Raw genomic sequence first — 230,686 nt, 5'->3', positions numbered from 1 at the left:
TATGATTCGCAGACGGGCAGGTTTAACGCCAAAAACAGGACTTGACATGGCGGAATTGAAAAACCAACGCCGTTGTGAACTTGCCGGAGAATTTGCGGATCGTCACCGTGACCTGATCCGCTGGGGAGATGCAGCGGCTACCTACGCAAAAGCGTTGCATGATTCAAAAGGTAAAGTAATCTGGGCCGCAAGAAAGTTTGACCCGAAGATTCACCATGTGTGGCTGGTGCCTCAGCGTGAAATTGATAACAGCAGAGGGGTAATCAAACAAAATGAAGGCTGGTAGAAATCAGTTCTAAAGTAAAACAGAATGATAATAAAAACAGTAAAAGTAATCATATGGGGTGCGTTAATGTTAACGCACCTCTATAGTTTCGGGCAGCAGCAGAGCAATCTGCTGGATAGCCTCATGTTTAAAGGAGCTTCAGTCTCTTCAGATCTGCAGATTAAGGGGCACAGTCACAATGACTATGCGCAGGATATCCCTTTTTACAAAGCATACTATGCCGGAATGGAATCTATAGAGGCTGATGTATTTTTGAGAGATGGTGTCTTGTATGTTGCTCATGATAAAAGTGAAATTAAAAAGGATAAGACGCTGGAATCTGTTTATTTGTCACCTATAGCTAAAGTGATGAAAGAGAATGGCGGCCATGTCTTTAAGGATCGCCGTAAAAAGTTGCAACTGATGATCGATATCAAAGAAGATCATGTAGTTGTCCTGGATGCACTGATCAGATTGCTTTCTTCACGCCCAGAACTGGCAGATAGGAGCAAAAATCCGGATGCCGTAAAAATTGTAATCAGCGGAGATCGTCCGGCACCATCTGATTTCAAAAAGTATCCGCAATGGATATCTTTTGACGGACTGGTAGGACAGCCTTATACAGCAGATCAATGGAAACGGATTGCGATGTTGAGCGCCGACCTCAAAGCATATACCAACTGGAACGGTAAAGGTACTCCTGTACCGGCGGATAAGGAAAAGATCAAAGCTGCCGTAGCGGTGGCTAAACAACAGCATATTCCTTTTCGGTTTTGGGGAAACCATGACAGCCCCAATACCTGGCAGGAACTTCATAAATTAGGCGTTTATTGGATCAATACAGATCAGCCGGAAGCTTTGGCCCGGTTTATCGATCGTCTTCCATATGAGCAGTTCCGTCAGGCGGAACCACAAAGCATATATATGCCGACTTATCAGAGTGACGGGACTGACCGTGATATCCGGAAAGTGATTCTCCTGATCGGTGATGGAATGGGACTGGCTCAGGTGAAAGCTGCAATGGCAGCCAACTACGGAGCGCTACACATGTCGGCTATGCATAAGATCGGTCTTTCGCGTACTGAAGCTGCTAATTCAGACAATACGGATTCAGCGGCCGGAGGTTCAGCTATCGCTACAGGTCATAAAACAAATAACCGAAGCATAGCTGTAGATGCAGAAGGAAATCCGATGATCAGTCTGGCAGACAGTCTGAATAAAATGGGCTGGGGATCTGCTATATTATCTACAGGTGACCTGACGGATGCCACACCTGCTGTATTCTATGCACATGCTGCAGAGCGGGATTCCTCCCGCGCCATAGCAAGACAGGCATTACAAGCCTCTTTTGATATACTGGCAGGAGGTACCCCCGGATGGTTCAAAGGAGATGAGGCTGCACAATATCGTACAGTTATGCAGCAAAAAGGGATTACTTACGGACATACACCGCAATTGGCAAAGGATGGTAAAAGACAGATTGTATTTCTGGATGCGGCCTATACCAGGCCGGTTAAGAATGGGCGCCAAGCAGTATTAAAGGAATTGCTGAAAGAGAGTTTAAGCATATTGGACAAACAGCATGAGCGATTCTTTATTATGGCTGAAGGGGCACAGATTGATTATGGCGGACACGCAAATGATCTGCCGTATGTCATTACAGAAACACTGGATTTTGATCAGACTGTAGGTGAGGCGCTGCGCTATGCAGATCAGGATGGACATACGCTGGTCATCGTTACTGCAGATCATGAAACCGGCGGGCTTACCTTGCTGGATAGTGATGAGAAAAAAGGCTATGCACGCGGAAATTTCAGCAGTAATGATCATACCAGTATTCCGGTTCCCGTATTTATATATGGTCCGCAATCAGATAAGTTTACAGGTTATTATCCTAATACTGAAATCTTTCACCGGATATTGCAGGCTGTCAAGTAATCGTATGGATCTGTTTACCTGTTAGACGATATCAATAATAACGATTATTACAAAAAGGTGCTGTCTCTAATGACAGCGCCTTTTTGTTTGCTCAGGTACAGCTACAGCTTCTTTTTTCACCTTTCCTTTTGTTCGTTTGAGATAGAGTAGGTATCCGGTGACTGATAATATTCCCGGAGTCAATCCGATGAGAATATATAAAAATTTGATAGGATAACCGCCATATGATCCGACATGTAAAGGTTGTATAGCGGCCTCCAGTTTTTTTGAAAAAGATAATTCCTGTTGTATAGTCTTTCTTTCAATGCCGCCTGTCAACGGATTGATTGCTATGGAACTGTTCCCAAATAATTTGCTGTCTCCGGGGAGTGAACCGCTGACTCTGAATAATTGCCCTTCCTGTGCAGGCATATAGATATGTTCTATTGCTAATTGAGGCATGGCATGTTTCGCAACCTGTAGCAAATCATCCATAGGCAATAATCCACTGTTATGTACAGGATTTTCTATCATCTTTTTCTTCCAGCTTTCGGGTTGAAAGGCAAACAGATTCATCCAGAATCCGGTAAAGAAAATAATAAGATTAAACAGCAATGCCCATACACCAATAATACGGTGCAGATCTGAAGTAAGCCGCCTGCGCTTTTTCCAGTCGATCCGTACCCGGAATGTAATCACTTTCCAGAGCTGTTTCCGGTATACAATCAGTCCTGTGATGCAGGAAACAAGCATGGTGATGCCCAGAATGGCAGTGAGCAGTGCGCCTGGCATACCCAGATGAAAGGAAAAGTGAAACTGAAACAGCCATTGCATGATGCCGGAATGAAGATCGTCGTACCGGCCTGATCTGATCAGTGCACCCGTATAAGGATTGATTGTCAGAATAGCCAGATCATAGGTGTATACTTTTCCATCATTAAGATATAACCTGAAGTTGGACGCTTCATCCGGATCGGCTTCAGGATTGGTCCAACCAATTCCGCCCAGATTCGGATATTGTGATGTAGCAATAGCATACAACTTATTCAAGGGAAGTGTTTGTTCCTTTTTTTCTACACGCAGGATATCCCTGTTGAGCATGGCATCTATTTCCTCCATAAATACCAAAGCAGATCCGCTGATACCCAACAGGAGCAAAAAGATTCCTGTAATCAATCCGGCAAGGCTATGTAACCGGAACAACTGTCTCCATATTTTAGTGGAAGATGCCATATTATCTAATGGTATAGTTCATGCCGATTCTGAAATTAAACGGATTTCCAAGGGAAGCGGTTACAGTTCTCGAGTTTCCGCCTATAAAATACCGTTCATTGCTGATATTGTAAAAGTTGAGCTGTAGCCCCCAGTTGTTTCTGTCATAATTGATCATCGCATCATACACCTTAGATGAAGGGATTATAAATTTGGGATTAGACTGGAATCCCAGCTGATCACTCATATAGCGGCCACCTAGACCGACTCCCAGGCCTTTCGCCATGCCTGATGGTACATTATACTTTAACCACAGATTAGCCAGATGCTTTGGTGCATTCTGAAAACGACTTCCTTTTGTTCCGAGTGTATTGTCTGCCGTAAGCACATGATCGTTGTATGCGTATCCGGCAATAACACTGAAATTCTGTATACTTCCCTGTACTGTAGCTTCTATTCCTTTACTCCGTGTTCCATCGATAGCAACCTGATGATTAGGGTTATCATCCGTTGGCGCTGCAGCCAGAATATTCGTATAGTCTATGTTGTAAGCAGCTAACATCAGAGAGATGCGATCCTGCCAGACTGAGCTTTTAGCTCCGACTTCATATTGTGTAGCAATACGCGGCGGAAATGGACCTCCGTTTTTGACACTATTAGAGTTCTGAGGAGTGAAGGATTTGGTATAACTTCCGTAGACAGTAAGGTTTTTTTGTATAGCATAGACCAGACCTACCCGGGGTATCCATGCATCGGTCTTAGATTGATTTCCCTGCTCACTGTCACGTGCCGAAAGGGGAGTTCGGACTAAGTCATAAGAATCATATCGCATAGACAGTAAGAGCGTTAAATTTTTATAACTGATCTGATCCTGTATATAGGAGCCAATTAAGCTGATACGCTGTTTGTTGTCATCATAATAATCTTTTTCGGGATTGGCTGCGGGAGGATCGAGACTATAATCCGGATTAAAAATACTGATACGTGTCGCCGCTGAATTTCTGTAATCATTCTTGTACCAGCCGTAATTGTTATAATCTACACCGCCTAATACCTGATGCTCCAGGGCACCTGTTTTGATTTTGTATTCCAGAAAACCAGTAGTCTGCCAGTTGTATTGATCGTATAGCCAGTCCTGATATCCTCTGCTGATGGAATCATTGCGGATGATCCCGCTTACAATGTGATCTGTATAATCAAATTTGCTTCGGATATAACGCTGTATAACTGATAATCTGAGATCTTTGGATAATTTGTTTTCGTAGGTCAGCGTAACGGATGTGTTATGCGTTTTGCCATAATCACTTGGGCTTTGTATCGTCAGATTGTCCGGATAATAATTAAAGTCAAAACTGCCGTCCGGCCTGGTGTATACATAAGTGCCTCTGTCATATTGCTGTACAGCTTTAGCGTAAGCATAATTGACTTCCAGATCCAGTTTGCTTTTATCATTAATGAGATAGGTAAGCGAAGGGGCCAGTAACAGATTGCGCACATCCTGATAATCGCGGAAGCTATTTCCCTGATCATATCCCGCTATTGCTCTGTATAGCCATTTACGGTCTTTGCTCAGTGGCCCGGTCATATCTGCAGAGAATCGTTTGGAATTCCAGCTGCCATATGAAGCTGTCAGCTGTAACTGCTTTGCTGACAATGGTTTTTTAGTCGTAAAGTTGATGACACCTCCCGGTGCGCCTTCACTAAACAAGACTGCTGCAGGTCCGCGCAGCACTTCTACCTGCTGTACATTATACAACAAGGGTTGCTGACTCCATAGATAGAGGTTGCCGCGGACACCGTTAAACGTAATAAAACCCGATCCGAAAGGATAATAGCCAGTAAATCCGCGCATACTGAAAGAGCCCATTCCGCTATTGGCCTTGACTCCTGTCATGACAGAAGAAAGTTCATTGAGGGTCGATGCCTGCAGATCGAGAATTGTTTGCTGGCTGATTACCTGAATAGACTGGGGCGTCTGCAACAGAGGTGTCTGTGTGCGGGTGATGGTGCTGACAGTATCTGTTTTATATTTTTTGTGTTCTGTATTAATAACGACTTCTTCGAGTCTTCGGACAGTGTCTGCGGATTGTGCGTGTACAACGCCGGGGTGACTACCTGCATAGATCAGGATAGCGAAAAGTATAGATAAAGTAGAGTTAGACATAGTAATATCGTAATGTAATAATGATCCTGCATCTGCGTCTGTGACAGAGCAGTATGTATGCGAAGGGGTATGATCCGGTACCTTGATCCGGTATTTAGGTACATATCTTTTTACTCGGTAATACTACAGTATATTCCGGATAAAATAATATCCTGAACAGGGACGGTGTCGCAACCGGGGCTTATGTAGCCTGGAATCATGAAGTAATAAGCAATTACGATATACGTGGAGGTTTGAAAAGCGAAAGAGCATATGCGGAAGATATATGCGGTGTGTCGGTTATATACTGTCTGGTATCTGTTGCCTGAATAATAAGGGGAGCAGGAGACCAGTCAAATGTCATCTGTGTATAGATGAGTTCATTTAGCTGTTTGATAATCTGCATATCCTGATTATGCTCTTTCTCTTCCAGTTTTTTGATTTTTTTCATCAATACACATTGCCCGTGGCAGCTCAGTTCGGGTTTATCTCTGTTTTCACAAAGAACCCGGGAGATATAATCCTGATTTATTTTGAAAGAAATAAAAACTGCCATTCTACTGAAAGGCTGTACCAATACAACCAGTGCCAGTATAACGGAAACGAGTTTTAATCTTCCTTTTTTCATGCGTGCTGCAAAGGTATAACAAAAAATATTTCCATAGACAAAAAAATGACTCCTTTGTACAAATTCGTACAAATATAATATCAAAAAATTGGGTTTAATGCTTCGGAATGTTTACCTTGTAAAGGTCAGAATTGCAGGATAAAAAGGTGCTGGTTTATTCTTAGAGGAATTATTTATTATTTCTTTTTGTCAATTACTGATGCTTTATTTTGGTGTCATTCTTAATTTTCTCTCTACTATGGATGATTTTATTGCTGCACGCTCGCAGATGGCTATGTCGCTGGGGTTTCATATTATTTTTGCCTGTGTCGGGATGGTCATGCCTTTCTTTATGTGTATTGCCCATTATTTGTATTTAAAGACCGGAAATGAGATATATAAAGGTCTTACCAAAGCCTGGAGCAGAGGAGTAGCTATACTCTTTGCTACAGGAGCTGTGTCCGGTACGATGCTTTCCTTTGAACTGGGGCTGCTTTGGCCTGGATTTATGAAGCATGCAGGACCCATCTTTGGTATGCCTTTTTCCCTGGAAGGAACAGCATTTTTTATAGAGGCTATAGCTTTAGGATTTTTTCTTTACGGGTGGAACCGGTTCAATAGGTGGTTTCACTGGGCGACAGGACTGGTGGTCGGTATCAGCGGTATTGCCTCCGGTATATTGGTTGTCGCTGCTAATGCGTGGATGAACAGTCCTGCGGGCTTTGATTATGTAGATGGCAAATATATTAATATTGATCCCATTCAGGCGATGTTCAATGATGCCTGGTTCTCGCAGGCTCTGCATATGATGTTGGCAGCATTCGTTGCTACAGGCTTTGCGGTGGCTGGTGTGCATGCGCTTATGATTATCAAAAAGAAAAATGTGTCCTTTCACACGGCAGCTTTTCGTATATCGGCATTGGCAGCCTGTATCGCTGCACTGCTGCAGCCTATCAGCGGAGATATCTCTGCAAAAGATGTAGGAAAACGTCAGCCGGCTAAGTTAGCAGCGATGGAAGCTCATTTTGAAACGGAGGCCAGAGCTTCTTTTTTGATAGGGGGAATCCCCGATGAAGAGAATGGGACTGTAAAATACGGGATAAAAGTGCCGGGCCTCCTGAGTTTTCTGGCTTATGGAGATATTGATAAACCGGTCACCGGACTCCATGATATTCCGCGCGATGAATGGCCGCCCGTAGCGATCACCCATTATGCTTTTCAGATTATGATCGGATTGGGAATGTTGCTGGTGCTGCTTTCCATACTCTATTTTATTGCATTATTCAAGAAAAAAAGCTGGCTGAAAAGCACCTGGTTATTCAGATTGTTTGTGATCGCTATACCACTGGGTTATATTGCGTTGGAAGCGGGATGGGTGGTGACAGAAGTCGGACGCCAGCCCTGGATTATATATGGTATTATGCGTACTATAGATGCGGTGACACCAATGCCTGGTATTGCATATTCCTTTTATGTATTTACGGCTGTCTTTGTATCACTTTCTGTAGCAGTCATCTATCTTTTGTACAGACAGATTACAATGGTAGGTTATCTGTACGATCCTACAGACCCTAATTTTAAACTAAAAAAGTAATATCATGCTATACGTTGTCATTGCTTATCTGTGGGCCGCCATCTGTCTGTATCTTATTCTGGGTGGTGCCGATTTTGGTGCTGGTATTGTAGAGTTGATCTCTGGCAAAGAAACCCGCCCCCGCGTGCGTAATCTTATGTATAAAGCCATAGGTCCCATATGGGAAGCCAATCATATGTGGCTTATTATTGCCATTGTTATCCTTTTTGTAGGCTTTCCGGAGATTTATACGACCATGTCTATCTATATGCACCTGCCCTTGCTTATGATGCTCATTGGCATTATCGCCAGAGGGACAGCATTTACCTTTCGTAACTACGACGCTGTGGAAGACAGTATGCAAACTCTTTACTTCAGGATTTTTACCATTTCGAGTCTGATTACTCCTTTTTTCCTTGGTATTATAGCTGCGTCTACAGTTTCAAGCCATATTGACACACAGGCAACAGATTTTTATACAGCCTATATCAGCAGCTGGTTGAACTGGTTTGGTATTGCTGTGGGCTTATTTACAGTTGCAATATGCGGTTATCTGGCCTCTATCTTTGCTATCGGACAGGTAGAACAAAAGGAAGACAGAAGATTAATGATCAGATTGGCAAAGTTATTTGTGTTTGTGGTGATGGGCTGTGGTGTTTTGGTATTTGCTGCGGCGTATTACTCACATATCCCTTTGCTCAACTGGGTACTGGGTGATATCTGGGGGCAGATAGCGATCTTTCTTGCTTCCTGTTCTGTAATATGGTTATTTATTAGTTTTCGTAACGAATCTATTTCCCTTATGCGTGTACTTGCAGGCTTTCAGGTGGTCATGATCTTGTTTGCTGCGACGTATAGACATTATCCTAATCTTATATTATTGAAAAACGGGCAACATCTTTCCTTGGTTGAGCATGCCGGAGCAGAGGGAGCAATCAGTTCTCTGGCTTGGGCATTGTTGCTGGGAAGCATTTTTATATTACCTACTCTGTTTTATCTTATGTATTCCTTTAGCCGTAAATCTATAAAGACTTATTGATCAGTTTATAATTGATTATTTTATTTGTTATCCATTTTAGTGCACTTTTGAGAATGTGTATACCGTGAATGGCAATTGAGCGGGAGTCAGATATTTCATTGAAATTATCAGGCAAACAATATTTGCCTGATAATCTGCTGAATCTTAACTACAAACCATAGGTTTATATTTATTCCAGTTATCAGCTATCATCCACAGATTAATAGCAAAAAATGGAAGAGCAATCATTAACCCGGATGGTTCGAAAATGGCATTATGAAGAATAATACCAACCATAATTGGAAAAATTACAATAGCTCCTAACGCTCTTGTTTTTGGGAAGATAAACAGCAACCCGCCTATCAGTTCTATAGCACCTACCAAAGGCATAAGGTACCTGATCTCTGCCATGGCTCCGAATAGCTTCATTTGTTCTGCTGTCAGTTCGGGCATAGGCATATAGTTTAGAAATTTGTTAAGCCCGGCATTGATAAACATCAATCCAAACAGAAGGGAGAGGATGAATTTAACGATTTTCATGATTTTAAATTTTTGTGTGCAATTGGTTTTCCTGATCAAATATAATGATCAAACAAGATATTGCCTATAGTGTTTTAATGATTTAAAATACATAAGTATATGAATAAGTATATAAAGCGAAGGCTCATATGCACATCAATGCTTGCTTGATCTATACAGCTGTGATAGTGGCTTATTTATATATAATTTGTTGACGTAATATTTTTTTTATCTTTTTTCTTTATTTAGATCAATTCTAATTTATATTTGCGCTGAAAATATAAATTATTAGATACTATAAACTATGAAAAAGAGTTATCTGATCGCTTGCGGCTTATTCTTATTGGCCGGATATGTACAGGCGCAGACACTAAAGGGGACTGTCTACAATGCTTCCGGAGAGAAAATCAAGGGCGCGAGTATTCTGATATCGGGTAAAACTCTGGGACAATCTGATGAAAACGGAGCATTCTCTATAAAACTTAATCCCGGAAGTTATCAGGTGAAGACATCTTATCTGAATAAACAGAGTCGGGTATCGGAGGTTTATCTGCAACAGGGAGATCTCAGAGAACTGGATTTCACTATTGATGCTTCCAATCAACTAGAAGATGTAGTAGTGGTAGCATCCAGAAAACCTGTCAGTATTTCAGATATAGCAGGTACAGTCTGGGTCTTCAATCGTGAACAGATCGAACAACAGGCGAAAAACGGAGTGCCACTAAAAGAAATGCTGGCAATCCTTGCACCGGGTATGGATATCGGTCCGCAGGGAAGAACTAATTACGGTCAGAATATGAGAGGTAGGGCTGCACTGGTCATGATCGATGGTGTATCATTAAATAGTATACGCTCTATCAGTCGTCAACTGGATGCAATAGACCCTTTCAATATCGAACGGATTGAGATTCTTTCTGGAGCAAGTTCTATCTATGGTGGAAATGCTACAGGAGGTATTATCAATATAATAACCCGAAGAGCCAATAAAGACGGATTGGGAGGTACTTCCGAAATCGGTGTAAGAGCTGGTCTGAGACATTCAAATGATCATGATTATCGTTTGGCTCAATCGTTACAAGGTAGAGGAGAGAAATTAGAAGGTCGTCTGGCAGTAGCGTATCAGCAGAACGGGGCTACCTACGGGGCTGATAATGAACAGATTTTTACGGATATTACACAAACGGATTTACAGTACAACAGAAGTGTAGATTTATTGGGAACTGCAGGTTATCAGATCCATCCGAATCATAAGATCACTGTATCCGGTCAGTATTATAATTCTAAATTTAATGGCAAAAGAAGTCTTTTCTTAGGTGATAACCTGAGTGCTTTTACTACCGGAAAAGGAGAATTACTTGAAATGAGAGACGGGTTTAAATCTACTGTAAATCCCGGTACTGTACGCTTAATGGGAACAGCAAATTATCATAGTTCACAACTACTTGGCGGGCAGGATCTGTATGTGCAGGTAGCCGCGCGATCAGAAAAGCTGGATTTTTATCCTTTCCCGGGCACATTAAGGTTAGCGACAGGTGTTACTCCTTACATGTCTTCATCTCGTCAGAATACGTATTATACCGGATTGAAAGCTCTATTGTCCAAAAGTTGGGATAAGGTCAATATCACCTATGGACTGGATGTAGACTTTGAAAAGTTCGAAGCTACCCAAAATGTATATGATATCACCAAATCATTTGAATCCGGAGGATTGGTCAATGAAACTATCTATACTTTAGGTAGATATCCCACCAATCGATCTACAAGTATAGCCGGATACTTTCAGGGAGAATATTCTATTATCGATATGCTGAAGCTTACTGCAGGTCTGCGTTATCAAAATACGGATATTACGGTTAAAGACTTTGTAGGTTCCGTTCAGCAGACTCAGGTAGCATTTGGTTATGGAAATTCAGCGTCAGCTATTCCGGGCGGAAAGAGTTCATATGATATGACGTTGGTCAATGCAGGTTTATTGCTAAAGCCAAATAGTAATCATCAGGCCTGGTTTACCTATTCAGAAGGTGTGGCACTGGCCGATCCGGCAAAGTTTTACGGATATGGTACATACAGTCTTAATGCCACGACTAATAACTGGGACATCACTTCCAGTCTGAATGTAAAAGATTCACCGTTGCAGGGAATCAAAACAAATCAGTTCGAGTTGGGGTACCGTATCAATTATGCAGGTATTAAAGGACAGGTGTCCGGATTTATCAGCAAATCTGATAAAGTAATGTCTGTGGACCGGACTAATTTTCAGGTTGTTGTCAATGAACAAAACCTGCGCAATACAGGTATAGAAGCAGAATTGTCGTATACACATGATGGTTTTTATATAGGAGCAAGTGCATTACTGATCCGTTCGGAAGTCGAGGTGGAAAATGATTGGAAGAAGCAAGAAGTATATAACGCCAGTCCTTCCAAACTTGTGGCTTACACCGGATACAACATCAAAAACTGGAACTTCCGTTTCCAGAGTTTGCAAAATATGAAATTGAAAGATGAATTGAATAATGAAATAAAGGCTTATAATACATCAGATCTTTTTGTGGGGTATAAGCTTCCTTACGGAAAAGTGAATGTTGGGGTACAAAACTTATTCAATACCACTTATCAGACTATTTGGAGCAAACGATCGCAGATCCTGTATTCTACTTATAAACTGGATGATCTGTTTTATTATCAGGGAAGAGGAAGAACCTTCTCTATCAATTATACGTTCGACTTTTAGAAATATAACTACTTAATACTTAAATGCGAAGCAGATTTGTTTCGCATTTTTTATTAAATATCGATATGATAATTTTTGTATCTGCAGCAAAATAAATATTTTTAAGCCTTAAACACGATTAACCTAAAACAAGCTTATGGTTATTGTATCAATAAACGTTTTCAGAAGATACAGGAATCAGAGTATGTTTTTTAACAGTAAAATATGGAGAGAACAATAGAACAACCGGAAGGAGAGAACCAACCTGCCGCAAAAAGTAAGAAAGGGTTGTACATTACGCTGACTATTTTAAGCCTACTTTTATTAAGTGCAGGCGGATACTACTTTGTAGTGTATAAAAATGGTGGCCAATCCTTAGACGAAAATAATGCAGAAAGACAGGAGGCGATAAATTCTATTTTTTCTGTTTCAGAATATGATAATATTCCTGATAACTATAAAGCCTTTATTTATAATTTTTTAGAATATAATAATTATCTGGACGGAACGGAGTTCTTAACCAAAATCGCTGACAGAGCGAAATACGTATATGCTTTCGGAAATTTTACAGGAGATGACGATAACGAAGATGATATGGCTGTATTGTTCGAAAAAAATGACTACAAAAGCAGTTCTCTGGTAATATTCAATCATAAGGGTGAAGGTCTGCTAATAAAAGATTATGAAAATGAATTGCCGGTTATTAATTCATTTAAGGCAGGAGCCAGAATATACATGGATGAAGCTAAGCTTGTACCAGCCCCCTGTGCCGGATTAATCATTAAAAACGAAAATACGAAGTATGCATTGGTATATGATAAAAATACAAAGAAGTTTAACTCATACTACCAGTATACACAGCAGGAAATAGAAGATATGGATCGTATGGGACCGGAAGATGATATATCCGGAGATACTCCTGAGGAAATGGAATCTACACCTGATAGTACACATACTACAGCAGAAGGCGATCAATAAGGCAGACTTCTCGATAATTCGTAATTTATCTTCTGCTGTATTTTTGTACAATAATTTAGATAAAGAAGAATGCTTATTCTTATTTTTGCGAAATGGAATTTTCTTCAAAATTATTGCAGCAGGCAGTAGATGAATTCGGGCGTTTACCGGGGATAGGACAAAAGACTGCATTAAGGTTAGTCTTGCACCTGTTGAAGCAATCTGATGGAGAAGTTTTGCGCTTTACAGGGGCACTCAATCAACTCAAAGAACAGATCAAGTACTGTAAGGAATGCTTTAATATTTCAGATCATGATATCTGCGAAACCTGTAGTTCGCTTAAGCGCGACAAATCTTTGATCTGTGTGGTAGAAGATACCAGAGATGTCATGGCGATAGAGAATACCAATCAGTATCAGGGCGTATATCATGTATTGGGAGGCCTGATATCTCCTATGGATGGTGTTGGTCCTTCAGATCTCAAAATAGAAGGACTTGTACAGCGCCTTCGTGCAGGTCATGTGAAAGAAGTAATTCTGGCATTAAGTGCTACCATGGAAGGAGATACTACGATCTTCTACCTTTACCGTAAATTAAAAGAATTTGATATTCAGATCAGCACCATTGCCAGAGGTATTGCATTTGGTGGCGAACTGGAATATGTAGATGAAATTACACTGGGGCGCTCAATTGCTACAAGAGTTCCCTATGAGCGTAATATAGGATAATTTTAAATCAATAAGACCGGGTCTGACCTGGTCTTATTGATTTAATCCCAATCTTTTCAAAGCCCAGATAAAACCAAAGGCTACCAGTACCAATATAGCCGCATCGATATACCATAAGGTCTGATATCCCCAGAGTGCAACCGTCTTGGTCCCGAGAAACGGACCAAAGATATTGGAAGATGCAAAAGCAATAGAATTCATACCCATATAAGCTCCCTGTGTATTGCGCGTAGAACGCAGGGCGGTAACGGTAGCCATAAATGGTAGTGTAAGCATTTCTCCGAGAGAGAGCATAAACATAGCAATGTACAGCCAGGCTATTCCAAAATTAAAATTGAGCATGAGATAGGATAGACCCGCACATAATGTTCCGTAAAAAAGTATTCGTGTAATGGTGGCCCGATGTTCAACAATATGAACCAGCAGCATTTCAAATACGACAATTACAAATCCGCTGAAGCCGAGTATCATACCGATTTCACGTTCACTCATATGATGCACATCCTGATAGAAAAGCGGTAGCGTACTGATCAGTTGAAAAAAGGCCATTGAAAACAGACAACATAGAATTGAAAAAAGTATAAATGGTCCATCTGTATATGGGTTCCTGTCTTTCACTTCTGTTTGTAATTCCTTTTCTGATTTTTTAATTATTTTATTTCCTTTTTTATTATAGAAAAAGTAAAGGAAAACAACTGCTGCTATAGCTACCGCGATAGCGTTTCCATAGAAAATCCAGTTGTAGGAAAATGCAGCAAGAAAACCTCCCAACGCAGGGCCAATAGAAAACCCCAGGTTAACAGCCATTCTGTTGAGTGAATAAGCCTTTGTCAGGTTTTCCGGTTTGGCATAGCGTGCCACTGATACTGAGTTTGCCGGTCTGAAAGTATCTGCCACCAGACTGAGTACAAATACAATTGCCGCCATTGATTCAAAAGTCCTGAACATAGGCATAAGTAAAAAGAGAGGAGCGGTCATAATCAGGCTGATAGACTGCACTTTGAAATTCCCTATTCTGTCTGTAAGCCATCCGCCTAGCCAGGATCCGGCTACTGATCCGCAGCCATAGCAGGTTAATACAATACCTACGTGGGAGATGTCAAAGCCAAGCTGTTTGGTCATATACATGCCCAAAAATGGTATCACCATAGAGCCCATCCTGTTGATCAGCATAACTAAGGCGAGAAGCCAGGCTGCCGGAGAAAGTCCGCTGTAAGATTTGATATATATTTGTATAATTCTTTTCATGAGATAAATGTTGTAGTTTCTGTCAGTTCATTTTATCCGTAAAAGGATGTAAATGATAATTTCAGAGGTAGTCAAAAAAAAATGTCAAATCGGGTGATGATGATCAGGCGCCCGATTTGACATTTTAAAATGCTAACTTTTTATAGTTTTTATGTTAAAATCGAGGGTTTTATATGATGATCGACCTGGTACACGACAGACTCAATACGCTTCTTATCCGAATAGGGTTTTAAAATGAAATCAATGCGTCCCAGATTAATTCCGGCAAAACCGACCTGATTGACAATCGTCTGTTCTCCTGCCATATTACGGATGGAGACAGGTTTATCTAAAAAGGTGTGCGTATGGCCGCCTATAATCAAATCAATATGCCGGGTTTTCTGTGCTAATACGACATCAGATACTTTGTCTGAATCGTATTTGTAACCCAAATGGGACAGACAGATCACCAGATCACATTTCTCTTCTTTTTTCAGCTTTTCAGCAACCCGGTTCGCTACAGGAATCGGATCCAGATACTTCATGCCTTTGCAATTAGTAGGATCTACCAGACCGTTTACATCTATACACACTCCAAAGACTCCGATTTTGATACCACCTCTTTTGAAGATCGTATAATCCTGTGTTTTTCCCTGCAATACCGTTCCTGTAAAGTCGTAGTTGGCTGTCAGGAAAGGGAATTTTGCATGGTCCAGATATTTTACAAGTCCATCCAGTCCGTTGTCAAACTCATGATTACCAAATGTACCTGCATCATAGCCCAGTCTGGTCATCAGATCCAGTTCCAGCTTACCACCAAAAAGATTGAAATAGGGAGTACCCTGAAACATATCTCCTGCATCAAGCAAAAGAACGTTTTTCTCTTCTTTTCTGATCTTCTGAATCAATGTGCTTCTGCGGGCTACCCCGCCAAGTCCCTGATTTCTGGATCCATCCATCGGAAAAGGTTCTATCCGGCTATGTACATCGTTTGTATGCAGTATTGTGATTTTTACTTCTGAATCAGCCAGCGCATCCAGAGGTATATTACTCAAAGCAGCAGTTGCACCTAGTGCACCTAAACCTTTGATAAAGACTCTTCTATTGACTGATTTTAATTCTTCCATCTAATACTGCATTAATATGTTTTCCGGCTTTCGTTTGTCTGCCGATATAATCCATAAGACCCTCACGGACTTTACTTTCATAGTCTTTTCGTGATACCGGGCTGGCTAAAGCATCCAGATTATCTCCGCCATTAGCGATATAATCATAGGTGACCATTTTATAATGTTTGGCCGGATCAATATCCTGACCATTGATCTTCACTGAAGTCGCTTTTTTACCCACTATCTCCATTCGCATACCGCCTATAGGTTGCCCTCCGGTCTGTGCAATGAAATCGGCCAGAGCCAATACATCCTTACCTGACAATTCAAGTATAGAAATCTTATTTTCAAAAGGCATGATTTCAAATATTTTACCAACCGTAATATCACCTTGTCTCATATCTGTACGTATGCCACCTTTGGTCGCAAATGAAAATACAGCATCCTTATCCAGTGTCTTTCCGATATCCAGAAGGGCGTCAGCAAAAAAATTTCCAATAAGACTCTCTGCATCCCGTGTCTTGGTTAGATAGGTGTCTGAATAACCAATTACACGGTTCATTTCAGATTCCATTTGTTGCTTATAAGGTGCGTAAAGTGCTACTACTGCAGAATCTGCAGTGATAGTGTTATTCATTTCATAGCCCTGATAGGAGTCGGATGCCCGGGTATAGAGCGTCTTGCATGAGGTGAACCCCATGAAGCCCAAACCTATTACTAATGCCAGGGAACGGATGTTAAATCTATACATAAAACGACAAGATAAATGTGTCGGCAAAAATAATTGAGACAAAGGTAGATAAAATATCCCTTTTTAGCCTTAAAATAGCATGAAACTTATATGAATAATTTTGGATTAATTTTCGAGTTTTAAGAAGAAGCCCAGCGTTATGGTTTTTTAAGTTGCATAGCTACTTTTCTTCCTTTTTTCTATGTATTATGCTAATAAATTCACTCCTTTTTAAGGATAGATCCCGGTTCTACCGGGAGAGAGGTTTAATTTAGTGTAATTAACTGTTTACCAATTATTATAGGAGTACTGCATTCTGTTGCCGGTGAAGACACCGGCAAACGCGGTTAATAGTAAAGGAGAGATGTTTAATTGCGTATAATTAACTATTTACCAATTATTATAAGGCTACTGCATTTTGTTGCTGGTGAGGACAGAGGCAAACGCGGTTAGTTGTAAAGGAGAGAGGTTTAATTGCGTATAATTGACTGTTTACCAATTATGATAGGAATACTGCATTCTGTTGCCGGTGAGGACACCGGCAAACGCAGTTGGTATTGAAGGATAGAGGTTTAATTTAGTGTATAATTGACTGTTCACCAATTATTATAAGACTACTGCATTCTGTTGCCGGTGAGGACACCGGCAAACGCATTGAGAATTAAGAGACATTAGCTCTATTTATCTATCTGTATCCTTAACTATTGTTCGGAAAGTAAGATTGATACGCGGACCAAAAATACGTTTGGTAGGAGGCAGGCGGTGCATCCAATGGGTCTGGGTAGTGCCTTTCATGACGAGCAGACTTCCGTGCTCCAGCACCATAGCAATCATTTGTTTAGTCTCCTTATGCTTGAACGCAAATTTACGTTCAGCACCGAAACTCATGGAAGCAATAGCTCCGTTTTTTTTTAGATCTTTCTCGCCGTCACTGTGCCAGGCCATTCCTTCCTCTCCGCTGTGATACAGGTTTAACAGGCATGAATTGTATTTTTCTCCTGTATGTTTTTCGGCTATCTGTTTCAGTTTTAATAAATCTTCTGTCCAGGGAAGGGCTGATTTGGTGATATTAGAATACGTATATGAAAAAGTCTGATCGCCATACCAGGCCACTTTTCTTTTTGTTTCTATATGCTTCCCGAATATTACAGCCTGATCATTTTTCCAGGCAATATGCTGAAGCAGGCGTTCATAATATTCGGATGCTTCCTGTACAGACAGTACCGTACCGTAATAATATACCTCACCATCTTGCGGTAGTAGATTTCGTGATATATAACTTTGATCCTCAAATAATTTCATATCTTCTTCTTTCGGAATGGTTCTAATCAGCTGCAGTTTCCTGAAGAGCACTTTCCCATCCTATAATAGCGGTTTTACGGGTTGATCCCCACATGTATCCGCCTATGGTGCCTGTTGACTGGATGACGCGATGGCAGGGAATCAGAAAAGCGACGGGATTGCTCCCTATTGCTGTTCCAACAGCTCTCGACGCTTTGGTATTTCCGATTTCTTTTGCCAGCTGTCCATATGTAGCCAATTGTCCCATAGGTATTCTTAATAACGTTTCCCAGACTTTTAACTGAAAGGGAGTTCCTTTAAGATGCAATTTGATTTCCGATAGCCTGGACCAGTCGTGTTGGAAGATCAGCGCTGCATGCTCTTGCATACTGTCTGTTCCTGTTATTAGTGAAGCATTAGGGAAACGCTGACGCAATTGCTCTACGCCATCCTCTTCATGCTCCGCAAAACCCATAAAGCAAATGCCCTTTTCTGTAGATCCGACTATGAGTTTCCCAAACGGGCTATTGGTAAAACTATAGCGGATAAGAAGGTTTTTTCCGCCGTTTTTGTATTCTGCAGGAGTCATTCCTTCTATCTTAATAAAAAGGTCGTGCAGACGGCTTGTACTGGATAAGCCCGTATCATACGTGGCGTCAAACAGCGAAATCCGGCTGTCCTCCCTTAAAAGTTTTTTGGCGTGTTCTACAGATATATATTGTAAGAATTTTTTAGGACTTGTTCCCGCCCAGGAGGCGAACATGCGCTGAAAATGTGCCGGGCTTACATGAATGTGCGCAGCTATTTCCTCAACGGAGGGTTGCGCCCTGAAGTGATCACGGATATAGGTGATCGCATTTGCTATACGCTGATAGTCTACTTCTTGTTGTGTCTCCATGATAATCATTTTATAAGACAAATATCCGCATGTTCTTTGTCTTATAAAATCCGGATACTGCTATTTTTCAGTATCCGGATTTTCATTGTTGTTCACCTTATTACTGTCAATCTCTCTTTTGAGCAAATAATACCTCCTATTTGGGTCGCCTTCAGAAACGATTGGTGCGGAAAAAACCACAGTCCAGCCCAATTCAGCCATGACATTGATTCCTTCAATTACACTTTTGAATTTTGTGGTATTTGTTTTCGGATTCATCAATAGTTTCCGTGCATCTTTATCAAATCCTGCACCGGTATCAATAGCGATCTCCAAAAGGTTGGAAAGTAACTTTTCAAAAGGAATGATCATACGATACTCTTCCTTTTGTTTATGACTTTGCTTTATCTGCTGAGAAAAACCGAGTGAAACTACCGTTAGCAGTATACATGTAAACAGATATTTTTTTAACATAAAACATCGCCTTAAGTTTGAATTACACCTACATTGTATCGTTCTGTGATCGGGGCATGGTTTGCCGCTTCAATTCCCATACTGATTACTTTTCGTGTTTCGTCCGGATGAATAACACCATCGACCCACAGTCGCGCAGCTGCATAGTATGGACTTAGCTGTTCGTTGTATTTGTCTTCAATACTTTTTAAAAGTGCCTGTTGTTCTGCCTCCGTAATCGATACTCCTTTGCTTTTTAAAGCAGCATCCTGTATCTGCAAAAGTGTTTTTCCTGCTGCTGCTCCGCTCATGACCGCAATTTGTGCTGTAGGCCATGCATAAATAAGGCGGGGATCGTAAGCTTTGCCACACATCGCATAATTACCAGCTCCATAACTGTTGCCAATCATAAAAGTAAATTTAGGCACAACCGAATTAGCCATTGCATTTACCATTTTGGCACCATCTTTAATAATGCCGCCATGTTCAGAACGGCTCCCCACCATAAATCCTGTTACATCCTGGAAGAATACCAATGGAATGGATTGCTGATTACAGTTCATAATAAACCGTGCAGCCTTGTCTGCGGAATCGCTGTAAATAACACCGCCCATCTGCATTTCGACAGATCCTCCTGCTTTTTTTGCCTTCACTACCTCGCGCTGATTAGCTACAATACCGATGGCCCAGCCATCTACCCGTGCCAAACCGCAGACGATGGTCTTGCCGTAATCTTTTTTGTATTCTTCAAATGTATTTTCATCGACGATCGCTTCTATTATGCGCTTCATATCGTAGGGCTTTGTCCGGTCCAGAGGCATAATGTCGGTGATTTGCCCTGCTTTGGAAGCCGGTTTTGAAGATTCTTTTCTGCTAAACTGTGCTTTCGGCTGTTCGCCGAATTTATCTATTACCTGTTTGATAGCGTCCAGACAGGCTTCATCTGTAGGATATTTATTGTCCGTAACCCCGGATATTTCGGAATGTGTGGCCGCACCGCCCAGTGTTTCAGCATCTACTGTTTCTCCAATGGATGATTTGACCAGATATGGGCCTGCAAGGAATACAGATCCTGTACCTTCTACTATAAATGCATAGTCTGACATGATCGGAAGGTAAGCACCACCAGCCACACAACTTCCCATTATAGCAGCCAGTTGCGGAATACCCATAGAGGACATTTTGGCGTTATTTCTGAAAATGCGTCCGAAATGCTCTTTATCGGGGAATATTTCATCCTGCATCGGCAGGAATACGCCAGCAGAATCTACCAGATAGATAATGGGAATATGGTTTTCCATGGCTATCTCCTGAGCACGGAGATTTTTTTTACAACTGATCGGAAACCAGGCTCCGGCCTTGACTGTTGCGTCGTTAGAGACGATAACGCATTGTTTGCCTTGTACATATCCTAATACACATACCGCACCACCATTGGGGCAGCCACCCTCATCTTCATACATACCATCTCCTGCAAATATACCTATCTCCAGAAAGTCACGATTGTCATCCAGTAAGTAATGTATGCGTTCCCAGGCGGTAAGTTTACCCTTTTGTTTGTGCTTCTCAATTTTATCCAGTCCACCGCCTAATGCCAGTGTCTCTTTCTTTTTGTTTAAAACATCAATTAAGTTATTCATTTGCAATTTTGGTTTATAAGGGGTGCTTATATTAATAATTTCTTAATATGGGATAAAAATAAAACAATATTTTGATATTTTTGTAATTGTATATATAATAGTTTGTATATATTTGATTCGAGAATCACCAATAATTATAAACAAGTAAATAGTAAATTATGTTTGTCGCTAATGTAGACCAGATGGAGTTAATCAGGCAGAGTGCTGCTGATTTTGCAACGAATTTTATTAAACCACATATCATGGAGTGGGATGAGGCTCAAACCTTTCCCGTAGAGCTGTTCAGGAAGATGGGATCTTATGGTTTCATGGGAATTATTGTGCCAGAGGAATACGGCGGTGCAGGACTGGGCTACCAGGAATATATTACTATTCTGGATGAAATATCTAAAGTGTGCGGATCTATAGGACTTTCGGTAGCTGCGCATAATTCGCTTTGTACCAATCATATACTGAGTTTTGCGAATGAAGAGCAAAAGAAAAAATACTTGCCTAAACTGGCGACTGCAGAGTGGATCGGTGCATGGGGATTGACAGAAACAGGATCCGGATCTGATGCCGGAGGTCTGACAACTGTTGCCGAGCGGGATGGCGATTATTTTATCCTGAACGGCTCTAAGAATTTTATTACACATGCCATCAGTTCAGAAGTTGCTGTTGTTATTACCCGAACCGGTCAAAAAGGTGATAAAAAAGGAATGACTGCCTTTATCATCGAAAAGGGTACACCGGGATTTTCGGCAGGAAAGAAAGAAAACAAATTAGGAATGCGCGCTTCAGAAACAGCATGTTTATTCTTTGATAACTGCAGAGTACATAAGGATCAGATCGTTGGCGAAGAGGGGCAGGGTTTTGTGCAGGCATTAAAGTTACTGGATGGAGGGCGCATATCTATTGCAGCATTATCTCTAGGCATAGCACGTGGTGCTTATGAGTGTGCATTGAAATATGCGAATGAACGTGAACAATTTAATCAGAAAATATTTGATTTTCAGGCTGTAGGGTTTAAATTAGCAGAAATGGCAACGCAGGTAGAAGCTGCAGAGCTTCTGACCCGTCAGGCTGCATTTTTAAAAGAATCGGGTACGAAATCTTCAAAAATCAGTGCAATGGCGAAGTTGTATGCTTCTGAAGCGGCTGTAGAAGTGTCGAATGAAAGTGTACAGATTTTTGGCGGATATGGATTTACGAAAGATTATCCTGCAGAAAAGTACTTCAGAGATGCCAAATTGTGTACCATCGGAGAAGGAACGTCCAGCATCCAGAAAATGGTCATAGCAAGAGAAATTCAAAAAGATGTCAGATCTTAATCAAAATATCACCTTAGTAGAGTGTCCGCGTGATGCCATTCAGGGATTGCACGGACAAATATCTACAGAAAAGAAAGCAGCGTATATTAATTTTCTGATTCGTACAGGATTGTTTGAATGTATAGATTTCGGAAGTTTTGTATCTCCTGTCGCTGTACCTCAGATGGCAGACACAGAGGCTGTTGTCCGGCAGCTGGATCTGGTCAATGACACCAGACTTCTGGCTATTGTAGTGAATGAGAAAGGAGTGGAGCGGGCGACTGCTTTTGAGCAGATCCATTATCTGGGTTATCCTTTTTCGATATCGGAAGAGTTTCAACGCCGCAATACAAATGCGAATCTGCAGCAGTCCTATGAGCGACTGAAATATATTGTGGAACGTACCAAAGCAGGAGACAAAGAACCTGTCGTTTATATTTCTATGGCATTCGGCAATCCGTATAAGGAGATCTGGAGCGAACAACTGGTTATTGACTGGCTAGGCAATATAGCTGAATTGGGGGTTACCCGGTTCTCGCTCGCTGATACCACGGGGGAGGCTTCTGTAGCACAGATCGGCAGCCTGTTTCATAAGGTATATGAGTTGTTCACTGAATTGCATATCGGAGCACACTTTCATTCTACCAAACTGAATAGTATGGCAAAAATAAAAGCTGCCTTTGAATCCGGATGTAAAACATTTGACGGAGCCATGTTAGGATATGGAGGCTGTCCTTTTGCAAAAGATGATCTTGTCGGGAATATTGCTATGGAAGACCTTTTGCTGTTCTTTGGGAGAGGTAATGCGTCACAGATTGAAGAGTTGAAACAACAGTTTAATACATTAATCAGTTAATATCATGAATAGCGTTTCCTATCATTTTATCCGTACCCATATAACAGATCGTGTATTTTACCTCACGCTGGCGCGTCCCGGCAAACGCAATGCTTTCACACCGACTATGGTCAATGAGATACGGCATGCTTTGCAGGAAGCAAATAAGGATACAGCGGTACGTGTTGTCGTTATAAAAGCTGAGGGACCGGTATTCTGTGCGGGAATGGATCTCAAAGCATTTGAAAATCCGGAGGCCGACACCTTAAATCCGGATATTACGAATACAGATATCTCTCTGGGAGCAGTCATCGCCGAACTCAACAAACCTTCTGTCTGTATTATTGAGGGGGATGTGTATGCCGGAGGTTTTCTTATCTTTCTGGAATGCACATATGTTTTTGCGAAGCAAAATGTACGGTTCGCTCTGCCGGAGGTACGCATCGGCATATTCCCGTTTCAGGTACTGGCTTCGTTACTGAAACATCTGCCGGATGCTAAAGCCATGGATCTGTGCATACGAGGTACGTCTTTTACAGCCTCACAGGCACATGAACTTGGATTAGTCACGGATTTTGTGGAAAATGAAGATGATCATAAGATCAAAATGCTGATTGCGGATCTGATAATGGGTGCTCCCTTAGCTATCCGGAAAGGTTTTGAAGCACTGAAACAAATAAAAGAACTGGCTGCTACAGATCGCTATGCTTATCTTTTAAAAGTATTGCATGAACTGAAAGACTCTGAAGATGCGAAAGAAGGACTTGCTGCTCAGCGTGATAAACGTCCGCCGGAATGGAAAAATCGTTAATCTTTTGTGTGATGAAAATAGAAAAGGGATATTCAAATACTGAATATCCCTCATATAACTGCTAATATGGATATACCGGTTAGTAGGTCAGTCTGTGAATACCGTTAATCGTTCCACCTTCAACTTTCAAACCTTGTGTAGCTGTGTTTGTCGCTGTATCAAAGATGTAGACATAGCTATCTCCGGTATCTAATGTCAAACCTACATATGCTTTAGTACCGTCTTCAGAAAGTGCACCATAGTTGCTGGAAGTCGTACCTGAGATGTTAACCGGAGCACCCGTAACCCAGGTAACCGTTTGTGCATATACATCTGCAATTGCAAATTTAACACCTACAGTAGATTTGGATTGCGCATATGATTGCACCAGGAATTTGCCTTTACCTATGTAACGCGCTGAATTGATTTTAAAACCATTTGTTTTTTGTTCAAAATTGAAGAAATAGCTTTTGTCAAATTCTGTCGTTCCTTTTTTGATACGAACGATAGCCGACGGATTTTTTGATACAATGTTTTCTCCGATTTTTACAGTAGCTCCTGAAAAACCATATGCATCTCCCTGTTCGTCTACAAATAATCCGTTTTTGAAGTAACCACCCAGATAACTGGTACGGTTATCTTTGATTACTTTTTCGACTTTCAGATCAGGGAAAGATAATACTGCAACCCATGTACTATCCGGGTAGGCAGTTCCAAAGGTGTCTCCGCAACATCCTTTTATACTCATATAAGGAGCCAGTAATTTATCCCCGAACTGGGTAGCCCATGTAAAGTGGGCACGTTCGCCATTACCCGCTAACTTGACAATATTGATTTCCTTATCTGCTTTGATACCCGGGTTGACCGCATCAATACGATAGACAAGTGAATTTTCGTTTCCGGAACGGGGAACTTTGAATAAGACAAGTTCATTATTCATCGGTGCAAATACCTGAACAGTCTCCGTAACAAAATTGGAAACTTTTACAAGTTTGCCATCTGCATTTAAGGCATATGAAGTAACAGCACCCGGATTACCCTGTCCGTACAGCATACTGAAGAATTTATTCTGGTTGACTACATAGTATCTCCATGTTCCGTCCTGTTCGATACCATTTCCTTTGGTCGTGATAGAGCCTTTGGTCAGGTCATCAGTTGTCAGCAGATAATCTGCAGTTCCTGCTTCTGCGCTTGTAGGGTGAGCTGCAATAACATATTTTACTTTATTTCCTTCACCCGGGGTAATGGTGGTGTCGATATTCCCTTTGTCTTTGGAACAGGCATTAAAACCTATTAGGGCAGTAGCTGAAAGTAAAGTGAGACTTTTAAATGTTCTGATCATGAGTATGTAATTTTAGTTGTTAATATTATTTTGAGTTGTAAAAAAAATCTAGTTAGATATAAAGTATCGTGCCTTCAGGAAGAATCCTCTTGATGGTTTCGGCAATCTGAAATTGTCAAATAACTGCGCATTAGTTATATTTTTGCATTCCAGACCTATATTGTAACGGCCATTGTTAAAGCTGTATACGGCATTGACGTCATGTCCAAACTGTGTATCAATGTCCAGTTTTTCTGATCCCTGACTTGGCCAGTATAGATACATGCTGTGCACATAGAGCAGGTTGTAACCTATACTCAGATTGTTGCCTTTTGTTCCCAGATCCGAAAGGAAGACTGTTGCATCAAAATTGCCATACAGATAAGGGATATTAGGCATCCGGTCATTATAGACTATACTTACATTTGCATTGTCATTTTCGTATTTGGTTTTATTTCTGAAATCGTGATAAGACATATTTGCTCCTGCTGTAAAGAATTTTTTATAGGAATAGCGGATCTCAGCATCTATACCTTTATTGGTTACACTGGCTCTGTTTTCCATAATCGTTTTCACCATGTTTATATTAAATTTTTCACGGATAAAATCTTTAGAATCTCTGTACAGAAGTCCCAGATCCACTGCAAAGCGGTGATCCTGATTGATCGAGAACATGTAATTGATACCCAGATTATAATTGTCACTGGATTCCGGTTTCAGATCCAGATTACTGGCTTTCAGAATTTCATCCCCGAATACCTCTTCAGCTTCCGGCATACGCTTCGCATTCTCGTACGAAGCTTTTAATTGCAGGGAAGGACTGAGAAAATAAGTACCAGCTATTCCGTATCCGATTTTGTTATAATTCGTTTGCTGATGATTGTATGCGACATCGCCGTAGTTTCCAGACGGATTATAGCTGGAGCTGTATTTAAGCCGCTGGAAGTAATTTTTGAAAAAACCTGTTACATTCCATTTACCATCATGATTGTACCGGTAAGCTAAGCCCGTAATGTTTTTGCTTGATTTTCGGGGAAGATCATAGGCGACGTTTTCAGGATACAGCTCGTCAGAGCCTTTTCTGTTAAAAGTAGAATAAGTATTGTTCAATACGATAGCATTTCGCTCATTGATATCATAGGAAAGCGTTGCCGCGGCCAGCCCCGTATTATTCCGGTATTTGTAAAGGCTCCGGCTTTGTTCGCCACCCAGGCCTGAATAATATTTAGGCGTACCATACCAATCATACCTCACGTAAGTCGTATCGATATTCTGCTCATGACCCAGGTTAATATTTGCATTTAGACTTGCTGTCAATCCTTTAATAAACAGATCTCTTTTCTGGTATCTCAAGGTGGGGGTAATAATGTCTCCCTTACGGTACCAGGATCCGAATACAGATTCTATACGCGCTCCTGTCTGCATTTCTTTATAGGTTTTTCCCAATTGTATCCCTACTAACAGGCGGTCTGCATAGCTTTTGTCTACGATGCCTGTCTGAAGGATAATAGCTTCATTGTGGTAGGTGTCATGAAAACGTTTTACATTCTGAGGACCATCAGGAACAGATATTCTGTAGTTGTTGTCGGAATAATTCTGGTAAGCATTTAACTGCAGTGTATATCCGGATTTAGAAGTCAGCCCTGCATTGATGGTGGTACGATGTGTATTAAAGGATCCGTAGGAATAGGAAGCATCCACATAATTCTTTTTAGAACTTCCGGTAACAATATTAATCGCACCTCCCATAGCATCAGCACCTAACCATACAGGCACGACACCCCTGTATACTTCTACACGTTCGGCCAGATTGATCGGAATATTATTGAGCTGAAAGGAAGACCCGAAGCCTTCCATAGGAATACCATCGATGAATATCTTGATCTGTTTACCCGAATAACCATTGATGGACAGATTCATATCTGACCCCACACCTCCGGTTTCCCGGACTCTGACGCCTGAGACTCTATCCAGAGCATGACCAATATCAAGCGTGGTATTGTGAAGTTTTGTAGCATCTAATGCGGTGACATTATAGGCCTGCTTATTGACTTCTTCCACTTTAGTCCGGCCTAATACCATGACTTCTTCAATTTGTTGTGTAGAGCGGGTAAGCGAAATTGCGGGAAGGGTTTGATAATTTTTACCGATCTGGATTTCTTCAGTCCATCTGCTGTGTCCTATGGCAGATACTACGATTTTGTATTTTCCTGAAGGAAGATTTTTAAACCTGAATTTTCCATTTTCATCGGTAATCGCATTTTTGGATAAAGAAGGGATTTTAACCGTCGCACCGGCTAACGGTATATCCTCACTTAGTATCTGCCCGGTAAGTTCATGCTGCTGAAGGAGAATGGTCTGCGGGCCACTGTTCGGATTGCTGGCTGCATAAAGTGCAGAACCGCATATCATGTGGGCAAAAAGAACGGCTCTGCATATTTTTTTGCCTGGAATATTTGGGAATAAATTAAGAATAGGGTAATTGTGTTGCATGTTAGACTTGTTCAGTAGTTCTTAGTTGATGTTAGTAGTTGCGAGTGAATAATACGAGCTGTAAATCTATTTTACCATATCTGTTTTTTTTTGAGCAATACGTATATGTAAAAACTTTTATTTTTATTTAGATTAAATATAAACAGTGCAAATTTAGAAAGAAATTATAAGCAGTCAAGTTTTTTTTAATCTTTTTTGAATAGTTATGTTTTAGGCTTTGTTTGTATGTTTAAAGCATGTTTTTTCCTGAATACGATATCTTCTTTGGATTGAAACCTCCTAAAAATTGCACAAGTCATGCTTATTAAGTTCACTAAAAACAACTGATTAAAGAGGATTCAGAATGGAGGCGGAAGATGTAATTTGTGTAATCCGATCATTGAATTTAATATGCAGTAATCCAGGTAACATCTTTTTATGATTAACAGTTGGTGATGTGTGATATCTTATATTTTGGGATTCTCTTAAGCTTTGCTTTGTAACATGAGGATGCTGAGCTCCTGATACTTAGGATTAATCTGGCGATACTCTGCAGCTTTTCATAAATTAATTTTGATTTTTTATTGACAAAAATGGATTTTGTTCTATATTTGCAGCATTGTTTATAATCAGTCTAAATAAAAAATATGAAAATTATTACCCAATTATTTTTGATTCTGATTTTACTTGGCGGCAAACAAGTAGCAATGGCTCACGCTGTATGGATCGAGAGCAAAGCGTCCGCAAGTAAAAATCAACCCCATGATGTAAAAATATTTTACGGCGAATACGCCAGCGGGGAAAAAGAAAGTACAGATAAATGGTACTCTGATCTCAAACATCTGGAAGTATGGTTAACGACTCCGGATAACCAACGTGTAAAACTCGATGTGAAAGATGAACAAGGACATCTTGCAACATCATTTGTCCCTGAAAAAGATGGTGTCTACTATATATCTACCGTACATGCGACAAAAGATTTGGGCGGAACTACAAAATATAATTTTTCTTCATGGCGCCTGTGCGTGTAGGTAAGTTGGCCGTTAGCGCCACTTCTCCTAAGGATCTTCCTTTTTCGGTAGAGAAAATCACTACAAGCGGGAAGAATAAATCTGAAATAGAAGTGCTTGTCAGCAGTAATGGTAAGGCTGTTAAAGATGCTGAAGTTATTGTGATGTCTGAGACGGGATGGACCAAAACATTCAAAACTAATGAAAACGGTATAGTCTCTTTCTCTCCGCAGTGGAAAGGTAATTATGTAGTGGAAGCATCACAAATGAATGATGAAACGGGTCGTTGGAATGATAAGGATTACACCCGTAACTGGCATGGTGCGACTACATTTTTCGAACATAAATAAAAATTAAAAAGTTGTCTGAAAAGCCGCAGTAATTCTGCATCAATGATGGTTTTCAGCCAGATTGATTCAGTATCGGGTTAAAAGCTGATTTGCACCGGCCTTCAGAAATCCGGGCTACCCGGAAAAAGTGAATGGTATGGCGGCTGAATACACAGGCAACTCTAAAATAGATTAACGTTTCTCTCTCTTTAATGTTTCAGCGGTTGGTCTCTATGGTCAGCTGCTGATTATTTAAAGGAGCTTTCATTTACCTGATATATGTTTAGCACTAGTTTTTTACTTGTTTTTATAGGTTTTTTCCTCTGGTACAACACATCCAAAAAAGCCGGATGGAAAAATAAACCCGCATACCTGGCCAAACTGGAATCGAGGCCACAGTTGAGTAAATTCCTATGTGCCGCTTTATTCATTATTGCAACCGGATTATTCGTGTATTATTTGGGCTGGATGAGCGGGATTTTTATTGCTATAGTGAGCATAATGACAGCAGGAAGTTTGCTTGTTGCTATTTTCCCGTTTCGCTATCTGAATTATAAGTCGATACTGGCTGTTTATGCGGTATGCCTGCTATTTGAATTTTTTATTTAATACTATATGCCTGCTAATAAAAAATATTTAACCAAGTCTCCCTGGCTAAGACTTTCAAAAATTCTGGCCGGATTTGTCGGAGGATATGTTGTCATGCTGAGTTTCCACCTGTGCCTCATGTATATATTCCCTCAGGAAAATGTTATTATTACATCTTTTATCACCGGATATATTTTATGGGCTTTCTTATTGTTATGGGCCTTTGTTGCTGAAAACATCTGGAAAGTATGGCTCACTTATATTGTATTAAGCCTGCTCTTCTCTATTCCATACTTACTTAAATAACAACAATGAATATCAGAAGATATAACATCTATTTTCATACACATACCATCAGCGGCATTATTATCTGCGCACTGTTATATGTGATTTTTTTCGCCGGTTCATTTACTTTTTTCAGAGAGGAAATTTCTGCCTGGCAAAAGAATTTTTCATACAGTGCTCATAAAGGGATAGTAAAAAAAGATTACAATTTTTTAGTGGATTCCTTATCTACCAAGTATAACTTAACTGGACGAGATTTCTCTTTTTATATCAACCGAAACGACATGGCTACCTATGTAGACATGAGTGTATCGGCGGATACGACCATCAGTAAAAAGAATCCGGAAACAGAAGGAAAAAAGGGTAGAAGGGGCCGGAGAGGAGGCAATGAGGATTCTGCATATTTTACATATGACTTTGCAAAAAAATCTACTTCTGATTATGCCAGTTCGTATGATATGGGCGAGTTCCTATACAGACTTCATTTTCTGGCGCAACTCAATCAAATCCCGATCAATATCGGGACACCATTCGGGTATCTTCTGGCGGGGCTGGTGTCATTTCTCTTTTTATTTGCATTGATTACAGGCTTGTTTCTGCATTGGGATAAGATCAAATCCAACTTTTTCATATTCCGGCCCTGGAGTAAATGGAAAACGGTATGGACAGATATCCATACAGCTCTTGGCGTAATTGGTTTTCCTTTCCAATTTATGTTTGCCGTGACGGGGGTAATACTGATTATTAATTTTGTGTTGATCATGCCTTACAGTAAGGTTCTGTATAAAGGAGACACCGAAAAAGTTTATCAGGCTCTGCAATATTCGGATGATGCAAAATATGAATACACTTATCAGGCACTTAACAGTAAGTTTGATCTGAATGCCTTCGTAGAAGGAATCAATGAAAGGTGGCCGGGAAGTACGATTAGTCGTATGTATGTGCGAAACTATAATGATGCAAATATGCACATTATTGTCGAGGCTAAACCTGATGCAGATATCAACTTTTCGGGTGCCGGAAAATTAGTGTATCGCGTAAAGGATCAAAAGGTATTAAATGAGAAAACACCTCATCTCGAATCCAGCTATCTCGATCATGTAAAAGCATTGATTTATCATCTTCATTTTGGAGATTACGGAGGTCGCGCATTAAAGATTATCTATTTTGTGCTGGGCGTAATGGGCTGTGTGGTCATTATATCCGGTATTCTGATCTGGCTGGTCGCCAGAGACAAGACCAATGTACCGGCGCATAAGCGTAAGTTTAACTTTTGGACAGCTAATATATTCCTGGCTTCCTGCCTGACCATGCTTCCGGTTACAGCGTTTACATTTATTGTATTACGGTTTTTAGATACACCTACACAAAGTGATATCTACCATTGGTATTTTTATTCCTGGCTGGTACTGGCAGTCTACTTTATCGTCCGCAGAGATATTGCATTGACCAACAGGCAAACGGTCTTTTTATCTATTCTGCTATGTCTGGGTGTTCCGCTGGCAAACGGTATTATGACAGGTAGCTGGCCATGGGTTACATATCTGTCCGGAGCATTTGATATTTTATTTATAGATTTATTGTTTTTTGTCTTATCTCTGATTTCACTTTATGTGTATATAAAGATCAGAAAACGAAAATATACTGCTTAGATAAAGCTTTATATGCATTGACCTCAATGGAAAGATGCAGCTCAACTATTGTCATACTTGTACAGTTCATTATGAGCGTATAAGTATGACAATTTTTATTTTGAGGTTATCTGTAATCCCTTATTTACGGACTTTGATTATACAGTTGTGTTGTACTTTGAAATTGAGCGAGTTGGCTATAAAGCAATATGTATTGGCTTTGTGATGTAAGTCTTTAGCCAGTTCTACTTGATCTTCCTCTGCTATCTCTATCTGTGGATGTAAGATTATTCCGGTAAAATAACCACTTCCATCTTCATTTTCCAGCATTGTGCCTTTGGGTTGATCTATATACGTCAGTACGGTAATATTGTGCTGAGTACACAAGTGAAGGTACCAGAGCATATGGCAGGACGAAACAGACGAGAGAAGCAGTTCTTCCGGATTGTATCTTTGTGGGTCTCCTCTGAAAGCCGGATCGGACGAGGCCTCGATAATGGTTTTGCTTTCAGACCGGATTGAATGGTTGCGACTGTAGGAGGTATAGCTTTTGGTTCCCTGCCCCGTGTTCCCTGTCCATTCTACCGTTACATTATAATAATGCTGTTTACTCATTTTGATTTTTTATTAGGGATGGCAATTGTACCGTCTTTATAAAGTTGAATAGCCTGATATAGTATATCTTTAATGAGAGATATCGGCAGATCCTTATCGGGATCTAAAAGCATGATTTTCATTCGGGCTCTTTTTTCAGTTATCAGCAGAGGGTGCGTTAGGCGTTTACCTTCAACAATACCAATATAGGGTTGGTCATATGATTTATGTATCCACAGATAGCAAAACATTTTACCTTTATAACAAAAGAAAGGCATTCCATATTTCAACTCATGTGTTATATCCGGATCCACAGACAGAATAATATCCCGTAGCGCTAACAGGCAACTTTTATGAGGCTCCGGTTGTGATAAGTAATAATCTGCCAATGTTTTCATGCTGTCTTTGTATCAAACAGCATAAAAGTAGGATTTTCTAGCGTGCTTTTCGGATACGTCTTTTTTTATTTTTCAGTACTAACCTTCTCAACTGCAAAAAGCCTATAGTTACTTTTCGGTTGGTCTTGAGGTAAGGTATGCTCATCACTGCCAGTAAAGATACACATGCTGAGGTGCCAAGTGCACCTCCAAAACCATCGAAAAACCGACTTGTATTCAGAAAAATAAAGGTAAAGATCAGACCGGCAAGTCCTAATCCCAGGTAACTGGACAACTGACCGGAAGACACCATACCGATAAATGAGGAGCCAATAAATACGTAAGGTATATTTTTTGTAAGATAAGGGGACAGCAGATTCGGGAAAAAATATAAGAATCCGGCAACCAGCATCGTCAGTAAGGCTGATGAACGGATTGGCCCTTGCTTCAGATGGACATGGGTGTAGAAAGATAAGAGACTCCCGAAAATACCTACACAGATTAAAACAAAAACTTCCATAAGCTAGCGAATAAGAAAGATAATCAGATAAGTGATAGACACTCCCAAAAAAGCCAGTGTACCGAGTTTACCTCCGATTCCTGAAAACAAACTTTTGGAAACGACCAGCAGTACGGCTGTACAAATACTCGCAGCAAGGATAAAGGTGAAGCCATTGGCAATACCTTCACTGGACATACCTACGAATGCTCCGCAATAAATAGCAGCGGGCAGTTGCTGGAAATAAGAAGATCGTTTATTCAGTAGCGGTACAAAGGAACCTGCAGTACCGATAATGCCTGCTGAGAAAACAGTTCCCAGATGGAAATGTGTATGCAGATAGTAACAGCTTATGGCTCCTAAAGGTACACCTATCGATACCAGGATATGATCATACAGATGCTTATCATGATGAATAGGGGCTCTGATGTAGGATACAAGAATAAGAATGGAGATCGCTATAATGAAAACAGATACCCAGGGCGACTGCATATTTTCACGGAATATAGCCAGAAGAAATAACAGCTGAATAATGAACAAGAGTCCTATCAGAAAAAAACGAAGTAAGCGATGATAGCGCATGCCTTAAATTTGCTGTGCAAAATTAAGTAATTACATTTTAAAATGTTAAAAAATCTTAAAATGTCGGGGCTGATGTAATTTGTAGTGCTTTCCAGTCGTTATATCAGTACTTTTCATAATTTAGGTTAATAATTGGTTAGAAAGACGCCCTGAGTTCCCCACTTTGGGCGTCTTCTTTTTTAGGATTACACCTTAATGCAGCACGCAGCAATAAATGTTACAATAAAACTGAGGTTTTGAGCAAATTTTATTGTTAACTTTATATAACCCATTAAAGAGGAGGTTATTATGAACCTGATAAGCAAGATTGAGCACTGGGGAGATGCTCATCATCCCCGCTGGCTAGATGTATTAAGAATCGCATTAGGAATTGTGATCTTTGCAAAAGGAGTTAGTTTTATTATGGATACGGATTCTGTATCCCGACTTATTCAAAAAACGAATTTTCAGTTATCTATATGGTCTGCAGTCCACTACGTAGCATTTGCTCACCTGGTAGGAGGGTTATTCATTGCTTTAGGACTTTCTACACGGATAGCAGTTGCATTTCAAATTCCCATATTGCTGGGAGCTGTGTTTTTTGTGAATATTACAAACGGATTTAGTTTTCTGAATTCTGAATTCTGGTTTTCTTTGATTATCCTGATATTACTTATCGTATTTTTTATTGTAGGCTCGGGGACATATTCTCTTGACAATGCAATGAATAAACCCGGATATCTTCGTAAAATATAAGAGAAAATCACTCCCTGTAAGATTTTATTAAGGCTGTCTTTTTAAGACAGTCTTTTTTTGTGTATTAATGAAATAAAATTTATGTTCATGAAATTTTATTAGTTTTATTTGGTTAAATAATTTTATTTTAAGCGTATATTTTTTTTATATTTAGCCTTTAAGGAAGAGGGTGTTAATTCAGCTGTTAACATATAAGCATTAACTATATTTTTTTGTAATCTTAAAAATTTAGGACATAGGATTGTTTTGTATATATGCGAAAGCATTCAAAAGAACAAACGCATAATACGGATCTAAGTTCTGATTTGTAAATACATCCTGTTTTAATGTAAGAGTTTAATAAAACATAAGGTTTTAAGATAATTAACTATGGAAAAGTTAGCATATATGATAAATGGGACTAAAGGGAAAATAAGAAGAGAGTTGAGTCGTATGTTGAATAATTACGGCGTAAAATCATTGTTATCGAAACAAATGTTTTATGAAAAATGTAAAATAAAGACACTCGCTAAAGGAAGTAATATATTTCTGGAGGGGCAGGTAAACAATTCGGAATATATATTACTATCAGGAATACTTCATAAATATAACTCTTGTGAAAAGGAAAATGTAGTTACAACAGGCTTTTATGTATCTAAATCGCTTATTACTCCTCATTTTCTTCGTACTAGAGATAATAAAAGCATCTTTAGTCTCCATGCAGTGACGGATGTTGTACTTGCCGAAATCTCCTCTAAAGAATATAAGAGATTGCAGAAATTATTTAAAGAATTTGAGGTTTTTGAAAAACACTACATTCAGGAGGAGATTTTGCAGATTTCACATCACAAAGTATTCCTGCGTTGCTATGATGCGAAAGAAAGACTGCTGTTTTTTCGCCGTCAATTTCCTGATCTGGAAGCCAGTATTCCTCATAGTCTGATCGCTTCTTATCTTGGTATTACCCATGTTTCTCTCAGCAGGATCAGGGGAGAGATTGCGAAAAGCAAAATTACAGTTGAAGAAAGTGCTAACTCCTGAGTATGTGCAAGAGGGGGGGGAGGTTAATAGTTAAATTGAAATGCCTTTTCCGGACTTAATATTTTATGTATGATAACTTCATAATAATTTAATATATACACATTTCAGATAGCTGTAGATGGATAACTCATTTATTTATAATTGTATAGGGTGTTGTTGAAGGAGTCTTATGAATGTCAAAGCGATATCATGTATTACTGTTTTTGCTAATAATTTTAGTGTCGCATTAGGAATTGGCGCAATAATTGCGTATATTAGTAAAAATCAAAAAGAAAGGAATAATATATGATTAAAAAACAAAAAGTAAAACAAACTCAACTGCAAAAGAATCCCTATTTGTATTATGTAACTAACTGGGGTTTTGTCAATCCAACAACAACTGAGACTCCCTCAGAAACTAAGAAGCGTTAACATCCGGTTAACCTTCTCCAATCAACAGAATTAGTAAATTTTTAAAGATGTGCTTTTTACAGAAAAGCATTTTTTTGTTATATACTATTTTTGAGCCTGTCCAAAATACATTGATAATAAGATTGTTTATCATTTTCATTGATGATAACGATCTTTACATCATGTGTTTTCAATAGATCCAGCTTCGCTTTTGATCGTTCAGTATAATATTCCTGAATATAATAATATATAGTATTACGGATAAAAGAGCTTCGTTTGTAAAATTTGCTCCTTGCTCTGTATGTCAGGAGCCACCACAGATCCGTTTCTACAAAATCCAGCGCAAGGCCGAAAATATGGATATCCGTAGTGAAAAACAGATCAATCCAGGACTGACAGGCTACTTTCTTTCCCCTGGCCAATTGCCTGATAAAGGACGTATTGTTAACTCTCGGATTACTGTAGTTGGTGCCGGATATGGTATAATTTCTCATTCCCTGTAATTGTCCGCAATAATGTTCGTATCCGAGATTGATAGAATTTGGACTGTTACATTCTCCATGAATATGCCAGTACGTTTTATTGTGTAGCTGATGCCTGCGGTATACGCTGTAAGTCGTTTCTCTTACGACACTGTCGTTATTAACCGGTATTTGTCCTTCCAAAGTATACTCATAGTTTGTCGTCATAATATGAGTCACCGGAAGTTGACGGATTTGCTCGTGTATACTGTTAGGATTGATCTGAGTAACACGATTGGCTATGTACGTTTTAAGTTCCTTTTCGTGCTTCATTCCTCCTTTTATTGCTTTTAAAAAGATTTCTTCATAGAGCATTGGAAAAGGCTTATCCGCATCTTCAATATCCTGAATATGAAACTTTGCTTTTATCTCCTGGAGAAGATCATTCCAGCTTTTTCCCGGTGAAATGTTATTGATATCATTTCCGATCAGTAAAGCATATGTATTTTCTGAGTTTCCCATTTCAAAATGTATCATTATCCCATATGGATCGGGTTCGTGGTATGACGGACAGTAACGATTATGCCAATATACCTTATTAATCGCTAATTTTCAATATAAACCCATGTGATCAGTCTGTAAAATTAATGGCTCACTGTTGGTATTTCAGAAGGCTTCACAGATCTGATAAAAACAATCAGAGATAGGGCAATTAACAGTGCAAATACAAAATAGCTGACCGCCAGACCTTCCTGGCCGTTGATCTTAATGGTTTTTATAAGGATCATACTGGCCAGAGAAGTGACCAAATAGCATCCGCCGCTTGTCAATCCGCTGGCTACACCTGCATGTGCAGGAAACCGTGTCAGGCAATACGTAAAGTAAATGTTGTAAATAAAGCCCGACATAATATGCAGGCACAATACAAATGCCATCAGCACATATATGCCCGGATTATATCCTGAAGAAGCATACATAATAACAGAAAGAACAAGCTGTATGGCCACTGCACTAACGAGTTTTGAAAAGAAGGGTTTATTATGTAATGTTTTACCCAGAATTCCTCCCGTCATCAGTCCAAGGCCGGACAACAGCGCACAATATCCTGTCGTTACTGCAGAGAAGTGAAACCTTTGTTCAACGATAAAGGGAGCTGCCATTCCAAATACCATCACCATGCCATAGCTGAATCCTAATACTACCAAACCTATACTAAAATCGGGTGCTCCGAGTACATGTTGATAGGACCGACGGATATTTAGTGCATCAAAAGGTTTGCGGACCCGAAGCGCTTCTCCTGAAAAAAACAATTCTAACAGAAGACAGATCAGAGAATAGCCTGCCAGAAGATAGAAGTTTGCAGTCCATCCGAAAGCTTGCTGCAGATAACCACCTATAAACGGAGCAGTAATAGGAGCCATAGCCCAGATAATCGTCAGCATACTGGTGTAATGCTGCAATTTTCTGCCCGAATAAATATCTACCAGGAAAGCACGTTTTCCTACAACTATAAATGCCGCTGAAATTCCCTGCAAAACCCGCATCAGGTATATAAAGTGTATGTCGTGAACGGTAGCAATACCCAGATTACTCAGTAGAAATACAGAGAGTGCAACCAGTACAATGCGGTATCTGCCAAAGCTGTCTACTATACTGCCAGCTATCAGCAGGGAAATGCCGTAGCTGATCAGGAAATAGGTTAATGTCAGTTGAATACCACCCGAATGGGTATGTAACATTTTCTGCATTTCAGGAAAGGAGGGGAGGTAAACGTCTGTGACAAGTCCCGAAAGGGGAATCATCAGAAAAATAGAGAGTGTACAGATGCCTTCGTATTTGGGATTGTATAATTTCATAGCCTTATTTGTATCAGATCAGCGTACAAAATTAGTTCATATGACAGGAGTAAAAAATAAGTAATTCAAATCAAAAAGTACAAAAATCAAATATGCACCACAGAGGATAGTTTGTATTGGCGGGGGCTGTGGCCCATATGTTTTTTGAAGAAAGTATTGAAATGCTGAGGATACTCAAAGCCAAGTCCGTTTGCAATTTCGGAGATACGCCAACCGCTGTACTGGAGTAGATTTACAGCCTCTGTAAGTATACGCTCCTTTATCCAGTCGCTCGTGGTTTTACCTGTCTGTACTTTGAGACTATGATTAAGATGGTTGACATGTATATGCAGGCTGTCTGCAAAGTGAGCCGGGGTCCTGAGCTGCAAGCCAGGTACAGGAGATTCAATCGGAAACTGATTGTCCAGCAGATCCATAAATCTGGTAACGATATCCTGTTGATAGATACCGGAATCCAAAGGCATGCTAGTCGTCTTGATTTTAATTGCTGTATATACAACCAGGTTGAGCAAGTCTTTTAGCAGCAAATCTTTATTCTTGAAACTGCTGCAATATTCCCGCTGCATACTTGAAAAATACTGATGCAAATGCTCGTATTGTGTATCATTCAGAAAAAGAAAGGGATATACATCATCTTTAAATAAGGAGAAAAGCTTTCGGAAAGACTGGCGTATAGTTGTCGTGATAAAGTATTCATTGAATAAACAGGTGAAACCTTCCTGATCCTCAGGTAGATTTTCCCAGCCAAACCGGATGTTTCTGTCCGAAAAGAATAGCGCCGGTTTATCAATCAGTACTTCTCCTTTTTCAGTTTGCAAAAGTGCTTTTCCACGGGTGAGAACAATCTTGTAATAGTCTCTGCGGGCAAAATTAAGGGTAGTGAAACAATTTCCTCTTTTCAGAATATTGAAATGTGCAGCATTTGCCCCATGTATACCGAATTCGGGGGGTACGGGCTTACACAATCTGATATAATATTCCTCTAAAGTTTCCTTTGCTTCCATACGGTAAAATTACAAAAATCAAATGAAGGCTATTGTTGTGCTTTTGTAAAAAACATACTCCTCCAATCATTTCATTTTTACATAATATAATATTCTTCAGGTGCAGGTGGCGTCGGTTTTGGGACATTCTGCTCGCCGATCTGCTGCAGAATATTCATTTCAATAGTCTGGCTTAAGGTTGTCATAGGCGTATCCATCGGTGAATTTTCGAACGGATCCTGCATCATAATGGCTGTTTTTTCGATGGCAATAAAGATTACCGGTATGCCTATGGTCAATACAATTTTGGCATACATGAGGTTGTCACTTAAACAAAATGGAAGCATAACAATGAATACACAGATCATAAAATGCAGCAATACACTGTAGGATGATGGAAACACAGTGTTTTTGATCCGCTCACATTTTCCCATTGAATCGCAGAGACGCACTAATGTCTCATCTATCTGTACCTGGCGAAACTCTGTAATCTGATGCTGTTCTGCTAATTTTTTGAGTTGCAGACTATGTGCACTGAGTATGGTGTTGGGAATATTGTGATCATTTATGTTATTTTTGTCAAGATAGCTCTGTACTTTGTTTGAAAACGGAACTCTTCTCAGGGATTCGCTAAGTGCGTAATTCCAGATGATCTGACGTTCTGCAAATAATGCTACTTCCTGTTGTGCGTTATCGGGCAAAAATTGTTTTAACTGACGTATCAGTGTGCGGGAATCATTCACTATACCTCCCCATACAATACGGGCTTCCCACCATCTGTCATAAGACTGTGCTGTCCGAAAAGCCAGTAATAAGGAAACAATAGTTCCCATAGTAGAAATGATGGGTAAGGGAATAACAATGGATTCCAGATATTTCTCATGAGAAACCCATCCGATCAGCAGGGAGAAAGTGACAATATAAAGCAAATCAAATTTTATTATTTTAATAAAATCCCACACCGATATACGTTTGTTTAATAGCATATGTTCCTAATTAAATCCTGTTACTGCAGCTGTATAAATGCAGATTAAGTAAGAAACAATATTTTATATTCATTGTTTTTAGAGAATGCTTTTTCTTGGAGAAAAATACGTGAATGAACAAAGAACCCGACTCCGTTTTTTGGGAAAACTTGATGGAGTCGGGGGGAAAAATAGATTTGGGGAATAATACAGTTCTTTTATTTTCTAAAGATTTTTCACACAACGAACAGGCACTCTGTCATCCGCTGACCAATCGTTATAAAGATCTTTTCTTCGGGTTATAAAGGTATTCGTTCCCCCGCTTGCATCGTTATTAAAAACAGCTGGCATGTATGGCCTTCTATATAATGTACCCGTTTCATAATTGTATGCATCACTTGCCATGTATACGGCCGCATTCGCAATGTAAGCGATATTGCCGCCATTCTGAGGTCCATTGTCATGATCTACCTGTGTAACATTGCCATAATATCTTCCGGTTTTGTAGAACCGCAGGCGTACAGAACCTCCTGTAATTTCATTCACGCCATCAAAATAGACATACGGAAAATTGTTGTCTGTAATGTTGCCGTTTGGATGAACAGTTCCTCCTGCAAGTGTAGTGAGAGGCAGTCCGTCTGTAGTTCCGTTGATATCTCCTCCATTGTGTACTTTGTATACACCAAGGTTTTGAAAATCATGAAGAGAAGGCATCCTCCATTTGCCGCCGGCAATTTTTTTACACGGATCATTTAAAGGAATTTTTGAAATACTGTTTTCATTGGTTCCATCTGTAAAATAATATACATTATTAGGATTGTTCCAAAGGTCGCTGTAGCCCGTAATAATCATTTTCGGGACTAAAGGATTTGCCTGATTTGTTGCATAATTCCAGTAATCAAAATCTTTGTAATCAGATCCTGTTTCCTGTGGGTAATACCTGTTGTAGTAGATGTTATTAGTCCAGTCATAAGCCAGATTACCTCTTGCCCATACAAGTCCACCTGTCACAATACCAGTTGCCTGAAAACTAAGACTTATTTTGTAGCTGGCTCCTTTTTGTAGTGCTCCTGCAGGAATAGAGATGGCGGGAATATTTGTTCTTTCCGGAGATCCGTTTATGGATACAGAGGTAATATTTATATTATGCGCATTACCTGCTGATGATAGTAGTACGTAATTACTGGTGATGTTTTGCTTATCAAGTTCCTGGAAAACAAATGCCTTGTTATATGCTGCCGATGATGCCGAAGTAACCGTCCCGTTAGCCGCAAGATTCACAGATCCGGAACCTGTAACATTAGCGCTAATAGCAGTGATATGTCCCATTTCAGCGGTTGCATCCAGATTCAGGCTTATGCGGCTATTGATGTGCTTAAAAGTAATATTGATATAATTCTGTTGGCCATATACAATATTAACCTGTCCGCTGTTGAAATAAAGATAGTCGGTAGTATGGTTAACAGCTATTCTATTGGTGACATCACTAAGAGTTGTTGCAGATGTATTGAATACAGGAGCTGTAGAAGTGTTATTTGAAACGGCTACGAAAGTATATTTCTTGCCTGCATTGAGTGTCATTTGATTTGCAACAAGGCTCTGAGTATGACTGTCGTATACCTTTTCCTGAGCGAAGATCCGGTTACCGTTTTCATCAAAGACCATCACCAGATACTTTACGTCCGCAGCAATAGAATTGGTGATGGCAGGTTGCGGGGTGGTTGTCCATGAAGAGCGATTCAATGTTGACTGGCCATTAATTTTTTCAGCAGGTATGTCTGGTGTGACACTGGCAATAATCGTGTAGTCTTTGTTATAAGGAACTTCTGTAACATAAGCTATTGTATTTTGAGAGCCTTTTAGTGATGATTTTTGTAAAGGACCTTCTGTGGCCTCAGTTATCCCAATTAAGTTTAAGGTTACTGTCGTTTCGCCTTCACCCAGTAAGTTTTCTTTTTCATTTTTACAGGAAAATATGGTAAATGAAACTGCTGACAGCATCAAAACTGCAAGAAATGTAGATATTCTTTTTTTCATACAAAGTTTAGTTATAATTATTACCAGTAAATAGGACTGTCAGATGTCATGTTCTGACTATCCCATGCTTCGTCAACAGGTTTATTTGTACTTGCCGGGATAGCTGTTGCAGAACCTGCTGCTATTCCGTTTTCCATTTCTATCCGGATAGCTGTAATTTTTGGCGCATTATAGCTTTTTGCATCTTTTTTCAACTTATTAATTGCAGTTGTATTTGAAGAAGTCGTTGTTTCGGAGCTAATAACCATATGGCTATCATTTTCCGTTGGGGTTTCCCGCGTAATTGGTTGGAGAGGTGCCTGCGGATAATTTTGATTTGTTTTCCTTTCGTGTGTTGTGTTCATGAATCGTTTAATTAACAAATTGCACACAATATTAGAGTATATGCTACTATATAACCACAGGCAGACTACTACTAAGGTACGATGTGGAGCTACAGCATAGATACACCTGAATGAGCATCTACAACATAGCTACACCTTATAACAGATATTTTATATGTAAGATGTATTGAGATACGATCAGGAATTAATAGGATTATTTTAGTTTCTGATAATAAGAAGACTGTATTCCGGAAGTTGTCAGTGATCAAGGATTCTGATCTTTGCTGTGATGTTGGTTTTTATCCTTATACTCCATCTATCCAGGCATATAAATCCTTTTCAGAAGGAATATTAAATGCTTTGCGAAGCCTGTTTTTCTTAGTCTGAACTGTTCGAACAGTAAAATGATTATATTCGGCTATATCTTTGGTTGTAAAGCCTAATTTTAGCAATGCACAAAACTTAAATTCTTCACCAGTCATTTGCTTGTTGACGGCTTTTAAATTGTCATAAAAATAAGGGAAATTCTGCTTAAACAATGGAATAAAGGCGGCGTCGTTATCTATAGCTAGTTTAACAACATCTTCAATATTAACTTTTTGATGGTCATTTAATCTTTGCCGGAGATCTGATATTATGCTTCCGCTTCTTAATACCTGCTGATAGAGTCGCAGAAGTTCATTGTGTTTGAAAACAATAAAATAGCCGGCCATAGAGAGCAGCATAAATGCCTGTATAAAAGTAATGATACGGACAGTTTCTATAAGAGGTTCTGTAACGATCAGGTCACTTTTAATCAGTCTGAAGTCATATATATGGCTGATACAGAATAATATAAAGATGATTAAGTAGAAGACAATAATTAGTGATTTTCTGTTTAACAGAAGTAAGACTACAGTTAGTTGAGAAAAATAATAAAAGGTGATTCCATTATCAAATCCATCCTTTGATGAATAATAAAATATAAGAAAACTAACGGTCAGACTGGCTGCGAAAAGTACATAAGGATTAAAGCGTACTTTTGGGAAAAAGAATGAAGAAAGTATCACGCAGCCAAATGTAAATAAGACAAAAACATTGGACATCAACCCAAATGCCCAGTCTCTTATTGAATCCACTATAAAAAAAACACCTTTTAGAAATACAATCTGATTCACTATTCTGGCTTGTATAATATCCAGTTTATTCATCTCTTTTGTAATTTGCATGTTTACTATGCAATTCCAGTATTTCGTTAACATGGTAGTTTTAGATTAATTTATTGTATGATTGTAAATTTTAATAAAACTTTATATTTAATTATTTAATAATAATATTTCTCATTTGTGTATTTTATTCTGATTTTTTAATTCTAAAATTCAGAGGGAAATATTCTTAAAAGCATCCATAAGTGAAGTTTATTGTAAGAATAACTTCTTCTTATAGGGCAGTTATCATTTTCTATTAATCCGGATTCTCACTACGATGATATCCAAGGTTAATTTAAATAAACAAAAATAGTATTTTTTTTATTTTAGCAGCTTCATAATGATATTTTTTTTCTTTAAAGTGTTTTTGTTTTGTTTTGTGGAATCTTTTTGTGCGGTCATAAAGTTTGGATTGTATTGATTGAGATGTTTAGGTTAAATAAAGGGTGAGATTATTGAAAACTTGAGAGAAGGGATGTGAAATAAAAAAGCCAACTTTTGATTGGCTTATGTCGGGATGGCCGGATTTGAACCGACGACCTCCAGCACCCCATGCTGGCGCGATACCGGGCTACGCTACATCCCGAAAGGAAATACAAATAAAGCAAAGAGAACGGTTATAATCAATTTTTTTTGATCAAATCCTGAGCTTTTTATATTTATCCGGAAGCATCAGATCTGAATGCTTCCGGATATTAAGAGACTGAAGTTTGAGTGTTCAGAAAACTCTTTTAATCAGTATATTTTTTGAAAATTGAAGTGGCAATATGTCCCCCGAATCCGAACGTATTATTCATTGCATAATGCAGTTCTTTTTGCTGCGCTTTCGCTAGCGTAAAATCAAATACATCTTTAAATTCCGGTTCGATTTCCACCGAGTTGATGGTAGGAGGTATGATATTCTCCTGAACAGCTTTGATCGAAGCAATTGCTTCGATTGCACCGGCAGCACCTAAGAGATGTCCTGTCATAGATTTTGTAGCACTGATATGTACATTGCTTTCTGCTCCGAAAACACGCAGTGCAGCTCTCAGTTCACTCAAGTCTCCCTGCGCTGTGGAAGTCGCATGTGTATTCAGATAACCTATATCCTGAGGTTGCAGGTTTGCATCTTCCAGTGCAGCTAGCATGCCCAGATAAGCGCCTTCACCTTCCGGATGTGTACCTGTCATATGATAAGCATCAGCGGCCATTCCACCACCGACGATTTCTGCAATAATAGTTGCGCCTCTTTTCTTTGCGCTTTCCAGATCTTCCAGTATCAGCGCTCCGGCACCTTCACCCATGACAAAGCCATCTCTGTTTACATCAAAAGGTCTGGATGCATGCTGTGGGTCATCGTTGCGTGTGGACAGGGCTTTCGCTGAATTGAATCCACCAATAGAACTTTCTGTAATAGGAGCTTCCGATCCGCCTGTAATAATCATATCGGCTTTGTTCCACCGGATATAGTTGAAAGCATCTATAATAGCCGTATTGGAGGTTGCACAGGCAGATACTGTGGAGAAGTTGATACCTCTGAGACCATATTTTATTGAAATCATACCCGCCGCAATATCTACAATCATCTTGGGGATGAAATACGGATTGAAGCGGGGAGTACCGTCTCCAAGTGCAAATTCACTGACCTGCTGCTGGAAAGTTTGTATACCACCGTTTCCTGATCCCCATATTACTCCGATTCTGTTTCTGTTTAACTCTTCAAAATTGATATTAGCATCTTTTATAGCCTCTTCAGCTGCAATAAGTGCATATTGGGTAAAAGGATCATATTTGCGAATTTCGGCTTTGTCCATATAATCCAGCGGATCAAAATCCTTAAGCTCGCAGGCAAATTTTGTTTTGAACTTACTGCTGTCAAATTTTGTAATGGGTGCAGCACCACTTACACCATGGATAAGGGAATGCCAGAATTTCTTTACATTGTTACCGATAGGAGTCAAAGCTCCAAGTCCAGTGATAACTACTCTTCTCATTTTCTTGTTATTTTAGCAGAAGCTCTTTCTTAATAGCTTCTTTTATTAGTTTGAAATCATTTTTGTCCGTCAGCCGTGCAAGCGGAACAATAGCAATCATATTGGATATGATCAAAAGAGCTTTTGTCCGGACATCTGTATTTATATTAAAAACGCCCTCATTTTTACCTTCTTCTAAAAATCCGGTAACCCAATCCAGCATCGCAGACGAAAATTCCTTGAGTCTATCCGTCATACAATCTTCCAGTGTATGATAATCCGGGGCTAACGACCCTACTAAGCAGACTCTTTTTTCCAGTTGTATTTGGGCATGGATACTGAAAAAAGTTTCCAGTTTTTCTAATGCTGAAAGATTCTCAGCATTGTGCTTTGTCGTGTTGAAATGATCAATATGATAATCAATTACAGCAACTCCCAATGCGGTCTTGGTAGGGAAATGATAATGAATAGATGCATTTCTTATATTCAGTTGTCTGGCAATATCAGAAAAGCTGAAAGCATTAAACCCTTTCTCCCGAATGAGTTTATCTGCTAATGTAAGTATGGCTGATCGTGTATCCATATCCATGCAAATATACTTACCTACATGTAGGTAGGCAAATTTATTTTTTTATATCTGCAATAGGAGTGGTGTGATATAGAAAACAGGGATCAATAAAAAAGACGGGAAGCCTGCTGGCTAACCCGTCTTAAAAAAGATAAAGCTATTTTTAGGAAACTTGTGTCGTATTGAATACGTCTCCGAAGCGGGAAAATGTTTCGTTGGCGATTTCTGTGGCTTTGGGATGTGTATCCGGGTTTTCACCCTGAGCATTTAGAGCTGCAGTGAATATTCCCCACATCTTGCCTGTGTCCTCACCATATCCGGAGAAGAAGGAGGTGCCTTTGTGTATACCATATTTATTAAGCATCTGTACAATAATTGGGCCTCCCATGATAGAGCCTTCCAGTACATACAATGCGCTTAATGCTTCCAACGGATTGCTGATTTCCGGAACTTTGATATCCGATCTGTTTTCTACAGTTCCTCCCAGTGACTCAATATCTGCTTTGATGTAATCCGATTTTCTGCGATCAGCATAATCGTGTAGTACATCCTTGCTGATGTAAGGCAGGATTGCTTTTTCAATAGCATTGAAATAGATATAAAAGTTGTTTAAAAAGTCCGCGTAATCAGCTTCTGAACGAATGGTTTTCATTTGTCGAACCACTGTACCTTCCAGTGCCTGATGTGCAGATTTGGTAGATTCTTTGATATGTTGACTTAACATGGTATATTCTTTATTAGTTTAACGGTTTAATACAAATATTCGTATTAATTCCTTCTGTTGTATGCTGATTTCTGCTTATTAATCTATGAATTTCGCTTTTTTAGTTTTCGCATTAGTTCAAAGGTTTCAGTTTCAGATCGCTTTTGATCATGGGCACATAGGGAATCTCCTGTTGTTCCGTTTGTGTGCTCTGTGTAGTTGCTGAACGCGCTGAAGTGGATGATTTGACCTTCCCGCTGATAAGATCCAGTGTTGCTGCCAGATAGGGTTCATTCGGATCTCCCAGAGGCAGAGATGAAGTACCGGTGATAGTCACATCTATCGGTATGCCATTAAAATAGTCTGACCAGCCATTTGCATTGCGAATCAGAAAACTGGCAAGATAAAGGTTATACTGATCGATATTTATAGCAAAGAAACCAACAGGTTTACCGTATGTTTTTTGTCCGATCAGCTTCACCGGGAAATACGGCATCAGACTGCTGATGACTAACTCACTTGCTGAAGCTGTTCTGCCGGTGACAATAAAATAGATGTTTTTGACAGATTCCAGTTTTCCTTTCTTTTCAAAAATTTTTGTATTTTCTTTTTCTGAAAAATTTACATCTGCCATTGTGGCTACACGTCCCTGATAGGATACTGTCTTGCCTTGTTCGTCCAGATAGACCTGATGTTTGAGTATAGTAGCTTTACCGTTTTGCATGATCGGATTGAATTGTTCGGTGAACATGACCTTTCCGTTGAGAGCAGTAGACCCAATCAGATTTGTCAGGTATGTCGCTGTCTCCACATAACCTCCTCCGTTACTTCGCAGGTCAATAATCAGATTGGAAGGTGCAAATGCTGCCATTGCGGCAAATGATTCATCCAGAGCTGCCTGACAACTGCTGAGAAGAGGGAAGGAGCCCAGTGCAATATATCCTATACTTTGATTCCCCTCCTGCCAGGTTTTCTGATAGAGTATAGGAGATGAAGTCGCTGCGATAGCAGCAGTAGATCCGGATCTGCCTGTTCCTTTTTCAATATAGGAATATTTGGGAACACCTGCCCCGATCGGATTTTCAAACGGAATACCTGCACTGTTTTTTTTATACTGTGTAATATCAAACAGCTCTTTTTTATATGCAGTAAATTCAGGGCTGATGTTTCCGTATCTCACTCGAGGATCAAAGTCCTGATATGTCGGCAAGGCATCCTGCCAGAGATATACATGACGGGCATACAGGAAGATCGAATCCAGGGTAAATTGGGTACGTGTACCTGTAGTTGGTGATATAATCTCTTCTTCTTCCGGATCGGGATCTTTATCTTTCTTACAGCTGGTGAGAAAGAAAGCAGGAAGGAAAAGAAATAGCAGGTATCTGCCCCATATATTATAACATGGCTGCCGTGACTTGTATATTTTTTGCATCTTCTGTATTTCTTTAGTTAGTTAATTCAGAGACTAATTTACTGATTAGATTTGATAGCATGATTATAGTGTATATTTTTTTACACGCATGTATGTAGAATTATGGCTATAATTTTTTCGATTTTTACAAACTTTAACATTTTATCTTTCTTATAATCGGTTGATAATTATATTTTTGCATCCTTAAGATATATGTGTCCAATGGTATTTTACTGTTGACAATGGAACCCCGTAACTTCACTGCTTCGGGGTTTTGTGTTTTATTACTGCGGTATCAGAGGTCTTTCAGTTTGCGGCTGTTCACTGGTCAGGGATTCTAAAAACGATATAATGGCTTTTCGTTCTGTACTTGTCAGACGCAGATTTTTGATATGAGGGGATAGTTCGCCATTGATTTGCTGTCCGTTTGTCTGAGGTATTCCCTGGCCCAGCAGATCCAGTATTTCATCCAATGTGGCCACGCTGCCGTTATGCATATAAGGATAGGTTTGTGCTACATTACGAAGACCTGCTGTCCGAAACCTGCCTTTATCAGACTCTTTACCTGTGGCTACAAATCGACCATTGTCAAGAGCTCCGGTACGATCTTTTGCATATCCTAAATTGTGATATTCCAGATCGGTCATAAATGGTCCGTTATGGCAATTCAGGCATCTTCCTTTGGTTCTAAAGAGATGTAAACCTTCGATTTGCTGGTCACTGAGCGCTGTATACTGACCTTTCAGAAATTTATCGAAGGCTGTTTCTCCGCTTACTATACTTTGGGAATATACGGCAATAGCATCCAGTATACGCTCTCTGTTTATCTCCTGGTCTCCATATGCTTCTTTGAAGAGAGAAAGATAATCCTTTACAGCAGACAGCTTAGCCGGTAGTGTATAGGTATTGCCTCCCATTTCGATGGGAGATTCGATAGCCTCAGCAATCTGCTCCGAATAAGTCTTCGCACGGCCGTCATGAAAGAGTCTGCCGTTGACATACCACACATTTTCCATAGAAGGCGTATTGCGGTGATGTGTAGCGATGCCTTCAGCCGTTTTTTTTCGGTCTACCCAGTAGGTTGCAGGATTATGACAGGAAGAGCAGGAATTGTCCCCACGACCAATGCGCGGATCAAAGAAAAGGACTTTGCCCAAAGCGAGAACCTTACGCTGAGCAACAGGATCAACAGGACCGGCGGGCATGAGGGCCAGCTCCCGGAGCGGGATTCCTTCATCGAGCACAGGTTTGGGCCATAAGGATGAACTGGCTTCATATTGCGCTCTCAGACTTTTTTCTACCGAAATAACAGGAGGATCTGTATCCGGACCTTTTGCTTTGCTACAAGCGCTTAAAGCAAATATGATTAGTGTAATTAACCATTTAGAGGCAGAACATAGCATGAAATCAGAATGTAAGTAAATGAGTATCTGTAATTTCAGATACTCACCGTATGAATAAAGAGGTTATAATATTGGGAATATAGTATTGACGATATGAATTGAGCGTTGTTATCTTATCTTATATTCTTGTTACTGCGTAACCGTATAATTTGTGGTTACCAGACTGCCTATCAATACTCCGTTTTTGTCATAAGCGTTGAAAGATCTTATTCTTCCTAATGCTACTGCCTGAGGAATAGTGACTTCAATTTTTTGAGTCGATTCATTAAAATTCACTTCTGTGATAATGTGTTCTATCCGTCCCAAATCAATTAATTTGAAGGAGCCTACTGTATTACTGTAATATTTTTTAAAAGCACTTACATTGTAATCAAGTAACATTTTCTCGCCTCGTTTGATATTACGCGTCACCATATCATTGGTTACTATTGCACCGAATGCGGGAGGTGCTATTTTGAATGTTTCTGTTATCACCGAACGTATTCCTGAAATAATCTTGATACGATAGTTACCGGTGTTAGGTTCTGCCGGTACGACTACACTGATACCATTTGCTTCTAATGTCTTAATTGTTAATTGGGTTTCTTTATTACTTTCATCAATCAGAAAAGCATTTGTTTTAGCCTTATCTGTCAGAATATGTTGGGTACTCAGTCCGATTGTTGGTGATGATCCGATATTATATACCAAATCAGCAGACAGCGATAATCTGGCACTTATCATTGGCTGATTGATCTGTAGTTTGAGTGTATACTTTTTTGTCGTTCCGTCCTGCGCTTTCACCGTATACTGAGTAGGTTCATCTGTTTTGATGCTGATAGCGGTTCCTGAGGTCGGACTGATACTGGCACGATCGGATACGACAATAGTTGGTGTCAATTTGGTGGGTTCTTCCTGATAGGGTGGCCAATACAGGATGATTTCATTGTTGACGATACTGGCTGAAAGTGTATTGCCGCTGGCATCTTTCACTTCAAAGCTCTCGATCTCATTGTACGGGAAATCTACATATTCCTTGGAACATGAAGATAACAGAAACGCAAAAAGCGCAGATAGTAGGAGTAAAAAATTATAAGGTTTTTGTATTTGGGTAATAAGTTGCATAGCGCTTACAAATAAAAGTGTATGCGGATGTGTTATTTAAAACGGACTGTCGGCACATCCACTTACCGACAATCCATTTTGATTAAATTTTATAAGGTTTTGAATGCAATGTTTGCATCAGCTTTAACCTGAAGACCTGCTCCTGAACCTGTTTGGCTTACGTTAGTGAATTCAATTAGTTTCACAGCATAAGTAATAGTTCCGGCAGTGTTTCTTACTAAAATAGTACGACCTGCGATAGCTTCGTTAGCACGCGTTGTAGTATTGTATCTGTACCATCCGTATGGAGGAGTACTGGCTGTTTCGCGACCAAGTGTGGTCACTGAAACTGCATTTGTAGAATCCCAGTCTGTAGCCACTACTGTGCTATAGTCTTTATCGATAAATTTGATTGAGTATCCAGCTCCTGCAGAAATGTTACCGTTTACGTGGCTACCCAAAACAATTTGATGCGGATCCAGATCATCCAGACTTTGTGCTCCTGTTCCGGATATATCTACATAGATATTCGGCCAGTTAGCAGCATTCATTGGTGACCACCATTGGCCATCGATAACATATAGAGAAGAGTTTGCCTGCGTTTTATTTAACTGTAAGGGAGTTACTTTTTCATTGTCTTTGTTACAAGATACGGTAAGTGTTGCCAAAGCAGCGATGGCTAAGGCCGTTTTAAAGAATGATTTTACTGTTGTCATTTTTTTGTGTTTTTAAAAGTTATAATATTTAAGATATATATGCCCAATGGGCTTGTGGATGCTTATGTTGTAATATTTAACCAGGCACTCAATGTCACGGACTTCCATCCTTCGAAGTCAAATCTGACGGTTACAGCTGGCAAATTTCCTCCCGGAAAATCTGTTGGAAAACCAACCTTTAACGCGGTTCTGCTCCATGATTTGACAGGCAGTACATAGTCCTTTCCATTGACGGTGGCCGTAACCTTTTGCAGTCCCAGAAATACAGTGTTGGACTGGGGAACAATTTCCCATTCATCTGTTTTCTTAAGATCTATAGAAGACTTTGGAAGATAGACATCCGGCTGTACATAGGTAATGGTCAGAGGTTCTGCGATAACAGAGGTATGTCCCAGACTTTGTACCTCGACTTTGTACGTGCCATTGGTAATGTCTGCAGGAATTCTGTCTATATATTCTGTGCCGTTAAAGCGCAGAATATAGGTGTCGTTCCCACTAGTCATTATAGAAGCACTGTTAACTCCCATACTGTAACGCTTCTGATTTTCCTGGTTGATCAGGGTAACCTTAACGAGTCTGGCATTGCTGTGTGCAAAATTACCGAGGATGGCGGGCATAGTTTTTCCCGGAGATTGACTAAGAGCAAGCGGAGTCTGCCAGGATACAGCCAGCGAAGGTGTACTTTGAAGAACTATATGTAAAGTATATGTTCTGGAGATTCCATTCGCAGCGGTGACGGTATAGGTTGTGCCTGTAGCTTCTACCTGAACAGGAAGAATTTCTTCTTTTAATTTGGCTCCGTTAGAAAGTTTAATCTCCGGATCGATTACGGAGAGTCCATAGTAGAAGGGAAGATACACCGTAATTGTATTTTTCTGATTGTCAATAGCACCGTAGATAACCTGATCGTCTGTAAGGTTGACCACTTTATATTCCAGCATTTTATCTTCCGGCAGCGGGGTTAGTTCTTCTGTCTTGGTGCAGGAGCTGAAGGTCACCGCCAGGCAAAACAATGCGCATAGCAATGTATATACTTTATTCATGTTTTTGATTCGTGTTTGTGTACTAAACATCTGGATTCGGATAAGACTAGGGTTATTATTTTTTGATTTCAAATGTTTTACTTCCTGCTTTTACCAATACATACTGGAAGGTAAAATAAGGTGTAGGGGAATCTTTATACCAATCTTTAGGGTCTAGCAGATCTTTGTAAATACTTTGTATCCTGACTTTTGCATAGTTACCATTCGCTGTCCGGACAATGATTGTGTGTCCTTCAATCGGATAGCATACATGGGCTTTACGCGGATCTGAACCTCCTTTGATCGTTCCTCCGAAATCATACAGATACCAGCCCAGACCTTCTCCAAAAGCACCGGAGTCATCCGTACCGTAAGATTTTTCGCCTGTACGGAAAAGATTATCAGCCGGAACATCCGTTACATCTTCAAACTTCTGTTTGACAATAAGAATTCCGCCTTTACCGGTTCCACCCCTTAAGGGAGTATTGCAATTCAGGAAACTTCGGTATATGTCATCAAATGAAAGATCCCATCTGGAGGTCTGTTTGTAGTCCGGATTGATTCCTTGTTTACTTTCCAGGCTAAAATATATAGGAGATTGTTTGGTAGTTGGTTCACTTCCCTGTGGCAAGGCTTCCCCGAAGTTTTTGACTGTAATGATGGTGTTAAACATACTCTCTGCAGTAGGCGGTTCTGGTTCCGGATCAGGTTGTGGGGTATCACTCTTGCTGCAGCCGATAAATATAAAGCCTACCAGTATGGGTAGCCACACGGTCTTTTGGATCGTCATGATGCAAGAGTTGATGGTTGTACTTTTCATGTGTTAATAATAACTGTTATTTTTATTTAAATTAATTCTAAATAATGATACTAAGATAAAGGTATTTTTAATAGGTGATGCTATTAAAACCGCTATTTAATGTATGAAATTCGGTTTCCTGTATAAGATTCGGATTTCAATTTTCTCTTTTTATTATCTCGTAGTCAGGTTTTTACTTCCGTCTTGCTGAACAAAATAGCGGAATGTATAATAAGGGGCCGGCCAGTTTAGATTAGTGACTGCCGGAGGATTACCTTTATACGCATTAATGAGTTGCAGCTTGGCATATTTTCCATCAGGCAGGCGTAAAATATAGGTACGATTGGGCAAAGCCTGCATAATATGAGTATCCAGACTATATCGAAACCAACCGTAAGATCCCTGTGAAGAAGCCCATCCGATCTTATTGACTTCACTTTTGCTGAAGGTTGCATCGTCGGGAGCGGCAGTTACATTCTCATATGCCTGATCAACCAAGACAACAGCTGTATTGGATGCCTGTCCTCCGAATCCCGGATTGTACTCGTAATTGGCATTGTTGACATATATTTCTGAATTGTACGGACCTGTAAAAGCGAGATCCCAGTCTTTGGATTTGAGCCATTGCAGAGAATCTGCCTTCGTTTTGATCCAGATCTGCCGTTTGTCGCGAAACCTGAAAAGGAAGGTATAGAAGTCTCTTTTCTCCTTTCCATCCACATTGCCGGCCATGGATGCCTCCGTATCTCCAGGCAGATCATATACGACCGTGCTCTTGCCGTCTTCCAATGATGGACGGGGATCATCTTCATTCTTGCTGCATGAAGTGCTCAGAATGAAAAGCAGACTTAACAGCCCAAACCCTATTTTTCTGAACCAATGTAGAGGGTACAATTCATTCATAATAAGATTTTTATCTTCCATGTGTATTTTTGGGTTTAGTATATTCAGATATTTCATCATAATTTGTATTATAGCTGTGTATGATTTGTTTTATTCTTTAAACCATCGATAACCGACACCTCCTAGGATGACTCTTCCGGGTTGCCCCGGCATATACTGATGGGTAAAGTTTAATATATTGTCGCCTATGACCCGTAACGATAGTCGGTCGTTCCATAGTTTTTTCTCTATTGTGATATTGAGCAGCACATGTTCCGGTACAAAAGCATCAAATTTGTCAATAAACTGGTTGCCATTTATTTCCTGGAAGGGATATTTACCACGGATATTGGCTCTTACATTGAAACTCAGATCCAGTGGTCTGTACACATATAATGCTTTGAGATTGAGCATATGGCGTGATCGGTCTTCGATTCCCCAGTAACTTTTGGTTGTAACCGGCGTCGATTCCCCCGTTACAGGATTGTTAATGGTCTGATTGAACGGCCACTTTCCCGAACGAATGCTGTCCAATACACTCAGATCTTTGGCGATCAGGTATTGATAGCCTGCAGAAAGTTCCAGGTCAGACAGCAATTGTGTTGTCAGCGTCAGTTCTAAGCCTTTATTAACAGCCTTGGGCAGATTGCGGTAGGTGTATATCTGACCAATGGTGGTTCCTGAACCTACCAGCACATTGTTTATCTGATTGTCGATACGATGATAGAACACCGACATTTCTGCTTTGAAACGTTTCTGAGGTTGCCACACTATACCTGTGTTGAACGACATACTTTTTTCTGCCTGCAGATTGTTGGCGATTTTATTGACTACATAGCTGTTTTTATAGCTTAATTCACCCGCATTTTCCATTGCCTGCAAGGTTTCTTTCAGTACATCTGTTCCTAATACCAGGTAGTTGGCTGCCGGATTAAAGAATGCCTGATACCTCATTTTGTAATCCGGAGATTTGAAACCTGCACCGATTCCGGCTTTCCATAACAGGTTGGTTGACAGGTTGTATTGCAAACCAAAACTCGGACTTGCTTTTCCGCCGTATACATTTGTGCGATCATAGCGTATACCGGCCAGTGTATTGAGCTTGTCCGATGTTTTCCATTCGGCCTGTATGTATCCGAATGCAGTGTTGAGCGATCGTTCTTCACTCAATTCTTTGTTGTCCATGAGTTCGAGGCTTCCGCCTAATCCTCCTGTCAGTTTGACGGATGATACCGGGGAGTAAGCAAATTGTTGCTCAATGCGGTGTATCTGCTGTCCGAACTTTTGTGCACTTATCAATGCACTTTGTTTTACCCACTCGGCATCCATCTGTGTTTCATACCGGGTATAGTAATATCTGGTCATACTGCGGAATCCGTTTTCAAACTGATGATCATAGCTGGCGGCTAGGTTGAGATCCCGGTCTGTCTGATTGTCTTTATTCACCAGATCATCTGACCAGTCGTTGATCATCGTGGAATGCCGTTCGGCATATCGTGCCGTGAATCCTACCGTCCCTTTTTTGGTAAGGCGGTAGCGCGTACGCCCCTGGAAACTATAATTGGAATAGGGTGGCAGCGTCGTGCCATCTTTCATATAGCTGTTGCTGTTAAAGCCATCTGTCCGATAATAGTTGCCAGATACCACTACAGATCCTCTTTGGGAAGCAAATGGTGCTTCAGCTTCAAGGGTAGCATCTACGATATTGAGGCTTCCGTAAAGAATGGATGCGTTGGCCTGAGGAGCTAATGCTCCGTGTCGCGTAATGATATTGATCGCTCCGCCAAGAGCATCACTTCCATACAGACAGGAAGAAGCTCCCTTGATGATTTCTATACGTTCAATATTAGTTACAGATATTCTGGAAAGATCGAAATTTCCGTTATTGCGACCCAGCATAGGTTGTCCATCGATCAGCACCATTACATAATTGCTGCTGAATCCTTGCATTTGTACGCCTACGGCACGGGATCCGCCTGATATATCATTTACGACTGCCACTCCGGTCTGTTCCTTCATGACCTCATCCAGGCGTCGGCTCCCCATAAGTTCAATTTGCCTGCGTGTGATCACCGTCACCGGCATGGCTGCCTGTTCCGCCCGCAGCAGATTATCTACGCTGGGTATGCGTTGTTCGATTGCCACTTCACGTAAACTGGTTTCATCGGCTTCAATGATGAGTTTTAGTTGCTGAAGACTCCTTCTCTCCAGATCAAGTTCCTTCTCTAAAGCCTTATAGCCTACACAGGATATGCGGATTTTGTAGGTTCCTTCATATAATTCCGCAAAACTGAATCGTCCTTTTTCATCTGTCATTACTACTTTATTATCCGGCAGCAGTGTTACAGTTGCATTGGGAATAAGCTGTCCGTCGGCATCCGCTACATATCCGTTGATATGAAGCTTTTGCTGGCTGTAGACAAGCTGATGCATAACCGTAAAAAAAAGTATACAGATAATGTTTTTGATACAAAAAACGATTTGATTCACTATTTTTATTTTTAATCAATCTAAATAATATTGCAAAACAAGTCATTGTCATCGAGAAAACCTGTATTAAATCTGCTAAATATTATATGTAAAGTGATATTTATTTGAGTGTAAACTATTGCTAGGTTAATCATAATAGGCATTAAATCAATCTGTTAGTGTATTTGTGTTAACAAAAACAGAAGATGTTTATAAAATGTAAAATTTTTATTTAGACTAATTATTGATTGTTTTGTAAAATAAACGGACACATTGTAATCGGAAACAAATGACTTTTATACACAAATTACTGAGTTGCTTTCTTCTTTTTAGCTGTATATGCTCATCTGTATACGGACTGCCAAAACGTATCATTACATTAAGCAGTGCGCTGACTGAGACGGTATATGCTTTAGGATACGGCAGTACTGTCGTAGCCACTGATGTGACAAGTGTATCTCCGGCTGCAGCAGGAGCTTTGCCAAAAGTAAGTAAGAACCGCTCTGTAAGTGCTGAAGTACTTATAGCCTATCAACCGGATCTGATTTTGGCAGCAGAAGGTGATGTAAGTGCAGGAATTATACGTCAGCTAAAATCTGCTGGTATACGCTTCGTAACGATCAAACAGATTTATTCTGCCAAAGGTGCAATGAACTATGTCCAGGCTGTCGCCCAGGCTTTAGGTGATAGTAATAAAGGTAAGACGCTGGCCAGCAAGCTTAGTAAAGATATGGCTGAAGCACAGGCAGCAGCTCAGAAGAATCTGAAAGGACGTAAACCCAAAGTATTGTTTGTGTATGCAAGAGGTACCGGTACGATGAGTGTGGCGGGTAAGGGGAGCAGCCTGGATGCGATTATCGAATTGTCCGGCGCACGTAATGCGGTTCAGGAATTTGCTGATTTCAAACCTTATACAACTGAATCATTGGTGAAAGCGAATCCGGACATTATTCTGATGTTTGATTTTGGGGTAAGCAGTCTGGGGGGAAAGGATGCAGTGCTGAAGATGCCGGGAATGCGGGTGACGGAAGCCGGAAAAAATAAAAGAATAATCCAGATGAATGGTCCTTTACTGATCAATTTCAGTACACGCTTACCTGAAGCTGTAGCACAGTTGAATAAAGCTATTGTGGCTTCTTTGTAAAATACCGATGAAAGAAAAAATTATTAGTATCAGTCTTATTATTATTCTACCTGTGGCCATGATTGTCGCTATGGGAATGGGAGCATTTTATATTCCTGTACGGGATGTGCTGATCTTGCTGGGACAGAAGATAGGGCTGGCTTCTTCCGTTGCAGTAGATGATATATACGGTGATGTGTTGTTTATAGTGCGCCTGCCGCGTGTTTTAATGGGTGTGTTGGTAGGTGCAGCACTTGGGATCTCGGGAGCTGCTATTCAAGGTATCTTCCGCAATCCTCTTGCTGAGCCCGGACTGATTGGTATATCGGCAGGTGCGTCTTTATTTGCAGTACTGATTATCGCATTTGAAACCGTATTGTTTGTAGGTTTGAGCGAATTAATCGGCTATTATCTGCTGGCTTTCGGAGCTTTTGCAGGAGCGGGTATTACTTCTTTACTGGTCTATCAGTTATCCAGAAAAAAAGGAAGACCCCGGGTCACCACGATGTTGCTGGCCGGAATCGCCATCAATGCATTTGCAGGGGCGTTGACAGGTCTTATTACGTATATGGCGGATGAACAGCAGCTGCGTACCATCACTTTCTGGATGTTAGGCAGTCTGGGAGGTGCTACCTGGGAAAATGTAGCGGCCATTACTCCGTTTATACTGATCCCATTGCTGATACTGCCTTTTTTCAGTAAAGCATTGAATGCCTTTGCATTGGGCGAATCACAGGCTGATCTGCTGGGAATGCGTACCGACCGGGTCAAAAGGTGGGTGGTGCTCTTATCTACTATGGCGGTAGGAGCTTCGGTGTCTGTATCCGGGATTATTGGCTTTGTAGGATTATTAGTCCCCCACACTGTACGTCTGATGGGAGGTGTAGAACATAAATATGTCCTGGTAAGTTCAGCGTTATTTGGCGCATTGATACTGACGGTGGCGGACATTTTAGCAAGGGTACTGGCCGCTCCTGTTGAGCTGCCGATAGGGGTCATCACCGCATTATTGGGAACTCCGGTTTTCCTTTACATTTTATTGACTGAAGAATAGCGAATTAAAAGTATACAGCATGTTGCGTGTCGAAAAACTTACTTATGAAATAAAAGGTAGAAAACTGCTCAAAGACGTCTCCTTTCAATTGAGAGAAGGTGAAGTCTTAGCGTTGCTTGGAGCTAACGGGGCCGGCAAATCTACATTAATGCGTCTGCTTAGTGGCGATCTGGAAGCTACAGAGGGCAGTATACATCTGTATGGTAAGCCCTTGAGTAGTTACCATGTGACAGAACTGGCTAAACGAAGAGCGATGCTTTCTCAGCAAAATGCCATGAGTATGGCATTTAAGGTGAAAGATATTGTGATCATGGGAAGATACCCGCATTTTAAATCCAGTCCTGCTGCACATGATCTGGATATTGTGAATGAAGTCATGAAGATTTGTGGAGTAGAACTGTTTGCCGATCGTTCTTACCTGAATCTTTCCGGAGGGGAGCAACAGCGTGTACAACTGGCTCGTGTACTGGCTCAGCTTTGGGATAATCCGGATAGTCTTTTACTATTGGACGAACCTGTTTCTGCATTAGATCTGCGTTATCAGCAGCAGGTGCTGGCCATTGCAAAGGCTTTGTCAAGAAAGGGATTTATGGTAGTGGTGGTACTTCACGATGTGAATCTGGCCAGTATATATGCCGATCGTATTATTATGCTCAAAAACGGTAGAAAATGGTTTGATGGTACAGCAATAGAGGTACTGGATAAGCAAAGTTTGTATACGGTATTTTCGGTAGAAGCAGATGTACACATACATCCCAAAACCCTGAAACCGTTGATAAGAATGGAAGAAATCGAAATGGATGCTGCTCATTTCAATAGTAAACTGCCGGCGCGCAAGACGGAAGGAGATTTGAGAGAACGTTATTTGCAGCTTCATGACCTGCATCCCAATGCTTCTCTATCAGTGCTGGCTAAACAACTCGAAATTTCTGAAATCGATTTGCTCTTTATCGCATACCCCAATCAGGTAGCTGTTCTAAACAAAGAGTATGCAGGATTACTCAAAGGTTTGGTCGGATTGGGTATTATCAATTCATCCGTACGAACTGAGATTGTACAGATGGACATTCGTTGTATACTGGAGGAACCGGAACTGGAGGAAGGATATTTTATATTTAGGGATAATACGTCTGAGATACAGATCGAACTGGCAAAATGCAAAACGGTTCTTGCTGTAGCGCATCAATGGGAGAAAAGCCTCAGATTTTATGATGAAAGCGGCCATTTGGTCTTTATGGTGACATTGGGAGATGGTTCGGACTTTCAGCATGCATTTATGCACTTGCTGGGTTCTTATAAGGCTGCCCAACAGACACTCACAGCTGCAGAGAAATCGTGTGAGCGACTGTTGAATAAACAGGAGACCGTTTCGTATGATAGTATCACTAAAAAGGATTTTGCTTTCTTCAAAAGGATACTGGCCAGATCTGCCGCAGAACAGTTACCGGTTTCATTTTTCATCCGCAATAACGGCTGTCGTCAACAGTACAGCGGCTGTATTCAAAATCTGGTAGATCAGGGAGGACGATATATGATACTGGATAAAAAACTTGTTCTCACCATAGACAACATACAGTCATCCCATATATGGATAAGTAAAGTTGCAGATGATGCGGGACTGATTTCCATGGACATATGTGACAGCAATCAGCATATTATGATTTCCGTGCAGGTAGATAAAAGTGTAATTCCGGCAGATAATTCGCCGGAATGGTCTTCTTTATTAAATACTTGAGTAAAAACTGATACCAATTTATAAAACAATTACTTATGAGCAATCTATCATCTTCCACTCCGGTAAAAGTACAGCAAATGTTGGAATCCTATTATGCAGAACAGCAGCTGCAACACTCGAAGAAAAGACAGTATATTTTGGAAAATATCTTGTTACATCGTGACTGGATTGATGCTGTAGATCTGTGGATCAGCCTGCAACGCCATGTCAGTATCAGCTGTATATACCAGACCCTAAAATTATTAGTAAAAGCGGGTATTGTAGAGCAACGCACAGGAGAAGATCGTAAGACACATTACCGGCCTTTGTTACAGATGAGCAGACAGGCATAAACCTGAAACTTTTTATTCGATATTCTATTTAGAAAGATTTTAAATAACTAACGTTTCCTGAAAAAATCATGTATCTTTAGCCCTAACGTAATCCTGTTTCATCTGTATGTTGATCAAAAGTAAAATAGAAGAATTAGATGAATGGCTTTTTATAGAAGAAATTCCTGATCTGTATATTCCGGATAAGCCGTTGGTCGAAAAGCGGGTAGAAATCAAACGGGATCCGATTACGATGACCAATTTTCAGTTATCCACGAGCGGTCTCTTTATTTTGCACACCAATATGCGGTTTGATCAGCCGGTGCATATTTATACGGAGGTAGAAGGAGAGGTGATTACCAGTCAGTTTATTTTCTACAAATCTATTGACAGTAAATCGCAGTACGGTATGAGCAGACACAATATCCGTTATATCCCTACAGTCAAGTCCAGTCATGAGGTAAAGACAGGAGTGGATTACAGTTACTTTATTGCGGTGATATCTAAAGAATATTATCTCAATCTGATAAAACGGGATTCTTTACTTCACAGAGACTTTGTCAAGAATATAGAAAAGGGACATTATACTTCTTTTGCGGAGGAAGATCTGATGGCTACTTATGAGATGCAGCATACTATTGATGAACTTCTCACATCCAAAAAGACGGGAGAGATCCGGAGACTGCATACCGAATCCCGGATTGTGGAATTGCTGATGTATCAGTTTGAACAATACAATGAGCAGGGAACGCCGAATAATGACCTCTTTAATGAAGATGATATATATCGTTTGGAAATGGCTCGCCAGATACTGGAACAACGTATCGCAAATCCACCAACGCAAAAGGAGCTGGCTTCTGAAGTAATGATGAGTGAAAGTAAACTGCGTAAGGATTTTAAAGAATATTTTTCGGTCACCATACACGACTATCTCACACGTGTACGTATGGAAAAAGCGAGGATTTTACTGCTTGCCAAACAAATGACTGTATATGAAGTTGCACTGCTTACAGGATTTGGTCATCAGAATAATTTCAGCAGTGCATTTAAAAAGTACTATGGGATATCTCCGGGAGAGTTAAAAACATAACGGCATGCAGCGAGCTTATTATAGATATAAAAACAAACGCCCGACATATGTAGGGCGTTTGTTGTATATGCGAGATTTGCTTTAATCTGCTATTCGGCAGTCCATCCGCCACCTAATGCTCTGTAAAGATCGACTATAGCTGCCAGTTCAGCCTTTTTGAGCTGAGCAAGTTCCAGTTCACTCTGTAATACATTACTTTGTGCAGTAATGACTTCCAGATAGGTTGCCATACCCGTTTCAAACAAAAGATCAGCATGTCCAATGGCATTTCTTAATCTGTTTGTTCTATCGGCCGCAATTACTTCTTTTTCTTTTAACTTACGTATGGAGATCATGGCATCTGATACTTCTCCTACAGCCGTAATAACAGATTGCTTAAATCTGATCACACTTTTTTCCTGTTCAACGCGGGATACTTCATATTGTGTACGTAATTGTTTGCGTTGCAATATGGGCTGTGTAATACTGCCTGCCACTACTCCAAAAAGAGAAGCCGGCAGATTAAACCAATTGCTGGATTTGAATGCATTTACTCCGGCATCTGCACTGATCACCAGCGAGGGATACATACTTGCTTTTGCAGTCTGCTGATTAGCCTGAGCTGCTGCTATCGCTAATTCTGCGCTTTTTACATCGGGTCTGCGGCTCAACATAGCAGCAGGAATACCGACCTGCAGATGTTCGGGGAGTGTAATGGTATTCAATGTTGCTGTAGTTGCAATAGCGTGTGGCAACTGACCACTAAGTACACTGATGGCATTTTCCTGTATCTGTACCTGCTGTTCAAAATCCGGAATAAGAGCTGCTGCAGCCAGGCGCTGTGCCGCTACCTGTTCTACTGCTAAAGAACTGATATCACCGACTTCATACTGATATTGCACAATACGTAGCGTACTGTCACTCAGGCGCAGATTCTTTTTAGCAATATCCTGCAACTGATAGAGCATCAAGAGCTGATAATATCCCTGTGCAACCTGAGAGACAAGTTGTGTCTGCACTACTTTCCGGGCTTCTTCGGTTTGAAGGTAGGAGGCCAGTGCTGCGGCTTTTTGATTTTTGATCTTGCCCCAGATATCTGCTTCCCATGAGAGGGATAGGGCAGCTGTATAATCTTCCACATGATTCGCACCCAGAAACTGATTGAGGCTAAGCCCATTCATGCTGTTGTTGGACGGATTTGTACTGGTTGCATTGACACGCAGCTGAAGAGTAGGCAGATTGCCTGCTTTAGCCTGATTTAACAACAGGCGCGAAGCTTCAATGTTTTTTACTGCAAGTTGCATATCCATATTCTGCCGGATTGCCGAATCTATTAATTGTTGCAGCATGGTATCTTTGAAAAATTCCCGCCAGGGAATAGAGCCGATAGTATTCGTATCTGTCTTAAGGGCACCACTTTCCCGATAATTATCGGGAAGGGTGACCGGTATATGAGTTGCTAACCGCTCTGTCTTACATCCGGACAGGATGAGTGTAATCAGAAAGATAGTGACGCTATAGAATTTAATGTTCATATAAGTGATATATAATAGTTGTGCAGTTAAGATTGAGAAGGATCAGCCATCTGTAGCTCATGTCCTGTCACAGCTGTAACTGCTGATCCGTTTTTCTTTTTAAAATCAGGCTTTGATACTTTTTCCTGCAGGCTCTGAAAAATAATAAACAATACAGGTATGATAAATAATCCAAGAACTACTCCCGAAAACATACCTCCTGCAGCAGCAATACTGATCGAATGATTTCCCTGTGCTGAAGGTCCTGTAGCACCCATCATCGGGATCATACCTACGATAAATGCTAAAGAGGTCATGATAATAGGACGCAGACGAAGCTTCGCTGCTTCAAAAGCGGATGCCGCAATAGAGAGTCCTGTCCTGCGCCTTTGAATGGCAAATTCTACTATCAGAATAGCATTCTTGGCCAGCAGACCGATCAACATCACAAGGGCTACCTGTACATAGATGTTATTCGAAATACCAGTCATCCCGATAGCAGCGAATACACCGAATATTCCGGTAGGGATAGAAAGGATTACTGCCAAAGGAATAATATAGCTTTCGTATTGAGCAGCCAGCAGAAAGTATACAAATACCAGACATAGAATAAAGATCACTGTAGACTGACCTCCGGAGGTGATCTCTTCCTTGGTCATACCCGAGAACTCATAGGTAAATCCTGACGGCAGGTGCTGAGCGGCAACTTCTTCCACGGCACGGATAGCATCTCCTGAACTGAATCCCGGATTTGGAATCGCGTTGATACCGATTGAATTAAACAGGTTGTAACGGGATGCTGTCTCCGGTCCGTATACACGGTTGAGTCTTACCAGCGTATTGATCGGAACCATCTCTCCAAATTTGTTTTTTACATAAATACCATCCATGGCCGAAGGTTCAGATCGTTCTGTCTTATCTGCCTGCAGCATGACACGGTAATACTTACCAAACCTGTTGAAATCTGATGCCTGTGCACTGCCAAAGTACGACTGCATCGTCTGCAGAATATCTCTTGTGCTTACACTTAACTGTTCAGCTTTTACATCATCGACTTCCAGTTCGTATTGCGGATAGTCTGCCCTGAATGTGGTAAAAGCCATCATTACCTCCGGACGTTGCATCAGCTCTCCGATGAATTTCTGACCTATAGTACTGAATTTCCCGAGTTCACCTCCGGTACGGTCCTGTAATACCATATCCAGACCGTCTACATTACTGAATCCAGGAACAGTAGGAAAGGTGAATACGAAGAAATTGGCACCTTTAATTCCGGCCAGTTTTTGATTGACATCACCCATGATGGCATTGATATCTTTGATATCTCCCCGTTGATCATGCGGTTTGAGCAGAATAAAGGCAACTCCGGCCGAAGGACTTGTCGATTGTGTCAGGATGTTAAATCCGGAAAGCACATTGAGGGTCTGTGTAAACGGCGCATGTTGAAGTTGTTTTTCAGCTTCTCTTAAAGCCTGATTCGTGCGGTCTAATGAAGCTCCGGCAGGCATAGAAAGAGATATGGCAATAAAGCCCTGATCTTCTGAAGGAATAAATCCGGTAGGTGTTTTGCGTACCATCTGTACAGTCAGCAGGACTACAATGGCTAATCCTGCAAGACCCACCCATTTGTATTTGACCAGAAAACGGAGACTTCCCACATAGTTTTTTGTCAACCGATCAAATCCTACGTTGAAACCGGCAAAGAATTTCTCTTTGAAGGATACTTTGGGAGCCGGATGTTCGGAGTGCTGCGGTGCTTTAAGAAATAATGCACACAATGCAGGGCTCAGTGTCAGCGCATTGATCGCTGAAATAACAATAGCGATGGCCAGTGTAAAAGCAAATTGTCTGTAAAATACACCTGTAGATCCTTCCATAAAACCGATAGGAAGGAATACGGCAGACATGACCAGCGTAATAGAAATAATCGCCCCTGTGATCTCACTCATGGCCGAAGTAGTAGCCAGTTTTGGCGGAAGGTGGGTATGTTCCATCTTCGCATGCACCGCTTCCACCACGACTATAGCATCATCCACTACTATACCGATAGCGAGTATCAATGCAAACAGGGTAAGCAAATTGATCGAGAAACCGAAGAGCTGCATAAAGAAGAATGTCCCAATGATCGCTACCGGTACGGCAATAGCCGGAATAAGGGTAGATCTGAAGTCCTGAAGAAAAAGGAATACGACCAGAAAAACCAGTAAAAAGGCCTCTATAAGAGTATGCTGTACCTGACTGATGGATTGATCCAACGCATCTTTAGTGTTGTAAAGTACTAAGTATTTTACACCTTTTGGAAAGTCTTTTTCAGCCTTTTCCATTAATTGCTGTATAGCGATCTGAATCTCATTGGCATTAGAACCTGCCAGTTGCATAATTCCGATATTGATACCCGATTTTTCATTAATACGGGTATTACTTCCGTACGTATATGCTCCTAATTCTACACGGGCTACGTCTTTGAGCCGCAGAATAGAACCATCTGCATTGGAACGGATAATAATATTCTCATAATCCGCAGGTTGGTTTAATTTACCCTTGTATTTGATTACGAATTCAAATGCTTCCCGGCTACTTTCCCCAAATTTACCGGGAGCAGCTTCTACGTTTTTGTCCTGTATAGCAGTCATGACTTCCGAAGGTGTCAGTTTATAACTGGCCATTTGTTTCGGATCCAGCCACACCCGCATAGAATAATCTTTACTACCACCGAAGATTAAAGCCTGTCCCACACCGGATATACGCTTTAATTCGGGAATAATATTGATCTGGGCATAGTTATTCAGAAAGGTCTGATCATAACGGCCTTCATCTTCTGTATAAAGATCGAGTACCATAATCAGACTGTTCTGTTGCTTAGCCGTGGTAATACCGGCTTGTATAACTTCACTAGGTAACTGGCTGGTGGCCTGCGCCACGCGGTTCTGCACATTCACAGCTGCCTGGTCAGGATCCGTTCCTAACTTAAAGTAAACTGTGATCATCAGTGAACCGTCATTACTTGCCGTGGAGCTCATATAGCTCATATTTTCAACTCCGTTGATGGATTCTTCAAGAGAAGGCGCTACAGCACGAAGTACAGTCTCAGCATTAGCACCCGGATAGAGCGCCATAACCTGTACAGCCGGAGGAGCAATATCCGGAAACTGTTGAAGCGGTAAGCGAAGCATTCCCATCACGCCGAGGATCACGAGCAGAATGGAGATTACAGTCGCCAGTACAGGTCTTTCTATAAATTTTTTAAGCATAGTCTTTTTAGTATTTCAGAATATTATTTATTGTCATCAGCTTTTTCGGACTGAGGTGCAATCACCTGTCCCTCCTGCAGCATATCTATACCTTTTACTACAATACGGTCACCCTCTTTCAGTCCATCTTTTACCAGGTAATTGTTTCCGGTTTTTCCCAATACCTGAATAGGTTGCTGCATTACTTTGTTGTCTTTTCCGACAGTATAGACAAAGATTTTATCCTGCATTTCCAGAGTCGCCGCAGTAGGCACCAATAACGCCTGATCGATTGATTTACTCAGTCTGATGCGTCCTGTATTACCACTTCTCAACAACCCGTCCGGATTAGGGAAAGTCGCACGAAGGGTAATCGAACCTGTATTTTTGTCAAATTGACCATCTACCATATCTATTTTTCCGGTATGTTCGTAATTTTGCTGATCAGAAAGTACCAGAGTGACAGGAGGGAGGTTCTTTATTTTCTCTTCTATAGATTTTCCTTTTGCATTATTCTTGAACTGAACAAAATCATTTTCACTAAGAGAAAAGTATACATGCAGATCTCTTATATCTGACAATCCCGTTAAAGCCTGTGCATCCATAGGAGTAATCAGGCTTCCCTGTTTCTTTTGAAGGCGTCCGATGTATCCGTCTGAAGATGCACGGATAAGTGTGTAGCCCACGTTTATTTTGGCTGCTTCTATTGCGGATTTAGCTTGTTGTACACTCGCTTTTGCTGCATTGCGTGCACTGACAGCTGTTTGTAACTGGAAGTCTGTCAATACTTTGTTGTTAACCAGACGGTTTTTTTTCTCCACTTCCAGCTCCGCATTTTCCAGAGAAGCCTGAGCAACCTGAAGATTGGCTTTTGCCTGATTCAGCTGCTCCTGATAAGGTCGGTCATTGATCTTAAACAGCAATTGACCTTTTGATACTTTTTGTCCCTCATCCACATAGATATGATCCAGTATACCTTCGATCTGAGGACGTATTTCGACATTGGCCAGTGCTTCTATAGATGCCGGATATTCCTGATAGGTAGTTTCATCTGCCATCTGGATAGTCATGACGGGTAAAGCGGCAGGAGGGAGAGTTGCATCTGCTGGTTTACCCGTTCCGGTAGAGCAACTATACAGGAGTGCTCCTGAAAGATAAAAAGCTATTTTAACGCTATTAAAAGGTTTAACACTGTTAAATGATAAGCGATAGATCTCTAAAAGATTAGTAAATAGTGATTTTTTCATTATTAAATTAAAATTGTGTGATGGATGCTAAATTATGCTCTTTTGGTTGTGTTTAACATAATTAAATATGCTAACACTGTTAATTAAATTTTAAAAATAAACTGCCAATAAGTGACAGGGTGGATGTAATGGTATTAATCAATTAAATATTTAACACTGTTAAATTACCTAACAACGTATTAGTTTCCGGCAAAAAAAATTAATCTTTCAACGAACGGGTAATACCATAAATAGCATCGCGTAATACTTGTTGATTTGTGGTATCACCATTTCCCTGATTTACAAGATTAATGGATATAAGTCCGTGAATAACGGACCAGAAAGTAAAATACTTGCGGCATATCAATTCTTCTGAAGGCTGCTGATCTTCCATGATTTCACGGATGACATCACTTATCATTTTTCCATGTGATTCTACACAGAGGAAAGACTTTTCAAATCCGCAGCACTGGGTACCTACACCAAACATAAGCTGGTAAAGTTCCTTCTCTTCGAAGGCAAAGTTCCAATACGTAAACCACATTGCTTCTAACTGTTTCTCCAGTTCTGATTCCTGTAATTTCGCCTCTTTGACGCGTACGGACAGCATGATATATCCCTGATTGGCCAATTCGATAAGTATGGCTTCTTTATTTGCAAAATACTCATAGATCATGGGAGCAGTGTATTCAATGATATCCGCTATCTTACGCATACTCAATGCATGCCAGCCCTCTTCCTTCACAATTTGAAGAGAGGCATCCAGAATCTTACTTCTGTTTTCATCTTTGAGGCGTTGAATACGTTCTTTGCTACCCATTTTTAACTATATCAAGTTATTTAACATCGTTAAATGAATTGCAAACATCGAAAAAAAAATCATACAAAATGACATGATATTGTCATTAAGTAAATGATCAAAACCGGGATTTGAAAGTAAGTACATGTGAAAATAGGAGTTCAGAGGGATTACAGACTAATTTTACAGAGGAAATCCGTACAGATTCCCTCTGTAAAAAAATATTAAATTTCCAGATCCTGCTGTAGTCTTATATCATCAGATGCTGAACCTACACGGATCTTAAAACTGCTGCCCGGTTCCAATACTTTTTTCATCTGGGTATTGATAACAGACAAATCCCCGGCTGTCAGGACAAAGGAAACTGTTTTGGATTCTCCGGTTTTAAGATGTATACGTTCAAAATGTTTGAGTTGCTGTACAGGCTGGGATACAGATGCATATTGATTACGGATGTACAATTGGGCCACCTCATCACCATCATATTTTCCGGTATTTGTCAATGTAAAGGACACGCGGTAATCCTTATTGTCTTTTTGTATTTTCAGATCTTTATATTCAAAATCAGAATAGCTTTTGCCATATCCGAATGCATAAAGAGGAGTGGCTGCTTCTTCTACATAGCGATGATCCAGCGGACTTTTTCGATTGTAATGAACAGGTATTTGCCCCACACTTCTTGGAACGGAGAGCGGCATTTTTCCTGCTGGATTATAATCTCCGAAAAGCACATCAGCAATAGCATGACCACCTTCCTGTCCGGGATACCAGGCACATAAAAGAGCATCAGCATGTGTTGCAGCCCAATTCATATTCAGGGGACGGCCCTGTATGTAAATGACAACAAGCGGTTTACCTGTCTGCTTTAACGCTTTTAACAATTCCATCTGTCTCCCCAGAAGATCCAACGTAGAACGGTCAAATCCTTCGCCGCTTTCCATATCACTCACACTTTTATCGGAAGCTACAGCTGCACCTGTGGAGATATATTCAGTCTTGAAATCACGGGCACTGGAACCGCCGACAACAGCCACAATGATATCTGATTGCTGGGCAGCAGTCACTGCAGCCGGGATGTCACTGTTAGTCGTATCACGTATAGAACAGCCTTTCACATACGATACCTGTGCTTTGGGAAGACGTGCGGATATAGCCTGACGGACGGTGGTTACTGCTCCGTCTGGTTGCGGAGCAGTATAATCACCCAGCATATTGTATATATTGTCCGCATTTGGACCTATGATGGCGATTTTCACGTCTTTACGTAGCGGAAGAATATTATTTTTATTCTCCAACAATACGATAGACTCTCGGGCAACCTGTCTTGATAAGGCAATATTAGCTTCGGTTTTGACTTCCTTTTTTGCTGTTTTAGCATCCACAAATGGTTTTTCAAAAAGGCCCATTTCAAATTTTAATGCCAGTACTCTGCTGACCGCCTGATCAATGCTGTTTTCCTGCACCTCTCCCTGTTTCACAGCTTCGATCAGTCTGACATAAGCATTGCCGCCGAGGTCTGCATCAAGACCAGCTTCTATAGCTAATATTGCGGCCTGTTTGTGATCTTTAGCAACACGGTGACTTCCTTTTATACCTTCGATACTGCCCAGATCAGAAACCGTAAATCCGTTAAAATTCCATTCTTTACGAAGTATGTCCGTCAGTAAAAATTTGTTTGAGGAGCAGGGGATACCATCTACTGAATTGTAAGCGGCCATCACAGATTTGGCTCCTGCAGCTACAGCTGACTGAAACGGCGGAAGAAAATATTCCCGGAGCTCACGTTCGCCTATACTGGCTGCACTACCGTTATGCCCGCCTTCAGGAATACCATAAGCAACAAAATGCTTTAGTGTAGGGATAGTAGCAAACGGATCGGAAAGGTTACCCGATCCTAATCCTGTAACAATAGCTGCTGCCAGCGTACCGGTCAGTACAGGATCTTCTCCATAGCTTTCTTCCACACGTGACCAGCGTGGATCACGGGAAAGATCTAATACAGGGCCATAACTGATATGAGCACCTTGTTGTCTCACTTCTTTCGCTACGGTAGCGGACATTTTTTGCAATAAGGCCGGATTCCAGGTCGAAGCCTGACCTATTCCTGTCGGAAATACAGTCGTACCAATGGCCATATGACCATGAGGAGCTTCTTCGGCAAGAAAGACAGGGATGCCGAGACGTGTATTTTCTATGACATATTTTTGCAGGGCATTCGCAGCTTCTGCAGATAGCTGAGGATTCAGACCATTGGCAATTGTCTTTTGTGTCCAGGGGTCGGCTCTCAGGGTCGCCCATAACATTCCGATATGTTTGCTAGCTACGATATCCTTGAATTTTTGTGATACGGTCGCTGTATTTCCTTTTCGTTCATACATTTCCCAGCCAAGCGGACAAAGCAACTGGCCTACTTTTTCTTCGAGGGTCATGCGCTGAATCAAATCCCGGGTTCTTATCTCAACGGATTGAGACGCGTCTTTGTAAACAGGTTTTTGGGCAGCTAATGGCAATGGAACGGATAGCAATAAAGCGTAGATGACTACAGATAATTTCCTCATGAATAAATGCTGATGTGATTTCGTTTTAATTTGTTTGTAATAAGTGATTTATGTTGTATTTTCTTCAGTTTTTATTTATGTGACTTCTTTGTGGTATTGTAAGTATCCAAGCTGGCATCAAAGTTATCAAACAGTACTTTTAGCTCTTGTGCTTTTTCCGGAAATTCACTAATGACATTCGTTCGTTCACTCGGGTCGTAGGAGATATTAAATAATTCTTTTGCGGCTTCGTAGGGTTTGCCGGAATTGTTATTCACACCTGCAGGCAGCTCTCTGTATTTCCAGCTTCCTTTTCTTACAGCTTCTACCTTACCGTGATTGACCAGATAAATAGGTCTGTGATCTGCAGTTATATTCTCAGATTTAGAAGTCAGTAAAGCAGCAATAGACTGTCCGTCTAATGTTCGGGATGCCGGAACCGAAGCTCCCGTCCATTCTGCCAATGTAGGCAGGATATCGACATTACTGATCGCATTACGGAGGGTGATCCCTTCAGGAGTATGGCCTTTCCAGTACGTTATAAAGGGTACACGTACACCTCCTTCGTAGGTTTGTGCTTTTGATCCGCGAAATACTCCGGCTGTACCAACATGCCAGTTTTTGGTTTTATGATCGCCGCTCATACGGACAGGATATTCAATCCAGGGCCCGTTGTCACTGGAAAACATAAAAATCGTGTTGTCCGCAAGTCCCTGTTCCTCCAGACTGGCCCACATAATAGCGAGCTGTCTGTCCAGATCTTCCAGTACTGCACCTAACGGACCGGCAAAGTGCAGGTCTTTCATGCGCCCGGATTCGGCTGAAAAGGCAACGGGAAGATGCGGCATATTGTGAGCATAATAAAGGAAAAAAGGTTCACCTTTCTTTTGCTGGCTAATATATTGTTTTACTTCTTCTGTATAAATCCGGCTAAGTGCGGAGTCTGCAGGCCGGGTAACAACAGGAGTCTGATTTCTGAATATTTTGATGGTTGTATCGGTTTTGACATACGGATCTCTGTAGTCATGACTGTAGAGCATACCATAGAAATAATCAAAGCCCTGCTTATTAGGGAGGTATTCTCCATGATCGCCCAGATGCCATTTGCCAATCAAAGCAGTATGATATCCTTTTTCCTTTAACATTTCTGCAATAGTCACTTCCTGTGCAGGTAGGCCGTTTTTGGCACCCGGACCTATAGGATCAGGCAGATTATAACGGGATGCATACCGCCCCGTCAGCAGAGAGGCGCGGGAAGGTGTACAGGAAGGACTCGTTACCATATAATCTGTAGCACGCACTCCTTTGGCGGCCATTTTATCTAAAAAAGGAGTCGATATACTCGGATTTCCATAACAGCCTAAGTCTGAATAGCCCAGATCATCTGTCAGAACAAAAATAATATTGGGTTTTTGTTGCGCATATCCTGCTGTACAAAGCAGGCATAATAAGGTGAAAAGTATAGGTTTGAGATTCATTTGTTAAAAATATACAATAAATACTAAAATGAGAAAGAGAAAGCCTGAGCTCGCTTCTGGACAGCCTGATACATCTGTTACAATGCTGCAGGCAGCAATTCTATACTTTCATCTGCTTTTAAAGAAATAGTATAGGTATTTTGATTCTTTACAAGAGGTTTACCGTTTTTTGTTTTTAAAGCTTCGTCCGATCTTAATTGTAATATCCCTGTATGATTTGCTTTGACCCGTATGAATTTCAATCGGCCATTTTGCTTACTTGCGCTGATTACAAATCCTCCTTCGGTAAGGAGATTGGTAAAGGAAACGTCAGTCCACGATTGCGGAACAGCCGGAAAGACTTCTACATATCCGGACTTGCTCTGAAGCAACAGTTCGTGTATGCCTTGTGCAAATGCAAAATTGCCTTCCAGTGTAAAAGGTCTGTATGTGAATCCGGAATATTGTCCTCCCTTTTGATCTCCGTTGAGATGAAATGAATTTGTTGAACAAAAATTCCCTGCAAATTTCTGAAGATTGCTCACAGCCAGATCTGCTTCTTTGGCCCGGGCATAAAGACATGCCATCCACGTAAATGAGTAACCGACCCAGGCGCGTGTACCCAGTTTCTCTAGGTGTCTCAATGATTTGAGGATGAGTTTACCGTCCTGAGCATTGTTGATATCCAGTCTTCCCAGCGGATAGATGGCCATATATGGAGACATATGCCGGTGTGAGTGTTCCATACGTACACCGGGAGCCATTAACATACCGCTGTCATCTTCGGCATAATCGGGTAGCTGGGAAGCTGTTTTCTTCCAGTCTGCTGTCTCCGTCTTACGACCGGTGGCTGTGCTGACTTCTGCCGCTGCATCAAACAGAAAACGGGCTAATCCCAGATCAAAATTGGTCCAGTCTTTAAACCACGCATTTATACTGTTATCATTGTATTCCGGGCTGGAACTTAAGGGTAAATATCGTTTCCCTTCCCGTAGTTCCGTTATATTTTTCAGATAAGTAGCTGCTGCAATAATATAGGGATAGGCTCTTTCTTTTAAAAACACATCATCCATGCTATATTTCCACTGCCAGTAAAAATGCTGAGCCGTCCACGCACTTACAGTAGGAGAAAGAGAATACTGTATCCATCCGCCCATAGGCAGGCCATTTAAGGTAAGTACGCCTGGAATATTCAAGCCTTCCACTCCAAAATAGCGTTTGGTATAATCCACATTAGTCTCCCGGATACGCCATAGCCAGTCTGTGTATGTCTCAGCTTCAGCCAGCCGGTTGCCAGTATAAGCCGGCCAATAGCTAAGCTGTGTATTCAGGTCATTGTGAAAATCACCTTTCCACGGTGGAAGACCTCCGTTATCTGCTGTCCATACAGCTTGTAGAGTGATGGCCGATGCCCCTTTACGTGCCACTGCTCCAAGCTTATACATATCCAGATAATACTGCCGTTGCAGTAAGGTGTCAGGAAGAGACACCGACGACTGGCTCCAGTACTTATTCCACCAGCTAAGGTGGCTGTTCTCTAAGGCTTGTTCAGATTTTTTATTCATTTTTTCCGATACATCTGCCTTCCGGTTATTGCTTACAGTCCACATACCGATCAGTTTATCCTTTCCCGATCTTCTCCACTCCAGTTCTACTTCATAATAATTGTTCTCATAAGTAGGCTGATGAAGTAACTGGCGCTGTGCAGAATTCTTTAATAAGCCCTGTTTATACCCCAGCCTTGCCAAATGCTGACCTTCTACTACACTTACACTCGTGGCGCCGTTTCCTTTTGCCTCATACTGATGTGGCAGCAATTGGGGAATCAGCTTATCTATCTGCTTTGCACGTATCTCAAAATAGCCGATTGGCTCAGTTGCGTGTATATAACATCTGAAAGTATTTGCGTTATCAAATATGATTGTATTTTCTGCACGCCGGATATCCAGAATGTTGCTGACTGCTTTACCCAATACGGAAAGATCAAAAGACACCGCTGCAGCCGGAAGTTTGGTGGAGTAGGGCGACACATCATACGGTGCATCCCCCCATTGCTGCACCGCTTCGTAAGTCTTGTTGTTTACCTGCTGTTGCACCCAGCTGAAATTATGCTGTTCCCATTCAAATGCTTTACGTTCATCCCAGAGGTCCGCACGGTCAAGAGATAAGCGTAGTGTATTATCCTTTTGCCAGATCAAAGCTCCCAACATACCGTTTCCGAGAGGAATGGCTTCATCCCATCTTGTCGCAAGATGATCGGATTGCAGATTATACTTCTTCAGATTTTGGGCTTGCAGCTGCAGCACAACATAAATCATCAGATACAACAGGACAGATTTCTTTATATTCATAATTGATAAGGGGTAGAATCCATAAAGTTAAAGGTTTGAAAGAGTAAGAATTACACTTATTTTAACCATTTTAGCAACAAAATTGACATTTTTTGTTCCGTTTACCAGAATATTTAAGGGTGTAGGATTTCGTAATCGGCTAAATAAGTTGTAGATATGGTTAATTTTGGTTTATTAAGGTTGAGATCTATCTCTTATCTTTATAGATTCAATCTATCTTAAATTATTATAAACCTTATGAATTCTAACCGAAGAGATTTTATCAAACTCGCCGGACTCTCCAGTCTAAGTGTACTCAGCAGCAGCCTGTTGGTGCAAGCCAATACCTCTATACCTGCAACAAGTGAAATTAATAAGCCGGCAGGACTCAAAACATTCAATATGTGTGGTTTTAAGGCTCCAAAACTTGAAAAAGTAAGAGTTGGTTTTATAGGTGTGGGCAACCGCGGATCGGGTGCGGTATACCGGATGAACCATATCGATGGAGTAGAAATAAAAGCCATCAGTGACATCCGCAGAAATATAGCTGAGCGCTCACTTAAAAACGTATCAGGTCCGGTGCCCGATATATATGCAGACAAGGAAGATGAATGGAAAAAACTTTGTGACCGTAAGGATATAGACCTTGTATATATCTGTACGCCCTGGCATCTGCATACACCCATGGCTGTATATGCCATGAAAGCCGGGAAGCATGTTGCAATAGAAGTTCCTGCTGCAACAACAGTGGAAGAGTGCTGGCAGCTGGTCGAAACTTCAGAAGCCACAAAAAAGCATTGTATGATGCTGGAAAATTGCTGCTATGATTTTTTCGAACTGATGACACTCAATATGGCCAGACAAGGGGCATTTGGTGAGATATTACATGGCGAAGGTGCATATATTCATGATCTGCTGGACAGCAATTTTGGTAAGGATTCCTATTATGATATGTGGCGCCTGAAGGAAAACTTCCGAAACGGAAATCTATATCCTACACATGGTCTGGGACCGGTATGTCAGATCATGGATATCAACAGAGGAGATCAGATGGATTACCTGACTTCTGTCTCTACCAATGATTTCAGTATGTCTGCCAGAGCTAAGGAATTAGCAGCCAAAGATGATTTTTATAAACAGTTTGCCAATAAGCAATTCAGAGGGAATATGAATACCACTACTGTGCGTACACATAAGGGCAGAACTATTATGTTACAACACGATGTGTCGAGTCCCCGTCCGTATTCCCGTATTCATGCCATAAGCGGCACAAAGGGATATGCACAAAAGTGGCCTGAACCGGGAAAGATTGCTTTTGGTCATGATTGGATAAATGCTGAAGAAATGAAAAAACTGGAGCAACAGTATACACCCGAAATTGTACTGAAAGTAGGAGAAATGGCTAAGAAAGTCGGGGGTCACGGCGGTATGGATTTTATGATGGACTGGAGATTGATCGATTGCCTGAGAAACGGACTTGCATTGGACCAGGATGTGTACGATGCGGCACTTTGGAGTGTCATCGGCCCGCTGAGCGAAAAGTCGGTCAAAAACAGATCAAATTCCGTAGATATACCGGATTTTACAAAAGGAGCATGGAAGACCAATCAGCCGGTAGAGCTTACTCTGAAGGGTGGTGGCACTACAGGTGTTAAAGGCAAAAAATAATATGTAATAAGAGATTCCGGAAATACTTCCGGAATCTCCCGTTTATAAAGCACCATACTATGGCACATCCTTATTTAAAGGTATTCGTTTACCTGCTGGCATCTGTAACATGTCTTGTCGCTAAGGGACAACAGCAAAAGCCTAATATTATTTATATCTATGCTGATGATCTGGGCTATGGCGAAATCGGAGCCTATGGTCAAAAGCTTATACAAACCCCTCATCTGGACCGGATGGCTGCTGAAGGAATGAAGTTTACACAGCATTACACTTCTTCACCCGTATGTGCGCCCGCACGTGGAATGCTGCTGACCGGAAAGCATGGCGGACATGCCTATATCCGGGGCAATTATGAGATGGGAGGCTTTACAGATGATACAGAGGGCGGGCAGATGCCGTTGCCCGAAGGAACCTTTACGATACCATTAATGCTAAAAAATGCGGGTTATACAACCGGGATAATAGGTAAATGGGGGTTGGGAATGGTAAACACTACCGGTGACCCAAATAAGCAGGGCTTTGATTATGCTTACGGATATCTGGATCAGAAGCAGGCTCACAATTATTATCCGACACATCTGTGGGAAAACGGAAGCTGGGATACCTTACGGAATAAAGAAGTGAATATGCACACGCGAATCAATCCGCAGACAGCTTCTGATGCTGACTTTCAAAAATATGAAGGACTTGACTACGCACCTGAAAAGATGACGGAAAAGGCTTTGGCTTTTATCGATCAGCATCAGGATAAACCTTTTTTCCTTTATCTGCCCTACACCATCCCTCATGTAGGCCTACAGGCTCCTCAGGAATGGGTAGAAAAATATATAGGGAAATTCAAAGAAGAAAAACCATACTACGGGGAACAAGGATATAATCCATCCCGATATCCTTTGTCTACCTATGCAGCAATGATCAGCTATCTGGATGCGCAGGTAGGCTTTGTATTGGACAAAATCAAAGATCTGGGTCTGGATGAGCATACTATTATTATGTTTTCCAGTGATAACGGAGCCACTTTTAACGGAGGAGTTCAGACTAAATATTTCAATAGCTTAAGCAATCTTCGGGGGTATAAAATGGATCTTTTTGAAGGCGGTATACGAGAACCGTTTATTGTCAGATGGCCGGGCAGGATAAAAGCAGGAACAGAAAGTGATCTTATATCCGTGCAGTACGATATGATGGCAACTTTTGCCGAATTAGCCAATACTAAAACCAATAATACGGACGGCATTTCATTATTACCCACACTTACAGGACAGACAGGGAAGCAGCAACAACGGGAGTATATCTATTTTGAATATCCTGAAAAAGGAGGACAGGTGGCCGTCCGGATGGGACAATGGAAAGCTGTGCGAATTGACGTCAGGAAGGATAAAAATAGTCCATGGATGTTATTTAATCTGAATGAAGACCCTTCAGAACAACTTGATGTGGCACAAAAGCATCCGGATATTATAAAAAGAATGGATGAAATCCAGCTGCGTGAACATCAGAATTCACATCTACTGGAATGGGAATTTCTGAACAATAAGATGAAAAAGTAATACTATGCAGTATCAGATCATATTCTACTCTGATACTGCATAACTGAGAGAATAGTAATATGATTATTTCCTGTGTTTTTACGGAGCGTGAAGTGAATAGAGTTATTGTATTAATCCTTCTTTTTTCAGAAATTCTTCCAATACATTAAACCGAGCCAGAAACTCTCTAAACATTTGAGCTAACTCTTCACCTTCCAGAGGAATCTCATCTTCGAAGGCCTTACATATTTTTACAGGTTCTGAGGTCAGGCTTTTATCCTGATCGATTAGTTCAAAATCCAGAAAATCACCGGTTTTCATTTTTTTGTCTATCCACGTATATGAGGTGTTATTTTCGTCCGTCCCGCTTACCTCAAGAAAGTAGTATCCGTCTCTTTGGTACATAAATACAGTTATTGGAAAGTCAACTGCGATATTAAAAACTTCACCTTGATGTTGAATTTTAATGCCTTTCATTTTATAATTCCTTCCTCTGTTAATATTTTTTTAAGATCATTATATTCTTTCAGAATTTCCTGCGGATCTATTATCTCTCTTTAAACCGGAGGAACCGAATCCTCAAGGTCATATGCTGTTATTCTTATTTTATCTCCTTTTTGAATGCTGATATTCTCCCATTTCAGATGTAGTCCGATGCCATTATCTATACCGCTTACTTGTATGCTATTGGATGTATTATTATTTTCTGCATCATATGTATGCTAGATAAGCAGTACGAGTCCATTTTGAACACCAACATTGATGTTTTTTTATTACCTGCTGGCATCTGTAAGATGTCTTGTCAGCCAGGGACAACAACAAGAGCCTGATATTATTTCTGATGTTTTTGCAAAGCATAAGGAGAACTACTGTATTAATCCTTCTTTTTTCAGAAATTCTTCCAATACATTAAACCGAGCCAGAAACTCTCTAAACATTTGAGCTAACTCTTCACCTTCCAAAGGAGTATTTTCTTCAAAGGCCTTACATATTTTTACAGGTTCTGAGGTCAGGCTTTTATCCTGATCGATTAGTTCAAAATCCAGAAAATCACCGGTTTTCATTTTCTTGTCTATCCAGGTATATGAGGTGTTATTTTCGTCCGTCCCGCTTAAGTCAAGAAAGTAGTATCCGTCTCTTTGGTACATAAATACAGTTATTGGAAAGTCAACTGCGATATTAAAAACTTCACCTTGATGTTGAATTTTAATGCCTTTCATTTTATAATTCCTTCCTCTGTCAATATTTTTTTAAGATCATTATATTCTTTCAGAATTTCCTGCGGATCTATTATCTCTCTTGAAACCGGAGGAACCGAATCGTCAACATCACATGCTGTTATTCTTATTTTATCTCCTTCTTGAATGCTGATATTTTCCCATTTCAGATGTTGTCCGATGCCATTATCAATACCGCTTACTCGTATGCTATTGGATGTATCTTTACTTCCTATATCATAGATAAGCAGTACAAGTCCATTTTGAACACCAACATTGATGTTTTTTTTATTGATTGTAATCGTATAACCTTTCATAATTTAGTTAGCTGTGAAGAATATTAAACGTTTTATTGATTATGGTTTTATCTTATTTTTTTGCAAGAAAACAGCAGAGTAAAATGCTTGTAAAATTTCTGCATACGGTTATGCATAAGACAAAGTTTATTTGAAATAATTTGTTTCTGAATAAAGCACAATCTATAATGAACGTCTGTTAAATGCCGTGTCTGGTAATTCGAAGAAATAATGTCAACTAAAGAGACTTGTTTTAAAGTAAAGTTTCTTTTCTGTATTGGTTAGTGTTATTAAAATTTATAATCGTGCTATTGCAAATATATTAAAATTATTTTAACGAATCAAAATTTATTTTAACAAAATAAAACATTTAATTTAATTAATGTTGATTTCTTCCGGAATAAGATGTGATAATTTTATATAATTGATCTTATATAAAACAAATGGAATAGGGATATATCTATCGATGTTCTTTGAAAAAGAGTCAGAATAATCTTTTGATGTTATTGCAGGTACATCAATTTCCAGATGATGAAATCTATAGCAATCTGATACTAAATCGCTGATAGTGCCATAATTTGCTTTCTGAAAAGGGCAGGAGACATGCCGTATTCATTTTTAAAGGCCACAGAAAAGGAAGAAGGTGTTGCATATCCGATCTGATAGGCAATTTCTTTAAGCGAATAGTCCTGCTGTTCAATAAGATGGCGTGCTTTTTCCATCCGCACGGATTTGGCATATTCAAAAATTCCTTTACCATACAACTGTTTGAATCCCTTCTTCAGTTTGAATTCATTTATTGCAAATTTTCGGGATAAAAACGTAATTGTAAAAAACTGTTCTGAATTGCGTACTATAAATTCCTCCACCTTTTGTAAAATATGAATCTCCTCTTTTCTCCATATAACGATTGCACTTTCGGGAGTAACAGTCTCATATTCTCCAATCTTAAAAAGTATACTTAACAGATACAGGATCTTGCTTTTGATAAAGTAAAATCTGCTTACTCCATCCAGCTCACAATTACGGATTTCGTCTAGTAATAAAAAGATTTCTTTATTCAGCGGAATACCCCTGTCAAAAAGTACAGCATACTGGTTTTCATTTATTTTTCGGACAAACTCCTTTATAGCCGGATTGGTATCGTCTTGTAGAGCAATCGGGAAAAGCCACATCCAAAGGAATAGAAGTCGATATTAACGGAAAGATAGACCGGTCATGGAATATCATGCTTAACTATGCGTATACAGATGCAAAAATATCCAAGTACAATGATGCCGCTAGAATAGGGCAGATGCTGTACGGAACAGCCCGCCACATCGCGAATAGCTGGCTGACATATACAGTTCAGGACGGCGGATTCAGAGGGTTAGGCGTTTCTACAGGATTTAAATTGCAGACAAAACGTGCTGCATGGCCAGTTACAAAAGAGAAATATCTTCCTGATAATTTTTTCTCGATAGATGCCGGTATGTCTTATAAAAGAGATAACTATAATATCGCTCTTGTAGTCAATAATGTGATCAATAGATATAATTACGTAGGTTTTTATCCCGGAGCCTGGGGATATAAGCATTACGGCTGGAGAGCTATGCCGCCGACCAACTTCAGATTGAGTCTGGGTTACAGCTTTTAGCATTTCCGGATAACTTAAGATATATTAATAAATTTTGAAAAGATCATGCTGTACAGGTATGGTCTTTTCTTGTATACGTAAACAGTATTTTACGTTTGTTGCAAACTATTGCCCTGCATTTATCGTACTTACTAATAGATTCTAACATAAAAAAAGATGAAAAATTATCTGATCATAACAAACAGAATAATCCTGACGGCGATTCTCCTGATCTGTATCGGCATCAACAGTAATGCACAGCAGACTACTACCCGAAATCCCTATTATTCCCGCACGGATACAAAGAAGCTAAATATCAAAAATTCAGAATGGAAGAAGATTCTGGATCCGGACTTATATGCCGTAGCAAGGGAAGCGCAGACAGAACGCGCTTTTACCGGTAAATACTATGAGTATGATGTCAAAGGAACCTACTACTGTGCCGTATGTGGCAATCCCTTATTTCGTTCTACAGCCAAATTTTCCTCTACTTGCGGATGGCCATCCTTTTATGAGCCACTCAAAAAGAATAGTGTTATTTATAAACAAGATAATAGCTACAATATGGTACGTACAGAGGTATTATGCGGACGCTGTAATTCGCACCTGGGCCATATCTTCGATGACGGGCCTCCACCCACCGGAAAACGCTTTTGTATGAACTCCATATCACTGGAATTTGAACCCGATCAAAAAAAATAATAAAAAATTAAATCCGCTCCGCTATCAATGTCGTAAATGAGAGAAAGAAAGCAAATAAAAAGAATCAATTTTTAAAAACAAGACATCATGAGAGCAACATCAAAATTAATCGCCCTGAGTTTATTTTCACTTAGTCTGATTTGCGGAGCAAATGTATCTGCACAACAAAAAGAAAAAACAGTAATGGTAGGAGGTGCTCCTATGTATCCGTCCAAAAACATTGTGGAGAATGCAGTGAATTCCAAAGACCATACTACATTGGTCGCAGCGGTAAAAGCTGCCGGTCTTGTCGAGACATTGTCTTCAAAAGGACCATTCACGGTATTCGCTCCTACAAATGAAGCATTCGCCAAATTGCCTGCAGGTACTGTAGAATCGTTGGTTAAACCGGAAAATAAAGAAAAACTGACAACTATCCTTACCTATCATGTTGTTGCAGGTAAGCACGATGCAAAAAGCATTATGAATATGGTGAAAGCTGGCGGAGGTAAGGCTAGTGTGGCAACTGTACAGGGTGAAAAAATCACATTCTGGGTAAAAGGGAAAGATCTGTATGTACGTGACAGCAAAGGTAACGATGCCAAAGTAACAATAGCTGACGTTAATCAATCAAACGGTACTATACATGTAATTGATCATGTGCTGATGCCGTAAATAAATAAAGTGAGGAAGATGTGAGGTCGGTATTTATGGCATTGAACGGTAGTAAACTCAGGTTTACTGCCGTTTCTTTTTTTATAGGAATTGCTCCGCATTCCCGGCATGACGGAGCAGATCCCAGGCTGTGTGAAAACAGCTTTTTAATCATGAGCTAAACCTGTGCCGGAAAAATAAACCTTTATAATTTAAGTAAGCAGGCTGTAAATACAGAATATCCGGCTGGCAGCAAACAATTTTAGCGTTTTTTATCTTTTTAAGATGGTGGAAAATTGACTGAAAAACTATTGTTTTTTTACAGAAACAGGTCTTTTATTTATTGATTTTTAAAGAAATCAGTAGAACAAAGCTAATATGGTAAAAATCTGGTTTTCAGCGCAGATAATGGATTATTGAGGTGCAAAAATATTAACTTTAATCCATCAAATACTGCTTAAGGCAGCAATGCATTACCAAAAATAAATTAAATGTAAACTAACAAATATCTTATGTCCCACACATCACAAGAAAATTACAGCTTTTTCAAAGGTGTTAGTCAAAATTTTGATAAAGCAGCCAAATTCACTTCCTTCTCTTCCGGAATATTGGAACAAATCAAAGCCTGTAATTCTATTTTACAGGTCAAGTTTCCGGTCAAGATCGGAGACAAGATTGAAGTAATTGAAGCGTATCGTGTTCAGCACTCTCATCACAAGTTGCCTTGTAAAGGTGGTATTCGCTTTAGCATTGAGGTCAATCAGGATGAAGTAATGGCTTTAGCAGCACTGATGACTTACAAATGTGCGATTGTCAATGTACCATTCGGAGGAGGAAAGGGAGGGATAAAGATTGACTCCCGAAAATACACCGAATTTGAACTGGAAAAGATCACCCGCCGATACACCTCAGAATTAGTTAAAAAGAATTTTATCGGACCAGGAATAGATGTACCTGCACCGGATTACGGAACCGGAGCCAGAGAGATGAGCTGGATACTGGATACCTACTCTTCGCTGAATCCTAACGATATCAATGCGCAGGCCTGTGTGACGGGTAAACCTATTTCGCAGGGTGGAGTGAGAGGACGTACAGAAGCAACAGGGCTCGGAGTATACTTTGGTGTTCGTGAGGCATGCTCTTTTGCAGATGATATGGAAAAACTCGGAATCAGCACCGGCATAGCCGGCAAACGGATCATCGTACAGGGATTAGGGAATGTGGGATACCATGCTGCCAAATTCTTTCAGGATGGAGGAGCGCTTATTGTAGGACTTATTGAGTATGAAGGAGCAATATATAATGCTAAAGGTTTCGATGTGGATGCTGTGCTTGCACATCGCAAAGCGACAGGCTCTATTCTGAATTATGAAGGTGCGCAAAACTTTAAAAACGGAGCCGAAGGATTAGAACAACCCTGTGATATCCTTATTCCTGCAGCATTAGAATCTGTTATCCATGAAGGAAATGCAGACCGTATCCAGGCAAAAATAATCGGAGAAGCAGCCAACGGACCGCTCACGCCCAAAGCTGATGAAATCCTGAACAAAAAAGGTGTGCTGATCATTCCGGATATGTACCTGAATGCCGGCGGTGTAACCGTATCGTATTTCGAATGGCTCAAAAATCTGAGTCATGTCAGATATGGACGTCTTGAAAAACGATTCAGTGAAAATATGTATGCAGAGTTGGTGAATATCATAGAATCACTCACCAGTAAGAAAGTTTCAGAACTGGAACGTAAGATCATTCTGCGTGGTCCGGATGAAATAGATCTTATTTACTCCGGTCTTGAAGATACCATGATCGGATCATATCAGGAAATCCGGGAAGTATACAAAAGTACAGCAGGTGTAGAGGATCTACGTACCGCAGCCTTTATATGTGCAATTAATAAAGTTGGAGCAGCATACGAACAATTAGGAATCTTCCCTTAACGGATAATCTTATCAGAAACAATAAAGCCTGTACTACTGTAAAAGTAGTGCAGGCTTTTTTTAATACACTATATAAGTAAGGAAAGTTATTGGACATCGTAGATATCAGGCCTGTACCTGAAAGAAGGCGTAAGCCAATAAAGCAATACGACTCTGGAATATCTGTAGTTCACCGGAGCCATGAGTATAGCTGCAGATAGTGATACCCCCAGATATAACCATGGAGACTCCAGGTTGTTTGTAAGGAAGTAAGTGGCAAAACAGGCCGTTAGCAACTCAGCTACATTAAATGCATAGCTGATATACATAGCTACATAAAAGTAGCCGGGTTCTTTTTCAAATTTGAGACCACAGTGCGGACAGGTCTCGTTCATTTTTTTAGACCTGAAACTAAAGAGAGGAGCTTTGAACAGATCTCCTTTTCTGCATCGCGGGCACTTACCTTCCAGTGCAGATTTCAATTCGTTCGACAGTGTATATTTCATAGCTGTTATATGTGTTTTTTTCTAAATTCTTCGGGAGTAATACCCTCGTTTTTCTTAAAAAATTTGGTGAAATAGGAATTATCATTAAAGTTCAGGCCGTAGGCTATTTCACTAATCGAATAATCCTGGATAACCAGAAGGCGTTTTGCTTCCAGTAGTACCCGGTTTCGTATAAGCTCTCCGGCTGATAAGCCAATAGATTCCTTCACCAGTGCATTCAGGTGATTAGGCGTTATAAACAGAAGTTTCGCATAATCTTTAGGCAGTCGCAGCGTCCTGTAATTGCTCTCGATAAGACTCATGAAATTCCTTAATAGGGTATGGTTGTATGCAGCACTCTCGGATTTATTTTGTAGTACAGGACTTCTTTCCAGTGTTTTGAACAGATATAATAAGGTAATTTTAGCAAAATCCAGATCTCCGGTACGGAGCAGCTCCTGAAACAAGCGCACAACCTCATTTTGCAGCTCCGGACTGATATCAAATACCTGATCCTTTATCAAGCCTGAAAAAAAAGAAAACTGATGCAGATATTCCGGACGCAACAGAAATGTATGAAAAAAATCAGGTTGAAAATTTACAATAAATCCGTCCATCTCTCCCTCAAAATCCCAACGATGAATCTGACCAGGCAGCATCATATAAATCTGCCATGGAACTATATCAAAAGTTTCAAAATCAATAGCATGAGTTCCTCCGCCCTGTGTGAATAATAAGAGTTGATAAAAGCTATGTCTGTGAGGAAACACAAGATTCTTATTACGAGACAGATAAGAAGACAAAGCCTCTACGGTGATCGTATTCTCCTGTGTGCGGGACAAAGAGCATTGGTCTAATATAGGGATGCTTGCTACCATGACTACAAAATTAGCGTAATAAATACCATTTGTATGGTGTAGTACATTTCTTTTGTGGTATTTTTTACTGATTAATAACTTTATTGTACCACAGAAGACTCTCAGGATGACTTGCAAAGACTTTTATTCCCGGTTCAGGATCAAAGTACAAGTTGAAAAAGTTGTATAAAATGCTGGTTTCATTGCTCTCAACAGCAATAAAAAAGATGATTTTGAAAATATGTAATAAATGAGGAAAGAGGAAGGGCAGCCTTAAAAATACAAAAATCTCACCCTTTTCAGGGTAGAGATTAGTGTGTGAAGTATTGTGTTGTATTTTAATATCTGCTTATTACTGCTCATTCTGAACAGATGTATCCGGTATTTCCAGGATAGCCATTAGTAATAGATAATATCCTTTTTCAAGTCCTAGTTTTGCTGCGTTTTTTTCTGTAGTTTCCATAGTAATTATTTTTGGTTGATTATTCTATTAATAACTCATGATCAGTTTTGCAAATAACATGCGCAACTTTGATTACATACTGGTTTATATTTCCTTTTTAACGCATTTAATGTGTTAAGTAGTTAGTAAACAGTATGATTGTTTTATTTTTATTGTTTTTTCTGTCTTATTTAGCCTAATAATTTTAATCAATTAAAGTGTATACTTTTTAGTACATATTTTAACGGTTTTAAGATGAAATACTTTATTTAAACCCTGTTTAAGCAGTTTTTTAGGAATTTTAATGCGGAACTCAAATCCTTGTACATAACAGAGAAATGTCTGTGTTATATCACAAAATTAAATTTTGCACAATTTAATTTTATTCAATGTTTACCTTTGTTGCCATGGAAGAAGAATTAATGTTAGATCATCAGGTATGTTTCCCGATATATGCGTTATATCGGGAAATTGTTCAGCAATACAGACCTCTGTTGGACAAGCTGGATTTGACGTATCCGCAGTATCTGGTATTATTGGTGATGTGGGAGCATCCTTTACAAACCGTTAATCAGATCGGGCAACGTCTCAGGTTGGATAGCGGCACACTTACACCATTATTGAAGCGTATGGAGCAAAAGGGACTCATTGTCCGCAAGCGTAGTCATCAGGACGAAAGAACTGTGGAAATATCCCTTACAAATGCCGGGCAGCAACTCTCTGCAAGTGCAAAATGTATCCCCGGACAGATGCTGGCAGAGATGGGGATAACACTGGAAGAGCTTATTCAATTAAAAACTATTGCCAGTAAAATATTAAACAGGAATCACTAAAAAATAACAACAATAACATGAAAACTTTGTATACAGCAGTTGCAACAGCAACGGGAGGCCGTAATGGTCATGTAAAGACAGATAATGAAGTGTTAGATCTTCAGGTCAGAATGCCAAAAGAACTAGGAGGTGCTAATAATGATTATACAAATCCTGAACAATTGTTTGCGGCAGGATATGCGGCTTGCTTTGACAGCGCATTAAACCTGGTGATCAGTAAATCTAACATCAAAACCGGAGAGACAAGTGTCACAGCTCATGTCGGAATAGGAAGTTTAGAAGGTGGTGGTTTTGGGTTGGAAGCCGAATTAATAGTAAATATTCCGGGAATAGAATTAAAGGAAGCACAGACTCTGGTCGAAAAGGCACATCGTATTTGTCCATATTCTAATGCTACAAGAGGAAATATAGAAGTCAAATTAACAGTAAGTAATTCATAAATTCTCCCCTTATGATAACAATTATTACAAAGATATTAGTCGCTGTGGTGGCGCTGGAACATCTTTACATCCTGTGGATGGAAATGTTCGCCTGGGAAACAGCAGGCCGTAAAACTTTTAAAGGATCCTTACCCGATGAAATGTTTCGTCCAACAAAAGGCCTGGCCGCAAATCAGGGACTATATAATGGTTTTCTTGCAGCCGGACTGATTTGGTCATTCTTTATAGAAGATGTGATCTGGCAAAAGAATATTGCACTGTTCTTTCTGGGATGTGTTATTGTGGCCGGAATATACGGATCCATATCGGCATCCCGTAAGATCTTTTTTGTGCAGGCATTGCCCGCTATTCTGGCTCTTGTATTTGTACTGTTATCATAAAAATATTAAATAAATAAGTTATGTCATTATTAGAAGATTTATCATGGCGCTACGCCACAAAGAAGTATGACCCTTCAAAAAAAGTTAGTACAGAGGACGTGCATAAAATTATAGAGGCCGCTCGTCTTGCTCCGACTTCCTCAGGTTTACAACAATTCAGAGTACTGCTTATCACAAATCAGGAATTAAAAGAAAAAATCGTTCCTGTTGCAATGGATCAGCAGATCATAGCTGATTGCTCACATCTTCTGGTGTTTGCAGCATGGGATCAGTATACTGAAGAACGTATTGATGAGATTTACAACCGTACTACAGATGAACGTGAATTGCCGAGAGGTCGTTTTTCATCTTATACAGACCGCCTGAAGAGCTTGTATCTTCAGCAATCCGCAGAAGAGAATTTTGTGCATACCGCGAGACAGGCCTATATCGGATTTGGACTTGCTATAGCTCAGGCTGCAGAACTAAAAATAGATACTACACCGGTAGAAGGGTTTAACAATCAGCAATTGGACGAATTGCTGGGATTGACTGAAAAAGGATTGAAGAGCGTCACTTTATTACCAATAGGATACAGAGATAATGAGGGAGACTGGTTGGTCAACATGAAAAAAGTGAGAAATCCACAATCGGAATTTGTAATCGAATACAACTAACATTAATTATTTCATAAGACAAGAGCGGAACTAATAGTTCCGCTCTTGTCGTTTTATATCTCTAACAGGTTAGAGTAAAAGAAAACGCATCATATGCTATCCGGGTGAACAGCTGCTTAAACGGATTCGCCCTTACCACCAAAGGTGATCAGCACCATTCCGCTGATAATAATAAACATTCCCAGAATCTGTGCCCAGGTCAGAGGACTCTTAAAATAAAGAGCCATCGTCAGTTGCACGGTCAGAAATGTGCCTCCCGAACAAAGAGCTATAACAATAGGTTGAGATACAGATCTGAAAAGTTGTACTAAAAACCAGCTTGCGGATAATAAGATAATATTACCTATAATCAGGGTCAGCCATTTATACCTGGGGTGAATTCCTCCATATTTAAACAGAACGGTAGAAACGCACTGACAAGCCCAAAATGCAATGAAGTAGACGTAGTTCATACGGTAAAGATAGAGTTTACTTTCAATTTATCCGTATACATCCTCCGCAACTTTTACGCTGTTCTAACGGTCAATCCTGGCTGCATTCAACCGTAATGAGTTTAAAATAACAGAAACGGAACTGAAACTCATAGCTGCAGCAGCAATCATAGGAGATAACAACAGTCCAAATACCGGATACAGAATTCCGGCTGCTACAGGTATACCCAGTACATTATATAAAAATGCAAAAGTCAGATTCTCTTTAATATTGCGTGTCAGTTTCTCACTCAAAATCTTAGCTTTGACTATTCCGGTCAGATCTCCCTTTAGCAAGGTGACCTGTGCACTTTCGATCGCCACGTCAGTCCCGGTTCCCATCGCTATTCCAATATCTGCCTGAGCAAGTGCCGGTGCGTCATTGATCCCGTCTCCGGCCATTGCTACAATTTGCCCTTTAGCCTGCATCTTCTTTATTTCCTGTAACTTATCTTCCGGAAGAGCCTGAGACAGAAAATGTTTGATTCCTAATTCATCTGCTACCGCATTAGCCGTTTTTGCATTATCACCCGTGATCATGACTACATCTACACCATGAGACATCAATTGTTGAATAGCCGCTTTGGCAGTAGCTTTGATTTTATCCGATATGGTGATAAATCCCGCCACATCTTTATCAATAGCCAGATAAGATACCGTTTTGCCGGTTGCCTGTTGCGCTTCCACCTGCCCGCGTATTTCTTCTGAAATAGTTATGTGCTGATCGATTAACAGTTTTTCATTTCCCAGAAATACGTGCTTGCCACCAATAGTGCCGGAGACTCCTTTACCGGATATATTTTCAAAATCCTCAACCTTATCCAATTTCAAATGTTTCTCTTGGGCCTTTTTTACGGTAGCTTCAGCCAATGGATGTGTGCTGTTCTGATTAAGAGCAGCAGCCATTTGCAATACCTCATCGGCATCAGATGCAGCAACACCAAAGACCTCATTGACGGTAGGTTTGCCTTCTGTAAGCGTTCCCGTTTTATCCGTCACTAATACATTGACTTTATTTAACTTTTCCAGTGCTTCTGCATTTTTAATTAAAATTCCGTTTTTTGCGCCTTTACCTACACCTACCATGACCGACATTGGAGTGGCCAATCCCAAAGCACAGGGACAGGCAACAATTAATACAGCCAGTAAATTGGCAAATCCAAAGACCATTCTTGGATCCGGACCCCAGATCATCCAGGCAATAAAAGTTAATATGGATATGACAATGACAATAGGTACAAAAATAGCGGAAACCTGGTCTGTCAGTTTCTGAATCGGAGCCTTGCTGCGACTGGCATCATTGACCATATTAATAATTTGGGACAACAAAGTTTCATCTCCCACGCGTTCAGCCTTCATTAAAAAGGTTCTGTTGCCGTTAATGGTGCCGGAAGAAACTTTATCACCGACCTGTTTATCCACAGGAACGGGTTCGCCTGATATCATAGATTCATCAACCGTAGCATTTCCATCCACAATCTCTCCGTCCACCGGAATCTTATCGCCAGGTTTTACACGTAATACATGTCCAATTACAATCGACTCGACTGCAATTTTTCGCTCCGATCCGTTTTCTACCAGAGTCGCTTCAGAGGGAGCCAGTTTGATCAACTCCTTTATCGCAGAATTCGTTTTTGAATGCGCTTTGGCCTCCATCACCTGCCCCAGAAGCACTAAAGTCAGAATCACACATACCGATTCAAAATACAAGCCTACATTGCCGTGATGTCCCCTGAACTCTGACGGAAAAAGTTGAGGGAATATTAATCCGACCAGGCTGTAAATAAACGCTGCCGTAGCTCCAAGACCAATCAGGCTGAACATATTGAGCTTCCATGTCTTGAAGGATCTCCATGCACGTTCAAAAAACATCCAGGTAGCATAAAACACGACCGGCACTGTCAGTGCCAGTTGTATCCATCCGTTAATATGTGTGGGAATAATTTTACCTATAGGATCGCCGGGAATCATTTCACCCATTGCTAATATAAAAATGGGAATAGTAAAGCCCAGAGCTATCCAAAACTTGCGTAACAGATCGACATAAGTCTTATCTTCATCATCCGGAGTGATCGGCACCAGATCCATACCACAGATAGGACAACTTCCCGGCCCGTCTTCCACAATTTCGGAGTGCATGGGACAGGTGTATTGCGTGCTTTGGCGCATATCCGGTATCTTCTCCAGATTCATTCCGCAAACAGGACAATTGCCGGCATGATCATACACCTTATCGCCTTCACAGTGCATAGGACAATAATATTTACCAGCCTTATTATTAGGTGATTTTGGATATTTGGTTTGATGTACTGCTAAACTGCAACAACTGTCTGATTTACTATCCTTCGTTTTGTTGCCCGGCTTTTCGGCATCGACTAAAAACATACCGCATACCGGGCAGCTTCCGGGAGCATCATACATTTTGTCTCCTTCACAATGCATAGGGCAATAGTATTTGCCGTCTTTATTACTTTGCGATTCAGTCGATTCGGGTTTTTTCGAGCTGCAACAGCCACCTGATTTACTTTCCCTCGTATTTGCATCCGCTTTATCGGTAGATATTAAAAACATACCACATACCGGGCAGCTTCCGGGAGCATCATACATTTTGTCTCCTTCACAATGCATAGGGCAATAGTATTTGCCGTCTTTATTACTTTGCGATTCAGTCGATTCGGGTTTTTTCGAGCTGCAACAGCCGCCTGATTTACTTTCCCTCGTATTTGCATCCGCTTTATCGGTAGATATTAAAAACATACCACAGATCGGGCAGCTTCCGGGAGCATCGTATACTTTGTCCCCTTCACAGTGCATGGGACAGTAGTATGTACTGCTTTTGTCAGATACCGGAATAACTGCTTTATGCTGTTTCTCCTTGTCCATACGGCGATCCGTTGATTTATCTTCTTTCATAATGTTATATTTTTCAACAGTAATAACAAAGATTAAAAATCTATGAAGAAGACATGTTATACAATTACGAGAAAAACGTACAAGTTTTCAATCCGGAGTTTAGTATAGATATCTTCTGACTGTAAAAGATTAACAGACAACAGGCTTAGTTTGTTTAAGATGCTTTGTATTTGTGAAATGGATTGTACATTTGGATATCCGATAATAAATTCTTCCTTATGGCTGAAAAAAGAACATCCCATATACTCAATACTTCAGCAAATCTGCTTGGCATCTGCTTTTTGGTATTGGCATCCTTGCGTACCATTAAGCTGACGGAAAGATCACTGATTGATGAATTTGCTACAGTGGCGATTGTGATTTTTATGGCGAGTTGCCTTATTTCTTTTATAGCTATGAAAAGAGAAGATACTTCTGCCGGAAGAAGAGTGGAATATGTGGCAGATATTATATTCCTTCTGGGGCTCATAGACTTGTTTGTCGCTACATTACTATTGGCATTTGATATTATACAATAGTACGACGTTGCAAAGGGCAGTATAAATAACAAAGGCTCTTAACCAATATTGTTAAGAGCCTTTGCAAGTCGTGAATACAGAAAATTAAATTCCCATTTCCTTAATGATGAACTGCGCATTGTCGATTTTATCAGCAATCCACAATACATAACGTATATCTACTCCTATAGAACGGCTGTAACTCTCGTTCCATGCAAAATCATTGATAGTCGCATCATATGAACGATCAAAATTAACACCAATAAGTTCGCCGTAAGCATTCATAATAGGAGAACCGGAGTTACCTCCTGTAGTATCCATATTGTAAAGGATATTTACAGGTACGTCTTTAAGGTCTTTCTTTTCGTAAGCACCGAAATTCTTAGATAACCAGGCTGTACGAATCGCTTCAGGATACACAAACTCAGGATTATCAGAATTACCTTTTTCCAATATACCCTTAACGGTTGTAAAAGGCTTCATATAAGTAGCATCCACTGGAGCGTATCCCTTGATATTTCCAAATGTAAGTCTAAGCGTAGAATTTGCATCCGGAATAAAATTTTTGGACTGATAGATCTCTTTTACAGCTACATAATCACCCATTAACTTATTCAGTTGTCCGTCACGGCGTTGCTGTTCTTTTCCGAAAGTAGTCAATTCCTGGTCCAGAGTTTTTTGAAAGCTCAGCAGATTGTCATTATACGCCAATAAGCTTTTCGCATTTGCCAATATATCTTTATTAAACGTCGCTTCCTTATTCAACTTTGACTCTTTGATGAGTTGGATCGCATATTTACCTGCCTGTTCCTGATTAGAGAATTTTAGATTCTGAATAGTCTGGATGGTATTTGAACCATTCAGTTGATAAGCATCAGTAAACATACGTGCCGCAATCGTTTCATCCACCTGCATATTATAGCTTTCGTAATATCCGGCTATAGTCTGTTTTACTTTAGCAATATTCAGTTCAAAAAACTTCTGCTGATCCGCCGCATTTTTGTATTTTGACATTTCAGCTTTGAAATCATTAATATCACGGGCAACCTGCAGAAGTTTGGTGCTTGAATAGATATTATTAAACCAAAGTTCTTTTTTTGCATCTTCAAATGTACGTGCATAGAAGTCAGCAATATCTGACATCAGTGTTCCGTATTTGGTTTTCAGTTCAGATTTGCTGTTGATAAATGTCGCAAGTGCTTCATCTTCCTGTTTTTTTGAAGAGATCAGATCAATGTTGCGAAGCCCCTTTAGTTTACCTCTGTAATTCTTCAGTACATTTGCATTTCGTTTGATACGGGTTGCCAAAGCCAGTTCCGTCGCTTTATCATCCTTACCTGCCAGTTCCATCTGTTTATTCTGAAAATCATAAAGTTCAGATGTATACGGTAACAAAAACTGCTGCTGGTAGGCAATGTATTGTGCCGGACGATGTCTGAATGTACGACCCGGATATCCCAGAATAAAGACAAAATCATTTTCCTCTACACCTTTAGGATTTACTTTTAAGAATTTCTTAGGCTCATAGGGTACATTATTTTTTGAATATTTGGCTGAAGATCCGTCCGGAGCAACATAAGCACGTACAAAAGAAAAATCTCCGGTATGACGAGGCCATACCCAGTTGTCTGTTTCACCTCCGAATTCACCGATATCTCTTCTTGGTATATAGACCAGTCTGACATCCTCAATGGTTTTATAACGGAAAAGCACATAAGTCTTTCCGATAAACATTTCAGAAACTTCTGCTTTGATTGTAGGATCTTCTTTCTGAGCTTTGGCAGCGAGTTCTTCCCGTTTTTGTTTGATAATAGCAATCCTTTGGCTAGGATCCGTAATATTGGAAACAGCACCCAGTATCTGATTGGAAACATCCTCATATGAATCTGTAATACGGATAGTCAAGCCTTTAGCCTGGATCTCTTGTTCATGTGAATTTGCTACAAAACCATTTTTAAGATAATCGTGTTCAGGACTACTCGCCAGTTGTACAGCACTGAAAGCACAATGATGATTGGTAACAATCAATCCTTTACCGGACACGAATGATCCGGTACAACCGCTGATTTGCACCAGCGCATCGACAAGACCTACCTGCCCAGGATTATAAATGTCCTTTTCACTGATCTTTAGTCCGGCAGCTTTTAAGCCTGCTTTGCTTAACTCACTGAGAGGAAACATCCCTTCATCGGGGACTTTAGCTGAAAATTGAATCGCACTCGTGGCAAAAAGGAGAGCCAGGGCCAATCCTTTTTTGTTAAAAATGTTCATATGTTCGTTGTTTTATCTGCGTATGGATATAGTGATTGAAAATAAATTCAAAAATAACAAATCTTTACAGGGAATGAAGAGGAATTGCAGAAAGACACGTATATATTGAGCTTTTGCTTAAAAACTTCCTACTTTTGTCTCATCAAAATTGATATTATGACGCTCGTCCAATTGGAATACATTATAGCTGTAGATACTTACCGTAGTTTCGTTGCTGCCGCAGAAAAGTGTTTTGTCACACAGCCAACCCTGAGTATGCAGATCCAAAAGCTGGAAGAATCATTGGGCGCCAAAATCTTCGACCGGAGCCGTCAACCCGTTGTTCCGACAGAAATAGGAGAGAAGATCATACATCAGGCACGGATTGTGCTTACAGAAAGCAAAAAAATAACAGAGATCGTACAGCATAGCAGAGGGGAATTAGAAGGGACATTGAAAGTAGGTATTATTCCGACAGTAGCTCCTTACTTATTACCACGTGTTTTATCATCTTTTATGCAGCAATTTCCAAAACTGCAGTTGCAGATCTGGGAATATACAACAGAACGAATTATTCATGAACTGAAAGTAGGAATTCTGGATTGCGGTATTCTTTCCACACCACTTCATGATAACAGTATTCAGGAAATACCGCTTTTTTATGAAACATTTGTAGGCTATGTGTCCGAAAAAAGCAACCTTTTTGAAAAGAAAATGATTAGTCCGGAAGATATTGCACATGAAAAACTCTGGTTGCTGAATGAAGGACATTGCATGAGAGGGCAGGTGCTTAATATCTGTCATTTCAAGCATAATCAGGATACAGAGGGTACTTTTGAGTACAACACCGGAAGCGTAGAGACCTTAAAAAGAATGGTAGATATCAATTCGGGAATGACTATACTTCCTGAAATGAGTATTCTGGATTACGATGAGGAACAGTTATTGCGCGTAAGGTATTTCAAAGCTCCTGAACCGGTACGTGAGATCAGCATCGTGACCACTCAAAACTATGTAAAGCGTCAGGCAATACAGGCGCTTGAAAAAGAAATTTTGAAAGCGGTACCGGACAGATTTAAGAATAAAAAGAAAAAAGATATCATGGAGTTTGGTCTCTAATCCCTGAAAATAATGAAGATAAATTTTAGACAAAGGCTTGAAATACTGAATAAATGGCGTATGAAGAAGATTTCGAACCGAAATTTTCTGATTATTCTGGCTTTTGTAGTTGGTATTATAGGAGGAATTGCCGCCTCTGTATTAAAAGGGATGACTCATTTTATTGCGTCTGCTTTACAGGATGATGTAGAATGGCATTATAAATATTCTTTTTATCTCGTCTTTCCGCTGATTGGTATTCTGCTCAGTGTATTGTATATCCGGAAATTTCTGAAAGGAAAAAACTTTGAACATGGGATTACGCCTATTATCTATTCCATCTCCCGCAAATCCAGCCGTATAGAACCCCATAATGTGTATTCGCAAATCATTACCAGTGCTGTTACAGTTGGTTTTGGAGGATCATCCGGTCTGGAAGCACCTATTGCCTATAGCGGATCAGCGATAGGATCTAATGTAGGTCGTTTTTTTGGGCTGCAGTACCGAGAAATTACCATGTTGCTGGCTTGTGGTGCAGCAGCAGGGATTTCAGGAGCGTTTAACAGTCCGGTTGCAGGAATGATCTTTGCCATTGAAATCTTATTGCCGGAGTTTTCTATTCCCGCATTTATTCCTTTATTGATATCATCGGCTCTAGCGTCTGTCATTTCCAGATTGTTATACAGTGAGCCTTTGTTTCATACAGCTACTTCAGACTGGGAGTTTAAAGCCTTGTTCTTTTATGTACTCATGTCTGTTCTGGTAGGACTTTACACCGTATATTTTGCTAAAATAAGTGCTATTATAAAAAGTTGGTTCAGCAAGATTAAGAATCCCTACAACAAAGTGTGGTTCAGTGGTATTTCACTGGGATTGATGATCTTTATTTTCCCGGCATTGTATGGAGAAGGATACCTTACTATTCAGCAGTTACTGGACGGACGGTTTGACTCTATTGTCAAAAACAGTCTTTTTTCGAGTTACAAGGATATAGGCTGGGTAGTGGTTGCATATACCGTTCTGACATTGTTTGGTAAATCATTTGCTTCTCTTTTCACCCTGAACGGAGGCGGGAACGGGGGAGTATTCGGACCTAGTCTGGTCATGGGCGGGCTACTGGGTTTTGCCTTTGCATACGGAATGAATCTGACCGGTCTTGTGACATTGAACATCCCTAATTTCGTAATGGCAGGAATGGCAGCAGCATTAGCCGGTATTATGCATGCACCGCTGACAAGTATTTTTCTGATCGCAGAGATCACAGGAGGGTATACATTGATGGTGCCGCTTATGTTGGTCGCTTCCATAGCTTATCTTATCAACAGGGCCGTACTTAAACACTCTATCTATACAAAAGTATTAGCAGACTCAGGTGATCTGGTTTCTTATGAGGACAAAGACAGATCTGTCCTGAGTATGATGAAGCTCCGGTATGTATTGGAAACTAACTTCGTGATATTAAGACCTGGAGAGACACCCAATGAACGTAAACATGATATTATACATTCCAAAAGGAATATCTTTCCGATAGTGGATGAGAAAGGTAAATTCCTGGGGATCTTATATATTGAGCATTTACTTTCTATTCTCCTGGGAGAAGAGGAAGGAATCGATAAAGACTTCGGTACCCTTGTTCAGAAACCAAATGATATTATCAAAGGTGATGAAAATATGGAAATCGTGATGTCAAAAATGAATAAGGAAGATGTATGGATCCTCCCTGTGGTAGACAAAGAGGATCACTATCTCGGATTTGTTTCGAAATCCAGTGTTTTCAATAAGTACAGAGCCTTACTTATGCGTCAGGGGCATTATCTGGAATAAAGTCTAATTTCTAAGACTCATTATCTTAGCGACATATTTACCGACAATATCAAATTCCAGATTGACCTCATCACCGACATTAATCTGTCCCAGATTGGTATGTTCCAGTGTGTAAGGGATAATAGCTACTGAAAACTCGTGATCTTTTGATCCCACTACAGTAAGACTGATTCCGTTGACAGTAACAGATCCTTTTTCTACAGTCATATTCTGTGTATTGGGATTATATGTAAAGGTGAATATAGTACTGCCGTTCTGATCTTCTTTTGCTGTACATACAGCGGTCTGATCTACATGTCCCTGAACAATATGTCCGTCCAGACGACCTCCGATCAGGGTGCATCGCTCCAGATTGACAATGTCTCCGGCTTTTAGTTTACCCAGATTACTTTTCTTCAATGTCTCATCAATAGCTGTGACCTTGTGTATATTTCCTTCCAGACCTACTACTGTCAGACAGACACCATTATGAGCGATACTCTGGTCAATTTTCAGTTCATTGGAAATAGCAGATTCTACATATAAATGCAGGTTGCTGTCTTCACTGACAACATCTTTGACCCGGCCTAGTGTTTCTATAATACCTGTAAACATAATATAATTTAATTTGTACAAATATACCTATTCGCATGCTTCTTACTGTCATCTGCATGCCGAATTATAGACAATCTGGGTAGGAAATACTAACGAAAAGTATGTGTCCGGTAATGATTGAATAAAAAAATGAAAATAAATTTGCATAGTGTTAATAATACACTATCTTTGTGTCATCATAATTTAGGTTTATAATTGGTTATAAAGGTTTCCACTCTCCCCGTTTGGAAACCTTTTCTTTTTTACCCTGTTTTCAAATTCTGCAGGAGAATATAGGCCTTAATCCTATTTAACAAATCACTTAAAAAAATACATTCTAGTCTGGTGTAAATTCATTATCTTCTCAAATACAGCGTCTGCAGGTCTGCACTTATAGTGTATTGTCAAAATATTCCTGTGTTCTGTCGTTAAACCAGTTGGCGGGGACGCCAACTGACGCAATAGATGTGTTTAGCATAGCACATCGGTAAAGTGTCATCAGATACAGCGTATACAGGTGTCCCCACCTGTAGTATAAGGTAGAAAAGAATCCTGTGTTCTATCGTGAAAACAGTTGGCGGTGACGCCAACTGAAGCAATAGAGGTGTAACTTAGCACATCTGTAAAATGTCATCAGATAGAGCGTCTGCAGGTGTCCAAACCTGAAACATAAGGTAGAAAAGACTCCTGTGTTCTATCGTTAAAACATTTGGTGAGGACGGCAACTGACGCAATAGAGGTTTAACTTAGCACATCTGTAAAATGTCATCAGATAGAGCGTCTGCAGGTGTCCCCACCTGTAGTATAAGGTAGAAAAGAATCCTGTGTTCTATCGTGAAAACAGTTGGCGGTGACGCCAACTGAAGCAATAGAGGTTTAACTTAGCACATCTGTAAAATGTCATCAGATAGAGCGTCTGCAAGTGTCCAAACCTGAAACATAAGGTAGAAAAGACTCCTGTGTTCTATCGTTAAAACATTTGGTGAGGACGGCAACTGACGCAATAGAGGTTTAACATAGTACATCGGTAAAGTGTCATCAGATAGAGCGTCTGCAGGTGTCCGCACCTGCAGCATAGGAGGATAAAACTAATTCTAAAAAAAAATAAAAAAAATATTTTGAATAGTGTAGTATGTACACTATCTTTGTGCTATCATAATTTAGGTTTATAATTGGTTATTAAAGGTTTTCATTCTCCCCGTTTGAAAACCTTTATTTTTTTAAAAATTTTATTGTTATTCGATAAAACAACCGGTTGTAGATCGACAATCATCAGATAATTTCCCAAAAAGATAAAATAAATTTGCAAGTTAATTATATTACCTCTAACTTCGTCTTAGGTTTAGGTTGATTGCCTCGTAAAGAGGTATTTTAGAGCCTGGAAAATCGCCCGATTCTTCCAGGCTTTTTCTTTTTGTATTTTATCGTCCCTTAAGATTTGATACACCTATATAAAATCCTATTTTTGGAATTCAAATATACCAATATGCAATATCCATTTAGCAAAGTCTCCAGAGAGATCAATGAATCTAATCATCTCATGTACTTGTTACAGCCTGTTGGATCGAACAAAGTAGTGTAACCTTTTTAAAAAGCAAATTATTTACATATGAAATATCCATGTAGTAGAGACTGCACAAATACGAATGAATATAGTTTGGATATTCCATATGACCATTGAAAATCAAATTATTTACATATGAAACTTTATTCATTTTTATTCTTTTTTCTTATTTCAACAACCTTACTGGCGCAGGAATCAGGACTTCAGATTTCTTACCTCAGGAGCAGTAATGGTAAAATCCATGAAAAGCAAAGCCCGATTTTAGTATACGCCAATAAAGAGCAGACAGCGGTTACCAGTCAGCAGATTCTTGACGGCAAGGCTCGTTTTCCATATGAGCGCTATTTTGTAAATCGTAAAAACAGAGCTTATTATAAGATATCAACTTTTGAAGGTGGGCGTGAAATTGCGACAGTGGACTCTGCTTTGTTGGAAAAGCAAAAGCTGGTGATAACAGGAGAAACAAAAAAGATATTAGGTTATACCGTTAAGAAAGCGACTACTTCTGTTAATTCCAATACCATAGATTTATGGTTTACAGAAGAAACCGGGATTAAAGCTTCGCCGGTTGAATTAGGGCAAAACTTAGGTTTGGTACTGGAAATGGTCAGGAATGGTAATTCAGCTGTTACAGCAACAAAGATCGAGAAAATAAAAAGCATACCGGCAGCTGTTAAATTACCGGAGTCAAGTCCATATGTGGATGAACTGACCTACCGCGATTTGCTATGGAAAAGCAGATTTGTCGATATCCCTGTATTCTATAAACAACGTATCCGTTTTAATGATGCAACCCGTTCGGATAGCATACTGAGATTTGCAAACGGAACAGTCATTGTCAAAAAAGTAAAAATACCTGAACTCAAAAAGAATGAAGGTCAGGCCTTTGTAGAAGTTATTCAGCAAGCTAAGGGAGATGCGTATGACCGCACAGGTTCGGTATTCCTGATTCCGGCGGATCGTGATATCAGTTTTCTGGACGGAATGCAAAACGGAATGAATACTTTGCCTGTGTATGAGAATGGCAATGGTAAGAAGTATCAGGGAATGACGCAAACGGCTAATTTTGAACCGGTGCTGGAACTGATGCGATTTTTTACGCCATTCGGCGTCAGCCAGTTCAATTACATTAAAATAAAAGGTAAAACCTGGCAGGACAGCGTGAGCTATCGTCAGGAAATTTCAGAGCTTCTGCCACGTTTCGCAGGTAAGGAAGTGTATATCGGAACATATATCGGTAATTACGATAAAGAAGGGCATGAAGTGACTGTACGTCTGACTATTCATCCCGGCAAACCTCAGTTTTCGGAAGGAGCGAAGGTACTTTCTCTGTTCAATACCACAAATGTAATGGAAATGGGCGGTCAGGAATATCCGACTATGTTTAATCAGGAGAAAGGAGTGGAGGTCAGATTTACATTAGATCAGGATGTCAAAAATGCACAGTTAAGATATATTACCACAGGTCATGGTGGCTGGGGAGAAGGTGATGAATTTGTCCCAAAAGCAAATACCATATTCTTAGATGGTCAGCAGGCTTTCAAATTTACACCATGGAGGACAGAATGTGGTTCTTACAGATTATCTAATCCTGCATCCGGCAATTTTGAAAACGGATTGTCATCTTCAGATTTAAGCCGATCTAACTGGTGTCCGGGTACGGTTACAAATCCGATATACATTGACCTTGGTGATCTTAAAGCCGGAGAGCATACTATACGCGTTCATATCCCGCAGGGAGAACCTGAAGGAACAAGTTTATCCTATTGGAATGTATCCGGAGCTTTACTCTATTACTAAACAACAAAAAAGCCTTCCCGTGTATGATACGGGAAGGCTTTTTTGTTTAATTATGCTGTATACTTATACGTTAAATCTGAAGTGCATAATGTCTCCGTCCTCAACAATATATGTTTTTCCTTCCACACTAAGTTTACCCGCCTCCTTGACCGCTGCTTCCGAACCATATTGAATAAAGTCCGCATACTTGATCACTTCTGCACGAATAAAGCCTTTTTCAAAATCAGTATGGATCACACCAGCTGCCTGAGGTGCAGTATAGCCTTTCTCAATAGTCCATGCGCGTACTTCCTGTACACCGGCAGTGAAATATGTCGCCAGATCCAATAGGGAGTATGCAGCACGGATTAATTTGTGAACACCCGATTCTGTTAATCCAAGATCATCCAGAAACATCTGGCGCTCTTCAAAACTTTCTAATTGTGCAATTTCAGACTCGATTTGTGCAGAGATAATTAATACTTCCGCATTTTCGTCTTTTACAGCTTCTTTTACTTTATCAACATAAGCATTTCCGGTATTTACAGATGCTTCGTCTACATTACATACATACAGTACTGGTTTTGCAGTTAATAAAGCCAGATCCTGAATAAACTCAAAATCTTCTTTCTCTATCGGTGATGTACGTGCAGATTTGCCGGATTCTAAATGCTCCTTTACAACAGAGAGAATATCAAATGTACGTTTGGCATCTTTATCTCCGCCTGTTTTGGCCATTTTCTCTACTTTTTGAATACGTTTAACCACGGTATCCAGATCTTTCAACTGCAATTCTGTATCAATGATCTCTTTGTCACGGATTGGATCTACAGATCCGTCCACGTGGATAACATTGCCGTCATCAAAACAACGTAATACATGAATAATTGCATTTGTTGTACGGATATTGCCTAGGAATTGATTTCCAAGACCTTCGCCTTTGGAAGCCCCTTTTACCAGTCCTGCTATATCTACGATCTCAATGGTATTAGGAACCAGACGCTGAGGTTTGACAAGATCAGCGAGTTTATTTAAACGTTCGTCCGGAACAGTAATTACTCCGACATTCGGTTCTATTGTACAAAATGGAAAATTTGCTGCCTGTGCCTTCGCATTTGACAAGCAATTAAATAACGTTGATTTGCCCACGTTAGGTAGGCCAACTATACCGCATTGTAAAGCCATGAATTGTGCTGTTTTTTAAAATTGTACAAAGATAGAAAAATCAAATCAACTAATCGTATATTTAAGTATGCAATGGATAGAGATTCCTTCACAATTCCTCAACAATCCGGAAGAAATCCGTTTAGTTAAAGTTCCGGGATTAAATTTTTGTCTTACACAGCAGGATGGTGCATGGGTGGCTTTTTCGGAGAAATGTCCGCATGCGGGAGCACCATTGTCTACCGGATGGTGCGAAGAGGGACGTGTAATCTGTCCGTATCACAGACATGCTTTTTCTCTTAAAACGGGAAGAGGGGATCCGGGGCAAGGTAATTTTGTAAATTTATATCCGCTGAAACACGATCAGGGTAAATGGTTTGTAGGAATTGATAAAAAATGGTGGCAAAAACTATTTTAACGAATTTGTATTTGTTTGATATTGAATCTTTTGCGAGTTTTTCTTATGTCGTTGCTACATTAGATATATTGTTTTATATTTAACTCACTAACTCAAATTATAAAACTGTATGAAAATTTTAAAGAAAATCCTGCTGGCTATTCTGGCTTTAGTTGTCATCTTGTTGATCGCAGCTTTGTTTCTAAAGAAAGATTATGCCGTAAAACGCGAAATTGTTATAAACAAACCTCGTGAAGCTGTGTTTGAATATATTAAATACCTCAAAAATCAGAATTATTACAGTAAATGGGCAACCATGGATCCGAATATGAAAAAAACATATACCGGAACCGACGGAATGCCAGGATTTATTTCTGCATGGGATAGTGAGCAAAAGGATGTAGGAAAGGGGGAGCAGGAAATTAAGAAAATTACAGAAGGAGAACGTATCGATATGGAGATTCGTTTTATTAAGCCATTTGCATCCAAAGATCAGGCATATATGATCACAGAAAGCAATTCACCAACATCTACAAAGGTGATCTGGGGATTTGACGGCCATATGGATTATCCTATGAACCTGACGTTGTTGTGTATGGATTTTGACAAAATGTTGGGCGGAGATCTCGAAACAGGACTGCAAAGACTAAAAGAACAACTGGAAAAATAATATCAGTAAGCTGTTTGCAGGCAACAGTTACAGTATTTATCCGGAATGGTAATTTATTAATTGCCATTCCATATCATTGTTTCTTTTTCGCATATACAATCATCATAACTGCTATGTGAAAATCTTTATAATCCCTCATATCTCTTATTCGCTGGATATGAAATACTTGGACGCTATGGTTAAAATAACATTGTACACGACGTCTATACACCCGGCACAGCAAAGCATCAAATAGACTGTTTCCGTTTTTAATTGAGTATATTTGTAGCGTTAAATTTGAAAGAAATTAACGAAATAGTATGCAAAACAAACAAATAGGTGTTATCGGCAGTGGGAGTTGGGCTACAGCTATGATTAAGATGCTGACAGATAATCTGTTGGATAAAACCATTTTATGGTGGATTCGTAAGCAAGAAGATCTGGAATATATATTGGAATACAAGCATAATCCAACTTATCTGAGTGCTGTAGAAGTTAAATTGTCAGCGGAACAAATTTCTACCAATGCTGCAGAGCTTATCCGACGTTCGGATATTGTGATCTTAAATACACCGGCAGCTTATCTTAAAGCTGCATTAAAAGATGTTAAACCAGAGGATTTTGAAAATAAAATTATAGTATCTGCCATTAAGGGTATCGTCCCGGATGCCAATCTGGTTGTAGGGGAATATCTGATGGAATATTATCATGTTCCGCTAGAGAATATTGTTGTCGTAGGAGGACCTTGCCATGCTGAAGAGGTTTCGCTGGAAAAGCTGTCATATCTTACTCTGGCCTCTAAAAATTTGGATCATGCTGAAGAAATGGCTAAATTTTTAAGGAACAGATATATCAAGACTATTATCTCCGCTGATATTTTTGGAGTAGAATATGGTGCTGTGCTTAAGAATATATATGCTTTAGCTGGTGGTATATGTCATGGCCTGGGATTTGGAGACAATTTTCAGGCTGTCCTTGTTTCGAATGCAATCCGTGAAATGGAAACCTGTGTGGATGTTATTGATCCTCAGCCAAGAGATATCAATCATTCAGCCTATTTGGGAGACCTTCTGGTAACTGCTTATTCCCAATTCAGCCGTAACCGGACATTTGGCAATATGATAGGTAAAGGTTATAGTGTACAATCTGCTCAATTAGAGATGAATATGGTAGCCGAAGGTTACTATGCTTCAGCCTGTATACAGCGGATTATTCAAAAATTCAACCTTCAGATGCCTATATGTGATGCCGTATACAAAATCCTGTATCAGCAAAAACCGGCATTACCAACAATCAAAGTCCTTGCAGATTCCTTAACCTAATTTTTTACATGATAACGAAAGAACAGATAGCCGAAACATATAAGTCTATTCAGCAGGAAATTACCGATGCTTTGGAAGTGTTGGATGGTGGCGCTAAATTTCAGGAGGAATTGTGGCAACGTGACGGAGGAGGCGGTGGCCGTACCCGTATTATACAGGGAGGCAATTTGATAGAAAAAGGCGGTGTAAATTTTTCTGCAGTTCACGGTACGCTTCCGGAGCCTGTAAAAAAGGCTTTTGGAGTCGAGGATGATCAGTTTTTTGCAACAGGAGTTTCCATTGTACTTCACCCTAATCATCCGTTAGTACCTATTATTCATATGAATATCAGATACTTCGAAATGAACGAACAAACCAGATGGTTTGGCGGAGGTATAGATCTTACACCTCATTATGTCTATAAGGAAGATGCACAACATTTTCATCAGACATTGAAAGCTGTATGTGACAAACACAATCCTGATTTTTATTCTGAATTTAAAACCTGGGCAGATAATTACTTTTTTATCCGTCACAGGGAGGAAACCCGGGGAATAGGTGGTGTATTCTATGACCGCCTTACTCCTGAAAAAACCAATATGTCATATGAACAGATCTTTGATTTTTCCTGCGATCTGGGACGTACTTTTGCGGGTGTGTATGCTGAATTAACGAACAGACATCGTCATGAAAGCTATTCAGAAGAACAAAAGAACTGGCAGATGCTTAGAAGAGGTCGATATGTTGAATTTAATCTGGTATATGACGCCGGTACAAAATTCGGATTAGAGACCAATGGTCGCATCGAATCTATTCTGATGAGTTTACCTGCACAGGCAAACTGGGCTTATGATTTTAAAGCGCAGCCTGGATCAAAAGAAGAAGAAACACTTTCCTTACTTAAAAAGGGTATCGACTGGGTTTAATATTCATTATTAAAAATTTATGATCAAATTTCAAAAATTTGTACTTGATAACGGACTCCGTGTATTGGTACACGAAGACCATAACACAGCAATGGCCTGTGTCAATATTCTATACGATGTCGGTGCACGGGATGAATCTCCGGAGCAGACAGGATTTGCTCATCTCTTTGAGCACCTGATGTTTGGCGGATCAGTCAATATTCCCAACTACGATACGCCTTTGCAAAGAGTAGGTGGTGAAAATAATGCCTTTACATCCAATGACATTACAAATTATTACATCACTCTGCCGGCAGTAAATATTGAGACTGCATTTTGGCTCGAGTCTGACCGCATGCTGAGTCTTGCATTTTCAGAACAAAGTCTTGATGTACAAAAACAGGTTGTTGTTGAGGAGTTTAAACAGCGTTACCTCAACCAACCCTATGGTGATGCCTGGCTCAAACTGAGACCGCTTGCATACCAGGTACATCCTTATAAATGGGCGACTATTGGTAAAGAGATTTCACATATTGAAGAAGCAAGGATAGAAGATGTGAAGGCGTTTTTTACAAAACATTATAATCCGCTTAATGCAATTATGGTCGTGTCGGGAGATGTAACCTTCGAGCAGGTAAAGCAACTGACCGATAAATGGTTTGGGGATATTCCTTCCGGACAAAAGTATAACCGGAATCTGCCATCCGAACCTGTGCAGACTGCAGCACGCAGACTGGAAGTAGAAGCCGATGTTCCGGTGGATGCCGTACACATGGTCTTTCACGGTCCCAACAGATTATCATCAGAATATCAGGCTATGGATCTGATATCAGATATATTATCCCGTGGATCTTCTTCAAGACTATTTCGAAAACTGGTTAAAGAGAAGAAAATATTCAGTGAAATCAATGCCTATGTTACCGGAAGTATCGATGACAATCTGTTTGTTATCGAGGGTAAACCCAGCGAGGGTATTTCCACTGCCGAAGCTGAAGCTGCAATCTGGGAGCAACTTACCTTCCTGAAAAATACGGAAGTAAGTGCCGAAGAATTGGAAAAAGTGAAAAACAAGATCGAATCGACTTTAGTATTTGCTGAACTTTCTATTCTGGATAAAGCCATGAATCTGGCTTATTACGAATTACTTGGTGATGGAAATCTTTACAATGTCGAAATTGGGAAATATTTGACCGTAACGGCTGCTGAAGTTCGAGCGCAAGCTAATCAGATCTTCAGAGAAGAAAACTCCTCTACACTTATTTATCACGCTAAACCGGAACTTATTCATGCTTAACAGATCTTTTGCTCCCTCATTCAATACTATTGCCGGTATTGATCTTGTACATCCTGAATCTCTGACATTTGATAATGGACTTAAAACATTTCTGTTTCATAATCCGGATCAGGAATTAGTACGCCTGGAATGGATCTTCAACAATATTTATGACAAGTCTGAAAATCCTTTACTGAATACTACACTGAGTGCAATGCTTAAGGAAGGTACTACTCGGTTGTCAAGTGCGCAGATAGCAGAACAGGTGGATTTCTATGGTGCATATCTGATTCCGGAGTATAGTTACGATCAGACCAGTCTGACCTTGTATGTCCTGAATAAGCATGTGGATAAGCTGCTGCCCCTTATTAAAGAAATCCTGACTGCAGCGACGATTCCACAACATGAGCTGGATACGTACATACAGAATAACAAACAAACATTAAGCATCTCTCTTCAGAAGAATGATTTTGTAGCAAGGAGATTGTTTTATACTGCTGTATTCGGAGATAACCGATATGGAAATGTACCTACAGCTCAGGCTTATGATGCCATTTCAAGAACGGATCTGCTTCATCTTTATGATCAGCAGATTTTACCTCAAAACTGTACACTGTTTATTGCAGGTAATGTTAGTGAATCTCTTATAGAGCGGGTTAGCCAACTTTTTGGAGAGGAATGGCATTCCGATACGGTAATAGTTGCTCAGCAAAAGCCCGTATTAGAGACCAGTAACGGTCAGCTTATTGTAGAAAATAAAAAAGATGCATTACAATCCGCAATTCGTCTGGGATATCCGATGATTAACCGCACACATCCTGACTTCCCGGCTGTGCAAGTTGTGAATACATTATTGGGCGGATTTTTCGGTTCGCGACTGATGCGTAATATCCGTGAAGAAAAGGGCTATACCTATAGCATTGGTTCAGCAGTGGCCAGTCTCAAATTTTCCGGGTTCTTTACGATTGCTTCTGAAGTAGGAGTGGATGTCACCAGCCAGACTTTAGCAGAGATTGATAAAGAGCTGGATATCTTGTGTACGGAGCAGGCGGAAGAAGAAGAGTTAGCCGTAGTTAAAAATTATATGCTGGGCTCTATGCTGGGCAGTCTGGAAAGTATATTTTCACATGCAGATAAGTTCAAAAGTGTGTATTTCTCAGGAATGACGCTGGACTATTATGATCGTTACGCGGAAGTAGTGAAGACCATGACAACCGAACGTGTACTTGAAATAGCAAAACAATATTTCAGAAAAGAAGATCTTATAAAAGTAGTTGTCGGACAGTTAAAAGGGTAAAGACCTGAATCTTTAGTCTGGCGCAAGCGATCGCTTGTTCCTCTAAAATTAAAGCCCAGGCACCGCTACGCTAATGCCTGCCAGAAAAAGCTTGCAATACCGTATGTGTTACAGTTGGTCAGGACACCAACTGACGCATAGAGAGAGTTTGACATTATTGAAAAAGATTCAAGCACCATACTCATACTGAAGAGATAATAGAGATTTAACCGGAATATTCTTCTCTCTCCATCATAAAGAGCTGTCCCGATATATCGGGACAGCGGATACTAAAGATAAAGGCGAACTTATGCTAAATTCTTGGTCATAATACCAACGATCGAACGAAATGCGTTTGCCGGTGTCCTCACCGGCAATACTATTAAAAGGTATAAGCACCGCTACGTTAATGCCTGCGCTAGATATGTAAAATAAAAGCTTTCTCTGGCGCAAGCATGTTGCTTGTGCCCCTAAAGAATCCAATAATCCATTCTCCTTAACTTATATGAAGATCAGACAACAAAAGTTTATGCGGATTTTTTTCTGCAAACTGTTCCACTAACTGCATCATATAATAATTACTAACGCAGCGATCTTCTTTACTAATGATATCTTCGATCTGCTGACTTTCGTGGTATTGATCCAGAAAACCGAGGGCATAGAGGTTATTTTCCTTTACATATATATAACTCTTTTCTTCAGCATGTCTGCCCTGATCAATCAAAACATAACTTTTCTTTTCCATGGCCAGTGAATCTAAAGCTAATGTTACTTTATCATTATACTGCACGACATCTTCTGTTTCCATATATCTGGATTCCACCTGCCTTCCGTGGGCGGAGGCAGTCTTGTCAGAATAGAAAGCGCAAAGCAGGGGATTGAGATCAAAATCCTGAATAAGCTTAAGTAGCATCTGATTGGCATCGTACGGACGTTCAAAATAACGAATGCATGAAATTCCCTTTGTAACTTTCGTAACAGCCAGTCGCATATAGCCATTAATATCTTCGTAGATCATCAGACCTAATTTTGGTTCATATTGTTTCAAAGCCCGATTGTATGCAGGCCAATGTTTTTTGATCAGCTGGCATTCCATGAGTAAGGCCATTAATTCCGTTCCGGATTCTTCAAAATCAATATCAAAGATTTCCTTCAAAAATAATTGCCTCCTGTTGGAAGTGTTATTTCCTGTAAAATGACTGAGTACTCTTTTTCTTATGTTAATGGCTTTGCCTACATAAATAATTTTGCCTTTATTATTTTTGAATATATAGATTCCGGGTTTTGCAGGCAGGCGTTCAAACACCATTTTATCGATATGTGTGGGCAGAAGCTGTTCTTTGGCATGGGTTTGCAGAAAACTATCGATGAGCCCGTCTGTATCCTGTGAGAGAATACGTTCAAAGAGAATGACAGTCGCTTTTGCATCGCCGGCAGCACGGTGTCTGTCGGAAATCGGAATATCCAGACGCTGGCAAAGATTACCTAAACTGTAAGAAGAAAATCCCTTAAAAATGTTTCTGGCCAGCCGTACAGTACAAAGTTTGGGAGATTTCCATTGATAACCACAAGCCTTAAGGTGGGCATATATAAAGGAATAATCAAAATTTACATTATGAGCAACAAAAACCTTGTTCTCTAAAAAGGAATAGATATCAGCAGCCACATCTTCAAATGAGGGAGCATCCGTCAGCATTTCAGGCGTAATACCTGTAAGCATCTGAATATGATAAGGAATCTCCTTATGCGGATTGATGAGCGTCTGATACGAATCAATTACCTGATGACCATCATGCAGATAAATAGCGATCTCCGTGATACCGCTATTTGCTGCATATCCTCCTGTTGTCTCAATATCGACAATAGCATAAATACGACCTTCTGATACACTCATAGTTTTAGCCATTACACAAATATAATGCTAAAAATATTAGTTTTGCAACAGAAGTTTAAATTTAAACTGTCATCAGATCACGAATAGCGACTGATGCAATCGCTCCGCCAAATGCTGCCGGTAAATAAGACATGGTGCCGTAAGCAGATTTTTTAAAATTACTGCCATCGGTATAGAGTAAGGAATTCTTATCCGGCAATTCAGTTGAAAAGGCAACTTTGACACCATCTCGGATACCATGCTTACGCAGTTTTTTACGGATATGCTGTGCAAGTTTACAATTGTACGATTGACTGATATCTGCAATTTTTATCTTCGTGGGATCTACCTTACCGCCAGCACCCATAGAACTGACAAAGGGAACTTTCGCATCCAGAGCCAGACGAATAAAAAACAGCTTAGGTGTGATGCTGTCAATGGCTTCTACACAATAATCCGGTTTTAAATCCAGTAGCGCAGGTATTTTTTCGGGAATAATAAAGTCCTGAATCACTGTCAGATCCAGCTCCGGATTAATGGCCATTAATCTTTCTTTCATAATCTCAGCCTTAGACTCTCCGTGATTGGTAGACAGGGCAGGCAGCTGACGGTTGCGATTGGTAGGATCTACCGTATCGCCATCAATGATAGTCATTTTACCTACTCCTGCACGACAGATAAACTCCGCCGCATATGAACCTACGCCACCCAATCCCAGCATCATTACATGCGAATTGGCCAGTTTTTCCAATGCTTCACGCCCTACTAACGCTTCCGTACGTGAAAGCCAAGACAAATCTTTCATAAATTACTCAAAAACAGAATGATAATTCTGCATTATATATGCTTTAAACTTTGTTAATTCAATTTGTTTTACCCCCGCTACATAAGCGTAGATTTCATCAATGCCCACAGGCGAGTTATCTGTTTCCAAAAAAATCCGGTCTACAGGTGTTTCAGTCAGCACCTTATCCATGCTTCCGTTCAAGACCGCTTTGCCAAATGAAAGATAATATCCTTTGGAAATCAGTTGCTTAGCCATAATTTCATTCTTTTGATAGCCATGAAAAATAACCTTTCCCTGAAACAATTGGGAAGATAAGGTTTGCATTACTTCTTCAAAAGCACGTACACAATGTATGATCAAAGGTTTATCATATTGTGTGGCCAACTGCACCTGAGCGGCAAATACATCCTTCTGAATATTTACATCCGTTTCTATAACCTTATCTATACCACATTCACCTATTCCCAAAAGTTTGCCATTATCAAGCAATGTACGAAGTTGCGCCAGTTCACCTTCACTTCCTCCATCATTCAGATACCAGGGGTGAAGCCCTGCTGTAGCGCACACACTATTTACAGTTTCGCCATTATTCAGCGCGATACTGCGTATCTGACAGATAGCAGATCCGGAAGTAACGGTTTCACTCTTATGGGTGTGGATATCAATATAGACAGCTGACATATTATGCGCTGCAAATTTCAGAAAAATAAATGAGCTATGAAATTTTATCTACTATTCTTGTATAGATAATTTAAGCTATAGATGTATGGAGGGCATCTAACAAACTTTTGGCCTTCAGTAAACATTCCTCATATTCCTGTTCACCATCCGCCTGGTTAGTAATCGCACCGCCGGTGTGGAAAGAGATGTAGTGGGAGGAGGCATTATATAACAGCGTACGTATAACGACATTGAAATCAAAGTCTCCGTTTTGTGAGAAGTATCCGATTGCTCCTGAATATAATCCTCTGCGGGTATTTTCGATTTCTTCACAATGTTTCATTGCAGCGATTTTCGGAGCTCCGGTCATGGATCCTGCCGGAAAAGTATTTTTTACAGCCTCCAGATCCGTTACATCGGCTGATTTTTGACAAGTAATTGTAGATACCATCTGATGAACCTGTCTGAAACTCTGTATTTCAAATAAGCGGTCAGCTTTTACCGAACCTTTTACAGCACTTCGTGTCAGATCATTTCGTACCAGATCGACAATCATTACATTTTCTGCAATTTCCTTTTTAGAGTCCTGCAGCTGACGCACAATGCGTTCGTCCTCTGCTGCTGTTGCACCTCGTGGCGCAGTACCTTTTATAGGTTGTGAAATAAGCAAATCTCCCCGTTTAGCCATAAAACGTTCCGGTGATGCAGATAAAATATAGTGATCACCCATTCTGAAAAAAGCAGAAAACGGAGTAGGAGAGGCCTCTGACAATTGCTGGTAAACAAAAAAAGGGTCCAGGACAGCATCTTCAGCATAAAATTCCTGACAAAGATTTGCCTCGTAAAGGTCACCTTGCTGAATATGAGACTGAATACGTCCGAACGCCTGCAGATATTCATCTTTTGTCCATCTCGCTTTGATCGTATTTGTAAATTTAAATGTCTCAGGCAAATATTGCTGGGACACTATTTCTTTGAGAATCTGCTCCGGATCCTCAGCCTCGATATATACGCTTCCCTTTTTTATGGTGATGACAACAGCGGGTACAAAGAAGTAAGCAGGGGGAAACTGTAGATAATCAGCTTTATCTGTAGTCAGATCTTCAATTTCATTCTTCAGGTCATACGAAAGAAATCCGGGAATGAATTTTCCGGAATGCTGATCAATAAAATGTTGTGCTTTAAAAAAAGTGTCTGTACCGTCTGCAACAAATTGAGATACAGCTTTAACAGCCAGACAACAGTCAAAGGAAGACCATTCGTCAGCTGACTGATTGGAGTTAAAGAAGCAAATTTCATCAAATTGCATCGCCCATTGCAATGCTTTTTGATGAAATTTGCCAGAGGAATCGCTCGAATGTATATCTTCGATTCGCATTAATTATTTAGATAAGGATAACGTTTGTTTACGGTCCGGACCAACGGAAAGGAATGTAATAGGAACTTCCAGCGCTTTTTCCAGATAAGAGATGTAATTTTTCAGTGCTTCCGGAATTTCACTTTCTGAAGTAATACCGGTCAGATCCTGATTCCAGCCCTGTATTTCTTCCAGTACAGGCTCAGCCTCATTCGTAATGATCTCATAAGGCATATAGTCAATTACCTGACCATCATGCTTATAGTGTGTACACGCATAGATTTTATCAAATGTATCCAATACATCCGCTTTCATCATGATCAGTTCCGTTACACCATTGAGCATAATAGCATATTTTAATGCCGGAATATCGATCCATCCTGTACGACGCGCACGACCTGTAGTCGCACCGAACTCGTGTCCAAGCTTACGTAATTCCTCACCAACTTCATCATGCAGTTCAGTAGGGAATGGTCCGCCACCTACACGGGTTGCGTATGCCTTGAAAATACCGTACACCTTGCCGATTTTATTAGGGGCTACACCGAGACCTGTACATGCTCCTGCAGTAGTTGTATTAGAGGATGTAACGAACGGATAAGATCCGAAATCTACATCTAACAATGTACCTTGTGCACCTTCTGCCAAAACACTTTTACCGGATTTCAGATACTGATTCACCAGGTGTTCAGAATCTACGTGAGGAATAGTTTTGATATAATCAATTGCCGCCAGAAACGCTTGTTCTTTTTCAGAGAAATCAGGGATTTCACCGTAATGAGATAAGATAGACAGATGCTTTTCTTTTAGTTTCTCATAGCGTTCTTTAAAATCCGGCAATGTAGTATCACCTACACGAAGACCGTTGCGGCCTGTTTTGTCCATGTAAGTCGGGCCGATACCTTTAAGTGTAGAACCAATTTTGCCTGCACCCATTTTGGATTCTGAAGCAGCATCCAGCAATTGGTGAGTAGGAAGGATAAGGTGAGCTTTGCGCGCCAAAACCAGATTTCCTTTACCAACCGGATCGAAGCCGGCAGTTTTCAAATTGTCTAACTCTCTTTTCAGGATAATCGGATCAATAACAACACCATTTCCGATAAGATTCATGATACCTTCATTAAAGATACCTGACGGGATAGTGTTCAATACGAATTTTTTGTTATCAAACTCCAATGTGTGTCCGGCGTTAGGGCCGCCTTGGAAACGTGCGATCAAATCGTATTCAGGACATAAAACATCTACGATTTTTCCTTTACCTTCATCGCCCCATTGTAGGCCCAAAAGCACATCAACTTGCATAGCTTTTTTGTATTGAGATTAAAAATATATTTAGATAATGACTTATTCTAAAACAAAAATGTTCGGAAAAATTACGGTAGTAGTTTTTCCGAACAAATGTACTATAATATTTTACCAATAGTCAATATTAATTTGAAATAACCGCTTTTTCGGCTTTTGCCTTAGCGGCTTTGTCTTTCTCCTGGCAATCTTCACAGACGCCATACAGATTGAGAGAGTGATGTTTGATGTCAAACTTCAGCAAATCTCCCATCAGACTCTGGATCTGGTTGATCCTCGGATCACAAAATTCGACCACTTTATTGCATTCTATGCAAATCACATGATCATGTTGTTTATAGCCAAAAGATTTTTCAAACTGAGCCATGTTACGGCCAAACTGGTGTTTGGTCACGAGATCGCATGACACCAATAACTCTAATGTATTGTACACGGTAGCTCTGCTCACACGATATTTTTTATTTTTCATGTGAATGTACAGTGATTCAACATCAAAGTGATCGGAGCGCGAATATATTTCTTCCAAAATAGCGTAGCGCTCAGGAGTCTTTCTCAGATTTTTATTTTCCAGATAAGCCTCGAATATCTTTTTTACAGTGGCGTAATTTTCTGCTAGATTCATATCAAACTTAAGATTCTTTACAAATTTACCAAATTAGATTCACAATATCGCTTTTTTCAAAAATGTGAGATTCAGTTGATTTAATTCTCCGATTCATATCGTGTCACTCCGGTTATTCCGCTGATATGTTTGAGGTTTTTAATCAGATTATCCAACTGATCTGTATCGTTGACAAATACCATGATATTTCCTTCAAAAATACCCTCATTACTTGATATAGACAGCGAGCGGATATTGACCTTAAACTCCTGAGATATAACGGTAGTAATCTTGTTGACCAATCCGACGTCATCGATTCCGACAATACGCAATCCGGTAAGGAAAGCCACATTGTTGGATGTTGAAGAAGCCCATTTAGCTTTCAGAATACGGTATCCGTAGTTGGCCATCAGCTTAGACGCATTCGGACAGCTTGTACGGTGTATTTTTATGCCGTCATTTACTGTCAGAAATCCGAATACATCATCTCCGGGAATAGGATTACAACAAGGTGCCAGCGTATAATCTACTTCCTGGAGATCGTCGCCAATCAACAACGTATCCAGGTCTTTCTTATTTATTTTTTCTACTAATCCGCTGATGTGGGAGCTAAACTGACTTGGCGAAGTGTCAATCAGTTTTTCACTGGCTGCATAATCGCGCAGATTTTTGATATCTATAGTTCCTTTGGCCACATTGTAAAATAATTCCTGTGAGCTCGGAAACTTAAAATAATTAGAAATCTTATTGATATTATCAGTGTTATAGGTAATCTTCAGCGATTTTAGTTTGCGCTCCAGTATTTCCTTGCCGTCTTCCGCCACGCGGCGCTTTTCCTCTTTGAGAGACGAGCGTATTTTGGACTTGGCTTTGGCCGTTACGACAAAGTTGAGCCAATCTTCTTTGGGTACCTGCTTACCAGAAGTGATGATCTCGACCTGATCACCGTTCTGTAACTTATGACTCAGTGGTACAAGCTTGTGGTTGACTTTAGCACCGATACAGGTCGCACCGATATCCGAATGTATCTCAAAGGCAAAATCCAGGGCTGTGGCATCATTGGGCAACTGAATAAGCGTTCCTTTGGGCGTAAAAATGAAAATCTCATCCGAGAAAAGATTCATTTTAAAATCATCCACAAAGTCCAGCGCATTCGAATCAGCACTGCTCAGTACATCTCTTACTTTCTGAATCCACTGATCCAGTCCGCTGTCCGAATTGGATTCTTTGTATTTCCAGTGTGCCGCAAATCCTTTTTCTGCAATCTCATTCATGCGTTTGGTGCGTATCTGTACTTCTACCCATTGTCCACGCGGACCCATTACAGTTGTATGCAGAGATTCGTATCCGTTTCCTTTAGGAGAGGATACCCAGTCGCGCAAGCGATCCGGATTTGGTCTGTATAGATCCGTCACAATAGAATAAGCCTTCCAGCATTCTGTTTTCTCTTTTTCATAATCCGTGTCTATAATGATACGGATCGCAAACAGGTCATATACTTCTTCAAAAGGTATAGACTTTTTGCGCATCTTGTTCCAGATAGAATGAATAGATTTAGGACGGCCGAATACTTCAGCTTTAATCCCCTGTTCTTCCAGAATCTCTTTAACCGGTCCGACAAAATCCGAAATAAATTTCTCACGTTCTGCTTTCTTTTCATTCAGCTTTTTCGCTATAAATTTATAGGTATCCGGATCGGTATACTTCATGGAAAGGTCTTCCAGTTCGGACTTAATCGCATACAGTCCTAATCTGTGAGCCAGCGGAGCGTAGAGATAGCTTGTTTCAGAAGCAATCTTCAACTGCTTGTCGCGCGCCATAAACTCCATTGTCCGCATATTATGTAAGCGGTCTGCCAGTTTAATAAGGATTACGCGTACATCATCCGCCAGCGTCAGCAGCATTTTACGGAAATTTTCCGCCTGCATAGAGCTGTTCGGATCGAATATACCCGATATTTTGGTTAGGCCATCGATGATGCGGGCCACTTTTTTCCCAAACTGATCTTCAATTTCCTGTAAGGTGATAGCTGTATCTTCAACGACATCATGCAACAGTGCACATACAATCGATGTAGTACCAAGTCCGATCTCGTCCGCAGCAATTTTGGCTACAGCGATAGGGTGGAAAATATAAGGCTCGCCCGATTTGCGGCGCATTTCCTTATGACTTTCCAGAGCCAGATCAAATGCTTTACGTATCTCTTGTTTGTCGCCGCGTTGTAAAGTCGGCTTGCACGCTCTCAATAAATCTCTATATCTTTTGCGAATTTCTTTGTTTTCAGCTTCAATATCAATCACATACTCTTTCATAAACGTGCTGTAAAATTTTTAAGATACTTTAAATATTTTTATTAAATTAGGACAGAAAAAAGTACCTTTATATGGATATCTGTTTTCATTTGAATAAATGTAGTAAAATTATTTATCAGAATAAAAACAAAAGGCTTTTTTTGATGCAAAAATGAAAATTATATATGTACCCGGATTTGTGCTTTTTCTGCTCCTTCCTCTTTTTGGAAAAGGGCAGACATTGATTAAGCCTCAGTATGGTGGAGGCGAACCGGAAGTGGTAGAGCATTATGCCACTACTACATTGGATGACGGAGAAGTGGTGCCCTGGTTTCCTATACCGGAAGTGGTCGTGACGGGCAAACGTATATGGAGCAGTGAAGACGCTAAGAAGGAATACCTCAGACTTAGAAGAAATGTGCTGCGCGTATTACCGTACGCGATCTATGCACAAAAGAGATATGATCAACTGGACAGAGATCTGGCATTGGTCAATGATAAAAAAGAACAAAAAAGACTGATTAAAGCCTGCGAAGAAGAAATTAAAGAAAAGTTTACCAAGGAAATAAAAAATCTGTCGGTGTCACAGGGGAAAATATTAATCAAACTGGTGGACAGACAGACCGGAAAAACAAGCTATGATATGGTGAGAGAAATGAAAGGCGGACTTACCGCATTTTTCTATCAGGGTATCGCAAAAGTATTTGGTCACAACCTGAAAAGCACATACGATAGTCAGGAGGATTTTGAGATCGAAAACATTATCAGAAGTTTTGAGAGAACGCGCCCGGTAGCATCTCCGCCGCTTCAATAAAAAATATAACCTATGCAATCTGTTTACAATTTTCACGCTTTGGAGTTCAATGGCGAAAAGAAGTCGTTGGAAGATTATCATGATAAAGTATTGTTAATTGTTAACACGGCAAGTAAATGTGTGTTTACCAGTCAGTACAAAGCGTTGGAACGACTCTATCAAAAGTATAAGGACCAGGGATTTGAGGTACTGGCCTTTCCTTCTAATAATTTTAATCAACAGGAACCGCTCACAGGACGCCGGTTGGAGACATTCTGTCGTCTGCAACAGCAGGTGACCTTTCCTGTATTCAAGCGCACACATGTGGTCGGAGAATATGTGGATCCGTTGTTTAAGTATCTGTCTCATAAAGAATTAAACGGGTCTGTAAATATCAAGCCTTTATGGAATTTTCACAAATACCTGATTAACCGCAAAGGAGAGGTCGTGGATTTCTTTTACCCCTTTACAGGACCCAATTCTTCCCGCATTACGCGCAAAATCGAAGCACTTCTGAATGAATAATGATACTGGAATGAAGGTGAAAATTGTATCTTTGTGCCGGATCATAATGATGTCATAACATGAAATTAGATTTATTGGTAATGACCGTTCATCCTGATGATGCCGAATTGGGAGCAGGAGGAACGATTGCAAAATATGTAGCTGAAGGAAAGAAAGTCGGCATTGTTGACTTGACCCGAGGCGAGCTTGGTACACGCGGTACAGCTGAAACCCGAACAAAGGAAGCGCAGGATGCAGCAGAAATATTAGGAGTAGTTGTTCGGGAAAACCTGGATTTGCGGGACGGTTTTTTTGAAAATAAAGAAATGGAACAACGGGAAATCATAAAATGTATCCGTAAGTTTCAACCGGAGATTGTTATTACAAATGCTTTGTCGGACCGTCATCCGGATCACGGACGCGCGAGCCAGCTGGTCTATGACGCCTTGTTTCTGGCAGGCTTACGCCGCATAGAAACAGAAGTAGATGGCAAACCGCAGGAGGCTTTTCGTCCCAGACTTTTGCTGCAATTAATACAGGATCAGTATATCAGACCGGATGTGGTGCTGGATGTCAGCGATTACTGGCATATCAAAGAAAAGGCTGTACTGGCCTATAAAACTCAATTTAATTCTTCTGGTGGTGAGGATGATGAACCTCAGACCTATATCTCTAATCCGGATTTTATGAAATCTACGGAGGGAAGAGGGAAGGAATTCGGAAGAAATATTCAGGTGCAGTATGCTGAAGGCTTTACCAGTCGTAAGGTATTAGGTGTAACGGACTTGTTTGAACTTATATAGTTTCCATAAAATTTAAACAGTTTCTAAAAGGTAATCTGTATCTTTAGGAGTCGCTTTTCAACAAGAGGAGCGACTCTTTTTTTGATCATATAGCATGGGTAATCTGAATAATAAACTCAAATTACGTGTAGCCAGTTTTGGCTATGCAATCAAAGGGCTTAAGGTATTATTTCGTGAGGAAACAAATGCACAAATACATTTACTGGCTGCTATAACTGCTGTTATTCTTGGGTTTTGGCTACATATATCGGCAACAGAGTGGATTGCCGTCTGCCTGTGTATCGGTATCGTTATCGCTATGGAAGCGCTCAATACTGCTATAGAGCATATGGCCAATATGATCACACTGGAACAACATCCGGGGATTAAACGTATTAAAGATGTTGCTGCCGGTGCTGTACTGATTACAGCAATAGCCGCGCTGATAGTCGGATTAATTATCTTTTTACCGAAAATTTATAATTTACTCGCGCTATGATTTCAAAGAATGAGACCACTAATGGCTCTTTTTTGATTGTTCCGTTTTTCTTTCTAAGATAAGCAATCGATTGCTCAAAGTTAATTTTTTATAATTATTAACATTATATCTTAAATAATGTTAAATCACCCTTCCTTAATTACATCATAACATAAAAGCTGATATATTTACGAACAATTCGTATAACCAAGCCTTTGTGATGAAAAAAATTTTATTCTTATTGTGTTTTACTGTATCCTGTTTAACGCATCTGTATGCGCAGCTTAATCCTAAAATTACAGGTGAAGTAATCGATATAAAAGATAAAGCAAAATTGGAAAAAGCTTCTGTCGTATTGTTGCGTTCGAGAGATTCTGTTATGCAGAGTTTTGACCGTACAGGCGAGAATGGGAAATTTTCTATAACGCCAAAAGATACAGGTGAGTACCTGTTGATCATAAACTATCCCCAGTATGCAGATTTCGTAAAAAAGATACATATTCAGGACCAGCCCATTGATATCGGCCCTGTAAATATGTCCAAAACGGCCATTCTGTTAGAGGAAGCGCAGGTAACAGGTCGTATCCCAGTGGTTATAAAAGGAGATACTATCGAATATGATGCTGCTAGTTTTAAGGTTGAGGAGGGCTCGAAAGTAGAGGAATTGCTCAAGGTGCTTCCGGGAATAACGATGAATGCAGACGGATCTATTACAGCACAGGGAAAAACCGTAAAAAAGGTGCTTCTGGACGGAGAGGAGTTTTTCGGAGATGATCCTACATTGATCACGAAGAACATTCGTTCGGATATGGTTTCGAAGGTTCAGGTTTATGAGAAAAAATCTGAGATGGCGACACGAACAGGTGTTGATGACGGAGAGCGTACACAGACCATTGATATCCGGCTTAAGGAAGAAAGTAAAAAAGGAATGTTTGGAGAGCTGAAAGGCGGTGCAGGACTAGAAAAATATTATTCAGGATCTCTGGCAGTCAATAAGTTTAAGGGGGCGCAGAAAATTGGTTTTTTTGGTGTCACAGGTAATGAAGGAACAGTAGGATTGGGTTATTTTTCTAATCAGAAATTCGGTGTTGGCGGATCGGATGAATCTTCCTTTGAAGGAGGCGGGATTGTTATCCGGGCAGGGGGAGGAGATGAAGGATTCAACGGAGAATATGCAGGAGGTGGAATACCGAAAGCTATAAATTCAGGAATTACATTTAGTGATAAAACGAGTAATAATAAGCACAAGATCAATTCAAATTATAAATATTCCAGACTGCAGGTGGATAACACCAATACCACATTTAGCCGGGATGAGTTGCCCGGATTTTCAAAAATCGAAAACAATAAGGATAAGACCAGTAATCTGAATAATGGCCATCAGGCCGGATTGCGATATGATCTTGAACTGGATTCCAGTTCCAATATTACCTTTAATCTGGGATACAGATTGAATAAAACGGAAAATACTTCCTTTTCTGAAGGATTGGAACAGACTCTGGATTATGAGCCTATTAATAGAACGGAAGGGCGCTCCTTCAATACTAATACAAACGAAAATGCAGACTTATCTGCCTATTATACCAAAAAGTTTAAAAAGCCGAAGCGCGCTCTTACCCTGCGGATAGCCGGAAATGTAACGATTCAAAAGGCTCAGAATCAATATTTTTCGAGTGTAGAATATGTCAATCTGGACAGTCTGGATGTCATTGATCAATTCAAGCGCAATACTGTAAATAATGATCAGCTGACGTCTTCTTTTAATTATTCCGAACCCTTGAGTAAATCGGTAACGGCAAATGTAGGATATGAATATGCCTGGTTCCAATCCAAAACACTTGAGCAGTCTTTTAACAAAGATCCGCTTACAGAAGATTATACGGATCTTGATGAAAGTGTATTAAACGATTTGACTTATCGTAATTATCGCAATACCGGAAATCTGGGTTTTAATTATATCGCTGATAAACTGATCATCAATATCAATAACAGACTGACTTCGTCTGCTAATGTAAGGGACGACTATGGGGATAAATCCAAACTGGATGTGACACAATTGTCTTATAATCCGAATGTGAACGTCAACTATAAGCTTAGTAAAAGTAAAAGTTTACGGCTTAATTATTCCGGAAATACGCTTCAGCCATCTTTAAGCCAGATAAAACCTTTGCGTCAGAATACAGATCAACGGACAGAATTTCTGCCAAATGACAATTTAGAGGGAGGATATAGAAATAACCTTTCCGCTTCCTTTAATTCGTACCGTCAGCTTAAGCAGCAATCCTTATTTGTGAATGCCGGTATTGGAAATGTGGTTGATAATATCACTTCGTTTGTAACGGTCAATCCAACTACTGGCCAGCGCACACTTCAGTATGTAAATGTCACTGATAAACAGAATTTCAACGCGAATATATACGGATCATTCTCCTTCAAAGCATTCAAAAAGTTAGATTTGAATGTGTCTCCAGGCCTTTCAGCAAGTTATAACAGTTCTTATAATTATGTAACGACAACGGCTTCGGAACCCGAGCTTAATCATAGCGAACGAACAAATTACTCTTTCAGTCTCGGGGTTTACAGATACGCCAAAACCGGGTTTAATTTTAATGTAAATCTCAGACCGGGTTTCAGCAAAATGAATTCAAGCGTTCAGCCTCAGCTTAATAACAATGCCTTTACGATCAGCAACTTCGGAACATTTAGTTATATCTTCCCTCAGGACTTTAAACTGAGCATAGATGTGAATCAAAATTACCAGGGGGCAACTGGTGTATACGCAAAGCCCATTCACAATATGTATGTGAATTCTTATGTGTCCAAGAAGTTTTTTAAAGATAAAAGTCTGGAGACCCAGGTATCTGTCAACGACCTGTTTAATGAAAGAAACGGTATTAACAGAAGTCAAAACGGCTCTAGTTTTTTCGAAACACAAAACAATGTGATAAATAGATTTTTTATGTTTAGAGTCATTTATAATTTTACAACCATGAAAGGAGGCAGTAAAAATGGTCAATAGATTGGTATTCCTTGTTTTGCTTTCCTGCTTTTTAATGGTGCAATATGCGCAGGCACAATATGCTTATTTCCCTGAAAACGGAACCATTACCTACGAACGTAAGTTTCATCTGCATAATTATGTCAAGAATCAGCTCAAAAAATCTCAAAATACGGGTGGATATTCGGGTATCTATTTTGATGGTTTATTGAAAAATTCACCTGCTGAGCTGATTACAAAAAATACACTGAGTTTTAATACTACTGAAACATTTTTTGAAAATGTTAAAGAGGAGTTTCCTGCAAACCAACGCTATCTCTTGCAAAATCAGGAATATTACAATGACACGAAAACATATTGTAATTTCAAGACCGATACTTTTAAAAAATTACTGTCCTTCGGCGAAGATGAGTTGCAACTGGCAGACAGTATAGCTGAGATTAAATGGAAGTTTACTGATGAATACCGTAATATTCTGGGATACGACTGCAGGCGGGTGAACGGAATAATGCAGGACTCTGTATATATCGTTGCTTTTTATACCCCTCAGATTCCTGTATCAGGAGGTCCGGAGTTGATAAATGGTTTGCCGGGAATGATACTTGGAGTCGCTATTCCATCCTATAATCTCAATTATTTTGCTACTAAAGTAGAATTAAGTCAGGTGGCTGTACCTGCAAGCGTAACAAAAAACAAAAAAGCAGTACCTCAATCAAAGGCTGAGATTTCAAAGAAATTAAAAGAATTAATGAAATGGATGAGCAATAAAGATCTGCAACGGCTCTTTCTATAGCGGATTTCAGCTGTTTTAGAAGTTCTCTTAGCATAGGGAAAAATCCCGGTGCTAAGAGATAAAACCTTTTACATATTGCTGTGTCACTTCATGTTTAGGATGCAGAAGTACCTGTTCGGTTTTTCCGAATTCCAGAATTTCCCCATTATACACAAATGCGATATAATCAGACACACGTCGGGCCTGTCTGAGGATATGAGTTACGAGCACGATCGTATAATCTTTTTTGAGATCAATCAGTAAGTTCTCAATAGTTTGGGTAGATACAGGGTCAAGAGCAGATGTAGATTCATCTCCGAGAATAATTTCGGGCTCCACCGCCAGTCCGCGGGCAAGGCAGAGACGTTGTTGCTGACCTATAGAGAGTCGTGTGGCAGATTGATCCAGCCGGTCTTTGACCTCTTCCCATAGCCCTACATTACGCAATTGTGTCTCTACGATAAGTTTTAGCTTTTTACGGTCTCTGGTTCCGTGTATGCGCGGACCGTAAGCGATATTATCAAAAATAGACATCGGCAACGGAAATGGGCGCTGCGAAAGCAATCCCATTTTTTTGCGTATATGGGTTACTTCAGCTCCTTTTGCATAGATGTCTTCACCGTTGACCAGTACAGAACCGGTTATATCCACACCTTCAATATCATCCAGTAATCTGTTTAATGTCTTCAGAAGTGTGGTTTTGCCACAGCCGGAAGGTCCGATAATCGAAGTCACGGAATTATTGGGCAAAGCCAGGTTGATATTCTTCAGAATATGATTGCCCTCTATGTACACATTGAGGTCTTTGATTTCCAGATGAGGACGACTCAAGGTTGTTATATTTTGTGTTTCTTCTGTTTCGATTGAAGGATATGAGTGCATAACACGATGATTAAGATGATCAATGATAAAATAAGCGCAGAGGCATATGCCCGTCCCTGAACTTCAGGAATGGGACTGCTCAATTGAAAAAATATAGCCAGCGGAAGTGTTGCCGCAGGTTCGTCAATATATTTAGGCAGATTGTCGCTGAAGCCTGTTGTTAAGAGTACGCCTGCTACATCTCCGATGGAGCGTCCGAAGGCTAATAAAATAGCGGTCAGTATTCCGGGTCTGATGTAGCGGATAAATATTTTTGCTACCTCCCAGCGTGTCGTGCCCAGTGACAAGGTGACATGTTTCAGGTCTCCGGGAATTGTTTTGATAAGTTCATCCACAGTGCGGACGACTATAGGAATAGTCAGCAATGTAATCGTAATAATTCCGCCCAGCAGAGAAGCGCGAATGCCAAGCCACACCATCAGGCTAAAGGCTACTGCTCCGTACACAATGGATGGGATTCCGAATAATACATCAAATAGTAATTTGGACAGTTGCGCCAGTTTTGAACCGCTACGGACATATATATTCAGATAAATGGCAATAGGAATGCCGATAAGTGTAGATAGCAGGGTCGCTGCACCGGCCAGATAAAGTGAGCCCAGTATTGCATTCAGAATTCCACCTTCCTTGCCAATATAAAAGCCGCCTTTTGGTACCTGAGTAATCATATCCCACGAGATATAAGGCAAGCCTTTGTATAATATCGTTCCCAGAATAAAGAATAGCGAACCTGTGACGGCCATTCCGGAAAGACGCATAAGAGTCTTTGCAACCTGCTCTTTGAATAATCTGGTTTTTACATTAGCCATTGTATTTTCCCTCCAGTTTGTTGAGGATCAGTCTTGATATCAGATTGAACCCAAAAATAATTACAAATAATAGTAAGGCGGCAAACATCAGAGCGGAGTCGTATAACGGAATAGACATCATCTCTCCAAAGTTATTGGCGATCAGCGCAGGTATAGGGTATCCGGCGTCGAATATGGATGTGGGTATTTTGGGTACATTTCCGCACACCATGAGTACAGCGACTGTTTCGCCGAAAGCCCTGGAGACAGCCAGTACTGTGGCTGCAAAAATACCGGGCTTCGCTTTTATTAATACGACCTTTTGGATGGTTTCCCATTTCGTTGCGCCTAAAGACATGGATGCAGATTTCAACTCATAAGGTATAGTCTGCAGGACTTCCACCATTATACTGATCATGATCGGAAAGATCATGACTGCCAGTACCAGCCCGCCGGACAATACGGTATAGCCGGAAGTCGTGACACCGAATATTGGGGCAATATAATCCTGTACCGCGGGAACGATAAAGAGCACGCCCCATACTCCGTACAGCACAGGAGGAATGGCTGCAAGAACATTTACCAGAGGCAGCATCATATTTCTCAATGATTTGCCGGCGTATTCCGTAAGGTATACTGCTGTCAGAATACACAGAGGAGCAGCCACAAGTACCGCAATAATGGTGACGGATAATGTCCCCATAATAAAAGGTAAAAAACCAAAAAAACCTTTCATCGGAGACCATACTTTCTGCGTCAGGAGAGAGACAACGCTGGTCGATTCAAACAGCGGTACAGATTTAACAGCCAATCCGATACCAATAAGTGCTACTACAGAGATAGAGGCTATGAGCAGTACTAATGTGGATTTTTGTATTATTTTATCTTTAAGTATTCTATTAATAAGCATGTTAAAGTTTTTTCAGTTCACCAGCGATTATATCTTCGTGCAAGGGTACATACCCATTCTCCAGCAGGATACTTTGCTGCTGTTTCTCCAATACAAAAGAGATGAATTTTTTCAAGAGCAAAGATTTTGGTTTGCCATGTGTGACAAATGAAAGGCTACGGGCAGGAGGTGAGGGGTACTTATTCAGCGCCACGGCTTCTGTCAGGTCATCTATATTCGTGTAGAAGCTTTCCTCTGTGTCAATCTTCCCGTTTGCATTCAGATCCAACGGCAGCACATCGATCCGATCTGCTGTCTTTTTCGTTTTGAGATCATACACATAGTTGATATTATTAAATCCTATAGCATTCGGATCATCTTTGATAGCCTGAGCAATACCGGGATCTCCGAAAATTCCTACTCCTTTCAGATCTTCCTGCTTATGCCCGAAAAAATTAGCCCAGGTTTCTGCAGCACCCGCTGCATCCGACCGCACATATATCACGATAGGATCTGCGGTGAATGCAGGGTCGATATCGTTCCATCTTTTATATTTTTGATTAATAAACAGATCTTCGAGTTCCTTTTTAGTCAGTCCTCTGTTGATTAACTTTTGATAATTTGGATTTTTACTGTTGATAGTACAGATAACCGCGTCTTTGGCAACATCTATCGGAAATGCTCCACGTTCAATTTCCTGAGGATGCAGATCTCTGGAAATCAGTCCGATGTCAACCATTCCGGTCAGCGCATCGGCGATTCCCTTGCCGGCACCACCGGCAGAAATATTAAACCGGACATTGGGATGTATTTTTTTGAAATCCTCACTCCATATAACAGCGAGAGGGTAGAGCGCAAAGGCTCCGGAAATAGAAATATTTCCTTCGTAACCTCTCTCTTCACTATATCCGTCTTTTACTTTTGGGGCACAGGAATACGATAAAATCAGTGTTAATATGCTTAAAATTAGAGTTTTATTTGTCTTAAATGGCATCTACTTAAAGTCTATAGAAATACTCTTGTAAATTTTATAATGACAAATATATATTAAATTGGTAGATATTATAGGTTTTAAAAAAATTATTTTTACATTTGATCCGTCATCAGTCATGAAGACCAAAGAATAAATCATTAAGTGTATGCAAAGTTTCCGTACAGAATTAGAGAATCCCGTAGTGGAGCAAGAGATTATTGATCTTGAAAAGAAGATTCGTCTGTTTAAAGAAGGCAAATTGCCGGAAGAAAAATTCAGATCTCTTCGCCTTGCCAGGGGAGTTTATGGACAGCGTCAGCCTGGTGTACAGATGGTGCGGATCAAGTTGCCGTTTGGTAAGGTTACTTTTAAGCAGATTCTCAAAATAGCAGATATTTCAGATGAGTATGCCAGCCGTAATCTGCACTTTACAACACGTCAGGATATACAGATCCATTATGTAAGTCTGGACCGTACACCTGAATTGTGGGCCAAATTAGCGGAAGATGATATTACACTTCGTGAAGCCTGTGGAAATACGGTACGTAATGTCACGGCATCAGCCACTGCGGGTATCGACCCGAATGAACCGTTTGATGTATCGCCTTATGCACACGCGACTTTCGAGTATTTCTTACGCAATCCGGTATGTGCCGAAATGGGACGTAAATTTAAAATGTCCTTTTCTTCCGGAGAAGATGATACCGCATTCTCATATATACATGACCTTGGGTTCATTCCTAAAATCAAAACTATCGACGGGAAAGAAATCCGCGGATTCAAAGTTATGCTTGGCGGAGGATTGGGTTCACAGCCTTTTCTGGCGAGTATCACCAATGAATTTCTGCCTGAAGAAGAACTTATCCCTTATATAGAAGCGACATTGCGTGTATTTGACCGCCATGGCGAACGCAACAATCGTAATAAGGCACGCTTTAAATACCTGATCCAGAAACTGGGTCTGGAAGAAGTAATTCGCCTGATCGAAGAGGAGAAAATCGCAAATAAGGTAAAACGCTACGATGTAGACCGGACGCGTATAGTACAGCCTGAAGCTCCGGATACAAGTGCATTGGCAGCAATTGATCTTAGTGATTCAGAAGCTTATGTGCTTTGGAAAGAGACCAATACTTTTGCGCAGAAACAGGAAGGCTATTACGGAGTGTTTGTAAAAGTATCCACCGGGGATCTGCCTACTGCCAAATCCAGGAAACTGATCGAAGGCTTACGCGGACTGATTGCAGATGATATCCGTATTACACAGAATCAGGGTTTGCTGTTGAAGTATGCTACAGCAGCATCTTTGCCCCATATTTTCAATTTGCTAACCCGGTTGGAACTGGCTTCTCCGGGATTTGAAAGCACGGCAGATGTGACGACGTGCCCCGGTACAGATACCTGTAATCTGGGTATTTCCAACAGTACTGAAATGGCACGGGTTATCGAAACCTATATACAGGAATTTCATCAGGATTTTATCTATAACCGCAGGTTGAAAATCAAAATATCAGGCTGTATGAATTCCTGTGGTCAGCATGGTCTGGCGCATATAGGATTTCATGGCAGTTCTGTAAAAGCGAATGGCAAAGTCGTTCCTGCTGCTCAGGTTATGATCGGAGGTGGAACTGTTGGCGACGGCTTCGGAAGGGTCGCAGAACGCATTATTAAAGTGCCAACCAAACGTGTTCTGCATGTGGTGGATCTGGTATTGAATGATTATAAAAAGGAAGCAATCGGAGAAGAGGATTTTCACGCTTACTATGATCGTCAGGGTAAGAATTACTTCTATACGCTGTTAAAACCACTTTCAGATCTGACTAATTTGTCTGATGATGAATACATAGACTGGGGGCATCAGGAGACATTCGCTACAGCTATAGGTGTAGGAGAATGTGCCGGTGTGGTGATAGATCTTGTGGCTACTCTTATATATGAAGCGGAGGAAAAAATAACATGGGCCAGATCAGCCTATGCAGAAGATAAATATGCAGATTCAATTTATCATGCATACAATGCCTTTGTACAATGTGCCAAAGCTTTATTATTAGAAAAAGGAATCAATGTAAGTACGCAGAACGCCGTGATTCAGGAGTTTGACACCCACTTTGTAGAGGCTGGCGAATATCAGTTTGAACCCTCATTTGCAGATACGGTGCTTCAGATCAGTAAAAATGAACCCGGACAGGCATTCGCTAAAGCTTATATGGCTCGTTCAGTAGCCTTTTTCAATGAAGTATACACCAAAAAGAATTTAATACAACAGGTACAAGAAAGTTAAGAGGGAGCACATGAACAGACAAGCAAAAGTTACCTTAGTGGGTGCCGGCCCCGGAGATCCGGATTTGATCAGTGTCAAAGGATTAAAAGCGATTCAGCATGCCAATGTCATTCTGTATGATGCATTAATCAGCGGAGAGCTGCTGGATCACGCACGGCTAGACTGCGTCAAAATATATGTAGGTAAGCGGGCTGAACAACTTTCGGCCTCTCAGGATGAAATAAACCGCTTACTTGTGGACTATGCCGTCAATTATGGAAACGTTGTCCGTCTCAAAGGTGGCGATCCTTTTGTATTCGGAAGAGGTGGCGAAGAAATTGATTTCTTACGTGAGCATAATATAGAGACTGAAGTTATTCCGGGCATATCGTCTTCTATCGGACTGACCGGATTACAGCAGATTCCTTTGACATACAGAGGTATAAGCGAAAGTTTCTGGGTAATTACTGGTGCGAAATCTGACGGATCGATGTCTTCTGATCTCGAACTGGCGGTACGCTCTAATGCGACTGTAGTCGTGCTAATGGGGTATGGCAAGCTCAGGGAGATTGTAGCACTCTATCAACGCCACAACAGAGGTGACCTCCCTGTTGCATTAATCCAGAACGGATCCCTACCCAACGAAAAAGTGGTATTAGGCACGATTGACGATATTCTGGATGAATCGCAGGAACGCCGTATCGGTGTACCGGCCATTATTGTATTGGGTGAGGTCGTGGCCAAACACCGTGAATTTAACAAGATCAAAGAACAAGCATTGGCATTGTAAATGAATACACTGTTTCCTATATTTATCAAGCTTAATCAGATCCGTACCCTTTTGGTAGGCGGAGGTACTGTGGCACTTGAAAAATTTCAGGCACTTACAGCACAGGACAGCCAGGTACAGCTTACTATTGTAGGTAAAGAGATTAAGACTGAACTGAAGTCACTGGCTGCAGCTTATCCTCATGTAGAGCTATTTGAGCGTGAATTTGTCGCTGCAGACTTACAGGATAAACAACTGGTGATCTCGGCAACCAATAATCCGGAACTGAATGAAGAAATCCGGGTATTGACCCAACAGCAGAATATTTTACTTAATGCAGCAGATAAGCCGGCTTTATGTGATTTCTACCTCGGATCTATTGTGCGAAAGGGAAACCTCAAGGTGGCTATTTCTACGAATGGAAAGTCTCCTACAATCGCTAAAAGAGTAAAGGATCTCTTACAGGATCTTTTGCCGGAGGAAATTGATGAAACACTGGAACTGATGAGCCAGTTGCGGGATAAACTGAAGGGTGACTTTGAATATAAAGTCAAAACACTGAACGAACACACTAAAAGTTTGATTGAACAGGATGGATACTAATACGATAAAAGCAGCATTAGGAGGAAAAGAGGGTGCGGAGTTGCTTCGTGAGCTGAGCATACAGTACCCCGGAAAGGTTGTGTTTTCTACTTCATTCGGAATTGAGGATCAGATTATCACAGAATGGATCGGACAGAATCATCTGGATATTCAGGTATTTACATTGGATACGGGACGATTGTTTAAAGAGACATATTCACTTTGGAGCCGTACGCTGGATAGATTAGGATTACCTATACGCGCGTATGCGCCCAATGAAGAATTGCTGCAGGAGTTTGTTTCGTCCAAAGGACCTAATGCTTTTTATGAATCGGTAGACAACCGCAAACAGTGTTGTCATATCCGCAAAATTGAACCTTTACGCCGGGCATTGGCCGGTTATAAGATATGGGTGACTGGTATACGTGCTGAGCAATCGCCGAATCGGCATGATATGGACTTTGTAGAGTATGATGAAGTCAATCAGATTATAAAAGTGCACCCCTTGTTTGACTGGAGTTTTGATCAGGTAAAACAGTATGTCAAAACGGAGCATATTCCGTATAACAGCCTGCATGACAAGGGATTTCCGAGCATAGGCTGCCAGCCCTGCACACGTGCGGTACAGGAAGGTGAAGACTTCAGAGCCGGACGCTGGTGGTGGGAAGATCAGAGTAAGAAAGAGTGTGGATTACATATTACAACAAAATAACAAAGTAGCATAGATGGATTATTTAGATCATTTGGAGGCAGAAGCCATTTATATCCTGCGTGAAGTGGCAGGTCAATTTGAGAATCCTGCGCTGCTATTCTCCGGAGGAAAAGATTCAATCACGCTGGTACATTTAGCCAAAAAGGCCTTCAGACCAGGAAGATTTCCTTTTCCGCTGGTACATATTGATACAGGACACAACTTCCCCGAAACCATTGAATACCGTGACTGGCTGATTAATGAATTGGGTGAAAAACTTATTGTAGGATATGTACAAGACAGTATTGATGCAGGCAAAGTGGTGGAGCAGAAAGGTAAAAATGCCAGCCGTAATGCCCTTCAGACGGTCACTTTACTGGATACAATAGAAAAATATCAGTTTGATGCCTGTATAGGAGGAGCCAGAAGGGATGAGGAGAAGGCAAGAGCAAAAGAACGCATATTTTCGGTACGGGACGAGTTCGGACAATGGGATCCGAAACGCCAGCGTCCGGAGCTGTGGAATATCCTGAACGGAAAGATTCATAAAGGGGAAAATGTACGGGTATTTCCGATTTCAAACTGGACGGAACTGGATGTGTGGAATTATATCAAACGTGAAAATATAGCCTTGCCAAGTATCTATTTCAGCCATGAAAGAGATGTCGTGACACGCAACGGACAACTGATGGCAGCAGCATCTTTCCTGCATATTGATGAGGAAGATGTAGTAGAGCGTAAGTCTGTAAGATTCAGAACTGTAGGTGATATGACCTGTACGGCTGCTGTAGATTCCAAAGCGGTGGAACTTGATGATATTATTGCTGAAATCAAAGCGTCTACTGTCAGTGAACGCGGAGCGCGTATGGATGACAAAGTCTCCGAGGCAGCAATGGAAGACCGTAAGAAAGCAGGATATTTTTAAGGAGATTAAAGATAGACCCGACCTTATTTCAGATGGTATAAATTATTCAAATCTCAAGCAAATTACTAAAATGAATATACTTAAGTTTATAACAGCAGGATCTGTTGATGACGGCAAAAGTACGCTGATCGGACGCCTGCTTTATGATACAGACTCTATATTAGACGATCAGCTGGAAGCTATTCAGAAAGCGAATCGTAAGAATGATGACGGAACAGTGGATCTGGCGATTCTGACTGACGGACTGAAAGCGGAACGTGAACAGGGCATCACTATAGATGTGGCCTACAAATATTTTCAAACGGAAAACCGTAAATTCATTATCGCCGATGCTCCCGGACATATTCAATATACCCGCAACATGGTAACCGGAGCGTCTAATTCGGATCTGATTATTGTATTGATTGATGCCCGCAAAGGTGTTATTGAACAAACAAAGCGCCATTCTTTTTTGGCTAAATTATTATCTCTGAAAAAGGTCCTGGTATGCGTCAATAAAATGGATATGGTGGAGTATGAGCAGGATGTATTTGAAAATATAAAGCATGACTACGAACAACTGGCTCAAAAATTGGGATTGACGCATGTGGACTATCTACCGGTATCGGCCTTAAAAGGCGATAATATCGTTCATAAGTCAACCCGAATGAACTGGTATGACGGCCCGTCTTTGCTGGATTATCTGGAATCGGTTGAATTTGAGGAAAATACAAATGAAAACTGGCGGTTTCCGGTACAATGGATTGTTCGTCCGCAGACGGAAGAATTGCACGATTACCGCGGCTATGCGGGAAGAGTAGTGGGAGAGGGGCTGTCGGTTGGCGATAAAGTGTTGATCCTGCCTTCAGGTACAGAGAGTAGTATTAAAGCGATTGAATTGAATGGAAAACATCTTGAGAAGGCTGAAAACGGACAATCTGTAATTGTGCATCTTGCTGATGATGTGGATATTAGCCGTGGAGATATTATTGTTTCTGCAGAAAATCCGGCTCTGGCCGAACGACAGTTTGAAGCAAACATCTGCTGGTTTGACAACAAACCGCTGGATACCGCTCAGGTATATTTGATACAGTATCACAGCAAACTGACTAAAGTCAAGATTCAGGATGTGCTGCATAAGATTGATATCAATACGCAGGAATATTTGTACAATGAACCGATCAAACTCAATGATATCGGAAAAGTGGAAGTAAAAGCTGCTGAGGATATTATTTTTGACCGCGCATCTGATAATCCTGCAAATGCCCGTGCAATCTTGATTGATCCGCGAACCAATCTGACTGTCGGTGCGCTGATTATCGAAAATGTGGCTTAAATAAAAATTGTAAAAAAAAATTATAACGGACTTCAGGATTTGAAGTCCGTTTTTTTGTTTAACGTTTTCCGTCTGTTGACTGCATGCCTGCTACAACTGCTTTTAATATGGTGTTCCGGAATTTTCTAACAAATGCTGTATGATTGGTATCTAGCTATAGAATTTAAGAACATTAAAAGTAGTGGAATTTTTAGGGAATTATAGGAATGTAAGGGAGTCTTTAAAATACTACTTAACATAATATAAATTATAGGACATTTATACATATTTGAATTATACAGGATTCAGCTACAGTTCGTTCACAGCATCCAATGCATAATGACTGAGTTCTTCAATGGCTTTGGTGAAGACTTTAATCTGCCATGTTGAAAAATGACGTAAGTTGGCAGACTGCTTGTGGTTTTGAAAATTAATGTTAAAATTTAAAAAGTGTAGAGTTTTTATCTCTATATTCGTTAAATTATAAAAACATAATTATGAAAAAGTTTTATTATTTAATTCCTGTATTTACAATTTTGTTATTTTCCTGCTCTAAAAATTCTACATATTACAGTCTTGATGCTGAATTTGGATTGGATATTAAGGATCAGAAAGGAAAAAATCTCTTAGACGGACGGCTCAAAGTCGAGAAAATCACGCACTCGGGAATCAACGATGGTCAGGAATACCTTACGGCTGGCTACGATACTCCAGACACGCCACCAATAGATGGTTATTCGGTAACTAAAAAAGGTGAATCTAATATTTTAAACATGACTTTCTCCCCAGTATATAGAGAGTCAATTATTACAATTAAATGGAAAGATATAGTAGAGGAAGATACGTTAAAAGCAGAATTGTATAGAGATAAGCATGTTATCCGAATTGGAAAAATATTCTGGAACGGAGATTTTATTTGGGAAAAAGGAAAAAGTGAAGACAAATATCAGATTAACGTTTTAAAAGATATTTAAATCCCATTTAATTTTAAATTTATAAGATAGTCAACACCCCATAAACCTACCTCAGCAAAACAGCCTCAAGTGGTATAAGACCGGAGGAAGTCGTCTGCTTAAAAATAAGTGTATCTTCTCCGTCTATGCTCAGTGTTCCTTTGGCTACAACTGTATCTTTCTGATCTTTAAACTGGATATAAGCGATGTCACTTTTAATATTTCCATTAACGGATAAGGTCACCGTTTTTGCTTTTTTTCCAAAAGTCATATAGCGGGCCTTCCCTTCCACTTTTGTTCCTGTTTGTGACATATCAAAAGCAATCACGCCGATTTCTTCTCCTTCACTTGAATATTTGCCGGCAAAATTACTTATTTCCTTTCCTGCGATTGAAAAATCGTTGGTAGCAACAGTTTTTGACTGCGCCTGTACTTCAGACATAAAAACAAAGGAGATCAATACAGCAATAATAAAAAGTCTATGTTTCATAGAAAATGTATTTTTCATAAAATTACTGAAATTCAGCTGAACATAATCCAATTATTAGTGATGATTTTTTTCATGTCCTTGTCTATATACCTGAATATTTCTAAATTAGTTTCGCCAATAAGAATTAACTCATGGAAAAGAACAAAGCATCATCATTTATTTTTGGTATTGCAGCCATCATTGTCGGATCTGCCTTATACAAGCAAATAGACTTTGAGCATTTTAAAGTTTTACATAAGGGATTAGCCATTATCTACGGCCTCACCTTTGCTTTTTCTGTTTTTATTTTAATAAAAAACTTCAGAAACAGATCTAAAACTTAGAAAAACAAATGTTTATCTGTTTCAAGGTCAACTGACAGGCTTATTACAACTCAGCATCAATGTAATAAGCCTGTTTCTGGTTAAACCGGTCTGCAATCAGGGAATTTTTGCCATTCGGATGGCGTCCTCAAAAGCAGATACAAGCTGACTATTAGTCCGTCTTAATAAAGTTGCATTCGTCTTTACAGCAATCATTCCATCCCCTTGTCGGGGTTGACCAAGGATAATATTATGTTCATGGCGCAGATGCCCTCTTAACTTTACACTGTCTATCCCCTTCCCTATTTTCATCAGGCTGATATTACTTCCGTGCTCCGGATGTTCGACATGAATACCATCCAACTGATTAAAGAGATTGAAAAGCGTTTGGGATTTATCCTTTACTTCCTTCATTACACGATCAATATCTTCCAGGTGATGGAGCGCCATGGCAGCATTAGGCCAGTTGGTAAAAACACCTCCGCCGTGGATTTTGACCAGATGATGCATCTGATCAATGACAGCCTTATCTCCGCAGAGTACAGCGCCTCCGGTAGCTCCGAGGTATTTATACAGGCATAAATATACCGTGTCAAAGTATTGAGCATAGTCAGCTATAGCATGACCAGTATATGCCGATGCCACATGCAGTCTCGCTCCGTCAAGGTGCATTTTGTAGCCCTTTATGCGGCAATATTCGGCTATTTTCTTTATTTCTTCGAGCGGGAATACCCGGTTATCCGCTCTTCTTACAGGAGTTTCGATGGAAACAACGGCTCCGGGAACAGCGAAAGCCTCTCCCTGCTCATGTACATCTACAGCTTGTTGCAGTTCCTTCTGATCAAACCAGTGATTGTCTGTCGCAAGCGGGATCAATCGTTTATTGAATAATGTCTGAGCTGCATCGCCTTCATCTCTGTACACATGACTTTTTTCCTGCACAAATGCTTTTGTAGCTGATTTCCCCAGCACGGATATCGCCAGTTGATTCGCAAGTGTTCCGGATGGCATATAAATAGCCGCCTCTTTGCCGGTTATTTTTATACACTTATCCAGCAGCTTCTTCATGGTGCCGTCAGTCGCATAGCTGTCCCGCTCTATCGGATCTTTAACCTGTATAACCTGCAATTGTGCGATGAAATCATCAGGCCTGTAGAAAATACCATCATTAATAAAATATACGGCATCGCTATCTTTCAGAATTTGCTCCTTAGATGCTGAATCTGCAAAACTGGTTGAAGGAACAATCTGAGTGATTGCGGGAAGCGCCAAACCGGATAACTTTAAAAAATCCCGACGTTTAAAAGATGACATAGGTATATAATCTAAAACAATAAAATTAAAGGATCTGATGAGTTTCCTTAATACTATTCATCACAAAAATACTTTTTGTTTGTCCGATCCCCTCAATTTCAGATAATTTATTGACAAAAAAATCATGAAAATCATCCATATTAGGAGCCAGAATTTTAAGCATAAAATCAAAATCACCGCTTATATTATAAAATTCGACCACTTCCTTAAGTCTGACCACTTCCTCAATAAATTTTCCGGCTGCTTTCTTATTATGTGCACTAAGGGCTATCATGCAAAGCACCATCATACCCTTGTTGACCTTTTTGCGGTCTACCACTGTCGTGTATTCCCGTATAACTCCCTGTTTCTCCATGCGTTTGATACGCTCATGTGTAGGAGTTGCACTCAGATTGATCCGTGTGGCAATATCCCTTACACTTAATTTGGCATCTTTTTGCAGTAACCGAAGAATAGCCAGGTCTTTTTCATCGAGTATATAGTTTTCCTGTTGCATTTGTTCTGTTTTGAGCGAATTAAAGGTGTTGGATCGGAACGATTGATATTTAATTCAATATTTTATTGTTGTTTTGTTCCAAATTTAGCCAATAATTTTAACATACGTTCTTTGAAAGGTAATTTTGTCAGAAATTTCAAGCACATGCAAACGAGAAAAAATCTCATCTTAATCTTAGCATCCGTAGGTACATTTGTAGAAGCACTGGACATTGCTATTATCAATCTCACTATTCCCGCAATACAGGAGCAATTTGGTATAGGCAGTGACAGTGTACAATGGTTGCAGACGTTGTATGTGCTGTTTTTTGGAGGTTTTCTGATTATAGGCGGTAAACTTTCGGATCAGGTGGGACGCAAAAAGATTTTTTTATGGGGTGCGGCACTGTTTATGTTTACCTCATTAGGCGCCGGACTATCGACAGATTTTATAATGTTGGCCGTTTTCCGAGCCTTGCAGGGGCTTGGTGCAGCACTTATTATGCCGGCAGCGCTATCATTAGTGACCAATACATTCAGAGAAACACAGGAGCGCAATCGTGCATTAGGTGTTTTCAGTTCATTTGCAGCTATAGGATCCGGCAGCGGCCTTTCTATTGGAGGTATTATAAGTACCTACCTGAGCTGGCACTGGGTATTTCTAATCAATGTCCCTATATTGTTGCTGACGCTGGTACTGGCAATTTTCTATCTGCCTGCAGATGAGAAGCAAAGTATCCGGGCAAAAACAGATACTGTGTCGGGTATCCTCCTTGTGTTGGGATTATTGAGTCTGACATACGGTACGCATGAACTGATGCATATTGCACAGCATCCCGTTCTTGTGGGAGGTTCATTATTGCTTGCCGTAGTTCTTCTGATACTTGTATTTATGCGATTGAGATCAGTTAGCGAACCGCTGATCGATCTTAAGTTATTCAGAAATACCTCATTGGTCGTTTCCAATCTTGCTTTTTTTACGTTAGGTGCATTTTTTATAGGCTTTTTATTTCTTATTTCGCTGATGTTGCAAAAAGATATGGGACATACTGCCGCTGCAGCCGGTCTTATGCTGGTGCCTTTCAGTATATTGTCCGCACTGGTTGCCAAGTTTGTATTGCCTCAAATATCTAAAATATTGAATCCGGTCAGAATGGGTATTCTGGGTTGGTTCTGCATGTTTTTAGGAGCTGTTTCTCTCTTTGTCTCGGTCTATACAGGACATCCTATTGTGTTAGTATTGCTTGGAGCGGCTTGTATTTCAGGGATAGGAATGACATTCTGCTTCACCAGCCTGTCAGTTTTGGGGATTCGTGGTGTCGATCCCGCATGCTATGGTATCGCCTCCAGTCTGACAAGTACCAGCTACTTTCTGGGAGCCGGAATAGGTCTTTCATTTATGACCTTGCTTAGTCAGTTATTCCCTTCCGAATGGGTTGTCGGAGGGTTGAGTATAGGTATTCTGGTTGTATATGCACTGATAGCTATAGGCCTGTTGCTGTACCTCATTTTAGCGGATCAGAAGATCAGGCAAACCGATCTGGCCTTATCCTAATAGTTTGAGTAGGACTATATAGTACATAATCTGCGCTGTTTACATTGTAATGTCCATTTCCAGATGGATATCATCTGGCTCTGCAGCAAATAGCTCATTATTCAGTTCCGTAGTCAGTCTGGCGCCATTTTTAAGATAAAAATCTATAGTATTGCGTGTTGGGGTGGCAGAAATATAAAGTTTGTCTGCCCCAAAGTTCAAAGCAGAATTCTTACAGGCATTCAAAAGCTGTCGGCCTATCCCCTTTCCCTGATAAGTATGGCTTACATACAGAATATCCATCTTGCGGTAGTTGTGCTTCACTCCAATGCGTTTGTAGTCTACAGAAGCTGTTCCTATCAGTTTATCCTGATCAAAAGCACCATATACTACTCCGCCTTCACTTACTAACTTATGCTGACGGACTGTTATTTCTTCCAGTTCTGCCGGATCAAATCCGCTGACAGACTCTATGTGTGGTATTAATACCAAACGGCCTTGCGTATAAACATACAGTTCAGCAATTTCTTCTGAACGATCAATCTCTTTAATGCGAAATAATTCATCTTTATTCAGTATTCTGATGTCCTCCATGGATAAAGTATTGTATTATATGTAATAGCTTATTTGTAAACGTAAATTTATACATTTGAGCATAGATAAGCATTATACAACTATGGAATGGAATAAAATTAAGGCCGATACACAAAGCATATACCCGGCAAATAGTATTACACTTTTTTTAATGGATACCGACTCCGGAAAACCGGCTACTTGCTGGGTGGATAAAGCCTATGCAGATTATCCTTATAAACAGGAATGTATGTTTAATTGCTTCATCTCGGTAGATCTGCTGAATGATGAATTTAATCTTCAAAATGAAGATCTGGATTATGGAGATATAGAGGATTATTTTACACAACAGCTAAGGGAAGTGTGTGTATGTCATATTGTGGCCCGCATCACGACAGACAGCGGAATATCGATAGAAATGTATGTGGATGATGTGGAGAGTGCAATCGGGAAGCTCAATGAACTGGAAGCAGACCCAAACCGGCTGGTCAACTTTGATTGTGAAATAAGCGACGATGAGAATTGGGATAATGTGGATAATCTTTTAAATGACATGTAATAAGATCTTCAATAGAGTACTATGCTTACACTAAGATCAGCCGAACAAATCAAACAGGATATACTGTCACAAGGTAAAGCGCCGAGCACATTTCCTCAGTCAGTTGATTTTCCTTTTGCATTGTCTTATACAGATCTGGTTAAGCAGATAAGGACTCTGGATATCTCTTCTGAATGTACACTCTTTGCTGCTGCAGAGGCCTGGAAGGAAACCAGCGCATTTGCAGATCCCGGTTACTGGCCGGAGAAATATGCCCGACAGGATATTGCCCGCTTTTGGATTTTCGGACAGAATGGTCAGGGAGATTTCTGGCTGTTTGACCGTGAACATAAGCTGTATTTTTATGATCACAATCAGGGACAAATGGGGCTGCATAATTTTGTAGAGTTGCACATCGATTTTGAAAGCTGGCTGCAATATGCAGATCTGAACAGTCAGTTGGATGAGATATATAACCGGGAAGGTGAAATTAATGAAGCCTGTAAAGATGACTATACCCGTAAATTGCAACATATGGGAAGTGCTTTGCTGCAGCTTTTTGAATTCTAATTAAATGATTTTATAATGCTTACTGCTATTCATCCCAAATTACCAATGCGTGATAAGGCTATCACACTGGCATTTTATACGAAAGAATTAGCCTTTGGACTAATCGGAGACTATGGAGATTATATAATGATCCGAAAGGAGAATATTGAGATTCATTTCTTCCTGTTTCGGGAACTCGATCCTTTGGAAAATTATGGACAGGTATATATCCGGACAGATAATATAGAGGAATGCTACCAGTCTTTTCTGGATAACAACGTTAGTATACATCCGAATGGCCCGCTGGAGATCAAGCCATGGGGACAACACGAATTTTCTATACTTGACCCGGACAACAATCTGTTGACATTCGGTCAGGGAACAGTATAATCTGGCTGTATCATGAAAAAAATATTACTGATTCTTAACGCATTATTGCTTCTTACTATTCTTATATCCTGCATCGGTAAAAGCATGGAAAACTCTTCCCTGTCACAACAGCAGGATCAGAAACCTGATCAAGCCAACATAAGGGAAGCAGACCTCATCTTTCAGTCTTCTCTTTCTGAACAAAGCAAAGCTATTCAGCTGGCTACAAATTCTCCCTACTCCCACTGTGGCATTATCTTTAAGGAAGGCGAGGAATACGTTGTGCTGGAAGCTGTACAGCCGGTACAGAAAACAGCTCTTTCTGACTGGATCGCAAGAGGTGAAAATAGTCAGTACGTGATCAGGCGTCTTAAAAATGCTAATCAAGTATTGACAGCAGATATACTGACAAATATGAAAAAGGAAGGTAAAATGCTGGAAGGCAGAGATTATGACGTCAGGTTTGAATGGAGCGATGACAAGATCTATTGTTCTGAACTGATCTATAAAATATATGAACGTGCTGCCGGAATAAAACTGGGGAAGTTGCAACGGTTAAAGGATTTTGATTTTACGAATCCAGCTGTCAAGGCCCAATTAAAGGAACGCTATGGTGATAATATCCCTCTGAATGAAACGGTAATTTCTCCTGCGGCAGTCTTTGAAAGTGAATTACTCGAAACGATTACACAGAAGTAAGTACTTACATACGAAAAGTATACAATGACTAATCATACTTATTTAATATACGGTATCAGTAAAGGTTTAGGAAAAGCTTTAGCTAAACACCTCCCGAAAGCTGAAGATCAGGTGTATGGAATCTCAAGAAGCCAGCCCGATTATCTGCATGAAGTGAATCATAAAATTGAATGGATCACTGCTGATCTGGCAAATCCTGTTGAATCCGCTGAAAGTATCCGTCATGCAATAGGTAGTAACCGGATCGATTACCTGATCTATAATGTGGGCATATGGGAACATAATGCTTTTTCAGACGCATACAATTTTAAGGATAATACAAAGGAAGAAATCCTTACTATGATCAATACCAATATTTCATCCTGTCTTCTGGCGGTGCAGAGTTTTACAGAGAACTTAAAGAAATCTGAAAATGCCAAGATTATATTGATCGGCTCTACCTGGGGATTAGAGAATCATAATGGAAAAGAAGTGACTTTCTCGGCCACTAAATTTGCCCTTCGTGGAATTGTACACGCATTAAGGGAAAATCTACGGGGGTACGGTATTGGCGTGTCCATTCTGAATCTGGGATACCTGGCTACTGAATTTGAATATGAAGAAGACCTGAATAAAGTCTTAGAACAAACGCATGCCGAACTTATTCCTCTGCAGGACGTAATGGCGGCTGTACGATTTATTCTGTCAACCTCAAAAGCAAGCTGTGTCAAAGAAATCACTATGCCTGCTATGAAAGATACAAATGTATAATTTGTTGGCTCAGACAGGCTGAATATCACTTTTACCAATGATATTGGAATAATTATTGACATTAATAGATTTCCAATAATCTTATTTTTACATCTTTAAAATTTAGTACATTATTTAAATGAAAACTATACTATTTGCTATTCCTTTTGTTCTTTTATATTCATGCAACAGCACGCCCGAAAATAAAAAAGATCTGTCCGCCGGAGATTCAATCTCTTCTGTAGTATCTGTTGATACGATAAGCAAACCGGTTTCAGATACCAAAGATCTGACATGGACAGGTATTCCTGTAAAGCAATTTCCTGTAACGGATTCTACTAATTTTGATAATTACAAACCTGCTAAACAAAATCCTGAACTTATTAAGAAGCTTAATCTTGAAAAGGCTATTGAAGATGCCGCTGATTTTAATATAAATTACAGCATACCATTCTCTGAAAAGTTTGAAACAGTAGTGATTACATATCATAAAGGCGAAATGGAATTATGTACGAGCATTCTGACAGTTGATAAAAACTATAAAATCATCGATATCCTGTCCGTTGCATATGATGAAGTCGCAGAATCCGCTTTCCGCAAAATCAGTACTATCGAAAAAGGTAAAATCACTATCGAAGACTGGAACTACATGCAGGAAGAGCCGACAAAAGAAACGCATATTTACATCTTACAGGAAAATGGAAAGTTTAAAGAGGTTAAATAAAGTTCACATTTAAAGATTAGCACCGTTCAGGAGTCTGGATAAAAAGGATTACTTTCTTATTACAAATTATTTTTACTAAATTTGTTAGTAATATGAATCGATCCGGCACAGCAGATTTACCTTTACACTATGGTCATGTCCCACTGTGGCTTGCAGAGCGTATGGGTAAATTGGGTTTGGCGATTGTAGAAGAGATTATCAGTCATAAAGGTAAGAATGAACTTTTGAGCAGACTAAGCAATCCTTTCTGGTTTCAGAGTCTGGGGGCCGTAATGGGTATGGACTGGCATTCTTCAGGTATCACTACTTCCGTAATGGGTGCACTGAAGAGAAGTATTAACCCCCATGCTAAAGAATTTGGTATTTATGTCTGTGGCGGCAAAGGTAAACTATCCCGTCAAACTCCCCTCGAACTTGCACGGTTTGCAGAATATAACGGATTAGATGCTGCAGATATGGTAAGGTGCAGCAAATTGGCTGCAAAGGTTGATAATACCGCTGTTCAGGATGGTTTCCAACTCTACCAGCATAATTTTGTGGTCAGTAATGAAGGACACTGGACAGTGATTCAGCAAGGGATGAGCGATGCGAGCAGTACAGCCAGACGTTATCACTGGCATTCTGCTGCAGTACAATCATTCACAGAAGAACCACACACCTTTATTTATGGGCAAAACTGTGGCGAGATTCTCAATCTTACAGATAAGGCTGCACGTCCGATTAAAGAAGCAATGTTAAGTGTACTGGCTGAAAATCCCGAACGCATCCTAAAAGAGCTTACTCACCTGGTTATGCCAGCTCATCATGATGTCCGTGCAGAAAACGTGGATCTGAAAAGACTGGGATCTGTATTATGGTTAGCACAGGATAATAACATACAGCACTTTGAACAATTATTATTACTGAAAGGAATGGGACCGCGTACACTCCAGTCGCTTGCCTTAGTCAGCGAAGTCATACATGGGAGTCCTTCACGATTCCGGGATCCGGCAAGATTTTCATTTGCTCACGGAGGTAAAGATGGTCACCCCTTCCCTGTTCCGATCACCGTGTATGATGATACAATACAAACCTTGCAGAATGCGATACAACGTTCCAGATTAGGAAATTCAGATAAGTCGCAGGCTATCAAATCACTTTCTCAGGTTGCAAGCCGTATGGAAGAAGGATTTACACCGAATGACAACTTTGATAAAGTAATAGAAAAGGAACGTGCTGACTCCTGGAAATACGGGGGGCGAACAGTATTTGGAAAAGCAAAATCTCCCCTTTCAGCACAACTTAATCTTTTTGATTAATGGACTATAATAAACTTACACTACCGGAAGCAACAGATATACAGCAAGATTTGCGTCATAAGCTTCGCTTTGATCGTCCTGATACTCAGGCTATATATACTATTGGCGGAGCTGATATTTCCTATAACAAGGATAGCGAAATCCTGTTTGCAGCTATCGTCATACTGGATTATCCGGATATGACGCTGCGTTCATATGCATTAGCTACCGGACATTCGTCATTTCCCTATATTCCCGGTTATCTTGCCTTTCGGGAGGTACCTGCTTTGCTGAATGCCTGGTCTTTACTTCCGGTCAGACCAGATGTACTGGTGTTAGACGGACAAGGGATCCTGCATCCCAGACAAATGGGAATTGCTTCCCACTTTGGAGTGCTTACCGGACAGGCAACTATTGGATGTGCCAAGAATTCGTTGTATGGCCGTCATGCTGATCTGACACCTAACAGGGGGGCGTCGACGCCAATAGTAGAGGGAACAAAAACTATAGGTCATCTATTACGTACTAAAGAAGCTGTCAAGCCCGTGTATATATCTCCGGGATACGGACTGTCTGTGGAAAAAAGTCTGGAAGTAATACGTCAGTGTACGGGTCGATATCGTATTCCCGAACCTACCCGACTGGCTCATAACATTGTGAATGATTTTAGAACAGGTAAACTTAAACCGGGTTATCATGAGGTTCAGCAGCCTTTAAGTTTGTTTTAAATAGTCATGGCCCGAGCACATTCAATTATTGCTACCTCATCTGGTTTCCGAATACCCCTTAGTAAAGAAGAACTGTAAAAAAGAGAATCCCTCTCCCAAATTAATGGAAAAGGGATAACTCCACCCTGCATTAGAAAAAAATATAGTTAATGTGAATGTTCTCCTGAATTTGTCATTTTGGCTAATAAGAAAAATGCTCCTTTATGAACAACCTTGTCATTGGCGCCAATTTCTTTGGTTGGAGTAATTGCTGTATAACCATGTGCAGAGACACCTTTTATAACAGGTATCCTTTCATATACTAATGTCGCTTTCTCTGTAACCGCTTTCTCATCATGAGAATGCGCATGTTCTTCTCCTTCATGACCGCTTTGGTGATGCTCCTCTTCACGGTGCGCATCTGTCAGAATAAATATATAGTCCTGTCCCTGAGCGGATACAATGGCTTCGTTAGGAACAGCATTCACTTTATTGTCTGATACAATCAGATTAGCCTGAACCTGCATACCGTTGATCAATCCTGTTTTATCTCCTAATACCTGGGCGTGCACAGCTACCGCATTCGTCTGCGCTTCAAAAGCCTGCCCTATCTGATCGATACGTGCTTCGTAAGATAGTTCGGGATTGTTCACTGCAGAAAAACGGATAAGTTGTCCTTTTCTGACCTTAGGAAGATCCTTTTCATAGACATATACGTCTACGTGCAGCGATTCGTTATTAACGATTTCCAGAATTGGACTGGATGCATTGATGTTCGAACCAATTTGCGCTGCTATTGTAGATATCGTGCCGGACATCGGAGCAATAATGGATACCTGCGATGACATTTGCGTAGATCCGCCACCTGCGATCAGCTGTTTTTGAAGACTGTTTCGTTGTGCTCTTAAGTTGGCCAGTTCCATTTCTACTTGTTGCAGGCGTTTCAAAGGAGCAGCATTACCTTCTACCAGCTCCTTTTGACGTAAGAGCTCTACTTCAGCCAGTTTAATCTGATTGTGCGTAAGTTGTAGCTGTTCCTGTGTCTTGATCAGATCCGGATTATTGATTACTCCTATACGCTGTCCTTTGCTAACCACATCACCTTGCTGTACAAACAATTGTTGTAATACACCGCCAAAGACAGAAGTTACAAAGGCTTTTTTGTCATTTGGAACAGTAAGTTGCCCGTTCAAAACAAGTCCGTCACTCAAAACCTGCTGCGTAACAGAAGTATATGTTAGCCCGATTTGTTTGAACTGTGCTTCTGTCAGAGACGTTGTAGATTCATTTTCATGTTCGGATTCGCCTTCCGCATGTTCGCCTGCTTCTTTTGAAGGCGCCGAACTTCCGCTACACCCCGATAAAGAGAGGGCAATTGCACATAATAAGGTTGGATAAATTATGTTGATCTTCATGTCTATTTATTGATTGATGTTTGGAAATATTGATAATTAACGACACTCTTATTGTATGCATTGAGCGCATTCAGATAGTTGATCTTGATATCTATAGATTGTGTCAGAAACTGGCTTAACTCAGCATAACTGATTTCGCCGCTTTGATAGCCCAGATTTGCCGCTTTGATAATCGCTTCTGCCTGCTTCAAACCTGAAGTTTCATAGAACTGAAGCTGACCTTCATTTTTTATGCGTTCGTTTTCTGCATTTTGAATGTCTGCAGACAGCACTTGTTGTACCTGCAGAAGTCCCTGCTGTTGAATGTCAGACTCCAGTTGTGCAGCCTTTACTTTATTATTGTAGTATCCCGAGGAAAATACAGGGAAATTAGCAGTTACAGAAAATCCTGTAAATGGATTCTTTTGTCCCCATAGCCGTTGAGAGAATACACGCCCTGAGAAATCCGGCATTTTTCCTTTTTTCTCTACCCGTATTCCGGCTTCTGCCAGTTCCACATTCTTTTCCTGAATACGAACCAACGGATGGGAAGCGGCTGTAATATCACGCTTATTGAAAGAGATTTTGATAAGTTCTTTTTCATTTGGTAACAGAAACGTATTCTGATTCAGTATCACGCTGAGATTTTGAGCTGATATCAACAGATCCTGATGATTCTGTATCAGGAGTGCTTTATTCTCCTGCCATTTGGTTTCGGCCGCTATACGTTCCAGTCCTGCCGCTTCTCCGGTCTGTACACGCAGATCTGCCGCACGGAATAATTCCTGATAGATACTGTCCAATTGTTGAAACAGGCGTTGTCTGGCTTCAAGATACGTTAGCTCATAGTAATTAGTCGATACATCTCTGGTGATGCGCGCCTTGATCTCTTCAAGCTGCATGGCAGATATTTCAACATTTTTACTTAAATAAGCTTTACGTGCTTTATAGAACCCCGGCCAGTTAAAATTCTGAGAGACTCCGACTTTCCATATCCCTTGTGGATCAAGCGGTGCCATATCCTCATTCTCCACAAATATTCCTGTCTTGCCATCAAAAGTTTTAGCACTTTCTACTTTAAACTTATCTGCCTGGAGTGTGGTTTTTTTGATATCCAGATTAGCCGTCATGGCCTGTTTTATTGCACTTTCCAACGTAATACGTGTTGCTCCCTGCTGGGCAAAAGATTGCTGAGCCGGAACAAATAACATAATAGCCAGTATTAATGGAAGTGTCTTGGTTGCAATACCATTCATTTTATTGCTTTTGTTAAAGAAAAGTACATACAGACTTGGCAGCACAAATAGTGTCAGCAATGTAGCTGAAATCAAACCGCCGATCACAACTGTAGCCAGTGGTTTCTGTACTTCTGCCCCTGCTCCCGTACTGAGTGCCATAGGCAAGAAACCTAATGAAGCAACAGTTGCGGTCATCAATACAGGTCTTAGTCGTATCGTAGTCCCTTTCCATACGCGCTCAAACACATCGTGAACACCTTCTTTTTCCAATTGATTGAAAGTCGATATCAATACAATACCGTTAAGTACAGCGACTCCGAACAAAGCGATAAATCCGACCCCTGCAGATATACTGAAAGGCATATCCCGTAACAGAAGGGCGAATATACCTCCTATAGCACTCATGGGAATAGCTGTATAGATAAGTATAGATTCTTTAATGGAACGGAAAGTGAAGTATAATAACATAAAAATAAGCAGCAGTGCTACCGGAACGGCAATCATCAATCTGTTAGAAGCTTCTTTAAGATTTTCAAATGTACCTCCGAATGTGTAGTAATAACCTGTAGGAAGAATATTCAACTCATTTAATTTTGTCTGAATATCATTTACTACAGATGTTACATCTCTGCCCTTGATGTTGAATCCGATAACAACTCTTCGTTTACCATCTTCGCGACTGATCTGTGCAGGACCATCTTTCATCGAAATGTCAGCCAATTGGCTTAACGGAACCTGTTCTCCCTCCCCGGTAACCACCGGAAGATTACGGACATCTTCGATAGAAGTCTTATAATTACTGTCCAGGCGTACAACCAGATCAAAACGACGCTCATTTTCATAAATGGATCCTGCACTGCTTCCTGCAAAAGCCATAGAGACCATTTTGTTGATCTCAGAAACGGTGAGTCCGTGCAGTCCCAGCTGTGCGCGGTTATATTCAATGGATATCTGTGGTAGTCCGGTTGTGCGCTCTACCTGAGGTTCAGAAGCACCATCTACGGATTGTACCACTTGGCCCACCTTGCTTGCCAGAGAAGCCAGTGTGTCAATATTTTCTCCAAAAATCTTGACCGCAACATCCTGTCTTACTCCGGTCATCAATTCATTAAATCGCATCTGTATAGGTTGTGATGCTTCAAAAAATGTTCCCGGAATAACGGATAGCGAATCCATCATGCGATTAGCAAGGCCTGTATACGTGTCTCCTCCGGTCCATTCCTTAATGGGCTTGAGGGTCACAATAAGATCCGTAGCTTCAGGAGGCATAGGGTCAGTGGGTATCTCTGCACTTCCCGTCTTGCCGACTACTGTTTTCACTTCAGGAAATTTTTTCAGTATACGGGCGGCTTCCATAGATGTTTCTATACTCTGTGCTAGAGAAGCTCCCTGAGGCAGAATACAGTGGAATGCATAATCACCTTCCTTAAGCTGAGGAATGAATTCACTGCCCATCTTTGAAAACAGAAAAATGGAAAAGGCGAATACTGCCACAGCAGCAGCAACCAGTACCTTTCTGATACGTACTGCTTTTTTGATCAGCGGCTGATACCAGCGTTGCAATGCGTTCATCAACCTGTCTGCAAAAGTAACTTTGGTATGTGGTTTTTTAGACAGAAACAGTGCGCTCATCATTGGTATATAGGTCAGTGAAAGGATTAGTGCACCAATAATTGCAAAACTCACGGTTTGTGCCATAGGCTTGAACATTTTTCCTTCTATTCCTACAAGAGTCAGAATAGGGATATATACAATCAAAATAATTATTTCACCGAAAGCCGCACTGTTACGAATCTTAGAAGAAGATTGATACACTTCTTCGTCCATTTCAGCCTGTGTAAGTGGTTGATTGGATTTTCGAAGCCCCAGGTGGTGCATCGTGGCTTCGACGATAATCAGTGATCCGTCTATGATAAGTCCAAAATCAATAGCTCCAAGACTCATCAGATTGGCGCTGACACCAAACATACGCATCATCCCCAATGCAAAAAGCATGGAAATCGGAATAGCAGATGCCACGATCAGACCTGCCCGCAGATTTCCGAGGAAAATAATCAGAACGAAAATGACAATAAGTGCTCCTTCGATCAGGTTAGTCTGTACGGTATTGATAGCACGGTTAACCAATTGAGTGCGGTCAGAAAAAGCTTCAATGACAACATCTTTGGGAAGTGATTTTTCGATTACTTTGAGTTTCTCTTTTACAGCACCTACTACCTGAGCACTGTTTGATCCTTTCAGCATCAGTACTATACCCCCTACGGCTTCTTTTTCGCCATTGTAGGTCAGCGCGCCGTAGCGTACAGCAGATCCTTCGCGGACTTGTGCTACGTCTCTGATATAGACCGGTACGCCATTTCGTTTTCGGATTACAGTATTCCGGATATCTTCCATATCCGAAAGTAAACCCACACCACGTATAAAATAGGCATTAGGTTTTTTATCTATATAGGCTCCTCCTGTATTTTGATTATTTGCTTCCAGTGCATTGAATACATCATTAATCCCCAGATTCATCGCACGTAGGCGATAAGGATCAATAGATACCTCATATTGCTTTAATTTACCTCCAAAACTATTAACTTCCGCTACGCCGGGAGTACCGTAAAGCTGTCTGGCAATAAGCCAGTCTTGTAATGTACGGAGATCAGCCGCAGAGTATTTATCTTCTGCACCTTTGGCGGGATGCAATACATATTGATATATTTCTCCCAGTCCGGTACTGATAGGTGCCAGTTCAGGCGTGCCCATACCTTCAGGAATGTTTTGTACAGCTTCATTTAATTTTTCATTAATCAGCTGTCTTGCAAAATAGATATTGACATCATCGTCAAATACTGCCGTCACGACCGAGAGGCCGAATCGGGAAATGGATCTCAACTCAATAAGATCGGGAATGTTCATGAGCTGTTGCTCAATGGGATAGGATACAAACTGCTCTACCTCTTGTGTGGCAAGAGAAGGAGATCGGGTAATGATCTGTACCTGATTGTTTGTAATGTCAGGATTAGCATCAATTGGGATATGCATGGCACTCCATACACCCCAGATTATAAGTATCAGAGTAAATAATCCGATTACAATCTTATTCCGGATACTGAATCGGATAATTGCGTTCAACATAATAATAACATAATTAATTAACGACCACTTATTTACTTTAAAATAAGTACGAATAAATAAAATATATCTACATAGACGAAACTATGAGATATGTTGCGACATTAATTATGAAAGTTTGGGGGGCTGCCAGATACTACTGTATTCGTTCGCATAGAACGATAATTGGTGGGCAAAGGATTTATCCTGATGTACAGGAAGAAGTTCAAATGCAAAATCAATATGCTCAGGCAGATGGACTGCTATGGAGCAACATCCGCATACACACAATGGCGAACAGCTGTCTTTATGAGCATGTTTACCGTTCTGGTCAATATGGCGATGTGCAGAAATTTCGTTTGAGAGCTGGTCTATATTAGGCAAAACAGAATGATTATCCTGACACGGTATAAGCGTCAGAAGAATAAAATAAATGCTCAATATGTAGGCAAGTATGCGCAATCTCTTGATTTTACTTGCAAATATATAAATTTATTAAAACGATGGAATAAGATTTACGTAAATATTCTATTATAATTATTTTTAAGCTACCATTTATGCTGTATTTTGCATAAGACAAAGTTGAAATAAACCCTACATTTGTAGAACAGACCGAAAGGTCATTTATCTGAACTTTTTTAAAGAAAAACATAAAAATAATATGAGAGTATTAGCAGAGTTGCCACATCCGGATTGTAAGATTTCCATCTTTGGTATGAATCAAAAGTTTATTATCAAGTTTGAACAAGGCGTGCTTGAGCAATCCTATAAACTAGCCGAAACAGATGTAGTAGGTGGTGTCAACGGTGTGTTTGAATTGCTGGATGAAACTTTTATTCAACAGGTACTTAACCATTTTCAGGAGATGCGTAAAAGCTTTATAGAAAGCTATGACAGATATCAATAGATACATTACATATAGCAATGTAAGTTGCTGATTATTATATATTTTTATTTAAAAATAACAAAAGGCCAAATTTAATTTGGCCTTTTGTGCTTAAAGTGATCATGAGAAAATATCAAATGTAAACTAAAATATTATATATTTTTATACAAAACACTGTTATATAGATATTTAAATATATAAGCAAAATTTTATTTGGTTGTAATTTCTGACCAAATAAATCTAACATAATAATTGCTCTACTAACGCAGGCACTCCTTCTGATGCTTTTGAAGTTATAGTAACAGTTCTCTCCGGTATATGATATTGATCTGCTGAAGGATCTATCAGGAATATTTCGCAATGCGGAGGAATGTCATGAATAAGATTTGCAGCGGGATATACCTGAAGTGAAGTTCCTATGACAATAAGGATATCTGCCTGTTGAGCGATCCGCATTGCAGGAATCATCGCTGGCACAGCTTCTCCAAACCATACAATATTAGGCCGCAACTGGCTTCCCCATTTACATAGCTCTCCCATTTTTAGTTCGTCTCCTTTGATCTCATAAATACTAGAAGGATCCTTTGATGAGCGCGACTGCGTGATCTGACCGTGCAGATGCAGAATATTTTTACTTCCGGCACGTTCATGAAGGTTATCTATGTTTTGTGTAATAATATCTACATGATACTGATTTTCCAGGCGTACCAAGGCTTGATGCGCAGTATTTGGCTCGGCTAATAGGCATTGTTTGCGACGTTCATTGTAAAATTGCTGCACCAAAGCAGGATTTCGTTGCCATGCTTCCGGAGTGGCTACATCCTCTACACGATTTCCTTCCCATAATCCGTCATCGCCCCGAAAAGTTTTCAAACCGCTTTCGGCCGAAATCCCGGCTCCTGTAAATACTACGATTCTTTTCATACTATAATTACTGTTTCTGCTATAAATTGCTTTCTATTGCACCTACTTTTTCCCGGTAGAGTTCAATCGGCTTATCCAACAGTACAGCGATTACGGAAAGATTGTTGTTCAGGCGTTCATTAGGTACATTGATGTACACAATTCCCGGAATAGCACTCCAGTAGAGTTTGTTATAGATATCATGATCAATCATAGAGCCCTCGCCTACAATGCGGATACGTGCGATCGTATTTTTTAATCCCTTCACCGCAACTGGCCCTGTGGGTTTACCCTCTACAAAAAGATAGAGCGTCTGTTTGTCCGCAGATAATGCTGTAAGACCTGCATAATGTCCCTCAGGGATCCCCGCTCCTGTCTCGTACAAAGCTTCCGCATGCTTACTGATCCAGTTTACAATAGCCGGATTCGCTTGTTTTTGATCAGGTAAGTTCATGTTTAGGCCATCTACTGTAAGTCCATTGTTTTTCAATAAATTATCACCCGAGTAAAGATGCTTCGCGATCTGATAAACGGCTTCATCTGCATTTTTGCCTTTAAGTAATGTCCTGATCTCTGTTGCTACCGGCTCAGCTTTAATAAATGTTGGCGTATTGTCGAAATGGAGAGCCAGTACAGTGACTGCTGGATCAAATTTGATGGTATTCAGATCCAGTGTGATAGCAGATGCGTTTTGTGTATAAGGAACTTTAATTCCAGATTGTCCCACGACAGTTGCTCCCTTTAGAGCAGTAGATATCCCTGTGAGATGCTCTGTGCGCTTTACAGCATCAAGATACAAGTACACTGTCTTTCCATCTTTTGATAAGGCAGATTTTCCCTGATAATGTTCAAATGGGATTCCTGCTCTTGTGCCATATACTGCTTCCTTGTGAAGTCCGGTCCAGCGGCCAAGCTCTTTGAGAATAGCAACCTGTTCCTCCGGAATAGTACCATCTTCTTTAGGACCAATATCCAAAAGGAGATTACCACCCATGCTGATACAATCCACCAGTGTGCGTACAATCATATTGGGTGTTTTATAGTGCTTGTCAAAAGCCTGATATCCCCAGGAGTCATTCATCGTATAACATAGCTCCCAGTGGGGTGCAGATGGTCTGACCACCGGAATACCCTGTTCAGGCGTATCATAATCTCCGTGATGGTTAAGACGGGAGTTGATAATAATATTTGGATTATATTTGCGCAGATTGGTTAATGTTTGCTTTGCTTTCCATTCTTCCGAGTTGTGTTCCCAATCACCGTCAAACCAGATCAGATCCGGATGATAGAGTTCAGATAATTCATTAAGCTGAGTCTGGTAGTATTTGACATAATTTTCCCAGCGCTGAGGTTCCTCTTTGAGTGCGTAGCGTTTCCTTGTTCTGGTATTTACATCGTAATACGGATGGCTCCAGTCCGGTAGTGAATAATATAATCCCGTTTTTAGTCCTGTCTTTTGTAAAGCTTTGACAAATGGATCCAATACATCCTGTCTGGCCTGTGCATCCTTTTTAATAGTAATAGCTTTGTCTGCTTTACTGTCCCACAGCGATACACCATCGTGGTGTTTGGTGGTGATAACTGAATACTTTGCTCCGGAATCATGTATCAGTTTTGCCCATTCATCCGGCTTATATTTCGAAGCAGTAAATCCATTTAGCTGCTTCATATAATTTTCATGATTGATATAGTTATTGAAAAATGCCCAGGATTCGGAGATTCCTTGTACAGAATAGATTCCCCAGTGAATAAATATGCCTAGCTTGGCATCTTCAAACCACTCCATTTTTGCGTTGTTTTCTGTTGGTTGCTGCGCATGGGCTGTTAAATGAACAGTTAACCCAAGCAGTGCGGCCATAATAGCTCTCTTTTTCATCAAGTTTACAAATTAATCAGATGTCTTTAAAAGCATGAAAAATAGAACAAATACCTGATTTTTCAAACTTAAATCAGGTATTTTAGCGGATTAGAAGTAACTTTGTTACCAATGATCGAATTATATACGGACGGAGCTTCCAGCGGCAATCCGGGACCCGGAGGTTACGGAACTATTCTAAGAACTCGTTATAGCGGTGAAAATGAAGCTTTCAAAGGTAAGTTGATAGAGAAAACTTTTTCTGAAGGGTTTCGCAGAACCACAAACAACCGGATGGAGCTCATGGCTGTCATTATCGGACTGGAAGCCTTGAAAAGTCCGCAACAGCAAGTGACTATTTATTCAGATTCAAAATATGTTATCGATGCCATTGATAAAAAATGGGTCTACGGATGGATTCAGAAAGGTTTTCAGGGGAAAAAGAATAAGGATCTTTGGATCCGGCTCATGAAAAGCTATAAGCTACATCAGGTAAGACTGGTCTGGGTAAAAGGACATGCCGGACATCCGGATAACGAACGCTGTGATCAATTGGCTGTAGCTGCATCAAAAGATAAAGCGAACTGGAAGATTGACACTGTCTTTGAGCAAGAGGAAAAAGCTCAGGGATAATGTATCGTTAAAGATTACAGAAAGAAAAAAAACGTCATTGCTTAGCGAAGGAAGTATTCTAATATAAAATTACTTCATTCGTTTTTTAGCAATGACGTTTTTTAGTTGATTTTATTCAGCTATAGCGTGCTCTTTAGCAGCTAAATAACGTTCGGCTTCTAATGCAGCCATACAGCCTGTTCCGGCAGCAGTGATCGCCTGACGGTAAATGTGATCCTGCACATCTCCACATGCAAATACACCTTCTATGTTTGTCTGCGTACTATCTGCTTTAGTGATCAGGTAGCCGGTTTCGTCCATATCCAGTATGCCTGTGAATAATTCTGTATTAGGTTTGTGTCCGATCGCAACAAAGAATCCGTCTACTGGAATATCTGTAGTGACCTGTGTCTGGTTATTGATCACCTTTACAGCTGTCACCACCTGACCGTCACCAAGAATCTCCACTGCTTCAGTATTATAGTGAATTTCAATATTTGGAGTATTCAATACGCGGTGGACCATGGCTTTAGATGCACGGAATTCGTCACGGCGTACTAACATATGTACTTTAGATGCCAGTTTAGCCAGATACGTCGCTTCTTCAGCTGCTGTATCTCCAGCCCCAACGATTGCGACTTCACGATTTTTGAAGAAAAAACCGTCACATACAGCGCAGGCAGATACACCAAATCCATTGTACTTCTGCTCACTTTCAAGTCCTAACCATTTTGCTGTAGCTCCTGTTGAAATGATAACAGTGTCAGCAGTAACGATTTTAGATCCATCTATCTCTATTTCTTTTATTTCGCCTTCCAGATTCACTTTGGTTACATAGCCAAACCGAACTTCCGTACCAAAACGCTCTGCCTGAGATTTGAGATCTTCCATTAACTCAGGACCAAGAATCCCTTTTGGATAGCCCGGAAAATTATCTACATCTGTCGTCTGTGTCAATTGTCCACCCGGTACCAGACCTGTATATACAACCGGTTTGAGATCAGCACGTGCTGCGTAAATAGCAGCAGTATAACCTGCAGGACCTGAACCGATAATCAAACATTTGATATGTTCTCTTTCTTGTGACATATAATTATGAATAATAGTTATTTATATGATTTATATAATCTTTTTATTTACCAAATTTACTTTGCAGATCTTTTAACATATCCGTCGTAATGGCTTTGCCTTTGGACGGATTGTTTTTTTGTTGAAAATCCTTTTTTACCTGCTTTTTCTCTTCCGGTGTGGAAGACTGTACCGCAGGTGCTGATTTTCTGTTTTCTTTAAATCGTGCCCATATGCGCTCCAGACATTTTTTTGTGTATAATGGAAAATCACCCTGCATCATCCATGAATAGTAACTTGGTTCTATTTCAAATACATTTTCTACAGGACGTCCTTTGTGCTTGCCAAAACTGAAAACTTCTACACCGTCTTCATTGTATACAATACGACCTGCAAAATCCACCGGTTTACTCAGATTAGTAAATTCATGCAGGGCTTCTACATCATTCACTACAGGCTTGCTCTTATTGCCATGCTTGTCTTCATACACCACATCTTCATAACGGCTCAACTGGGCCTTTAATACTTCGTATGTAGCAGTGACATCTGCTTCTGCGGTATGTGCATTGTTCAGATCCTGATCGCAATAGAATTTGTATGCAGCTTTCAGCGTACGTTGTTCCATTTGGTGGAAGATATTCTGTACATCGACAAAATTTCTGCCTTCCAGTGAGAAGTCTACATTTGCACGTAAAAATTCTTCCATTAGCATCGGAACATCAAACTTATTGGAATTATAGCCCGCCAGATCCGCATCTCCTATAAAATCTGCAATTTCCTGCCCCAGTTCTTTAAATGACGGAAGATCTTTTACATCTTCATCATAGATGCCGTGAAACATAGATGATTCGGCAGGAATAGGCATTCCGGGATTGATACGGCGCGTCAGCACTTCTTTATTTCCATCGGGCATCACCTTTAGAATAGAGATCTCAACGATACGATCTAATGGGATGTTTACACCGGTGGTTTCTAAGTCGAAAAATGCCAGCGGTCTTTTTAATTTCAGTTCCATGAATGAATGTTTCTAGCTAATTATACAAAAATACAAAGTAAAGTTTCAAATATGGCATTATCATTTCAGAATGACAATAGCATTATAAATTTATATTTTTCAACTTAAAATCTAATTAAGTATATGCAATTATAATCCTTCTCTCATTGTATAATTCTTTTCTGTTATGAATATTTTATTAGGGAGTCAATTGATATCCTGCTTCTCCTTTTCCCGCTTTATTTATTATGCTCATATATTCTCTGTTTTCAAGCGGATTATAATCTATCTTGATAGATTTGAAACTCTCTTTAATGTTTATATCTGTCCATTTCAGATAAAAAACTGATAATGTATCTCCCCTAAACCTATATACAAATGGTGACAAGCCTTTTATGGCATGTACCTTAATTGCCTTATCAAAGATACCAAATATAAAAATACGACTGTTCTGACTAACATATTATCAGGCTGATAGGTGAAATCTGTAAACAGGAAAAGGGAACCGTTCAGTTCCCTTTTCCTCTGTTATAAAATGTTATGATTATTATCCTAACAATTCTTTTAGTTTTGCTGTCTGATAATCTGCCAGTTTCTGAAGCGGGCCTGAAGCCAGCATTTTCATCATCATATTCAGATCGGCTTCTATTACAAAGTTAGCTTTTGTTTCGGTTTCTGATATGGATATCAGTCTCCAGCGAAGCGTCAGATCGAACGGAGCTTTTTCACTGGGTACGGCTACGATTTCCTCATTGGGAGTCCGCAGTTCTATCTTCAAAGCCAGCTTCGCCATGTTTTGAATAGTAAATCTCGCTTCGTCTGCTGTAGATGACCAGTTGTAAATATTCTCAGGCATCAGTCTTTCATGATTATTGAAGTCTGCCAAAAACAGATATACTTCAGCGATAGACTTATTGATTTCTGTATTACTTTGAATAATGGTCATCTTTTGTAAAATTTAATATTATACTGTTGCCTCCCATGTAGACGGGCTTACGCGCCATTGTCTCAGGACATCAACATCTTCTTCCATGATATAATTGCGCTCAGCTGCAACCTGAATAAGAGCATTATAATCACACAGGCTGAAAAAAGCACATTTAGCTTCTCCGAAATTCTGTACAGCTTCATCAAAGCCATAGCTGAATATAGATACAAGACCTACTACGTTACAACCAGCCTCACGTAATGCTTTTACAGCTTGCAGACTGCTTTTTCCGGTAGATACCAGATCTTCCACTACGACTACACGTTGTCCGCTTACTACTTCTCCTTCGATAAGATTCTGGCGACCGTGATCTTTAGCGCTGCTACGAACATAAGTAAATGGTAATCCCAAATCCTGCGCCACTAATACTCCCTGAGGAATACCTGCTGTAGCTACACCGGAAATCATATCGACACTTCCGAACTCTTCCTGAATGAGCTTAGCAAGTTTTTGTCTGATGTAAGTACGGATAGCCGGATAAGACAATGTAATACGATTATCACAATAAATTGGTGATCTCCATCCCGAAGCCCATGTAAAAGGACTTTTAGGTTGCAATTTAATTGCTTTAATTTGCAGTAAGGATTCAGCAACTTTTTGTTCAACCTCATTTAAATTATTCATGCAGCAAATTTATAAAATTTATATGAACCAATCTGTTTTAATTTTGACAGATTTCGTTCCTAAGAACATTGAAAACCCTCAAACAATTGGCATTCAAGAAATTGACCTGGAAAAACTTTTCGCGCAGTCTGCACAGAGTGCAACACCTGTCACTTATCTGTATATTCACCCGGAATTTGAAGTTGTCTTTAAAAAAATATTGGATAAAGCAAGAATTATTAAGGCTGCCGGAGGGCTGGTTGAAAATGGCGAAGGCGGATATCTTTTTATTTTCCGATTAGGACACTGGGACCTACCCAAAGGAAAGGTTGAAGAATCCGAAAAAATGAAAGTCGCGGCTGTTCGTGAAGTAGAAGAAGAGACTGGTGTGAAGATCGATTATCTGGGTCCCAAACTTATTACTACCTATCATACCTATTATATGCGGGGTAAATTTGTGTTGAAAGCAACCAATTGGTATCGTATGGGAATTAATAAAGTTCCAAAGTTGATCCCTCAGCATGAAGAGGATATTACAGAAGCAGAATGGCTCACTCCTGCCCGATTGAAAAAAGTAAAGGAAAATACCTATCCGCTGATTCTGGATGTAATCAAAAAGATCAGAAAATAATACAAAAAACGGGCAGCCATAAGTGCTGCCCGTCTGCTAAACTAACTAAACTAAATTAAAATGTATCGGAATATGAACTTAATATTATAATGAAGTTTTATCCTCAGCAGGGACTATTTTTTCAGCTTTTCTGCTTCCGCGTTCGCCATCCATTTTACGTTTGCCTTTCATACGGTCCCCGCGTTGTGCACGTTTCTCTTTAAGGATATTTTGTTGTTCAGGTGTCAGCACCTTGTTGAGTTCTTCCTGATTTTGCTTCATTCCTTCACGGAAAGCTTCCCGACCGGCTTTATTGTCACTCATCGCCTCTTTTTGTTTTTGAGCACTTTTCAACTGGATGGCATAGACTTGTTTCTTTTGTGCTTCTGTAAATTTCAGCTCCTTATCCAATCGCTCCGTCTGTAGTGTAGCCATTTCTTCCGGAGTTTTATTTATCATTTTTTCGCCGCGTTCTGTTCTTTTTACGGGTTTACTTTGAACTTCCTGAGCATAGGTAGCAAATGTCAATCCGGACATAAGACCTACCAATAATAGCATTTTTTTCATTTTCGATTTTTTTAGTAATCAATGAACTAATTTTATCTAATAGATCGAAAGAAACTCCTAAAGTTTAATGTGCTTGTGTTAAAAGATGTTAAGTATTATCGGCATGCGGAGAATTGAAAGGGTAAAGTATAAGTTACCTATTTTCAGTATCCAGGGCTGATAGTCTGCAAGGGCTATTTATCTGTTGAATTTAATTGATAAGGTGGTTTGGCGCGGAAGCCAATCACCATTCCGGTTTCGGTGATATATTCTATTTCGACAATCTCACCTTTGAGTTCTTTACAGTATTTGGGTAAATCCTTGTCCTGCTGGTAGCCAATACACCCATAACTGTGATAAATCAGGAATTCATTTACAGGATCAGTTCCGGCAGCATCCGCTTCTTCCCTGAGCCTGATATAAACGGATGTGTATTTTAATTTATAGCCTGTACCTTCTATACGGACATCTTCTACAACTTGTTTTCGGATGGTTTTGCGGGTTCCGGCAACAGAAGGGTGCTTCATTGCCACAAGAGAGACAATGGTATAGACTGTTAACACAACAATACAAACCATTAGCCCAATTAAAACTTTTCCGAATATCCAGGTTGCCATGATAGCCATGCCGCACATTTGTACAGGAACTATCCAAAAATTGAAGGAGGATTTCTTTTTTAATCGCCGGAGTTCATCTTCTGAAAGTGAAACTATTTGCTGCATGTTACTATAGCTTTTGCCAAAAATAGATAAAATAGTAGCTTTCTGTCTTCCCTGTTTCCGGGGATTTTAAACAATTTTTAAAGTTGGATTTAGTCAGGAATTGCAGTAACAGATATTCAAAACATTGTTTATAAAAATTATGTACACCCCTGTTATTTCCCGGCATTGATTTTTGCGAATTTCAAACGTTCAATTTCCTTTTGTAATGTGTGTTTTTCAGTTAACGACCTGCTCAATCTGATGGCTTGTTCATAGTGTGCCACTGATCTGTCCATATCTGTATAAGCATACAGATAGCCCATCAGAGCCTGATAGCAACTGTTTGTAATCAAATTAAGTTTTTCAGCTTCCAAAATTGCTTTTTCTTTTCCATGCACATTAGCAAAAGCAAAGACTCTGTTTAATGCTGTTATCGGGGAGTCTTCAATTCTAATAAGCTGATCATACAGTTGTAATATATTTATCCATTTACTATGGTCTGTGGATGTGGTATGCCAATAAGCAATCCCGGCTTCCAGATGATATTTTGTCGGAGATTTGGCGGACTGCGTTGTCGCATTTACCAGATAATAGTTTCCGCGATGTATCAGCGATTGATCCCATAGATTTCTGTCCTGCTCGTCAAAAAGTATGGCTTCTCCGTTTATATTCATTCTTGTTTCCAGTCTTGAACTTTGAAAACACATCAAGGCCATCAGCGCATTTGTTTGTGCGGTGTTTGTCATCCGGTTTTCTGTCAGGCATAAGGTTAGCCGTATGGCTTCAGAACAGAGGTTAATTCTGATTTGCTGCTTGTTGGCTTTCGAAAAATATCCCTCATTAAACAACAGATACAAAGTTTTCAGAACAACCTCCAGCCTTGATTTAATTTGTCCTTCGCTTAAGGATTTAATCTGAAAACTGGTATTCCGAAGATTTGTTCTTGCACGTAGCAGACGTTTTTTTATCGTTTCTGTATTTATTAAAAATGCATCAGCTATCTCTTCTACACTGAATCCACAAAGAATTTGCAGAGCCAGACAGATCTGGCTTTCCCGCGAATTGACAGGGTTACAAACTGCAAAAATCATTGCCAGCTGACTGTCAGCAATCAGCTGATCGTTGTATTCAAATTCCTTCTCCGTATCAATCTGTTCAGCTTTTATTTCTTGTTTGATTTGTGTTTCGAAGATAGCTGTGCGTTTCACATAATCTTTTGTTTTATTCTTTGCTACTGTGTAGAGCCAGGCTGTAGGATTATCAGGTATACCGTTAATAGCCCAGTACTCCGATGCTTTCAGAAAAGTATCATTTGCAATATCTTCTGCCATTTCTATAGCATGTAAACCAAAATGACGGCACAGTACCGCCGTCATTTTAGCGTATTCCTGTCGGAATAAATGCGGTAAAAGGTCTTTATGTGCTTGTTTTCCTGACAATCTTGCTGCTTTCCTTTCTTAACGATTATACTATATCTTTTGAATTTCCTATAAGATTTAAAAATTCAATCTGAGGTTCGGAATCCAGATTTTTGTCCCGTTGTTCCTGAAAATGCACAAAACTTGCTGTATTCAGCAATTGCTCCTGAATATCCTTATTTCGGTATTGAGAGAGATGAACAAATGTTTTGTCATCCTCTTTTTGAAATACAGCATAGGAAAATTGTGTATTATCCAATTTTTTAAAGTCAGCGAGGAAATCTTGTATCCTTTCTTTATTGGCGTTTACATATTTGTCATGTACTGTATAAGTTACTTTTACTACAATCATAAAAAAATCTTTCCGGAGTACTAACTTCTTTTTAAAACTTCTCTAACTTCAATACTTCCGTCTATTTTAAATACCGGATTGCTTTTTGCCATTGCAACAGCCTCATCGATGCTATCTGCTTTTACTACAATATAGCCGCTGATAAACTCCTTAATCTCCGTATAGGGTCCGTCTGTGACTATATTGTCAGATTTTACAGTTTTAGCACTCCCGGTTGAAGGTAATAGTGTATTTCCTTTGTCTACCAATTTGTTTTGTGCAGCTATGCCTGCTAACCAGTTCATTCTTTCCTGCATTTGTTCAGGAGAAGGTTGAAAATCAGAAATGTCTTTTAGTCTGAAGATTAATGCAAATTCTTTCATTTTTTTAATATTTTATTGTTCGACTTAATGACGATTGATTTTTTTAAATGGGGACATTTTTTCAAAACAAATTAGTGATTCCTGATTGTACAGCCAAAATATTTCATGCTAAAAGTTGCTATATGTAATAAGAATATTCATTATTATCACGTAGATGAAAGAATTAATGACTTTAAAGATTCCAATTTAAATCATGTTAAAATAAACAAATGATTATATAACGTGAATAATTTGTTCTGAGGGTAAGCGTAATTTGGGATTAAGTGACGGCTGATTGTTGTCTGCCGGATTTCTGTAACCGATCGCAACAGCAAAGAGTGTCTTATACCCTTCCCATTTCAGAATTTTGTCATATTCATCATTTTGAATTCCCTCCATTGGAGTACTGTCAATCTCCAGACTTGCGCAGGCAGAAAGAAAGAATCCGAGAGAAAGATATACCTGATGCTGTAGCCAGCTTTTGATTTCCTCCTCTCCTTTTGGTTTTAAAAACCGATTGTAATAGTTTACTGAGCCTTCAGGAAGATGTTCGTTAATTTGTTTTTCAAAGACTTCAGTATCATCAATAGCACTAAAGACGACCAAGTGACTGGCCTGATTAATTTTTTCTGCATTCCAGTAAGAGGCTGCAGCTAATTCACTTTTTACCCTTTCATCTGAAACAAAAGCAAACTTCCATGGCTGACTGTTGATCGAAGAAGGGCTAAGCCGTATAATGTCTTTCAATGTTTCGATTTTTTCGTCTGAAATTTTTTTAGCAGCAACATAGCTTTTAGTGGTGTATCTGCTTTCTGCAAGTTTTAGAAAAGTCATATTATTTACATTTAAATTTATACTATACTTTTTACTGTTGCAAAAATAAGTATAGTATATTATCTTTGCAATAACGGTCAAAAAAGACAGTAACAGATGTATTGTATAGACGATAAAAAATATCCCTGCAGCACCAGCCTGACAATGAAGTACATAGGCGGAAAATGGAAAGCGGTAATCCTTATTCATTTAATCGAAAAAAAGCGATATAGTGAACTGAGAAAGGAATGTAAGCTGATCACAGAAAGAACTTTAAGTCTTCAATTAAAGGAATTGGAGGAAGATGGTTTGATCATACGTACAGTTCATACAAGCAAGCCTCCTCTCAAAGTAGATTATGAGCTGACCGAATTTGGCAGAACACTTATTCCTGTCCTCAAAGCAGTTGCACAGTGGGGAAATGATACGGCGGCGGCTAATAAGCGTGTAAAAGTTTTACAGGAGTAAAGTGAAGAATTGTCAACTTCAACAGGTTGATACGTTTTTGATGTAAAGAGAATAACAGTTGTTGTTTCTTTAATATGGCTTGGGCTATAAAATAGAAACGGCTAATAACAAATGAGAAGCTGTTCTTGAGTGTGCATACAATTTCTTTGTTTATCAGGAAAGCCGGAAGCAAATTTGTAGACATACAATTTACTACTTTTTGGATAAATTGATTAAATTTGTGAGTTTAGACAACTTAAGACCCCTTCTAATACTAAAATTAATTTATGAGCAGATATAATGAATATCTAAAGCAAATTGCAGAGAGAGAAACCCAGGGACTTCACCCTTTACCGATTGATGGAGCTGAATTGATGAGCGAGGTAATCGCACAGATCAAAGATACAGGTCATGAGCATCGTGAAGATTCACTGAATTTCTTTATTTATAATGCCTTACCGGGAACGACAAGTGCTGCCCGTGTAAAGGCTCAGTTTTTAAAGGAAATTATTCTGGGAAGTTCTCAGGTAAAAGAAATTTCACCTGAATTTGCTTTTGAGCAATTATCACATATGAAGGGTGGTCCTTCTATTGAGGTCTTGCTGGATCTTGCATTAGGTGAAGACCTGGCTATCGGAAAAAGTGCTGCAGATGTACTTAAAACGCAGGTTTTTCTATATGAAGCGGATACAGAGCGTCTGGAGAAAGCGTTTGAAAGTGGAAACCCGATTGCCAAAGATATTCTTGAAAGTTATGCTAAAGCAGAATTTTACACCAAACTGCCGGATATACCGGAAGAAATTTCATTAGTGACTTTTGTTGCGGGTATAGGTGATATTTCCACAGATTTACTTTCACCGGGAAGTGATGCACACTCCCGTTCAGACCGCGAGCTTCATGGCCAGTGTATGTTTGAGCACAACAAAGAGCAGCAAAAAGAGTTGCAGGCGCTTAAAGAAAAACATCCGGATAAAAGAATAATGCTGGTTGCTGAAAAAGGTACTATGGGTGTAGGTTCTTCCAGAATGTCGGGTGTCAATAACGTGGCGCTCTGGATTGGTAAACCTGCAAGTCCGTTTATTCCATTTGTCAATATTGCACCTGTCGTGGCAGGAACAAACGGCATTTCTCCGATATTTTTGACTACTGTCGGTGTTACCGGTGGTATTGGTCTGGATCTTCAAAACTGGGTGAAAAAGTTTGATGAAAACGGTAAGCTGGTTGTTGATGCAGAAGGACAACCTGTCCTGGAGCAAACATATTCTGTCGATACAGGTACTGTTCTTACCGTCAATACAAAAACCAAAAAACTGTACAAAGACGGACAGGAAATAATGGATGTGGCTTCAGCATTTACTCCTCAAAAGATTGAATTCATGAAAGCCGGAGGATCTTATTCCATTGAATTTGGTAAAAAACTACAGACTTTTGCTGCCAAAACCTTAGGAATTGTGGCTCCGACTGTATTTGCTCCTTCCAAAGAGATTTCACATCCTGGTCAGGGTCTTACTGCAGTAGAAAAGATATTTAACAGAAATGCAGTCGGAACTTCCGGTGCAGTTTTACATGCCGGTTCTTATGTTCGTGCAAAAGTAAATATTGTCGGTTCTCAGGATACAACCGGATTGATGACTGCTCAGGAACTGGAATCTATGGCTGCAACGGTGATTTCGCCTATAGTAGATGCCGGTTATCAGTCAGGTTGTCATACGGCATCTGTCTGGGATAGTAAGTCTCAGCAAAATATTCCGAGACTGATGAGTTTTATGAACGACTTTGGTCTTATTACTGCCAGAGATCCTAAAGGTGTATATCATGCAATGACCGATGTTATACACAAGGTTCTTAATGATATTACAGTAGATGACTGGGCTATAATTATCGGTGGTGACTCACACACCCGTATGTCTAAAGGTGTCGCATTCGGTGCTGACTCGGGTACCGTAGCACTTGCATTGGCCACAGGCGAGGCTTCTATGCCTATTCCTGAATCGGTAAAAGTGACTTTCAAAGGTAAAATGAATGATCATCTGGATTTTCGTGATGTTGTGCATGCTACTCAGTTACAGATGCTGAAGGAATTTAACGGAGAAAATGTATTTCAGGGGAGAGTGATAGAAGTACATATCGGTACGTTACTTTCTGATCAGGCATTTACCTTTACAGACTGGACGGCAGAAATGAAAGCCAAGGCTTCTATCTGTATCTCTCAGCCTGATACCCTTATCGAATCTTTAGAGATTGCGAAAGACAGAATCAGGATCATGATTGAAAAAGGTATGGATAATGAAAAGCAGGTACTGAAAGGTCTGATTGATAAAGCAAATAAAAGAATTGATGAAATCAGATCTGGACAAAAACCGCCGTTAACACCTGATGAAAATGCAAAATACTTTGCAGAGTTTGTAGTTGATCTGGACATTATCGATGAACCTATGATTGCAGACCCTGACGTAAATAATGCAGATGCATCCAAGCGCTATACACATGATACTATTCGGGCGCTTTCTTATTACGGAGGCGAGAAACACGTAGACCTTGGTTTTGTTGGTTCATGTATGGTTCATAAAGGAGATATTAAGATTGTTTCGAAGATGTTGAAAAACCTGGAGGAACAATATGGAAAAGTAGAATTCCATGCTCCTTTAGTGGTAGCTGCGCCTACATATAATATCATTGATGAGCTCAAAGAAGAGGGCGATTGGGATGTATTACAAAGATATTCGGGTTTTGAATTTGATGATGCTGCACCTAAAAGTATGGCCCGTACATCATATGACAATATCCTGTACCTGGAACGTCCCGGCTGTAACCTGTGTATGGGCAATCAGGAAAAGGCTGAACAGGGTGACACTGTAATGGCAACATCTACACGTCTGTTTCAGGGACGTGTCGTAAAAGATTCTGACCGTAAAAAAGGAGAATCATTACTGGCATCTACTCCGGTAGTTGTTCTGTCCGCTATTTTTGGAAGAACTCCTACTATTGAAGAATATAAAGCTGCTGTTAAAGGTATTAAGCTAACGCAGTTTTCGCCTCCTATTAAAAAAATGACTACAGACGCCCCTGCCGCTCATCAGATTTCTTTTTAGATTTCTCGTTTATCCGGCATGAAGGTAGATGAAATACGTTTTGGGTGCGTACGGTCTCAATTGGAAGATTATCTTACAACTACTATTTTATATAAATGGTGTTGATCTCAGGGTGATAATGGAAAAGATTGAGGCTATACAGCTCATTAAATACGGCTTGCGCACCCAAAACGGTTTCTATGAAAGTATTTCCTCTTTCATAGCTTTTGAAAATCAGAATCATTTCCTGTGTAAGACTTTAGGGGACTATATTTATTCCGGCGAAAGGTATACCCTGTACGATTATGGGTACTCCGGTATTCCCGGAGATTATAGTCTGACATGCAAGATATCAATCGGATCAAAAGAGGTGATCTGGTATGATTTTAAAAACTTCTCTAAAGTTATTCCATTTGATCTAAACTACAGAGATCTAAAGTTTAGATTTTGTATTGACCAATATCTGGATGCAATCAATACTACCCAAAATAATACCGTAAAAAGTATATATTCATAAGCAATCCCCTTTCAATACCTTAATTCATTTTCAATAGCCGGATACTAGTAGCTGTGTCATGGATATTTAAGCATCAATACTGATTATTTCAAGCCTTTTCGTATCTCAGTGCTATACATCCGGAAGGGAGTGTTTTTGTTGCGGTCAGATTTAACCCTAAATTTTCAGGCAAGTGCATTTCAGTAAACAAACGTCGGCCTTCGCCGACTATGACCGGGTGAACGAGTATATGAAACTCATCGACCAGACCCAGTTCTATCAATCTGGCCGGCAGTTCAATGCCTCCGGTGGAGATGGATTTGCCGGGCTGCTGTTTCAGCTTCAGGATTTCTTCCTGCAAATCATCCTTAACAAGAGTGGTGTACTCATCATCTATTTGGTTAATCGTTCTGGAAACCAGAATACGTTTAATAGAAGCAAAAGTGCTGGCAAATGCATTTGCACTTTCATTCATGGACTGAGCATGTGCAGCCTGAGGCCAGAAAGGAACCATCAGTTCATACGTCTTTCGACCGTAAATAATCAGATCAACATCTGACAACAATTCCCTGAAATAATCATGGATATCATCGCCACCACTAAATTTATTGTGATCGCAGCAGCCATCTAAACTCACGTTTATACCATAGATAAGTTTTCTCATGAGATTAAATTTATGGAATATTACGAAGTCTGCAAAAATTCCGTAAACCAAAAAACCGTAAGTCTAAGAGATAGAACTTACGGTTTTCTTACTTCAGTACCCAGAGCCGGGATCGAACCGGCACGGTTTCCCACTAGTGTTTGAGACTAGCGCGTCTACCAATTCCGCCATCTGGGCGTTTTTTGTTTACTGTCCTCCGTTGTTTGGAGTGATGCAAAGGTAGATATTCTCCTGATATTTGCAAAATAAAAATAACTAATAATGCTAAATACACTGATTATGAAGCTAATTAATTTTCACTTTTCTCCTGCTTGTTTTGCTGTTGCCACCTCCCCCATGCTTGTAATTGTTTTATGATGGTAAGCACATCCGTCCCGATCGTTGTAAGTTCATATTCTAACCCGGGCGGTACTTCAGCATAAACAGTTCTTTGACCCATTCATTATTTTTTATTTTCTGTAGTTGAATGCTTTATCTGGTCCTATAAGTGATCGAAACTACTTTTCCTAATCCTGTAAAAGTCTCCACTTTGGTGATTTGTCCATTTATTGCGGGTACATCGTATAGATCCATAGTGCCGGAATTATCCAAATTGCTCTCATCATAGCTACAAACAATCAGTTGATTACTTATTTTACTGTATCTCTCCTGATTGATAGTAGTACCGGTATTTATAGACTGAAATTTTAATATACTTATCTTCCTGTTTCCATAGTCTGCCATTTTTTTGCTCAACTTCAACGTAAAGTCGTATTCATAAATGACTCCACCTACATTATAGAAAATATATCCATAATCGCTGTTTACAGCAAAATTTTCTGCCTGTGCTATATTGGGATCTGTAATTTCCTGTAAATAATTCAATTTGGTGTAAGTTAATCTAGCGAGGTATATCTTACTATTAGTCTTATCTTTCAAAATCGCAAAAGTTTCTCCACCGTTATATTTGGTACGGGTCATAAACAGCATTTGCTTATTCATATTGTTGAGAGCGGGAATGTTATTATAGGTGTAAAATTCGAAAGATTCAGTTGGTGACCATAAAAAACGTGAGTTTTCTTCATCAAAAGCAATTGCCTGATTATCTGAAAAGGATATAAAAGGTGCAGCCTTAAATAGTTTCCCGGAAGTACTTATCTTACTAATTCTGCTGAATTTTAAAGTCCATCCAGAATAATAAATACTACCATTTATAGTCATATAGGCTATCCAAGCCTCTCCTTCCAGTTTAGCCCCTTTATCAGTTGCTTTGTCCGGTCCGTTCATATAATTGCTAAAAGCATTGATCGGATGATAATCAAATATATCTCCACGCAAGAAACCGGCTTCTTTTGTTGTGCTGATCAGAATCTTTTCATTAGTTTGGTTTACTCCTGATCCCATTTCTTTATTGTAACAGACAAAATTTGGCAATCCGGTAAGTTTAAACCCCGATTTCATCTCTGCAAGAACATCATGTATCTGTTCATAATCATTACTGCGTATTTTGTAACTCATCATATCCAGACGGCTTTTCTGCCCGTTTATTTCTGATAACAAAAGCCACCCTTCATAAGTTCTAAGCGTTACAAAAAGTTGAAATGGATATTCTTTCCATACACCTGTTCGTTTATCTGTAATTCGGTAGAGCATATTATAGACTCCAGTCAGCAGGTCAATTTTAGAATTAAATACAGGACCTGAAGTCAGTAATTTGGGAACTATTGCTTCAGACCCTTCTTTTTTTGTAAGCAACCATTCATAGATATAATTGACTGTATCGCCAGTCGGATCCAACGAATAGCTTATTTTTGGATTGATATTAAGTATTTCTCCCCTATTTACTATATAAAGAGAATCCAGATTACTTACTATAGCCTCATTTATCTTTATATAATTATAATTACCGGTATCTTTTCTACACGACATCATAAGGGCTAATCCTAAGCCGAGCAACCCTATAAAGTATATTTTAATAAAAAATTTCATATCTGTTATTTTTTTATGGCTTTATTTATTTAAAATATTCGCCCGTAATCATTTCGGTGCCATCATCTTCTAGTACAGGAGTTCCGTTTTCCCTTTGTGCTTCCAGGTAAATATTCAATATTTGCGCAATAATTTCCACCTCAGGAACTAAATAAATGTACACTTCAGCCGGTGGAAATGGCTCTCCATATTCTTCTTCAAGCAGCATCGACAAAAGGTTTAGCTTTTTTCTTGAAAAGGGACCGTAATAATAATCGGCACCTTGTTTTTCAGATGTACTCAGATAGCCATCAGGAGGAAATAAAATATCATTGATATAGCATTTTACCCTTATTGATCTGTGCTTTTGGATAGTAGTGGGTTCAATCATGGTCTTAAAATTCTCATTTTCTTTGAGCTCCAGTGTTAGTCTGAACGTTTTATTAAGCATTTGGGTTGTTCGGTTTACCTTTATCCGGAGTGTATCTATGCTTTTACCGGCAGGAAAGATGTGCTGAGGCGTCCATTCAAAGTCCCTTCCTTTAACAGCCGTCGTATTTGCCGAATCTATTACCAGGACGTAAGGCAACGGTTGTTCTAATTGCTTTCCCGTCATTTTCAAAGGAATTTTAAGTTCAGCACTTGTTACATTATCATCCAGAAAGGAGAAAAACATTCTTACGGAGTCCACTGTTAGAGTGGCATCATAATAAGGATGATCACGCGATCTGGAGTCTTCTACCTCAAAAAACAAATTTCGTTCAGAATTATACGTAATAAGTTCTGTTTTTTTACAGGAACTAACAAGAGCCAGCAACACCAAAAGGTTGATAGCCGGACTGATTTGGATAAGTTTCATGATAGTTATTTGATTATCTGTTTTGAATTTCTGCTAACGGCAATGGTACTACATACTTTACAGCATTCATTTTTATTGTAAAGCCATCTGCACTGCCACTGGGGATACCTGTCAGGGCACGCCTTTTGAAATAGAAAAATGTTTGCCCTTCTCCCCAGAATTCTTTACGGTATTCTTTGAATAATTCAGCCGTAACATTAGCTCCCGCTTTTAAATCCGGTAGTCCCCGATTAATACGTACTGTATTCAGAAATACAATAGCTTGTGCAGGATCTGTTTCACATTCAGCAGCGATATAATAGAGTTCTGAGAGTCTTAACAAAGACTGAAAGCCACGAAAAGAAACATTTTGTTGGTTTATATCTTCATATTTTATAAAGGTTTTATATGTTTTTCCGGCACTTCCTCCATCCCGCCAGTCTACGCGGTAACGATAATCGTTCACTAATTTTTCGTATATCTCATCCAATCGCTGTGGAATAGGCGCTATTATTCGATTATCATATAGAGATACATTGAAAAAATCCCGATGCTGGTTATACATGTTTGCATTCTGGAAACCTAATATGATCTCTGAAGAAAAGCTCCTATCCGGATTTGTCGCACCAGGCATACTGGATGTTGCCGGCGACCACGGAAAGTATTTGCCGGCTTCACCGATTACCGCTTTGGCAGTTGATAAAGCTCCTTTATAATCCTTTCTGTATAATAGTACTCTGGCTTTAACTCCCATTACGGCATAATAATTAAATCTCCTGTTGCGCATACGGTAAAAATTACTTATCGCATCTGTATTTTGTAGCTCTGTAACACCTTCTTTTCTTACCGGATCATTTTTCAGTAACACCAAAGCTCTGTCCAGGTCCCTAATGACACTGTCCATCACCGCATTGGCGGGTAATAGGGACTGAATCTGGTCAGTGGGGATGGTCATATAAGGAATAGATAGTTGTAAAGAATCTGTGGTATATACCGGACCAAACAGTCTGAGCATATCAAAATGAAGATATGCCCTGATGGCATAAGCCTCACCTAATACTATATCCTTACGATTATTGTCTATAACGCCTTCCGTTTGTCTAATTTGTTCAATAAAACTATTTGCGTTCAGTATAGTCCGGTAAGCTGATTGCCAGATACTACTAAAACTGGATAAGGTAGTCGTACTTGTATAATTATAGGAAGCCAAAATTCCGGTATTCAGATTGGAATTGTAGTATTGTGCCATTATATCCAGATCCAGCATACTAAGTTGGCTCCCATATAAGGTCGATTTGGCCATATTGAGATAGATTCCATTCAGCGCAGAATTTACAGCGTTTTCGTTATCAAAAACCTGTTTCTGAAGAAAGCGATCCTCAGGGTACACATCCAGAAATTTTTTACAGGATATCATGCTTAGCAAGCAGGCTATACAGCATAGTGTAAAATATAGATTATTTTTCATATTCCTTTTAAAATGAAGCATTGATACTAAATGAAGCCGAATTGGCAAATGGATAGTTTATCCCTCTCTCTGCCCGTATATTCGAAATCCGGAAAACATTATTCATAAAAGCGGTAAGCCTCAGGCTTTGAAATTTTGCTTTTTTCAGCCATGGGCTTGTTGCCGCCTGAAATTCATACCCTGCTGAAAAGGATTCTCCGTTAAACATGTTCTCTTTCTGTACAAAGCGGGAAGATAAATCTGTTTGGGAGTTCAGCCGGATACCCTTGAACTGTACAATATCCCCGGGGACTTTCCAGCGGCTCTCCAGTGCTCTTATATCCTGATTATAGGCAATATCTTCCAAGTCCAGATTTTCTACCTTTTCATACAGGGTGCGGTTTATGATTGATGCACCAAGCCTGTACCGTACATAAGCAGCCAGAGTCAACCCTTTTAAACGTAATGTAGAGCTGATTACTCCTTCGGCCTTTGGTCGCAGACTGGCTACTATCCTTACATCATTAGGGTTATATTCAAAAGTGTATAAGCCATTTTGTTTTAAAAACAGCTCTTCACCTGTAGCAGGATCTATACCTATTGACGGAACAACCCAGATGTCATCGGGACTATTCCCATCACGATACCGGATAATGGATTTGCTCTTTTGTTGTTTCTCATTGAGTGTATTTAGCGTATTGTTGAAACCTCCGTAAGTACTTTTATAGGTACTCCCAGTTAATCCTACAGTCCATATCGTTCTTGTGCTTAAATTGTTGATAATAGAATAGCGAAAAGTTCCTTCTACGCCCTTTATAGTTAAATATCCTGTGTTTATAGGATAATTAGCGACTCCGTTTGATGCAGGTAGATCTATGGTAACAATCAGCGGATCAGTACGCTTTCTGTAGGCATTGACTGTTCCCGAAAATCTGTTGTCAAATATAGAAAAGTCAAGCCCCAGGTTACTTTGCAATGTCTTCTGCCATTTCAGTGCAGGATTACCCAGACTGTTATGGAATATTCCCTGACCAAAGAAATTAGTGTTATTCTCCAGATCATAAATAGTAGTCGAGGCAAAACTTCCAAACTGCTGATTACCTGTAGAGCCTATATTCGTTCTTAGCGTGAGCATATTGAGCCAGTTTACTTCTTTCAGAAACTGTTCTTTCTGAAGACTCCAGCCTATTCCGACTGACCAAAATGGTGAATATCTGTTCTCTGATCCGAATGCGGTTGATCCATCCAGTCTGTATGTTGCATCGACAAAATAGCGATCATTGTAAACATAATTTATACTGCCCAATGCATTTAACCATCTTATTGTAGGTGGCATTTTTACTATGGGTTTGGAATTGGTTTGATAACTGTTCGCAAAAGCAGGATTACCCTTGACTCCTGAAGGAAATCCTACAGCTATAAAACCCTTTGATGTGCCTTCGGCATGATGAATATCCCCTCTGGCATTTGCCGTAATCACATGCTTTAATCCGAAAACTTTATTATAGGAAAGCATCATATTCCCATCGTATGAGAGGGATTCTGAGTTAACCTCCGCATAGCTTCCTTTCTGAAGTGTGGGTGATCCGTCAAATTTGGTATGCTGTGGTGATACAAAATCTACTTTACTGCCAAAAGTCTTTTTCAGTTGAAATCCGCCTGAAATCCGGATAGATTTATCCAGATCCCAGTTAAACTGCAGGTAATTCTGCAAATAGGTATTTTTATTGAAATTGTATGAGTTTTGTATAGCATTGTAAAGCGGATTAGGAGCATCCATGATCATTCCCTTGAAATCTCCGGTTGTGGCTTTTTCAAAGTATCTGTCTTCATTCCCTTTCTTAAAAAAAGGGTTGATCTTAACATAGTCGCTAAAGGAACCATATTCCGATTCATTAGATTTATAACCACTAATGTAAACACGGTTAGAAATATTCAGTTTTTTGGTTCTGTAATTCAGATCGGCACGACCAGCCCAATTATTTCTTCCAGAGCCCTTCATTGCTCCATTGATATCCTGATAGTCTACACCAACTCCAAATTGAAATTCATTATTTCCTCCATTGGTGTAGATAGCATGTTTTTGTGTCAGTCCTGTACGCAGTGGTTCATTTAACCAATAGGTATTCACACCTTCTCTTACTGCTCTGAGACGATCGTTATAGCGCCTTTGCATCTCTAGTTGTATTTCTCCATATTCGTGGGTATACATGCCGGCAAGACGTTCAAACTCCAGTTTTTGTTCTGAATTCATCATATTGTAATCTCGGAGATCGGGAACTTCTACAGTATAATTGCCCGTATAGCTTATTCTCAAAGCACCTGGTTTTGGTTTGATTGTTTCAATAATGATTACTCCGTTTGCTGATCTTGATCCGTACAGTGCCGTAGAGGCTGCATCTTTTAAAATTGTTATGTTTGCGATACGGTTCATGTCCAGATCCATTACCTGCCTCAGTGTAGATTCGAAGCCATCCAGAACAAACAAAGGTTGATTTGGATCTGTAGTCAATTGATTTGTAATATCACCAAATTTATTGAGTTCAGTGTTTATACTTGTCTTTCCGCGCAGCTCAATACTGGCCAATGTATTGGGATTAGAGCCATTAAGATTATTATCAATGACCACAAAAGAGGGATCTAGTGTTCTCAATGACTGGATGACATTCTGCGTACCGATATCACGCAGCTGCTGACCTGTAAATGAAGCTGAGCTACCCGAAAAGCTCTGTTTCCTGCGCTCAAACATGCCTGTGATTACTACATCTTTCATCATCCTTTCTTCTACAGTTAATTTAATATTTAGAATCTGCTGTTTACCTATAATTATTTCCTGAGTTTTATAGCCCAGACAGGAAATAAGTAAAACATCATCCTTTTCAATGCTGTTCAGCACAAAAGCTCCGTTTTCATCCGTTTTGCATATCTTTTTTTTACCTTTTACTGTGATAGTAACATCCCGCACAGGATTACCTTCTTCGTCTACGATACGCCCTTTGATCTCCTCAAATTGCTGTTCGACAATACTTTTTATAGTGTTATCTTTTTCTTCTTTTGGAGCAATAGTAATAGTCTTCCCATATATAGTATAACCTAGAGGTTGGTGATCAAGCAACTTATCCATAACATCTTTTAAGTTCATATTGCTCACCCGAATATTGACAGGTTTAGAAGGTTTTATGGCTGAGCCTGAATAAAGGATATTATATCCGCTTTGCCGGCTTACTTCATTAAGCATGACTTTCAATGCGGCTTCTTTTCCTGATAAGGTGATTTTCTGCCCAAAAGCACTTGCAGTGACTTGGATAAAAGTGATAATGAGAATAAAAGCTATTCGTTGTGAAATGAGCAATACTTTCGGGATGCACTTCGCATTCCCCCCAGTCCGTGAGGTAAAATTTCTATACATTTAGTTCCTGGTGGTTATGCAGTGAGTGGTTTAGAAGAATAGACACACTGCTGGTTTAAATTGATTTTTTATTTTGTTTGAACGCAACAACGGATGATTAAGACATCGTCTTTGGTTCTTATTTTTTAGTAACCTTAACTTCTTTTTTGAGAAGATTTTAGCTAATTCCTTACAAAAACTTTCCCTTCTTCAAGTGAAAAATGGATCTTATTTCCAGAGGCTATTTCCAACGATTTCAACACCTCTGATAAGGGGGATGCCCGGGAAATGATTCCGCCAATGGATTCTCGGGGAATATCGTTTTGATAAATCACGTCGACATCATACCAGCGTTGCAATACACGCATTACCTGTTCAATATCATCTTCATCTTCTTCAAATACAAACTGATTATTCTTCCAGCCCACAGCCGTTGCTATATTTGCATTGCTAACTTTAAGTCCTCCATCTTTTAGGACAGATTGTTGTCCCTCTTTCAGTATCAATGTTTCTATGCCTTTTGCTGTTACGGAAATACTTCCCTCCAACAGACTGGTTTTTACTTCTTTCTCATCTGCGTAACCACTTACATTAAAATTTGTACCTAATACCTGAATATACTGCCCTGCTGTTTCTACAATGAAAGGATGTGATTTATCCTTTGTTACTTCGAAATATGCCTCACCCGTTAACTTGACTTTGCGAATACCATCATGTTGCAAAGGTTTATAGGTTAAAGAGGAAGCCGCATTGAGCCAGACTCTGGTCCCGTCAGGCAAGCTAACCTGATAGGTCCCTCCACGCGGTGTAACTATTGTCAGTGCTTTTTCGGAGACTAGATCGAGTTGTGAATCCACTGCGCTGCCATCGTTATAAGTGAGTTTATTCCTGTTGATAATTACCCCTGTCCGCATCTCACTTAAATTAATTTTTGTTCCGTTATGCATAATCAGGATTGCCGCATTCCTGCCTGAGCGGATATCATGTGATTCTGTATTTATTATGCTTGTTTCTGTATCTTGACATAGATATATAGGTATGCTCAATATGGTCATAACAGCCGCTATTGATGCTATTTGTATCCAGAATTTTCTTTTTTTATGGAATTTGGCTTCCGGTTTCTGTACAAACTGACTTAATGGATAATGTAAAATAGTATGAACCATTTCCGTCTGTTTTATCTCGTCAAGTTGTTCTTTAGTGCATGTGGAAGTATAAGCGGCTTCCAGTAAATCGCACAACTCCTGTTCATTTTCATTATTAGTGACCAGGCGATAAAATTCTTCCAGTTCTGCAGCCGAACAACTTTTATTTAAGTACTGACTTAATAAATAGGGTAATCTTTGGTTTGTCATATTTAATTTTGCATCATCACTTTGTATGCTTAATTATATAGACACCAAAAACTACAGGGGACAGTAGGTTGAAAAAATTAAAAATTCATTAGAGTGAACAAAACGGTTGATATCCCCATTTCTTTAAGCGATTTCCTGATATTTTTTAATGCTTCCTTTATATGGAAATTTACTGTAGAACAAGAGATTTCTAACTGAGCTGCCGCCTGATCATAGGTCAGACCTTGTTCATGACAAAGCTGATATACTTTTTTTTGCTGTTTAGGTAATTTATCAATTGCCTGCTGTAGTATCCATTGACTGTCTTTCAGGTCGAGTAATTCCCTTGTATTGTCATCAGGATATTCTGCGTCATCTTCAAATACTCCTGCGATGATTACAGATCTTGCAATTTTCCTGAGTACATTGAGGGAAACATTTCTTGTGATCCGGTTTAAATAGGCTTCTGCATTATGTACCTCATCTAACTTGCTTCTGCTTAGCCAAATGTTCAGAAACACATCTTGCACTACTTCTTCTGCAAGCTCTCTTGATCGGGTAAGCTTTAATGCAAAACTATATACGTGTCCACTGTGTGATTTGAGGAAAACTGCCAGGGCATGTTCATCTCCTTTTGAGATTTTGATTAGCAAATCGATTTCGTTGTATAAGAGTTTTAACGCCATATTTCTATCACAACGTAAAATATTAATACAATACTGTGTTATAATTTTCTGTTTCCCGCTTCACTCATCACAATTTCAGAACGTATTGTTTCATGGAATGGAACGGGTTATTATTTCTCTTCAGCAGCAGAGTCTTCCGTTACTCTGGGATTTTGCAGGGAGATTTAGTATGAATCAATCAGTTAGTATGCTATAATTGGTGGTAATGGGTTCACAGGCACACATCAAACATGGTCTTTTCCGTACCCGGTCTATAATTATCGTTAGCAGTTATTTATTTCGTTATTTTAGTTAATGTCCAATTTACAATTTTACACATTCAATTGCAATTTATTTTTTGATTTTTTATTTATTTATCTTCAATTTAACTATTTATTATTCAGTTAACTACCAGAATGAATATTTCATGTATTTAATCCAACTCAAATTCTTATTCTATATTTAAAAGATATTGAATAGATTAGGTTGCCAAGAGTATACTGAGATCAGAAATCTGTCAACTTCAACATTCAGATATTTTCTCTTGCTTGTTTTGCTGGTGCCGCCTCCCCCATGCTTCTAATTGTTTTATGATAGGAAGCAACTCCATCCCGATAGCTGTAAGTTCATACTCTACCCGGGGAGGTACTTCAGCATAGACTGTTCTTTTGACCAGTCCGTTTTCTTCCATTTTGCGCAATTGCAAGGTCAGCATGCGCTCTGTAATAGCCGGCATGCGTTTTTTCAGTTGTCCGAAACGAAGTTTTCCGTTTTCCAGATAGCAGCATATGGCAATGGTCCATTGTCCTCCGATAAGGTTCGCCGCATATATTTCCGGACATTCCTCTATCAAAGCTCTTTTATTTTCGTAATTAGTGGATGTTTCCTTTATTTTGGTCATACTTACATTTTTGTTAGTACCATACATTCAGATGCTAATATACCATTTTGCAGGTAGTCTGCGTAAGTTTGTGTTTTAATAAATATAATATTATGACTAAAACACTGATCATTGTTATCCATCCGGATTTAGGCAGTTCACGAATAAACAAACGATGGATGGAAGAACTAAAGAAATATCCGGAACACTATACTGTACATGATCTGTATGGCTCTTATCCTGATGAACAGATCGACATCGCACGCGAACAAGCCTTACTTTCCGGATATGATCGTATTATCTTTCAATTTTGTTTCTATTGGTTCAATTGTCCTCCCCTTTTCAAAAAATGGCTGGATGTCGTGCTGACTCATGGCTGGGCATATGGCCGGGACAGCGGTTACCAGTTGGCGGGCAAGAAGATCGCACTTGCTATCACAGCAGGTATAGACGAGCAGGATTTCAGTGCTGAAGGAAGGTATAAATACAGCTTACAAGAACTGACAGCGCCATTTGAAATTACTTTTCAATATATACATGCAGACTACCGTCCTCTTTTTGCTTTTTATGGAGCCGAACACCATGCTACGACCGAACGCTTAGAACAAAGTGTGCTTGATTATATTGAATTTATCGATCAATTAACTTAGAAAGATAGCTCTTTTATAAATTCTATGACTTCTCCATTCGGACTATATACCAGACCATTGTTTACAGTAACGCTCTTCTTTTCATTTTTAAGATTGATCTCCCAGACTTCTTTACTCAATGGTTTGGCTCCGTATGATATCGCATGCTGCATGGCTTCAGCTACGTCTTTTACCATAAAACAGATATGTAAGAGTGCATTCTCTACGTATTCTTCTTCCGGATATCTTTTGCGGCCCTGTGTCGGTATACTGGCATTCTTATCACATATTTCCAGATGACAATCCAGCCCTCTGTGATACAGCATAACACACATTTCCAGTTGAAACTCAGGAAGAGACCAGTGATGTACCTCTTCAAATCCAAACTGCTTATAAAACGTAAGGGTCTCTGTGATGTCCTGTGCTTTGATACAGACATGGTGAAAGCGGATGATATTTTCTTTTAATTCCATATTTAACCTTTTGATGAGTCAAAGTTAAATCCTAATTTGTGTCTCTAAAAGAACTTACAAAATTGTTAGTATGCGTAAAGAATCATCCGCAAATCTGGAAAATGAAACAATCCTGAGAGACTATTGTCAGGCTATGAAAACCCTGCAGCTTTTTAGTGGAAGATGGAAAATATCAATTCTGTTTGCAATACACAGCTCCGTAAAAACGTATACTGAACTCAAATCTTTGTTGCTTAATGTCAGTGATCGTATGCTGGCCAAGCAACTGAATGAATTGATTAAGGATCGCTTACTTGAAAAAGAAAAAACCAAAACGACTTCTTCTTATCGTCTTACCTCAAGGGGACGGAATATCTGTAAATTACTGGAGCAATTACGCGCATTTGAGGATGAAAAATCTTAGTGCTGCTCAGCGAAAGCCAGTCTTACAAAACTCAAATAAGCCCTCCTAAAAAAGTTCGGAGGGCTTATTTACAGAATTCCGGATACTTTGTTAATATTAAAGTTCCTTATAATATTATAATTTCTCGATAATCTTATCTGCAAATTCATTGGTTTTGACCAATGTCGCATCTGTCATCAGATTGTAGAAATCGACTGTAACTGTTTTTTCGCGTATAGTTTGTGAAAGTGCCTGCACAATTGCATCTGCAGCTTCCTGCCAGCCCATATACTCCAGCATCATGACTCCGCTTAGTATCACAGAAGAAGGATTCATCGTATTGGTATTTGCAAATCTCGGTGCAGTTCCATGTGTCGCTTCGAATACCGCATGACCTGTCGCATAATTTATATTTGCTCCGGGCGCTATACCGATTCCGCCTACAATAGCTGCTAATGCATCAGAGATGTAATCTCCATTCAGATTAAGAGTAGCTACTACAGCATAATCTCTTGGGTTCAACAGGATCTGCTGTAAAAAATTATCTGCAATGACATCTTTTATAATGATCTTACCTGCTGCTTCGGCAGCTTTTTGCTCCTCATTGGCTGCCTGTTCGCCTTTTTCAGCTTTTGTACGCTCCCACTGTCCCCAGGTGTACGTCTGGGCCGCAAACTCCTTTTCAGCTACTTCGTACCCCCAGTTTTTGAATGCACCTTCGGTATATTTCATGATATTACCCTTGTGCACCAGAGCAACAGATTTACGGTTTTGTTCAATAGCAAAATTAATGGCTGCACGGATCAGGCGTTTGGATCCTTCTTCAGAGACCAGCTTAATCCCTACACCAGTGGTATCCGAAAAATTATAGTCTACCTCAAGTTCAGTTTTTAAATAGTTCTGTATTTTATGTGCTTCCGGTGTTCCGGCTGCAAATTCGATTCCTGCATAAATATCCTCTGTATTTTCACGGAAGATAACCATGTCTACATATTCCGGATGTTTGACCGGTGATGGAACACCTTCGTACCATTTGGTCGGTCTCTGACATACATACAGATCCAGATCTTTTCGAAGAGCGACATTCAGAGAGCGTATTCCTCCACCTACAGGTGTGGTAAGCGGACCTTTGATCCCCACAAGATATTCTCTGAGGATATTGAGTGTTTCTTCAGGAAGCCATTCTCCTGTCTGCTCAAATGCTTTTTCACCGGCAAGTACTTCTTTCCACTCGATCTGTCTCTGACCTGAATATGCTTTGGCTATGGCGCTGTCAAACACACGAACTGCCGCTTTCCATATATCCGGACCGATACCATCTCCGATAATAAAGGGTATAACAGGTTTGTCCGGAACTTGTAACTGGCCTTTCGGGTCTTTAGTGATTTTACTACTCATGTGCTTTCGTTTATATTTTGTCTTTACTAAACATATTGCCGATCTCCCGACTCAGTTTGCGGAAGATTGGAGCAGCTTTTACATCCTCATAGGCATCGATATGCTCATTAGGTAATCTGCTCGGAAATATGAGTATCAAATTTCGTTCCTTATAGTACCGGCCAATACGTTTTGCCAGTCCATCGAGTGAATCTCTGTAAGAGACTTCGCCCGAACGGGAGGAAACAAATGCCAGTAATGCATTCTCTTCAGCATATGCTGACAGTCCGTAGATGTTGTCCCAGTCTTCATAATTTTCATAAGAAACAGGTACACTTACAGACTCTTCTTCCAGATATTTTTCGATTTCAAGCTGAGTACGTGAATTACAAACAAACTTCATAGGTATAGACAGCTCCTGTGCGAGTTTTAACATTTTTTCCATCCAATACCCAAATCCGAGTTCCGATTCAGCAAGTGAGGGTACAAAGCAAATAATGGACTTGTGGGAAATAAAAGGTTTATCAAACCTGCACATAAAAAGATTTGCATCTGTGCGGTTGAGAATACTCTCGGTCTTCTCTCCTACTATTTTTTCAACAAAACTTGTTTCCTGCGGCCATCCCAGTATCAGGCAGTTCGCCATGATTTCCTGTGCGGTATGGCTTATCCCTGAAGCAATATTGATATCTACAGGAGCCATGATTTCTACTTCAGTCTCTGAACCGGAAGCGTATTTAACTGTATTATCCAGATTTTTACGTGCTGTAGCCATGTTCTTTTCAGCCTGAAAATCATCTTTCACAACAGATACCACGCTGATCGGATGAGGTGATTTTTTACTTTTGATCAATGTCGCAAAGTCCAGAATAGGTTCCATATTACTCAGATTCGCTATCGGGATCATCAGTTGTTCATCTTTCTCATTGACTTCAGAGTAGTGATGTTCGTCCTGATCGCCGGCCATAATCATCTTTTTAGATGCATTTTCTGTTACAATAGTGGAAATAATACAGGTGACAAGGATCAGTAAAATAGTGCCGTTCAGCACATTGTCATCGATCAGTCCGTTGCGGTGTCCTACCATTATGACGGCAAGTGTAGCTGCAGCATGTGCGCTGCTGAGACCAAAAATCACATTGCGTTGCTGTTTGCTGTATTTGAAGACCAATTGGGTGATCCAGGCTGCCAGATACTTGCCGGCTACAGCAACGATAGTCAATGTAAACGCTACGATAAGTGCTGTAGGGCCATGCATCAATACACTCACATCTACGATCATTCCCACACTGATCAGGAAGAAAGGAATGAAAATAGCATTACCGATGAATTCAATTCGATTCATCAATGCCGAAGAATGCGGAATCAGTTTATTAAGTGCCAGACCTGCCACGAAGGCCCCGATAATAGGTTCCAGGCCAGCCATCTCAGCCATAAATGCTGCAAAAAATACAACGGCTAATACAAAAATATAATTGGCTGTTTTCTCGCTTTCGACCTTTTCAAAAAACCATTTGGCAATACGTGGAATGATCCCAAACATAATAAACAGAAAGACAGCAAAGGAAACACCTAATGTAACCCAGAATTCCTGATTGATGGTGCCTTGAGTGGCGCCTGAAATAACAGCCAGAATAATCAATACTGCCGTATCAGTCAGGATGGTACCACCTATGGTGATCGCTACTGCCTCGTTTTTGGAAATACCATAACTATTGACAATAGGATATGAAACCAATGTGTGTGTAGCAAACATGCTGGCAATCAGCAAGCTCGAAAGAATGCCGTAATCCAGAATATAATGACAGACAGGAAAGCCTATGGCAATCGGGATTATAAAGGTGAAAAAGCCAAACCAGATACTCTTATGTTTGGTTTTCTTAAACTCGTTCATATCCAGTTCCAGCCCTGCAATAAACATGATATAAAGCAGACCAATTGTCGAAAAAAGATCTACTGCAGAGTTCTTTTCTAACCAGTTTAATCCGTGGGGGCCGATAACGACTCCGGAAATAATCAGGCCGATGATTCCGGGGATCCGTATGGGACGCAATAAAATCGGGGACAGCAGAATAATAAAAAGAACAAGGGCAAAAATAAGGACAGGACTTTTGAGGGGAGCCTCAAAGGCGTGTTGTAAATGTTCCAGGGTTTTGTTCATAAAAAGTTTCTTGCGTGATTAATTTTAATACATGATTAAACATGAATTGTTTCAAAAATATAAAAAACAACGGGAAACCTGGAGAAAACTTAGTCTTATGACACTGGTTTTATTTAAACTGGATTGCTTTGATCGGGCTGATCTTAGTGATCAGCATAGAGGGTACAAAAAGTGAGATCATAGCAATTGCAATCAAAGCCAGATTGAGTCCGGCTATATCATACCAGAAAATCTTGACAGGTACATAAGAGATATAATATGTGCTTTCATCCAGTTTGAAAAACCTGGTCTTTTCCTGAAAATAAAACAATCCTAAAGCGAGTGCATTACCGATAAGAAGTCCCAGTCCTATAATGTACAGGGCATTATACATAAAGACCCGTTTAATTCCACGGTTGTTGAATCCTAAAGCTTTCAGTATACCAATCATAGATGTTCGTTCCAGAATACTGATCAGCAGGGACGAAATCATATTGATAACAGCAACGATCACCATGAGTACAAAGATGATATTTGCATTCATATCCAGCATATTGAGCCATTCGAAAATGTCCGGCATTTGTTCCACAATATTTCGGGCATTCAGATCTATTGGCAGGTGATCATTTACCTGCTCTGTAGTCGGTACGAGTTTTTCAAAATCACGAACCCGTATTTCATATCCTCCGGCTTCCTGATCATCCAGGTTATTGAGTCTTCTGATGAGCGATAAAGCTCCTACGACGTAGACCTTATCCAGTTCCTGTGATCCCGTATTGAAGATACCCTTTACAACAAACTTGCGTTTACGTACAGGTTCCTGTACAAAATACATTATAAAATCGTCTCCCAGTTTTAGACGCATCCGTTTGGCAAAGTAAGAAGATATCAGGATTTGTGTATTTGCTCCGTTTTCGGCATTGAAGTCTATTGTATCTCCTTCGACAATAGTTTTGGACAGATAGCGCTGATCATAAGTCGAATCGACACCTTTTAACAATACTCCTTCGACTTCACCGTTTACATTCATAATGCCGGCCTTGGTCGCAAAAGGATAAATAGACTGTACATTAGGTGATGTACGTATGGCATCCATACGCGCCTTACTCAGAGACATAGGCGTATTCTCGTAAGAACTGTTCAAGTCTTGTTTGGTAACCAGTATATCTCCAAAGAAGCCACGTTGCTTCTCGGTGATTTCATCTTTAAATCCTCTGAGTACAGCGACAGATAAGATCATCGCTGCTATAGCCAATACAATAGCACTGACTGTCACACGCACAATCAGCTTAGAGAAAGTACGCTTTCCTAAAAAAGTAATTCGCTGAGCAAGGAAGTAAGGAAAATTCAAGCCTGATTAATATAATTTGTACCTTCGCAAAGGTAATCATTTTTGTCATTCGGCATAGAAAGAGAATTTTTTAACATTAATCAGTATTTAGAGATGCGTATCATTTTTATGGGAACTCCGGATTTTGCAGTAGCTTCGTTAAAGGCTTTGCTGGACTCGGGTGAAAATGTTGTAGCGGTGGTGACCGTACCGGATAAACCCGCTGGCAGAGGTCAGAAGCTTCATGAGTCTGCGGTCAAAAAATTTGCAGTAGAACATCATATACCGGTATTACAGCCGGTCAGATTAAAGGATTCTGAATTTCTGAAAGAATTAAAGGCTTTCAACGCTGATCTGCAGGTGGTCGTGGCTTTTCGTATGCTTCCTGAGCTGGTATGGGATATGCCTGTTAAAGGAACTATCAATGTTCACGGTTCCCTCCTTCCTCAATACCGGGGTGCGGCTCCGATCAATCATGCGATCATTAACGGGGAAGAGAAGACAGGTGTAACGACTTTCTTACTCCAGCATGAAATAGATACCGGAAACATTCTTTTCAAAGGTGAAGTTCCTATTGCGGAAAATGATAATGCCGGAACGATTCATGATAAGCTGATGCACAAAGGTGCAGAAGTGTTATTGCAAACGATTGAAGCTATGAAATCCGGTTCACTTACTCCTATTCCACAGGATACACTGATTGAAGGCTCAACACTTAAACATGCACCCAAAATATTTAAAGAAGATTGTCTCATTAATTGGGACAAGAGTACAACTACTGTATTCAACCTGATAAGAGGTCTGAGCCCTTATCCTGCAGCTTTCACCTATCTGGATGGGAAAGTACTCAAGATATATGAAGTAGAAAAAGAAATTACAAAGCCTGACATTCAGGCAGGTCAGTATGTGACAGATGGCAAAACTTATCTGAAATACGCGACTCAGGACGGATATATCCATCTGAAAGCCCTGCAGATTGAGGGTAAGAAGCGTATGTTGACGGATGAGTTCTTACGTGGCTATCGCTTTGCCTCTAGCTAACACAGGCTGATCTGTATATTCAAGAATATCTCCGGGCTGACAATCCAAAGCTTTACATATTGCTGACAGCGTATGAAGACGAATTGCTCTACATTTTCCGTTTTTGATAATAGAGAGGTTTGACAAGGTGATACCGACCATATTGCTCAGTTCACTTAGGGATACTTTTCGTTGGGACATTATGTCATCCAAATGTATAATAATTGGCATAAGTGATGATGTATTATAGGGGATGATTAACAATTTCGGTTCAATTTACTTTTTTAAAACAACTTTTATGAAAAATTGTTTGGTTATTGACAGGAATTTAAAAATTGTAATTTGTCAGTTAGGGAGATTAGTTGTTGCTTTTTAACAAATATTTAAGTAATTATTAATTGTTTGTTTATCAGCTTTTTATATAAAAATATAAATTATATTGAATAGTCAAACGCTGAAGTATAGATAATTTGTATAATACTGGAACAGTTTTTGATGTTATAAAATCGCCTCACACTATGTCATAACTAACTAATAATGAGTAGATAATTTGCATTTAGCTCATGTTTTTAAGCATTTTTTTTGTATTTTTGCAAACATTTCAGCCAGAAAGGTATTATAATATTCAATGAGACAGCTCAAAATTACACAATCGATTACCAACCGTGAATCACAGTCATTAGACAAATACCTTCACGAGATTGGTAAAGTAGACTTAATCACCGCAGAAGAAGAAGTGATCCTTGCTCAACGTATACGTGAGGGCGATCAGGTCGCTTTGGAAAAATTAACGAAAACAAATTTACGTTTCGTAGTTTCCGTTGCAAAACAGTATCAGAATCAAGGTTTGACCTTAGGAGATTTAATCAATGAAGGTAACCTCGGACTTATTAAAGCAGCTAAACGTTTTGACGAAACCAAGGGATTTAAATTTATTTCGTATGCTGTATGGTGGATTCGTCAGTCGATCTTACAAGCTATCGCCGAACAGTCACGTATCGTTCGTTTACCTTTAAACCAGGTTGGTTCTTTAAGCAAGATCAGCAAGGCTTTCTCCAAACTGGAGCAGGAATACGAGCGTGAACCATCGCCTGAAGAATTAGCTGATATCCTGGAAACAACAGTTGACAAGGTATCTGACACATTGAGCAATTCCGGAAGACATGTATCCATGGATGCACCTTTTGTGCAAGGGGAAGAAAACACCCTGTTAGACGTACTGGAAAATCATGATCCGGACACAGACAGCTCTCTGATCGATGAGTCTCTGTCAGAGGAAATTAAGCGTTCCCTGGCAACATTGACAGAAAGAGAACGTGAAATTATTGTTCTTTTCTTCGGATTAGGTTCTAATCATCAATTATCTCTGGAAGAGATCGGCGAAAAATTTAATCTAACTCGTGAGCGTGTTCGTCAAATCAAGGACAAAGCGTTACAGCGCTTACGTCACACTTCACGAAGCAAAATTTTGAAATCATATTTAGGTTAATAATCTAATATAGCATTATCAAAAAAAGCTCAACCGACAACGGTTGAGCTTTTTGCTTTTCGGATACTACCTCTTTATTTGGTAGCAGTCTGATCCGGCATCAGGATAAATCTGAATAAACGGTCTTCTTTCAGATATTTATCAGCTACTGCTTTTACTGATTCGACCGTCACCTTATTGAGGTCGTCCATATATTTCAGGATATGCGTAGCGTCTTCCTGATTCTGAGCTGAATTGACAATATGTCCCAGCCAGAAACCATTCTCCCGCAACTGTACTTCCAGCTGACGTTTTTGCTCAATCACAAATTTCTCCAGATCTACTTTCGTAGGTCCGTTTTTCTTGATTTTGTTGATCTCATCCAGTGTGGAAGCAATTAATGGCTGTGCCTTATCTACTGCAGACCCGAAGCCAATACTGAAACTGTATCTTGGTTTTGGAAATTTACGGTAATTAGCTCCTGCCCCTACTCCGTATACACCGCTTTCATCTTCACGAAGACGCTCGATCAGTGTGATATTCAGAATACTTTCCAAGGCATCCAGATTCATATTTTCCTCCTCTGAGTATGCGTAATCTCCATAGTATGCCAGTTGTACAGTAGCTTTTTGCTCTTTACCTTTATTGACTACAGTCTCTACACCTTTGGCCGGCTCCTGAATTCCCAGATCTTTGGCTTTCTCCTGACGGTTTTTAGCCGGTAGTGAAGCTATGTATTCTTCCAGAAGTGGTTTGATCTCTTCTTCAGTAAATGAACCTACGATAGTAAAGGTGAAATCTGATGCGTCTGCAAATCTATCTTTGTAGATCTCGAGTGCTCTGTCTTTATTGATCTGTTGTATGGATTCCTTTGAAGCGGTCTGACGACGGATATTATTGCCGTATAAGGTGCTGAATACACTTTTTCTAAAGACAAAATTCGGATCATTTTCCATATTTGCGATAGAAGAAAGAGATTTGGTAATGTTGCTCTGGAAAACATCATCATCTAGTCGTGGTTCTGTGAAGTAGCCATACAATAATTCAAACATCGTCTTCAAACCTTCTTTGTCAGACTGTCCGCTGAATCCTTCAGATCGTTCACTGATATATGGAGTGATACCTACACGCTTGCCGGTAAGGTATTTTTGTAATTCTACATTGTTCAGTTGTCCGACACCGCTGGCATCGACCAGTCCGGCTGCATTAGAAGCGGAATTGTAATCTGCATCTGCATAAAGGGACGTTCCTCCCGGGCTGAATGCCGAAATCAGAATTTCATCATTTTTAAATGTAGTAGGTTTCAGTAATACTTTTACGCCATTACTCAGCACGAGTTCTTTTACACCTATCGTATTCGCTGCCCCTTCCTTAACAATACTTCCCTTTACAGGTTGCTTCGCTAATAAAGGCAGTGTGGAAACTTTGTCTTCGTAAGCTGTGATTTCTTCTTTGTCCACTTCAGCAAACCAGGTATTGATCTTCGCTTCATCCGGCAGATTTGCTTTTTGATTTTCCGGCGCCAGTATCAGCACATCGCGGTTGTTGTCAACATAATACTTTTGTCCGATCTGTTCTACCTCTTTTAGCGTCAGAGAAGGCAGGAGCTGGTTAGTGAGCTGATAACGGTATTCATTACTTAAAGCAGGGTCTTTTTCAAGAAAATAATTCATATATCCCTGCACATAACTTTCTGATTTCTTTTTATCACGCTCGGTATAAGCTGTCTCGTTATTTTTACGAATAGAAGAAATGACACGATCGAATTCAGTTTGTGTAAAACCGAATTTCTGAATTCTATCCATCTCCCGGACCAATGTTTTGAATCCGCTTTCAAATTCGCCCGGCTTGGCTACAAAGTACAGCCCCAGATTATCCAGCCCTCCGAGAAACTCTTCAACACCTCCACCGGCCTGAATAAACGGAGGATTAGATTGCTGTAGTATTTCACTCATACGCGCATTGATCATGCCGTTATAGACAGATTTAAGCAATGCTCTGCGGTAATCTCCGACTGTTTCTGTTTTTTCTTCCGGATGTTTAATAATAATCTGTCCGACTGTATACGACATTTCAGGATCTGTAACAGCCATAAACTGATTTTTATTAGCCAGATCTACCTTATATTTTACGTGAGGTCTTGGTTTTGACGGAGCTTTCAGATCTGAAAATAACCGGATCACCTCAGCTTCCATTTGCTTCACGTCAATATCCCCTACAATTATGATAGACTGCAGATCTGGTCTGTACCAGTCTTTATGGAATTGGCGAAGGACCTCCGGTTTGAATGTAGAAATACTTTTTTCCGTTCCGATGGGCAGGCGGTTCGCATAGTGTGAATTGTTAAGCAAAAGCGGAAGATACTGATCACGCATACGTTGTTGTGCTCCTTTGCCGCCACGCATTTCTTCCAGTACGATACCACGTTCTTTGTCTATCTCTTCTGTCGTTAGTAAGGCATCCTGTGCCCAGTCTCTCATGACCTGCAATCCGTTTTTCAATAATTCGGGATCATCAGAAGGAATAGGGAGCTGATATATAGTTTCGTCAAAGCTGGTATATGCATTGAGATCACTTCCAAAACGAACTCCTGCTTTCTGCAGATAATCGACTAATGCATTCTTCGGAAAATGTTTTAATCCGTTAAAATTCATATGTTCCAGAAAGTGAGCCAATCCCAGTTGCTCTTCTGATTCCAGTACTGAACCGACTTTATTCGCCAGATACATGACCACTCTTTTCTCCGGTTCCGTATTTTTGCGTATAAAATACTGGAATCCGTTTTTTAACTTGCCTGTAAGCACTTCATTGTCTAAAGGCAGTTTGGTATTCCAGGATATACTGTCAGTCGCTAAAATCTGACGTGCTTCCGGATGAATGTTTGTGGGGGGATTATTAGCGGCGTGCGCCAATGAAAAAGTTGCCGGCAGCAGAAATGCCAGGGCAATAGGTTTTAATAATTTCATAATACGAGTAGAGTGACTAAATTAAGTTATGTAAAGTTCGCAGTGAAGTTAATATATTTTCTTTATCTATCTGATATTATTACGGGATTTTATTTACTATTGTAAAGGATATGGAATGGGAAATTAATAAGAAGGATTTTAAACGTTATTTACAACTGGAGAGAGGTCTTACCTCTAACTCTATCGAAGCGTATCTGAATGATATTGCTAAGCTGGAGGTCTACTGTACAGATCAACAGCTTACGCTGAAGCAGCTGTCTGTCCATAATATACAGGAGTTTCTTGTCTGGATCAATACTTTTGATATTTCTCCCTACAGCCAGTCCCGGCTTATTTCCGGGCTAAAAGCATTTTTCGGATACCTTCAGCTGGAAGGACTCATCACAAAGAATCCTGTGGAACTGATTCAATCTCCGCGATTGAGCCGAAAGATTCCTGTAGTCCTGAATATCGAAGAGATTGATCAGCTGATCGGCGCACTGGATCTGAGTACTGCAGATGGCATGCGCAACAAAGCAATTCTTGAAATATTATATGGTTGCGGGCTTCGGGTTTCTGAATTAGTCAATCTTAGGATATCTAACCTTTTTCTGCATATAGATTTTATTAAAGTAGAAGGAAAAGGAAATAAAGAACGCCTGATCCCTATCGGGCAGCATGCTATCAAGTACCTGAATATTTACCTCAATGAGATACGGGTACACCAACCTGTAAAAGCAGGATTTGAAGATTATGTATTTCTCAATAAGCGGGGCACTTCGCTTTCCAGGGTTATGATATTCTTAATTATCAAGGACCTGGCTGCCAAAACAGGGCTTCAGAAAGAAATCAGCCCACATACATTCAGGCATAGTTTTGCCTCTCATCTGGTAGAAGGAGGTGCAGATCTTCGTGCTGTGCAGGATATGCTGGGGCATGAAAGTATAACGACGACAGAGATCTATACACATATTGACCGGGATTATCTGCATGCTATCATTACACAATTCCATCCCAGATCATAAATTACAAAAAACAAATGCAACATTGTTTAATTAAACTTGCAACCTAGTTGTATTTGATGTATTTTTGCATATTGAATTACAAAATTGTATTGAATAGTCGCAAGTACATAACCCGATATTGCACGCTTTTAGCAGCGTTGTTGCTTGCTTTTTTCTATTCGGTACAATATACCCACACCCATCATCATGCTGCTCATGCCCAGGGGAATTCTTCCCCGGCTAAGGATTCAGCCACAGAATGTGCTATCTGTCATATTATACATACGGATCGCACCATCTTACCGTTGTCTCCTGAATTGACACTATCTGTACCGGAGCATCCTGTTAACAGGCTCATACAGGATAAGCTGGCTTTCAGAATACCTAAAGGCTTTGATGCACTCAAATCCAACAAGGATCCTCCTTGCTAGGCAAATCCCTTTTTAACATACATATTGCGGACAAATCTGTCTATGAATTTTTAATGGCATTTTCTTTTAAGAAGTGTCGCTTATAGCATTTGTCAGCTTATTCAAGAATATCATCACACAGCTAGCCTGACAGGTTGCAGTCTGTAGCGTAGATGTATCCGTTTGATTCATTTTGTTACGCTGTGACCTGCACGAGGCACATGTGGATATCCATTGTCATTGATTCCATTTTAAATGATTAAAAGAGTAATCGCTATATTACTATTGTGTACAGCTTATTCGCTGTCCTTTGCCCAGACTTCTTGTCCGTATATATGGACAGGACAAATTCAATCTGCTACAACCAAACTTCCTGTTGCCAATGCAACAGTTACCCTGCAGCCTGCCGGCAGATCTGTTATGACAGATGCCAAAGGGTATTACCGTTTGACTTCTGTCTGCGCAGGCACTTATACTTTGCATATCAGCTCTGTAGGATATGACGCCTTTCAGTCTGATCAGATTGTCTTATCTAAAGATAAATCTCAGAACTTTACGCTCAGACCCTCGAATATTCATCTGGATGATGTGGAAGTGGTGGGAGTATCGAACACGGCGCTTTCAGGCAGTAAGCACCGCCTTTCGGCTCAGGATCTTTCTGAAACTAAGGGAAAGCTTTTAGGAGATGCTTTGAGCAGGATAGCCGGTGTGACGACGCTAAGTACAGGAAGCTCGATTGTGAAACCGGTAATCAATGGATTGCATAGCAACAGGATACTTGTTCTCAACAACGGAATAAGACAGGAAGGACAGCAATGGGGATCGGAACATGCTCCGGAGATCGATCCCTTTACAGCCGATAAAATCGAAGTGATTAAAGGCGCACAGGCTGTGCGGTATGGTGCTGATGCGCTTGGTGGTGTAGTCGTGACTACTCCTGCTGCACTGGATTATGACAAGGTGATCGGCGGACGACTGGATCTTGTAGGGGAAAGCAACGGACGGGGCGGTACTACCTCGGCAATGCTGGAAGGCAATACAAAAGTACTTCCTGATCTGGCCTGGCGTGTACAGGCTTCGGGAAAGAAACTGGGCAATATCCGTACAGCATCGTACTACCTCGGCAATACCGGTGTAGAAGAGTTTAATTTCTCCGGCCAGTTACAATACCGTCTGAAGTCCGGACATATTGAAACTTACTTCAGCCGATTTGGAACTAATCTGGGAATATTTCGCGGAGCCCATGTCGGAACACGTGAAGATATTTATACCATTATCGAAAACGGAAGACCACTTGATCAGTATGACTTCTCTTATACTATAGAAGCTCCGCGTCAGCAGGTGACTCATGATCTGGCAAAAGTGAAATGGCAGCAACAACTATCTGCTTCGGGCACAATGGAGGTACAATATGGTTACCAACGCAATCACCGCAGGGAATACGATCTGCGCCGTGTGGAGGCTGATGATCTTCCAATGGCTGATATGTCTCTCACTACTCAGTCGCTGGATGTGTTGTACCGTACACCCGCTGTTCAGTTCGGTCTTAACGGGGTTATTCAGATCAACAACAATAAGCCGGGTACAGGTACTACGCCGATAATTCCGAATTATGATAATCATAGCTTAGGTGTATTCGGACTTACACAGTTTCATCACAATTCTTATCACTTTGAAGTTGGACTGCGTTATGATTACCGCTACTTTGATGCGGAAGGTTACCGTTATGACTACCGGAATCCGAATGCTGATGGTACGATCAATCAAAAACTGTACTCCGGTACCCGGACATTTCACAATATATCCGGTACTGCAGGACTGTTGTATCATATTACGCCTGCCCTCAACTGGAAGAGTAATATAGGACTGGCGTGGAGAGCGCCTTCAGCTAATGAATTGTACAGCGATGGCCTGCATCATGGAAGCGGTATTTATGAGGTCGGTAATCCGGACATGAAGAGTGAAAAAGGAGTAAAATGGGTGAATAGCCTGCTTTATAATCCTGGAAAAATAGATATTAATATGGATATCTATGCACAGTATATCTATGATTACATCTATGCTGTGCCTAATCCGGACTCTGTCAGACAAACGATACGTGGTACTTTCCCGGTATATAGTTACCAGCAGCATAATGCTTTTTTCTACGGGCTGGATATCAAAGCAGCTTATCATATTTCTGATTACTGGCAATATGATATGGCATTCTCTGCAGTGAGGGCTAAAAATACTTCTTTGAACACTTATCTACCTTTTATCCCTTCCGATAGAGTCACACAGAGTATACAATGGAATCTGGTATCTGCAAAATGGGCGCAAAAGCCGTATGTTAAATTAAGCCACCGTTATGTGACCCGGCAGGATCGTTTTGAAGCAGACATGGATTATGTTGCTCCTCCCCCTGCCTATCACCTGGTGGATCTGTACACAGGCGCGAGTTGGGCTATTGGAAAACAACAGCTGCACCTCACGCTTTCTGCAGAAAACCTGATGAATAAGTTATACAAGGATTATATGGATACCTTCCGGTACTATGCCCACAGAGCGGGCCGGAATATCTCTTTCCGTGTAGCTTATCAATTTTAATACACTTGTCTGAATCATTCCGTACAAGTGCTGACTTTTTATTAAATAAACATTTAACAACATGAAAAAACTTAATCATTATCTACTCGTATTACTTTTCTCTGCATCTTTTGTAGCTCTTCAATCTTGTTCTAAGGATGATCCGGTTCCTGAGGATGATCAGGAAGAAGTGGGTGGTGTGACGTTAACCTTTACTGAAGTAGAGCGTGAAACACACGGGGATCACTATCACTATAATGATATTACGGGAGCTGAAACAGAGACTGTCTCTTTCAGTGGTAATCCACTATTGCCACCTGTAGGAGCACATCTGGATCTGGAAGAAGGCAAAACATACCGTTTGAGTATGGTCGCTAAAGATTTTGCAGGTCGCGAAACACAGCAAACTTTTGTGGAAAGAGATGATATCCATCAGGTTTTCTTACTGGGAGCACCGGCAGGAACATTAGAATACGTATATGCGGATCGTAAAGCAGACAATACTAAAGTGAATGTTGGTGTTACCGGATATCTTACGGTGTTGAAAACATCTGATTCTTTTACATTCCGCTATGTTTTGCGTCATCTTAACCCTGGTGCAAAGGCAGGTATTACAGCTGCTGACTGGAATAATGTGAATTTCACTAAATTTTCCGGAGAGAATGATCTTGACCTGAAAGTAAATTTACATCTTATACATGCAGGTGACCACGGTCACTAGAATCATATGCATTCAGGCAAATGCCTGATCTGTAAGGATTAGGTAATCACATAACAGGATTATCACTCAGGAGGTTCATCAAGCTATTTTTTACAGCTGATGAACCTCTTTTAAAATGTTAAAAAAAATATAGATATTAATCCAAACTTCATTATCTTCGCTTGCGAATTGTTCCCGTAGTTTAATGGATAGAATTACAGATTCCGGTTCTGTCGATGTGGGTTCGACTCCCTCCGGGAACACATTAAAGCTCCAACTTTGGTTGGAGCTTTCTTTTTTTATTCCCTTTCATCTTCAGCTTCTTTGCGGTTCGCTCACTTGGATTTGTTCTGAACTTAGTTGTAATGCTTCCAGCAAGTTTTGTATTCCACCCCAGCGGCATGATGAATCTTTTATAATGAATGCTCTCCCTTTAGCGGATAAGATATAGGTGTCAACATTGGTGCAGCTGCCGGTATTATTTTTCAGAAGGCTTAGTTCCCGTTCAAATTTCATCAGGCTCCGCCATTGCTTCGTAGTCAGATCCTTTTTATGATCGCCATACTGTACTTGATATGCCGCTTTGTTTTTTATGATCTGAATCTCATAGATGCTGTATTGAAAGCATCCGGATGAGACGACACGAAGTTTTATGCGATCACCCTCCTGCATAGCAAACAGGAATAACGGGCTATTATTCTCTTCCGATATGAGAGGTACATCTGCTGGCAATTCGTAGCCTCCTGAAGGCGGATATGAAGCGAGCCACGATGCCGGAAGTGTGGGTATCTCTGTTACTTTTGGCAAATACCTGTAATCAGCTCCGGGGCCACAGCCAGTTAACCACAGACATACAATCGAAGATAGGATAAGGTAATCATTCATAAATCAGCTTTTATCAGTGGATGCTTAAGTCTTGCTTTTTCCATAAGATGTATTTGACTGATGCTCAAAAATCAGTAAAGCAGGCAGAACGCCTCCTAAATAGTGGAATATAATGCTGTGATAAGCTCCTTCCGTCTTTTATGCTGTATTTTCAGGAAAGAGAAAAATAGCCCAAAACCAAAAAAAGGTTATCCTTTGTGGGGATAACCTTTTTTATGTCGAAACAATAATTAAACAGTTTCCTGATTTAAAGATTGTTTGTAGATTGCTTTTTTAACCTGAATACGACGGGTAACAGATTTTTTCTCAAAAGCCTGGCGTGAGCGAAGTTCTCTTAAAACACCTGTTTTCTCGAATTTCTTCTTGAAACGTTTTAACGCTCTATCCAATGACTCTCCTTCTTTTACATTTACAATGATCATGCTTTCTATATACCTCCTTTCGTAGCTCTTTAATTTTTTTTGTGGTCACAAAGATAGGAAGTTATTCTGCAATAAACGAATTTAATTTAAATATATTTTTGATTCTTCCCGGTTGCTGATCAGTCTATTAATTTTTCACGTTTTAGTAAGGCTGACAATGTATCAGGCTTGGTCAGCAAAAATGTGTGAAGACCTAATTTTGCAGCTGTATCAAGGTGTTGGGGGCTATCGTCTATAAAAACAGTTTCCTCCGGTTTGAGGTCATGTGCATTCAGTACGTATTCGAAGATGTCGGCATTTGGCTTTCGCATTTTCATCAGGTGAGAATAATAATCTTTCTCAAAAAATGACGTATTATCTTCCAGTTGATATTCCCGTTTCAGATAATCCAGTATCCATTGATAATGGATTTCGTTATTATTGCTCAGCAGAAATAAACGATACTTCCCTTTCAGCTCCAATAGAAGTTCATGATTTCCTTCCGGCACACCGATCAGCAGTGCATTCCATGCCGCATCGATCTGCTCATCGCTGAGGTGAGGAACATCTGCAGCGTCACGAATTCCCTGACGAAAGGCTTCTGCAGTAATTTCTCCCTTCTCAAAAGCATCAAAAAGTGGCGCGTGGCCTTTGTGTGCAAAAAACTGTTCTACATTTTTGATACCCAGCGCAGTAAAGGCTTCCTGTGCTCTCATAAAGTCGATCATAAAGATCACATTGCCATAATCCAGAATAATATTTTTAACTTTTTGCATACAAAAATTTTGATTTATCGTTACAAATATCGATAATTGCATCGTCAAAACAGAAATAACCGCTGAAAAGACAACAAAAAAACCGCGCCTATAGCTCAGTCGGTTAGAGTAGAAGACTCATAATCTAACTGGTTAAGGCGTTGAAAGTCAGGATTACATAGTAAAAAAAGTGTTCTGATTGACATTGAAAAGTTAGAGTTTGAAAAAACTCAACAAGTTTAAAAAAATTACCTGTTTGACGACAGGTAAAACAACATAAGCGCCTATAGCTCAGTTGGTTAGAGTAGGAGACTCATAATCTCTTGGTCGCTGGTTCGAGCCCAGCTGGGCGCACAAAAAGCCGTTTCAGAAGAAATTTTGAAGCGGTTTTTTTTTCATTTCTTTGAGCCGATTTCTTCGGCGAGACGGTCACGGGTAAATCGCCCCTATGGCTGGTTTTACATAGTTTTTTGTTGAACTTCACGCAAAACCGTAACAAATAGGTAACGGAAATTTTTGCGTGCTAATTGAAAAAATTATGGCAACCGTAAGCGCAAAGGTTTATGAACACCACAAGAAAGCAGATGGAACTTACAATGTAAAAATTTGTGTCCATCACAAAAGTGAAAGAAAGTTTATTGACACCAATCACTTTGTTGTCAAGAAGCAACTGACAAAGGATTTTAAAATCAAAGATCCTTTTATTGCAGACAAGGTCGAACAACAGCTAAGAGATTATCGGAAGATGATAAGCGACCTCGACGACCGACTTGATTATTTTACAGCTACATCACTGCGAGATTACTTGCGTGATAAGGACGAGGACATCGACTTCATTAAGTTTTGTACTCAACACATCGAACGCCTAAAAAAAGAGGGACGCGGTGGATCGGCCAAAAATCAAGCAGTAATCCGTAACAGCCTTGTCGATTATTTTAAACGGCCATCCGTTTCCATTAAGGAGATCAACTCCAATATGCTAATGGCCTACGAGCGTTATCTACGATCCGAGCGAACAATGACACGCTACAATCAAGACAATAAGCCAGTAGTTACCACCGAAAAAGGTTTATCGGATAGTGGATTACATAATCACATGCGCGACTTACGGACATTATTCAATGCTGCACGAGAACTTTATAATAACGAAGACCTCGGAATATACCGTATCAAGCACTATCCATTCAAGAAATATAAGGTTGGTTCCCCGCCCCTCACTAAGAAAAGGAATAATACACTTGAACAGGTGTTGATTATTCGGGATTGTGTCACTAAACCCGGAAGCCGTGCAGAATTGGCCAAAGAACTTTATATGCTTTCGTTCTACCTCTGCGGAATGAATGCTGTAGACCTTTATCAAATAACAGAACGTGATATTAGGAACGGTCGTGTAGATTATAATCGCTCCAAGACGGAGGGTAAACGCAAAGACAATGCCTTTATCAGTATCAAGATTGTTGACGAGGCAAAACCTTTATTGGAGAAATATTTAGGAAAATTGCGTGAGCGTTATTCAAGTGCCAATTGCCTTAATTGGGCATTGTCAAAAGGCATGGAGCAATTGCGTAAGTTGACGGGAATACCCGAACTCACTTTATATTGGGCAAGGCACACTTTTGCGAATACGGCTCGTAACGATTGCCGAATGAGCAAGGACGATGTGGCTCTTGCGCTCAACCATGTCGACGAGGGCAACCGTACGACGGATATTTATATTGCCAAAGACTGGAAGATTGTGGATGACGTACAACGCAAAGTCATTGCACAGCTAAGAAAAGTCGAAATCAAGGTGATGAAGAAAATACAAGCAATGGACGAAACGGAAAGCATCGCCGCTTAATTATAATAACCGGATTACATGAGGTTAACTCCTCATGTAATTCTTTGTAATATTTTAAAATTGTAAATTTGATTGATTATGAAAAATGTAATTTGGTTTTTTATTACCTGCATCATTGCAACGATAGGCTTCTTTGCTGCTTTGTCTATGAAAACACCGTGGATTGGATTTGGGGTGGCTTTTGGTGTATGGTTGATCTTTTTATGGACGACAACAAAGCCGAGACGACGATGAAAGGATTTGTTTGGAATCAAATTAAGCGTTAAGAATGTAAAGGAAATAAAGATTTTAAGCCACCATTCTTCCAATACTTTATAATTTCTATAATTATCTTTTCCGAACTTTTTATATCTTTGCTGTAATGTTGCGTAAGTACTCTGCCATATTATTTTTAATAGTTGCCCAAATTGTTATTCTGGGTCATGGCATTGTATCGCACCACCATCACACCGATATTGTCAATGATGGACATCATAAAGACAATGATAATCATCATAAAAACAGTAAGGAAACTCCTTTGGAGATTGCGTTTTCGGGTTTTATGCACACTGGTGAACATGCAGCATTTACCACTGCTGATGCCACTAAAATTGTAGTTTCCAAAGATGCAGAAAAATCAATAAAGGCATTGCCTGCCGATTTCAAGGCTCCGGTTGCATATATTGTCATCTATCAAAGACATACCTTTCCACCGGATAGGCATACAGTTTACCAATCACCGCTCTACGGCGCATATTCCCTCCGAGGTCCTCCCTTTATCATCGTTGCTTAACTTTCATCCTCGAAAGTTAAAATTTGACTTTTGCTCTTGATATCACAGGGCAAATAATTTCTTTTTTACAATCAAATTTTTAAAACGATGAAAAAATCATTCATAATAGCAGCATTCGCTGCCCTTACTCTTACAGCTTGCAATAACAGCGAAAAGTCTTCGACTGACAACAATTCCAGTTCAGCACCATCTTCAACCGCTCCTGCGATTAATCAGGATAGTATTGATAAGGCTCATGGACATTCCCACGACCCGGCAGACAATCAAACCCCTGCTGTTAATAAGGATAGTGCGGATAAGGCTCATGGACACTCCCATGATGCACCTGCTGTAAATCAGGATAGTATTGACAAAGCTCACGGGCATAAACATTAATTAATCCCCGGAACATTCTTCTACCACTTATATTATGGCATTCCATCGCTATAATATAGGTGTGTGCATTCTTATAAGCAGTTCCTTGAAGTTTGTACCGATTTAAATTCACTGTTCTAAATGAGATATATAAAAATAGTCTTATCAATAACCTTGTTATTATTGATAACAGGGTCGGTGTATGCTCACGGAGTTGATGAGGATACCCAGACCTTTCTAAGCGGAAATTCGGGAGTAGCCTTTGTGCCGTTTCTCTATATCGGGGCAAAGCACATGCTTACCGGATATGACCACCTGTTGTTTCTTGTTGGTGTCATCTTTTTCCTTTACCGACCAAAAGAAGTATTGCTTTATGTGAGCTTTTTCACCATTGGACACAGTATAACCCTTTTGTTGGGCGTACTGGCAGATATGGCAATCAACGCTTATCTGATTGATGCAATCATTGCACTGTCCATTGTATATAAAGGCTTTGACAATTTGGGGGGCTTCCAACGCTTTTTAGGTTATCAGCCTAATACAAAAGCAGCAGTTCTAATTTTTGGTCTTTTTCATGGTTTTGGATTAGCCAGTAAGTTACAGGAATTAAGTTTTGACAGGACGGGACTTCTGACAAACCTTATCGGCTTTAATATTGGCGTAGAAGTAGGTCAATTTATAGCCTTAGCCCTTGTGCTTTTCATCATAACCAATTGGAGACGGTCGCCAAGTTTCATGAAGTTTTCAACCCTCACCAATACCCTGCTTATGGCAGCAGGCTTCTTATTATTCGGCTATCAGTTAGTCGGTTATTTTAACTCTTAAAAAAAAATCAAAATGGCAGAAATAACGCATCAAATATTAGACAAAAAATCCATAGTCAAGCAGGTACTAATTGCTTTGGTTGTAGGAACGATACTCTTGGTAAGTGCCGTACTTCCGGCTGAATATGGTATAGACCCCTTGGGTATAGGCAAAGCAACAGGATTTAGCAAGTTGTATGTTGGAGAGGCAAATACGGAGACGTTGGCTTCGGTACCGCATAAAATATTGCAACTTGAAAACGTTGGTTCAGGTGCAGAGGTACCCAAACCTGCAGCCGCAGACAATCCGGCTCCTGCTACGCAACTTGCAGAACGCACAGACGAAGTTAATGTGGTCATACCAGCAGGAAAAGGACTGGAATATAAGGTGGACATGATGAAACACGGAAATCTTCGCTATGAGTGGATTACGGACAAAGGAGAACTGTACTTTGATTTTCACGGTGAAGTAAAGAATAACAATAACTACTTCGAAAGCTATACCATTGCCTATTCAAACAATATGGTGGGGTCATTGCTCGCACCGTTCGAGGGTCCACAGGGATGGTATTTCAAAAACAATTCAAATGAGGACATAACTGTCAAAATCAGAATGAAAGGACAGTATCTCCTTAAACAATAAATTCTAACAACATTATGACATGTTAAATAAAATCATTCATTTTTCAATTAAGAATAAGTTGGTAATAGGACTATTTACCCTGGCATTGATATGCTGGGGTACATATTCCCTTACCAAACTTCCGATAGATGCCACACCTGATATCACAGACAATCAGGTCATGGTCATCACGGTGTCGCCTACGTTGGCGGCACAGGAAGTAGAACAACTGGTAACCTTTCCCGTGGAGCAAACGATGGTCAGTATTCCGGGGATTAAGGATATGCGTTCCTTTTCACGTTTCGGACTATCCATTGTCACCATCGTATTTGAAGAAAAGGTGGACATCTATTGGGGCAGACAACAGGTGCAGGAACGTCTGACCATAGCCTCAAAGAATATTCCAGAGGGGGTTGGGACACCTGAAATGGCACCTGTTACAACAGGTTTGGGCGAAATATTCCAATATGTAGTCCACCCCAAGAAAGGCTATGAAGATAAGTACGATGCAACGGAATTGAGAACCATTCAGGACTGGATTATCAAAAGGCAGTTATTGGGAACACCCGGGGTTGCCGAAGTGAGCGGTTTCGGTGGTTTCGTAAAACAATATCAGATAACCGTTGACCCCGATAAGCTGGCAAGTCAAAGTATAACCATATCCGATATATTCACTGCACTGGAAAAAAATAACCAGAATACAGGGGGAGCTTATATTGACAAAGGTCCGAATGCCTATTTTATTCGGAGTGAGGGTTTGGTAAAGAACATTGACGAAATTAAAAGCATCGTTGTCAAAAAAGAGAGCGGTACACCCGTGTATATCCGTGATGTCGCCGAGGTGGGTTTTGGCAATGGTCCACGCTACGGTGCAGCCACCAGAAACGGACAGGGTGAAACGGTTACGGGTATCGTTATGATGCTGAAAGGAGCCAATTCATCGGAAGTTATTTCCAATGTAAAGGATAAAATCGAGGAAATACAGAAAGGTCTTCCAGAGGGTGTTGAAATCGAACCATTCCTTGACCGTAAAAAATTAGTAGACGGGGCTATTTCAACGGTTTCTACCAATCTTATCGAGGGAGCTTTGATTGTAATCTTTGTGCTGATTGTATTTCTTGGCAATCTTCGAGGTGGGCTTGTCGTAGCATCGGTCATCCCTTTGGCAATGCTGTTCGCTATTTGCATGATGAACCTTTTTGGCGTTTCCGGTAACCTGATGAGCCTTGGCGCGATTGACTTCGGGATTATTGTCGATGGAACGGTCATTATAGTGGAGGCGGTCATGCACCGTATAACGGGAAGCAGAGCCCGATATGGAGGGGTGGAAAAACTTACACAAGACCAAATGGATGAGGAAGTGTATGAAAGCTCACGCAAAATCCGAACAGCCGCCGCTTTTGGCGAAATCATTATCCTCATCGTTTACCTCCCACTGTTGGCTTTGGTTGGTGTTGAGGGCAAGATGTTCACGCCTATGGCGCAGACGGTATCCTTTGCCATTTTAGGAGCGTTTATTCTTTCTTTTACCTACGTACCGATGATGTCGGCTTTGGTATTGAGCAAGAAGACATCGCATAAGGAAAATTTTTCTGATAGGATGATGAACGCTATACAAAGAGTGTATTCCCCTATTATCAACGGTGCGATGAAACGGAAACTTTTAGTGGTATCGGTTGCGGCAGTATTATTCATCATCACGCTTATTACATTCAACAAAATGGGCGCTGAATTTATCCCGCAATTAGACGAGGGCGATTTTGCCGTGGAAACAAGAGTTCCCGTCGGAAGTTCCATAAACCAAATGATAGACGTTTCCCAAAAAGCACAAACTATTTTATTGAAGAATTATCCCGAAGTAAAACAGGTGGTTAACAAAATCGGCTCGGGTGAAATACCTACTGACCCGATGCCTATTGAAGCGGGTGACATGATGGTGGTTTTGAAACCAAAGAAAGAATGGACAAGTGCAGAAACAAGGGAAGAACTCATTGAAAAGATGCAACAATCCCTGTCAGTTATTCCAAATGCAACATTCAGCTTCCAACAGCCTATTCAAATGCGTTTCAACGAGCTTCTTACCGGAGCAAAGCAGGATGTGGTATTAAAAATTTATGGTGAGGACTTAGATATACTTTCCGATTTGGCTTCGGATGTTGGCAGGAAAATCAAATCCATTGATGGCGTTGAAGACCTGTATGTGGAAGAAATAACAGGTTTACCACAAATCAATATTCAATTTAACCGTGAAAAAATTGGTCAATACGGCATGAATATAGAAGATGTAAACAGTGCCATTTCAGCAGGGTTTGCAGGCGAGGTTGCAGGTCTGGTTTATGAGGGCGAACGCCGATTTGATTTGGTGGTCAGGCTTGACAGTGCTTCCCGTGTAGATATTACCGATGTACAGAACCTGTTTGTAAGTACACCGGAGGGGCAACAAATTCCGTTGAGCGAGGTTGCAGAAATCAGCTATAAGCCGGGTCCTGTGCAGATACAGCGAGATAACGCAAAAAGACGGATTACAGTAGGCTTCAATGTCCGTAACCGGGATGTTAAGAGTATCGTAAATGACATTCAGGATATTATTGCCGCTAAAGTAAAAGTGCCTGCGGGTTATTATGTTACCTATGGCGGTCAATTCAAAAACCTCGAAGAAGCCAATGCCCGGCTCGCAGTAGCGTTACCTGTAGCCCTATTGCTGATTTTGGTGCTTTTATATTTCACGTTCCATTCCTTAAAACAGGGATTACTGATATTCAGTGCCATCCCACTGTCGGCTATCGGTGGAGTGTTCGCTTTACTGATACGGGATATGCCATTCAGTATATCTGCCGGAGTTGGGTTTATCGCACTTTTTGGCGTTGCCGTATTGAATGGGATTGTATTGATTGCAGAGTTCAACCGATTGGAGAAAGAGGGTGTATCGGATATCTACGAACGGGTGCGTATAGGTACACGGGTAAGACTAAGACCCGTATTGATGACGGCAAGTGTGGCTTCGTTAGGCTTCCTGCCAATGGCGTTATCATCTTCATCCGGGGCGGAAGTACAACGTCCTTTGGCTACGGTGGTAATCGGTGGATTGATTACGGCAACGGTTTTGACTTTGGTCGTACTGCCTGTACTCTATATCTATTTTACCCGACCATCAAAAAAAGTTAAAAGTTTACCTGCCGCTATCCTAATTTTAGGCTTTTTCCTGTTACCATCATTGGGCAATGCCCAAAATATTGGCGGTCAACCTACGAGGTCACTTACCTTGCAGCAATCCATTGATGAAGCCTTGAAGAGCAATGCACAGGTAAAAATTGCCGATTATGACATCAGCTTGCAGCAGATGCTCAAAAAAGGAAGCGTGACCATGCCCAAGACGGAAGTTTCTTATACGCAGGGCGTAGTCAGTAATCCTACCATAACGGATAACCTGCTCGTCGTCGGACAACGGATAGATTTCCCAACCGTGTACGGCAACCAGTCGAGACTGGCACAGGAGAAAATAAAGAGTAGCGAAGCCTATAAAGCCGTGACAGAAAATGACCTTGTACGTAGTGTAAAACTGGCTTACGTTCAGTACCAGTATGCGTTGGAACGAAAAGCACTTTGGGTGGGGCTTGACAGTATTTATGTAAAACTAAGCAAGGCAAGCAATATAAGATATAGAACCGGAGAAGCGACCAGTTTGGAAAACATCACTTCATCGGTGCAGTCAAAGCAGATACAAAATGAACTTGGAAAGAGTGATGCCGATATAAGAATCGCCAAACAACTTCTTCAGACACTTTTGAATACATCGGATGATATTACCATTAAGGACACATCATTGGTGGAGAGGGAGCTTTTATTGTCTCAACAAGTTGTGTCATCTACGGATAATCCATTGCTAAGCTATCTGCGACAGGAAATAGCAGTAAACCGACAGACTACCTCTTTAGAGAGAAGCAAAATGTTGCCTGACATCATTCTTGGATTTAATAGCCAAACCTACAAAGGGCTACAAACCATAAATGGCGTTGACCGTACCTACACGGGCAAAGACAGGTTCAACTTTTTTCAGGTTGGAGTAGCTATCCCTTTATTTCCGGGCGGTTATAGGTCGAGAATAAACGCGTCTAAAATCAACGAGCAGAAATCACAGGCGGAGGTTGAACTTGCGACCACGAACCTGAACGGCAGACTGAAAGAACTTGTACAGGAATATACCAAATTCCAGAAGTCGCTTAGCTATTATCAGCAAGAGGCATTGCCACAGGCTAATCTGATTATAAATAACTCGGATAAAAGTTTCAGGAGCGGTGATATATCTTATACCCAGCATTTACAGAACCTCACCCTATCGAGCAATATCCATTCGGAATATCTGGATAACCTGTACAACTATAACCGGGTAGTAATTTCAATAGAAGCGATTTTAGGCAACAAGTAATTAAAAATTTTAAAGAAATGACAAAATTATCAATTAAATATTTACCGTTACTGCTCGTTGCGATGATGGCAGTATCTTCTTGTAAAGACAAAAAAGACGGTGATACGGAAAGTCAAGAAGTCCCTGAACAGGTTACGACCGATACTGCGGCAAATGGTATCAAAACCATGACGTTTACGGATGACCAATATAAGCTATCTGATATTCAGACAGGCAAAATAGAAAGCCGTAACCTAAGCAGCATTATAAAAATGACGGGTGTCATCGATGCCGAGCCAGAAAGCGAAGCCTCCGTATCCGCACCTTTGGGCGGATACATCAAAACAGCCGGACTGTTACCGGGGCAACAGGTAAAAAAAGGACAGCTATTAGCTACATTGGAAAACCCTGAATTTATTGTTATCCAACAACAATATCTGGAAAGCCTCGGTCGGCTTGAATATTTGGAAGAAGAATATAAAAGACAGCAAGAGTTAAGGGATGAAGATATCAACGCTACCAAAACTTTTCAGCAGGTCAGTGCTGACCTGAAAGTGATGAAAGCCCAAATTTCAGGTTTGGAGCAGCAGATGGCATTGATAGGGATTAGCAGCTCGGCTTTGAAGAAAAGCGGAAGCATTTCAAGAACTGCAAATATCTATGCCCCTATAGGTGGATACATAAAAGCCAGCAATGTTAATATCGGGAAATACGTGGCAGCCACCGATGTGCTTTTCGAAATCATGGGGACAAATAACCTGCATCTTGCATTGAATGCCTTTGAGAAAGATTTAGGCAAAATCCGTCCGGGACAATCGGTTAAGTTCTCATTATCCAATGAAAACAGGTACGACAGGACAGCCAAAGTATTTCTGGTCGGACAGGCTGCGGACAACAACAAAATGATACCCGTACTTTGTCGTTTTTCCCAAGAAACCGGCTTGCTTCCGGGTATGTATGTGAAAGCACTACTTGAAACCTCAGCGGAACAACAGAATGCTGTCCCAACTGATGCTCTCGTTCAGTTAGAGGGAATGGACTATATTATTGTTCAGACAAATCAGGCAAAAGAAAGCTATACGTTCCAATTAATTCCGGTTTCAAAAGGTGTTGAGCAAGCAGGCTACACAGCTATTGAATTGCCATCAACGGTTAATGAAGATGAGCTTACAGTCGTTACCAAGAATGCTTATACCATTCTTTCAGCAATTAGAAACGCCGAAGAGGAAGAATAAGACCATTCATTAAGTCTACTGTATGAAATCAGGAAGAAATAGAAGCAGGAAAACAAGAAAGAGGAAGAAATTTGTACCTCCTCCAAAAATGAAAGGAGGTACAAATAATAAACGCTTATCAACGATGACAAAGTGTTTGCTGATTGCTTTTGGAGTACTCGTGTTTATTGTATTGCTCATGCTATCGACGGTGTTGTCAAACATAGGGGTATCGAAAGAACATGTCCCTTAATAGCACAACAATATGAACTATTTACAAATATTTTTTCCCGGCAATTCTTTGGCTTCCTGTCATGTTGATAAAGGCTTTCCCTTTTTGGGAAACCGCCATCGTGGAATTTAATTTAATATAATCAATGAAAAAATATTTGAAAGAAACACAAATTCTTGATTACAATCACCCATCGATACAGCGTATTGTTAACCAAAGGTATTGGAAAGATTTTGATACAATTTTTAGAATTAAAGCAATATATAACTATGTAAGGGATGAAATAAAGTTTGCGTATGAAAGCCATTCAACATCAAGTTCCTCCCAAGTGATTTTGAACGGGTATGGAGACAACAATACAAAATCAATTCTATTGATGTCATTTTTAAGGGCAGTCGGCGTACCAACTCGTGTACATGGATTTATTGTCAGCAAATCGCTAATGGCGAGTGTGCCGAAAGACATCTGGTATAAAGTTCTGCCAAACAAATTCAGACATAGCTTGGTGGAAATATATGTTGAAAGTGATTGGTACATTTTAGAGGGGATAATGTTAGACAAGGATTATTTGGACGGATTAACTAAAGTATATAATGAACCAGAATGCGAAAACCTGTTCTTGGGTTTAAAGGCGAGCCAAGAGGATATAGATTTCGAAAATCTAAAAGTCAACCCGTTATTGAAGAAATCCATTATCAAACAAGAATACATATTGGAAGACTTGGGCGTATTCGAATCTCCTGATAAATTCTATTTTCAGTATCCAAAACAGGGTAATACCATTAAGAATTTTTTCTTCAAAAACCTTGTACGACACTTACTAAACAAACAGATTGATAAAATAAGAAAGCAATAAGGTTCAAAGACCCTAAATTTTTAAAATGATAGACGGCGGAAAATGTAAAATACATTAGTTACTGCCTGTTTTAATTTGAATATCCAATGTCAATATTTATTATAAAAAATATCGTCCACTATTCATTACACTTCCTCTTTCCGGGGTTGGTTGCCTTTGTGTTTTACAAAAGGGGATGGAAAACCGTCTGGATAATTCTACTACTGACAATGATTGTTGACGTTGACCACTTGATTGCAAAACCGATATTCGACCCAAACAGATGCAGTATTGGTTTTCATTTTCTGCATTCGTATTACGCAATAGCTGTATATGCTTTAGCATTCCTGTTTGGCACTAAAATAATCAGAATTATTGCACTTGGACTATTACTACACATGGCAACCGATTTTCAGGATTGCCTATGGTAAAAACAATATTATAATATATGAAAATAATATCCTCAATAAAAATAGTTACAGAGCCTTTTAAGACCTTGCGAAATGAGACTTTCGCAAGGCTTTATTTTGCGCAAATCGCAAGCCTTTTTGGTGATGCTTTTACATGGTTGGGGTTAGCATTGCTTACGTATGAAATTAACCCCGATAATGCGGTCGCTATATTGGCATCGGCACTTACATTACGGGTTACGGCGTATATTATATTTTCACCCTTTGCAGGCGTTGTATCGGAAAGGTTTCAACGGAAACAAATATTGCTGATAACACAGTTTGCAAGAATGGCAATCGTGTGTATGCTTCCTTTTGTCAATGCTGAATGGCAGGTGTACGGATTGATATTTGCGCTCAATATATTTGCCGCATTCTTTACACCAACATACCGGGCTATCATCCCACAGATAGTGGATAAAGAAATATACAGGGAAGCCAACGGCCTGTCAATGGCAACCTTTCAGTTGTTGAGTGTATTTGGTCCTGCATTGGCGGGCATTGTAGCGGTATGGTTAGGGGCGAAACAAATATTCTTCGTCAACGGCACAACCCTTTTAATTGCAATACTATTCATTATCACCATCCCTAAAGCAGCCTTACAGAAAGGAGTTGATATCGCAGATAATACAGTGCCGAAAAAGACGTGGGGAGAAGTATTAAAAGGCATCCGCCTATTGTTCGGAAATAAGATTGTGCGTTTCGCATTGAGCATCGAATTTATATCAGCCATTGCAGGTGCAATGGTGTTGGTCAATACGGTTGGCTTGGTAAAAACATCCCTGCAATTGGACGATAAGCATTATGGATGGATAATGGCGGTATTCGGAGTGGGCGCAGCTATTACGGCATTTTTGTTGGGCAGTTTGGACAAAACCAAAACACGCAGTATATCACTGATAAGCGGTGCTGTTTTAATTGGCATAGCCATAAGCCTTGCCAATTTCGTTCCGTACACAGGATTGTTGTTTTTATGGGTTTCGGCAGGTATCGGACAAACACTTGCCGATATGCCATCCGAAACGCTGATAGGCGAAAACATACAACCCCAAGACCAGGGCAAAGTATATGGAGCTCATTTCGCATTTTCTCATTTATGGTGGGCAATAGCCTATCCAATAGCTGGTTTTTTCGGTACAAAATTTCCCGATAAAGAGTTTTTATATGGGGGTATCCTTACCCTAATCTTAGCTATGATAGCTGTTGTTCTTTTTAGGGTATCAGCAAAATCTCGAAGCGAAATAGAGATAGAAAAAGGATTAAACAAAAAACAAAGTTGATACAGTTGAAAAAAGAGTATAAGAATACTACTGTACAAAAAGAAGCCCAAAAACAAATATCTCCTTGAAGATGGAAGACATAGATATGACTGGGTAATAGTAAAAAATAAACTTATGCAAAACAAATATCAGATAAAATCAACGGTTCAATTTCCAGAACAAACAACGATACCGAGAGATCAATCGGATAATATCATGTTTGATATTTTGCAGGAAAACGTTGTCGATAACAAAGTTTATTGTGAGGAATTGATAAATAAAATTATGAAACTTCCTTATGCAAAGCTACCCGATTTCTTTTCACACCATTGCGTTTTTGTAGCGGACCCCATCAAGTGGCTTAATAAATTTGAAAAACTTATAGCCGAAAACGAAGAACTGTTTGTCAACTCTACCAACCGAGGTAGAATGATAAAATGCTACACCATCATTGAAAGTAAGCGGAAAGAAATAGAACAGACAGGCTATAGACATACGGCGGCTAAATTACCAATGCAATATGTAAATGCTGAATGTGAAACACGATACTTTTCATTTAAAGAAACCAAAAACAGATTGATCGAATTGCAGGACTATACTGAAAAAATTATGTTTCTCACCAAAGAAAAATTTGATTACGAACAAGCCAGTATTGACTTTATTAATCCCAAATTGCCCGATTATTCGGATCAATGTCAAAAGGAAATAGATCAAATACAGCACATCAACCGCCTGACAAACGAATTTTCCATTGAGCAAATGCAAAAAAAGAAAGATATGCTTCCATTCAGCAAACTAAAAATAAATTGCAACATCAATCAGTTTGTGGATATTTTCTATCAATTAAACAGAGAGTTGTTTACCAATGGTAAACCCGTCATAGACGGCAATGTAAATGACTTTGTTGCTATCCTTGTAAATTCATTTGTAGACAAGAATGGTAAAGAACTAAGTCCTCAAACCATCAAAACAATATTTACTCCATCCAAAGCCGATAAGCGACCTAAACCTCATAAGAGAATAGATATTGACAAGATGCTATAAAGCAAAAGTGTCCTATAAGACCATTTCGGGACTTTTTGACTTTTTAATGTTTCTGATTTTTGTTTCTCGTATGTGCAAAATTAATTTGATTTCAACGCTATTCAATATCATGGACGCATTAAGAAGTATTAATTATGAGGGGAAATTTTATAAGTTGGCTTTATGTATTGGAAAAGAACTTACATCCAAATGTACTAATCAAGACTGCCGAGCATCATTTAGGATTCACTCGCTATTTTGATGACCTAAAGGAAAGCACACAGCGATTTAGACCCTATTTTTTAAGTTTGGTCGGTAGTTCTAAATCCGAAAAAAAAGCAATTCTATTGCAGTTGACAATTGTTAGTAACACCATACATAATTATATGGTTGGTATGACAGGATCGTGGAATGAATATCCATTTTCCACCCAAGTACACCAGCTTTACCGCCAAACGCTGACCACACTGGAATCGCTTTTGGAAGCCTGCGAGAGGTTCGACAGGCATATTTTATCTGGTCTACCCTTGACGGCCTATTCCATTCCAAGTATCCGTATGGAACTAAGGAGAAGGTTACGTGATTTACACAGTCTGGTTTCCAAATCAGATGTTGATCCTGTATTGGGAGAATTGGTATTAAATAAACTAAAGTTATTAATCGAACGAAAGGGAATGAACCGATCGGATGCGGAGTACGCATCAATGATTTTGGAAGAACTGAAAAAGTTACAGCCCTTTACCACAGTTGAGATGGAAAACCTATTGTATCAGTACGATTTCAATACCCCGGCTTTTTTCAACTATTGCGCAAAATGTTGCAACCGTCTAATGGTGGACACACCAAGTTTACATGAACAATTAGAAATACTAATTGGATTGGAAGACAGAATCAGCAGCCTACCGGCACGGTGTACATCAAGATGGATGACAGAAGATGAATCCATTAGAGAACAAATAAGGACACTCCTTGCAGAGAAGAAACAATATATCCAACAGCGAATTGAATTACGAAGATTGGAAATACAAGATAGTAAACTTAGTGAACAAACAGACCGGATGCAGGTTAATCTACCCGTGGCTCAATTTGGACTTTTTATAAGGTTATTCATGGAGAAAGGATTATTGCCCAAAGAAGAGGTAGGCAAAACCTTTGCCTATTATGCCCGGCATTTCAGCACTCCAAGAACACCGTTCATTTCTGCCGAAAGTTTACAAAAGAAATCAACCGATGTGGAATTTTCTACCGCAAAGAAAATGAAAGGCCATCTGATCGGTATGGTCAATTGGCTGAACAAGCATTATAGCGTTTCCAATCATCAAGATTCATAACTGCCTGCGTTCAAACTCGTCAAGAAGCCCCTGTCTTTCCAATATCTCCAATAAAGTAGCATACCAGATATAGTTGAAGCCTTTTTTCTTTCGTAAATCGGGCAATTTCATATCCATAATGTCTCCGAGCGTTTCCAAGCCCATACCTTTAGCTTGCTTAACGAAATCGGTATCTATGTTCAATGCCGTAAGGGATATGTCAGAGGATGTCATCTGTTGATCTGAATTATAAAGTGAAAATTAATCATAAATATTCTTATCCCCACAAATTTAATATACCAAATCTTAAATATGAAATATACTTCATAACATGGCAGGTAATTATGTCGCAATTTCGTTATGTGAAGCACATACGAAATGACGATATAATTAAAGCTCTTGGCCAACGGGTTAGAGACCTAAGGTCGGAAAGAAAGCTAACGATGGAAAAGTTAGCCGAACTTTCCGGCATTGACTACCGACAACTTTCCTACATCGAATTAGGCCAGACCGACCCCGGTTTGAGTACCCTACATGCCATAGCCAAAGGGCTCGATATTACCCTCTCCTTTTTGATGGATTCGGAATCTCTCCGCTAAAATCCACTCCCTTTAATTTTTCAAAAAAACACACTTTATTTTTAATTACGCCTACATTTTGACTTGGGGGTGAAACGTTTCTTTCACCCCTTTTCACTGTTTTTGCCTTATGCCGTTTTCGTGCTTTGTACCCGAATGGGAGAATAACCCCATCTGGAAGTATGAGGTACATGGAATTGGCAACGCTGCTAAAAAATGCAGCCGAACAAGGAACAGCAAACGCAATCAAAGAAGAACGCCCCGTTCCAGATCAGTTGACCAAAGCCGATGCTTACCGCCTGTACGGTCGGAGCAATGTGGATAGATGGCTCCGTGAGGGGCTAATCTCCGCCCAACAACCTACCGACACTTCCCAAATCTTTCTTGACAGATCAGAACTCGAAGCCGTTGCGGCTTCGAGCAATCGGATCACCTACCTGCCTGTAACGGACAGGTAAGCGCATCTGCTGCGATAGCGGAGCATGGACGGTCTTTGACATTGAGGAGTGAAGCATTATCCCGTGAGGAATGGGAAATTTTGCGAAAGTGAGGTAAGCCAATGCTTGGCGATACCAATATGCTGAAAGCGCATTGGCAGGCAATAGCCCGGTCCGTACGGACTGACGTGAGTAGCTCCGACAACTTACTATAAATCGGCAAGAGCGGATCATTTCGGGTTCGTTGCCCGTTGCCGGTTCCAACACGGGAAGACCCAATTCCCTTCATTAGTAAACCATTAAATCCCCAAGAAGCTATGAATATACTATTGACACCGCTGCAATTGCAGACATTGCTTTCTTATGCTGCCGAAATGGGCGCAAAACTGGCCCTGTCCAAAACTGGCCATATCCGGCCATACCTCAAAAAATCAGAAGCATTCAAACGGTATGGACGAAAAAATGTAGAGCATTGGATCGGTCTGGGACTGATTACCCCGCGCAAGGACGGCGACCACTCCGCAGCATGGCGGATCGACCGCATGGAGATCGAAGCCGTAAGCAAATCCCGCGAAGCCATGCGCTACCTGTAAAACCTATCCATCACATCAAAAAAATTTCTTATGACATCTTACAAAAGCAACACACCATCCAATGAACCGTTGACCCTCGTAACCCTGCTCAAAGCATTGGGGCATGAACCCGTATCGATCAATGGCGATGAATTTCAATACGCCAGCGTATTCGGAAAGCGAACCAATAACAAAGTAGTCCTAACGGTCAATCAACAATTTAAAAGCTGGTTTGACAGCTCACTTGGCAAAGGTGGAAACCTTATGGATTTTGCCCGTACCTATTGGCCCCATCTTTCCCCCGAACGGATCGAAGAAAAACTTCGGGAAATACAACTCCAATCAGCTAAAAAAGATAGACCCCTACGCAAGCGCAAAGCGACCAAGATACCCGATTACCATGTCGCCCGTACCCGCCCTTTGGGATACAACAATGAGGTTACCGATTTTCTGATGGAAAGCGGTCTTTGGGAACTTGCCGATCTGAACATCCGAGAAGTCTATTATTATGTCATTGACCAAAAAGGCAACCGCAAGGATTTTTGTGCCGCAGGTTGGATGAACGAAAATGGAGGTTGGGAAGTGCGCGCCCAAAATTATACGGGCTGTATCGGTACAAAAGGAATGACCTTTATTTCGGCGAGTGAAACCGTGCTTGCCATATTCCCCGAATATGTGGACTATCTGAAAAGACGGAATGACAAGCATCTGCACTACGCATCGGTACTGATATTAAATCATCCCGATTTTTTGTCTGCGGCTCTGAAACGTGCAAGCCATTTTGAAAAGGTACTGCTTTATATCGATGAAACGAGGAACGGCTACCAATCGGCAACGGAAGCATTCACGGAAAAACTACCGCACACCGAAGTTATATCCCTTTAATTATCCAATCCACCTGCTTATGTCAAAATATGTAAACGTGGACGATCTCCGAGAAATCCCAATTTCGGACTTCCTGGCTCGGCTCGGTCACCATCCGGCACGAAAATCCGGCAAGGAACTTTTCTACCACAGTATGTTAAGGGAGACCAAGCAAGATACGCCATCCCTCACGGTTTGGGATGAGGGTGGCAAATGGATCGACCGAGGTGGCCCGAACTCGACAGGCATACAGGGCGGTAGTATCGTACAGCTCGGCCTTGCCTATTGGCCACAGCTTTCCTTTGTCGAAGTACTCAACAAAATAAAGGACACCTGCGATATGCAGGTGTCCATGATACCAGCCTATAAACCCGTCCGATCTCCTACGGAACAGGAACAAAAAGGCTACACCTTTGAACTTGTCCGAACGCAACCCATCGGCAGAAACTTTGTCCTGACCAAATACCTTGAAGCACGTGGGATATTGGACGTTGCAAATGGACACCTGCATGAAATCTATTACAGAAACCGTCTTGACAACGAAAATAAAAGCATTTTCTACGCCATTGGCTGGAAGAACGATTTGGGGAATTGGGAATTTAGCAATGCCAAAGGCTTCAAGAGCAGTATCGGTAAAAAGGGAATTTCTGTTATACCCGGCAATCCAAGCCATGCCGTTCTATTTGAGGGATATATGGACTACCTAAGCTGGCTCAAAGTAAACCGCCCAGACCCTACACCCACCGCCATTGTCCTAAATTCCATTGTCCAATTAAAGAATGCCATCGAACGGGTTAAGGGCATACCCATCGTGGACGTGTATTTCGACAATGACGATCCCGGCCGTAACTGTACCCAAAGGTTGATCGAAGCCGTGCCACAGGCTAAAGACCGATCCGGTGTATATCAAGGGTACAAGGATTACAACGATATGTTAAGAGATGCCATAAACGAGCATGAAATCCAGCACCAACGGGCAGGCCCCAAACGGTGATTTTCGGAGGGGCTGAAAACGGTTATTCCGATATATTGATAATCACATATACACATAAATGGATATACCGACAGCTATCTATGTAACTATCCGAATATACAGTTATACGGATAGACCTATATACCGATATTTCGATAGCCACCTATGCAGATAGCAGTACATACAGATATTCATGTATCCCGATATATGTATATCCAAACAGGTAGCGATACGGATATATGTATAGGTACGTATCGGTTTATCCATATAGGCACATATACAGTTATTCACATAGATACTGATACCGACATACAGCTATCCGTATAGATAGCTGTATTTATAGCGATACAGCCGATCAGATATATAGATCATCAATTGCTATCCCCAAACCTATGTGCCAAAAACACACCCAATCCACTTTTTTGCCCGTTGCGGTATAACCCCTCTTTTTTGTTTCGTATTGTGCAAGTTGTGTTTTTGTACGTACGGCTCTCGTACCTCGATGCCGTACCCACAAAAACCAACTTGCCCCGGAACAGACCAACTCCGATGGAGCAGGTCCGCACCAGGGTAGGAAAAAGGTCGCAACTCCCTTTTTCTCCTGCCAAGCGCACCACATCCGCCGACAACGGCGAAACATCCATAAACCTTTAAAACCATTACCATGCTAAGACACGGTAGCCTTTTTTCGGGCATCGGCGGTTTTGACATCGCCGCTTCATGGATGGGTTGGCAAAACGTTTTCTCCTGCGAGAAAGACCCGTTCTGCCGAACTGTTCTCAAACACTATTGGCCAAATACAGCACACTATGAAGACATCTACGATTTTCGGGCAACTCACTTTCGAGGACACATCGACATCATCAGCGGAGGGTTTCCCTGCCAGCCGTTCAGTCAGGCCGGACGGCGAAAGGGGGCGAAAGATGACCGTTACCTCTTCCCGGAGACTATCCGAATTATTAAGGAAGCACGGCCGGAGTGGATCGTTCTTGAAAACGTTACTGGACTCTTCACCATTCTCGAACCCGATAGTCTTTCTCAAATGGAGATCAAAGCGATTGAGCTTTTTTGTCAGGACGGTGAACAACCTGCAACAAGCACCATCATCCGACTCCAACGACGAGTTATCGGAAGCATCATTTCAGAAATCGGGTCAGCAGGATATGTACTACCGACACTTGAAGACGGCACGCCAATCGTTCTGTGTATTCCGGCTGCTGCCGTTGGCGCTCCACACCAACGGGATCGGGTTTGGTTTGTTGCCCACGCCAACCGCCACCGAGATAAGCAACATAAAAACGACAATCGAGCAGGCAGAGGACAGGCGACGGCTAAAGGACAGGAAGAACGAGAGGGGCAACGGCGGTCAGGTCTCCTTGACGGATTTTCTGGTGTACCATGCCCTGATCTCCCTATGGAGCCCGGCAGAGGACTTAGCCGAGAGGATGCCCCAAGAAATACAGAAGCGTTTGCTAAAAGTACTACCGACAGCGGAGCAGATCGATGGCACGAAATTCCCCTATGGACGGGATGGCCAACTGAATCCCCGTTTTGTGGCCGAGATGATGGGCTTTCCGAAAGACTGGACGGAGTTACCTTTCCGACATGGCGTGCCGAAAGCATAAAAGCCTACGGAAATGCCATCGTTCCGCAGGTCGCCCTTGAAATCTTTAGGGCGATACAGTCCGTCACCCTGAACCAAAAAGCACCATGAAGAACAGAATAAAAAAGAGAAAGTCCGCATCCCATGAACAACGATCCCGACGTTTTGAACTCCGGTTGAGCGAAGCAGAACGCACGCAGTTTCTTGATCTTGAAAAAGCACTTGGTCTAAGCCGTGCAGACATCGTGCGTATCCGAGTACTCCAACATTCCAAAAAGATGCTGGTCAATACCGCCGAAATCATGAAACTACTGGACGGTATCGGTACAGAGATCGGCCGATCCGGCAACAACATCAATCAATTGGCAAAGCACGCCAATACCCTGCAACAACAGGGAATGTTACATTCCAACTTGATCCGTGACCTTGCGCCATTGCTTACCGAATATATCAGATTGCAACGGAGGTTGGAACAATCCATTCGGCAGCTCATTAGGCTTATAAGGGGGCAGACATGATCGTTAAGATACTCGACCCGTCCACCACATTCAAAGGAGTGCGTTACAACACGAACAAAGTGGATAAGGATAAAGGCGAACTGATGAAAGTGGCAAATTTCGGTGCTTTGCAAGCCCTGCAAAATCTCCGTCCAAGAGATTACGTCAATTATCTGGAAGCCCAATCCGCAGCCAGTAGCCGCACGAAATACCCACAGCTCCACGCGGTCATTTCCTGCAAAGGGCGTTCGCATAGCAAAGAAGAACTAACCACCATCGCAGAGCAATGGTTGAGCGGTATGGGCTACGGTGAACAACCCTATCTCTTGGTATTCCATAAGGATACGGCAAACAATCACATTCATATCGTCTCCACACGGGTAGGCCGGGACGGCAAAAAGATAAACGACAGTTTTGAGAAAATCCGTGCCTACGAAGTGTTAAACCGTGTCGTTGGCGTGGACGAAAAGCAACAAGCCAATAAGGACATCGAAAAGGCTCTGGATTATAGTTTCTCCACACGGACGCAATTCATGATGGTGCTTGAAGCGCAGGGTTATTCCCTCAAACTGTCAGATGGGAAATATCAGATCAGCCGTTACGGCAAAAGACAAGGCACGGTTTCTTTGGAACAAGTGGACACCAAAATTGGTACTTTCAGCAAAGACATCAATCGGTTGGCACAGCTCCGAGCTGTCTTTGCTAAGTATCAAAGCCAATACGATCCGGCGGTGGTTCACACTCCGGCTCCACTTCCCGGCAATAGGCCGTCCGCACCATCGGGCTATACGTCGGCAATGGCACAAATGCTATCGGACAAATTTGGGGTACAGATCATATTCCACGGTAAGGACGGGAAACCGCCATACGGCTACACCGTGATAGACCATTCGAGGAAGATGGTCTACAAGGGCAAAGACCTTATGCCATTGGCTGAATTTATCGCACCATCGGAAGATAGACCCAAAATATCGCCTAAAGCGGATATAACGAACCCTACTCTAAAGGGGTGTGTATTCCGGCCCGAAGAAACAATCACCGAAAACGGTTATGTGCAATCAGCCAAAGACGACTTCGCAGAACCGAACGAAAAAGAACGGAAATCGACATCCGAAGAAACCACCATAGTTGCCGATTATGTACATGGAACAGCCGAGCAATGGATACCGAATATCCAGATCGATATTTCCGACGACATCGACGACGAGGCGATCCACGGGCGCAACCGTAGACGTAAGCGCAAAGCCCGGACGAATACCCGTTGACGCCCCCTTATTAACAACACCATTAAACCCAATGCACTATGCTCATACTTATAGGAAACCAAAAAGGCGGAGCGGGAAAAAGCACGCTCACCCTGCTGCTCGCCAACTACCTGACCCAGCAACAAGAACGGCGGGTTACGGTGCTCGATATGGACTATCAGCAATCACTTTCCGCTAAAGCCGAGAAAGCAAAGATTCTGGAAAATGAACCGCTGTACGAAATCGTTCCAGCCGACCTCAGCCATTTTCCGGCAATGCAACGGAAATTGGGAAAAGCACGGAATGAAATCGTACTGATAGACCTGCCGGGCAAGATGGACGACGACGGGTTGATACCCATATTCGCCGCCGCCGATGCGGTGCTCTGTCCGTTTGCCTTTGACGAATTTTCCGTGGATTCGACATTGCTGTTTGCAATGGTCATCGGCAAGATCAACAAGAGAGCGCCCCTCATTTTTGTACCGAACCGTATCAAGAACACCGTCAAATACGAAACCCGGACGGAAGTCGAAAAGGTACTGCGAGGCTTTGGCACGGTCGCCCCCGGTCTGCCGGATCGCATAGATTTCCAGCGGATAAATACGTTCCAGACACCGATCATCCTGTATCCCGTTGTGCTACCGCTCTTAGACCTAATCTATGAACAATACATTGCTAAGGAGGAACCATCATGAGCGGAATAAAAAGCCTTGCCGATGAGCTTCGGGATTCCATGCGGAAAGACAGACAGCCGCAGACTAAAGAAATCCCCACGGAACAGCCCCCAAAGGATACGCCAAAGAAAAAAGCGGAAACGTTGGAACACTTATTTGACAGTATCCTAAACCATGAACTGACCGGACGGGAAAGATTATTGATCCGCTTGGACGACAAAACCCTTTTCCTGCTCAAACAACTGAAAGTTGCCAAAGGCATCGATATGAACAAGATCATCGCCTACAGCCTGCACCTGTTTCTAAAAACCCACCCCGAAATTTCCCGATACATCAAAGAACACATTAAAACCCTTGATCTATGAACTGGACACAATTCCTGCTCGGCGTTATCGCCGTCTATGGCATCTACTATGCCCTAAACGTACTGTATGACCTGTTTATCCATCGCCGTGCTCCGACTACGGGCGATGGAGGAAACGAATTGGTATTCGATGAAGATTCACCGCCCGAAAGGGTTGTTTCCGAACCATCCAAAGTAGCAATAGAACCGATGGTAAAAGACGGAAAATCCGTTATCTCGTCAGGCCCCCTGCAATCCACGGGGGGCATAACCATAAAGGAACTTGTTTCGCTCGCACAAAACAACGTAATCGAGTACACCAAAGCCATCCCCTACTAAATCCAATTATGCAATCCATCCGTTTTTTGACAGTATTCCTTACTGTCATTTTTTTTGCCCTGTACGCCACCGCCCAGCCCGGTCTTGCCGAGTTTAGGGAAGTGCGCAGGGAAGTCAATACTTGGTATTACAACTTCTCTGACCTTGCCTTTGTCATCGGTGCTGTATGCGGACTGCTCGGAGGACTACGGGTGTACAGCAACTGGCAATCCGGCAAGCATCACATCGATGCGCAGGTCATGGGGTGGTTCTTTTCCTGCCTGTTCCTGTCGCTCGTCGGCGCCGCACTAAAAGCCCTGTTCGGGGTAAACTAATAGCCAATCATTTTTCATTCACTTTTTATCCATTATCTCTATGACAGTAAACACTAAAAAACTGTTTGCCGTGGCCGCACTTTCATTGTCAGCGGTCCAATCAACATTCGCACAAGGCGGTACAGTAGGTATCGATGCCGCCACATCTTCGCTTACCAGCTATGTCGATCCAATTTCGACGCTCATTCTCGCCATCGGTGCGGTGGTCGGGCTCATTGGGGGAATACGGGTGTACATCAAGTGGAACAGCGGAGATCAGGACATCAATAAGGAACTGATGTCGTGGGGCGGTTCCTGTCTATTCTTGGTACTCGTGTCGGTGGTCATTAAAGCGTTTTTCGGCGTATGACACACGGGCGTTATCCGATCTATAAGGGGCTTCAAAAGCCCCTTATCTACCGAGGTTTCAAGGGAAAGTTTATCTATTGGGGCATAGGTTCCCTTATCGGCGGTCTGGCCATCGGCGGACTTATCGGTGCAATTACCAATCTCTTTCTCGGTGGCTTCGCAACCCTTGCCCTGATGGGTGCAGGACTTGCCTACACATTCATGAAACAAGGTGACGGTCTCCATGACAAAACCCGCCACCGTGGCGCATTTATCCATCCTGCCCATTTATCGATCAGCTATGAAACCGAACCCGATTTATCGGGTGAGCTCTCATCAGCCATTAAAAACAGACAAACCGATGAAAACAGAGAGAAAGACAACCTTTGAAATGCCCTATGTGGGTATTGACCATTATCAGGGAATGTCGGTACTGTACGGCGACCGTGGTGATTTTTCAGTCGTTATGCGATTGACCAATCCCGTCTTACAGTATGGCGCCGATCCCGAAGCCTATACCGTTTTCCAACAAGTCTTGCTGAACGTCATCAAGATACTTGGCGAGGGGCATATCATCCAAAAACACGACGTATTTATCAAACGGAAATACCGCCCCAAACCCGCATCCGAATTTTTGGAACAGAAATACCAGGAACATTTTGAGGGTCGGGAATACACCGAGATCAGAACCTACCTAACGGTGACCCGTCAGGTCAAAAAAGGGGCATTCTATACCTATGACAAAAAAGTGCTTGTCACTTTCGGGCAGAACATGGCTAAAGTCTTTGACCTGCTTTCGGGTGCTGCCCTTAATCCCTCATATCTTACGGAAGCCGAAATAAACCGCTTTGTAAACAGGGTGCTCTGCATGGAGTTTGAGCAACCCCACATCACATTGGACAATCTCCGCTGCGGAGACCGTGAGTTGCAAATAGGTGACCGGGCCGTCCGCTGTATCAGTATGGTCAACACCGATTCGGTTGACCTGCCCGAAAAGGTCGGATCGTTCACCGCCCGAACCGAAACAAACGGTATGCGTGATTTTCCGGTAGACAACCTTTTTTTCCTGCACAATGTTCCCGGTTATCGCACCATTATATATAACCAGCTATTGGAGATACCCAGCCAACAGATCACGTTGGGTAAACTTGAAGTAAAGCGTAAAAGGCATTCGAGTGTACCCGATCCGGCCAACCTCATGTGCGTGGAAGACATTGATCGATTGCTTGTAGACGTGGCCCGTGACAATCAACTATTGGTACACGCCCATTACTCCATGATCGTATGTGCCGATACGGATAGGATCGACAAGACGGCCAATTTTATTGAAGCCGCATTGTTCCAACAGGGGATCATTCCCTCACGCAATGCCTACAACCAATTGGAGCTGTTCCGGTGTGCCCTGCCGGGCAATGGCGTGGAACTGAAAAAATACGATTGGTTCCTGACTACCGCCGATGCCGCCCTTTGTTTCTTTTTCAAGGAACGGCTGCCGACCGACGAACCATCGGAATTTCTGCTAAGGTTTACCGACCGTCAAGGGGTGCCCGTGGCGATAGACCCATCGGATTTGGTTATGCGCACTGGGCGCATAAAAAATCGCAATCGCTTCGTTTTGGGGAGCAGTGGTACGGGTAAAAGTTATGCCATAAATGCGATCTGTCAGCAGTACCTGCAATACAACACGGACGTGGTGATCGTGGATGTGGGGCATTCCTATTCCGGTCTTTGCAGTACCTATGGGGGCAAGTACATCACCTATTCGGAAGAAAAGCCCATCACGATGAACCCCTTTGCGATCAGCGAGGAAGAATACAACATCGAGAAAAAGGATTTCTTGATAACGTTGATCTGCCTGCTCTGGAAAGGTTCCGAGGGTACGGTGACCACAGTAGAGCGAGACGTAATTTCCAATGTCATTTCAGCCTATTACGCCCATCATTTCGATAAGGCCATCGAAGACCGAGTAGACAAACTGGACTTTAATTCCTTTTATGAATTTGCTGTTCGGAAAATCCCCGATATAAGGAATGAGGAAAGCATTGCTTTTGACGTGGAGGAATTTCGGTTCGTGCTAAAGAAGTTTTACCGAGGAGGCGAATATGAAGCCATATTGAACGAGGAAGCCGACCAATCCCTGTTCAACGAGCAATTCATAGTCTATGAAATTGACAATATACAGAATAACAAGACGTTGCTGCCCATTGTCACGCTCATAATCATGGATCTGTTCGTGCAGAAGATGCGCCACCGGAAGAACCGCCGGAAAACGCTGATCTTGGAGGAAGCATGGCGGGCCATTTCGTCGCCCATGATGGCAAATTTCCTTTTATACCTGAACAAGACCGTACGGAAATTCTGGGGGGAAATCATCGAGGTGACACAGGAGATCAACGACATCATCGGCAACCCCATCATCAAGGACAGCATCATAAACAATTCGGACACCATCATCCTGCTGCAACAGAACGAAGCCGACTTTAGAAAGGTTGCCGAATTGCTGTCCATCAACGAAGCGGAGCAAAAAAAGATTTTCACGATCAACCGTCTGGACAACAAGGACGGACGTGCCCGTTTCAACGAGTTCTATATCCGTCGGGGAAATACGGGCGAAGTGTACGGTGTGGAGGTTAGCATTTACCACCACTTGGCATTCACGACCGAAAAACCCGAAAAAAGTGCCGTGGAGATTTACGCCAAACATCATGGCAGCTACCCGGCCGCCCTAACGGCGTTTGTCTCCGACATGGAAAAGAGCGGTCTTGCATTGGGCGATTTTGTGCAAAGGGTGAACGAGAACAACGCGCCCGTTGAAACACAAAGAGAATATTTTAAACCTGATTTTACATGAAACGATTTATTGCAATAACGATCCTGTCCTTTGCCGTTTTTTATGCAAGAGGACAGATTTACATCGACCCCGCCGTGGCAGCCGCGACGGGTGTCCATGCAGGTGTGATGAACAGCCAGCTCAACAATGTGAATAGTAATCTTACGCTCATCCAGCGCGGCCAGATGGCCGTAACGGGCCAGCTCCTGATCGTGAACGATTTGCAGGATAAGATTTACAAAGGATTAAGTGAAGTTTCCGGCGTTGTCCGTTCCCTGCTCACCGTAAAGGACATTGCCAATATTTCCCTTGACATCGTTAACGACGTGGAAAAAGCAATGAACATCGCAAGGGGAAATCCGGCACTCCTATTATTTGCCGAAGCGTTCGCACGGGAATTTAAGACAAGGGCGACCAATCTATCTGCCGAAGTCAGCGCCTTTGTACTGAAAGGCGGAAAGGACAACCTAATGGATTCGGGGGAAAGGGCAAAACTGTTAAACCGGATACGTACGGAATTGACCATCCTGCGAGGCGTAGCCTTTGGGATGCACAGAAGTATGTATTGGGCAAAACAACGCGGTATCCTTAATTCCCTTAATCCATACGCAGGTTTTATCAATATCGACAAACAGATTGCCGATGACATTATCCGTAATTCAAGATTGCTCAAACGATGAGATACATTATCCTAACTCTACTGCTTTTGGTCATCACCTTGACCAGAGCAAATGCACAGCTCAATGTGGAACTGATCCACCAATTGGTCGAACACAGCAAAGATGAATACGACCGCCAGATCACCGCAAGAAACCGACAAGCCATTACCTCGGCTAACGAGGAAGTAAACAAAGAAGAAACGTCAAAACTCAAAACCCGTTATCGGCAGTTGCACAGCCGTTTCCAGACCCTCGGTATGGCATTGCAGGGGCTTAGTATGGGGCTTGAATCCGCGCCAATAGTCACCGAGATCATAAACCAACAAAAAAGGATTGTAGGCATTGTGTCCACACACCCCGAATTTCTTTTGCTTGCCATCGATGCAGAAAAAGATATGGCAGAAAAAGCCGTGCAGCTTGCACGTTACCTGACCGGACTTTTTATCAGTATTAACGACCTCAACCAGATGAAAGCGAGCGACAGGAGAATACTTTACGGACACGTCCTGCAGGAGCTTAGGAAGATCGCAGGAGCATCACGGGGGCTTGCGGCTACCCTATACTATTCGACACGAAAAAAGCTGCTCGATTCCCTCAATCCGTTTTCCGGTTATATCAATGAGGACAGGCGTATAGTCGATAATATTTTAAGGCAATTGGAGGAATTTAAACCATGAAGAAGCAACTCATAATCCTGCTGTTTATCTGTCTTTCAAAGATGACTTTCGCCCAAAGTTATGTGACGATAATCTACGATGCCAAGCATCTTGCCATTGTAAACGAAAACGGTGCGGTAAGGCTCGCTTCCGAACAGACCCACAACAATATGCTCGGCAACATCCGTGGACGCATCGACGATATTAACGTCAACCTATCTTCCGTGGTGTTGGTGCAGAACATGATCCACCGATCACTCGCCGAAGTGGATCGGGCATTGAAGTCCGGCCGCTCCGCGCTCCATATTTCGAGGCTTGTTCAGGACATCGCCACCCACAGCACGAAGATGCTTGAAACTGCCAAAGGCGAACCGTGGCTGCTGCTCTTTGCCGAGGCCGCCAGCCGCCAGCTCAAAGACAGGGGCATAAACCTTGCCGCCGAAGTCTCCGACTTCGTTCTACAGGAGGGAAAAAACGTGCTGATGGACTACGAAAAAAGAGACCACCTCATGCGGAAGATCATTCTCGAACTGAAAGTCATACGCGCATTGGTGTTCAGTATGGAGAGGTCAATGTACTATGCCAAGATCAACGGCGTAGTGAAAATGGCGAACCCATACCGAAACTTTATCAACATGGACAAACGCAAAGCGGACGAGATCATACGGAACTATTATCTACTAAAGGACTGAACATGAAACCATCATGATTTATTCAAACCATCTAATGGAATGAATAAATCCGATAGCTTCATCACCATTTAAAAACAATTATTTCGATGAAAAAGATAAATATCATTTGGCTACTGCTGTTCCTATTTTCCACGGGAACAATGGCGCAGAACGTGAAGCGACAGACCGATAAACATATCGTAAATCAACAGGAACGCATGGTTCATAAGCAATGGGATCGAAAGAAGTTTACGCCAACAAGTGGTTTTCTCGGTCTAAACTATCAATATTGGCTCACCTGGGCGTGGCATCCAAACTACAACAAGACCGACCGCCGACCGTTGAGCGGTACAGGGCCACAGACCTTGCGCATGGGTATGGTACTGGCCATGCAACAAACGGACGAAGCCTATAAAAAGCATACGGACACCATCCGCAATGTAGCGGTGACCGAAGCCCTCAATTATTCCGGTCTGGTCACGGATGCCGACCCCTTATGGTTACTTTATTACCGCAGGGAGTTTGGAAACCTAACGGGCGACACGGACACCGATCCGCTCGCCGGACTTTCACCGGACGTCGGGGATTATTTGAGGAACAAAGGTCTATTGGAATGGTACAACGAAGAACGTGCGGAACTCAAAGAACGGTTGGAAGCTGCCCGAACGACCACGCTCGACCGTGGTAGCCGTATCATGGCTTACCACCGTTTGCTTGGGGAACACCGGAAACTTCTGTCCGCATGGGAAGCAAAAAAGAACTATGCCGCCAAATTCCTTTTATTGAGCAAAAGCCGTGACCGTCTGCAAAGTGAGAACCCCGATCTGCCGGAGTTTTCTGGCGGTCGTTCCGATGTACAAATTGCAGAGGACATCCTAAAAAGAAACCAATAACCAAAATCAGATTACTTTATGGACTTTATCAACATGACGGGGCTAATGCCCCGTTTTTTATTGCAGGGAAATCCTGTAAATGTGCCGGACTCGTTTAAAGATACGTTCAATTTTTTACAGGGGAACGGTGTCTATGAGGAGGGTGTTATGCACTTTCTCAAAGGCATGAAAAACACGATATGGACGCACTTCGATACATTCATCACCGATGCACAGGCCCTTGCCGCCATTTTCATGCTCATATTCTTTGCCATCAAATCATACGAAATGATGGCGGGCGACAAAAAAATGGAAATCATGCCTTTGTTACGCCCGTTCGGGCTTGTAATGGTCATCATCTGGTGGGGAACGTTCACCCGCATACTTGCATATCCCACGGACATTGTTGCCACCAAAACGGAAAGCCTGTTTGACAGCGGGCAGATCGAAGTTAACAACCTACGCCTGCAACGTGCAAAACTCATGGTTGACGTTGCCGATCAACTGACCACCATACAGGCCGAAACCGAGATCGCCGAAAAAGAAGCGGATACGTGGTACGGTCAGGCGTGGGATGCGGTCACCTCAACGGTAAAGGAGGGTTTTGCTTCGGTATGGAACCCAATCGTTGAACTTAAAAACCGTATGCAAGTGGGGTTACAGCTACTGGCGACCTATACCTTAGAAACGTTGGCCGTCTGGGTATTGCGCATCTGCGTTTATATCATCTTCATTATCCAGATTCTCTATTCGACCATCCTCATCATTTTAGGCCCGTTTAGTGTTGCCGTAAGTATCCTGCCTGCCTTTAGGGACTCCTTTGGTACGTGGATAGCCCGGTTTATCGCCGTTAACCTGTATTCGGGCATTGCCTATCTGGTCATGCACGTAGCCAGTCTATTCCAACAGTATGCAATGGAAGCCGAGATTACAAGGTATCAACAACTCCTTGAAAGCACGGGCGACACATTGGAGAAAATGGGCTGGTTTGCGGGCAACGGGATTTTAAGTTTCGGTATCGTCATCGTGACATTCCTGATCGGAGGACTGACCATGCTCACCGTACCGAGTATCAGCACATGGATTGTATCGACAAGTGGTATCACTTCGGCCGCAAGCACAATGGGGCGTGGAGCATCCAATATGGGCCGTGCCGCAAGAAAGATAATCGCCAAGTTTTAACCCCTTTTAAACACGCAATGCTATGATAATAAAAAATATTGAAGCCAAGATCAGGCTTGCCACCTTTATTGCCGGGGCAAGTCTGATTGCCGCCGTGCTCATGGTGATGACAGTATCTTTTTTTGCCTACAAACAGGTAGGCAATGCACGTAAATCCGTGTATATACTTGACGCTAACAACGTTCCCATGTCTGCAAGCCAGACCGATGTTGAAGTAAACAGACCCATCGAGTACCGTACACATATCAACCTTTTCCATTCACTATTTTTTACGCTCGCACCGGACGATAAATTCATCGAATACCAGATGCGAAAAGCCATGTACCTGATCGATGAATCCGGTGCATTGCAGTACAACAACCTGCGGGAAAAGGGATTTTTCAATTCCGTGCTGTCGTCCAGTTCCGTTCTCACCATCCAGACCGATTCCATCCATGTCGATCCGGTGAAAAAGTACTTCCGCTACTATGGTAAACAGACCATAGATCGGCGTAGCTCGACGGTAGTACGCACATTGGTCACGGAGGGCTATTTGCGAGACCTTGACGTGCGTACGGAGAACAATGGTCACGGTATATTGATAACCCGATGGAAAACGCTCGAAAACAAAGACATCAGCTATGTTCAAAAAAATAACTTCTAACCGCTCGCCCGACACAACGGTGTGGACAGCATTTTACAGGGAGTTTGGCAAGTATATCGATGGTGGCATCGTACGTTCCAAACGGTTCCTTGAAGCCCGACCACGTACGGTATTTTTTGCAATGGTGGTAAGCATTCTCGTTTCCGTTGGATGCTTTCTTTTTCTCCCAAAAGAAACACCACAAAAAGACAACGTACAGCTTTCCGTACAACAACCCTTAATGGATGGAATGGGCGGTATTGTCACGACCGTTTCAGCTCTAAAGGAACTGCTGGAAATCCGTACGATCCTCGACAGTCTGATGGAAAAAGAAAATTTGGACAGCTCCGACAGCCTGCTAATGGAGAGAGCCATCGACAGGATGCAAATCCTCGAAAAAAGATTGGCCGAAACAAACAAACCCCAAAATTCACCCTAATACAATCCAACAAACATGAAAATCAATTTCAGACAGCCGCGTTATGTGCTACCCCTCATAGCGTTGCCATTTCTATGCCTGTTCTTCTATGTCTATCAAACAGGTTTTGCAAAGGAAGAAGCACCACAGCAAGAGGGCGATCCTTTGCAGGGCCAGATTGCCGATGTATCGGAGGACGTGAAGAACCGCGCGCTATCCGACAAACTTGCCGCCTACCGTGAGCAGTACCGTCGAGGTGACGGTTATACGGCAATAGGCCAGTTACAGGAAGAAAGAGCCGAACAATTCCGTTTTGATGAACTGTACAACGAAGAAGAAAAGCGAAAACTTGATTCCATCGAGCGGGCGCTCAAAAACCAGCGACCTGTTTCCGTTAGCGGAGATTCGGAAAATGACGACCAAGACCGAGCATTGCAACAGGCCCTTTCCTCATTACAGCGAAAACCCGAACCGATCAGGGAGACGCCGGACAAGACCGATCCGATGGAACTTTTCCGTAAGCAGATGGCCTATGCGGACAGCATGGCAAGGGCAAACGATCCCGACGAACAGGCAGCCCGCATGGAACGTGAACGCATGGAGGAAGCGAAAAAAGAACTCGAAAACCAGCCCCGTCTGTCCGTTTCCAAATACGGTACAGGTCAGGGAACGTTCAACACCATCCGCCCTGAAAATGACAATACTTTCATTCAGGCTATTGTCGATGAAAACATGACAGGGTATGCCGATTCCCGTTTGCGCATTCGGCTCATGGATGACCTATTGGTCGGCCCGCACGTGGTCAAGAAAGGTACCCACGTATTTGCAAAAATTTCCGGTTTTTCAGGGCAACGGGTACTGCTTACCATCACTTCCATTATGTACGGCAACAACATACTGCCTGTCCGACTGGAAATCTATGATAATGACGGCTCACCCGGACTGTACGTGCCCGCTTCGGCATTCAGGGAGTTTAGCCGGGAGCTCGGCGGTAACACCACGCAGGGAGTTACCCTGCAACAACAAGCGGAAAACAACAGCCAATTGGTCATGAGCGCCATCCAGCGGATGTTCCAATCCACAACGACCGCCGTATCAAAGCATATACGGAAGAACAGGGCGAAACTGAAATACAACACGATGGTGTACCTCATCGATCCACAGGCACTCCGCCAAAGCCAACAGAATTACAAACAGTAAAACCATTTAAGATTCCATCATGAAAAAGAAACATCATTTTCTAATCCTTTTCCTTTTATGTTTTGTAGCATATTCCGCCCACAGTCAACAAGCTACGGAAACCCGGTTGGGAACACTTCCCGAATTAAGCCTGCACCGTGGCCATACGGTGCATATCCTTTCACCCGAACCCATCCAATACGTTGACATCGCTTCGCATCATGTATCGGGCGACCTGCCCCTTGAAAATGTACTACGTATCAAATTGCACGAGGATACCACACAGACAGAACACCTCGATTTTGAACTTGGAACAATTACCATTGTCGGCGATAACTTTGTGGCGCAATACCGTCTGACGGCCCCATTGTGGATGAACGATACGGGTATTCCGGCCATGCTCGAAATCAAACCGGAGCACACCCGTCCTTTGGAAATTTCGGAGATCGGGTTGAGCCGTAGCCAGATGAAAAACCTTGCACTTGGTCTGCTTACAAAAAACGCCCATCGGCCTGTACGGAGTACGAGGGATTACGGTGTAGGTATTGCGCTTAACAGCATTAGCACATTGGGCGATTATATCTTTCTTGACGTATCGTTTACCAATACATCAAACCTTTCTTACAATG

At 40.7% G+C, this 230,686-nt stretch carries 217 protein-coding genes and 4 tRNA genes (2 of these 221 only partly in view); 116 read left to right on the top strand and 105 right to left on the bottom strand.

Annotated elements, in window-relative coordinates; translation table 11 throughout:
- Together I6J03_RS21240 and I6J03_RS21235 are read left to right on the top strand one after the other, a co-directional pair.
- Window positions 1-286, top strand: partial view of a RagB/SusD family nutrient uptake outer membrane protein gene (locus tag I6J03_RS21240; RefSeq protein WP_003006045.1) — the end only. It extends 1,247 nt beyond the left edge of the window; 286 of the gene's 1,533 nt are visible here — the last part of the coding sequence; its start codon lies beyond the left edge, outside the window; it ends in the stop codon at window positions 284-286.
- 24 nt (window positions 287-310) lie between these two features.
- Window positions 311-2,203 (top strand): alkaline phosphatase, encoded by a 1,893-nt coding sequence (locus I6J03_RS21235; protein ID WP_003006043.1) that lies wholly within the window; start codon window positions 311-313, stop codon window positions 2,201-2,203.
- 66 nt (window positions 2,204-2,269) lie between these two features.
- On the opposite strand, the gene I6J03_RS21230 is transcribed toward I6J03_RS21235, so the two are convergent.
- The 3 genes from I6J03_RS21230 to I6J03_RS21220 form a co-directional block, all read right to left on the bottom strand.
- On the bottom strand, window positions 2,270-3,415 hold the full coding sequence (locus I6J03_RS21230; protein WP_003006040.1) for a PepSY-associated TM helix domain-containing protein: 1,146 nt from the start codon (window positions 3,413-3,415) through the stop codon (window positions 2,270-2,272).
- Window position 3,416: 1 nt separating this feature from the next.
- A complete protein-coding gene (locus I6J03_RS21225; protein WP_201693965.1) occupies window positions 3,417-5,558 on the bottom strand; it encodes a TonB-dependent siderophore receptor in 2,142 nt (713 codons plus the stop codon).
- 214 nt (window positions 5,559-5,772) lie between these two features.
- A complete protein-coding gene (locus I6J03_RS21220) occupies window positions 5,773-6,165 on the bottom strand; it encodes a hypothetical protein (protein ID WP_003006031.1) in 393 nt (130 codons plus the stop codon).
- A 199-nt stretch (window positions 6,166-6,364) separates the two neighbouring features.
- On the opposite strand from I6J03_RS21220, the gene I6J03_RS21215 reads away from it, so the two are divergent.
- Window positions 6,365-7,738, top strand: coding sequence for a cytochrome ubiquinol oxidase subunit I (locus tag I6J03_RS21215; RefSeq protein WP_003006028.1), 1,374 nt, complete (start codon window positions 6,365-6,367; stop codon window positions 7,736-7,738).
- A gap of 4 nt (window positions 7,739-7,742) precedes the next feature.
- Window positions 7,743-8,756 carry a cytochrome d ubiquinol oxidase subunit II gene (locus I6J03_RS21210; protein WP_003006026.1) on the top strand — a complete coding sequence of 338 codons (1,014 nt, stop codon included), beginning with the start codon at window positions 7,743-7,745 and terminating at the stop codon, window positions 8,754-8,756.
- A gap of 144 nt (window positions 8,757-8,900) precedes the next feature.
- Here I6J03_RS21210 and I6J03_RS21205 read toward each other — a convergent pair whose 3' ends face one another.
- Entirely contained in the window at window positions 8,901-9,275 is a 375-nt protein-coding gene (locus tag I6J03_RS21205; RefSeq protein WP_003006020.1) for a MauE/DoxX family redox-associated membrane protein, read from the bottom strand.
- Window positions 9,276-9,558: 283 nt separating this feature from the next.
- Between I6J03_RS21205 and I6J03_RS21200 the strand changes: the two genes are divergently transcribed.
- The 3 genes from I6J03_RS21200 (at window position 9,559) to recR (ending at window position 13,649) form a co-directional block, all read left to right on the top strand.
- Window positions 9,559-11,985: a TonB-dependent receptor gene (locus tag I6J03_RS21200; protein ID WP_003006018.1), complete on the top strand. Its 2,427-nt coding sequence runs from the start codon at window positions 9,559-9,561 to the stop codon at window positions 11,983-11,985.
- Between the two features lie 204 nt (window positions 11,986-12,189).
- Window positions 12,190-12,942 carry a hypothetical protein gene (locus I6J03_RS21195; RefSeq protein ID WP_003006015.1) on the top strand — a complete coding sequence of 251 codons (753 nt, stop codon included), beginning with the start codon at window positions 12,190-12,192 and terminating at the stop codon, window positions 12,940-12,942.
- A 92-nt stretch (window positions 12,943-13,034) separates the two neighbouring features.
- A complete protein-coding gene (recR, locus tag I6J03_RS21190; RefSeq protein WP_003006012.1) occupies window positions 13,035-13,649 on the top strand; it encodes a recombination mediator RecR in 615 nt (204 codons plus the stop codon).
- 33 nt (window positions 13,650-13,682) lie between these two features.
- On the opposite strand, the gene I6J03_RS21185 is transcribed toward recR, so the two are convergent.
- The 7 genes from I6J03_RS21185 to I6J03_RS21155 form a co-directional block, all read right to left on the bottom strand.
- Window positions 13,683-14,897 carry an MFS transporter gene (locus I6J03_RS21185; RefSeq protein WP_003006009.1) on the bottom strand — a complete coding sequence of 405 codons (1,215 nt, stop codon included), beginning with the start codon at window positions 14,895-14,897 and terminating at the stop codon, window positions 13,683-13,685.
- A gap of 149 nt (window positions 14,898-15,046) precedes the next feature.
- Window positions 15,047-16,003 (bottom strand): metallophosphoesterase, encoded by a 957-nt coding sequence (locus I6J03_RS21180; protein ID WP_003006006.1) that lies wholly within the window; start codon window positions 16,001-16,003, stop codon window positions 15,047-15,049.
- Window positions 15,978-16,736, bottom strand: a complete 759-nt coding sequence (locus I6J03_RS21175) for a 5'-nucleotidase C-terminal domain-containing protein (protein WP_232279677.1) — start codon at window positions 16,734-16,736, stop codon at window positions 15,978-15,980. Before I6J03_RS21175 ends, I6J03_RS21180 begins: the two co-directional genes overlap by 26 nt.
- A gap of 660 nt (window positions 16,737-17,396) precedes the next feature.
- Entirely contained in the window at window positions 17,397-18,017 is a 621-nt protein-coding gene (locus tag I6J03_RS21170; RefSeq protein ID WP_039989993.1) for an alpha-ketoglutarate-dependent dioxygenase AlkB family protein, read from the bottom strand.
- Window positions 18,018-18,039: 22 nt separating this feature from the next.
- Entirely contained in the window at window positions 18,040-18,903 is an 864-nt protein-coding gene (locus I6J03_RS21165; protein ID WP_003005998.1) for a methylated-DNA--[protein]-cysteine S-methyltransferase, read from the bottom strand.
- Between the two features lie 51 nt (window positions 18,904-18,954).
- Window positions 18,955-19,347 carry a hypothetical protein gene (locus I6J03_RS21160; RefSeq protein WP_003005995.1) on the bottom strand — a complete coding sequence of 131 codons (393 nt, stop codon included), beginning with the start codon at window positions 19,345-19,347 and terminating at the stop codon, window positions 18,955-18,957.
- A gap of 11 nt (window positions 19,348-19,358) precedes the next feature.
- A complete protein-coding gene (locus tag I6J03_RS21155) occupies window positions 19,359-20,966 on the bottom strand; it encodes an acyl-CoA carboxylase subunit beta (RefSeq protein WP_003005992.1) in 1,608 nt (535 codons plus the stop codon).
- 158 nt (window positions 20,967-21,124) lie between these two features.
- Here I6J03_RS21155 and I6J03_RS21150 point away from each other — a divergent pair, with 158 nt between their 5' ends.
- The 3 genes from I6J03_RS21150 to I6J03_RS21140 are packed head-to-tail and all read left to right on the top strand — an operon-like array spanning window position 21,125 to window position 23,901.
- The gene (locus I6J03_RS21150; RefSeq protein WP_003005991.1) at window positions 21,125-22,276 is read left to right on the top strand and encodes an acyl-CoA dehydrogenase family protein; all 1,152 of its coding nucleotides are present in this window, start codon (window positions 21,125-21,127) and stop codon (window positions 22,274-22,276) included.
- Window positions 22,263-23,111, top strand: coding sequence for a beta/alpha barrel domain-containing protein (locus I6J03_RS21145; protein ID WP_003005988.1), 849 nt, complete (start codon window positions 22,263-22,265; stop codon window positions 23,109-23,111). The genes I6J03_RS21150 and I6J03_RS21145 overlap by 14 nt, the downstream gene beginning before the upstream one ends.
- 4 nt (window positions 23,112-23,115) lie before the next feature.
- On the top strand, window positions 23,116-23,901 hold the full coding sequence (locus tag I6J03_RS21140; RefSeq protein WP_003005984.1) for an enoyl-CoA hydratase/isomerase family protein: 786 nt from the start codon (window positions 23,116-23,118) through the stop codon (window positions 23,899-23,901).
- A gap of 79 nt (window positions 23,902-23,980) precedes the next feature.
- On the opposite strand, the gene I6J03_RS21135 is transcribed toward I6J03_RS21140, so the two are convergent.
- Entirely contained in the window at window positions 23,981-25,222 is a 1,242-nt protein-coding gene (locus I6J03_RS21135; RefSeq protein WP_003005982.1) for a DUF4374 domain-containing protein, read from the bottom strand.
- 48 nt (window positions 25,223-25,270) lie between these two features.
- Window positions 25,271-27,694 (bottom strand): TonB-dependent receptor, encoded by a 2,424-nt coding sequence (locus tag I6J03_RS21130; RefSeq protein ID WP_003005980.1) that lies wholly within the window; start codon window positions 27,692-27,694, stop codon window positions 25,271-25,273.
- A gap of 626 nt (window positions 27,695-28,320) precedes the next feature.
- Between I6J03_RS21130 and I6J03_RS21125 the strand changes: the two genes are divergently transcribed.
- The 5 genes from I6J03_RS21125 (at window position 28,321) to I6J03_RS21105 (ending at window position 31,537) form a co-directional block, all read left to right on the top strand.
- Window positions 28,321-28,704, top strand: a complete 384-nt coding sequence (locus I6J03_RS21125; RefSeq protein ID WP_003005977.1) for a hypothetical protein — start codon at window positions 28,321-28,323, stop codon at window positions 28,702-28,704.
- Window positions 28,686-29,033, top strand: coding sequence for a hypothetical protein (locus I6J03_RS21120; RefSeq protein ID WP_003005975.1), 348 nt, complete (start codon window positions 28,686-28,688; stop codon window positions 29,031-29,033). Before I6J03_RS21125 ends, I6J03_RS21120 begins: the two co-directional genes overlap by 19 nt.
- A gap of 258 nt (window positions 29,034-29,291) precedes the next feature.
- Window positions 29,292-29,621, top strand: coding sequence for a hypothetical protein (locus I6J03_RS21115; protein WP_003005973.1), 330 nt, complete (start codon window positions 29,292-29,294; stop codon window positions 29,619-29,621).
- A 6-nt stretch (window positions 29,622-29,627) separates the two neighbouring features.
- The gene (locus I6J03_RS21110; RefSeq protein ID WP_003005970.1) at window positions 29,628-29,906 is read left to right on the top strand and encodes a hypothetical protein; all 279 of its coding nucleotides are present in this window, start codon (window positions 29,628-29,630) and stop codon (window positions 29,904-29,906) included.
- 5 nt (window positions 29,907-29,911) lie between these two features.
- A complete protein-coding gene (locus I6J03_RS21105) occupies window positions 29,912-31,537 on the top strand; it encodes a PepSY-associated TM helix domain-containing protein (RefSeq protein ID WP_003005967.1) in 1,626 nt (541 codons plus the stop codon).
- A 120-nt stretch (window positions 31,538-31,657) separates the two neighbouring features.
- Here I6J03_RS21105 and I6J03_RS21100 read toward each other — a convergent pair whose 3' ends face one another.
- The 4 genes from I6J03_RS21100 to I6J03_RS21085 are packed head-to-tail and all read right to left on the bottom strand — an operon-like array spanning window position 31,658 to window position 33,568.
- On the bottom strand, window positions 31,658-32,131 hold the full coding sequence (locus I6J03_RS21100; protein ID WP_003005964.1) for an OsmC family protein: 474 nt from the start codon (window positions 32,129-32,131) through the stop codon (window positions 31,658-31,660).
- Window positions 32,128-32,508: a DUF1801 domain-containing protein gene (locus I6J03_RS21095; protein ID WP_003005961.1), complete on the bottom strand. Its 381-nt coding sequence runs from the start codon at window positions 32,506-32,508 to the stop codon at window positions 32,128-32,130. The genes I6J03_RS21100 and I6J03_RS21095 overlap by 4 nt, the downstream gene beginning before the upstream one ends.
- Window positions 32,509-32,545: 37 nt before the next feature.
- Window positions 32,546-33,007, bottom strand: a complete 462-nt coding sequence (locus tag I6J03_RS21090; RefSeq protein ID WP_039989889.1) for a hypothetical protein — start codon at window positions 33,005-33,007, stop codon at window positions 32,546-32,548.
- 3 nt (window positions 33,008-33,010) lie between these two features.
- Window positions 33,011-33,568 carry a hypothetical protein gene (locus I6J03_RS21085; RefSeq protein ID WP_003005956.1) on the bottom strand — a complete coding sequence of 186 codons (558 nt, stop codon included), beginning with the start codon at window positions 33,566-33,568 and terminating at the stop codon, window positions 33,011-33,013.
- 288 nt (window positions 33,569-33,856) lie between these two features.
- Between I6J03_RS21085 and I6J03_RS21080 the strand changes: the two genes are divergently transcribed.
- Together I6J03_RS21080 and I6J03_RS21075 are read left to right on the top strand one after the other, a co-directional pair.
- Window positions 33,857-34,303 (top strand): DoxX family protein, encoded by a 447-nt coding sequence (locus tag I6J03_RS21080; RefSeq protein WP_003005954.1) that lies wholly within the window; start codon window positions 33,857-33,859, stop codon window positions 34,301-34,303.
- Window positions 34,304-34,672: 369 nt separating this feature from the next.
- Window positions 34,673-35,323 (top strand): Crp/Fnr family transcriptional regulator, encoded by a 651-nt coding sequence (locus I6J03_RS21075; protein ID WP_003005951.1) that lies wholly within the window; start codon window positions 34,673-34,675, stop codon window positions 35,321-35,323.
- 488 nt (window positions 35,324-35,811) lie between these two features.
- Here I6J03_RS21075 and I6J03_RS21070 read toward each other — a convergent pair whose 3' ends face one another.
- From I6J03_RS21070 to I6J03_RS20980, 19 genes are all read right to left on the bottom strand, one after another.
- Window positions 35,812-36,696 carry an SIR2 family protein gene (locus tag I6J03_RS21070; protein ID WP_232279676.1) on the bottom strand — a complete coding sequence of 295 codons (885 nt, stop codon included), beginning with the start codon at window positions 36,694-36,696 and terminating at the stop codon, window positions 35,812-35,814.
- Window positions 36,697-36,818: 122 nt separating this feature from the next.
- Window positions 36,819-38,030 carry an MFS transporter gene (locus I6J03_RS21065; protein ID WP_003005940.1) on the bottom strand — a complete coding sequence of 404 codons (1,212 nt, stop codon included), beginning with the start codon at window positions 38,028-38,030 and terminating at the stop codon, window positions 36,819-36,821.
- 86 nt (window positions 38,031-38,116) lie between these two features.
- Window positions 38,117-39,034, bottom strand: a complete 918-nt coding sequence (locus tag I6J03_RS21060; RefSeq protein ID WP_003005938.1) for a helix-turn-helix domain-containing protein — start codon at window positions 39,032-39,034, stop codon at window positions 38,117-38,119.
- 77 nt (window positions 39,035-39,111) lie between these two features.
- Window positions 39,112-39,999 carry a bestrophin family protein gene (locus I6J03_RS21055; protein ID WP_003005934.1) on the bottom strand — a complete coding sequence of 296 codons (888 nt, stop codon included), beginning with the start codon at window positions 39,997-39,999 and terminating at the stop codon, window positions 39,112-39,114.
- Window positions 40,000-40,203: 204 nt separating this feature from the next.
- A complete protein-coding gene (locus I6J03_RS21050) occupies window positions 40,204-42,015 on the bottom strand; it encodes a hypothetical protein (protein ID WP_003005931.1) in 1,812 nt (603 codons plus the stop codon).
- Window positions 42,016-42,035: 20 nt separating this feature from the next.
- Entirely contained in the window at window positions 42,036-42,359 is a 324-nt protein-coding gene (locus tag I6J03_RS21045) for a hypothetical protein (RefSeq protein WP_201693964.1), read from the bottom strand.
- 284 nt (window positions 42,360-42,643) lie between these two features.
- Window positions 42,644-43,546: a helix-turn-helix transcriptional regulator gene (locus tag I6J03_RS21040; protein ID WP_003005923.1), complete on the bottom strand. Its 903-nt coding sequence runs from the start codon at window positions 43,544-43,546 to the stop codon at window positions 42,644-42,646.
- Window positions 43,547-44,037: 491 nt separating this feature from the next.
- Window positions 44,038-44,111, bottom strand: a tRNA-Pro gene (locus I6J03_RS21035).
- A gap of 145 nt (window positions 44,112-44,256) precedes the next feature.
- Complete coding sequence (gene fabF, locus I6J03_RS21030) at window positions 44,257-45,501, bottom strand: beta-ketoacyl-ACP synthase II (RefSeq protein ID WP_003005920.1); 1,245 nt, start codon at window positions 45,499-45,501, stop codon at window positions 44,257-44,259.
- Window positions 45,502-45,508: 7 nt separating this feature from the next.
- The gene (locus tag I6J03_RS21025) at window positions 45,509-46,063 is read right to left on the bottom strand and encodes a TetR/AcrR family transcriptional regulator (protein ID WP_232279675.1); all 555 of its coding nucleotides are present in this window, start codon (window positions 46,061-46,063) and stop codon (window positions 45,509-45,511) included.
- Window positions 46,064-46,211: 148 nt separating this feature from the next.
- Window positions 46,212-46,772, bottom strand: coding sequence for a biliverdin-producing heme oxygenase (locus tag I6J03_RS21020; RefSeq protein ID WP_003005916.1), 561 nt, complete (start codon window positions 46,770-46,772; stop codon window positions 46,212-46,214).
- Window positions 46,773-46,884: 112 nt separating this feature from the next.
- Complete coding sequence (locus I6J03_RS21015; RefSeq protein WP_003005911.1) at window positions 46,885-48,183, bottom strand: S41 family peptidase; 1,299 nt, start codon at window positions 48,181-48,183, stop codon at window positions 46,885-46,887.
- Between the two features lie 263 nt (window positions 48,184-48,446).
- Window positions 48,447-49,565 carry a cytochrome-c peroxidase gene (locus tag I6J03_RS21010; protein WP_003005909.1) on the bottom strand — a complete coding sequence of 373 codons (1,119 nt, stop codon included), beginning with the start codon at window positions 49,563-49,565 and terminating at the stop codon, window positions 48,447-48,449.
- A gap of 129 nt (window positions 49,566-49,694) precedes the next feature.
- Window positions 49,695-50,669: a hypothetical protein gene (locus I6J03_RS21005; protein ID WP_003005906.1), complete on the bottom strand. Its 975-nt coding sequence runs from the start codon at window positions 50,667-50,669 to the stop codon at window positions 49,695-49,697.
- A gap of 89 nt (window positions 50,670-50,758) precedes the next feature.
- Window positions 50,759-51,364: a hypothetical protein gene (locus I6J03_RS21000; RefSeq protein ID WP_003005904.1), complete on the bottom strand. Its 606-nt coding sequence runs from the start codon at window positions 51,362-51,364 to the stop codon at window positions 50,759-50,761.
- Window positions 51,365-51,426: 62 nt separating this feature from the next.
- Entirely contained in the window at window positions 51,427-52,407 is a 981-nt protein-coding gene (locus tag I6J03_RS20995) for a hypothetical protein (RefSeq protein WP_232279674.1), read from the bottom strand.
- A gap of 55 nt (window positions 52,408-52,462) precedes the next feature.
- Window positions 52,463-53,206, bottom strand: a complete 744-nt coding sequence (locus I6J03_RS20990; protein ID WP_232279673.1) for an HmuY family protein — start codon at window positions 53,204-53,206, stop codon at window positions 52,463-52,465.
- Between the two features lie 153 nt (window positions 53,207-53,359).
- A complete protein-coding gene (locus I6J03_RS20985; RefSeq protein WP_232279672.1) occupies window positions 53,360-54,109 on the bottom strand; it encodes an HmuY family protein in 750 nt (249 codons plus the stop codon).
- Window positions 54,110-54,178: 69 nt separating this feature from the next.
- Entirely contained in the window at window positions 54,179-56,500 is a 2,322-nt protein-coding gene (locus tag I6J03_RS20980) for a TonB-dependent receptor (protein WP_003005892.1), read from the bottom strand.
- Between the two features lie 325 nt (window positions 56,501-56,825).
- On the opposite strand from I6J03_RS20980, the gene I6J03_RS20975 reads away from it, so the two are divergent.
- From I6J03_RS20975 to I6J03_RS20955, 5 genes are all read left to right on the top strand, one after another.
- A complete protein-coding gene (locus I6J03_RS20975; RefSeq protein WP_201693963.1) occupies window positions 56,826-57,680 on the top strand; it encodes a heme/hemin ABC transporter substrate-binding protein in 855 nt (284 codons plus the stop codon).
- A gap of 7 nt (window positions 57,681-57,687) precedes the next feature.
- On the top strand, window positions 57,688-58,713 hold the full coding sequence (locus tag I6J03_RS20970) for a FecCD family ABC transporter permease (protein WP_003005884.1): 1,026 nt from the start codon (window positions 57,688-57,690) through the stop codon (window positions 58,711-58,713).
- A 19-nt stretch (window positions 58,714-58,732) separates the two neighbouring features.
- Window positions 58,733-60,448: a heme ABC transporter ATP-binding protein gene (locus I6J03_RS20965; protein ID WP_003005882.1), complete on the top strand. Its 1,716-nt coding sequence runs from the start codon at window positions 58,733-58,735 to the stop codon at window positions 60,446-60,448.
- Window positions 60,449-60,483: 35 nt separating this feature from the next.
- Window positions 60,484-60,780 carry a transcriptional repressor gene (locus I6J03_RS20960; RefSeq protein ID WP_003005880.1) on the top strand — a complete coding sequence of 99 codons (297 nt, stop codon included), beginning with the start codon at window positions 60,484-60,486 and terminating at the stop codon, window positions 60,778-60,780.
- Window positions 60,781-60,886: 106 nt separating this feature from the next.
- Window positions 60,887-61,849, top strand: a complete 963-nt coding sequence (locus tag I6J03_RS20955; RefSeq protein ID WP_003005877.1) for a helix-turn-helix transcriptional regulator — start codon at window positions 60,887-60,889, stop codon at window positions 61,847-61,849.
- Between the two features lie 89 nt (window positions 61,850-61,938).
- Here the strand turns inward: I6J03_RS20955 and I6J03_RS20950 are convergent, their stop codons facing one another.
- From I6J03_RS20950 to I6J03_RS20920, 7 genes are all read right to left on the bottom strand, one after another.
- On the bottom strand, window positions 61,939-63,363 hold the full coding sequence (locus tag I6J03_RS20950; protein ID WP_201693962.1) for an efflux transporter outer membrane subunit: 1,425 nt from the start codon (window positions 63,361-63,363) through the stop codon (window positions 61,939-61,941).
- A 26-nt stretch (window positions 63,364-63,389) separates the two neighbouring features.
- Window positions 63,390-66,593, bottom strand: coding sequence for an efflux RND transporter permease subunit (locus I6J03_RS20945; RefSeq protein ID WP_003005871.1), 3,204 nt, complete (start codon window positions 66,591-66,593; stop codon window positions 63,390-63,392).
- A 23-nt stretch (window positions 66,594-66,616) separates the two neighbouring features.
- Window positions 66,617-67,819: an efflux RND transporter periplasmic adaptor subunit gene (locus tag I6J03_RS20940; RefSeq protein ID WP_003005869.1), complete on the bottom strand. Its 1,203-nt coding sequence runs from the start codon at window positions 67,817-67,819 to the stop codon at window positions 66,617-66,619.
- Window positions 67,820-68,018: 199 nt separating this feature from the next.
- On the bottom strand, window positions 68,019-68,618 hold the full coding sequence (locus I6J03_RS20935) for a TetR/AcrR family transcriptional regulator (protein WP_003005866.1): 600 nt from the start codon (window positions 68,616-68,618) through the stop codon (window positions 68,019-68,021).
- A gap of 203 nt (window positions 68,619-68,821) precedes the next feature.
- A complete protein-coding gene (locus I6J03_RS20930; protein WP_003005862.1) occupies window positions 68,822-71,155 on the bottom strand; it encodes a glycoside hydrolase family 3 N-terminal domain-containing protein in 2,334 nt (777 codons plus the stop codon).
- Window positions 71,156-71,226: 71 nt separating this feature from the next.
- Complete coding sequence (locus tag I6J03_RS20925; RefSeq protein ID WP_003005858.1) at window positions 71,227-72,612, bottom strand: sulfatase-like hydrolase/transferase; 1,386 nt, start codon at window positions 72,610-72,612, stop codon at window positions 71,227-71,229.
- 77 nt (window positions 72,613-72,689) lie between these two features.
- Window positions 72,690-74,942 (bottom strand): glycosyl hydrolase family 95 catalytic domain-containing protein, encoded by a 2,253-nt coding sequence (locus I6J03_RS20920; protein WP_003005855.1) that lies wholly within the window; start codon window positions 74,940-74,942, stop codon window positions 72,690-72,692.
- A gap of 237 nt (window positions 74,943-75,179) precedes the next feature.
- Between I6J03_RS20920 and I6J03_RS20915 the strand changes: the two genes are divergently transcribed.
- Both I6J03_RS20915 and I6J03_RS20910 read left to right on the top strand, forming a co-directional pair.
- Window positions 75,180-76,589, top strand: a complete 1,410-nt coding sequence (locus tag I6J03_RS20915) for a Gfo/Idh/MocA family protein (protein ID WP_003005852.1) — start codon at window positions 75,180-75,182, stop codon at window positions 76,587-76,589.
- A gap of 59 nt (window positions 76,590-76,648) precedes the next feature.
- Entirely contained in the window at window positions 76,649-78,139 is a 1,491-nt protein-coding gene (locus I6J03_RS20910) for an arylsulfatase (RefSeq protein ID WP_201693961.1), read from the top strand.
- A 102-nt stretch (window positions 78,140-78,241) separates the two neighbouring features.
- Here I6J03_RS20910 and I6J03_RS20905 read toward each other — a convergent pair whose 3' ends face one another.
- The 4 genes from I6J03_RS20905 to I6J03_RS20890 all read right to left on the bottom strand — a co-directional run bounded on the left by I6J03_RS20905 (window position 78,242) and on the right by I6J03_RS20890 (window position 80,806).
- Entirely contained in the window at window positions 78,242-78,595 is a 354-nt protein-coding gene (locus tag I6J03_RS20905; protein WP_003005842.1) for a hypothetical protein, read from the bottom strand.
- Between the two features lie 389 nt (window positions 78,596-78,984).
- Window positions 78,985-79,338 carry a hypothetical protein gene (locus I6J03_RS20900; protein WP_003005839.1) on the bottom strand — a complete coding sequence of 118 codons (354 nt, stop codon included), beginning with the start codon at window positions 79,336-79,338 and terminating at the stop codon, window positions 78,985-78,987.
- Complete coding sequence (locus I6J03_RS20895) at window positions 79,335-79,652, bottom strand: hypothetical protein (RefSeq protein WP_003005837.1); 318 nt, start codon at window positions 79,650-79,652, stop codon at window positions 79,335-79,337. The genes I6J03_RS20900 and I6J03_RS20895 overlap by 4 nt, the downstream gene beginning before the upstream one ends.
- A gap of 533 nt (window positions 79,653-80,185) precedes the next feature.
- Window positions 80,186-80,806, bottom strand: coding sequence for a helix-turn-helix domain-containing protein (locus I6J03_RS20890; RefSeq protein ID WP_003005834.1), 621 nt, complete (start codon window positions 80,804-80,806; stop codon window positions 80,186-80,188).
- Window positions 80,807-80,814: 8 nt separating this feature from the next.
- Here I6J03_RS20890 and I6J03_RS20885 point away from each other — a divergent pair, with 8 nt between their 5' ends.
- From I6J03_RS20885 to I6J03_RS20870, 4 genes are all read left to right on the top strand, one after another.
- Entirely contained in the window at window positions 80,815-81,267 is a 453-nt protein-coding gene (locus I6J03_RS20885) for a TonB-dependent receptor domain-containing protein (protein WP_081445134.1), read from the top strand.
- A gap of 156 nt (window positions 81,268-81,423) precedes the next feature.
- Window positions 81,424-81,948: a peptide-methionine (R)-S-oxide reductase MsrB gene (gene msrB, locus I6J03_RS20880; RefSeq protein ID WP_003005831.1), complete on the top strand. Its 525-nt coding sequence runs from the start codon at window positions 81,424-81,426 to the stop codon at window positions 81,946-81,948.
- 87 nt (window positions 81,949-82,035) lie between these two features.
- Complete coding sequence (locus I6J03_RS20875; protein WP_003005829.1) at window positions 82,036-82,602, top strand: fasciclin domain-containing protein; 567 nt, start codon at window positions 82,036-82,038, stop codon at window positions 82,600-82,602.
- Window positions 82,603-83,093: 491 nt separating this feature from the next.
- A complete protein-coding gene (locus I6J03_RS20870) occupies window positions 83,094-84,518 on the top strand; it encodes a Glu/Leu/Phe/Val family dehydrogenase (RefSeq protein WP_003005824.1) in 1,425 nt (474 codons plus the stop codon).
- Between the two features lie 86 nt (window positions 84,519-84,604).
- Here I6J03_RS20870 and I6J03_RS20865 read toward each other — a convergent pair whose 3' ends face one another.
- On the bottom strand, window positions 84,605-85,003 hold the full coding sequence (locus tag I6J03_RS20865; protein ID WP_002994997.1) for a DUF983 domain-containing protein: 399 nt from the start codon (window positions 85,001-85,003) through the stop codon (window positions 84,605-84,607).
- A 5-nt stretch (window positions 85,004-85,008) separates the two neighbouring features.
- A complete protein-coding gene (locus I6J03_RS20860) occupies window positions 85,009-85,860 on the bottom strand; it encodes a helix-turn-helix domain-containing protein (RefSeq protein ID WP_201693960.1) in 852 nt (283 codons plus the stop codon).
- A gap of 828 nt (window positions 85,861-86,688) precedes the next feature.
- Here I6J03_RS20860 and I6J03_RS20855 point away from each other — a divergent pair.
- The 4 genes from I6J03_RS20855 to I6J03_RS20840 are packed head-to-tail and all read left to right on the top strand — an operon-like array spanning window position 86,689 to window position 88,590.
- A complete protein-coding gene (locus I6J03_RS20855) occupies window positions 86,689-87,114 on the top strand; it encodes a MarR family winged helix-turn-helix transcriptional regulator (RefSeq protein WP_232279671.1) in 426 nt (141 codons plus the stop codon).
- A gap of 17 nt (window positions 87,115-87,131) precedes the next feature.
- A complete protein-coding gene (locus tag I6J03_RS20850) occupies window positions 87,132-87,554 on the top strand; it encodes an organic hydroperoxide resistance protein (RefSeq protein WP_003005811.1) in 423 nt (140 codons plus the stop codon).
- A gap of 11 nt (window positions 87,555-87,565) precedes the next feature.
- Window positions 87,566-87,934 carry a DUF1304 domain-containing protein gene (locus I6J03_RS20845; RefSeq protein WP_003005809.1) on the top strand — a complete coding sequence of 123 codons (369 nt, stop codon included), beginning with the start codon at window positions 87,566-87,568 and terminating at the stop codon, window positions 87,932-87,934.
- 20 nt (window positions 87,935-87,954) lie between these two features.
- Window positions 87,955-88,590: an NAD(P)H-dependent oxidoreductase gene (locus I6J03_RS20840; RefSeq protein ID WP_003005806.1), complete on the top strand. Its 636-nt coding sequence runs from the start codon at window positions 87,955-87,957 to the stop codon at window positions 88,588-88,590.
- 116 nt (window positions 88,591-88,706) lie between these two features.
- Here the strand turns inward: I6J03_RS20840 and I6J03_RS20835 are convergent, their stop codons facing one another.
- Both I6J03_RS20835 and I6J03_RS20830 read right to left on the bottom strand, forming a co-directional pair.
- On the bottom strand, window positions 88,707-89,042 hold the full coding sequence (locus tag I6J03_RS20835) for a hypothetical protein (RefSeq protein ID WP_002995021.1): 336 nt from the start codon (window positions 89,040-89,042) through the stop codon (window positions 88,707-88,709).
- Between the two features lie 63 nt (window positions 89,043-89,105).
- On the bottom strand, window positions 89,106-91,973 hold the full coding sequence (locus I6J03_RS20830) for a copper-transporting P-type ATPase (protein ID WP_201693958.1): 2,868 nt from the start codon (window positions 91,971-91,973) through the stop codon (window positions 89,106-89,108).
- 218 nt (window positions 91,974-92,191) lie between these two features.
- Between I6J03_RS20830 and I6J03_RS20825 the strand changes: the two genes are divergently transcribed.
- Window positions 92,192-92,491 (top strand): hypothetical protein, encoded by a 300-nt coding sequence (locus tag I6J03_RS20825; protein WP_003005797.1) that lies wholly within the window; start codon window positions 92,192-92,194, stop codon window positions 92,489-92,491.
- Window positions 92,492-92,575: 84 nt separating this feature from the next.
- Here the strand turns inward: I6J03_RS20825 and I6J03_RS20820 are convergent, their stop codons facing one another.
- Complete coding sequence (locus I6J03_RS20820; RefSeq protein WP_201693956.1) at window positions 92,576-94,741, bottom strand: S46 family peptidase; 2,166 nt, start codon at window positions 94,739-94,741, stop codon at window positions 92,576-92,578.
- Between the two features lie 156 nt (window positions 94,742-94,897).
- Between I6J03_RS20820 and I6J03_RS20815 the strand changes: the two genes are divergently transcribed.
- On the top strand, window positions 94,898-95,839 hold the full coding sequence (locus tag I6J03_RS20815; protein WP_003005793.1) for a hydrogen peroxide-inducible genes activator: 942 nt from the start codon (window positions 94,898-94,900) through the stop codon (window positions 95,837-95,839).
- A 12-nt stretch (window positions 95,840-95,851) separates the two neighbouring features.
- Window positions 95,852-97,642, top strand: a complete 1,791-nt coding sequence (locus tag I6J03_RS20810; RefSeq protein WP_115171568.1) for a chloride channel protein — start codon at window positions 95,852-95,854, stop codon at window positions 97,640-97,642.
- A 3-nt stretch (window positions 97,643-97,645) separates the two neighbouring features.
- On the opposite strand, the gene I6J03_RS20805 is transcribed toward I6J03_RS20810, so the two are convergent.
- A complete protein-coding gene (locus I6J03_RS20805; protein ID WP_003005787.1) occupies window positions 97,646-98,236 on the bottom strand; it encodes a riboflavin synthase in 591 nt (196 codons plus the stop codon).
- A 1,678-nt stretch (window positions 98,237-99,914) separates the two neighbouring features.
- Between I6J03_RS20805 and I6J03_RS20800 the strand changes: the two genes are divergently transcribed.
- Entirely contained in the window at window positions 99,915-101,579 is a 1,665-nt protein-coding gene (locus I6J03_RS20800) for a PNGase F N-terminal domain-containing protein (protein WP_003005783.1), read from the top strand.
- 63 nt (window positions 101,580-101,642) lie between these two features.
- Here I6J03_RS20800 and ychF read toward each other — a convergent pair whose 3' ends face one another.
- A complete protein-coding gene (gene ychF, locus I6J03_RS20795; protein WP_115171572.1) occupies window positions 101,643-102,743 on the bottom strand; it encodes a redox-regulated ATPase YchF in 1,101 nt (366 codons plus the stop codon).
- A 67-nt stretch (window positions 102,744-102,810) separates the two neighbouring features.
- Here ychF and I6J03_RS20790 point away from each other — a divergent pair, with 67 nt between their 5' ends.
- From I6J03_RS20790 to I6J03_RS20765, 6 genes are all read left to right on the top strand, one after another.
- Window positions 102,811-103,140: a Rieske (2Fe-2S) protein gene (locus I6J03_RS20790; RefSeq protein ID WP_003005779.1), complete on the top strand. Its 330-nt coding sequence runs from the start codon at window positions 102,811-102,813 to the stop codon at window positions 103,138-103,140.
- A gap of 109 nt (window positions 103,141-103,249) precedes the next feature.
- Window positions 103,250-103,789, top strand: coding sequence for an SRPBCC family protein (locus I6J03_RS20785; protein WP_003005777.1), 540 nt, complete (start codon window positions 103,250-103,252; stop codon window positions 103,787-103,789).
- Window positions 103,790-104,088: 299 nt separating this feature from the next.
- Window positions 104,089-105,090 carry an NAD(P)H-dependent glycerol-3-phosphate dehydrogenase gene (locus I6J03_RS20780; RefSeq protein WP_003005774.1) on the top strand — a complete coding sequence of 334 codons (1,002 nt, stop codon included), beginning with the start codon at window positions 104,089-104,091 and terminating at the stop codon, window positions 105,088-105,090.
- Window positions 105,091-105,098: 8 nt separating this feature from the next.
- Complete coding sequence (gene hemF, locus I6J03_RS20775) at window positions 105,099-105,995, top strand: oxygen-dependent coproporphyrinogen oxidase (RefSeq protein WP_003005772.1); 897 nt, start codon at window positions 105,099-105,101, stop codon at window positions 105,993-105,995.
- Between the two features lie 19 nt (window positions 105,996-106,014).
- Complete coding sequence (locus I6J03_RS20770) at window positions 106,015-107,268, top strand: M16 family metallopeptidase (RefSeq protein WP_003005770.1); 1,254 nt, start codon at window positions 106,015-106,017, stop codon at window positions 107,266-107,268.
- On the top strand, window positions 107,261-108,544 hold the full coding sequence (locus tag I6J03_RS20765) for a M16 family metallopeptidase (protein WP_003005768.1): 1,284 nt from the start codon (window positions 107,261-107,263) through the stop codon (window positions 108,542-108,544). Before I6J03_RS20770 ends, I6J03_RS20765 begins: the two co-directional genes overlap by 8 nt.
- A gap of 475 nt (window positions 108,545-109,019) precedes the next feature.
- Here the strand turns inward: I6J03_RS20765 and I6J03_RS20760 are convergent, their stop codons facing one another.
- The 7 genes from I6J03_RS20760 to I6J03_RS20730 form a co-directional block, all read right to left on the bottom strand.
- The gene (locus I6J03_RS20760; RefSeq protein ID WP_232279670.1) at window positions 109,020-110,417 is read right to left on the bottom strand and encodes an exonuclease domain-containing protein; all 1,398 of its coding nucleotides are present in this window, start codon (window positions 110,415-110,417) and stop codon (window positions 109,020-109,022) included.
- A gap of 61 nt (window positions 110,418-110,478) precedes the next feature.
- On the bottom strand, window positions 110,479-111,201 hold the full coding sequence (locus I6J03_RS20755; RefSeq protein WP_003005764.1) for a tRNA threonylcarbamoyladenosine dehydratase: 723 nt from the start codon (window positions 111,199-111,201) through the stop codon (window positions 110,479-110,481).
- 3 nt (window positions 111,202-111,204) lie between these two features.
- A complete protein-coding gene (locus I6J03_RS20750) occupies window positions 111,205-111,864 on the bottom strand; it encodes a TatD family hydrolase (RefSeq protein ID WP_003005762.1) in 660 nt (219 codons plus the stop codon).
- A gap of 70 nt (window positions 111,865-111,934) precedes the next feature.
- The gene (gene pabB, locus I6J03_RS20745; protein WP_003005759.1) at window positions 111,935-113,221 is read right to left on the bottom strand and encodes an aminodeoxychorismate synthase component I; all 1,287 of its coding nucleotides are present in this window, start codon (window positions 113,219-113,221) and stop codon (window positions 111,935-111,937) included.
- A 3-nt stretch (window positions 113,222-113,224) separates the two neighbouring features.
- The gene (locus I6J03_RS20740; RefSeq protein WP_002995069.1) at window positions 113,225-114,502 is read right to left on the bottom strand and encodes an adenylosuccinate synthase; all 1,278 of its coding nucleotides are present in this window, start codon (window positions 114,500-114,502) and stop codon (window positions 113,225-113,227) included.
- A 127-nt stretch (window positions 114,503-114,629) separates the two neighbouring features.
- Window positions 114,630-115,124 carry a Fur family transcriptional regulator gene (locus tag I6J03_RS20735; protein ID WP_003005757.1) on the bottom strand — a complete coding sequence of 165 codons (495 nt, stop codon included), beginning with the start codon at window positions 115,122-115,124 and terminating at the stop codon, window positions 114,630-114,632.
- An 80-nt stretch (window positions 115,125-115,204) separates the two neighbouring features.
- Window positions 115,205-117,415 carry a RelA/SpoT family protein gene (locus I6J03_RS20730; RefSeq protein ID WP_002995073.1) on the bottom strand — a complete coding sequence of 737 codons (2,211 nt, stop codon included), beginning with the start codon at window positions 117,413-117,415 and terminating at the stop codon, window positions 115,205-115,207.
- Between the two features lie 151 nt (window positions 117,416-117,566).
- Here I6J03_RS20730 and I6J03_RS20725 point away from each other — a divergent pair, with 151 nt between their 5' ends.
- From I6J03_RS20725 to I6J03_RS20700, 6 genes are all read left to right on the top strand, one after another.
- On the top strand, window positions 117,567-118,208 hold the full coding sequence (locus tag I6J03_RS20725) for a DUF4294 domain-containing protein (protein WP_002995075.1): 642 nt from the start codon (window positions 117,567-117,569) through the stop codon (window positions 118,206-118,208).
- A 12-nt stretch (window positions 118,209-118,220) separates the two neighbouring features.
- Complete coding sequence (locus tag I6J03_RS20720) at window positions 118,221-118,712, top strand: glutathione peroxidase (protein WP_003005755.1); 492 nt, start codon at window positions 118,221-118,223, stop codon at window positions 118,710-118,712.
- Between the two features lie 59 nt (window positions 118,713-118,771).
- Window positions 118,772-119,494, top strand: a complete 723-nt coding sequence (gene bshB1, locus I6J03_RS20715) for a bacillithiol biosynthesis deacetylase BshB1 (protein ID WP_003005753.1) — start codon at window positions 118,772-118,774, stop codon at window positions 119,492-119,494.
- 94 nt (window positions 119,495-119,588) lie between these two features.
- Entirely contained in the window at window positions 119,589-119,972 is a 384-nt protein-coding gene (locus tag I6J03_RS20710; RefSeq protein ID WP_003005751.1) for a diacylglycerol kinase family protein, read from the top strand.
- A 199-nt stretch (window positions 119,973-120,171) separates the two neighbouring features.
- On the top strand, window positions 120,172-122,970 hold the full coding sequence (locus I6J03_RS20705) for an outer membrane beta-barrel protein (protein ID WP_003005749.1): 2,799 nt from the start codon (window positions 120,172-120,174) through the stop codon (window positions 122,968-122,970).
- Window positions 122,960-123,742 (top strand): GLPGLI family protein, encoded by a 783-nt coding sequence (locus tag I6J03_RS20700; RefSeq protein ID WP_003005747.1) that lies wholly within the window; start codon window positions 122,960-122,962, stop codon window positions 123,740-123,742. The genes I6J03_RS20705 and I6J03_RS20700 overlap by 11 nt, the downstream gene beginning before the upstream one ends.
- 51 nt (window positions 123,743-123,793) lie before the next feature.
- Here I6J03_RS20700 and I6J03_RS20695 read toward each other — a convergent pair whose 3' ends face one another.
- Genes I6J03_RS20695 through I6J03_RS20680 form a run of 4 tightly spaced genes read right to left on the bottom strand, consistent with a single transcriptional unit; the run spans window position 123,794 to window position 127,274 of the window.
- A complete protein-coding gene (locus tag I6J03_RS20695; RefSeq protein WP_115171588.1) occupies window positions 123,794-124,603 on the bottom strand; it encodes a phosphate ABC transporter ATP-binding protein in 810 nt (269 codons plus the stop codon).
- Window positions 124,558-125,412: a PstA family ABC transporter permease gene (locus I6J03_RS20690; protein WP_002995093.1), complete on the bottom strand. Its 855-nt coding sequence runs from the start codon at window positions 125,410-125,412 to the stop codon at window positions 124,558-124,560. Before I6J03_RS20690 ends, I6J03_RS20695 begins: the two co-directional genes overlap by 46 nt.
- Window positions 125,405-126,301: a phosphate ABC transporter permease subunit PstC gene (gene pstC, locus I6J03_RS20685; RefSeq protein ID WP_003005743.1), complete on the bottom strand. Its 897-nt coding sequence runs from the start codon at window positions 126,299-126,301 to the stop codon at window positions 125,405-125,407. The genes I6J03_RS20690 and pstC overlap by 8 nt, the downstream gene beginning before the upstream one ends.
- 1 nt (window position 126,302) lies before the next feature.
- A complete protein-coding gene (locus I6J03_RS20680; RefSeq protein ID WP_003005742.1) occupies window positions 126,303-127,274 on the bottom strand; it encodes a PstS family phosphate ABC transporter substrate-binding protein in 972 nt (323 codons plus the stop codon).
- Window positions 127,275-127,419: 145 nt separating this feature from the next.
- On the opposite strand from I6J03_RS20680, the gene I6J03_RS20675 reads away from it, so the two are divergent.
- The 7 genes from I6J03_RS20675 to I6J03_RS20645 all read left to right on the top strand — a co-directional run bounded on the left by I6J03_RS20675 (window position 127,420) and on the right by I6J03_RS20645 (window position 134,745).
- A complete protein-coding gene (locus I6J03_RS20675; protein ID WP_003005741.1) occupies window positions 127,420-129,531 on the top strand; it encodes a HEPN domain-containing protein in 2,112 nt (703 codons plus the stop codon).
- A gap of 10 nt (window positions 129,532-129,541) precedes the next feature.
- On the top strand, window positions 129,542-130,300 hold the full coding sequence (gene cobA / locus I6J03_RS20670) for a uroporphyrinogen-III C-methyltransferase (RefSeq protein WP_003005740.1): 759 nt from the start codon (window positions 129,542-129,544) through the stop codon (window positions 130,298-130,300).
- On the top strand, window positions 130,301-130,882 hold the full coding sequence (locus I6J03_RS20665) for a precorrin-2 dehydrogenase/sirohydrochlorin ferrochelatase family protein (protein WP_003005739.1): 582 nt from the start codon (window positions 130,301-130,303) through the stop codon (window positions 130,880-130,882).
- Window positions 130,872-131,573: a phosphoadenylyl-sulfate reductase gene (locus tag I6J03_RS20660; RefSeq protein ID WP_003005738.1), complete on the top strand. Its 702-nt coding sequence runs from the start codon at window positions 130,872-130,874 to the stop codon at window positions 131,571-131,573. The genes I6J03_RS20665 and I6J03_RS20660 overlap by 11 nt, the downstream gene beginning before the upstream one ends.
- 13 nt (window positions 131,574-131,586) lie before the next feature.
- Window positions 131,587-132,477: a sulfate adenylyltransferase subunit CysD gene (gene cysD / locus I6J03_RS20655; protein ID WP_003005737.1), complete on the top strand. Its 891-nt coding sequence runs from the start codon at window positions 131,587-131,589 to the stop codon at window positions 132,475-132,477.
- 70 nt (window positions 132,478-132,547) lie between these two features.
- A complete protein-coding gene (locus tag I6J03_RS20650) occupies window positions 132,548-133,792 on the top strand; it encodes a sulfate adenylyltransferase subunit 1 (RefSeq protein WP_039989876.1) in 1,245 nt (414 codons plus the stop codon).
- Between the two features lie 476 nt (window positions 133,793-134,268).
- Window positions 134,269-134,745 (top strand): hypothetical protein, encoded by a 477-nt coding sequence (locus I6J03_RS20645; protein ID WP_003005734.1) that lies wholly within the window; start codon window positions 134,269-134,271, stop codon window positions 134,743-134,745.
- Between the two features lie 46 nt (window positions 134,746-134,791).
- On the opposite strand, the gene I6J03_RS20640 is transcribed toward I6J03_RS20645, so the two are convergent.
- Window positions 134,792-135,214 (bottom strand): hypothetical protein, encoded by a 423-nt coding sequence (locus I6J03_RS20640; protein WP_232279669.1) that lies wholly within the window; start codon window positions 135,212-135,214, stop codon window positions 134,792-134,794.
- Between the two features lie 131 nt (window positions 135,215-135,345).
- On the opposite strand from I6J03_RS20640, the gene I6J03_RS20635 reads away from it, so the two are divergent.
- Window positions 135,346-135,537 carry a hypothetical protein gene (locus I6J03_RS20635; protein ID WP_003005730.1) on the top strand — a complete coding sequence of 64 codons (192 nt, stop codon included), beginning with the start codon at window positions 135,346-135,348 and terminating at the stop codon, window positions 135,535-135,537.
- Between the two features lie 96 nt (window positions 135,538-135,633).
- Here the strand turns inward: I6J03_RS20635 and I6J03_RS20630 are convergent, their stop codons facing one another.
- Window positions 135,634-136,830: a threonine aldolase family protein gene (locus tag I6J03_RS20630; protein ID WP_201693954.1), complete on the bottom strand. Its 1,197-nt coding sequence runs from the start codon at window positions 136,828-136,830 to the stop codon at window positions 135,634-135,636.
- Window positions 136,831-136,855: 25 nt separating this feature from the next.
- Window positions 136,856-137,326, bottom strand: a complete 471-nt coding sequence (locus I6J03_RS20625; protein WP_003005726.1) for an Lrp/AsnC family transcriptional regulator — start codon at window positions 137,324-137,326, stop codon at window positions 136,856-136,858.
- 144 nt (window positions 137,327-137,470) lie between these two features.
- On the opposite strand from I6J03_RS20625, the gene I6J03_RS20620 reads away from it, so the two are divergent.
- The gene (locus I6J03_RS20620; RefSeq protein ID WP_201693952.1) at window positions 137,471-138,859 is read left to right on the top strand and encodes an MFS transporter; all 1,389 of its coding nucleotides are present in this window, start codon (window positions 137,471-137,473) and stop codon (window positions 138,857-138,859) included.
- Window positions 138,860-138,898: 39 nt separating this feature from the next.
- Here the strand turns inward: I6J03_RS20620 and I6J03_RS20615 are convergent, their stop codons facing one another.
- Window positions 138,899-139,432, bottom strand: a complete 534-nt coding sequence (locus tag I6J03_RS20615; RefSeq protein WP_003005720.1) for a GNAT family N-acetyltransferase — start codon at window positions 139,430-139,432, stop codon at window positions 138,899-138,901.
- Window positions 139,433-139,514: 82 nt separating this feature from the next.
- On the opposite strand from I6J03_RS20615, the gene I6J03_RS20610 reads away from it, so the two are divergent.
- From I6J03_RS20610 to nfi, 8 genes are all read left to right on the top strand, one after another.
- Window positions 139,515-139,970, top strand: coding sequence for a DUF695 domain-containing protein (locus I6J03_RS20610; RefSeq protein WP_003005718.1), 456 nt, complete (start codon window positions 139,515-139,517; stop codon window positions 139,968-139,970).
- Window positions 139,971-139,991: 21 nt separating this feature from the next.
- Complete coding sequence (locus I6J03_RS20605) at window positions 139,992-140,519, top strand: hypothetical protein (RefSeq protein ID WP_003005716.1); 528 nt, start codon at window positions 139,992-139,994, stop codon at window positions 140,517-140,519.
- Window positions 140,520-140,534: 15 nt separating this feature from the next.
- On the top strand, window positions 140,535-140,888 hold the full coding sequence (locus I6J03_RS20600; RefSeq protein ID WP_003005714.1) for a bleomycin resistance protein: 354 nt from the start codon (window positions 140,535-140,537) through the stop codon (window positions 140,886-140,888).
- Between the two features lie 12 nt (window positions 140,889-140,900).
- Window positions 140,901-141,566: a YiiX family permuted papain-like enzyme gene (locus I6J03_RS20595; protein WP_003005712.1), complete on the top strand. Its 666-nt coding sequence runs from the start codon at window positions 140,901-140,903 to the stop codon at window positions 141,564-141,566.
- Window positions 141,567-141,590: 24 nt separating this feature from the next.
- Window positions 141,591-142,316, top strand: a complete 726-nt coding sequence (locus tag I6J03_RS20590; protein WP_201693950.1) for an SDR family oxidoreductase — start codon at window positions 141,591-141,593, stop codon at window positions 142,314-142,316.
- Between the two features lie 118 nt (window positions 142,317-142,434).
- Window positions 142,435-143,019, top strand: coding sequence for a hypothetical protein (locus I6J03_RS20585; protein WP_003005704.1), 585 nt, complete (start codon window positions 142,435-142,437; stop codon window positions 143,017-143,019).
- 92 nt (window positions 143,020-143,111) lie between these two features.
- Window positions 143,112-144,317 (top strand): DUF763 domain-containing protein, encoded by a 1,206-nt coding sequence (locus I6J03_RS20580; RefSeq protein WP_003005702.1) that lies wholly within the window; start codon window positions 143,112-143,114, stop codon window positions 144,315-144,317.
- Window positions 144,317-145,024: a deoxyribonuclease V gene (nfi, locus tag I6J03_RS20575; protein WP_003005700.1), complete on the top strand. Its 708-nt coding sequence runs from the start codon at window positions 144,317-144,319 to the stop codon at window positions 145,022-145,024. Before I6J03_RS20580 ends, nfi begins: the two co-directional genes overlap by 1 nt.
- 146 nt (window positions 145,025-145,170) lie before the next feature.
- Here the strand turns inward: nfi and I6J03_RS20570 are convergent, their stop codons facing one another.
- The 3 genes from I6J03_RS20570 to I6J03_RS20560 all read right to left on the bottom strand — a co-directional run bounded on the left by I6J03_RS20570 (window position 145,171) and on the right by I6J03_RS20560 (window position 151,175).
- Window positions 145,171-146,418: an efflux RND transporter periplasmic adaptor subunit gene (locus tag I6J03_RS20570; RefSeq protein WP_003005698.1), complete on the bottom strand. Its 1,248-nt coding sequence runs from the start codon at window positions 146,416-146,418 to the stop codon at window positions 145,171-145,173.
- Window positions 146,419-146,420: 2 nt separating this feature from the next.
- Window positions 146,421-150,758 (bottom strand): CusA/CzcA family heavy metal efflux RND transporter, encoded by a 4,338-nt coding sequence (locus I6J03_RS20565; RefSeq protein ID WP_201693948.1) that lies wholly within the window; start codon window positions 150,756-150,758, stop codon window positions 146,421-146,423.
- Between the two features lie 105 nt (window positions 150,759-150,863).
- Window positions 150,864-151,175, bottom strand: coding sequence for a DUF6660 family protein (locus I6J03_RS20560; RefSeq protein ID WP_316928383.1), 312 nt, complete (start codon window positions 151,173-151,175; stop codon window positions 150,864-150,866).
- Window positions 151,176-151,395: 220 nt separating this feature from the next.
- Here I6J03_RS20560 and I6J03_RS20555 point away from each other — a divergent pair, with 220 nt between their 5' ends.
- The gene (locus tag I6J03_RS20555) at window positions 151,396-151,641 is read left to right on the top strand and encodes a hypothetical protein (protein ID WP_003005689.1); all 246 of its coding nucleotides are present in this window, start codon (window positions 151,396-151,398) and stop codon (window positions 151,639-151,641) included.
- A gap of 219 nt (window positions 151,642-151,860) precedes the next feature.
- Here I6J03_RS20555 and I6J03_RS20550 read toward each other — a convergent pair whose 3' ends face one another.
- The gene (locus I6J03_RS20550) at window positions 151,861-152,544 is read right to left on the bottom strand and encodes an SIR2 family NAD-dependent protein deacylase (protein ID WP_003005688.1); all 684 of its coding nucleotides are present in this window, start codon (window positions 152,542-152,544) and stop codon (window positions 151,861-151,863) included.
- Window positions 152,545-152,563: 19 nt separating this feature from the next.
- Window positions 152,564-154,399, bottom strand: coding sequence for an alpha-L-fucosidase (locus I6J03_RS20545; RefSeq protein WP_003005686.1), 1,836 nt, complete (start codon window positions 154,397-154,399; stop codon window positions 152,564-152,566).
- A gap of 111 nt (window positions 154,400-154,510) precedes the next feature.
- Between I6J03_RS20545 and rnhA the strand changes: the two genes are divergently transcribed.
- Complete coding sequence (gene rnhA, locus I6J03_RS20540) at window positions 154,511-155,011, top strand: ribonuclease HI (protein ID WP_039989872.1); 501 nt, start codon at window positions 154,511-154,513, stop codon at window positions 155,009-155,011.
- A 111-nt stretch (window positions 155,012-155,122) separates the two neighbouring features.
- Here rnhA and trxB read toward each other — a convergent pair whose 3' ends face one another.
- The 4 genes from trxB to pyrE all read right to left on the bottom strand — a co-directional run bounded on the left by trxB (window position 155,123) and on the right by pyrE (window position 158,664).
- Window positions 155,123-156,079, bottom strand: a complete 957-nt coding sequence (trxB, locus tag I6J03_RS20535) for a thioredoxin-disulfide reductase (RefSeq protein WP_003005683.1) — start codon at window positions 156,077-156,079, stop codon at window positions 155,123-155,125.
- A 43-nt stretch (window positions 156,080-156,122) separates the two neighbouring features.
- Entirely contained in the window at window positions 156,123-157,073 is a 951-nt protein-coding gene (locus I6J03_RS20530) for a 3'-5' exonuclease (protein WP_003005681.1), read from the bottom strand.
- A 526-nt stretch (window positions 157,074-157,599) separates the two neighbouring features.
- On the bottom strand, window positions 157,600-157,998 hold the full coding sequence (locus tag I6J03_RS20525; RefSeq protein ID WP_003005678.1) for an SRPBCC family protein: 399 nt from the start codon (window positions 157,996-157,998) through the stop codon (window positions 157,600-157,602).
- 18 nt (window positions 157,999-158,016) lie between these two features.
- Complete coding sequence (pyrE, locus tag I6J03_RS20520; RefSeq protein WP_003005676.1) at window positions 158,017-158,664, bottom strand: orotate phosphoribosyltransferase; 648 nt, start codon at window positions 158,662-158,664, stop codon at window positions 158,017-158,019.
- 22 nt (window positions 158,665-158,686) lie between these two features.
- On the opposite strand from pyrE, the gene I6J03_RS20515 reads away from it, so the two are divergent.
- Window positions 158,687-159,274, top strand: a complete 588-nt coding sequence (locus I6J03_RS20515; RefSeq protein WP_232279668.1) for an NUDIX hydrolase — start codon at window positions 158,687-158,689, stop codon at window positions 159,272-159,274.
- A gap of 84 nt (window positions 159,275-159,358) precedes the next feature.
- Here the strand turns inward: I6J03_RS20515 and I6J03_RS20510 are convergent, their stop codons facing one another.
- The 6 genes from I6J03_RS20510 to I6J03_RS20485 form a co-directional block, all read right to left on the bottom strand.
- Window positions 159,359-159,820: a hypothetical protein gene (locus I6J03_RS20510; protein ID WP_003005672.1), complete on the bottom strand. Its 462-nt coding sequence runs from the start codon at window positions 159,818-159,820 to the stop codon at window positions 159,359-159,361.
- A gap of 173 nt (window positions 159,821-159,993) precedes the next feature.
- Entirely contained in the window at window positions 159,994-160,521 is a 528-nt protein-coding gene (locus I6J03_RS20505; protein WP_003005670.1) for a hypothetical protein, read from the bottom strand.
- Between the two features lie 152 nt (window positions 160,522-160,673).
- A complete protein-coding gene (locus I6J03_RS20500) occupies window positions 160,674-161,876 on the bottom strand; it encodes an RNA polymerase sigma factor (RefSeq protein ID WP_236586205.1) in 1,203 nt (400 codons plus the stop codon).
- 88 nt (window positions 161,877-161,964) lie between these two features.
- Entirely contained in the window at window positions 161,965-162,270 is a 306-nt protein-coding gene (locus I6J03_RS20495; protein WP_003005660.1) for a hypothetical protein, read from the bottom strand.
- A gap of 20 nt (window positions 162,271-162,290) precedes the next feature.
- Window positions 162,291-162,632, bottom strand: coding sequence for a YciI family protein (locus I6J03_RS20490; RefSeq protein ID WP_003005657.1), 342 nt, complete (start codon window positions 162,630-162,632; stop codon window positions 162,291-162,293).
- A 213-nt stretch (window positions 162,633-162,845) separates the two neighbouring features.
- Window positions 162,846-163,445, bottom strand: coding sequence for a nitroreductase family protein (locus tag I6J03_RS20485; protein ID WP_003005656.1), 600 nt, complete (start codon window positions 163,443-163,445; stop codon window positions 162,846-162,848).
- Between the two features lie 96 nt (window positions 163,446-163,541).
- On the opposite strand from I6J03_RS20485, the gene I6J03_RS20480 reads away from it, so the two are divergent.
- The 3 genes from I6J03_RS20480 to I6J03_RS20470 all read left to right on the top strand — a co-directional run bounded on the left by I6J03_RS20480 (window position 163,542) and on the right by I6J03_RS20470 (window position 167,459).
- Window positions 163,542-163,892, top strand: a complete 351-nt coding sequence (locus tag I6J03_RS20480) for a winged helix-turn-helix transcriptional regulator (RefSeq protein WP_003005654.1) — start codon at window positions 163,542-163,544, stop codon at window positions 163,890-163,892.
- Between the two features lie 266 nt (window positions 163,893-164,158).
- Entirely contained in the window at window positions 164,159-166,963 is a 2,805-nt protein-coding gene (locus tag I6J03_RS20475) for a bifunctional aconitate hydratase 2/2-methylisocitrate dehydratase (protein ID WP_201693944.1), read from the top strand.
- Window positions 166,964-166,991: 28 nt separating this feature from the next.
- Complete coding sequence (locus I6J03_RS20470; protein WP_003005645.1) at window positions 166,992-167,459, top strand: hypothetical protein; 468 nt, start codon at window positions 166,992-166,994, stop codon at window positions 167,457-167,459.
- Between the two features lie 88 nt (window positions 167,460-167,547).
- On the opposite strand, the gene I6J03_RS20465 is transcribed toward I6J03_RS20470, so the two are convergent.
- From I6J03_RS20465 to I6J03_RS20420, 10 genes are all read right to left on the bottom strand, one after another.
- Window positions 167,548-168,102 (bottom strand): dihydrofolate reductase family protein, encoded by a 555-nt coding sequence (locus I6J03_RS20465; protein ID WP_039989868.1) that lies wholly within the window; start codon window positions 168,100-168,102, stop codon window positions 167,548-167,550.
- Between the two features lie 97 nt (window positions 168,103-168,199).
- Window positions 168,200-168,279 (bottom strand) — tRNA-Leu (locus I6J03_RS20460).
- A 112-nt stretch (window positions 168,280-168,391) separates the two neighbouring features.
- Complete coding sequence (locus I6J03_RS20455; RefSeq protein ID WP_003005639.1) at window positions 168,392-168,541, bottom strand: winged helix-turn-helix transcriptional regulator; 150 nt, start codon at window positions 168,539-168,541, stop codon at window positions 168,392-168,394.
- 32 nt (window positions 168,542-168,573) lie between these two features.
- Complete coding sequence (locus I6J03_RS20450) at window positions 168,574-170,070, bottom strand: PKD-like family lipoprotein (protein WP_201693943.1); 1,497 nt, start codon at window positions 170,068-170,070, stop codon at window positions 168,574-168,576.
- A 25-nt stretch (window positions 170,071-170,095) separates the two neighbouring features.
- Complete coding sequence (locus I6J03_RS20445; protein ID WP_003005634.1) at window positions 170,096-170,908, bottom strand: DUF4843 domain-containing protein; 813 nt, start codon at window positions 170,906-170,908, stop codon at window positions 170,096-170,098.
- Window positions 170,909-170,921: 13 nt separating this feature from the next.
- Window positions 170,922-172,355, bottom strand: coding sequence for a RagB/SusD family nutrient uptake outer membrane protein (locus I6J03_RS20440; RefSeq protein ID WP_198137102.1), 1,434 nt, complete (start codon window positions 172,353-172,355; stop codon window positions 170,922-170,924).
- A gap of 7 nt (window positions 172,356-172,362) precedes the next feature.
- Window positions 172,363-175,743 (bottom strand): SusC/RagA family TonB-linked outer membrane protein, encoded by a 3,381-nt coding sequence (locus I6J03_RS20435; RefSeq protein WP_201693942.1) that lies wholly within the window; start codon window positions 175,741-175,743, stop codon window positions 172,363-172,365.
- 161 nt (window positions 175,744-175,904) lie between these two features.
- Entirely contained in the window at window positions 175,905-177,077 is a 1,173-nt protein-coding gene (locus I6J03_RS20430; protein ID WP_003005626.1) for a FecR family protein, read from the bottom strand.
- Between the two features lie 77 nt (window positions 177,078-177,154).
- Window positions 177,155-177,742, bottom strand: a complete 588-nt coding sequence (locus I6J03_RS20425; RefSeq protein ID WP_003005624.1) for an RNA polymerase sigma factor — start codon at window positions 177,740-177,742, stop codon at window positions 177,155-177,157.
- 502 nt (window positions 177,743-178,244) lie between these two features.
- Window positions 178,245-178,622 (bottom strand): winged helix-turn-helix transcriptional regulator, encoded by a 378-nt coding sequence (locus I6J03_RS20420; protein WP_039989985.1) that lies wholly within the window; start codon window positions 178,620-178,622, stop codon window positions 178,245-178,247.
- A 92-nt stretch (window positions 178,623-178,714) separates the two neighbouring features.
- On the opposite strand from I6J03_RS20420, the gene I6J03_RS20415 reads away from it, so the two are divergent.
- Window positions 178,715-179,251: an NAD(P)H-dependent oxidoreductase gene (locus I6J03_RS20415; protein ID WP_003005620.1), complete on the top strand. Its 537-nt coding sequence runs from the start codon at window positions 178,715-178,717 to the stop codon at window positions 179,249-179,251.
- Here the strand turns inward: I6J03_RS20415 and I6J03_RS20410 are convergent.
- Window positions 179,248-179,703: a VOC family protein gene (locus I6J03_RS20410; RefSeq protein ID WP_003005618.1), complete on the bottom strand. Its 456-nt coding sequence runs from the start codon at window positions 179,701-179,703 to the stop codon at window positions 179,248-179,250. The two genes, I6J03_RS20415 and I6J03_RS20410, sit on opposite strands and share 4 nt — an antisense overlap.
- 70 nt (window positions 179,704-179,773) lie before the next feature.
- Between I6J03_RS20410 and I6J03_RS20405 the strand changes: the two genes are divergently transcribed.
- Window positions 179,774-180,106 carry a winged helix-turn-helix transcriptional regulator gene (locus I6J03_RS20405; protein WP_201693941.1) on the top strand — a complete coding sequence of 111 codons (333 nt, stop codon included), beginning with the start codon at window positions 179,774-179,776 and terminating at the stop codon, window positions 180,104-180,106.
- A gap of 114 nt (window positions 180,107-180,220) precedes the next feature.
- Here the strand turns inward: I6J03_RS20405 and icd are convergent, their stop codons facing one another.
- The 3 genes from icd to I6J03_RS20390 form a co-directional block, all read right to left on the bottom strand.
- Window positions 180,221-181,483 carry an NADP-dependent isocitrate dehydrogenase gene (gene icd, locus I6J03_RS20400; RefSeq protein ID WP_003005614.1) on the bottom strand — a complete coding sequence of 421 codons (1,263 nt, stop codon included), beginning with the start codon at window positions 181,481-181,483 and terminating at the stop codon, window positions 180,221-180,223.
- Window positions 181,484-181,493: 10 nt separating this feature from the next.
- Window positions 181,494-183,623, bottom strand: a complete 2,130-nt coding sequence (locus I6J03_RS20395; RefSeq protein ID WP_003005612.1) for a cation:proton antiporter — start codon at window positions 183,621-183,623, stop codon at window positions 181,494-181,496.
- 109 nt (window positions 183,624-183,732) lie between these two features.
- Entirely contained in the window at window positions 183,733-184,953 is a 1,221-nt protein-coding gene (locus I6J03_RS20390; protein ID WP_039989862.1) for an ABC transporter permease, read from the bottom strand.
- 93 nt (window positions 184,954-185,046) lie between these two features.
- Between I6J03_RS20390 and fmt the strand changes: the two genes are divergently transcribed.
- Window positions 185,047-185,973: a methionyl-tRNA formyltransferase gene (gene fmt, locus I6J03_RS20385; protein WP_201693939.1), complete on the top strand. Its 927-nt coding sequence runs from the start codon at window positions 185,047-185,049 to the stop codon at window positions 185,971-185,973.
- Here the strand turns inward: fmt and I6J03_RS20380 are convergent.
- The gene (locus tag I6J03_RS20380) at window positions 185,944-186,114 is read right to left on the bottom strand and encodes a helix-turn-helix domain-containing protein (protein WP_449618962.1); all 171 of its coding nucleotides are present in this window, start codon (window positions 186,112-186,114) and stop codon (window positions 185,944-185,946) included. The two genes, fmt and I6J03_RS20380, sit on opposite strands and share 30 nt — an antisense overlap.
- A 466-nt stretch (window positions 186,115-186,580) precedes the next feature.
- Between I6J03_RS20380 and I6J03_RS20375 the strand changes: the two genes are divergently transcribed.
- The gene (locus I6J03_RS20375) at window positions 186,581-187,441 is read left to right on the top strand and encodes a sigma-70 family RNA polymerase sigma factor (RefSeq protein WP_002995274.1); all 861 of its coding nucleotides are present in this window, start codon (window positions 186,581-186,583) and stop codon (window positions 187,439-187,441) included.
- A gap of 74 nt (window positions 187,442-187,515) precedes the next feature.
- On the opposite strand, the gene I6J03_RS20370 is transcribed toward I6J03_RS20375, so the two are convergent.
- Window positions 187,516-190,386: a M16 family metallopeptidase gene (locus I6J03_RS20370; RefSeq protein ID WP_003005602.1), complete on the bottom strand. Its 2,871-nt coding sequence runs from the start codon at window positions 190,384-190,386 to the stop codon at window positions 187,516-187,518.
- Between the two features lie 110 nt (window positions 190,387-190,496).
- Here I6J03_RS20370 and xerD point away from each other — a divergent pair, with 110 nt between their 5' ends.
- From xerD to I6J03_RS20345, 5 genes are all read left to right on the top strand, one after another.
- Window positions 190,497-191,390 (top strand): site-specific tyrosine recombinase XerD, encoded by an 894-nt coding sequence (gene xerD / locus I6J03_RS20365; RefSeq protein ID WP_003005601.1) that lies wholly within the window; start codon window positions 190,497-190,499, stop codon window positions 191,388-191,390.
- A gap of 71 nt (window positions 191,391-191,461) precedes the next feature.
- Complete coding sequence (locus I6J03_RS20360) at window positions 191,462-191,800, top strand: hypothetical protein (RefSeq protein WP_232279667.1); 339 nt, start codon at window positions 191,462-191,464, stop codon at window positions 191,798-191,800.
- 234 nt (window positions 191,801-192,034) lie between these two features.
- Window positions 192,035-194,365 (top strand): TonB-dependent receptor, encoded by a 2,331-nt coding sequence (locus I6J03_RS20355; RefSeq protein ID WP_003005597.1) that lies wholly within the window; start codon window positions 192,035-192,037, stop codon window positions 194,363-194,365.
- A 61-nt stretch (window positions 194,366-194,426) separates the two neighbouring features.
- Window positions 194,427-195,065 carry a hypothetical protein gene (locus I6J03_RS20350; protein WP_003005596.1) on the top strand — a complete coding sequence of 213 codons (639 nt, stop codon included), beginning with the start codon at window positions 194,427-194,429 and terminating at the stop codon, window positions 195,063-195,065.
- Between the two features lie 170 nt (window positions 195,066-195,235).
- Window positions 195,236-195,307, top strand: a tRNA-Arg gene (locus tag I6J03_RS20345).
- Window positions 195,308-195,359: 52 nt separating this feature from the next.
- On the opposite strand, the gene I6J03_RS20340 is transcribed toward I6J03_RS20345, so the two are convergent.
- The 3 genes from I6J03_RS20340 to I6J03_RS20330 all read right to left on the bottom strand — a co-directional run bounded on the left by I6J03_RS20340 (window position 195,360) and on the right by I6J03_RS20330 (window position 197,148).
- On the bottom strand, window positions 195,360-195,929 hold the full coding sequence (locus tag I6J03_RS20340; RefSeq protein ID WP_003005593.1) for a hypothetical protein: 570 nt from the start codon (window positions 195,927-195,929) through the stop codon (window positions 195,360-195,362).
- Between the two features lie 230 nt (window positions 195,930-196,159).
- Window positions 196,160-196,351: a 30S ribosomal protein S21 gene (rpsU, locus tag I6J03_RS20335; protein WP_002995293.1), complete on the bottom strand. Its 192-nt coding sequence runs from the start codon at window positions 196,349-196,351 to the stop codon at window positions 196,160-196,162.
- A 119-nt stretch (window positions 196,352-196,470) separates the two neighbouring features.
- Window positions 196,471-197,148 (bottom strand): HAD family hydrolase, encoded by a 678-nt coding sequence (locus tag I6J03_RS20330; RefSeq protein WP_003005591.1) that lies wholly within the window; start codon window positions 197,146-197,148, stop codon window positions 196,471-196,473.
- Window positions 197,149-197,365: 217 nt separating this feature from the next.
- Here I6J03_RS20330 and I6J03_RS20325 point away from each other — a divergent pair.
- From I6J03_RS20325 to I6J03_RS20270, 13 genes are all read left to right on the top strand, one after another.
- Window positions 197,366-197,439: transfer RNA gene (locus I6J03_RS20325), tRNA-Ile, on the top strand.
- 184 nt (window positions 197,440-197,623) lie between these two features.
- On the top strand, window positions 197,624-198,925 hold the full coding sequence (locus I6J03_RS20320; protein ID WP_039989860.1) for a site-specific integrase: 1,302 nt from the start codon (window positions 197,624-197,626) through the stop codon (window positions 198,923-198,925).
- Between the two features lie 361 nt (window positions 198,926-199,286).
- Window positions 199,287-199,697: a hypothetical protein gene (locus I6J03_RS20315; RefSeq protein ID WP_003005586.1), complete on the top strand. Its 411-nt coding sequence runs from the start codon at window positions 199,287-199,289 to the stop codon at window positions 199,695-199,697.
- An 87-nt stretch (window positions 199,698-199,784) separates the two neighbouring features.
- The gene (locus I6J03_RS20310) at window positions 199,785-200,072 is read left to right on the top strand and encodes a lipoprotein (protein ID WP_003005583.1); all 288 of its coding nucleotides are present in this window, start codon (window positions 199,785-199,787) and stop codon (window positions 200,070-200,072) included.
- Between the two features lie 120 nt (window positions 200,073-200,192).
- On the top strand, window positions 200,193-200,876 hold the full coding sequence (locus I6J03_RS20305; protein ID WP_003005581.1) for a HupE/UreJ family protein: 684 nt from the start codon (window positions 200,193-200,195) through the stop codon (window positions 200,874-200,876).
- 12 nt (window positions 200,877-200,888) lie between these two features.
- Complete coding sequence (locus I6J03_RS20300) at window positions 200,889-201,497, top strand: hypothetical protein (protein WP_003005579.1); 609 nt, start codon at window positions 200,889-200,891, stop codon at window positions 201,495-201,497.
- A 19-nt stretch (window positions 201,498-201,516) separates the two neighbouring features.
- Entirely contained in the window at window positions 201,517-205,902 is a 4,386-nt protein-coding gene (locus I6J03_RS20295) for a CusA/CzcA family heavy metal efflux RND transporter (RefSeq protein WP_003005577.1), read from the top strand.
- A 17-nt stretch (window positions 205,903-205,919) separates the two neighbouring features.
- Window positions 205,920-207,116: an efflux RND transporter periplasmic adaptor subunit gene (locus tag I6J03_RS20290; protein WP_115171647.1), complete on the top strand. Its 1,197-nt coding sequence runs from the start codon at window positions 205,920-205,922 to the stop codon at window positions 207,114-207,116.
- 356 nt (window positions 207,117-207,472) lie between these two features.
- Window positions 207,473-208,183 carry a transglutaminase-like domain-containing protein gene (locus I6J03_RS20285; RefSeq protein ID WP_003005571.1) on the top strand — a complete coding sequence of 237 codons (711 nt, stop codon included), beginning with the start codon at window positions 207,473-207,475 and terminating at the stop codon, window positions 208,181-208,183.
- 86 nt (window positions 208,184-208,269) lie between these two features.
- Complete coding sequence (locus tag I6J03_RS22775; protein WP_003005568.1) at window positions 208,270-208,593, top strand: DUF6122 family protein; 324 nt, start codon at window positions 208,270-208,272, stop codon at window positions 208,591-208,593.
- Window positions 208,594-208,610: 17 nt separating this feature from the next.
- Complete coding sequence (locus I6J03_RS20280) at window positions 208,611-209,891, top strand: MFS transporter (protein ID WP_003005565.1); 1,281 nt, start codon at window positions 208,611-208,613, stop codon at window positions 209,889-209,891.
- A gap of 264 nt (window positions 209,892-210,155) precedes the next feature.
- Window positions 210,156-210,914, top strand: coding sequence for a hypothetical protein (locus tag I6J03_RS20275; RefSeq protein WP_232279666.1), 759 nt, complete (start codon window positions 210,156-210,158; stop codon window positions 210,912-210,914).
- Between the two features lie 167 nt (window positions 210,915-211,081).
- Complete coding sequence (locus I6J03_RS20270) at window positions 211,082-212,224, top strand: hypothetical protein (protein ID WP_147284255.1); 1,143 nt, start codon at window positions 211,082-211,084, stop codon at window positions 212,222-212,224.
- Here the strand turns inward: I6J03_RS20270 and I6J03_RS20265 are convergent.
- Window positions 212,219-212,437: a hypothetical protein gene (locus I6J03_RS20265; RefSeq protein WP_003005560.1), complete on the bottom strand. Its 219-nt coding sequence runs from the start codon at window positions 212,435-212,437 to the stop codon at window positions 212,219-212,221. The genes I6J03_RS20270 and I6J03_RS20265 overlap by 6 nt on opposite strands.
- On the opposite strand from I6J03_RS20265, the gene I6J03_RS22810 reads away from it, so the two are divergent.
- The gene (locus I6J03_RS22810; RefSeq protein ID WP_003005558.1) at window positions 212,431-212,802 is read left to right on the top strand and encodes a helix-turn-helix domain-containing protein; all 372 of its coding nucleotides are present in this window, start codon (window positions 212,431-212,433) and stop codon (window positions 212,800-212,802) included. The two genes, I6J03_RS20265 and I6J03_RS22810, sit on opposite strands and share 7 nt — an antisense overlap.
- Before the next feature lie 408 nt (window positions 212,803-213,210).
- Here I6J03_RS22810 and I6J03_RS20255 read toward each other — a convergent pair whose 3' ends face one another.
- A complete protein-coding gene (locus I6J03_RS20255; RefSeq protein ID WP_147284256.1) occupies window positions 213,211-213,507 on the bottom strand; it encodes a hypothetical protein in 297 nt (98 codons plus the stop codon).
- 28 nt (window positions 213,508-213,535) lie between these two features.
- On the opposite strand from I6J03_RS20255, the gene I6J03_RS20250 reads away from it, so the two are divergent.
- From I6J03_RS20250 to traN, 22 genes are all read left to right on the top strand, one after another.
- On the top strand, window positions 213,536-213,811 hold the full coding sequence (locus tag I6J03_RS20250) for a hypothetical protein (RefSeq protein ID WP_003005553.1): 276 nt from the start codon (window positions 213,536-213,538) through the stop codon (window positions 213,809-213,811).
- Window positions 213,812-213,841: 30 nt separating this feature from the next.
- A complete protein-coding gene (locus I6J03_RS20245) occupies window positions 213,842-214,675 on the top strand; it encodes a hypothetical protein (protein WP_003005550.1) in 834 nt (277 codons plus the stop codon).
- Window positions 214,676-214,694: 19 nt separating this feature from the next.
- Window positions 214,695-215,648: a toprim domain-containing protein gene (locus I6J03_RS20240; protein WP_039989854.1), complete on the top strand. Its 954-nt coding sequence runs from the start codon at window positions 214,695-214,697 to the stop codon at window positions 215,646-215,648.
- Window positions 215,649-216,291: 643 nt separating this feature from the next.
- Entirely contained in the window at window positions 216,292-217,341 is a 1,050-nt protein-coding gene (locus I6J03_RS20235; RefSeq protein ID WP_003005544.1) for a DNA cytosine methyltransferase, read from the top strand.
- The gene (locus I6J03_RS20230) at window positions 217,338-217,748 is read left to right on the top strand and encodes a hypothetical protein (protein ID WP_003005543.1); all 411 of its coding nucleotides are present in this window, start codon (window positions 217,338-217,340) and stop codon (window positions 217,746-217,748) included. The genes I6J03_RS20235 and I6J03_RS20230 overlap by 4 nt, the downstream gene beginning before the upstream one ends.
- Entirely contained in the window at window positions 217,745-218,992 is a 1,248-nt protein-coding gene (locus tag I6J03_RS20225; protein WP_003005542.1) for a relaxase/mobilization nuclease domain-containing protein, read from the top strand. Before I6J03_RS20230 ends, I6J03_RS20225 begins: the two co-directional genes overlap by 4 nt.
- 38 nt (window positions 218,993-219,030) lie before the next feature.
- The gene (locus I6J03_RS20220) at window positions 219,031-219,666 is read left to right on the top strand and encodes a ParA family protein (protein ID WP_003005541.1); all 636 of its coding nucleotides are present in this window, start codon (window positions 219,031-219,033) and stop codon (window positions 219,664-219,666) included.
- Complete coding sequence (locus I6J03_RS20215; protein WP_003005538.1) at window positions 219,663-220,010, top strand: hypothetical protein; 348 nt, start codon at window positions 219,663-219,665, stop codon at window positions 220,008-220,010. The genes I6J03_RS20220 and I6J03_RS20215 overlap by 4 nt, the downstream gene beginning before the upstream one ends.
- Entirely contained in the window at window positions 220,007-220,327 is a 321-nt protein-coding gene (locus I6J03_RS20210) for a hypothetical protein (protein WP_003005536.1), read from the top strand. The genes I6J03_RS20215 and I6J03_RS20210 overlap by 4 nt, the downstream gene beginning before the upstream one ends.
- A gap of 8 nt (window positions 220,328-220,335) precedes the next feature.
- The gene (locus tag I6J03_RS20205; protein ID WP_003005534.1) at window positions 220,336-220,641 is read left to right on the top strand and encodes a DUF4134 domain-containing protein; all 306 of its coding nucleotides are present in this window, start codon (window positions 220,336-220,338) and stop codon (window positions 220,639-220,641) included.
- A 40-nt stretch (window positions 220,642-220,681) separates the two neighbouring features.
- The gene (locus tag I6J03_RS20200) at window positions 220,682-220,990 is read left to right on the top strand and encodes a DUF4134 domain-containing protein (RefSeq protein ID WP_003005532.1); all 309 of its coding nucleotides are present in this window, start codon (window positions 220,682-220,684) and stop codon (window positions 220,988-220,990) included.
- A complete protein-coding gene (locus tag I6J03_RS20195; protein WP_003005530.1) occupies window positions 220,987-221,358 on the top strand; it encodes a hypothetical protein in 372 nt (123 codons plus the stop codon). The genes I6J03_RS20200 and I6J03_RS20195 overlap by 4 nt, the downstream gene beginning before the upstream one ends.
- Entirely contained in the window at window positions 221,330-223,819 is a 2,490-nt protein-coding gene (locus tag I6J03_RS20190; protein ID WP_003005528.1) for a TraG family conjugative transposon ATPase, read from the top strand. The genes I6J03_RS20195 and I6J03_RS20190 overlap by 29 nt, the downstream gene beginning before the upstream one ends.
- Window positions 223,816-224,478 carry a hypothetical protein gene (locus I6J03_RS20185; RefSeq protein ID WP_003005526.1) on the top strand — a complete coding sequence of 221 codons (663 nt, stop codon included), beginning with the start codon at window positions 223,816-223,818 and terminating at the stop codon, window positions 224,476-224,478. Before I6J03_RS20190 ends, I6J03_RS20185 begins: the two co-directional genes overlap by 4 nt.
- Window positions 224,475-225,134: a hypothetical protein gene (locus I6J03_RS20180; protein ID WP_003005523.1), complete on the top strand. Its 660-nt coding sequence runs from the start codon at window positions 224,475-224,477 to the stop codon at window positions 225,132-225,134. The genes I6J03_RS20185 and I6J03_RS20180 overlap by 4 nt, the downstream gene beginning before the upstream one ends.
- A complete protein-coding gene (locus I6J03_RS20175; protein WP_003005520.1) occupies window positions 225,131-225,805 on the top strand; it encodes a hypothetical protein in 675 nt (224 codons plus the stop codon). The genes I6J03_RS20180 and I6J03_RS20175 overlap by 4 nt, the downstream gene beginning before the upstream one ends.
- 86 nt (window positions 225,806-225,891) lie before the next feature.
- Complete coding sequence (locus tag I6J03_RS20170) at window positions 225,892-226,677, top strand: hypothetical protein (protein WP_003005518.1); 786 nt, start codon at window positions 225,892-225,894, stop codon at window positions 226,675-226,677.
- 18 nt (window positions 226,678-226,695) lie between these two features.
- Window positions 226,696-227,838, top strand: a complete 1,143-nt coding sequence (locus tag I6J03_RS20165; protein WP_236582162.1) for a plasmid transfer protein — start codon at window positions 226,696-226,698, stop codon at window positions 227,836-227,838.
- Window positions 227,839-227,860: 22 nt separating this feature from the next.
- A complete protein-coding gene (gene traK / locus I6J03_RS20160; RefSeq protein WP_003005512.1) occupies window positions 227,861-228,481 on the top strand; it encodes a conjugative transposon protein TraK in 621 nt (206 codons plus the stop codon).
- Window positions 228,459-228,899 carry a hypothetical protein gene (locus tag I6J03_RS20155; RefSeq protein WP_003005509.1) on the top strand — a complete coding sequence of 147 codons (441 nt, stop codon included), beginning with the start codon at window positions 228,459-228,461 and terminating at the stop codon, window positions 228,897-228,899. Before traK ends, I6J03_RS20155 begins: the two co-directional genes overlap by 23 nt.
- Window positions 228,900-228,914: 15 nt before the next feature.
- A complete protein-coding gene (gene traM / locus I6J03_RS20150; protein WP_003005505.1) occupies window positions 228,915-230,078 on the top strand; it encodes a conjugative transposon protein TraM in 1,164 nt (387 codons plus the stop codon).
- A 19-nt stretch (window positions 230,079-230,097) separates the two neighbouring features.
- Window positions 230,098-230,686 carry the 5' portion of a conjugative transposon protein TraN gene (gene traN / locus I6J03_RS20145; protein WP_003005502.1) on the top strand. It continues 260 nt past the right edge of the window, so 589 of the gene's 849 nt are visible here — the first part of the coding sequence; its start codon is at window positions 230,098-230,100; its stop codon lies off the right edge, out of view.

It is taken from the genome of Sphingobacterium spiritivorum, from assembly GCF_016724845.1.
Classification (GTDB): domain Bacteria; phylum Bacteroidota; class Bacteroidia; order Sphingobacteriales; family Sphingobacteriaceae; genus Sphingobacterium; species Sphingobacterium spiritivorum_A.
This window is presented reverse-complemented; position numbering and strand designations above follow the sequence as displayed.

Excerpts from the sequence above, each read along its gene's own strand:
- I6J03_RS21235 (WP_003006043.1), top strand. The coding sequence starts at position 311 with ATGATAATAAAAACAGTAAAAGTAATCATATGGGGTGCGTTAATGTTA.
- I6J03_RS21230 (WP_003006040.1), bottom strand. The coding sequence starts at position 3,415 with ATGGCATCTTCCACTAAAATATGGAGACAGTTGTTCCGGTTACATAGC.
- I6J03_RS21225 (WP_201693965.1), bottom strand. The coding sequence starts at position 5,558 with ATGTCTAACTCTACTTTATCTATACTTTTCGCTATCCTGATCTATGCA.
- I6J03_RS21220 (WP_003006031.1), bottom strand. The coding sequence starts at position 6,165 with ATGAAAAAAGGAAGATTAAAACTCGTTTCCGTTATACTGGCACTGGTT.
- I6J03_RS21215 (WP_003006028.1), top strand. The coding sequence starts at position 6,365 with ATGCTTTATTTTGGTGTCATTCTTAATTTTCTCTCTACTATGGATGAT.
- I6J03_RS21210 (WP_003006026.1), top strand. The coding sequence starts at position 7,743 with ATGCTATACGTTGTCATTGCTTATCTGTGGGCCGCCATCTGTCTGTAT.
- I6J03_RS21205 (WP_003006020.1), bottom strand. The coding sequence starts at position 9,275 with ATGAAAATCGTTAAATTCATCCTCTCCCTTCTGTTTGGATTGATGTTT.
- I6J03_RS21200 (WP_003006018.1), top strand. The coding sequence starts at position 9,559 with ATGAAAAAGAGTTATCTGATCGCTTGCGGCTTATTCTTATTGGCCGGA.
- I6J03_RS21195 (WP_003006015.1), top strand. The coding sequence starts at position 12,190 with ATGGAGAGAACAATAGAACAACCGGAAGGAGAGAACCAACCTGCCGCA.
- recR (WP_003006012.1), top strand. The coding sequence starts at position 13,035 with ATGGAATTTTCTTCAAAATTATTGCAGCAGGCAGTAGATGAATTCGGG.
- I6J03_RS21185 (WP_003006009.1), bottom strand. The coding sequence starts at position 14,897 with ATGAAAAGAATTATACAAATATATATCAAATCTTACAGCGGACTTTCT.
- I6J03_RS21180 (WP_003006006.1), bottom strand. The coding sequence starts at position 16,003 with ATGGAAGAATTAAAATCAGTCAATAGAAGAGTCTTTATCAAAGGTTTA.
- I6J03_RS21175 (WP_232279677.1), bottom strand. The coding sequence starts at position 16,736 with ATGTATAGATTTAACATCCGTTCCCTGGCATTAGTAATAGGTTTGGGC.
- I6J03_RS21170 (WP_039989993.1), bottom strand. The coding sequence starts at position 18,017 with ATGAAATTATTTGAGGATCAAAGTTATATATCACGAAATCTACTACCG.
- I6J03_RS21165 (WP_003005998.1), bottom strand. The coding sequence starts at position 18,903 with ATGATTATCATGGAGACACAACAAGAAGTAGACTATCAGCGTATAGCA.
- I6J03_RS21160 (WP_003005995.1), bottom strand. The coding sequence starts at position 19,347 with ATGTTAAAAAAATATCTGTTTACATGTATACTGCTAACGGTAGTTTCA.
- I6J03_RS21155 (WP_003005992.1), bottom strand. The coding sequence starts at position 20,966 with ATGAATAACTTAATTGATGTTTTAAACAAAAAGAAAGAGACACTGGCA.
- I6J03_RS21150 (WP_003005991.1), top strand. The coding sequence starts at position 21,125 with ATGTTTGTCGCTAATGTAGACCAGATGGAGTTAATCAGGCAGAGTGCT.
- I6J03_RS21145 (WP_003005988.1), top strand. The coding sequence starts at position 22,263 with ATGTCAGATCTTAATCAAAATATCACCTTAGTAGAGTGTCCGCGTGAT.
- I6J03_RS21140 (WP_003005984.1), top strand. The coding sequence starts at position 23,116 with ATGAATAGCGTTTCCTATCATTTTATCCGTACCCATATAACAGATCGT.
- I6J03_RS21135 (WP_003005982.1), bottom strand. The coding sequence starts at position 25,222 with ATGATCAGAACATTTAAAAGTCTCACTTTACTTTCAGCTACTGCCCTA.
- I6J03_RS21130 (WP_003005980.1), bottom strand. The coding sequence starts at position 27,694 with ATGCAACACAATTACCCTATTCTTAATTTATTCCCAAATATTCCAGGC.
- I6J03_RS21125 (WP_003005977.1), top strand. The coding sequence starts at position 28,321 with ATGAAAATTATTACCCAATTATTTTTGATTCTGATTTTACTTGGCGGC.
- I6J03_RS21120 (WP_003005975.1), top strand. The coding sequence starts at position 28,686 with ATGGCGCCTGTGCGTGTAGGTAAGTTGGCCGTTAGCGCCACTTCTCCT.
- I6J03_RS21115 (WP_003005973.1), top strand. The coding sequence starts at position 29,292 with ATGTTTAGCACTAGTTTTTTACTTGTTTTTATAGGTTTTTTCCTCTGG.
- I6J03_RS21110 (WP_003005970.1), top strand. The coding sequence starts at position 29,628 with ATGCCTGCTAATAAAAAATATTTAACCAAGTCTCCCTGGCTAAGACTT.
- I6J03_RS21105 (WP_003005967.1), top strand. The coding sequence starts at position 29,912 with ATGAATATCAGAAGATATAACATCTATTTTCATACACATACCATCAGC.
- I6J03_RS21100 (WP_003005964.1), bottom strand. The coding sequence starts at position 32,131 with ATGAGTAAACAGCATTATTATAATGTAACGGTAGAATGGACAGGGAAC.
- I6J03_RS21095 (WP_003005961.1), bottom strand. The coding sequence starts at position 32,508 with ATGAAAACATTGGCAGATTATTACTTATCACAACCGGAGCCTCATAAA.
- I6J03_RS21090 (WP_039989889.1), bottom strand. The coding sequence starts at position 33,007 with ATGGAAGTTTTTGTTTTAATCTGTGTAGGTATTTTCGGGAGTCTCTTA.
- I6J03_RS21085 (WP_003005956.1), bottom strand. The coding sequence starts at position 33,568 with ATGCGCTATCATCGCTTACTTCGTTTTTTTCTGATAGGACTCTTGTTC.
- I6J03_RS21080 (WP_003005954.1), top strand. The coding sequence starts at position 33,857 with ATGAACCTGATAAGCAAGATTGAGCACTGGGGAGATGCTCATCATCCC.
- I6J03_RS21075 (WP_003005951.1), top strand. The coding sequence starts at position 34,673 with ATGGAAAAGTTAGCATATATGATAAATGGGACTAAAGGGAAAATAAGA.
- I6J03_RS21070 (WP_232279676.1), bottom strand. The coding sequence starts at position 36,696 with ATGGGAAACTCAGAAAATACATATGCTTTACTGATCGGAAATGATATC.
- I6J03_RS21065 (WP_003005940.1), bottom strand. The coding sequence starts at position 38,030 with ATGAAATTATACAATCCCAAATACGAAGGCATCTGTACACTCTCTATT.
- I6J03_RS21060 (WP_003005938.1), bottom strand. The coding sequence starts at position 39,034 with ATGGAAGCAAAGGAAACTTTAGAGGAATATTATATCAGATTGTGTAAG.
- I6J03_RS21055 (WP_003005934.1), bottom strand. The coding sequence starts at position 39,999 with ATGCTATTAAACAAACGTATATCGGTGTGGGATTTTATTAAAATAATA.
- I6J03_RS21050 (WP_003005931.1), bottom strand. The coding sequence starts at position 42,015 with ATGAAAAAAAGAATATCTACATTTCTTGCAGTTTTGATGCTGTCAGCA.
- I6J03_RS21045 (WP_201693964.1), bottom strand. The coding sequence starts at position 42,359 with ATGAACACAACACACGAAAGGAAAACAAATCAAAATTATCCGCAGGCA.
- I6J03_RS21040 (WP_003005923.1), bottom strand. The coding sequence starts at position 43,546 with ATGCAAATTACAAAAGAGATGAATAAACTGGATATTATACAAGCCAGA.
- fabF (WP_003005920.1), bottom strand. The coding sequence starts at position 45,501 with ATGAGAAGAGTAGTTATCACTGGACTTGGAGCTTTGACTCCTATCGGT.
- I6J03_RS21025 (WP_232279675.1), bottom strand. The coding sequence starts at position 46,063 with ATGGATACACGATCAGCCATACTTACATTAGCAGATAAACTCATTCGG.
- I6J03_RS21020 (WP_003005916.1), bottom strand. The coding sequence starts at position 46,772 with ATGTTAAGTCAACATATCAAAGAATCTACCAAATCTGCACATCAGGCA.
- I6J03_RS21015 (WP_003005911.1), bottom strand. The coding sequence starts at position 48,183 with ATGCAAAAAATATACAAGTCACGGCAGCCATGTTATAATATATGGGGC.
- I6J03_RS21010 (WP_003005909.1), bottom strand. The coding sequence starts at position 49,565 with ATGCTATGTTCTGCCTCTAAATGGTTAATTACACTAATCATATTTGCT.
- I6J03_RS21005 (WP_003005906.1), bottom strand. The coding sequence starts at position 50,669 with ATGCAACTTATTACCCAAATACAAAAACCTTATAATTTTTTACTCCTA.
- I6J03_RS21000 (WP_003005904.1), bottom strand. The coding sequence starts at position 51,364 with ATGACAACAGTAAAATCATTCTTTAAAACGGCCTTAGCCATCGCTGCT.
- I6J03_RS20995 (WP_232279674.1), bottom strand. The coding sequence starts at position 52,407 with ATGAATAAAGTATATACATTGCTATGCGCATTGTTTTGCCTGGCGGTG.
- I6J03_RS20990 (WP_232279673.1), bottom strand. The coding sequence starts at position 53,206 with ATGAAAAGTACAACCATCAACTCTTGCATCATGACGATCCAAAAGACC.
- I6J03_RS20985 (WP_232279672.1), bottom strand. The coding sequence starts at position 54,109 with ATGGAAGATAAAAATCTTATTATGAATGAATTGTACCCTCTACATTGG.
- I6J03_RS20980 (WP_003005892.1), bottom strand. The coding sequence starts at position 56,500 with ATGCATCAGCTTGTCTACAGCCAGCAAAAGCTTCATATCAACGGATAT.
- I6J03_RS20975 (WP_201693963.1), top strand. The coding sequence starts at position 56,826 with ATGACTTTTATACACAAATTACTGAGTTGCTTTCTTCTTTTTAGCTGT.
- I6J03_RS20970 (WP_003005884.1), top strand. The coding sequence starts at position 57,688 with ATGAAAGAAAAAATTATTAGTATCAGTCTTATTATTATTCTACCTGTG.
- I6J03_RS20965 (WP_003005882.1), top strand. The coding sequence starts at position 58,733 with ATGTTGCGTGTCGAAAAACTTACTTATGAAATAAAAGGTAGAAAACTG.
- I6J03_RS20960 (WP_003005880.1), top strand. The coding sequence starts at position 60,484 with ATGAGCAATCTATCATCTTCCACTCCGGTAAAAGTACAGCAAATGTTG.
- I6J03_RS20955 (WP_003005877.1), top strand. The coding sequence starts at position 60,887 with ATGTTGATCAAAAGTAAAATAGAAGAATTAGATGAATGGCTTTTTATA.
- I6J03_RS20950 (WP_201693962.1), bottom strand. The coding sequence starts at position 63,363 with ATGAACATTAAATTCTATAGCGTCACTATCTTTCTGATTACACTCATC.
- I6J03_RS20945 (WP_003005871.1), bottom strand. The coding sequence starts at position 66,593 with ATGCTTAAAAAATTTATAGAAAGACCTGTACTGGCGACTGTAATCTCC.
- I6J03_RS20940 (WP_003005869.1), bottom strand. The coding sequence starts at position 67,819 with ATGAAAAAATCACTATTTACTAATCTTTTAGAGATCTATCGCTTATCA.
- I6J03_RS20935 (WP_003005866.1), bottom strand. The coding sequence starts at position 68,618 with ATGGGTAGCAAAGAACGTATTCAACGCCTCAAAGATGAAAACAGAAGT.
- I6J03_RS20930 (WP_003005862.1), bottom strand. The coding sequence starts at position 71,155 with ATGAGGAAATTATCTGTAGTCATCTACGCTTTATTGCTATCCGTTCCA.
- I6J03_RS20925 (WP_003005858.1), bottom strand. The coding sequence starts at position 72,612 with ATGAATCTCAAACCTATACTTTTCACCTTATTATGCCTGCTTTGTACA.
- I6J03_RS20920 (WP_003005855.1), bottom strand. The coding sequence starts at position 74,942 with ATGAATATAAAGAAATCTGTCCTGTTGTATCTGATGATTTATGTTGTG.
- I6J03_RS20915 (WP_003005852.1), top strand. The coding sequence starts at position 75,180 with ATGAATTCTAACCGAAGAGATTTTATCAAACTCGCCGGACTCTCCAGT.
- I6J03_RS20910 (WP_201693961.1), top strand. The coding sequence starts at position 76,649 with ATGGCACATCCTTATTTAAAGGTATTCGTTTACCTGCTGGCATCTGTA.
- I6J03_RS20905 (WP_003005842.1), bottom strand. The coding sequence starts at position 78,595 with ATGAAAGGCATTAAAATTCAACATCAAGGTGAAGTTTTTAATATCGCA.
- I6J03_RS20900 (WP_003005839.1), bottom strand. The coding sequence starts at position 79,338 with ATGAAAGGCATTAAAATTCAACATCAAGGTGAAGTTTTTAATATCGCA.
- I6J03_RS20895 (WP_003005837.1), bottom strand. The coding sequence starts at position 79,652 with ATGAAAGGTTATACGATTACAATCAATAAAAAAAACATCAATGTTGGT.
- I6J03_RS20890 (WP_003005834.1), bottom strand. The coding sequence starts at position 80,806 with ATGTGGCTTTTCCCGATTGCTCTACAAGACGATACCAATCCGGCTATA.
- msrB (WP_003005831.1), top strand. The coding sequence starts at position 81,424 with ATGAAAAATTATCTGATCATAACAAACAGAATAATCCTGACGGCGATT.
- I6J03_RS20875 (WP_003005829.1), top strand. The coding sequence starts at position 82,036 with ATGAGAGCAACATCAAAATTAATCGCCCTGAGTTTATTTTCACTTAGT.
- I6J03_RS20870 (WP_003005824.1), top strand. The coding sequence starts at position 83,094 with ATGTCCCACACATCACAAGAAAATTACAGCTTTTTCAAAGGTGTTAGT.
- I6J03_RS20865 (WP_002994997.1), bottom strand. The coding sequence starts at position 85,003 with ATGAAATATACACTGTCGAACGAATTGAAATCTGCACTGGAAGGTAAG.
- I6J03_RS20860 (WP_201693960.1), bottom strand. The coding sequence starts at position 85,860 with ATGGTAGCAAGCATCCCTATATTAGACCAATGCTCTTTGTCCCGCACA.
- I6J03_RS20855 (WP_232279671.1), top strand. The coding sequence starts at position 86,689 with ATGGAAGAAGAATTAATGTTAGATCATCAGGTATGTTTCCCGATATAT.
- I6J03_RS20850 (WP_003005811.1), top strand. The coding sequence starts at position 87,132 with ATGAAAACTTTGTATACAGCAGTTGCAACAGCAACGGGAGGCCGTAAT.
- I6J03_RS20845 (WP_003005809.1), top strand. The coding sequence starts at position 87,566 with ATGATAACAATTATTACAAAGATATTAGTCGCTGTGGTGGCGCTGGAA.
- I6J03_RS20840 (WP_003005806.1), top strand. The coding sequence starts at position 87,955 with ATGTCATTATTAGAAGATTTATCATGGCGCTACGCCACAAAGAAGTAT.
- I6J03_RS20835 (WP_002995021.1), bottom strand. The coding sequence starts at position 89,042 with ATGAACTACGTCTACTTCATTGCATTTTGGGCTTGTCAGTGCGTTTCT.
- I6J03_RS20830 (WP_201693958.1), bottom strand. The coding sequence starts at position 91,973 with ATGAAAGAAGATAAATCAACGGATCGCCGTATGGACAAGGAGAAACAG.
- I6J03_RS20825 (WP_003005797.1), top strand. The coding sequence starts at position 92,192 with ATGGCTGAAAAAAGAACATCCCATATACTCAATACTTCAGCAAATCTG.
- I6J03_RS20820 (WP_201693956.1), bottom strand. The coding sequence starts at position 94,741 with ATGAACATTTTTAACAAAAAAGGATTGGCCCTGGCTCTCCTTTTTGCC.
- I6J03_RS20815 (WP_003005793.1), top strand. The coding sequence starts at position 94,898 with ATGACGCTCGTCCAATTGGAATACATTATAGCTGTAGATACTTACCGT.
- I6J03_RS20810 (WP_115171568.1), top strand. The coding sequence starts at position 95,852 with ATGAAGATAAATTTTAGACAAAGGCTTGAAATACTGAATAAATGGCGT.
- I6J03_RS20805 (WP_003005787.1), bottom strand. The coding sequence starts at position 98,236 with ATGTTTACAGGTATTATAGAAACACTAGGCCGGGTCAAAGATGTTGTC.
- I6J03_RS20800 (WP_003005783.1), top strand. The coding sequence starts at position 99,915 with ATGAAACTTTATTCATTTTTATTCTTTTTTCTTATTTCAACAACCTTA.
- ychF (WP_115171572.1), bottom strand. The coding sequence starts at position 102,743 with ATGGCTTTACAATGCGGTATAGTTGGCCTACCTAACGTGGGCAAATCA.
- I6J03_RS20790 (WP_003005779.1), top strand. The coding sequence starts at position 102,811 with ATGCAATGGATAGAGATTCCTTCACAATTCCTCAACAATCCGGAAGAA.
- I6J03_RS20785 (WP_003005777.1), top strand. The coding sequence starts at position 103,250 with ATGAAAATTTTAAAGAAAATCCTGCTGGCTATTCTGGCTTTAGTTGTC.
- I6J03_RS20780 (WP_003005774.1), top strand. The coding sequence starts at position 104,089 with ATGCAAAACAAACAAATAGGTGTTATCGGCAGTGGGAGTTGGGCTACA.
- hemF (WP_003005772.1), top strand. The coding sequence starts at position 105,099 with ATGATAACGAAAGAACAGATAGCCGAAACATATAAGTCTATTCAGCAG.
- I6J03_RS20770 (WP_003005770.1), top strand. The coding sequence starts at position 106,015 with ATGATCAAATTTCAAAAATTTGTACTTGATAACGGACTCCGTGTATTG.
- I6J03_RS20765 (WP_003005768.1), top strand. The coding sequence starts at position 107,261 with ATGCTTAACAGATCTTTTGCTCCCTCATTCAATACTATTGCCGGTATT.
- I6J03_RS20760 (WP_232279670.1), bottom strand. The coding sequence starts at position 110,417 with ATGAGTGTATCAGAAGGTCGTATTTATGCTATTGTCGATATTGAGACA.
- I6J03_RS20755 (WP_003005764.1), bottom strand. The coding sequence starts at position 111,201 with ATGAAAGATTTGTCTTGGCTTTCACGTACGGAAGCGTTAGTAGGGCGT.
- I6J03_RS20750 (WP_003005762.1), bottom strand. The coding sequence starts at position 111,864 with ATGTCAGCTGTCTATATTGATATCCACACCCATAAGAGTGAAACCGTT.
- pabB (WP_003005759.1), bottom strand. The coding sequence starts at position 113,221 with ATGCGAATCGAAGATATACATTCGAGCGATTCCTCTGGCAAATTTCAT.
- I6J03_RS20740 (WP_002995069.1), bottom strand. The coding sequence starts at position 114,502 with ATGCAAGTTGATGTGCTTTTGGGCCTACAATGGGGCGATGAAGGTAAA.
- I6J03_RS20735 (WP_003005757.1), bottom strand. The coding sequence starts at position 115,124 with ATGAATCTAGCAGAAAATTACGCCACTGTAAAAAAGATATTCGAGGCT.
- I6J03_RS20730 (WP_002995073.1), bottom strand. The coding sequence starts at position 117,415 with ATGAAAGAGTATGTGATTGATATTGAAGCTGAAAACAAAGAAATTCGC.
- I6J03_RS20725 (WP_002995075.1), top strand. The coding sequence starts at position 117,567 with ATGAAAATTATATATGTACCCGGATTTGTGCTTTTTCTGCTCCTTCCT.
- I6J03_RS20720 (WP_003005755.1), top strand. The coding sequence starts at position 118,221 with ATGCAATCTGTTTACAATTTTCACGCTTTGGAGTTCAATGGCGAAAAG.
- bshB1 (WP_003005753.1), top strand. The coding sequence starts at position 118,772 with ATGAAATTAGATTTATTGGTAATGACCGTTCATCCTGATGATGCCGAA.
- I6J03_RS20710 (WP_003005751.1), top strand. The coding sequence starts at position 119,589 with ATGGGTAATCTGAATAATAAACTCAAATTACGTGTAGCCAGTTTTGGC.
- I6J03_RS20705 (WP_003005749.1), top strand. The coding sequence starts at position 120,172 with ATGAAAAAAATTTTATTCTTATTGTGTTTTACTGTATCCTGTTTAACG.
- I6J03_RS20700 (WP_003005747.1), top strand. The coding sequence starts at position 122,960 with ATGGTCAATAGATTGGTATTCCTTGTTTTGCTTTCCTGCTTTTTAATG.
- I6J03_RS20695 (WP_115171588.1), bottom strand. The coding sequence starts at position 124,603 with ATGCACTCATATCCTTCAATCGAAACAGAAGAAACACAAAATATAACA.
- I6J03_RS20690 (WP_002995093.1), bottom strand. The coding sequence starts at position 125,412 with ATGGCTAATGTAAAAACCAGATTATTCAAAGAGCAGGTTGCAAAGACT.
- pstC (WP_003005743.1), bottom strand. The coding sequence starts at position 126,301 with ATGCTTATTAATAGAATACTTAAAGATAAAATAATACAAAAATCCACA.
- I6J03_RS20680 (WP_003005742.1), bottom strand. The coding sequence starts at position 127,274 with ATGCCATTTAAGACAAATAAAACTCTAATTTTAAGCATATTAACACTG.
- I6J03_RS20675 (WP_003005741.1), top strand. The coding sequence starts at position 127,420 with ATGCAAAGTTTCCGTACAGAATTAGAGAATCCCGTAGTGGAGCAAGAG.
- cobA (WP_003005740.1), top strand. The coding sequence starts at position 129,542 with ATGAACAGACAAGCAAAAGTTACCTTAGTGGGTGCCGGCCCCGGAGAT.
- I6J03_RS20665 (WP_003005739.1), top strand. The coding sequence starts at position 130,301 with ATGAATACACTGTTTCCTATATTTATCAAGCTTAATCAGATCCGTACC.
- I6J03_RS20660 (WP_003005738.1), top strand. The coding sequence starts at position 130,872 with ATGGATACTAATACGATAAAAGCAGCATTAGGAGGAAAAGAGGGTGCG.
- cysD (WP_003005737.1), top strand. The coding sequence starts at position 131,587 with ATGGATTATTTAGATCATTTGGAGGCAGAAGCCATTTATATCCTGCGT.
- I6J03_RS20650 (WP_039989876.1), top strand. The coding sequence starts at position 132,548 with ATGAATATACTTAAGTTTATAACAGCAGGATCTGTTGATGACGGCAAA.
- I6J03_RS20645 (WP_003005734.1), top strand. The coding sequence starts at position 134,269 with ATGAAAAAGTTTTATTATTTAATTCCTGTATTTACAATTTTGTTATTT.
- I6J03_RS20640 (WP_232279669.1), bottom strand. The coding sequence starts at position 135,214 with ATGAAACATAGACTTTTTATTATTGCTGTATTGATCTCCTTTGTTTTT.
- I6J03_RS20635 (WP_003005730.1), top strand. The coding sequence starts at position 135,346 with ATGGAAAAGAACAAAGCATCATCATTTATTTTTGGTATTGCAGCCATC.
- I6J03_RS20630 (WP_201693954.1), bottom strand. The coding sequence starts at position 136,830 with ATGTCATCTTTTAAACGTCGGGATTTTTTAAAGTTATCCGGTTTGGCG.
- I6J03_RS20625 (WP_003005726.1), bottom strand. The coding sequence starts at position 137,326 with ATGCAACAGGAAAACTATATACTCGATGAAAAAGACCTGGCTATTCTT.
- I6J03_RS20620 (WP_201693952.1), top strand. The coding sequence starts at position 137,471 with ATGCAAACGAGAAAAAATCTCATCTTAATCTTAGCATCCGTAGGTACA.
- I6J03_RS20615 (WP_003005720.1), bottom strand. The coding sequence starts at position 139,432 with ATGGAGGACATCAGAATACTGAATAAAGATGAATTATTTCGCATTAAA.
- I6J03_RS20610 (WP_003005718.1), top strand. The coding sequence starts at position 139,515 with ATGGAATGGAATAAAATTAAGGCCGATACACAAAGCATATACCCGGCA.
- I6J03_RS20605 (WP_003005716.1), top strand. The coding sequence starts at position 139,992 with ATGCTTACACTAAGATCAGCCGAACAAATCAAACAGGATATACTGTCA.
- I6J03_RS20600 (WP_003005714.1), top strand. The coding sequence starts at position 140,535 with ATGCTTACTGCTATTCATCCCAAATTACCAATGCGTGATAAGGCTATC.
- I6J03_RS20595 (WP_003005712.1), top strand. The coding sequence starts at position 140,901 with ATGAAAAAAATATTACTGATTCTTAACGCATTATTGCTTCTTACTATT.
- I6J03_RS20590 (WP_201693950.1), top strand. The coding sequence starts at position 141,591 with ATGACTAATCATACTTATTTAATATACGGTATCAGTAAAGGTTTAGGA.
- I6J03_RS20585 (WP_003005704.1), top strand. The coding sequence starts at position 142,435 with ATGAAAACTATACTATTTGCTATTCCTTTTGTTCTTTTATATTCATGC.
- I6J03_RS20580 (WP_003005702.1), top strand. The coding sequence starts at position 143,112 with ATGAATCGATCCGGCACAGCAGATTTACCTTTACACTATGGTCATGTC.
- nfi (WP_003005700.1), top strand. The coding sequence starts at position 144,317 with ATGGACTATAATAAACTTACACTACCGGAAGCAACAGATATACAGCAA.
- I6J03_RS20570 (WP_003005698.1), bottom strand. The coding sequence starts at position 146,418 with ATGAAGATCAACATAATTTATCCAACCTTATTATGTGCAATTGCCCTC.
- I6J03_RS20565 (WP_201693948.1), bottom strand. The coding sequence starts at position 150,758 with ATGTTGAACGCAATTATCCGATTCAGTATCCGGAATAAGATTGTAATC.
- I6J03_RS20555 (WP_003005689.1), top strand. The coding sequence starts at position 151,396 with ATGAGAGTATTAGCAGAGTTGCCACATCCGGATTGTAAGATTTCCATC.
- I6J03_RS20550 (WP_003005688.1), bottom strand. The coding sequence starts at position 152,544 with ATGAAAAGAATCGTAGTATTTACAGGAGCCGGGATTTCGGCCGAAAGC.
- I6J03_RS20545 (WP_003005686.1), bottom strand. The coding sequence starts at position 154,399 with ATGAAAAAGAGAGCTATTATGGCCGCACTGCTTGGGTTAACTGTTCAT.
- rnhA (WP_039989872.1), top strand. The coding sequence starts at position 154,511 with ATGATCGAATTATATACGGACGGAGCTTCCAGCGGCAATCCGGGACCC.
- trxB (WP_003005683.1), bottom strand. The coding sequence starts at position 156,079 with ATGTCACAAGAAAGAGAACATATCAAATGTTTGATTATCGGTTCAGGT.
- I6J03_RS20530 (WP_003005681.1), bottom strand. The coding sequence starts at position 157,073 with ATGGAACTGAAATTAAAAAGACCGCTGGCATTTTTCGACTTAGAAACC.
- I6J03_RS20525 (WP_003005678.1), bottom strand. The coding sequence starts at position 157,998 with ATGACCATTATTCAAAGTAATACAGAAATCAATAAGTCTATCGCTGAA.
- pyrE (WP_003005676.1), bottom strand. The coding sequence starts at position 158,664 with ATGAATAATTTAAATGAGGTTGAACAAAAAGTTGCTGAATCCTTACTG.
- I6J03_RS20515 (WP_232279668.1), top strand. The coding sequence starts at position 158,687 with ATGAACCAATCTGTTTTAATTTTGACAGATTTCGTTCCTAAGAACATT.
- I6J03_RS20510 (WP_003005672.1), bottom strand. The coding sequence starts at position 159,820 with ATGAAAAAAATGCTATTATTGGTAGGTCTTATGTCCGGATTGACATTT.
- I6J03_RS20505 (WP_003005670.1), bottom strand. The coding sequence starts at position 160,521 with ATGCAGCAAATAGTTTCACTTTCAGAAGATGAACTCCGGCGATTAAAA.
- I6J03_RS20500 (WP_236586205.1), bottom strand. The coding sequence starts at position 161,876 with ATGACGGCGGTACTGTGCCGTCATTTTGGTTTACATGCTATAGAAATG.
- I6J03_RS20495 (WP_003005660.1), bottom strand. The coding sequence starts at position 162,270 with ATGATTGTAGTAAAAGTAACTTATACAGTACATGACAAATATGTAAAC.
- I6J03_RS20490 (WP_003005657.1), bottom strand. The coding sequence starts at position 162,632 with ATGAAAGAATTTGCATTAATCTTCAGACTAAAAGACATTTCTGATTTT.
- I6J03_RS20485 (WP_003005656.1), bottom strand. The coding sequence starts at position 163,445 with ATGACTTTTCTAAAACTTGCAGAAAGCAGATACACCACTAAAAGCTAT.
- I6J03_RS20480 (WP_003005654.1), top strand. The coding sequence starts at position 163,542 with ATGTATTGTATAGACGATAAAAAATATCCCTGCAGCACCAGCCTGACA.
- I6J03_RS20475 (WP_201693944.1), top strand. The coding sequence starts at position 164,159 with ATGAGCAGATATAATGAATATCTAAAGCAAATTGCAGAGAGAGAAACC.
- I6J03_RS20470 (WP_003005645.1), top strand. The coding sequence starts at position 166,992 with ATGAAATACGTTTTGGGTGCGTACGGTCTCAATTGGAAGATTATCTTA.
- I6J03_RS20465 (WP_039989868.1), bottom strand. The coding sequence starts at position 168,102 with ATGAGAAAACTTATCTATGGTATAAACGTGAGTTTAGATGGCTGCTGC.
- I6J03_RS20455 (WP_003005639.1), bottom strand. The coding sequence starts at position 168,541 with ATGGGTCAAAGAACTGTTTATGCTGAAGTACCGCCCGGGTTAGAATAT.
- I6J03_RS20450 (WP_201693943.1), bottom strand. The coding sequence starts at position 170,070 with ATGAAATTTTTTATTAAAATATACTTTATAGGGTTGCTCGGCTTAGGA.
- I6J03_RS20445 (WP_003005634.1), bottom strand. The coding sequence starts at position 170,908 with ATGAAACTTATCCAAATCAGTCCGGCTATCAACCTTTTGGTGTTGCTG.
- I6J03_RS20440 (WP_198137102.1), bottom strand. The coding sequence starts at position 172,355 with ATGAAAAATAATCTATATTTTACACTATGCTGTATAGCCTGCTTGCTA.
- I6J03_RS20435 (WP_201693942.1), bottom strand. The coding sequence starts at position 175,743 with ATGTATAGAAATTTTACCTCACGGACTGGGGGGAATGCGAAGTGCATC.
- I6J03_RS20430 (WP_003005626.1), bottom strand. The coding sequence starts at position 177,077 with ATGACAAACCAAAGATTACCCTATTTATTAAGTCAGTACTTAAATAAA.
- I6J03_RS20425 (WP_003005624.1), bottom strand. The coding sequence starts at position 177,742 with ATGGCGTTAAAACTCTTATACAACGAAATCGATTTGCTAATCAAAATC.
- I6J03_RS20420 (WP_039989985.1), bottom strand. The coding sequence starts at position 178,622 with ATGACCAAAATAAAGGAAACATCCACTAATTACGAAAATAAAAGAGCT.
- I6J03_RS20415 (WP_003005620.1), top strand. The coding sequence starts at position 178,715 with ATGACTAAAACACTGATCATTGTTATCCATCCGGATTTAGGCAGTTCA.
- I6J03_RS20410 (WP_003005618.1), bottom strand. The coding sequence starts at position 179,703 with ATGGAATTAAAAGAAAATATCATCCGCTTTCACCATGTCTGTATCAAA.
- I6J03_RS20405 (WP_201693941.1), top strand. The coding sequence starts at position 179,774 with ATGCGTAAAGAATCATCCGCAAATCTGGAAAATGAAACAATCCTGAGA.
- icd (WP_003005614.1), bottom strand. The coding sequence starts at position 181,483 with ATGAGTAGTAAAATCACTAAAGACCCGAAAGGCCAGTTACAAGTTCCG.
- I6J03_RS20395 (WP_003005612.1), bottom strand. The coding sequence starts at position 183,623 with ATGAACAAAACCCTGGAACATTTACAACACGCCTTTGAGGCTCCCCTC.
- fmt (WP_201693939.1), top strand. The coding sequence starts at position 185,047 with ATGCGTATCATTTTTATGGGAACTCCGGATTTTGCAGTAGCTTCGTTA.
- I6J03_RS20380 (WP_449618962.1), bottom strand. The coding sequence starts at position 186,114 with ATGGTCGGTATCACCTTGTCAAACCTCTCTATTATCAAAAACGGAAAA.
- I6J03_RS20375 (WP_002995274.1), top strand. The coding sequence starts at position 186,581 with ATGAGACAGCTCAAAATTACACAATCGATTACCAACCGTGAATCACAG.
- I6J03_RS20370 (WP_003005602.1), bottom strand. The coding sequence starts at position 190,386 with ATGAAATTATTAAAACCTATTGCCCTGGCATTTCTGCTGCCGGCAACT.
- xerD (WP_003005601.1), top strand. The coding sequence starts at position 190,497 with ATGGAATGGGAAATTAATAAGAAGGATTTTAAACGTTATTTACAACTG.
- I6J03_RS20355 (WP_003005597.1), top strand. The coding sequence starts at position 192,035 with ATGATTAAAAGAGTAATCGCTATATTACTATTGTGTACAGCTTATTCG.
- I6J03_RS20350 (WP_003005596.1), top strand. The coding sequence starts at position 194,427 with ATGAAAAAACTTAATCATTATCTACTCGTATTACTTTTCTCTGCATCT.
- I6J03_RS20340 (WP_003005593.1), bottom strand. The coding sequence starts at position 195,929 with ATGAATGATTACCTTATCCTATCTTCGATTGTATGTCTGTGGTTAACT.
- rpsU (WP_002995293.1), bottom strand. The coding sequence starts at position 196,351 with ATGATCATTGTAAATGTAAAAGAAGGAGAGTCATTGGATAGAGCGTTA.
- I6J03_RS20330 (WP_003005591.1), bottom strand. The coding sequence starts at position 197,148 with ATGCAATTATCGATATTTGTAACGATAAATCAAAATTTTTGTATGCAA.
- I6J03_RS20320 (WP_039989860.1), top strand. The coding sequence starts at position 197,624 with ATGGCAACCGTAAGCGCAAAGGTTTATGAACACCACAAGAAAGCAGAT.
- I6J03_RS20315 (WP_003005586.1), top strand. The coding sequence starts at position 199,287 with ATGTTGCGTAAGTACTCTGCCATATTATTTTTAATAGTTGCCCAAATT.
- I6J03_RS20310 (WP_003005583.1), top strand. The coding sequence starts at position 199,785 with ATGAAAAAATCATTCATAATAGCAGCATTCGCTGCCCTTACTCTTACA.
- I6J03_RS20305 (WP_003005581.1), top strand. The coding sequence starts at position 200,193 with ATGAGATATATAAAAATAGTCTTATCAATAACCTTGTTATTATTGATA.
- I6J03_RS20300 (WP_003005579.1), top strand. The coding sequence starts at position 200,889 with ATGGCAGAAATAACGCATCAAATATTAGACAAAAAATCCATAGTCAAG.
- I6J03_RS20295 (WP_003005577.1), top strand. The coding sequence starts at position 201,517 with ATGTTAAATAAAATCATTCATTTTTCAATTAAGAATAAGTTGGTAATA.
- I6J03_RS20290 (WP_115171647.1), top strand. The coding sequence starts at position 205,920 with ATGACAAAATTATCAATTAAATATTTACCGTTACTGCTCGTTGCGATG.
- I6J03_RS20285 (WP_003005571.1), top strand. The coding sequence starts at position 207,473 with ATGAAAAAATATTTGAAAGAAACACAAATTCTTGATTACAATCACCCA.
- I6J03_RS22775 (WP_003005568.1), top strand. The coding sequence starts at position 208,270 with ATGTCAATATTTATTATAAAAAATATCGTCCACTATTCATTACACTTC.
- I6J03_RS20280 (WP_003005565.1), top strand. The coding sequence starts at position 208,611 with ATGAAAATAATATCCTCAATAAAAATAGTTACAGAGCCTTTTAAGACC.
- I6J03_RS20275 (WP_232279666.1), top strand. The coding sequence starts at position 210,156 with ATGAAACTTCCTTATGCAAAGCTACCCGATTTCTTTTCACACCATTGC.
- I6J03_RS22810 (WP_003005558.1), top strand. The coding sequence starts at position 212,431 with ATGTCATCTGTTGATCTGAATTATAAAGTGAAAATTAATCATAAATAT.
- I6J03_RS20265 (WP_003005560.1), bottom strand. The coding sequence starts at position 212,437 with ATGACATCCTCTGACATATCCCTTACGGCATTGAACATAGATACCGAT.
- I6J03_RS20255 (WP_147284256.1), bottom strand. The coding sequence starts at position 213,507 with ATGAAGGGAATTGGGTCTTCCCGTGTTGGAACCGGCAACGGGCAACGA.
- I6J03_RS20250 (WP_003005553.1), top strand. The coding sequence starts at position 213,536 with ATGAATATACTATTGACACCGCTGCAATTGCAGACATTGCTTTCTTAT.
- I6J03_RS20245 (WP_003005550.1), top strand. The coding sequence starts at position 213,842 with ATGACATCTTACAAAAGCAACACACCATCCAATGAACCGTTGACCCTC.
- I6J03_RS20240 (WP_039989854.1), top strand. The coding sequence starts at position 214,695 with ATGTCAAAATATGTAAACGTGGACGATCTCCGAGAAATCCCAATTTCG.
- I6J03_RS20235 (WP_003005544.1), top strand. The coding sequence starts at position 216,292 with ATGCTAAGACACGGTAGCCTTTTTTCGGGCATCGGCGGTTTTGACATC.
- I6J03_RS20230 (WP_003005543.1), top strand. The coding sequence starts at position 217,338 with ATGAAGAACAGAATAAAAAAGAGAAAGTCCGCATCCCATGAACAACGA.
- I6J03_RS20225 (WP_003005542.1), top strand. The coding sequence starts at position 217,745 with ATGATCGTTAAGATACTCGACCCGTCCACCACATTCAAAGGAGTGCGT.
- I6J03_RS20220 (WP_003005541.1), top strand. The coding sequence starts at position 219,031 with ATGCTCATACTTATAGGAAACCAAAAAGGCGGAGCGGGAAAAAGCACG.
- I6J03_RS20215 (WP_003005538.1), top strand. The coding sequence starts at position 219,663 with ATGAGCGGAATAAAAAGCCTTGCCGATGAGCTTCGGGATTCCATGCGG.
- I6J03_RS20210 (WP_003005536.1), top strand. The coding sequence starts at position 220,007 with ATGAACTGGACACAATTCCTGCTCGGCGTTATCGCCGTCTATGGCATC.
- I6J03_RS20205 (WP_003005534.1), top strand. The coding sequence starts at position 220,336 with ATGCAATCCATCCGTTTTTTGACAGTATTCCTTACTGTCATTTTTTTT.
- I6J03_RS20200 (WP_003005532.1), top strand. The coding sequence starts at position 220,682 with ATGACAGTAAACACTAAAAAACTGTTTGCCGTGGCCGCACTTTCATTG.
- I6J03_RS20195 (WP_003005530.1), top strand. The coding sequence starts at position 220,987 with ATGACACACGGGCGTTATCCGATCTATAAGGGGCTTCAAAAGCCCCTT.
- I6J03_RS20190 (WP_003005528.1), top strand. The coding sequence starts at position 221,330 with ATGAAAACAGAGAGAAAGACAACCTTTGAAATGCCCTATGTGGGTATT.
- I6J03_RS20185 (WP_003005526.1), top strand. The coding sequence starts at position 223,816 with ATGAAACGATTTATTGCAATAACGATCCTGTCCTTTGCCGTTTTTTAT.
- I6J03_RS20180 (WP_003005523.1), top strand. The coding sequence starts at position 224,475 with ATGAGATACATTATCCTAACTCTACTGCTTTTGGTCATCACCTTGACC.
- I6J03_RS20175 (WP_003005520.1), top strand. The coding sequence starts at position 225,131 with ATGAAGAAGCAACTCATAATCCTGCTGTTTATCTGTCTTTCAAAGATG.
- I6J03_RS20170 (WP_003005518.1), top strand. The coding sequence starts at position 225,892 with ATGAAAAAGATAAATATCATTTGGCTACTGCTGTTCCTATTTTCCACG.
- I6J03_RS20165 (WP_236582162.1), top strand. The coding sequence starts at position 226,696 with ATGGACTTTATCAACATGACGGGGCTAATGCCCCGTTTTTTATTGCAG.
- traK (WP_003005512.1), top strand. The coding sequence starts at position 227,861 with ATGATAATAAAAAATATTGAAGCCAAGATCAGGCTTGCCACCTTTATT.
- I6J03_RS20155 (WP_003005509.1), top strand. The coding sequence starts at position 228,459 with ATGTTCAAAAAAATAACTTCTAACCGCTCGCCCGACACAACGGTGTGG.
- traM (WP_003005505.1), top strand. The coding sequence starts at position 228,915 with ATGAAAATCAATTTCAGACAGCCGCGTTATGTGCTACCCCTCATAGCG.